The 226,643-nt window shown below is 59.3% G+C and carries 208 protein-coding genes, 1 tRNA gene, 2 rRNA genes, 4 pseudogenes and 1 riboswitch (2 of these 216 only partly in view); of the genes and pseudogenes, 82 read left to right on the top strand and 133 right to left on the bottom strand.

Annotation, left to right across the window (positions count from 1 at the left end):
- Together ACZ47E_RS16490 and ACZ47E_RS16485 are read right to left on the bottom strand one after the other, a co-directional pair.
- Positions 1 to 918, bottom strand: partial view of a Gfo/Idh/MocA family protein gene (locus ACZ47E_RS16490; protein WP_312939412.1) — the 5' portion only. It extends 99 nt beyond the left edge of the window; the window shows 918 of its 1,017 coding nt (coding positions 1-918); its start codon is at positions 916 to 918; its stop codon lies beyond the left edge, outside the window.
- Positions 911 to 1,963, bottom strand: a complete 1,053-nt coding sequence (locus ACZ47E_RS16485) for a Gfo/Idh/MocA family protein (RefSeq protein ID WP_034498323.1) — start codon at positions 1,961 to 1,963, stop codon at positions 911 to 913. Before ACZ47E_RS16485 ends, ACZ47E_RS16490 begins: the two co-directional genes overlap by 8 nt.
- Before the next feature lie 103 nt (positions 1,964 to 2,066).
- Here ACZ47E_RS16485 and ACZ47E_RS16480 point away from each other — a divergent pair, with 103 nt between their 5' ends.
- Both ACZ47E_RS16480 and ACZ47E_RS16475 read left to right on the top strand, forming a co-directional pair.
- Positions 2,067 to 2,780 carry a GntR family transcriptional regulator gene (locus ACZ47E_RS16480; RefSeq protein ID WP_464017049.1) on the top strand — a complete coding sequence of 238 codons (714 nt, stop codon included), beginning with the start codon at positions 2,067 to 2,069 and terminating at the stop codon, positions 2,778 to 2,780.
- A gap of 33 nt (positions 2,781 to 2,813) precedes the next feature.
- Positions 2,814 to 3,734 (top strand): SMP-30/gluconolactonase/LRE family protein, encoded by a 921-nt coding sequence (locus ACZ47E_RS16475; RefSeq protein WP_464017048.1) that lies wholly within the window; start codon positions 2,814 to 2,816, stop codon positions 3,732 to 3,734.
- A 24-nt stretch (positions 3,735 to 3,758) separates the two neighbouring features.
- On the opposite strand, the gene ACZ47E_RS16470 is transcribed toward ACZ47E_RS16475, so the two are convergent.
- From ACZ47E_RS16470 to ACZ47E_RS16440, 7 genes and pseudogenes are all read right to left on the bottom strand, one after another.
- Entirely contained in the window at positions 3,759 to 5,072 is a 1,314-nt protein-coding gene (locus ACZ47E_RS16470; protein WP_034498328.1) for an HlyD family type I secretion periplasmic adaptor subunit, read from the bottom strand.
- Entirely contained in the window at positions 5,059 to 6,906 is a 1,848-nt protein-coding gene (locus tag ACZ47E_RS16465) for a type I secretion system permease/ATPase (protein ID WP_464017047.1), read from the bottom strand. The genes ACZ47E_RS16470 and ACZ47E_RS16465 overlap by 14 nt, the downstream gene beginning before the upstream one ends.
- 14 nt (positions 6,907 to 6,920) lie before the next feature.
- Positions 6,921 to 7,127, bottom strand: a pseudogene (locus ACZ47E_RS16460) (hypothetical protein); the annotation flags it as partial.
- A gap of 80 nt (positions 7,128 to 7,207) precedes the next feature.
- Positions 7,208 to 7,960, bottom strand: a complete 753-nt coding sequence (locus tag ACZ47E_RS16455; protein WP_004438328.1) for an ABC transporter ATP-binding protein — start codon at positions 7,958 to 7,960, stop codon at positions 7,208 to 7,210.
- On the bottom strand, positions 7,954 to 9,021 hold the full coding sequence (locus ACZ47E_RS16450; RefSeq protein ID WP_034498339.1) for a FecCD family ABC transporter permease: 1,068 nt from the start codon (positions 9,019 to 9,021) through the stop codon (positions 7,954 to 7,956). The genes ACZ47E_RS16455 and ACZ47E_RS16450 overlap by 7 nt, the downstream gene beginning before the upstream one ends.
- Positions 9,018 to 10,157, bottom strand: coding sequence for an ABC transporter substrate-binding protein (locus tag ACZ47E_RS16445; protein ID WP_464017046.1), 1,140 nt, complete (start codon positions 10,155 to 10,157; stop codon positions 9,018 to 9,020). Before ACZ47E_RS16445 ends, ACZ47E_RS16450 begins: the two co-directional genes overlap by 4 nt.
- Before the next feature lie 98 nt (positions 10,158 to 10,255).
- A complete protein-coding gene (locus tag ACZ47E_RS16440; RefSeq protein ID WP_111813432.1) occupies positions 10,256 to 11,389 on the bottom strand; it encodes an ABC transporter substrate-binding protein in 1,134 nt (377 codons plus the stop codon).
- 113 nt (positions 11,390 to 11,502) lie between these two features.
- On the opposite strand from ACZ47E_RS16440, the gene ACZ47E_RS16435 reads away from it, so the two are divergent.
- Positions 11,503 to 12,327 carry a class I SAM-dependent methyltransferase gene (locus tag ACZ47E_RS16435; protein WP_112636674.1) on the top strand — a complete coding sequence of 275 codons (825 nt, stop codon included), beginning with the start codon at positions 11,503 to 11,505 and terminating at the stop codon, positions 12,325 to 12,327.
- A gap of 144 nt (positions 12,328 to 12,471) precedes the next feature.
- Here the strand turns inward: ACZ47E_RS16435 and ACZ47E_RS16430 are convergent, their stop codons facing one another.
- The 5 genes from ACZ47E_RS16430 to ACZ47E_RS16410 form a co-directional block, all read right to left on the bottom strand.
- Positions 12,472 to 12,924 (bottom strand): pseudoazurin, encoded by a 453-nt coding sequence (locus ACZ47E_RS16430; protein WP_280171049.1) that lies wholly within the window; start codon positions 12,922 to 12,924, stop codon positions 12,472 to 12,474.
- Positions 12,921 to 13,718, bottom strand: coding sequence for an ABC transporter ATP-binding protein (locus tag ACZ47E_RS16425; RefSeq protein ID WP_464017045.1), 798 nt, complete (start codon positions 13,716 to 13,718; stop codon positions 12,921 to 12,923). Before ACZ47E_RS16425 ends, ACZ47E_RS16430 begins: the two co-directional genes overlap by 4 nt.
- Positions 13,715 to 14,743 carry a FecCD family ABC transporter permease gene (locus tag ACZ47E_RS16420; RefSeq protein ID WP_037091029.1) on the bottom strand — a complete coding sequence of 343 codons (1,029 nt, stop codon included), beginning with the start codon at positions 14,741 to 14,743 and terminating at the stop codon, positions 13,715 to 13,717. The genes ACZ47E_RS16425 and ACZ47E_RS16420 overlap by 4 nt, the downstream gene beginning before the upstream one ends.
- Positions 14,740 to 15,771 carry an ABC transporter substrate-binding protein gene (locus ACZ47E_RS16415; protein WP_035208484.1) on the bottom strand — a complete coding sequence of 344 codons (1,032 nt, stop codon included), beginning with the start codon at positions 15,769 to 15,771 and terminating at the stop codon, positions 14,740 to 14,742. The genes ACZ47E_RS16420 and ACZ47E_RS16415 overlap by 4 nt, the downstream gene beginning before the upstream one ends.
- A 159-nt stretch (positions 15,772 to 15,930) precedes the next feature.
- Positions 15,931 to 16,164: riboswitch (cobalamin riboswitch) on the bottom strand.
- A gap of 125 nt (positions 16,165 to 16,289) precedes the next feature.
- A complete protein-coding gene (locus tag ACZ47E_RS16410) occupies positions 16,290 to 17,168 on the bottom strand; it encodes a GNAT family N-acetyltransferase (protein WP_035208482.1) in 879 nt (292 codons plus the stop codon).
- A gap of 224 nt (positions 17,169 to 17,392) precedes the next feature.
- Between ACZ47E_RS16410 and argE the strand changes: the two genes are divergently transcribed.
- The 6 genes from argE (at position 17,393) to ACZ47E_RS16380 (ending at position 24,035) form a co-directional block, all read left to right on the top strand.
- Positions 17,393 to 18,517: an acetylornithine deacetylase gene (argE, locus tag ACZ47E_RS16405; RefSeq protein WP_464017044.1), complete on the top strand. Its 1,125-nt coding sequence runs from the start codon at positions 17,393 to 17,395 to the stop codon at positions 18,515 to 18,517.
- Positions 18,518 to 18,538: 21 nt separating this feature from the next.
- Complete coding sequence (locus ACZ47E_RS16400) at positions 18,539 to 19,462, top strand: 2-hydroxyacid dehydrogenase (protein ID WP_142186414.1); 924 nt, start codon at positions 18,539 to 18,541, stop codon at positions 19,460 to 19,462.
- Between the two features lie 30 nt (positions 19,463 to 19,492).
- Positions 19,493 to 19,849, top strand: coding sequence for a cupin domain-containing protein (locus tag ACZ47E_RS16395; protein WP_004438300.1), 357 nt, complete (start codon positions 19,493 to 19,495; stop codon positions 19,847 to 19,849).
- Positions 19,850 to 20,041: 192 nt separating this feature from the next.
- Positions 20,042 to 21,505, top strand: a complete 1,464-nt coding sequence (locus ACZ47E_RS16390; protein ID WP_464017043.1) for an aldehyde dehydrogenase family protein — start codon at positions 20,042 to 20,044, stop codon at positions 21,503 to 21,505.
- A gap of 13 nt (positions 21,506 to 21,518) precedes the next feature.
- Positions 21,519 to 22,562 (top strand): tartrate dehydrogenase, encoded by a 1,044-nt coding sequence (locus ACZ47E_RS16385; RefSeq protein ID WP_464017042.1) that lies wholly within the window; start codon positions 21,519 to 21,521, stop codon positions 22,560 to 22,562.
- Between the two features lie 15 nt (positions 22,563 to 22,577).
- Positions 22,578 to 24,035, top strand: a complete 1,458-nt coding sequence (locus tag ACZ47E_RS16380) for an NAD-dependent succinate-semialdehyde dehydrogenase (RefSeq protein WP_464017041.1) — start codon at positions 22,578 to 22,580, stop codon at positions 24,033 to 24,035.
- Between the two features lie 115 nt (positions 24,036 to 24,150).
- Here the strand turns inward: ACZ47E_RS16380 and ACZ47E_RS16375 are convergent, their stop codons facing one another.
- The 7 genes from ACZ47E_RS16375 to ACZ47E_RS16345 form a co-directional block, all read right to left on the bottom strand.
- The gene (locus tag ACZ47E_RS16375) at positions 24,151 to 24,777 is read right to left on the bottom strand and encodes a dual specificity protein phosphatase family protein (protein WP_044459940.1); all 627 of its coding nucleotides are present in this window, start codon (positions 24,775 to 24,777) and stop codon (positions 24,151 to 24,153) included.
- A 47-nt stretch (positions 24,778 to 24,824) separates the two neighbouring features.
- The gene (locus ACZ47E_RS16370) at positions 24,825 to 25,739 is read right to left on the bottom strand and encodes an inositol monophosphatase family protein (protein WP_443340975.1); all 915 of its coding nucleotides are present in this window, start codon (positions 25,737 to 25,739) and stop codon (positions 24,825 to 24,827) included.
- Positions 25,740 to 25,800: 61 nt separating this feature from the next.
- Positions 25,801 to 26,889, bottom strand: coding sequence for an ABC transporter substrate-binding protein (locus tag ACZ47E_RS16365; RefSeq protein ID WP_464017040.1), 1,089 nt, complete (start codon positions 26,887 to 26,889; stop codon positions 25,801 to 25,803).
- A gap of 83 nt (positions 26,890 to 26,972) precedes the next feature.
- Entirely contained in the window at positions 26,973 to 28,112 is a 1,140-nt protein-coding gene (locus tag ACZ47E_RS16360) for an ABC transporter substrate-binding protein (protein WP_142186410.1), read from the bottom strand.
- Between the two features lie 23 nt (positions 28,113 to 28,135).
- Positions 28,136 to 29,260, bottom strand: coding sequence for an ABC transporter substrate-binding protein (locus ACZ47E_RS16355; protein ID WP_086132794.1), 1,125 nt, complete (start codon positions 29,258 to 29,260; stop codon positions 28,136 to 28,138).
- Between the two features lie 33 nt (positions 29,261 to 29,293).
- The gene (locus ACZ47E_RS16350; protein ID WP_464017039.1) at positions 29,294 to 30,427 is read right to left on the bottom strand and encodes an ABC transporter ATP-binding protein; all 1,134 of its coding nucleotides are present in this window, start codon (positions 30,425 to 30,427) and stop codon (positions 29,294 to 29,296) included.
- A complete protein-coding gene (locus ACZ47E_RS16345; RefSeq protein WP_464017038.1) occupies positions 30,427 to 32,280 on the bottom strand; it encodes an ABC transporter permease in 1,854 nt (617 codons plus the stop codon). Before ACZ47E_RS16345 ends, ACZ47E_RS16350 begins: the two co-directional genes overlap by 1 nt.
- 504 nt (positions 32,281 to 32,784) lie before the next feature.
- Here ACZ47E_RS16345 and ACZ47E_RS16340 point away from each other — a divergent pair.
- Positions 32,785 to 33,771, top strand: a complete 987-nt coding sequence (locus ACZ47E_RS16340; protein ID WP_044459769.1) for a LacI family DNA-binding transcriptional regulator — start codon at positions 32,785 to 32,787, stop codon at positions 33,769 to 33,771.
- Here ACZ47E_RS16340 and ACZ47E_RS16335 read toward each other — a convergent pair.
- The 4 genes from ACZ47E_RS16335 to ACZ47E_RS16320 form a co-directional block, all read right to left on the bottom strand.
- On the bottom strand, positions 33,768 to 35,411 hold the full coding sequence (locus ACZ47E_RS16335) for a Na/Pi cotransporter family protein (protein ID WP_077986436.1): 1,644 nt from the start codon (positions 35,409 to 35,411) through the stop codon (positions 33,768 to 33,770). The genes ACZ47E_RS16340 and ACZ47E_RS16335 overlap by 4 nt on opposite strands.
- A gap of 82 nt (positions 35,412 to 35,493) precedes the next feature.
- Entirely contained in the window at positions 35,494 to 37,179 is a 1,686-nt protein-coding gene (locus ACZ47E_RS16330; protein WP_464017037.1) for a metallophosphoesterase family protein, read from the bottom strand.
- Complete coding sequence (locus tag ACZ47E_RS16325) at positions 37,173 to 37,781, bottom strand: dual specificity protein phosphatase family protein (protein WP_006698666.1); 609 nt, start codon at positions 37,779 to 37,781, stop codon at positions 37,173 to 37,175. Before ACZ47E_RS16325 ends, ACZ47E_RS16330 begins: the two co-directional genes overlap by 7 nt.
- A 48-nt stretch (positions 37,782 to 37,829) precedes the next feature.
- Positions 37,830 to 38,669 (bottom strand): inositol monophosphatase family protein, encoded by an 840-nt coding sequence (locus ACZ47E_RS16320; RefSeq protein WP_035208568.1) that lies wholly within the window; start codon positions 38,667 to 38,669, stop codon positions 37,830 to 37,832.
- A 232-nt stretch (positions 38,670 to 38,901) separates the two neighbouring features.
- On the opposite strand from ACZ47E_RS16320, the gene ACZ47E_RS16315 reads away from it, so the two are divergent.
- Together ACZ47E_RS16315 and proP are read left to right on the top strand one after the other, a co-directional pair.
- Positions 38,902 to 39,198, top strand: a complete 297-nt coding sequence (locus ACZ47E_RS16315; protein ID WP_004438228.1) for a PRC-barrel domain-containing protein — start codon at positions 38,902 to 38,904, stop codon at positions 39,196 to 39,198.
- 165 nt (positions 39,199 to 39,363) lie between these two features.
- Positions 39,364 to 40,884, top strand: coding sequence for a glycine betaine/L-proline transporter ProP (proP, locus tag ACZ47E_RS16310; protein WP_428191173.1), 1,521 nt, complete (start codon positions 39,364 to 39,366; stop codon positions 40,882 to 40,884).
- Positions 40,885 to 40,988: 104 nt separating this feature from the next.
- Here proP and ACZ47E_RS16305 read toward each other — a convergent pair whose 3' ends face one another.
- The 12 genes from ACZ47E_RS16305 to ACZ47E_RS16250 form a co-directional block, all read right to left on the bottom strand.
- Positions 40,989 to 41,714 carry an SDR family oxidoreductase gene (locus tag ACZ47E_RS16305; protein WP_464017036.1) on the bottom strand — a complete coding sequence of 242 codons (726 nt, stop codon included), beginning with the start codon at positions 41,712 to 41,714 and terminating at the stop codon, positions 40,989 to 40,991.
- Between the two features lie 58 nt (positions 41,715 to 41,772).
- A complete protein-coding gene (locus ACZ47E_RS16300; protein ID WP_172873734.1) occupies positions 41,773 to 43,383 on the bottom strand; it encodes an FGGY-family carbohydrate kinase in 1,611 nt (536 codons plus the stop codon).
- 89 nt (positions 43,384 to 43,472) lie between these two features.
- The gene (locus ACZ47E_RS16295; RefSeq protein WP_464017035.1) at positions 43,473 to 44,204 is read right to left on the bottom strand and encodes an SDR family oxidoreductase; all 732 of its coding nucleotides are present in this window, start codon (positions 44,202 to 44,204) and stop codon (positions 43,473 to 43,475) included.
- A gap of 39 nt (positions 44,205 to 44,243) precedes the next feature.
- The gene (locus tag ACZ47E_RS16290; protein WP_004438211.1) at positions 44,244 to 45,221 is read right to left on the bottom strand and encodes an ABC transporter permease; all 978 of its coding nucleotides are present in this window, start codon (positions 45,219 to 45,221) and stop codon (positions 44,244 to 44,246) included.
- Positions 45,211 to 46,713, bottom strand: a complete 1,503-nt coding sequence (locus ACZ47E_RS16285; RefSeq protein ID WP_464017034.1) for a sugar ABC transporter ATP-binding protein — start codon at positions 46,711 to 46,713, stop codon at positions 45,211 to 45,213. The genes ACZ47E_RS16290 and ACZ47E_RS16285 overlap by 11 nt, the downstream gene beginning before the upstream one ends.
- Before the next feature lie 71 nt (positions 46,714 to 46,784).
- A complete protein-coding gene (locus ACZ47E_RS16280) occupies positions 46,785 to 47,696 on the bottom strand; it encodes an ABC transporter substrate-binding protein (RefSeq protein WP_464017033.1) in 912 nt (303 codons plus the stop codon).
- Positions 47,697 to 47,793: 97 nt separating this feature from the next.
- Entirely contained in the window at positions 47,794 to 48,678 is an 885-nt protein-coding gene (locus ACZ47E_RS16275; protein ID WP_004438205.1) for an AraC family transcriptional regulator, read from the bottom strand.
- Between the two features lie 374 nt (positions 48,679 to 49,052).
- Positions 49,053 to 50,090, bottom strand: a complete 1,038-nt coding sequence (locus ACZ47E_RS16270) for an NAD(P)-dependent alcohol dehydrogenase (RefSeq protein WP_004438202.1) — start codon at positions 50,088 to 50,090, stop codon at positions 49,053 to 49,055.
- 306 nt (positions 50,091 to 50,396) lie between these two features.
- Entirely contained in the window at positions 50,397 to 51,458 is a 1,062-nt protein-coding gene (locus ACZ47E_RS16265) for an ABC transporter ATP-binding protein (RefSeq protein WP_464017032.1), read from the bottom strand.
- Positions 51,455 to 53,686, bottom strand: coding sequence for an ABC transporter permease (locus ACZ47E_RS16260; RefSeq protein ID WP_464017031.1), 2,232 nt, complete (start codon positions 53,684 to 53,686; stop codon positions 51,455 to 51,457). Before ACZ47E_RS16260 ends, ACZ47E_RS16265 begins: the two co-directional genes overlap by 4 nt.
- An 85-nt stretch (positions 53,687 to 53,771) precedes the next feature.
- A complete protein-coding gene (locus ACZ47E_RS16255) occupies positions 53,772 to 54,797 on the bottom strand; it encodes an ABC transporter substrate-binding protein (RefSeq protein ID WP_003503939.1) in 1,026 nt (341 codons plus the stop codon).
- A gap of 114 nt (positions 54,798 to 54,911) precedes the next feature.
- Positions 54,912 to 55,910, bottom strand: a complete 999-nt coding sequence (locus tag ACZ47E_RS16250) for an ABC transporter substrate-binding protein (RefSeq protein WP_464017186.1) — start codon at positions 55,908 to 55,910, stop codon at positions 54,912 to 54,914.
- Positions 55,911 to 56,149: 239 nt separating this feature from the next.
- Here ACZ47E_RS16250 and ACZ47E_RS16245 point away from each other — a divergent pair, with 239 nt between their 5' ends.
- Both ACZ47E_RS16245 and ACZ47E_RS16240 read left to right on the top strand, forming a co-directional pair.
- Positions 56,150 to 56,890 (top strand): response regulator transcription factor, encoded by a 741-nt coding sequence (locus tag ACZ47E_RS16245; protein WP_464017030.1) that lies wholly within the window; start codon positions 56,150 to 56,152, stop codon positions 56,888 to 56,890.
- On the top strand, positions 56,887 to 58,995 hold the full coding sequence (locus ACZ47E_RS16240) for a sensor histidine kinase (protein WP_207590940.1): 2,109 nt from the start codon (positions 56,887 to 56,889) through the stop codon (positions 58,993 to 58,995). Before ACZ47E_RS16245 ends, ACZ47E_RS16240 begins: the two co-directional genes overlap by 4 nt.
- 39 nt (positions 58,996 to 59,034) lie before the next feature.
- Here ACZ47E_RS16240 and ACZ47E_RS16235 read toward each other — a convergent pair whose 3' ends face one another.
- Entirely contained in the window at positions 59,035 to 59,628 is a 594-nt protein-coding gene (locus ACZ47E_RS16235) for a TetR/AcrR family transcriptional regulator (RefSeq protein ID WP_464017029.1), read from the bottom strand.
- A 120-nt stretch (positions 59,629 to 59,748) separates the two neighbouring features.
- Between ACZ47E_RS16235 and ACZ47E_RS16230 the strand changes: the two genes are divergently transcribed.
- Positions 59,749 to 60,975: an MFS transporter gene (locus ACZ47E_RS16230; protein WP_464017028.1), complete on the top strand. Its 1,227-nt coding sequence runs from the start codon at positions 59,749 to 59,751 to the stop codon at positions 60,973 to 60,975.
- Positions 60,976 to 61,068: 93 nt separating this feature from the next.
- Here the strand turns inward: ACZ47E_RS16230 and ACZ47E_RS16225 are convergent, their stop codons facing one another.
- The 9 genes from ACZ47E_RS16225 to ACZ47E_RS16185 all read right to left on the bottom strand — a co-directional run bounded on the left by ACZ47E_RS16225 (position 61,069) and on the right by ACZ47E_RS16185 (position 70,776).
- The gene (locus ACZ47E_RS16225) at positions 61,069 to 61,830 is read right to left on the bottom strand and encodes an SDR family NAD(P)-dependent oxidoreductase (protein WP_464017027.1); all 762 of its coding nucleotides are present in this window, start codon (positions 61,828 to 61,830) and stop codon (positions 61,069 to 61,071) included.
- Between the two features lie 3 nt (positions 61,831 to 61,833).
- Positions 61,834 to 63,585 carry an SMP-30/gluconolactonase/LRE family protein gene (locus tag ACZ47E_RS16220; protein WP_172965675.1) on the bottom strand — a complete coding sequence of 584 codons (1,752 nt, stop codon included), beginning with the start codon at positions 63,583 to 63,585 and terminating at the stop codon, positions 61,834 to 61,836.
- The gene (locus ACZ47E_RS16215) at positions 63,513 to 64,493 is read right to left on the bottom strand and encodes an NAD-dependent epimerase/dehydratase family protein (RefSeq protein WP_464017026.1); all 981 of its coding nucleotides are present in this window, start codon (positions 64,491 to 64,493) and stop codon (positions 63,513 to 63,515) included. The genes ACZ47E_RS16220 and ACZ47E_RS16215 overlap by 73 nt, the downstream gene beginning before the upstream one ends.
- Positions 64,490 to 65,572 (bottom strand): ABC transporter ATP-binding protein, encoded by a 1,083-nt coding sequence (locus ACZ47E_RS16210; protein ID WP_464017025.1) that lies wholly within the window; start codon positions 65,570 to 65,572, stop codon positions 64,490 to 64,492. The genes ACZ47E_RS16215 and ACZ47E_RS16210 overlap by 4 nt, the downstream gene beginning before the upstream one ends.
- Before the next feature lie 2 nt (positions 65,573 to 65,574).
- Positions 65,575 to 66,405, bottom strand: coding sequence for a carbohydrate ABC transporter permease (locus tag ACZ47E_RS16205; RefSeq protein WP_004438176.1), 831 nt, complete (start codon positions 66,403 to 66,405; stop codon positions 65,575 to 65,577).
- Positions 66,406 to 66,415: 10 nt separating this feature from the next.
- On the bottom strand, positions 66,416 to 67,342 hold the full coding sequence (locus ACZ47E_RS16200) for a carbohydrate ABC transporter permease (protein WP_006698684.1): 927 nt from the start codon (positions 67,340 to 67,342) through the stop codon (positions 66,416 to 66,418).
- A gap of 66 nt (positions 67,343 to 67,408) precedes the next feature.
- Positions 67,409 to 68,680, bottom strand: a complete 1,272-nt coding sequence (locus ACZ47E_RS16195; RefSeq protein WP_004438170.1) for an ABC transporter substrate-binding protein — start codon at positions 68,678 to 68,680, stop codon at positions 67,409 to 67,411.
- Between the two features lie 24 nt (positions 68,681 to 68,704).
- Positions 68,705 to 69,871, bottom strand: coding sequence for a mandelate racemase/muconate lactonizing enzyme family protein (locus ACZ47E_RS16190; protein ID WP_004438168.1), 1,167 nt, complete (start codon positions 69,869 to 69,871; stop codon positions 68,705 to 68,707).
- Complete coding sequence (locus ACZ47E_RS16185; RefSeq protein WP_464017024.1) at positions 69,868 to 70,776, bottom strand: dihydrodipicolinate synthase family protein; 909 nt, start codon at positions 70,774 to 70,776, stop codon at positions 69,868 to 69,870. The genes ACZ47E_RS16190 and ACZ47E_RS16185 overlap by 4 nt, the downstream gene beginning before the upstream one ends.
- Before the next feature lie 116 nt (positions 70,777 to 70,892).
- Between ACZ47E_RS16185 and ACZ47E_RS16180 the strand changes: the two genes are divergently transcribed.
- Entirely contained in the window at positions 70,893 to 71,804 is a 912-nt protein-coding gene (locus ACZ47E_RS16180; RefSeq protein WP_464017023.1) for a 2-dehydro-3-deoxygalactonokinase, read from the top strand.
- 55 nt (positions 71,805 to 71,859) lie between these two features.
- Positions 71,860 to 72,486, top strand: coding sequence for a GDSL-type esterase/lipase family protein (locus ACZ47E_RS16175; protein ID WP_464017022.1), 627 nt, complete (start codon positions 71,860 to 71,862; stop codon positions 72,484 to 72,486).
- Positions 72,487 to 72,516: 30 nt separating this feature from the next.
- Here ACZ47E_RS16175 and ACZ47E_RS16170 read toward each other — a convergent pair whose 3' ends face one another.
- Positions 72,517 to 73,851, bottom strand: a complete 1,335-nt coding sequence (locus tag ACZ47E_RS16170; protein WP_006698689.1) for an aspartate aminotransferase family protein — start codon at positions 73,849 to 73,851, stop codon at positions 72,517 to 72,519.
- Positions 73,852 to 73,954: 103 nt separating this feature from the next.
- Here ACZ47E_RS16170 and ACZ47E_RS16165 point away from each other — a divergent pair, with 103 nt between their 5' ends.
- From ACZ47E_RS16165 to ACZ47E_RS16155, 3 genes are all read left to right on the top strand, one after another.
- Positions 73,955 to 74,803, top strand: a complete 849-nt coding sequence (locus ACZ47E_RS16165) for a LysR family transcriptional regulator (RefSeq protein WP_004438158.1) — start codon at positions 73,955 to 73,957, stop codon at positions 74,801 to 74,803.
- A 453-nt stretch (positions 74,804 to 75,256) separates the two neighbouring features.
- Complete coding sequence (locus ACZ47E_RS16160; RefSeq protein WP_464017021.1) at positions 75,257 to 76,852, top strand: EAL domain-containing protein; 1,596 nt, start codon at positions 75,257 to 75,259, stop codon at positions 76,850 to 76,852.
- Positions 76,853 to 77,201: 349 nt separating this feature from the next.
- A complete protein-coding gene (locus tag ACZ47E_RS16155) occupies positions 77,202 to 77,516 on the top strand; it encodes a hypothetical protein (RefSeq protein WP_006698691.1) in 315 nt (104 codons plus the stop codon).
- Between the two features lie 162 nt (positions 77,517 to 77,678).
- Here ACZ47E_RS16155 and ACZ47E_RS16150 read toward each other — a convergent pair whose 3' ends face one another.
- The 5 genes and pseudogenes from ACZ47E_RS16150 to ACZ47E_RS16130 all read right to left on the bottom strand — a co-directional run.
- The gene (locus ACZ47E_RS16150; protein ID WP_464017020.1) at positions 77,679 to 79,460 is read right to left on the bottom strand and encodes a thiamine pyrophosphate-binding protein; all 1,782 of its coding nucleotides are present in this window, start codon (positions 79,458 to 79,460) and stop codon (positions 77,679 to 77,681) included.
- Positions 79,461 to 79,640: 180 nt separating this feature from the next.
- Positions 79,641 to 80,498 carry an SDR family oxidoreductase gene (locus tag ACZ47E_RS16145; RefSeq protein WP_034498416.1) on the bottom strand — a complete coding sequence of 286 codons (858 nt, stop codon included), beginning with the start codon at positions 80,496 to 80,498 and terminating at the stop codon, positions 79,641 to 79,643.
- 78 nt (positions 80,499 to 80,576) lie between these two features.
- Complete coding sequence (locus ACZ47E_RS16140; protein ID WP_004438143.1) at positions 80,577 to 80,756, bottom strand: hypothetical protein; 180 nt, start codon at positions 80,754 to 80,756, stop codon at positions 80,577 to 80,579.
- A gap of 112 nt (positions 80,757 to 80,868) precedes the next feature.
- Positions 80,869 to 81,900: a GMC oxidoreductase gene (locus ACZ47E_RS16135; RefSeq protein ID WP_464017185.1), complete on the bottom strand. Its 1,032-nt coding sequence runs from the start codon at positions 81,898 to 81,900 to the stop codon at positions 80,869 to 80,871.
- A gap of 438 nt (positions 81,901 to 82,338) precedes the next feature.
- Positions 82,339 to 82,488 (bottom strand): annotated as a pseudogene (locus ACZ47E_RS16130) (FAD-dependent oxidoreductase); the annotation flags it as partial.
- A gap of 196 nt (positions 82,489 to 82,684) precedes the next feature.
- On the opposite strand from ACZ47E_RS16130, the gene ACZ47E_RS16125 reads away from it, so the two are divergent.
- The 7 genes from ACZ47E_RS16125 to ACZ47E_RS16095 all read left to right on the top strand — a co-directional run bounded on the left by ACZ47E_RS16125 (position 82,685) and on the right by ACZ47E_RS16095 (position 88,957).
- Positions 82,685 to 82,879: a hypothetical protein gene (locus ACZ47E_RS16125; RefSeq protein ID WP_464017019.1), complete on the top strand. Its 195-nt coding sequence runs from the start codon at positions 82,685 to 82,687 to the stop codon at positions 82,877 to 82,879.
- A gap of 257 nt (positions 82,880 to 83,136) precedes the next feature.
- Positions 83,137 to 84,249 (top strand): ABC transporter ATP-binding protein, encoded by a 1,113-nt coding sequence (locus ACZ47E_RS16120; protein ID WP_464017018.1) that lies wholly within the window; start codon positions 83,137 to 83,139, stop codon positions 84,247 to 84,249.
- Entirely contained in the window at positions 84,246 to 84,896 is a 651-nt protein-coding gene (locus ACZ47E_RS16115) for an ABC transporter permease (protein WP_006698697.1), read from the top strand. The genes ACZ47E_RS16120 and ACZ47E_RS16115 overlap by 4 nt, the downstream gene beginning before the upstream one ends.
- Positions 84,893 to 85,564, top strand: a complete 672-nt coding sequence (locus ACZ47E_RS16110; protein WP_004438136.1) for an ABC transporter permease — start codon at positions 84,893 to 84,895, stop codon at positions 85,562 to 85,564. Before ACZ47E_RS16115 ends, ACZ47E_RS16110 begins: the two co-directional genes overlap by 4 nt.
- A 61-nt stretch (positions 85,565 to 85,625) precedes the next feature.
- A complete protein-coding gene (locus ACZ47E_RS16105; protein WP_113344102.1) occupies positions 85,626 to 86,540 on the top strand; it encodes an ABC transporter substrate-binding protein in 915 nt (304 codons plus the stop codon).
- 100 nt (positions 86,541 to 86,640) lie between these two features.
- Positions 86,641 to 87,381 (top strand): histidine utilization repressor, encoded by a 741-nt coding sequence (hutC, locus tag ACZ47E_RS16100; protein WP_034498429.1) that lies wholly within the window; start codon positions 86,641 to 86,643, stop codon positions 87,379 to 87,381.
- Positions 87,382 to 87,469: 88 nt separating this feature from the next.
- Positions 87,470 to 88,957 (top strand): HAL/PAL/TAL family ammonia-lyase, encoded by a 1,488-nt coding sequence (locus ACZ47E_RS16095; protein ID WP_464017017.1) that lies wholly within the window; start codon positions 87,470 to 87,472, stop codon positions 88,955 to 88,957.
- A gap of 64 nt (positions 88,958 to 89,021) precedes the next feature.
- Here ACZ47E_RS16095 and ACZ47E_RS16090 read toward each other — a convergent pair whose 3' ends face one another.
- Both ACZ47E_RS16090 and ACZ47E_RS16085 read right to left on the bottom strand, forming a co-directional pair.
- Entirely contained in the window at positions 89,022 to 89,768 is a 747-nt protein-coding gene (locus tag ACZ47E_RS16090; RefSeq protein WP_464017184.1) for a phosphate/phosphite/phosphonate ABC transporter substrate-binding protein, read from the bottom strand.
- A gap of 20 nt (positions 89,769 to 89,788) precedes the next feature.
- Positions 89,789 to 90,823: a fatty acid desaturase gene (locus ACZ47E_RS16085; protein WP_022563528.1), complete on the bottom strand. Its 1,035-nt coding sequence runs from the start codon at positions 90,821 to 90,823 to the stop codon at positions 89,789 to 89,791.
- 134 nt (positions 90,824 to 90,957) lie between these two features.
- Here ACZ47E_RS16085 and ACZ47E_RS16080 point away from each other — a divergent pair, with 134 nt between their 5' ends.
- The 3 genes from ACZ47E_RS16080 to glgX all read left to right on the top strand — a co-directional run bounded on the left by ACZ47E_RS16080 (position 90,958) and on the right by glgX (position 94,660).
- Positions 90,958 to 91,794, top strand: coding sequence for a helix-turn-helix domain-containing protein (locus ACZ47E_RS16080; protein WP_464017016.1), 837 nt, complete (start codon positions 90,958 to 90,960; stop codon positions 91,792 to 91,794).
- A 319-nt stretch (positions 91,795 to 92,113) separates the two neighbouring features.
- Entirely contained in the window at positions 92,114 to 92,302 is a 189-nt protein-coding gene (locus tag ACZ47E_RS16075) for a DUF2934 domain-containing protein (protein WP_004438121.1), read from the top strand.
- Positions 92,303 to 92,584: 282 nt separating this feature from the next.
- A complete protein-coding gene (glgX, locus tag ACZ47E_RS16070; RefSeq protein WP_464017015.1) occupies positions 92,585 to 94,660 on the top strand; it encodes a glycogen debranching protein GlgX in 2,076 nt (691 codons plus the stop codon).
- Positions 94,661 to 94,769: 109 nt separating this feature from the next.
- Here the strand turns inward: glgX and ACZ47E_RS16065 are convergent, their stop codons facing one another.
- Entirely contained in the window at positions 94,770 to 96,008 is a 1,239-nt protein-coding gene (locus tag ACZ47E_RS16065; protein ID WP_022563526.1) for an amidohydrolase family protein, read from the bottom strand.
- Between the two features lie 81 nt (positions 96,009 to 96,089).
- Here ACZ47E_RS16065 and ACZ47E_RS16060 point away from each other — a divergent pair, with 81 nt between their 5' ends.
- Positions 96,090 to 96,488 carry a nuclear transport factor 2-like protein gene (locus ACZ47E_RS16060; RefSeq protein WP_022563525.1) on the top strand — a complete coding sequence of 133 codons (399 nt, stop codon included), beginning with the start codon at positions 96,090 to 96,092 and terminating at the stop codon, positions 96,486 to 96,488.
- A 23-nt stretch (positions 96,489 to 96,511) separates the two neighbouring features.
- Here ACZ47E_RS16060 and ACZ47E_RS16055 read toward each other — a convergent pair whose 3' ends face one another.
- On the bottom strand, positions 96,512 to 97,216 hold the full coding sequence (locus ACZ47E_RS16055; RefSeq protein WP_006698708.1) for a GntR family transcriptional regulator: 705 nt from the start codon (positions 97,214 to 97,216) through the stop codon (positions 96,512 to 96,514).
- A gap of 232 nt (positions 97,217 to 97,448) precedes the next feature.
- Between ACZ47E_RS16055 and ACZ47E_RS16050 the strand changes: the two genes are divergently transcribed.
- From ACZ47E_RS16050 to ACZ47E_RS16025, 6 genes are all read left to right on the top strand, one after another.
- Positions 97,449 to 98,288, top strand: a complete 840-nt coding sequence (locus tag ACZ47E_RS16050; RefSeq protein ID WP_464017014.1) for an ABC transporter ATP-binding protein — start codon at positions 97,449 to 97,451, stop codon at positions 98,286 to 98,288.
- A 3-nt stretch (positions 98,289 to 98,291) separates the two neighbouring features.
- Entirely contained in the window at positions 98,292 to 99,065 is a 774-nt protein-coding gene (locus ACZ47E_RS16045; protein ID WP_006698710.1) for an ABC transporter permease, read from the top strand.
- 29 nt (positions 99,066 to 99,094) lie between these two features.
- Positions 99,095 to 100,117 (top strand): ABC transporter substrate-binding protein, encoded by a 1,023-nt coding sequence (locus ACZ47E_RS16040; protein ID WP_022563523.1) that lies wholly within the window; start codon positions 99,095 to 99,097, stop codon positions 100,115 to 100,117.
- Between the two features lie 63 nt (positions 100,118 to 100,180).
- On the top strand, positions 100,181 to 101,776 hold the full coding sequence (locus tag ACZ47E_RS16035; protein ID WP_022563522.1) for a gamma-glutamyltransferase family protein: 1,596 nt from the start codon (positions 100,181 to 100,183) through the stop codon (positions 101,774 to 101,776).
- 466 nt (positions 101,777 to 102,242) lie between these two features.
- On the top strand, positions 102,243 to 103,367 hold the full coding sequence (locus tag ACZ47E_RS16030; protein ID WP_044459739.1) for a zinc-dependent alcohol dehydrogenase family protein: 1,125 nt from the start codon (positions 102,243 to 102,245) through the stop codon (positions 103,365 to 103,367).
- An 89-nt stretch (positions 103,368 to 103,456) separates the two neighbouring features.
- A complete protein-coding gene (locus tag ACZ47E_RS16025; RefSeq protein WP_044459738.1) occupies positions 103,457 to 103,951 on the top strand; it encodes a 2'-5' RNA ligase family protein in 495 nt (164 codons plus the stop codon).
- A gap of 50 nt (positions 103,952 to 104,001) precedes the next feature.
- Here the strand turns inward: ACZ47E_RS16025 and ACZ47E_RS16020 are convergent, their stop codons facing one another.
- A complete protein-coding gene (locus ACZ47E_RS16020; protein ID WP_034498443.1) occupies positions 104,002 to 104,796 on the bottom strand; it encodes an SDR family NAD(P)-dependent oxidoreductase in 795 nt (264 codons plus the stop codon).
- Positions 104,797 to 104,917: 121 nt separating this feature from the next.
- Between ACZ47E_RS16020 and ACZ47E_RS16015 the strand changes: the two genes are divergently transcribed.
- Positions 104,918 to 105,859: a GlxA family transcriptional regulator gene (locus ACZ47E_RS16015; RefSeq protein WP_197483830.1), complete on the top strand. Its 942-nt coding sequence runs from the start codon at positions 104,918 to 104,920 to the stop codon at positions 105,857 to 105,859.
- A 68-nt stretch (positions 105,860 to 105,927) separates the two neighbouring features.
- Here ACZ47E_RS16015 and ACZ47E_RS16010 read toward each other — a convergent pair whose 3' ends face one another.
- The 3 genes from ACZ47E_RS16010 to ACZ47E_RS16000 are packed head-to-tail and all read right to left on the bottom strand — an operon-like array spanning position 105,928 to position 110,049.
- Complete coding sequence (locus ACZ47E_RS16010) at positions 105,928 to 106,995, bottom strand: lipocalin-like domain-containing protein (RefSeq protein WP_278067763.1); 1,068 nt, start codon at positions 106,993 to 106,995, stop codon at positions 105,928 to 105,930.
- The gene (locus tag ACZ47E_RS16005) at positions 106,985 to 109,393 is read right to left on the bottom strand and encodes an ABC transporter permease (protein WP_278067762.1); all 2,409 of its coding nucleotides are present in this window, start codon (positions 109,391 to 109,393) and stop codon (positions 106,985 to 106,987) included. The genes ACZ47E_RS16010 and ACZ47E_RS16005 overlap by 11 nt, the downstream gene beginning before the upstream one ends.
- Positions 109,390 to 110,049 carry an ABC transporter ATP-binding protein gene (locus tag ACZ47E_RS16000; protein WP_278067761.1) on the bottom strand — a complete coding sequence of 220 codons (660 nt, stop codon included), beginning with the start codon at positions 110,047 to 110,049 and terminating at the stop codon, positions 109,390 to 109,392. Before ACZ47E_RS16000 ends, ACZ47E_RS16005 begins: the two co-directional genes overlap by 4 nt.
- Before the next feature lie 325 nt (positions 110,050 to 110,374).
- Here ACZ47E_RS16000 and ACZ47E_RS15995 point away from each other — a divergent pair, with 325 nt between their 5' ends.
- Positions 110,375 to 111,526 (top strand): glucoamylase family protein, encoded by a 1,152-nt coding sequence (locus ACZ47E_RS15995; protein ID WP_464017183.1) that lies wholly within the window; start codon positions 110,375 to 110,377, stop codon positions 111,524 to 111,526.
- A 104-nt stretch (positions 111,527 to 111,630) separates the two neighbouring features.
- Here ACZ47E_RS15995 and ACZ47E_RS15990 read toward each other — a convergent pair whose 3' ends face one another.
- From ACZ47E_RS15990 to ACZ47E_RS15980, 3 genes are all read right to left on the bottom strand, one after another.
- Complete coding sequence (locus ACZ47E_RS15990; protein WP_464017013.1) at positions 111,631 to 112,332, bottom strand: SDR family NAD(P)-dependent oxidoreductase; 702 nt, start codon at positions 112,330 to 112,332, stop codon at positions 111,631 to 111,633.
- Positions 112,333 to 112,344: 12 nt separating this feature from the next.
- Positions 112,345 to 112,875 carry a lipocalin family protein gene (locus ACZ47E_RS15985; RefSeq protein ID WP_072493660.1) on the bottom strand — a complete coding sequence of 177 codons (531 nt, stop codon included), beginning with the start codon at positions 112,873 to 112,875 and terminating at the stop codon, positions 112,345 to 112,347.
- A gap of 152 nt (positions 112,876 to 113,027) precedes the next feature.
- Positions 113,028 to 113,960: an AraC family transcriptional regulator gene (locus ACZ47E_RS15980; protein ID WP_278067759.1), complete on the bottom strand. Its 933-nt coding sequence runs from the start codon at positions 113,958 to 113,960 to the stop codon at positions 113,028 to 113,030.
- Positions 113,961 to 114,095: 135 nt separating this feature from the next.
- Between ACZ47E_RS15980 and ACZ47E_RS15975 the strand changes: the two genes are divergently transcribed.
- From ACZ47E_RS15975 to ACZ47E_RS15955, 5 genes are all read left to right on the top strand, one after another.
- Entirely contained in the window at positions 114,096 to 115,346 is a 1,251-nt protein-coding gene (locus ACZ47E_RS15975; RefSeq protein ID WP_004438056.1) for an ABC transporter substrate-binding protein, read from the top strand.
- A 66-nt stretch (positions 115,347 to 115,412) separates the two neighbouring features.
- On the top strand, positions 115,413 to 116,276 hold the full coding sequence (locus ACZ47E_RS15970; RefSeq protein WP_004438055.1) for a carbohydrate ABC transporter permease: 864 nt from the start codon (positions 115,413 to 115,415) through the stop codon (positions 116,274 to 116,276).
- Complete coding sequence (locus tag ACZ47E_RS15965) at positions 116,273 to 117,091, top strand: carbohydrate ABC transporter permease (RefSeq protein ID WP_278067758.1); 819 nt, start codon at positions 116,273 to 116,275, stop codon at positions 117,089 to 117,091. Before ACZ47E_RS15970 ends, ACZ47E_RS15965 begins: the two co-directional genes overlap by 4 nt.
- A gap of 7 nt (positions 117,092 to 117,098) precedes the next feature.
- A complete protein-coding gene (locus tag ACZ47E_RS15960) occupies positions 117,099 to 118,145 on the top strand; it encodes an NAD(P)-dependent alcohol dehydrogenase (RefSeq protein ID WP_112555449.1) in 1,047 nt (348 codons plus the stop codon).
- Positions 118,145 to 119,194: an ABC transporter ATP-binding protein gene (locus tag ACZ47E_RS15955; RefSeq protein ID WP_004438043.1), complete on the top strand. Its 1,050-nt coding sequence runs from the start codon at positions 118,145 to 118,147 to the stop codon at positions 119,192 to 119,194. The genes ACZ47E_RS15960 and ACZ47E_RS15955 overlap by 1 nt, the downstream gene beginning before the upstream one ends.
- 75 nt (positions 119,195 to 119,269) lie before the next feature.
- On the opposite strand, the gene ACZ47E_RS15950 is transcribed toward ACZ47E_RS15955, so the two are convergent.
- The 8 genes from ACZ47E_RS15950 to ACZ47E_RS15915 form a co-directional block, all read right to left on the bottom strand.
- Positions 119,270 to 120,448: a Wadjet anti-phage system protein JetD domain-containing protein gene (locus ACZ47E_RS15950; RefSeq protein ID WP_278067757.1), complete on the bottom strand. Its 1,179-nt coding sequence runs from the start codon at positions 120,446 to 120,448 to the stop codon at positions 119,270 to 119,272.
- Positions 120,449 to 120,452: 4 nt separating this feature from the next.
- Positions 120,453 to 123,911 (bottom strand): SbcC/MukB-like Walker B domain-containing protein, encoded by a 3,459-nt coding sequence (locus tag ACZ47E_RS15945; protein WP_464017012.1) that lies wholly within the window; start codon positions 123,909 to 123,911, stop codon positions 120,453 to 120,455.
- Positions 123,912 to 124,040: 129 nt separating this feature from the next.
- The gene (locus ACZ47E_RS15940) at positions 124,041 to 125,054 is read right to left on the bottom strand and encodes a DUF6551 family protein (RefSeq protein ID WP_278067755.1); all 1,014 of its coding nucleotides are present in this window, start codon (positions 125,052 to 125,054) and stop codon (positions 124,041 to 124,043) included.
- 934 nt (positions 125,055 to 125,988) lie between these two features.
- Entirely contained in the window at positions 125,989 to 129,246 is a 3,258-nt protein-coding gene (locus ACZ47E_RS15935) for an error-prone DNA polymerase (protein WP_060942179.1), read from the bottom strand.
- The gene (locus tag ACZ47E_RS15930) at positions 129,243 to 130,754 is read right to left on the bottom strand and encodes a Y-family DNA polymerase (protein WP_060942180.1); all 1,512 of its coding nucleotides are present in this window, start codon (positions 130,752 to 130,754) and stop codon (positions 129,243 to 129,245) included. The genes ACZ47E_RS15935 and ACZ47E_RS15930 overlap by 4 nt, the downstream gene beginning before the upstream one ends.
- A complete protein-coding gene (locus ACZ47E_RS15925; RefSeq protein WP_060942181.1) occupies positions 130,675 to 131,439 on the bottom strand; it encodes an ImuA family protein in 765 nt (254 codons plus the stop codon). The genes ACZ47E_RS15930 and ACZ47E_RS15925 overlap by 80 nt, the downstream gene beginning before the upstream one ends.
- A gap of 352 nt (positions 131,440 to 131,791) precedes the next feature.
- A complete protein-coding gene (locus tag ACZ47E_RS15920) occupies positions 131,792 to 131,989 on the bottom strand; it encodes a hypothetical protein (RefSeq protein WP_113344006.1) in 198 nt (65 codons plus the stop codon).
- A gap of 545 nt (positions 131,990 to 132,534) precedes the next feature.
- Entirely contained in the window at positions 132,535 to 132,849 is a 315-nt protein-coding gene (locus tag ACZ47E_RS15915; RefSeq protein WP_113344011.1) for a response regulator, read from the bottom strand.
- A gap of 284 nt (positions 132,850 to 133,133) precedes the next feature.
- Between ACZ47E_RS15915 and ACZ47E_RS15910 the strand changes: the two genes are divergently transcribed.
- Both ACZ47E_RS15910 and ligD (ACZ47E_RS15905) read left to right on the top strand, forming a co-directional pair.
- The gene (locus ACZ47E_RS15910) at positions 133,134 to 133,370 is read left to right on the top strand and encodes a DUF6894 family protein (RefSeq protein ID WP_035208414.1); all 237 of its coding nucleotides are present in this window, start codon (positions 133,134 to 133,136) and stop codon (positions 133,368 to 133,370) included.
- A gap of 280 nt (positions 133,371 to 133,650) precedes the next feature.
- Entirely contained in the window at positions 133,651 to 136,302 is a 2,652-nt protein-coding gene (gene ligD, locus ACZ47E_RS15905) for a DNA ligase D (protein ID WP_035208412.1), read from the top strand.
- Between the two features lie 12 nt (positions 136,303 to 136,314).
- Here ligD (ACZ47E_RS15905) and ACZ47E_RS15900 read toward each other — a convergent pair whose 3' ends face one another.
- From ACZ47E_RS15900 to ku (ACZ47E_RS15875), 6 genes are all read right to left on the bottom strand, one after another.
- Complete coding sequence (locus ACZ47E_RS15900) at positions 136,315 to 136,590, bottom strand: hypothetical protein (protein WP_035208411.1); 276 nt, start codon at positions 136,588 to 136,590, stop codon at positions 136,315 to 136,317.
- A 10-nt stretch (positions 136,591 to 136,600) separates the two neighbouring features.
- Complete coding sequence (locus ACZ47E_RS15895) at positions 136,601 to 136,900, bottom strand: DUF982 domain-containing protein (RefSeq protein WP_035208410.1); 300 nt, start codon at positions 136,898 to 136,900, stop codon at positions 136,601 to 136,603.
- Positions 136,901 to 136,968: 68 nt separating this feature from the next.
- Positions 136,969 to 137,445: an Hsp20 family protein gene (locus ACZ47E_RS15890; protein WP_003585428.1), complete on the bottom strand. Its 477-nt coding sequence runs from the start codon at positions 137,443 to 137,445 to the stop codon at positions 136,969 to 136,971.
- A 170-nt stretch (positions 137,446 to 137,615) separates the two neighbouring features.
- Complete coding sequence (gene ligD / locus ACZ47E_RS15885; protein WP_035208409.1) at positions 137,616 to 138,647, bottom strand: non-homologous end-joining DNA ligase; 1,032 nt, start codon at positions 138,645 to 138,647, stop codon at positions 137,616 to 137,618.
- Positions 138,644 to 139,456 (bottom strand): non-homologous end joining protein Ku, encoded by an 813-nt coding sequence (ku, locus tag ACZ47E_RS15880; RefSeq protein WP_035208408.1) that lies wholly within the window; start codon positions 139,454 to 139,456, stop codon positions 138,644 to 138,646. The genes ligD (ACZ47E_RS15885) and ku (ACZ47E_RS15880) overlap by 4 nt, the downstream gene beginning before the upstream one ends.
- An 11-nt stretch (positions 139,457 to 139,467) precedes the next feature.
- Positions 139,468 to 140,367 carry a non-homologous end joining protein Ku gene (gene ku, locus ACZ47E_RS15875; protein ID WP_035208562.1) on the bottom strand — a complete coding sequence of 300 codons (900 nt, stop codon included), beginning with the start codon at positions 140,365 to 140,367 and terminating at the stop codon, positions 139,468 to 139,470.
- Between the two features lie 200 nt (positions 140,368 to 140,567).
- Here ku (ACZ47E_RS15875) and ACZ47E_RS15870 point away from each other — a divergent pair, with 200 nt between their 5' ends.
- Both ACZ47E_RS15870 and xth read left to right on the top strand, forming a co-directional pair.
- Entirely contained in the window at positions 140,568 to 140,744 is a 177-nt protein-coding gene (locus ACZ47E_RS15870; protein WP_113344008.1) for a hypothetical protein, read from the top strand.
- Between the two features lie 9 nt (positions 140,745 to 140,753).
- A complete protein-coding gene (gene xth, locus ACZ47E_RS15865; protein ID WP_060942182.1) occupies positions 140,754 to 141,530 on the top strand; it encodes an exodeoxyribonuclease III in 777 nt (258 codons plus the stop codon).
- Positions 141,531 to 141,751: 221 nt separating this feature from the next.
- On the opposite strand, the gene ACZ47E_RS15860 is transcribed toward xth, so the two are convergent.
- From ACZ47E_RS15860 to ubiT, 14 genes are all read right to left on the bottom strand, one after another.
- On the bottom strand, positions 141,752 to 142,447 hold the full coding sequence (locus ACZ47E_RS15860) for a cytochrome c3 family protein (RefSeq protein WP_107327949.1): 696 nt from the start codon (positions 142,445 to 142,447) through the stop codon (positions 141,752 to 141,754).
- Positions 142,448 to 142,449: 2 nt separating this feature from the next.
- The gene (locus ACZ47E_RS15855) at positions 142,450 to 142,941 is read right to left on the bottom strand and encodes a nitrate reductase cytochrome c-type subunit (RefSeq protein ID WP_034499927.1); all 492 of its coding nucleotides are present in this window, start codon (positions 142,939 to 142,941) and stop codon (positions 142,450 to 142,452) included.
- Positions 142,911 to 145,415: a periplasmic nitrate reductase subunit alpha gene (gene napA / locus ACZ47E_RS15850; RefSeq protein ID WP_035208406.1), complete on the bottom strand. Its 2,505-nt coding sequence runs from the start codon at positions 145,413 to 145,415 to the stop codon at positions 142,911 to 142,913. Before napA ends, ACZ47E_RS15855 begins: the two co-directional genes overlap by 31 nt.
- Positions 145,390 to 145,677, bottom strand: coding sequence for a chaperone NapD (locus tag ACZ47E_RS15845; RefSeq protein WP_003520944.1), 288 nt, complete (start codon positions 145,675 to 145,677; stop codon positions 145,390 to 145,392). The genes napA and ACZ47E_RS15845 overlap by 26 nt, the downstream gene beginning before the upstream one ends.
- Entirely contained in the window at positions 145,670 to 146,170 is a 501-nt protein-coding gene (locus ACZ47E_RS15840) for a ferredoxin-type protein NapF (RefSeq protein WP_035208404.1), read from the bottom strand. The genes ACZ47E_RS15845 and ACZ47E_RS15840 overlap by 8 nt, the downstream gene beginning before the upstream one ends.
- Before the next feature lie 7 nt (positions 146,171 to 146,177).
- Complete coding sequence (napE, locus tag ACZ47E_RS15835; RefSeq protein ID WP_035208402.1) at positions 146,178 to 146,363, bottom strand: periplasmic nitrate reductase, NapE protein; 186 nt, start codon at positions 146,361 to 146,363, stop codon at positions 146,178 to 146,180.
- A 201-nt stretch (positions 146,364 to 146,564) separates the two neighbouring features.
- Positions 146,565 to 147,752, bottom strand: coding sequence for an NnrS family protein (locus ACZ47E_RS15830; protein WP_035208400.1), 1,188 nt, complete (start codon positions 147,750 to 147,752; stop codon positions 146,565 to 146,567).
- The gene (locus ACZ47E_RS15825) at positions 147,749 to 148,501 is read right to left on the bottom strand and encodes an ATP-binding cassette domain-containing protein (RefSeq protein ID WP_113344010.1); all 753 of its coding nucleotides are present in this window, start codon (positions 148,499 to 148,501) and stop codon (positions 147,749 to 147,751) included. Before ACZ47E_RS15825 ends, ACZ47E_RS15830 begins: the two co-directional genes overlap by 4 nt.
- The gene (locus ACZ47E_RS15820; protein ID WP_035208395.1) at positions 148,498 to 149,307 is read right to left on the bottom strand and encodes an ABC transporter permease; all 810 of its coding nucleotides are present in this window, start codon (positions 149,305 to 149,307) and stop codon (positions 148,498 to 148,500) included. The genes ACZ47E_RS15825 and ACZ47E_RS15820 overlap by 4 nt, the downstream gene beginning before the upstream one ends.
- Positions 149,308 to 149,312: 5 nt before the next feature.
- Positions 149,313 to 150,296 carry an ABC transporter substrate-binding protein gene (locus tag ACZ47E_RS15815; protein WP_060942184.1) on the bottom strand — a complete coding sequence of 328 codons (984 nt, stop codon included), beginning with the start codon at positions 150,294 to 150,296 and terminating at the stop codon, positions 149,313 to 149,315.
- 149 nt (positions 150,297 to 150,445) lie between these two features.
- A complete protein-coding gene (locus tag ACZ47E_RS15810) occupies positions 150,446 to 150,829 on the bottom strand; it encodes a hypothetical protein (RefSeq protein WP_035208393.1) in 384 nt (127 codons plus the stop codon).
- Positions 150,823 to 151,764: a ubiquinone anaerobic biosynthesis protein UbiV gene (gene ubiV / locus ACZ47E_RS15805; protein WP_113344348.1), complete on the bottom strand. Its 942-nt coding sequence runs from the start codon at positions 151,762 to 151,764 to the stop codon at positions 150,823 to 150,825. The genes ACZ47E_RS15810 and ubiV overlap by 7 nt, the downstream gene beginning before the upstream one ends.
- 5 nt (positions 151,765 to 151,769) lie before the next feature.
- Positions 151,770 to 152,747, bottom strand: coding sequence for a ubiquinone anaerobic biosynthesis protein UbiU (gene ubiU / locus ACZ47E_RS15800; protein WP_003585399.1), 978 nt, complete (start codon positions 152,745 to 152,747; stop codon positions 151,770 to 151,772).
- Positions 152,738 to 153,253, bottom strand: coding sequence for a ubiquinone anaerobic biosynthesis accessory factor UbiT (gene ubiT, locus ACZ47E_RS15795; protein WP_003585397.1), 516 nt, complete (start codon positions 153,251 to 153,253; stop codon positions 152,738 to 152,740). The genes ubiU and ubiT overlap by 10 nt, the downstream gene beginning before the upstream one ends.
- Before the next feature lie 149 nt (positions 153,254 to 153,402).
- On the opposite strand from ubiT, the gene ACZ47E_RS15790 reads away from it, so the two are divergent.
- Genes ACZ47E_RS15790 through ACZ47E_RS15780 form a run of 3 tightly spaced genes read left to right on the top strand, consistent with a single transcriptional unit; the run spans position 153,403 to position 155,911 of the window.
- Positions 153,403 to 153,753, top strand: coding sequence for a DUF488 domain-containing protein (locus tag ACZ47E_RS15790; protein ID WP_035208386.1), 351 nt, complete (start codon positions 153,403 to 153,405; stop codon positions 153,751 to 153,753).
- A 56-nt stretch (positions 153,754 to 153,809) separates the two neighbouring features.
- The gene (locus tag ACZ47E_RS15785) at positions 153,810 to 155,324 is read left to right on the top strand and encodes a UbiD family decarboxylase (protein WP_060942325.1); all 1,515 of its coding nucleotides are present in this window, start codon (positions 153,810 to 153,812) and stop codon (positions 155,322 to 155,324) included.
- On the top strand, positions 155,321 to 155,911 hold the full coding sequence (locus ACZ47E_RS15780) for a UbiX family flavin prenyltransferase (RefSeq protein ID WP_035208383.1): 591 nt from the start codon (positions 155,321 to 155,323) through the stop codon (positions 155,909 to 155,911). Before ACZ47E_RS15785 ends, ACZ47E_RS15780 begins: the two co-directional genes overlap by 4 nt.
- Positions 155,912 to 155,915: 4 nt before the next feature.
- On the opposite strand, the gene ACZ47E_RS15775 is transcribed toward ACZ47E_RS15780, so the two are convergent.
- Positions 155,916 to 156,593 carry an NnrU family protein gene (locus ACZ47E_RS15775; RefSeq protein WP_003585390.1) on the bottom strand — a complete coding sequence of 226 codons (678 nt, stop codon included), beginning with the start codon at positions 156,591 to 156,593 and terminating at the stop codon, positions 155,916 to 155,918.
- A gap of 12 nt (positions 156,594 to 156,605) precedes the next feature.
- Entirely contained in the window at positions 156,606 to 156,761 is a 156-nt protein-coding gene (locus ACZ47E_RS15770) for a hypothetical protein (protein WP_022557550.1), read from the bottom strand.
- 137 nt (positions 156,762 to 156,898) lie between these two features.
- Here ACZ47E_RS15770 and ACZ47E_RS15765 point away from each other — a divergent pair, with 137 nt between their 5' ends.
- The 8 genes from ACZ47E_RS15765 to ACZ47E_RS15730 all read left to right on the top strand — a co-directional run bounded on the left by ACZ47E_RS15765 (position 156,899) and on the right by ACZ47E_RS15730 (position 163,628).
- Positions 156,899 to 157,432 carry a cytochrome c oxidase subunit 3 gene (locus ACZ47E_RS15765; protein WP_035208381.1) on the top strand — a complete coding sequence of 178 codons (534 nt, stop codon included), beginning with the start codon at positions 156,899 to 156,901 and terminating at the stop codon, positions 157,430 to 157,432.
- 5 nt (positions 157,433 to 157,437) lie between these two features.
- Positions 157,438 to 157,728 carry a hypothetical protein gene (locus ACZ47E_RS15760; RefSeq protein ID WP_035208380.1) on the top strand — a complete coding sequence of 97 codons (291 nt, stop codon included), beginning with the start codon at positions 157,438 to 157,440 and terminating at the stop codon, positions 157,726 to 157,728.
- 165 nt (positions 157,729 to 157,893) lie between these two features.
- Positions 157,894 to 158,346, top strand: coding sequence for a c-type cytochrome (locus tag ACZ47E_RS15755; protein ID WP_003520968.1), 453 nt, complete (start codon positions 157,894 to 157,896; stop codon positions 158,344 to 158,346).
- A 24-nt stretch (positions 158,347 to 158,370) separates the two neighbouring features.
- Positions 158,371 to 159,717 (top strand): nitric-oxide reductase large subunit, encoded by a 1,347-nt coding sequence (locus ACZ47E_RS15750; RefSeq protein WP_003585385.1) that lies wholly within the window; start codon positions 158,371 to 158,373, stop codon positions 159,715 to 159,717.
- Between the two features lie 63 nt (positions 159,718 to 159,780).
- Positions 159,781 to 160,593, top strand: a complete 813-nt coding sequence (locus ACZ47E_RS15745; protein WP_003585384.1) for a CbbQ/NirQ/NorQ/GpvN family protein — start codon at positions 159,781 to 159,783, stop codon at positions 160,591 to 160,593.
- Between the two features lie 72 nt (positions 160,594 to 160,665).
- A complete protein-coding gene (locus ACZ47E_RS15740) occupies positions 160,666 to 162,564 on the top strand; it encodes a nitric oxide reductase activation protein NorD (protein WP_060942185.1) in 1,899 nt (632 codons plus the stop codon).
- A 146-nt stretch (positions 162,565 to 162,710) separates the two neighbouring features.
- Positions 162,711 to 163,016, top strand: a complete 306-nt coding sequence (locus tag ACZ47E_RS15735) for a DUF2249 domain-containing protein (protein ID WP_035208376.1) — start codon at positions 162,711 to 162,713, stop codon at positions 163,014 to 163,016.
- A 78-nt stretch (positions 163,017 to 163,094) separates the two neighbouring features.
- The gene (locus tag ACZ47E_RS15730) at positions 163,095 to 163,628 is read left to right on the top strand and encodes a DUF2249 domain-containing protein (protein ID WP_035208375.1); all 534 of its coding nucleotides are present in this window, start codon (positions 163,095 to 163,097) and stop codon (positions 163,626 to 163,628) included.
- Between the two features lie 85 nt (positions 163,629 to 163,713).
- On the opposite strand, the gene ACZ47E_RS15725 is transcribed toward ACZ47E_RS15730, so the two are convergent.
- Entirely contained in the window at positions 163,714 to 164,946 is a 1,233-nt protein-coding gene (locus ACZ47E_RS15725; protein WP_113344344.1) for an NnrS family protein, read from the bottom strand.
- 236 nt (positions 164,947 to 165,182) lie between these two features.
- Here ACZ47E_RS15725 and nirK point away from each other — a divergent pair, with 236 nt between their 5' ends.
- The 3 genes from nirK to ACZ47E_RS15710 all read left to right on the top strand — a co-directional run bounded on the left by nirK (position 165,183) and on the right by ACZ47E_RS15710 (position 168,200).
- Entirely contained in the window at positions 165,183 to 166,325 is a 1,143-nt protein-coding gene (gene nirK, locus ACZ47E_RS15720; protein ID WP_003585379.1) for a copper-containing nitrite reductase, read from the top strand.
- 108 nt (positions 166,326 to 166,433) lie between these two features.
- Positions 166,434 to 167,351, top strand: a complete 918-nt coding sequence (locus tag ACZ47E_RS15715) for an SUMF1/EgtB/PvdO family nonheme iron enzyme (protein WP_035208371.1) — start codon at positions 166,434 to 166,436, stop codon at positions 167,349 to 167,351.
- 147 nt (positions 167,352 to 167,498) lie between these two features.
- Positions 167,499 to 168,200, top strand: a complete 702-nt coding sequence (locus tag ACZ47E_RS15710; protein ID WP_003585377.1) for a Crp/Fnr family transcriptional regulator — start codon at positions 167,499 to 167,501, stop codon at positions 168,198 to 168,200.
- Positions 168,201 to 168,235: 35 nt separating this feature from the next.
- Here the strand turns inward: ACZ47E_RS15710 and ACZ47E_RS15705 are convergent, their stop codons facing one another.
- From ACZ47E_RS15705 to ACZ47E_RS15685, 5 genes are all read right to left on the bottom strand, one after another.
- The gene (locus ACZ47E_RS15705; RefSeq protein ID WP_035208369.1) at positions 168,236 to 168,985 is read right to left on the bottom strand and encodes a gamma-glutamylcyclotransferase; all 750 of its coding nucleotides are present in this window, start codon (positions 168,983 to 168,985) and stop codon (positions 168,236 to 168,238) included.
- Between the two features lie 74 nt (positions 168,986 to 169,059).
- Complete coding sequence (locus ACZ47E_RS15700) at positions 169,060 to 169,521, bottom strand: RidA family protein (RefSeq protein WP_035208367.1); 462 nt, start codon at positions 169,519 to 169,521, stop codon at positions 169,060 to 169,062.
- 98 nt (positions 169,522 to 169,619) lie between these two features.
- Positions 169,620 to 170,456, bottom strand: a complete 837-nt coding sequence (locus tag ACZ47E_RS15695) for an alpha/beta fold hydrolase (protein WP_113344349.1) — start codon at positions 170,454 to 170,456, stop codon at positions 169,620 to 169,622.
- A gap of 693 nt (positions 170,457 to 171,149) precedes the next feature.
- Positions 171,150 to 172,817, bottom strand: coding sequence for an FAD-dependent oxidoreductase (locus ACZ47E_RS15690; RefSeq protein ID WP_416172019.1), 1,668 nt, complete (start codon positions 172,815 to 172,817; stop codon positions 171,150 to 171,152).
- Between the two features lie 13 nt (positions 172,818 to 172,830).
- Positions 172,831 to 173,133: a UBP-type zinc finger domain-containing protein gene (locus ACZ47E_RS15685; RefSeq protein WP_035211012.1), complete on the bottom strand. Its 303-nt coding sequence runs from the start codon at positions 173,131 to 173,133 to the stop codon at positions 172,831 to 172,833.
- Between the two features lie 558 nt (positions 173,134 to 173,691).
- Here ACZ47E_RS15685 and ACZ47E_RS15680 point away from each other — a divergent pair.
- From ACZ47E_RS15680 to ACZ47E_RS15660, 5 genes and pseudogenes are all read left to right on the top strand, one after another.
- Positions 173,692 to 174,755 (top strand): annotated as a pseudogene (locus tag ACZ47E_RS15680) (nucleotidyltransferase family protein).
- A gap of 522 nt (positions 174,756 to 175,277) precedes the next feature.
- A complete protein-coding gene (locus ACZ47E_RS15675; protein WP_035211011.1) occupies positions 175,278 to 175,862 on the top strand; it encodes a glutathione S-transferase C-terminal domain-containing protein in 585 nt (194 codons plus the stop codon).
- Between the two features lie 648 nt (positions 175,863 to 176,510).
- On the top strand, positions 176,511 to 177,422 hold the full coding sequence (locus ACZ47E_RS15670; RefSeq protein WP_034499518.1) for an MBL fold metallo-hydrolase: 912 nt from the start codon (positions 176,511 to 176,513) through the stop codon (positions 177,420 to 177,422).
- Between the two features lie 758 nt (positions 177,423 to 178,180).
- Complete coding sequence (locus tag ACZ47E_RS15665) at positions 178,181 to 179,017, top strand: alpha/beta fold hydrolase (RefSeq protein WP_060942326.1); 837 nt, start codon at positions 178,181 to 178,183, stop codon at positions 179,015 to 179,017.
- Between the two features lie 368 nt (positions 179,018 to 179,385).
- Positions 179,386 to 180,234, top strand: coding sequence for a helix-turn-helix transcriptional regulator (locus ACZ47E_RS15660; RefSeq protein ID WP_051634479.1), 849 nt, complete (start codon positions 179,386 to 179,388; stop codon positions 180,232 to 180,234).
- Positions 180,235 to 180,245: 11 nt separating this feature from the next.
- On the opposite strand, the gene ACZ47E_RS15655 is transcribed toward ACZ47E_RS15660, so the two are convergent.
- From ACZ47E_RS15655 to ACZ47E_RS15600, 12 genes are all read right to left on the bottom strand, one after another.
- Positions 180,246 to 180,995 carry an SDR family NAD(P)-dependent oxidoreductase gene (locus ACZ47E_RS15655; protein ID WP_035211009.1) on the bottom strand — a complete coding sequence of 250 codons (750 nt, stop codon included), beginning with the start codon at positions 180,993 to 180,995 and terminating at the stop codon, positions 180,246 to 180,248.
- 210 nt (positions 180,996 to 181,205) lie between these two features.
- Positions 181,206 to 182,120 (bottom strand): MBL fold metallo-hydrolase, encoded by a 915-nt coding sequence (locus ACZ47E_RS15650; protein WP_035211008.1) that lies wholly within the window; start codon positions 182,118 to 182,120, stop codon positions 181,206 to 181,208.
- 226 nt (positions 182,121 to 182,346) lie between these two features.
- Positions 182,347 to 182,733 (bottom strand): response regulator, encoded by a 387-nt coding sequence (locus ACZ47E_RS15645; protein ID WP_035211007.1) that lies wholly within the window; start codon positions 182,731 to 182,733, stop codon positions 182,347 to 182,349.
- Between the two features lie 104 nt (positions 182,734 to 182,837).
- Positions 182,838 to 185,717, bottom strand: coding sequence for a PAS domain-containing protein (locus tag ACZ47E_RS15640; RefSeq protein WP_416172020.1), 2,880 nt, complete (start codon positions 185,715 to 185,717; stop codon positions 182,838 to 182,840).
- A gap of 125 nt (positions 185,718 to 185,842) precedes the next feature.
- A complete protein-coding gene (locus ACZ47E_RS15635; protein ID WP_035211006.1) occupies positions 185,843 to 187,333 on the bottom strand; it encodes a mechanosensitive ion channel family protein in 1,491 nt (496 codons plus the stop codon).
- A 63-nt stretch (positions 187,334 to 187,396) separates the two neighbouring features.
- On the bottom strand, positions 187,397 to 187,828 hold the full coding sequence (locus ACZ47E_RS15630; RefSeq protein WP_034499506.1) for a CBS domain-containing protein: 432 nt from the start codon (positions 187,826 to 187,828) through the stop codon (positions 187,397 to 187,399).
- A gap of 187 nt (positions 187,829 to 188,015) precedes the next feature.
- Entirely contained in the window at positions 188,016 to 188,426 is a 411-nt protein-coding gene (locus ACZ47E_RS15625; RefSeq protein ID WP_244405556.1) for a cupin domain-containing protein, read from the bottom strand.
- A 73-nt stretch (positions 188,427 to 188,499) separates the two neighbouring features.
- Positions 188,500 to 189,258, bottom strand: coding sequence for an SDR family oxidoreductase (locus ACZ47E_RS15620; RefSeq protein ID WP_035211005.1), 759 nt, complete (start codon positions 189,256 to 189,258; stop codon positions 188,500 to 188,502).
- A 36-nt stretch (positions 189,259 to 189,294) separates the two neighbouring features.
- Complete coding sequence (locus ACZ47E_RS15615) at positions 189,295 to 190,038, bottom strand: alpha/beta fold hydrolase (RefSeq protein ID WP_051634480.1); 744 nt, start codon at positions 190,036 to 190,038, stop codon at positions 189,295 to 189,297.
- A gap of 376 nt (positions 190,039 to 190,414) precedes the next feature.
- Complete coding sequence (locus tag ACZ47E_RS15610) at positions 190,415 to 191,077, bottom strand: response regulator transcription factor (RefSeq protein WP_035211003.1); 663 nt, start codon at positions 191,075 to 191,077, stop codon at positions 190,415 to 190,417.
- 152 nt (positions 191,078 to 191,229) lie between these two features.
- Positions 191,230 to 191,757 (bottom strand): RrF2 family transcriptional regulator, encoded by a 528-nt coding sequence (locus ACZ47E_RS15605; protein ID WP_060942188.1) that lies wholly within the window; start codon positions 191,755 to 191,757, stop codon positions 191,230 to 191,232.
- 65 nt (positions 191,758 to 191,822) lie between these two features.
- Positions 191,823 to 192,566, bottom strand: a complete 744-nt coding sequence (locus ACZ47E_RS15600; protein ID WP_035210999.1) for a sensor histidine kinase — start codon at positions 192,564 to 192,566, stop codon at positions 191,823 to 191,825.
- Positions 192,567 to 192,908: 342 nt separating this feature from the next.
- Between ACZ47E_RS15600 and ACZ47E_RS15595 the strand changes: the two genes are divergently transcribed.
- Positions 192,909 to 194,843, top strand: a complete 1,935-nt coding sequence (locus ACZ47E_RS15595) for a mechanosensitive ion channel family protein (RefSeq protein ID WP_035210998.1) — start codon at positions 192,909 to 192,911, stop codon at positions 194,841 to 194,843.
- Between the two features lie 267 nt (positions 194,844 to 195,110).
- On the opposite strand, the gene ACZ47E_RS15590 is transcribed toward ACZ47E_RS15595, so the two are convergent.
- Positions 195,111 to 195,305: a hypothetical protein gene (locus tag ACZ47E_RS15590; RefSeq protein WP_155682130.1), complete on the bottom strand. Its 195-nt coding sequence runs from the start codon at positions 195,303 to 195,305 to the stop codon at positions 195,111 to 195,113.
- Between the two features lie 410 nt (positions 195,306 to 195,715).
- A complete protein-coding gene (locus ACZ47E_RS15585) occupies positions 195,716 to 196,288 on the bottom strand; it encodes a TetR/AcrR family transcriptional regulator (RefSeq protein ID WP_035210994.1) in 573 nt (190 codons plus the stop codon).
- Between the two features lie 73 nt (positions 196,289 to 196,361).
- On the opposite strand from ACZ47E_RS15585, the gene ACZ47E_RS15580 reads away from it, so the two are divergent.
- Both ACZ47E_RS15580 and ACZ47E_RS15575 read left to right on the top strand, forming a co-directional pair.
- Positions 196,362 to 196,769 (top strand): hypothetical protein, encoded by a 408-nt coding sequence (locus ACZ47E_RS15580; protein ID WP_035210993.1) that lies wholly within the window; start codon positions 196,362 to 196,364, stop codon positions 196,767 to 196,769.
- A 369-nt stretch (positions 196,770 to 197,138) separates the two neighbouring features.
- Positions 197,139 to 197,552: a DUF1810 domain-containing protein gene (locus ACZ47E_RS15575; RefSeq protein WP_035210992.1), complete on the top strand. Its 414-nt coding sequence runs from the start codon at positions 197,139 to 197,141 to the stop codon at positions 197,550 to 197,552.
- A 747-nt stretch (positions 197,553 to 198,299) separates the two neighbouring features.
- Here the strand turns inward: ACZ47E_RS15575 and ACZ47E_RS15570 are convergent.
- A complete protein-coding gene (locus tag ACZ47E_RS15570; RefSeq protein WP_416172021.1) occupies positions 198,300 to 198,491 on the bottom strand; it encodes a CGNR zinc finger domain-containing protein in 192 nt (63 codons plus the stop codon).
- Positions 198,492 to 199,062: 571 nt separating this feature from the next.
- Between ACZ47E_RS15570 and ACZ47E_RS15565 the strand changes: the two genes are divergently transcribed.
- Positions 199,063 to 199,509, top strand: coding sequence for a LacI family DNA-binding transcriptional regulator (locus ACZ47E_RS15565; RefSeq protein WP_318252869.1), 447 nt, complete (start codon positions 199,063 to 199,065; stop codon positions 199,507 to 199,509).
- Positions 199,510 to 199,637: 128 nt separating this feature from the next.
- Here ACZ47E_RS15565 and ACZ47E_RS15560 read toward each other — a convergent pair whose 3' ends face one another.
- Positions 199,638 to 200,153, bottom strand: coding sequence for a DUF6428 family protein (locus ACZ47E_RS15560; protein ID WP_464017011.1), 516 nt, complete (start codon positions 200,151 to 200,153; stop codon positions 199,638 to 199,640).
- Positions 200,154 to 200,195: 42 nt separating this feature from the next.
- On the opposite strand from ACZ47E_RS15560, the gene ACZ47E_RS15555 reads away from it, so the two are divergent.
- Both ACZ47E_RS15555 and arsK read left to right on the top strand, forming a co-directional pair.
- Positions 200,196 to 200,555, top strand: a complete 360-nt coding sequence (locus ACZ47E_RS15555; RefSeq protein WP_035210990.1) for an ArsR/SmtB family transcription factor — start codon at positions 200,196 to 200,198, stop codon at positions 200,553 to 200,555.
- Positions 200,548 to 201,750: an arsenite efflux MFS transporter ArsK gene (arsK, locus tag ACZ47E_RS15550; protein WP_035210988.1), complete on the top strand. Its 1,203-nt coding sequence runs from the start codon at positions 200,548 to 200,550 to the stop codon at positions 201,748 to 201,750. Before ACZ47E_RS15555 ends, arsK begins: the two co-directional genes overlap by 8 nt.
- A 4-nt stretch (positions 201,751 to 201,754) precedes the next feature.
- Here the strand turns inward: arsK and arsH are convergent, their stop codons facing one another.
- Genes arsH through ACZ47E_RS15520 form a run of 6 tightly spaced genes read right to left on the bottom strand, consistent with a single transcriptional unit; the run spans position 201,755 to position 205,276 of the window.
- Positions 201,755 to 202,465, bottom strand: a complete 711-nt coding sequence (gene arsH, locus ACZ47E_RS15545; RefSeq protein WP_035210986.1) for an arsenical resistance protein ArsH — start codon at positions 202,463 to 202,465, stop codon at positions 201,755 to 201,757.
- On the bottom strand, positions 202,458 to 202,883 hold the full coding sequence (arsC, locus tag ACZ47E_RS15540) for an arsenate reductase (glutaredoxin) (protein WP_081093268.1): 426 nt from the start codon (positions 202,881 to 202,883) through the stop codon (positions 202,458 to 202,460). Before arsC ends, arsH begins: the two co-directional genes overlap by 8 nt.
- A 2-nt stretch (positions 202,884 to 202,885) precedes the next feature.
- The gene (gene arsB, locus ACZ47E_RS15535) at positions 202,886 to 203,944 is read right to left on the bottom strand and encodes an ACR3 family arsenite efflux transporter (RefSeq protein ID WP_035210984.1); all 1,059 of its coding nucleotides are present in this window, start codon (positions 203,942 to 203,944) and stop codon (positions 202,886 to 202,888) included.
- Entirely contained in the window at positions 203,944 to 204,471 is a 528-nt protein-coding gene (locus ACZ47E_RS15530) for an arsenate reductase ArsC (RefSeq protein WP_035210982.1), read from the bottom strand. Before ACZ47E_RS15530 ends, arsB begins: the two co-directional genes overlap by 1 nt.
- 14 nt (positions 204,472 to 204,485) lie before the next feature.
- Positions 204,486 to 204,953: an arsenic resistance N-acetyltransferase ArsN2 gene (gene arsN2 / locus ACZ47E_RS15525; RefSeq protein ID WP_244405550.1), complete on the bottom strand. Its 468-nt coding sequence runs from the start codon at positions 204,951 to 204,953 to the stop codon at positions 204,486 to 204,488.
- Entirely contained in the window at positions 204,923 to 205,276 is a 354-nt protein-coding gene (locus ACZ47E_RS15520; RefSeq protein ID WP_060942189.1) for an ArsR/SmtB family transcription factor, read from the bottom strand. Before ACZ47E_RS15520 ends, arsN2 begins: the two co-directional genes overlap by 31 nt.
- Positions 205,277 to 205,531: 255 nt before the next feature.
- On the opposite strand from ACZ47E_RS15520, the gene ACZ47E_RS15515 reads away from it, so the two are divergent.
- Positions 205,532 to 205,858, top strand: coding sequence for a hypothetical protein (locus ACZ47E_RS15515; protein ID WP_464017010.1), 327 nt, complete (start codon positions 205,532 to 205,534; stop codon positions 205,856 to 205,858).
- A gap of 27 nt (positions 205,859 to 205,885) precedes the next feature.
- A complete protein-coding gene (locus tag ACZ47E_RS15510) occupies positions 205,886 to 206,308 on the top strand; it encodes a hypothetical protein (protein WP_464017009.1) in 423 nt (140 codons plus the stop codon).
- Positions 206,309 to 206,425: 117 nt separating this feature from the next.
- On the opposite strand, the gene ACZ47E_RS15505 is transcribed toward ACZ47E_RS15510, so the two are convergent.
- Complete coding sequence (locus ACZ47E_RS15505) at positions 206,426 to 207,181, bottom strand: hypothetical protein (protein WP_060942190.1); 756 nt, start codon at positions 207,179 to 207,181, stop codon at positions 206,426 to 206,428.
- A 256-nt stretch (positions 207,182 to 207,437) separates the two neighbouring features.
- Here ACZ47E_RS15505 and ACZ47E_RS15500 point away from each other — a divergent pair, with 256 nt between their 5' ends.
- From ACZ47E_RS15500 to ACZ47E_RS15490, 3 genes are read left to right on the top strand one after another with little or no spacing between them, the layout of a single operon-like run.
- Positions 207,438 to 209,186, top strand: coding sequence for an SIR2 family NAD-dependent protein deacylase (locus ACZ47E_RS15500; protein ID WP_244405548.1), 1,749 nt, complete (start codon positions 207,438 to 207,440; stop codon positions 209,184 to 209,186).
- 11 nt (positions 209,187 to 209,197) lie between these two features.
- Positions 209,198 to 210,634 carry an argonaute/piwi family protein gene (locus tag ACZ47E_RS15495; protein ID WP_035210974.1) on the top strand — a complete coding sequence of 479 codons (1,437 nt, stop codon included), beginning with the start codon at positions 209,198 to 209,200 and terminating at the stop codon, positions 210,632 to 210,634.
- Positions 210,635 to 210,690: 56 nt separating this feature from the next.
- Positions 210,691 to 212,163, top strand: a complete 1,473-nt coding sequence (locus ACZ47E_RS15490) for a hypothetical protein (protein WP_464017008.1) — start codon at positions 210,691 to 210,693, stop codon at positions 212,161 to 212,163.
- Between the two features lie 93 nt (positions 212,164 to 212,256).
- Here the strand turns inward: ACZ47E_RS15490 and ACZ47E_RS15485 are convergent, their stop codons facing one another.
- The 6 genes from ACZ47E_RS15485 to ACZ47E_RS15460 form a co-directional block, all read right to left on the bottom strand.
- Positions 212,257 to 213,387, bottom strand: a complete 1,131-nt coding sequence (locus ACZ47E_RS15485) for an RHE_PE00001 family protein (RefSeq protein ID WP_269842922.1) — start codon at positions 213,385 to 213,387, stop codon at positions 212,257 to 212,259.
- Between the two features lie 143 nt (positions 213,388 to 213,530).
- Positions 213,531 to 214,289 (bottom strand): ATP-dependent metallopeptidase FtsH/Yme1/Tma family protein, encoded by a 759-nt coding sequence (locus ACZ47E_RS15480; RefSeq protein ID WP_035211015.1) that lies wholly within the window; start codon positions 214,287 to 214,289, stop codon positions 213,531 to 213,533.
- A complete protein-coding gene (locus ACZ47E_RS15475) occupies positions 214,286 to 216,265 on the bottom strand; it encodes an AAA family ATPase (RefSeq protein ID WP_113344000.1) in 1,980 nt (659 codons plus the stop codon). The genes ACZ47E_RS15480 and ACZ47E_RS15475 overlap by 4 nt, the downstream gene beginning before the upstream one ends.
- The gene (locus ACZ47E_RS15470; RefSeq protein WP_035210970.1) at positions 216,258 to 216,815 is read right to left on the bottom strand and encodes a hypothetical protein; all 558 of its coding nucleotides are present in this window, start codon (positions 216,813 to 216,815) and stop codon (positions 216,258 to 216,260) included. The genes ACZ47E_RS15475 and ACZ47E_RS15470 overlap by 8 nt, the downstream gene beginning before the upstream one ends.
- 117 nt (positions 216,816 to 216,932) lie before the next feature.
- A complete protein-coding gene (locus ACZ47E_RS15465; RefSeq protein ID WP_035210968.1) occupies positions 216,933 to 217,997 on the bottom strand; it encodes a hypothetical protein in 1,065 nt (354 codons plus the stop codon).
- Between the two features lie 328 nt (positions 217,998 to 218,325).
- The gene (locus ACZ47E_RS15460; protein ID WP_035210966.1) at positions 218,326 to 219,504 is read right to left on the bottom strand and encodes a hypothetical protein; all 1,179 of its coding nucleotides are present in this window, start codon (positions 219,502 to 219,504) and stop codon (positions 218,326 to 218,328) included.
- 850 nt (positions 219,505 to 220,354) lie between these two features.
- On the opposite strand from ACZ47E_RS15460, the gene ACZ47E_RS15455 reads away from it, so the two are divergent.
- The 4 genes and pseudogenes from ACZ47E_RS15455 to ACZ47E_RS15440 all read left to right on the top strand — a co-directional run.
- A complete protein-coding gene (locus ACZ47E_RS15455; protein WP_035210964.1) occupies positions 220,355 to 220,690 on the top strand; it encodes a hypothetical protein in 336 nt (111 codons plus the stop codon).
- Between the two features lie 642 nt (positions 220,691 to 221,332).
- A complete protein-coding gene (locus tag ACZ47E_RS15450; RefSeq protein ID WP_035210962.1) occupies positions 221,333 to 222,130 on the top strand; it encodes a hypothetical protein in 798 nt (265 codons plus the stop codon).
- Between the two features lie 118 nt (positions 222,131 to 222,248).
- Positions 222,249 to 223,151, top strand: coding sequence for a recombinase family protein (locus ACZ47E_RS15445; protein WP_345797611.1), 903 nt, complete (start codon positions 222,249 to 222,251; stop codon positions 223,149 to 223,151).
- A gap of 75 nt (positions 223,152 to 223,226) precedes the next feature.
- Positions 223,227 to 224,282, top strand: a pseudogene (locus tag ACZ47E_RS15440) (recombinase family protein); the annotation flags it as partial.
- A gap of 483 nt (positions 224,283 to 224,765) precedes the next feature.
- Here the strand turns inward: ACZ47E_RS15440 and ACZ47E_RS15435 are convergent.
- From ACZ47E_RS15435 to ACZ47E_RS15420, 4 genes are all read right to left on the bottom strand, one after another.
- Positions 224,766 to 224,960, bottom strand: a complete 195-nt coding sequence (locus ACZ47E_RS15435) for a hypothetical protein (protein WP_244405542.1) — start codon at positions 224,958 to 224,960, stop codon at positions 224,766 to 224,768.
- A gap of 73 nt (positions 224,961 to 225,033) precedes the next feature.
- Positions 225,034 to 225,110 (bottom strand) — tRNA-Met (locus tag ACZ47E_RS15430).
- Between the two features lie 220 nt (positions 225,111 to 225,330).
- A 5S ribosomal RNA gene (gene rrf / locus ACZ47E_RS15425) occupies positions 225,331 to 225,445 on the bottom strand.
- 264 nt (positions 225,446 to 225,709) lie between these two features.
- Positions 225,710 to 226,643 (bottom strand): 23S ribosomal RNA (locus ACZ47E_RS15420); it runs 1,865 nt beyond the window's last position.

Below are 226,643 nucleotides of genomic sequence, written 5' to 3'. Positions count from 1 at the left end.
GATATCGTCGCAGATGCGAGCGAAATAGGGCAGACCAGCGCCAGAGGCATCGATATATTCGCAACGGTCGCCATTCACGAGAACGAGGCGATCCGTGCCTTCGGTGTTGCCGACATCGACATATTTACGCAGCTCGATGTAACCTTCGGTACCAAGGATGGTCAGGCGGCCGTCACCCCAGGTCGGCAACGCATCCGGTGTGTACCAGTCGACGCGGATATAGCCGTGGCCCTTGTTGCCGCGCAGCACAACTTCGCCGAAATCCTGAAGACCCGGATCGTGCGGGTTGGCGTAATTGGCAACGGTGGCGGACACGATCTCAACCTCGGTCGAACCCGTGAAGAACATGAACTGGTCGATCTGGTGGCTGGCAATATCGGTGATGATACCACCGTAGGCTTCGCGCTCGAAGAACCACTTCGGGCGAATCTGGCGGTTCAGGCGGTGCGGGCCAAGGCCGACAGTCTGGATGACGCGGCCGATGGCGCCCTCGGCAACGAGTTCAGCTGCCTTTGTCACACTCGGCACTTCGAAGCGCTCGGAGAAATCCACGGTCCAGATGCGCTTGGTCTTTGCCACCGTCTGGCGCAGGCGGTCGAGCTGTTCGAATGTGGTGCAGCCGGGCTTGTCGGACATGACATCCTTGCCGGCTTCCATGGCGGCAATCGCGAGATCGGCGCGCTTGGAGGGAATATCGGCGATCACGACGAGATCGACGGTGCCGTCAGCCAGCAGCGCCTCTTTCGATGCTGCGCGCGGCACATCCGGGAAGCGCTTGACGAAGCCTTCCACGACATCGGGCTCGCCTTCTGTCCACCAGCCGGCAAATTCGGCGCCGGCATCCAGCAGGTTCTGGGCCATGCCGAAAATGTGCCGGTGCTCAATCCCGAGAGCGACGAACTTGATTGCTTTACTCATCCTGCAGTTCCACTTCCTTGCCGGTGTCGGCCGAGTTGATGATCGCGTCGATCAATCTGTGAGACAAAAGAGCCGCTTCGCCGGTGACAACAGGCGGGCGTCCTGAAGAGATGGCGTCTGCGAAATCATCGAAGACGCCCTGATGCCATTCATGCGTGAAAGCCATGGGGTCGGCGCCGCCGCCCGTGCCAGCGGCAGCGCCGCCAAAAGTCTCCTGCCGGCCATCGCGCCAGTCGAGATGCAACAGACCCGAAGCGAGCCGAAGGCTGGCATTGTCGAAGTGCAGCAGGATCGATTCCGCAGCGCCGGGGAAACTTGCGGTGCTTGCCACCAGCGAGCCAACGGCACCGTTCTTGAAGCGCAGCCCGGCAGAAACATAATCTTCGGTTTCCATGCGATGGAACCGCGTCGTCGCAGCCATGGCCTGAACACGGGCCACTGGCCCCGTCAGGCTCAATGCCAGATCGATCGTATGAATTGCCTGGGAGATCAGAACGCCGCCGCCATCGCGCGCCAGCGTGCCGCGACCCGGTTCGTCGTAATAGGATTGCGCCCGCCACCAGGGCACGGAGATTTCGCAGAGGCCCAGCGCGCCGAGCGTGCCGCCATCAACGAGTTCACGGGCTTTTTGCGATGCAGCCCGCATGCGGTGCTGGAAGATGATGCCGAGAGTAACACCTGCCTCGCGACAAAGGGCAACGAGACCGTCTGCTTCCTGCGTATTGCGAGCGACGGGCTTCTCCATCAGGATGTGCTTGCCGGCTTTCGCCAGTTTCCCGACGATATCAATACGGGCATTTGGCGGTGTTGCGATGATGGCGAAATCGACATCCGTATCGCGCGCCGCCTCCTCGACTGAGGAATAAACCGCAACTTCATATCCGGTGTGTTTCGAGGCTTCGGCGGCCAGCGCCTTGGCGCGGCCGGAGCCACCATCGACTATGCCTTTCAGGCGAATTTTTTCAGGGCTTGCCGCGCAGGCAAGCACATGCGTCTTCGCTACCATTCCGGCACCAACGATGACGCAGGTCTTGATATTTTGCATTTCGGGAGCCTCCTTCCCAATGCGCAATCATTTGCATACCGGTATGCCGGTTGTCAACAGACTTGTGTTCCGGTATACCGGTTATGAGAACGCTGGAGGGTATATGCCGAAAATTCCCGTGACAGGCGGCACCGTGCCGACAATGGAGCGACTGGACCTTAACCGTCCGGTCGTGGACCAGATTTATTCCGCGCTGAAATCCGCCATCCTTTCGCGGGAGCTTTTTCCCGGTCAGGCAGTGTCGGAAAACGAAATCGGACAGTCGTTCAATTCCAGCCGAACCCCGGTGCGGGAGGCGCTGAGCCGTCTGCGCGACGATGGTTTGATCGTGACGCTGCCAAGCCGCGGCACCTATGTTTCGAGATTATCGGAAAAGAACATCCGCAGCGCGCAATTCATCCGCGAGGCACTTGAGGTGGCGGCAGTCTGCAGGCTGTGCCAGATCGGCCTGACAGCGGAAGCGGAACAGGAGATCGAACACGCCCTGAACGGCCAGCGGGCAGCAATGCGCAATGGAGACAGAAAGGCTTTCCGCGTTCATGACGACCAATTCCACAGCGCGCTTGCCGCCGCGACTGGGCTTGAAAGACTGGAATCCCTGTTGATCCGCGAGAAGGCGGGACTGGATCGCCTGCGCGCACTCGCCATAAGCGACGAAGCGCACATGGCACGCCTGCTTTCCGAACATGAGGCGGTATATGACGCAATCAGGGCAGGAGACGAAGCCCGCGCGACCGATAATTTGCGCAAACATCTGAGACGTGTCCTCGGCATTCTTTCGCAAGTCTTCGAGAACCACCAGGACTATTTCGAGTAATTCTGCGGCATCTTTTTCAACGGTTCGAACATCATGAATACGGCAAATCCCCGACAAGCGCTTGCCATGTCGCAAACGAAACTTCTGTGCGACACGATGAGTACACTGGCGGAATCCCCTGTCTGGGACGAGCGGCGACAGGTGCTTTTCTGGTGCGATATTCTCGGAAAGACCGTGCGGTGCGCAGGTCTTGAGCCCGGCGTCTATCAAGAATGGCCGTTCCCCAGGACGGTTTCAAGTCTCGGCCTTTGCCAGAACGGCGAACTCATCGTCACTTGTGGCATGGACATCGTCATCCTCGATCCGGACAGCGGCAAAACGCGTCTCCTCCATTCCATTCCGGCACCCGAAGGCATCCCCTGCCGGCTGAATGACGGACGGATCGGCCCCGACCGCGCTTTCTGGGTGGGAACAATGCACAATGTGCCGCTTTCGGACATGGAGCCCCATGGCGAGCTTTGGCGGATCACCGAAAAAAGCGCCGAGCGCATGCAGACCGGGCTGACATGCCCGAACGGCCTCGCTTTTTCTTCCGACGGCTCGATTATGTGGCAAAGCGATTCCGTCCAGAAATGGATACGCCGGCGAAAATTCGACCGCCTGAACGGCACCTTCGATGAGGGCGTACAGGTGGCCCGGATGACCGAAGAAACAGGAAGACCCGATGGCGGCTGTCTCGATAGCAGCGGCAACTATTACAGCGCGGGCGTTTCCGCTGGCGTGTTGAACATTTTCTCGCCCGATGGCAAGCTGACGAACGTGATCGCGGCTCCTGTCCCTCACCCCACGATGCCCTGCTTCGGAGGGCCTGATTTCAGCATCCTTTTCCTGACATCACACCGCCACAACATGTCCGAAGACCGGCTTGAGAAAGCGCCATTTTCGGGCGGCGTCTGGGCTATCCCGACGCAAACGAGAGGGTTCGCCGGCTTCCGTTTTGGCGAAGGTGGATAACGCCCTCAGGTCGGGTTCGAATTCCTAGTCCTCCCGGAAGGCGCGGCTGATCTGGTCCGTCAGCGGTTTGGCGATGTAGGACAGCGCCGTTCTTTCGCTGGTCTGGATAAAGGCCTCGGCGGGCATGCCCGGCACCAGCGGCGCATTGTTCAGCTTCTTCCGCTCGGTGACCGGGACGGAAATCCGTGCCAGATAATAGGATAGCCCGGTGCGCTGATCTGTCGTGATATCCGCCGCAATGCGGCTGACATGGCCTTCCAGCTCAGGCGTGACACGCTGATTGAAGGCGGTCATGCGCAACATGGCCTTTTGCCCCACCTGAAGCTGGTCGATATCTTTCGGCAGGATCTGCACCTCGAGCGCAAGGTCATCTCCGTCAGGTACGATCAGCATGATCGGATCTGCCGGCGTTACGACGCCCCCCACCGTATGCACAGCCATTTCATGCACCGTGCCCGATTGCGGCGCGACGATATCAATGCGTTTCAATTGATCTTCGGCGGCAACCTTGCGCTCGACGAATTCGCCCATCTGGGCCTGTATTTCGCGCAGTTCCCTCCCGACCTCGGTCCGCAATTCCTGATCGATCTGAAGGATCTGCAGCTTGGTTTCGGTGATGCGCCCCGCAGTCTGTGCCTGATAGGCGATTTTTTCGCCGCGCTCCCCGCCGAATGTCGCGGCCTGAGTCTGCAGGCTGTTCAGCCGCTGCACGGAGACGACGCCCTGTTCGCGCAGCGATTTCTGCGAGGCAATTTCAGCCTGCAACACCGCAAGCCCGTTATCATAGGCCACTTCCTGCGCCTTCAGACCTTCGATCTCATGTTCGAACTGGGTGATGCGCTCGGATAGCTGCGCTTTCCTGCCCTCTCGATAGGACTTGCGGAATTCGAACAGCTTCGTTTCACTGCGCATGGCAGAAGCGACATTCGGGTCATCCATGCGCGCGATCAGAGTCCGCGGAAAGGCGAGTTCAGGCAAATCGTCCCGCTCGGCTTCCAGTCGGGCCATCCGTGCAGTCAGTTCGTCCAGGCGCTTGGTCACGATGGCGAGATTGGCACGGGTCTGCGTCGCATCGAGACGCATGACCACATCGCCGGCCTTCACCCTCTCGCCCTCATTCACAAGAATTTCACCGACGACACCGCCGCTCGGATGCTGGACCTTTTTCGTGTACGAATCCACAACCAGATGACCGGAGGCGACGACTGCACCGGCAAGACGGGTCGTCGCGGCCCAGCCCCCGACACCGGCCAGAAGCGCAATGCTTGCGGCGAGTCCCGCAAAGAGATGCTTGCGGATGGAGCGGGAAACGCTGCTGCGCTGGTCAATCTTTGACATCCGTCTCTCCCTGCCGGCTGTTCTCTTCACGGCCGTCTTCCAGCCCGGCGGGTCGGGCCTGGGTATTGGCCACGACGCGCAGCGGTGAGACCGTTTGCGCGGATGCGGTGAAACCTTTGCCGCCCTGCCCCTGCGGAACACGCAGCACCTTGGAAAGCACCTCGTCGCGCGGGCCAAAGGCCTTCATCCTTCCCTCTTCCATCATCAGGATGAAATCCACCGCACCGATGGCACTTGGCCGATGGGCGACGACAACGGCAATACCACCGCGCGCCTTGACGGAGGCAATCGACCGGACCACTGCCGCCTCGCCTTCCGCGTCAAGATTGGCGTTGGGTTCATCCAGCACCACGATAAAGGGATTGCCATAAAGAGCGCGGGCCAGACCGATGCGCTGGCGCTGCCCGGCCGAGAGAGCTGAACCCGCCTCGCCTATATCGCTGTCATACCCCTTTTCGAAACGCAGGATCAGCTCATGTGCGCCGGCAGCCCTAGCTGCAGCGATGATGGCTTCGGGATCTGGGTTGTCCGCGAAACGGGCGATATTCTCCCCGATGGTGCCTTCAAAAAGTTCCACGCCCTGCGGCAGATAACCGATGTGGCGGCCAAGCGCTTCCCGGTCCCACTGATCGAAGCTTGCGCCATCGAGCCGCACCTTGCCGGCGGCAGGCATCCACGCGCCGGTGAGAATGCGCGATAGCGTCGATTTGCCCGAACCTGACGGACCGATGATGCCGAGCGCGTTTCCCGCTGTCACGACGAAACCGAGCCCAGCAACGATGGGCTTTTTTCCGCCCGGCGGAACGATGGTGACATTCTCGACCCGTAATTCCTTCTCTGGCTTCGGCAGGGCCATGGCAGCGGCATCGGCCGGCATTTGCGAAAAAAGCTCTCTCAGCCGTGCCCAGCTCTGCCGGGCCGCCGCGAAGGACCTCCAGTTGGAAATGGCGAGATCGACAGGCGCCAGTGCCCGGCCCATCATGATCGAACTGGCGATCATCACGCCGCCGGAGGCTTCCTGCTCGATGACGAGCCAAGCGCCGACAGCAAGAATTGCCGATTGTAGAACGGCCCGAAGCGATTTTGCGATATTGCCGAGGCCGCCTGCCACATCGCCCGCCCTGCGATTGGCGGCGAGATAGGCCTCGTTAGAATTTTGCCAGCGTTTACCGAGCCGGCCACCAAGCCCCATGGCCTGCACCACCTCTGCGTTGCGGCGGGAGGCCTCCAGCTGCCGGTTGCGGACCATGTTTTCCACCATGGTGTCGCGGATTGGTTTTTGAGAAAAGATATTGGTGAAAATTGTGAGCGAGACCAGCAGCACAGCGCCGGCGAGCGCCGTTACACCGATCCAGAAATGGAACAGGAAACATATGCCGAGATAAAGCGGCATCCACGGCAGGTCGAAAAAGGCAGTCGGACCCGTGCCGGATAAAAAGCCGCGTACATTGTCGAGATCACGCAGCGGCTGAAGGCCGTCACCCGGCATGCGGTTGACGAGCGGCAGGCGCACCACGGCGTCATGCACTCTGCGGCAGTAGCGCAGGTCGAAGTCTTCGCCGATACGGATCAGGACACGGGCACGGATGATATCGAGCAGGCACTGGAAACCATAAAGCCCGAGAGCAAGAAGCGCGAGCCCGACCAGGGTCGGCAGACTGCCGCTTGCCAGTACCCGGTCATAGATCTGCAACATGAAAAGCGGCGACGTCAGCGCCAATATGTTGACGACACCGCTGACGAGCGTGAGGCCGAAAAACGTAGTCTTGAGGGGCGAAACGACCGCCGCAGTGAGGGACTGCGGCGGTGTCTGCTGCTGGTTTTGAAAGCCCACAGCCGGTTTTTCCTTTACGCGGCAAGCGCCGGTGCGCTGGCGAAAATGAAGTCCGATGCGTCGAGCACATTGGCATCGACGCCGTTCAGCGTGACGGAGACGGACGTGTCTGTGGCCAAGAGGATAACGGCATTTCCATTATCATCATACCACAACAAATCGTCCACCGATGTTGCGCCCCAGGCGGATACATCGAGCTTGTCCGTACCATCCTCATCACCGAGAATTAGTGCGCCGACGCGGGCCCATGGCCCGAGTTACCAGGGAACCCGGCAATTTTTGCAGCCGGGTTCTTCCATCGTCAGATTGCCCCGTCGACGATGACCATCGGCCTCCCCTGCGAGCAGGGTTCGATACGTGCATCAATGCGATAGATTTCGCGCAGCATGTCGGATGTTATCACCGCTTCCGTGCTGCCACTCACCACCATTTCGCCCTGTGCGATCACCATCGTCTTCTCGCAATAGCGCAGCGCGTGGTTGAGATCATGCAGAGCAATCAGAACGATCATGCCTGTCTTCTGCGCGAGTTCGGTGACGAAGCCCAGAACCTCGATCTGCCGGTGGAGATCGAGTGCGGAAGTCGGCTCATCCATCAGCAGCACCTCCGGCTTGCGGGCAAGCGCCTGTGCCAGCGAGACCAGCTGGCGCTGGCCGCCTGACAATTCGCCAAGCCCGCGGAAGGCAAGGTCATGGATTTTCAGCGCCTTGAGAATGGCGTCGATCTCGAACAGCTCATGATCCTGAACGCGCCAGCCGCCGCCCTGCTTGGCGGAAAGCAGAACGGATTCATAGACCGTCAGTACCGCGTTTGCGCCGGTGTCCTGCGGCATGTAGCAGATGGCGCGGTCTCCACGGGCGGTATCGGAAAGTTCCACCAGCCCGGGACCGGAGATCAGGCTAGCGATGCGCTTGAAAAGCGTCGACTTGCCGGCGGCATTCGGGCCGATCACCGCCGTCACGCTACCGCTTTCGAGCGTATCGATGCCCACCTTGGAGAGAACCGTGGTGCGCCCATAGGCGGCGCCAACATCCTTCAATGCGAGGGCTACCATGCGCGTCTCCTGTTACCGAAAATAAGCGCGAAAAAGAAAGGTACACCCACCAGCGCCGTGATGACGCCGATCGGCAGAACAGCGCCGGGAATGAGTATCTTGCTGATGACCGAGGTTGCAGACAACAGCAATGCTCCGCAGATCACCGAACCCGGCAGGAAGAAGCGCTGATCTTCACCCACCAGCATGCGGGCGATGTGCGGCCCCACCAGCCCGACAAAACCGATTGTGCCGACGAAAGAAACCGGAATGGCGGCCAGCAGGCTGACCGTCAGCATCGTCTGCAGCCGCAGACGGCGCACATTGATGCCCATGCTGGCCGCCTTGTCATCGCCAAGTCTGAGCGCCGTCAGCGCCCAGGCATTGCGCATGAACATCGGCACGGTAACGAGAAGAATGGCGGCGGTGACATAGACCTTGTCCCAGGTCGCCTTCGTCAGGCTGCCCATGGTCCAGAAGACGACGGCGGCAAGCGCCTGTTCGGAAGCGAGGTATTCGAGCAGCGACAGCGCCGCATTGAAGGTAAAGACCAGTGCGATGCCAAGAAGCACGATCGTTTCAACCGTCACACCGCGAAGGGTCGACGCGAAATGGATGAAAAGGGCCGCAACCATTGCCATGATGAAGGCATTGATCGGCACCATGTAGTGCACGGCGCCCGGAAAGATCGCCACCCCGCCGACGAGCGCCAGCGCCGCACCGAAGCTTGCGGCGGCCGAGATGCCGAGCGTGAACGGACTGGCGAGCGGGTTCGACAGGATGGTCTGCATCTGAGCGCCCGCCACCGAAAGCGACGCGCCGACGGTGACCGCCATCAGCGCGATCGGCATGCGGATGTCCCAGATGACCACACGCAGCTGGTTTCCCACTGCGGCCGGATCGGCGATGGTCGCAAGCACTTCGGAGAGGGTGTAGCGAGCCGGACCGAGCGCCATGTCTGCGGCCATGCTGAAACACAGGGCGATGAAAAGCCCGAAGAGGATGACGATCCTGCGCGCGGCAAGGGCGCGATATTGATCGCGCCCGCTGACGCCAACGGCGCTTTCATTCAGCGAACTCATTGGTTCAAACCTTTTTCGAGCGAGGCGAAATAGCCGGGCTTGTAGGTGACGGGAAGGAATTTCCGGTGAAACTCCTCGAAATTCTTTTCCGGATCGAGATCGGCGAAGAGGTCCGGGTGAAACCACTTCGCGAATTGCTGGATCGGGAAAAACTCGTAAGGCGCACCATAGAACTGGTGCCAGACGGCGTGCACGTTGCCTTGCTTGACGGCCGTCAGTTCCGGAAACGGCGTGCGCTTCATCAGGTTGGCCAGTCGCTCACGGGAAAGAGCCATATCCGCACCGCGTCCTACGGGAACGAACTGATTGATGTCGGATTCAGCCGCCCAGTTCGAACCTGTGACAATCACGTGCTCGGGATCGGCAACGACGAGTTGTTCGGGATTGAGGTCGCCAAAGGTCGTCTTGATGATGCCATCGGCAATATTGCGACCACCGGCGAGATCGACCATGGCACCGAAATTGGCCGGGCCAAAAGTGCGGCAGCAGTTGTTTTCACCAGAAATGCCGGGCGAACGCTCAATGAAGACGTTAGGGCGCTTCAAGTCCCTGACGCTGGCGAGCCGGTCGGTCACACGGGCGATTTCGGCACGGCGATAGGCGATGAAGTCCTTCGCGCGCTCTTCGGCACCGAAGAGCTTGCCGAGGATTTCGACCGAGGCTTCACTGTTCTTTTCGGGATCGATGCGAAAATCGAGATAGACGACCTTGATACCCGCAGCTTCGGCTTTTTCTTCGAAACCGCTTTCTTTGGCTGATTTCTCCGCTTCGAGATTGAGTGTGATGACATCAGGCGAAAGCGTGATGGCCGACTCGAGGCTGAAATCCCCCTGTGGCACGTAACCGAAGCGCGGCAGTTTCTCGATCTCGGGGAAACGCTCGACGTAGGCGGCGTAGCTGTCCGGGTCCTTCTTGAGCAGGTCGTCACGCCAGCCAACAATAGTATCGAAAGTCTGGTCGCCCTTCAGCGCCGCGATGACGTGAACCTGACGCGCCTCGCCAACGATGACACGCTTGGCCGGCAGGTCCAGCTCGATCTTGCGTCCGGTGACATCGATGATCTCCCCCGCATGAGCCGCGACGGCGAGAAGGGAGAAGGCCAGCATCGCAAGATGCCTGAGGGCGTTAAGCCGCATGAGAAGGTCCTCATCAAGTTCAAAACAAAACGATGAAGCCGCGTGGCTGCGGCTTCATCCATCGAGTGGACCGGCGCTCCTCCTTCACCGTCCCTGTCTTATTTCCCATCCTTCAGCGAAACGAAGTAGCCGGGCTTGTAGTCAAGCGGCAGGAAGCGGGCGTGAAGTTCCTTGAACGTGGCTTCGGGATCGAGATCCTTGAAGAGATCAGGGTGCAGCCACTTGGCGATTTCCTGAATGGCCACGAACTGATAGGGATTGTTATAGAACTGGTGCCAGATGGCGTGGACATTGCCGTCCTTCACGGCCTGGACGCCTGTGAAAGCCGGGCGTTTGGTCAGGTTTTCCAGCTTGCGACGGGCCTCCTTCACATCCGCGCCGTAACCGACGCCGACCCAGTTGCCGCCGGGGACATAACCGTTCCAGTTGCCGCCGGTGATGATGATCTGCTCCGGGTTGGAAGCGATGATCTGCTCAGGATTGACGGTGCCGAAGGTGCCCGGAATAATATCCTTGGCCATGTTGATGCCGCCCGCCAGCTCCACCATCTTGCCAAAATTCTCGTTGCCGAAAGACATGCAGCAATCGTCGGAGTAACCGCCGGCACGCTCCATGAACACAACAGGTTTCTTCGGATTTGCCTTTTCAAGCGTGTCCGTTACCTTCGCGATGGATTCCGCCCGGAACGTGATGAAGTCTTCCGCGATTTTTTCCTTGCCGATCAGCTTGCCCATCAGACGCATGCTCGGCTCGGTGTTTTCCATCGGCTTTTCGCGGAAGTCGACATAGACCAGCGGAATGCCGACCTTTGCGAGCTTTTCGATGTAACCTGCCTCTTCGGTCGCCGTCTTCGCGTCGATGTTCATCAGAATGACGTCGGGCTTCAGGGCAACGGCCTGCTCGACATCGAAGGTGCCATCCTTCATGCCGCCGAAAGTCGGCAGCTTGGCGATATCGGGGTATTTGGCGAGATAGGCGTCGTAGGTTTCCGGATCGGCCTTCGACAGATCGTCACGCCAGCCGACCACGTGCTGGAAAGGGTTTTCCTTGTCGAGCGCCGCCAGGAAGTAAATTTGCCGGCCTTCGCCGAGAATGACGTGCGAAACGGGAACGTTGACTTCGACATCCCGGCCGGTCACATCCTTGACGGTGACCTTTTCGGCCAATGCCGGCCATGCGGCAGATACGAGAAGGCCAAGGGCAAATGCCGCAGATTTGGCTGAGATGCGCATCGGATATTGCTCTCCAGTGTTAACTGGCGCGGCTGTATTATTTTCTGACTGTACTAGTCAACATTTATGTTTTAGAGCCATTCTTAACTGACCGGTACATGAGCTGAAGACCAATGATCGACACCATAGAATATGGCAAAAACGACAGCCTGAGAGACGAAATCAAAGCCTACTGGTCCGGCCGCGCCGCGACTTTCGACCTGTCCCCCGGCCATGAAATTTTCTCCGAAGAGGAGCGAGAGGCGTGGCACGCGCTGATCTTGAAACATCTTGGTCCGGGTGAGGGGCGCAGCGCGCTCGATCTTGCCAGCGGCACCGGCGTCATCTCTCACCTCATGGACGATCTGGGATTTCAGGTTACCGGCATGGACTGGTCCGAAACAATGCTGGCGCTTGCCCGTGAAAAAGCAAAAAGCCGTGGGCGTAGCATCCGTTTCTTCGTCGGCGATGCCGAAAACACGATGGAGCCGGATGAGAGCGCCGATGTCATCATCACCCGCCATCTGGTCTGGACGCTGGTCGATCCACGGGCAAGTTTCGCGGAGTGGTTCCGAGTGCTGAAACCGGGTGGACGCCTGCTGATCGTGGATGGCGATTTCGTCAATACTAGCTGGCGCGAAAAACTGGTAAAGAAACTTGCGGCAGGTCTCGAAGGCTTGGGATTGGTCAAACAGGATCAGCCGCACAAGCCAGCGGATCCGGAAAATACCTTCACCAGCATCCTGTCGCGTGTCTATTTTTCAAACGGTGCGAGAGCCGGCGAAGTTGCAGCGCTTCTGCGACAGACGGGTTTCGAACCTGTTGCAATCGATCAGGAACTCCAGGCCATTCACCGCGCCCAGGCGAAAAATTTCAGCCTGCTGAAAGGTATACTCCGGGGACTGCAGCATCGTTATGCAGTCTGCGCGGTGAAGCCGGGCATCACAGGCAAAACCTGAGGCTCCGTCTGTGTCCTCAGGCCAGATTGTGAGATCCAGAGCGTCAAGTCCCTGACCGTAGAAGACTGTCTTCTGATGACCAATGCGCAACGGTGACTGGGGGGCGGATCATTCCCTGCCCTGTTGCACGGACTGACCGGCACCTCATTTTTCCGCGCGCTCGAAAAGTTCCTCGAAGCGCGGTTTTGCCCGAGCTGGCATATCGACCGTCCGGTAGCTCTGCGGCAGGGTCGCATCGCCGACCTTGATCAGCATGACCATGCCCATGCCATAATGCGGTGAACATTTGATACCGTAGAAACCCGGCTTGTCGAAACCGGTCTCGAATTCATCATTGATCCGGCTTTTGAAACCTTCCACACCTTCAGGAACCATCCCCTCAACGGTCGCGGCATTGTGACTCTTGTGGGTCGGCACGAAGCGTACGCGATCACCGGCGGTGATCTCCAGAAAATCGGGCTCGAACACCATTGGGCCCTTCTCGCCCCTATTCAGCATTTTCACCTCGAAGGTTTCTGCCGAGGCATGTGCGGATAAACCCGACCCCATGAGGAGGGCAACGCCTGCAACTCTTGCAAGCCTCAGCAATTTCATCATGCCATGACCTTTCTTGCATGATCGGCCCGTCCGTGGGCCGGCAGAAAACGAATGTGCGAAAAGCCGCTTCCATCAACCGTCGCAACGCATTCCACTCCGAAGACGGACGCTATCGTTGCCGGCGTCAGGACTTCGCGCGGCGCGCCGATGGCGATCATCTCACCGCGATGCATAATGGCGACGCGGTCGCAAAACATGGCGGCGTGATTGAGATCATGAAGGGCCGCCACAACGGTCAATCCCTGCCGGCGCACCAGATCGAGCAAGCCGATCTGGTGGCCGATGTCGAGGTGATTGGTAGGCTCGTCCAGCAGCAGAATATTGGGCTCCTGCGCCAATGCGCGGGCGATATGCAGTCGCTGGCGCTCACCACCGGAAAGGTGGTGCCAGCTGCGCTCCGCCTTGTCGGCCATGTCGACATTATCGAGCGCGGCCTCGACGATCGCGTCGTCATGCGAAGACCACGCCGAAAGTGGACCGAGATAGGGCGTGCGCCCCAATTCCACCGCCTGTCGTGCCGTGATGCGCTCGGTGGTTTCGGCCTGCTGCTCCACAAAAGCCAGCCGGCGAGCGAGTTCACGCCGTCCGAGGGAGGCGAGCGGATCGCCGCCGAGCATGACGTGACCCTGGCGCGGCTTGCGGATGCCGGCCAGCATGGAGAGCAGCGTGCTTTTACCGGACCCATTCGGGCCGATTATGCCGAGAAACTCTCCGGAGCCGACATCGAGCGAGACACCGCGTACGATGTCGATATTGCCTGCGCGAAATTTCAGGTCATGAGCGGATAGCTTCACGAACGTCCCCTCTTCTGTCCGAGGATGAAGGCGAAGGCGGGCGCGCCGACGAGCGCGGTGATAACGCCGATGGGCAGCACCTGCCCGGGAATGACGATGCGGGAGAGAATATCGGCGATGATCATGAATACCGCACCGGTCAATGCTGTCACCGGCAGCAGCAGCCCATGGCGGACGCCGACGAAGATGCGTGCCGCGTGGGGAATGACGAGGCCGACAAAGCCGATGGACCCGACCAGCGAGACCATCACCGCCGTCATGATCGCCGAAACCGAGATCAGTACTGCATAGGTCCGCCGCACCGGAATGCCGAGCGAGGCGGCCGCCTGCCCGCCGAAGGCGAAAGCATCAAGCGCCCGGGCGTGCCAGAGGCAAACCGCAAGACCGGCAACACTGACCGGCAGGGCCAGCCACACATCCGGCCAGCGCACGCCCGAGAGGTTCCCCAGCAGCCAGAACATGATACCGCGCGCCTGTTCGGCATTGGCGGATTTGGTGACGATGAAGGACGTCATGGCATTGAACAGTTGCGAACCGGCCACCCCGGCCAGGATGATGGCACTGTTGCCGTGCCCTGCACGCACCGCCAGAAGACTGACAAGCGAGAATGCGACGAAGGCACCGATCAGTGCCCCCGCCGGCATTGTCAGAAAGCCCGCCCCAAAGCCGAGAAGGGCCACGCCCACCGCTCCGGTGGAGGCCCCCGCGGAAATACCGAGAATATAGGGGTCGGCAAGCGGGTTGCGCAGCAGCGATTGCAGAACCGCGCCGGCAAGCGCCAGCGAAGCCCCGCAGCAGGCGGCCACGACGGCGCGGCTGAGACGATAGCTCCACACAATTCCCTCATCCAGCGGCTCCAGCGGATAACCGGCGTCAAACACCCGGTTGGCGATGGTTTTCGCCACCACATCGAATGGAATGGCGGTTTCGCCGATGGCCGCCCCGGCCATCAGCGCGCCGAGCAGCAGGGCGAGCGCGGCAAAAACCAGCCCTCCTCTGCCGAGATGGATTGAAAACCCGCTCACTTGGCGAGACCGGCAGCCGAAATTGCCTCAGCCAGCGTTTCAATGCCTTCGATCGTCCGGATGGTCGGGTTCATCGCCTGGGCATCCATCTCGAAGACGTGACCTTCCTTGACAGCTGGCATGATGCTGGCCACGGGATCGGTGGCGAGGAATTTCTGCTTGACGGCGATGTCGTCAGCCGGGAAACGGCGGCGGTCCATCTTTCCGGCCACAATCACCGAAGGATTGGTCTTGGCGATGGTTTCCCAACCGACCGTTGGCCATTCTTCGTCGCTCTCGATCACATTCTTCAGGCCGAGCGCCGACATGATGTAGCCGGGCGCGCCATTGCGGCCCGCCACATAGGGATCGATATCCAGTTCCGCGCTGGAGAACCAGAACACGGCGGAAAGCTTGCCGTTTGCGGAAGCAATCTTCGCGCGGGCAGCCTCTTCCCTTTTCTTGAGATCATTGACCACTTCTTCGCCGCGATCCTGGACGTTGAAAATCTGCGCAAGGTCGCGGATTTCCTGATAGATCAAATCCATTGTGAAGCCGGTCTTGCGCACGCCGTCGCCGCCCCCGGAATTGTCCTTGCCCACGCAATCTGCCGGCGAGGTGTAAACAGGAATGCCGAGTTCGGCGAATTGCGCCGGCGTACCGACAACGCCCTCGGGGCCGATCTGCCACTGGAACTGTGTTGTGACGAGGTCCGGCCTCTTTCCGACGACGGCCTCGAAGCTTGGATCATTGTCGGCCAGACGCTCCACCCTGGAATTGGCCTGCTCATAGCCCGCAAGGACCGGGCCGATCCACAGGGCCGTGCCAACGACCTTGTCGGCCAGCCCGAGCAGATAAAGAACCTCAGTCGTGCTCTGGCCGACGGAGACGGCGCGGGCGGGCGGCTGCTTGAAAGTGATGTCGTGACCGCAGCTTTTGATTGTCAAGGGATATACCGTTTCCGCAGCATTGGCGGTGGCGGCGGGCAGAACTGCAAGCGTAGCAGCGAGAAAGCCGGCGCGGACCGGCAGGCGTCCAGAATGAAACATGTGTTCTCCAATCGAAATGAAATCGCTTGTTCCAGAGCAGCGGCGTCAGAGCGCGCAGCAACCACGGAACGTCTTGTACGGAGAACGGTAACAGGACGCAAACCAAATGTTATGAAATAACATTACAATCTCCTCTTCCGGGCTTCCCCGCCCGTAACGATGGTTTATATTTTGACGGCAGGTCTCCTGACTCACGGATTTGCGCCTTTCATCTGCCTTCCCGCATTCCGGAGAATGCAGTGGCATGACGCCATCTGCGTCACGAGGATGAGCGGCAATCCGCTTACAGTTGCGGGGGCAGCCACGGCATTGGGCGATAATCATCACCCGCACCGTGTTCCCTATTAATCCCTTCGCCTTTCGGCTGCAGGAACCGTCGCTTTCTCACATAAGGGTCAAGGGGCAGTGCGTCAATCATCAAAGCATGTTTCTAGCGCAGCGGAACGCATCGCGTCGGGCGACGCCCGAAACAGGACCACCACATAATCAGTCGAATTGAGGCGGTTCAAAACTGCGCTTCAGCACAGCGATGGACCCGCAAGGGCGAAAATCCTCGCCGGACCCGAACCCGCAGGCTGCGGCGCCTGTTTCGACATGGTGGTAAGAGTTTCGATCACGACCAGGCCGGATTGCGTCAGAAAATCGGTCAATACGCTCTGGTCTTGCACGGCATCCAGACGGACGAGCTGATCGTCCAGATCGGCAAAATGCCGACTCACCAGCGCGACCGCATCTTTCTCCTCAACTGCGACGACCGGACCGACGATGTGACCTCGCCCGGCCGCCCGCCGCAGCGCGAAAGCCACCAGACGATCGACCTCGAAAAGGCCATAGCCAGTATTGTCGCGCAGAAGACGTTGCAGCACGCCCCGCCTCGATACGCCCAAAGCCACCCGGTCAATCGTCACGACCGCCGACAAATGATCTTCCGAGAGGGGCTCGATCCGTTGCTTTCTGCCAAGCCCCGGTGTCTGCACGGGGGAGCGCGCCCTGCCCCTGAACAACTGCACCTTTTCCGCATCTCCGGAAAAGCCGAGCCCTGCAAAAAGACGACGTGACACGCCCGTGGCGTTCAGCCGCAAGACGGTTGCCGGGTATTTTGCCAGAAGCTGCCGCACCAGCCAGGGCGCCACGCCACGCCCCTGCAGACGTGGCGATACGATGACCATGCCGAGCGTCGCGAAACCCTGATCATAGGGAAAGAGCATCGCTGTCGCGACAACACGGTCGATCTCGTCCAGCGCAGCGAGACCGACACCGCATTGCCTCAGGAAACACCATTCATTGGCGTGATAGCGCCATCCGACCGCCATGGAGAGGGCGTGCAGACGATCTGCCTCCACATCGGCAATATCCACGGTCCGCAACTCGAAACTATCGACTTTGAGCAGCTCCATCGCAAACGGCTCTCACTCCCTCCAGCGCGGGGAACCAGCGTTCCCGGCGTCCAAGCCATGACGTCCGAGGATAACGAGCCATGCCAGCACGAATTTTCTGAAAGCACTGGAAGGACACAACAATCTACCGAAATACCTCGCTTTTCAGCAGATAAACGCCTTCGGCCGTTCTAAGCTTTTGCAATGAGCAATGCGGCCATCATAACGGGCCAATGGGGACGACCATGAACGCAATCGAAATCCTTGAGCGTCTCGTCGCCTTTCCGTCAGTGGTGGGAACGGCCAATGGCGACATTGCCGGATGGATTGCCGAATATTTGGAAAGCCATGGCGCAAGAGTATCCGTGATTCCGGGGCCGGAGGGAGACCGCGCCAATCTCTTCGCCACCTTCGGACCGGCCGATCGGGCCGGTTACATTCTGTCCGGCCACATGGATGTGGTACCCGCCGGAGAACCGGAATGGTCTTCCGATCCTTTCCGGCTGAGAACGGAAAACGACAGGCTTTACGGACGCGGGACGACCGACATGAAAGGTTTTCTGGCAACCGTCCTCGCCGCAGCCCCTGCCTATTCGCGCATGACGCTTCAGCGCCCCGTGCATATCGCCTTTTCCTACGACGAGGAGGCAGGTTGCCGCGGTGTTCCCCATCTCATCGCGCGCCTGCCGGAACTGTGCGCGCCACCGGCGGGCGCCATTATCGGCGAGCCCAGCAATTTGCGTTCCGTGCGTGCCCACAAGGGAAAAGCCGCGGCGCGGGTCAGCATCCGTGGCAGGTCAGGCCATTCTTCACGGCCCGATCAGGGAGTGAACGCCATTCATCTGATGGCAGGCATCATCGCGACGGCGGTGGAGGCGGCAGACGCGTTGACCCGGGGTCCTTTAGAGAAGACCTTCGAGCCGCCCTACTCTTCCCTGCAGATCGGTACCGTCAACGGCGGACAGGCGATCAATATCATTCCCGATCAATGCGCCATCGAACTGGAGGCAAGGGCTATTTCAGGTGTCTCGCCAATCGACCTGCTGGAGCCGGTACGACGTAGCGTGGAGGCGCTCACCGCGACAGGTGTCGATATCGAATGGCTGCCGATGAGCGCCTATCCGGCGCTGTCGCTTCTCGCCGAGGCCCCGCTTGCCTCGCTTTTGGAGGAACTGACCGGCACTCCCGGTCTCGCGGCCGTCAGCTATGGCACGGAGGCCGGGCTCTTTCAGGCTGCGGGCATCGACGCCATCATCTGCGGCCCCGGCGATATCGGCCGCGCCCATAAACCGGACGAATTCATAACAGCGGGCGAACTTTCCGCCTGCCAGTCGATGCTGGAAATGCTCGGCCGGCGCTGCACGGCATGAACCCTCGAGACCACGGATCAGATGACATTTCTCTTTAACTCCGACGCCAGACGCGGCGAAATCTTCCGGCAGGCCCTGGCTGACGAATTGCCGGATCTCCCCTTCGCAATGGATGCCTCCAAGGTCGATCCCGATGCAGTCCGTTACCTCATCACCTGGACGGTGCCGGAGGATATAGCGCGTTATCGTAACCTCGAAATCCTCTTTTCGATCGGGGCCGGTGTGGACCAGTTTCATATCGATACGGTCCCGCAGACGGTGAAAGTCGTACGCATGGTGGATGAGGGGATCATCCGCATGATGCAGGAATACATCTGCCTCGGCGTGCTCGCCCTTCACCGCAATCTCCCCGCCTATCTGAAACAGCAGCGGCAGCAGTTGTGGAAGGCGCTGCCGCAACGGCAGGCAGAAGACTGCCGGATTGGCGTTCTTGGCCTCGGCATGCTGGGCGTCGCAGCGCTGGAGCGGTTAAGAACTTTCGGCTTTCCGCTCGCCGGCTGGAGCCGGTCGCCGCGCGAGATCGATGGCGTCACCTGTCACCATGGCGATGACGGGCTGAAAGCCATACTCTCTACCAGCGACATCCTCATCTGCCTGCTGCCGCTGACGGACGAGACCACCGGACTTCTCAACGCCCAGCGCCTGAGCCTTTTACCCGATGGCGCGGGACTTGTTCACGCCGGACGTGGCAGACAGCTCGATCACGGCGCACTCCTCGATGCGCTTGATAAAGGCCGGCTCTCGGGTGCAGTGGTCGACGTTACGGACCCCGAACCGTTGCCCGAAGACCATCCTTTCTGGACCCACCCCAAAATTCTTCTGACGCCGCATATCGCCAGCGTCACTCAGCCCCATTCCGCGGCACGCACCGTTGTCGAAAACATCAAACGTCACGAGTCCGGTCTTCAACCGCTCGGCCTTGTCGACCGCCGCCGCGGATATTGATCATCACGCCTGTTTCAGAAAGGAAAATCCATGCCGCTTCTCAAGCCCATCGATACCAACCCCGATTTCGAGCCCAAGGCCTCCAAGGCGCTGCCAGAACGCCTCATTGCAGGCGACCCGTCGTTCAAGACCTGGGCGCTTGACGAAGCTCGCGACGGAACCGTGAAGACAGGCATTTGGGAAGCGACACCGGGGGAAAGCCGTTCCATCAAAGGTGAGACCTTCGAGTTCTGCCATATTCTGGCCGGCGTCATCGAAATCACCCCTGATGGCGGCGAACCGCAGCGTTATACGGCGGGCGACAGTTTCGTAATGAAACCCGGTTTCGTCGGCGTCTGGAAGACCATCGAGACGGTGCGCAAAATCTACGTCACAGTGAACGGATGAGGCGTATCTCGCCGGTTTTCCAGGTTGCCGGCGATGACGGGAACCGGCGAGAGGCCGCAGACAGCACGCACCAAAGATTGCGCTGTCTGGCAACGGTAAAACGGGATTTTCGTTCACTGCCACGGCTGCAGTCGGTCGATTTCGCTTGCCGACAGGAATTAGCTTTGAGGGCATATTCAAAGGGGATTTCACATGACGCTCAGCTTCGATCCAGACAGCCTGTCCCTGCCAATCGGCCACTTCATCGGCAACCGGCTCGTCACCGCTGAAAACGGTATCGACATGCACCGCCCATCGGATGGGGCCCCATATGCCGGGTGCCCGAAGGCGGATGCAGCCCTGGTGGATGAAGCGGTGCAAACGGCCAAGGCCGCACTGAAAAGCAGCAACTGGGGCGGGGTGCGCCCGCGCGAGCGCACCCGGGTCCTGCAACGCTGGGCTGACCTAATAGAGCAGGAAGCCGAGACGCTGGCAAAGATCGAGGCGCTGTCCTCGACCCGGCCGGTGGGCCAACTGATCGCCGGCGATATCGCCGTGACCGCCGAGCAAATCCGCTTCTTCGCCGAATTCGCCGACAAGGAAGGCGGCGATCTGGTGCCGACCGACGACACGAGCCTCGGCATGATCATGACGGAGCCCTATGGCGTGGTGGGTGCGATTACACCGTGGAATTTTCCGGTGTCCATGGCTGGCTGGAAGCTTGGCCCGGCGCTTGCGGCAGGCAATGCCGTGGTGCTGAAACCTTCGGAGATGACGCCCTTCTCCAGTATTTTCATGGCGCAGCTGGCGATCAAGGCCGGGTTACCGGCCGGCCTCATCAACATCGTGCTGGGCGACGGTCCCGTCACGGGCAACGCCATCACCGGCCATCCCGAGATTTCCAAGGTGAGCTTCACCGGCTCCACCGCCGCGGGAGCCGCCATCATGGCCAATATCGCCCGTACAGGGATCAAGCCCATGACGCTGGAACTTGGTGGCAAGAGCCCACAGATTGTCTTCGCCGATGCGGATATCGAAAAGGCGGCGACGGCCATCGCCGGCAATATTCTCTCCAATGCCGGGCAGGCCTGTGTGGCCGGCTCGCGCATCCTCGTGGAGGACAGTGCGGCAGATGCCCTCTCCGCCGCAATCATCGCCCGCATGAAGGCGGTGAAGCCCGGGCCCACCTGGGACGAGGCAACGCAATATTCGCCTATTATCTCCGAGGTGCAGCGCAAGCGCATCGACGGTATCGTGCAGGCGGCGGTCTCCCATGGCGGCCAATGCCTCACCGGCGGCGCGATCATGGACGGCCCCGGCTATTTCTACCAGCCGACACTGATCGCAAACGTCGACCAGACCTCCCCCGCCGTGACCGAGGAAATCTTCGGGCCGGTGCTGACGCTGCAGACCTTCCGCACGGAAGAAGAGGCTCTTTCGCTTTCCGATCATCCGACCTACGGTCTGGCGGCGGGTCTTTTCAGCCGTGACGTCTCACGCGTCATGCGCCTGTCCCGCGCCATCCAGGCGGGTACGATCTGGGTCAACCGTTACGGCCGCTCGCGCGACCACATTCTGCCTACCGGCGGCTACAAACGTTCCGGCATCGGCAAGGATCTCGGACGGGAAGCCTATCTCGCCAACCGCAAGAGCAAGAGCGTCCTGATTGGACTGTGACAGGGGAAATTTCTTGAAAACGCATCGCATCGCACTCATTCCCGGCGACGGCATCGGCAAGAGCGTCACTCATGCCGCATGGCAGGTACTCAACGCCGCCGCCAGAACCTCCGGTTTTGCGCTTGAAGGAACGGAGTTCCCCTGGTCCTGCGCGTTCTATCAGGAAACCGGCGCGATGATGCCCAAGGACGGTATTGAGACCCTGCGCGGTTTCGACGCCATACTCCTCGGGGCCGTAGGCTGGCCGGCCGAAGTTCCGGATTCGGTATCTCTGCACGGCCTGCTGCTGCCGATCCGCAAGGCCTTCGTGCAATATGCCAATATCCGACCGCACCGATTGCTTCCCGGTGTCGAAGGTCCGTTGAAGGCCGATGGATTCGATATCCTCTGCATTCGCGAAAATACCGAGGGCGAATATTCCGGCGCCGGTGGCCGGGTGCATCAGGGCACGGACGATGAGGTGGCCGTGGAAACCTCGATCTTCACGCGGACGGGCGTGGAGCGCATCCTGCGTTTCGGCTTCGAACAGGCGCAGAAACGTCGCGGCAAGCTGGCCTCGATCACCAAGTCGAATGCCCAGAAATATTCGATGGTGTTCTGGGATGAGGTAACGCACAGGCTCGCCGCCGAATATCCCGGTGTCGAGGTTTCCAGCTACCACATCGACGCCATGGCGGCGCGCATGGTGATGGCGCCGGAAAGCCTCGATGTCGTCGTCGCCTCCAATCTTTTCGGCGATATTCTGACCGACCTGGGCGCGGCCATTCAGGGCGGTCTCGGATTTGCCGCCTCCGCCAATATCAATCCCGACCGCAGCGCGCCCTCCATGTTCGAGCCGGTGCACGGTTCAGCGCCTGACATCGCCGATCTCGGCATCGCGAACCCAATCGCCGCCATCTGGTCGGGGGCGATGATGCTCGAGCATCTCGGGGAAAAGAATGCCGCGGCTCGGATTATGGCCGCACTGGAAACGACGACCGGCCGGGGTATCGGCACCGTGCCGGGCAGGGATGAGACGGACGCCATAACGGCTGCAGTTCTCGCAGCGCTCGACTGATTTCGGAGACAGATGATGCAAGGTTTGAAGGATAGGGATCTCTTTCGCCAGGCCGGCCTGATCGGCGGCGCATGGAAGGCAGCGGCATCGGGCAAGGCGGTCGACGTGATCGACCCGGCAACGCAGGCAGTCATTGGCAGCGTGCCGGATATGGGCGGAAGGGAAACCCGGGCCGCGGTGGAGGCCGCCGATGCGGCCTTCGGCCCCTGGAGAAAAAAGACCCATGCCGAGCGGGCGGCCCTTCTCGAAAAATGGTTCGCCCTGATGATCGAGCATATGGACGATCTTGCGCTGATCCTGACCACGGAACAGGGCAAGCCGCTTGAGGAGGCGAAGGGAGAAATCCGCTATGGCGCATCCTTCGTCAAATGGTTCGCGGAAGAAGCTCGCCGTATTGGCGGCAGCACCATCCCTTCACCGACACCGGACCGGCGCATTGTGGTGCTGAAAGAACCGGTCGGCGTCTGCGGCATCGTCACCCCATGGAACTTCCCGAACGCGATGATCACGCGCAAGGTGGCACCCGCGCTTGCCGCCGGCTGCACCGTCGTCATCAAGCCTTCCGAATTCACGCCCTATTCGGCACTGGCGCTCGGTGTTCTCGCCGAACGGGCCGGCATTCCCGCTGGCGTCATCAACATCGTGACGGGCATGCCGACCGATATCGGCAACGAAATCATGGCGAATGAGACGGTGCGGAAAATTTCCTTCACGGGCTCAACCCGCGTTGGCTCACTCCTGATGCGAGGCGCTGCCGACAGTGTAAAGCGGCTCTCGCTGGAACTGGGCGGCAACGCGCCCTTCATCGTTTTCGACGATGCCGATCTCGATCTGGCCGTGGAAGGCGCGCTCGTTTCGAAGTTCCGCAATGGTGGGCAGACCTGCGTCTGCGCCAACCGCATTCTCGTTCAGGCAGGCGTTTATGACGCCTTTGCAAAAAAACTGGCGGATCGCGTTGATGCCATGCGGGTCGGTCCCGGCACGGAGGCCGGTGTGGCCATCGGCCCGATGATCAATGAGCCGGCCATAGCGAAGATCCGCGCCCATGTGGAAGATGCCGTGGCCAAAGGTGCGAAGATCATCACCAGACCCCGCCCTCTACCGCAAGGTCCGCAATACACCGCCCCCATTGTGCTGACCGGCGCAACGACCGGCATGCGTCTGGCAAGCGAAGAGACCTTCGGCCCGGTCGCTCCCCTCTTCCGTTTTGAGACGGAAGAAGAGGCGATCGCCATCGCCAACGGCACCCCGTTTGGGCTTGCGGCCTATTTCTACACTGAAAGCCTCAGACGCGCCTGGCGCGTGGGTGAAGCGCTGGAATTCGGAATGGTGGGCCTCAACACCGGCGCGATTTCCACCGAGGTAGCGCCTTTTGGCGGGGTCAAGCAATCCGGCCTTGGCCGCGAAGGCGCGCAGGTCGGCATCGAAGAATATCTGGAAATAAAGACGTTCCATATCGGCGGACTTGCCTGATACTTCTTTCCCATCCCCGACTAAAGGGTCGCCCAGCGACCCTTCTTTTTTTGAAGATCGACAAGAAACGAGATGCCTGTGCGGAATGGAAGCGCGGCCCGAATGAGCGCCTTCTTCAGTGGGCCGCGTCGATCATCGCGATCCAGCCGGCGGCCCGGCGGGCGGCTTCGGCCAGGACGGGTTTCGGAGCCTTATACCACTCATTTTCCGGCAGTTCTCGTTTCAGACGAACGAAGCTTATCGCGTCGCCCAGGGTCGGAAACTCCGCTGGCAGTGTGAGATGGAGGAAGAGCGCGACGACGGCGACGGAGCGGGAACGACCGCCCCGGCAATTTATGAGCACATTGCCGCGCTCCCGGCGGGGGTAAGATGGTTTTTCCGGCAGAATCTGCTCCAGCGCCGCCCGCAGAATATAATGGGCTGCCACCATCTGGGTATCAGGATTTCCGGCCCCGTCGATCAGACCGATCTTGTAATATCGGATTTCGCCCGGCCCATAGACGCTGCCTTCATGATCTGAAACCACATCGGACTGTTCCACGAAATTGAAGTCCAGATTGACGGCGCAATTGACTACGGTGGTAATGCCGTTCTGACGCAGAAGATTGAGGTCGCTCGCACCCTCTTTGCCCGAAATGAAGAGATCGACACCATAAAGCGGATGCCGTTCATAGATGCGGCTGAGCTTCGGCAGTTCGCCGCTCTCCTGCTCTCGGGCTATGGTCTGTTGCGGTTGCGGCATGTCATGTCTCCCGGCACCGGTACGGCAGCCATCATATCTTTGCTTTTTCAGTTTTCTGCGGCGGTTGGCCCGTGTTGCACCGACGTCTTGGCGCTGCGGCTTGCGGATATGGCTCGTGCCACCCACTGCAATGTCGGATAGTTGGCCCCCTCACCCGTGGCTATATAACCCGGGCAAAGGAATTCGGCGGCGCCTTCCGCCACCTTTCCAAGAGTGAGAGGTTCATAGGTGCCGCCGGCATTTTTGAGAATGAGGATGGCGGCTGCCACATCCCAGGCGTTGACGCCGAAACCAGCGGCCGCATCCGTCCAGCCCGCCGCGACGTGAGCAATGCTGAGCGCAGCGCTGCCGGGCCGGCGCAATGTAGAAAAGGTCTCAGTAAGAGTACCGAAATTGGCCAGCGCCGCTTCCCGCCCATCCAGCCGGAAATCGCGCGAGACGGGATAGCCGGTGATGAGCGTCGCCCGTGTCTCGTCCGAGACGCTACGCGAACGCAGCCTTTCGCCGTTCACATAAGATGCCTGGACATCGGCCGAAAACATCTGCTCCGCGACAGGGTCATAAACCACGCCGGCAACAACCTTCCCGTCGATAACGGCGGCAATGGACACGCACCAGAAGGCAAGGCCGCGGGCGAAATTTGCCGTGCCGTCGATGGGGTCGACATACCATTGCACCTCACCGCTACCGATCTGGCCGCCCTCCTCACCCATGATGGCCGAGTTGGGTTCCCGTTCGAGAATGATGGTGCGAATGGCGGCCTCGGCGCGCTTGTCGTGAATAGTCACGATATCATGGAGATCGACCTTGTAGTCCACCGTCATATCCGATCGGAATGCCGCAAGCAGGGGATCGCGCACGGCACGCGCCGCTGTTTCGGCGATTTTCATCAACCGCACGGAGCGGGAAAAAGCGCCCTCATCTCCAGGATTTCGTTCGCTCAATGAGGTCTGCATCGGCATGTCCATTCCGTTCATTCGCAAAAAGGAGGAGGCGGCGCGGCCAGGACCGCGCCAGCCGGGATTACTTCGTGTAGTTGACGTGCCAGAAATCCTGCCACTCCTCGCGCCGATCGAAATCATCGAGACCCGTAGCAGAATTGTATCCCATCAGCCGGTCGGCAACCTTCATCAGCCCCGAAGGCTCATCATCCGGCATCTTGATGTCGGTATTGGTCGGCAGCTTACCGTCCTTCATCTGCGGGGCGATGCCCTCTTCCGTCAGGATATAGTGGATAAAGAGCTTGGCCGTGTTCGGGCTTTTGGTCTTGGAGGCCATCAGGCCGAGCTTGATATAGGTCCAGCCGACCCAGGGATCGAGGTCGGTGCAGAGGCCGAGCTTGTAGCCCTTGTCGGCATTGTCGCGAAATTTGGCTGAACTTAGCAGGCCGAAGAAGGGCTGGTTCTGGCCGGGCGCGCCGACCGCTTCCGCAACCGGGTCGTCGCCGTCGGTGGCGAGCGGGCCATTCGCAGCCAGCGCCTTTATCCACGCAGCTGCCGCACTCTTTTCCTCCGTCTCCCTGCCGAAATGAGCCTTATAGGCCGCCGCTATCTTTTCATTACCGTGGGCTTCAAGCTGGTTGAACCAGTCGGTATAGGTGCTCTTGCTGAGCGGATCGACCATGGCGACCTTGCCTTTCCATTTCGGCTCGGTCAGTTCCCAGATATTCGTCACCGGGCATTTGTCATAGGCTTCGGTATTATACGCCCAGACGTTGGCGTTGGTGGAAATGGCCAGTGGGTTTTGAAACTGCGCCGGAATTTTCGAGGTCATGTCGCCCGGCAGGTAATTTTCCACAAAACCCGCCGGCAGAAGCTGGGCAAGTGCGGAGGGCGCATCGGTAATCAACACCACATCCCCCTGCACATTGTTCGACTGGCTTTCGCGGATGATCATCTCCAGCTGGCTATTGGCGGAGACCTTTACGCCCGTCGCCTTCAGCCCGTATTTGGCGCTGAATTTATCCGCCATCTCAACGATCTTGCCGGTGCTGTCATAGATGTTGATCGGCTTCTCCTGCTTTGCCGCCGCAACGACGGCATCGAGATCGAATGGCTCTTCAGCCGCGGCGGCCAGAGCGGAAGCGCCTATAATCATTGCACCTGCGGCCATGGCCGAGGCAGTCCTTAATTTCATTTTTCGCATCGTTTCCCCTCCCAAGGAAAAGACAGGCGGGTTTGCACCCCGCCTTCCGTTTATTTTTTGTAGTTCACACGCCAGAAATCCTGCCAGCCTTCGCGCTTGTCGAGATCGTCGGCCGCCGTTGCTGCGTCGAAAGCCATCAGCTCATCGAGATGATCGGCGACCCTCGAAGGCTCATCCGCCGGCAGGGCGATTTTCATATTGCCGGAAAGCTTGCCGTCAGCGGTCTGAGGCGCGATGCCTTCTTCCGTCATCAGATAATGCAGGAAGAGTTTCGCGGCATTCGGGCTTTTCGTTTGCCCGGCAATCAGGCCGAAACCGGGATAGAGGAATCCGGAAAATGGCTTTACACCGCTGCAAAGACCGAGCTTCAGCCCCTTGGCTTCATTGTCACGATACTTCGCGACCGAGGTGATGACGAAGAAGGGATCGGTCTGTCCCGGAGCACCGGCAGCGTCCGCCACCGAACTGGAATCCGTCAAGAGCGGCGCATTTTCGGCAAAGGCTTTCACCCAGGCAGCCGTTGCGCTTTTTTCGCCCGTTTCCAGCTTCTTGCCGTAGAGGTCCTCGTAGGCTTTGGCGACATCGGCATCGTGGTGGGTTTCGATTTGGTTGAACCAGTCGGCATAAAGCGGTTTGTCGAATAGATCGAGCATGGCAAGCTTGCCCTTCCAACGCGGCTCCGTTAGCTGCCAGATGTTGGTGACCGGGCATGTGTCGTATTTCTCGGTATTGTAGGTCCAGACATGCGGGTCTGAGACGACCACGAGCGGATCCCGCAGCTTCTGCGGAATATCGCCTTCGATATCAGGCGGCGTCCAGCTGGTAGCGATACCTGCCGGCAGAAGCTCGCCCATGGCGGAGGCAACATCCGTGGCCACGCTCACATCGCCGACGACATTGCCAGCCCGATGTTCGCGGATCATCAACTCGACCTGCGTCGCCTCGTTCACCTTCTTGCCGCTGGCCTGCACGCCATACTTGGCCGTAAACGCCTGCGCGGTATCCACGATCTTACCGGTCACCGCATAAACCGTAATCGGCTTTTCCTTCTTCGCGGCAGCGATGAGCTCATCGAGATTGAAGGCTTCCTGCGCATGCGCGGCCCCGCCAAGTGCCAGCGAGACGCCGAGGCAAAGTGCGGAGGCGGTCCCCCGCCGCCTGCGCTCGTTGCCATTATTATTGCTAGCCATGATCGTCACGAGTTGACCCCCCATTATTTTTTGTAGTTCACACGCCAGAAGTCCTGCCAGGTTTCACGCGCATCCCAGTCTTCAAGACTGGTCGCCATGCTGTAGGGCAGGATGTTATCGAGGACGGCGCCAATACCCGATGGCTCGTCGGCGGGCAGACTTACCTCCCTGTTGGTCGACATCTTGCCGTCGATCGCCTGCGGCGCGATGCCTTCGGCAGTCATGATGTAGTGAATGAAAAGCTTCGCCGCATTCGGGCTGTTCGTGCCCTTGGTGATCAGCCCGACGCCCGGATAGAGCCAGCCGACCCAGGGTTTCAGCTCCTTGCAGAGGCCGAGTTTCGTGCCCTTCTCGGCATTGTCGCGGAACTTGGCCGAGCTGATGAGGCCCATGAAGGGTTCTTTCTGACCGGGAGCACCAACGGCTTCGGCAGCAGCCGCATCGGCGTCGGTCAGAAGCGGAGCATTGGCGGCAAGCGCCTTCACCCAGGCTGCCGTCGCGCTCTTTTCCCCGGTTTCGAGGTCCTTGCCGTAAAGCGCCTTATAGGCCGCTTTCACTTCACCGTCGCCGTGGCTGGCCATCTGGTTGAACCAGTCGACATAGGATGCCTTGCCGAGCGGATCCTGCATCGCCACCTTCCCCTTCCACTTCGGGTCGGTCAGTTCCCAGATATTGGAAACGGGGCATTTGTCGAAGAGTTCGCTATTATAAGCCCAGACATTGGCGCTGGTGACGACGGTCAGCGGGTCCTGATACTCCGGCGGAATATTGCCGGCCATATCCGGCGGCAGCCAGCTTTCGACAAAACCGAGCGGAATAAGCTGCGCCATCGCGGCCGGCGCATCGCTGATGATCGAGACGTCACCCTGAATATTGTTGGCGCGCGCCTCGCGGATGATCATCTCCAGCTGGGCGGAGGCCTTCACCTTCGCGCCCTCAGCGCCGACACCGTATTTCGCGGCGAAGTTCTTCGCCATTTCAACGATCTTTCCCGTGCTGTCATAGACGGTGATCGGTTTTTCCTTTTTCGCCGCCTCGATCAGGGCATTGAGGTCGAAAGGCTCTCCCGCTTTCGCCACGCCGCCAAGCGTTGCGGCAATCGCCGTTGCGCATAAGAGCCGGCTCAGGCCCGCTATTGTCCGCTTCATCCTGCTTCTCCTTCAGCCGTCTCGGCGGCGTTTTCAGTTGTAGGTGCTGTGGCGCAGAACGGCGTCCGCCTCGGTGATCCTCTGCCCCCTGGCATCGAAGGCGTGAAGGGCTTCGGGCGGCACGTGAAAGAACACGCGGTCGCCGCTGTCGATACGCGGCAGGGAGTGGGTGGTCAGGAACAGCGTGTGGTTCTCGCTTCTGAGTTCGAGAATCCAGCTGCCGCCTGTCGGCAGCACGCCGGTCACCGTCATCTCGCCGGCGAAGCTGCCTTGCGGCACATCCTCGGACTTCATCACATAACCCATGGCTTCCGGCCGCATGCCGATTGAGGCAATGCCGCGCAGTTGCGGATAACGGGTTGCGAAATAGGCTTCCGCCCTGCCCGCTATGTCCGACACCCCGGGCTGGCCGAAAGTCAGTATGTTGATCGGCGGGCTGCCGACGAATTCGGCGACGAAACGATTGGCCGGACGGTCGTAGATATCGTTCGGCGTGCCCATCTGCTGCAGCGAGCCTTCGTTCATGACGGCAATGGTGGTGGCAAGTGTCATGGCTTCCCACTGGTCATGCGTCACGAAGACGATGGTCGTCTTGAATTCCTTGTGCAGCCGCTTCAGCTCGGCGCGCATTTCAAGCCGCAGCCGGGCATCCAGATTGGAGAGCGGCTCATCGAGAAGCAGAACGCCCGGATTGACGGCGAGCATGCGGGCAAGCGCCACACGCTGCTGCTGACCACCGGAAAGCTGCGACGGATAGCGGTCGCGATATTTGGCGATGTCAAGCGCCTGCATGACGCGCTCGACACGGGCTTCACGCTCGGCCTTCGGCAGCTTGCGCAGGCGCAGGCCGAAATCGGTATTGCGCTCGATAGTCAGATGCGGCCATAGCGCGTAGCTCTGGAAAACGAGGCCCATTTCACGTTTTTCCGGCGGCACGAAAATGCCTTCGGTCACGGAATCGATCACCCGGTCGCCGACGCGGATCTCTCCGCCCGAGAGGTTTTCGAGGCCAGCTATCATGCGAAGCGTGGTGGTCTTGCCGCAGCCGGAAGGCCCGAGCAGGCACATGAACTCGCCGTCGCGGATTTCGAGATCGAGATCGGAAACCGCATTCGCGGAATTCACGCCGTAGTTTTTCTGCGCACCGCGCAGGTTGATGGTAGGCATCAGCTTCCAAGTCCTTCTGCAAGATTTGTACGGGTCAGCTTCTGGGCCAACAGCGTGCCGAAATAGGCAATGGCGGCGATGATCAGCACCACGGCGTTGGCAGCCTGCGTGTAGTGGTAGTCGACCAGCCGCAGCGAATAGGTGGTCAGAACATCCGTGCTCGGCACGGCGAGGATCACGAAGAGGCTGAGACCCTTGATGCCCGAAATGAAGGGCAGGAGAACCCCGGTCACCAGCGATCCTTTCTGGATCGGGATGACGATCGAGATCATGCGGCGGAACCAACCTGCACCGGCGATCTGGGCAGCCTCTTCCGGGTCCTTTCCAAGCTGCGTCATGGCGGAAATGCCGGCTCGCGAAGCGTAGGGCATCTGGTCAGCGATCAGCGCCAGGATGAGGATCGTCACCGTACCATAGAGCGCCGGCATCGGCCCACGCGGAACGGCAAAGAGCGACAGATAGGCGGCGGCAAAGGCAATGCCGGGCACGAGATAGGGCAGGAACGTCACCTGTCGCAGGTAGACGGACAGGGCACGCACCGGCGTGCGGATGACGACATAACCGACGAGCAGGCCAAGAATGCCCGATGTGAGCGAGGCAAACCCGACGATCATCATCGTGTTTTTTGCGGCAGCCCATAGGTCGGGGCTCAGGAGCACGCCGGTCTGCAAGGCGACGGTGTTGAGGTTGCTGCCAATCCAGTAATCGAGGGTGAAGTTGTCGAACGTGAAGCGGGCCGGCATTTTCATGACCGTCGAGAGCGCCAGGGTCAGAAGCGGCAGGCCGACACTGAGAACGAAGATGGCAGCCGCGAAGCCCGTCGCCGGAAGACGCATCTTGCCGAGACGGCTCTGCCTGTTCATCGAGCCTTTCGAACCAATGGTCACGAAACGGCGGGCTTCGCGAACGAGGCGGGCGTCGATCATGAGCGTGATGATGCCGATGAGCATGATCGAGGCCGCGACGACACCGGCAACACCCGTCTGGCGCGACGCAATGCTGCGGAACAGCGATGTGGAGAGAACCTCGAACTTCACGGGCAGCCCGAGAACATAGGGTACGCCGAACTCGCCAAGGCATTTCGCAAAGATCAGCACCATCGAGGACAATAGCGCCGGGCGCATCAGCGGCAGGATGACCTGCAGGGCGACCTGATAACGATGGGCACCGAGAATGCGGGCGGAATCTTCAAGCTGCGAGTCGAAGCGGCGAAGCGCCGAGCCGAACAGCAGGATGACGAAAGGCGTGTAATGCAGGGCAAGGATGATGGTGATCGGGAAACGCCCGTAAGCCACCCAGTCCGGCGGCGTGAGGCCTATCGCCTCGAACCAGCCGGGCTGGCCGCCGACGGTGCGATTTTTAAACAACGTCGTCCAGGCGAGCGCGAAGGTCCAGGCCGGCAGCATATAGGGCACGATCAAGGCCGTGGCGAACCAGCGGCGGCCGAACATGTCCGTTCTGCTGATAAGCCAGGCAAGAACGGTGCCGATGACGAGCGAAAGCGCAATCGCCCCGAATGCGACGGTCAACGTATTGAAGAGCGGACGCCAGAAAAGATCCGATGCGACGGGCGAAAAAAACGCCCTGTCGAGATAATAAAGCGTGAGATCGCCGACACCCTTGCCGAGGCGCCGTTCGTGGCCGAACTGGACGCGGACGGCATCGAGAATGATCGAAATGATCGGAACGACGATCAGATAGGTGAAAAGCAGAGCCGTCAGAACGCCGATCAGCGTCGTCGGCTCCCTGAGTGCGACCTTGAGACGATACCGCCAGGCCTGCCATGCCGAAGGCGCGGTCGTTGGGGGACTTCCCAGCGCCTCCGCCTTCGTCGATTCGCTTAAAAGAGCCATTCTCTCTCCCCATATGGCCACGCTTTGCCCTCACGCGCCGGCAAACACCTGCCTTCGCGCGACCCGTAGAACAGGCGGCGCGTGCGTAACCTTCAGCAATGCATCTATGCTTCAGAAGCGGGGTGTTTCACCCGCTCACAACGATGATCCCAGCTCCTCCCGAAAACATCGCCGGCAAAGCGATTATGGAATAAAAATTCCATATCTCACTCTACCTTGGAATGCATGATCCGTCTTAAAAGACGTTTTGTCAATGAAAAAATGCACACGTGATCATTAACTTATTTATTTGTTTTCAAACGTAATTTTGTCACAAAACTGTAATTTTTGAACGGCGCCGGGCAGGAAATGTTTTTCCTGTCCCGACGCCTGTGGAACGGATTGGATATTTCCTGAAACGCCAGAGAGCTTTTCTCAAGGGTGACGGGTGCTGGTGAAATTGGAATAGCCGACATCCCGTAGCCTGTGATATCAGGCATTGGATTTCGGAACCGGGGGAGTTGGATGGCAAGAGGGTTCGTGACGGCCGAAGAGGTGGCGAAAAAGGCCGGGGTTTCACGCTCCGCCGTCTCTCGTACCTTCACACCCGGCGGCAGCGTATCGAAGGCCGTCCGGCGCAAGGTGCTGAAAGCCGCACAGGAACTCGGCTACCGCGTCAACCGTCTGGCGCAGGGTCTCAACAACGACCGCTCCAATCTCATCGGGGTCGTCGGTGCCAATCTCAGCTCCCCATTTATTTCAAAACAGCTCGATCTCCTCAGCATCGGCCTCCTGCGCCGGGGCTTGCAATGCCTGTTGCTGAATGCGGCAGATGCCCGCAAGGACATTGCGCCGCTGATCGAGCTTCTCTTCGAATTCCGCGCGCAGGCCATCGTGGTCCTTTCCGGCGAACCGCCGGCTTCGATCGTCGATGAATGCATCGCCAATGGCGTGCGCCTCATTCTCATCAATCAGCGTCTTGATCGCACCGACACGAATATGGTGTTGAGCGACGATTCCCATGGCGCCGATCTTGCCGCCATGCGGCTTGTGGCGGCGAAATGCAGGAAAGTCGCGGTCGTTTCCAGCGGTAGCCAGACGCCGGCTCAGCTGCGCCGCGCCGGTGCCTTCACCCAGCGCATGACGGTTGAAGGTATCGAGGTCGTGCCTTGGTCGGGTGGTCCGACCAGCTATGACAGCGGCTATCAGGCCGGCTGCGAATTGCTGGCGGACAAGTCCATCGATGGCGCCTTCTGCGTGACCGATCTGCTCGCGCTCGGCTTCATGGACGCCGCGCGTCTTGAAATGGGCCGCCGGGTGCCGGAAGACATTTCGATCGTCGGCTTCGACGACATTCCGCAGGCGGGCTGGAAAAGCTACCAGCTGACGACCGTTGCCCAGTCCTTCGACGCGTTGACGGAGAAGGTCCTGACCGCTCTTGACAGCGACGAGCCGGAAACGCGGCTCCAGGTCGTGCCCGTTTCCATGGTGGAGCGCATTACCGCACGCTAACCCGCCTGCCGGATCCGGCTTTCGATCAGCAGCCCGCTCTCATCGAGGATCGGGTGGGCGACGGCTGCAAGATGGGCGTTGATGCGCTTGAGATCGCGCAACATGTCCAGATGCACCGAACTGGTCTGAATGCTGTCAACCCGGCCGTCGCGCAGGCGCTGGAGATGGCTTTCCGACGATTGTTTTTCCAGCCGCCGCACATCTTCCTTCACTTCCACCAGCCGACGGGCAAGATCGGCGTTGCGAGTGGCGAAAACGGACTGTGCCATGCGGATATTATCGAGCGTGACGGCAAAAAGACGCTCAAGTTCACTTTTCCCATCATCGGAAAAGCGGAGGCCGAGATCGATCTTCTTGGCGATCTCCGGACGGATGCCTTTTTCGATGATATCGCCGATATGTTCGAGATTGATGGCATATTCGACAATATCCATCGCACGGCGCTGGTCCTTGCGGGCCAGGCCATTCTGTCCGACCTTCGAGACATAAACCTTGATTTCATGCTGCAGGCGGTCGACCCGGCCCTCCAGGCTACTGATATCGTTGAGTTTTGCGGCATCGCTGTCCCGCATGGCCTCACTCGCCTGCCGCAGCATAAGCTCGATCAGGTCGCCGACCAGCAGCACCTCGCGGCTTGCGCCGGCAAGCGCCGCAACCGGTTGATCGAGATCGTGACTGTCGAGATAGCTGTGATTGTTTTCGGTGCTCTCTCTGTCTGGCAGCAGCATCGTCGTTACTCGCAGAAGCACTGGCGAGAGCGGCCACGCGAAGGCGGCAACAGCAAAATTGAAGGCGAGATGCGCATCCACAGCAAGATTCGCATGCGAAAAGGGTGACATGTCCAGCAGGGCCGCGGCATATCCGGCGAGCGGCAGCGCAGCGAGGCAGCCGATGGCCCTGACGACGAGATTTCCCACCGTCACCCGGCGTGCCGCGATCGGGGCTTTCAGCGTCGCCAGTACCGGCGGCACCGCGCCACCGAGATTGGCGCCGAGCACCAGAACGATCACGAGGCTCGTTTCCATGCCGCCGCTGGCGGCAAGTGACAGGATCAGAACGACGATGGCGAGACTGGAGGAGGCAAGAACAGCAAGGACGGCGGAGAAGATCAGCGCCACAGGCCAGGCATCACCGAGCATGCCGATAAAGAGACCCAGTGCTGGCGACTGCCTGATGGGATCAGTTGCAGCCGAGAGAAGATGAAGGGACAGCAGCATGAGACCGACACCTGCCACCGCCGCCCCGCCTCCCTGCCGCTGCACCGATTTGCCACGCGACAGGATGACACCGGCAAGGATGAGCAACGGTGACAGCCAGCCAAGCCCGAGAGCGACAATCCACGCCGTCATCGCAGTTCCGACATTGGCGCCGAGCAGGACGATCTGCGCCATGGCCGGCGCGATGAGGTCCTTCTCGACGAAAGAGGCGACCATCAGCGCGGTGGCAGTGGAACTCTGCAAGGCGATTGTCGCCACGAGACCAGCGAAGAAGGAGCGATACTGGCCGCGCGTGCCGGCGGCCAGACCGATGCGGAGCCTCGCACCAAAGGCGCGTGACATGCCATCCTTTATCTGCGCAAGCCCGAAAAGCAGCAAAGCCACGGCGCCGAACAGGTTGATGCCGACAACGACCGATTCCATTCAATCACCCCGCCTGCCGTCCCGGTGGTCGGACAGCAATCAACCCAGCCATGATAGACCGCCCCTTCCGCAAATCGTCGGATCAAACTGCAACGCGGTCACGCTGCGACCCGAGCCGAAGCGTAATGTCACGCGGGCTGCTTTCTGCACGCTCAAGAAACAGGCCGAGCGCTCCGAGGAAGATTTCGATAAAACTCCTGACGGACCGGTCGTGACGATCCGGCGCGCGGCCGAAACGCTGCGCCAATTTCCGATAGAGACAGAGCCGCTCATGCGGGATATGCGGCAGGGCTAGACCCGCCGCCTGTCGCAGGCAATACCAGTCGGCAATCAGCTCGAACATGGGCAATTCGAATGACAGCGCAAGTCCATCAGACAGTTCGTGGCCATCCTGCCCAAGCAGGAGGAGAACCTCCTGCACGGTTTTGTCGGAGATTGCCGCAACGATCTCTGCCGGCCATTCCTTGCTGAAATAGCGATGTCTGATCAGCGCCCGCTTGTGGCCAAGCAGGAACCCACCATAATCACCGGCTGCAAAAGACGGGTCGTCCTCTTCACCTGCCAGTACCGACTCCTGCGCGTAACCCTGGCAAATACGGTCATTGACCGGCAGAGCGGTCATTTCCACCGTTTCCACGCTGATGTCCTGCCGGGCTGGATGGATGACCTTGAATCCGGGAGGAAAGGCGACGAGCGAAGGGACGGCAATATTGGTGAGCGACCTATCACCCTTCCCACCCTGCGTCACGCCCTCGACATGCAGGTGCCCGCTGAAATGGACGGTTAACCCAGCCCGTACCAGCGCGTCTTCCACCGCTTTGCGTGGCGTACGGCGCACGACATTGGTTTCACCGAACAGGGCACCTTCGGCACGGCTTGCTCCGTCGAAGGGATCGAGCACCGGATAATGGGAAAAGCCCAGCAAGGTCTTGCCGAGCAGCTCCGCCCTGTGGCGCACGTGGGCAATCCAGTCAATGATGAAGGGCTTGCAACGCAGGAGCGCGTTCCAGCCACCCGAAGTGCTGTCGGTAAAGGCGGCTTCCTCACCTCGCTGAAAGACACCGTCGCGCGGCTCGAAAATATTCGCATCGATCATCAGGAGCCAGAGGCCCTCTTCCGGCTCGACAAGATAGGAGGCGTCCATCAAGCGATAGACATTCCGCCCATCGGGAGAGCGCACGTCGTAGAGCCGGTCTTCCGGCGCGTCGGACGCGCCGAAGGGCGTCTCCCAATGCAGATAATCCGGCTGGCGGAAATAACCGAAAGCCCCCATCGGATCGAGGCCGGCGGGATAACCTTCGCAGTACATGCGGTCGGTTATGACGACCCCTTCCCCGGTGCGGCGCGCATCGCTGGAAACCAGGACGCCTTTGCCGTTCTCCGTCAGGAATTCCTTGGTGTGATTTCGGCCGCAAGGACCGAAAATGTCATGGTTCCCGGGCAGCGCATAAAAAGCGGTGCCATGGGTATCGCGATGGCGTTCCAGAATGCCCTTCAGCGTTTCAGTCGTCACCCGCTGCCCGTCATCGGTATAATCGCCGAGCAGCACCACATGGCGAATGCCACGCTGGCGCACCTCTTCCAGCGCCGCATGCAATGCATCCGCGCTCTCGTTGAAAACCCGGGTGGATTCACGCGTTTCCGACCAGCTACGCATGGTGATGCGCTCGCCTTCGATTTCGATGCCGGGAAACCCGAAATCCGCTGAAGTATCATGAAAATGCGCATCGGCAATGACGGCAACGGAAGGCAGCATATGTGTCAGCATGATTGCGCGATCTTTCTGCCCTCAACCAAGTCGATCCATTCGGAAGCGCGGCGGGCGGCGGCATAAAGCATCGGTTTCGGCGTCTCGAACCATTCGTCAGGCCGCAATTCCCGTTTCGTGCGGATCACGGCCAGCGCATCGTCGAGGGTCGGATAGAGGTCGGGCTGCTGCTTGTGCAGGAAAAGCGCCACCAGCGAGACGGAACGGCTGCGGCCGCTGCGGCAGTTGACAAGCACATTGCCGCCATCGACAAAGGGATAAGTCTCCCGCTTCGGCATGGTCTGGCGAAGTGCGCCATCGAGTATGTAATAAGCGCCCAGCATCATGGTGTCAGGGCTGCCATCGCCGTCGATCAGGCCAAGCTTGTAATAGCGGATGTCACCATAACCCACAGCCCGCCGGTCGCCTTCTTCGGCCATCGTCTGCACGAGATTGATATCAAGATTGACGGCGCAATTAACGACGGTCGTAATGCCGTGCCGGCGCAGAAGCTCCCGGTCGCCAGCACCATCGCTGCCGCCGATGTAAAGGGCGGCATTATGCGGACCGAGCCCTTCCGCAATCAGGCTGATTGCCGGGCGGGCATAAACGGGTCCATCCATTTCATTCCTCCACATGCGCGAACACCCCGAAGAGGTGTTCGCCTGAAATCAGGCCGAGGCGGCGCGCTGCCGGTCCGACGGCGTCCTTTCGGCAAGGGGTATATTCGCTGCCTGGCTGACGCCTCTGGCAACACCGCGGGCCGCAGCCAGAACAGGCCCGCCGTCCCTAAGACTGCCAATCTCCAGAAATGGGCAGACATCGCCGCCAGCTTCGCTGACGAGTAGCAAGCCTGCAAGACAATCCCATGAATTCATATGCAATTCGAGATAGGCGTCGGAACGACCGTCGGCCACATAGGCAAGCGCCAGCGCTCCAGAGCCTGCACGACGAACATTGCTGCCCATATCGAGCAGGTTCCTGACGATATCGAGATATGTGGAATTCGCGACCCGGGTCGACCAGCCCATCTCGATCGATGACGCATCAAAGCGCGTCGTTTCCGCGGTTTGAATCGGCTGCCCGTTGCGCGTTGCTCCTTCACCGCGACGCGCGAAATAAAGCTCGTCAAGCGCAGGATTATAGATCGCGCCGATTTCCGTTCGCCCCTTCTCGACATAAGCAATGGAGATGCAGAAATGCGGGATGCCACGCGCGAAATTCGCGGTGCCGTCAACGGGATCGACGACCCACACCCGATCGCCGATCTCACCGCCGCCTTCTTCACCAAAGAAACTATCGTCTGGGAAACAAGCCGAGATCGCCCCGCGAATATGCGCCTCGGAAGCCGCATCGGTCACAGTCAGAAAATCCTGCGGCCCCTTCATGGAGAAGCTTCGTGTCGCCTCACCCTGAAAACCTTTGAGCACCAGTTCGCCGGCGGATAAAATAACGCTGCGGCACAGTTCAGCGCGAGCTGCCAATGTATCCGGATAGGGCATCGAGTCCATGCGCAAAACCATTTCTTTCGAGTGAACGCGTGTTCATATTGCACACGCGTTCATTAATTTCAAGAGGGTTTTCTCGGTCAAACATGATTATCGAATGACAAAGTATCGGCATATTCATTCCGGAAGCTTGCAGGTCTGTTCGCAAGGCAGCGCAATGACTGCGACCAACAGCCAATGGAACGGTTTTGCAACGCGGGAGTTTCGTTCCTGTAAACCACGACAGGAGGAAAAAATGGATCATAGCAATCACGTACGTCTGGTTGAAACCGAACTGACGCCGTCGGTTCTAGAAGGCGCGACCGTCTATGGCGCCGATGACCACAAGGTTGGGAAGGTTGACCACGTACACGGCGTCGGCGCCGGCAGCACGGCGATCATCGATGTCGGCGGCTTTCTCGGCATCGGCGCAAAGCCCGTCGCAGTTCCGCTCAGCGACCTTGACTTCATGCGCGATGAGGACGGCGATGTCCACGCAGTGACCTCATGGACTAAGGATCAGTTGAAGGACATGCCCGAGCATCGTCACTGAATAAATCCCACCAGATCTCAGAAGCGCCCGGCCATTGCCGGGCGTTCGTTTATTGGGGCACACCCCGCCCCCGCACCGCTTCCGCCTGCAAATGGAACACATGCGCATGTCACGCATTTTCACGTCGCGCAATAAATGGTTGCAAGGCATTCAAGGGGACAACAATTGAACAGTCAGATTCAGGCCAGCCCGCTGAGCATTGACGACGTGACCGTCATCGATGACGAGAAGGTCAAAAAAGCCGTGACGGCAGCCGCCCTCGGAAATGCCATGGAGTGGTTCGATTTCGGTGTTTACGGCTTTGTCGCTTACGCCGTTGGCAAGGTCTTCTTTCCGGACGCTGCCCCCGCCGTTCAGACAGTGGCGGCACTTGCGACATTTTCGGTGCCGTTTCTCATTCGTCCGCTAGGTGGCGTTTTCTTCGGGGCGATGGGCGACAGGTTCGGGCGGCAGAAGGTCCTCTCTCTCACCATTATCATCATGGCCGCCAGCACCTTCTGCATTGGCCTCATTCCGGGTTATGCGACCATCGGCATCTGGGCCCCTATCCTTTTGCTGCTCTGCAAGCTCGTTCAGGGCTTTTCCGTGGGCGGAGAATATACCGGTGCGGCCATCTTCGTGGCGGAATATGCGCCCGACCGAAAACGCGGTTATCTCGGCAGCTGGCTCGATTTCGGCTCGATTGCCGGTTTTGTGCTTGGCGCGGGGCTGGTGGTGCTGCTCAGCACCGCCATGGGCGAGGCGAAATTTCTTGACTGGGGCTGGCGCATTCCGTTCTTCCTTGCCGCTCCGCTCGGACTGATCGGCCTTTATCTTCGCCACGCCGCGGAGGAGACGCCGGCTTTCACCGAACGCCTTCACCGCGCTGAAGAGGAGGACCGTCAGTCGCTGAAGGAACGGCCCATGGTCCCCATCGCGGAGATCACCAGCAAACATCTCCGTTCGCTGGCAATCTGCATCGGCATGGTTCTCGTCACCAATGTCACCTACTACATGCTGCTGACTTACATGCCCACATATCTGTCAAAGACGCTGAATTACAGCGAGGATCACGGCGTCCTCATCATCATCGCCGTCATGGTGGGTATGCTGTTCGTCCAGCCGGCCATCGGGCTTTTGAGCGACCGGATAGGCCGCAAACCTTTCCTCGCTGTCGGCAGCACGGCGATCTTTTTTCTCTCGCTACCGGCTTTCCATCTCATCGCCAGCGGGCAGGTGGTCCAGATTTTCTTCGGCTTGCTTATTCTTGCCGTCGCGCTGAACTGCCTGATCGGAATCATGGCCTCGACCTTGCCCGCTCTGTTCCCGGCGCGCATACGCTATAGCGCCCTGGCGATCGCGTTCAACATCTCGATCATCGTCGCCGGCCTGACTCCAACGGCCACGGCCTGGCTGGTGGAAGCGACCGACAACATCTATATGCCGGCCTATTACCTCATGGTCGCCGCTGTCTTCGGCATTGTCACCACTTTCTTCCTGAAAGAGACGGCGAACCGGCCTCTCTATGGCGATACGCCCAACGCCTCCAGCCGCAAGGAGGCAAAATCGCTTCTCGCCGCGCAATATCTGCACATCGAAAAAAGCGTTGAAGAGATTGACGAGGAGCTTCTCAAACTGGAACAGCAGAAAGAAATTCTGCAGGCGAAACGCAGTCAGCTCGTCGGCCGGCACCCGGACCTGAACTAACTCCATCCGCCATAGATGAAATGCGCGGGCAATGCGTATCGCACCCCGCGCATCGATTTTTTCAGGTTTCAATCGGCCTGCGCCGAGAGCAGCTGTTGTTTCGCTCAAACGGCGAGGAAGCCACCGTCCACTGGCAATATGGCGCCGGAAATCATCTTGCTGTCATCGGAAAGCAGCAGCGCGATGCTCTGCGCCACCTCTTCCGCTTCTGCGAAGCGGTTGAGAGGATGACGCACCATCATAGGCTGGCTTTTGACCGGATCGTTCCACGCTTCCGCAGCCAGTTCAGTGAGTGTGATGGTGGGCGCGACGGCATTGACGCGAATACCATGCGGGCCAAGTTCCTTGGCGAGCACGCGGGTTGCGCCCTCAAGCCCGGCCTTGGACGCCGCATAACACAGGTGATCCTGAAAGCCGCGATGCCCTGCAATCGAGGTGATGTTGACGATGGCGCCGCCGCCCCCCCTTGCAACACGGGCGCGGGCAAATTCCTGGCAGGTGACGATGGCTGCGCGCAGATTGATGCCCAGCACGGCCTCGTAGCCTGCATCGCTCATGTCAAGCACACTTTCCAGCACATTGATGCCGGCGCTGTTGATCAGGAAATCGCAGGTGCCGGCTTCGGCCATGGCGGCGCGGGTGGCGGCGACGTCGGCAAGATCGGCACGGATCGAGCGGCCGCCGATTTCGCTTCTGAGGCTGTCGAGATCGGACTGCGTGCGGCTGATCGCCACGACCTCCGCACCACGTGCGGCCATCAGCTGCGCGCAGGCGCGGCCGATGCCTTTGCCTGCGCCGGTGATGATGACGGATTTTCCGGAAAACTGCATGGAATCCTCGTTATTTGCGGCCAATGCGGCCGGATGATCTAAGTTATTTTGACGGCGCTCAGGAATGGCTAGCGGAACGAATGGCGCGGGCCGCATTCTGCAGCGTCAGAAACGCGTCGTAACGCGCTTGGTGAACCCTCTGGAAACCAGGATCGGGCGTTGCACTGCTGCCAATACGCGACATCGCCGGCATCGCCGCCATCAGGTCCGGATAAGTCCCTGCGGCGACGGCGCCCAACATGGCGGAACCAAGAAGCACCGGCTCCTCGCATTCGGTTAATTCGACGGGAAGCCCGGTCGCATCGGCCAGCAACTGCCGTGCAAGCGGGTGGGCACCCGCACCGCCGCTGACACTGATGGTTTCCACCGGCGCGCCGTTGCGGGCCTGCGTTTCGATGATCTGACGAAGCCCGTAACCAAGGCCGAGAAGCCCGGCCACATAAAGCGCGACAAGGGAATCCACGCCGGTTTCCATGCCATACCCGGCAACCACCGCGCGGGCATGGGGATCGGCGAAGGGTGCACGGTTGCCGAGAAATTCCGGCACCACATGAAAATCCTCTGCAAGCTTTGCTGCGGCGGAAGCGGATTCGGCGAGGCCGAGGGCGCGGTCGGCAAGCCAGACCGGTAAGGCTTTGCCATCCTTCTCGGCAAGCACCTTCGCTTCGGGGGCTGCCGGATGTAGCTGAACCAGATAATCGATGGCCGCACCGGCAGCAGACTGGCCGCCTTCATTCAGCCACGCACCGGGAACCATGGCCGAGTAATAAGGCCCCCAGACGCCAGGCACGAAAGCGGGTTCGGCTGTCGTCGTCATGGTACAGGACGAGGTCCCGAAAACATAACCAAGGCATTTCGAAGCATCGCCTCCCGCAGCAACCGTACCGACGCCGCCGGCGTGGGCATCAATCAGGCCCGCAGCAACGGCGGTGCCTGCGACCAGCCCCATCGCCTTTGCGGCGTCTTCCGTCAGACCGGAGCCGAGCGCCGTGCCCGGATGGACGACACTTTCACCGATGCGGCGGAAGCCCTGTTCCGCCAGATCGCCAAGGCCAATATTGTTGAAATATTCCGAATCCCAGCGGTTTTCATGGGCGAGATAGGTCCATTTGCAGGTGACCGTGCAGGCGGATCGATCAAGTGCACCGGAGGCTTTCCAAGTGAGAAAATCCGTCAGGTCAAAGAAGTGTTCGGCACGGGCATAGACATCCGGTCGATTTTCCCGAAGCCACAAAAGCTTCGGCGTCTGCATTTCGGGAGAGATGCGGCCACCGACATATTTGAGAACCGCATGTTCTCCGGCATTGATGCGCTCTGCCTGTTCAACGGCACGGTGATCCATCCAGACGATGATATCGCGTTCGGGATGATCGGCAGCGCCAACCGGCAGGGTCTCATCGTCCGGCCCGCGAACGACGAGTGAGCAGGTGGCATCGAAACCGATGCCGGCAACTTCGACAGGATCGATACCAGCGCGTGAGACGCTCTCCCGGACGCTGTCGCAAACCGCCTGCCACACTTCCGCGCTCGATTGCTCGGCAATGCCGCCATCTTCGCGATGCATGCTGATCGGACGCTTGGCGGTGGCGAGAAGCTTGCCCGAGACGTCGAAGACACCGGCCCGCGCCGAGCCGGTCCCGACATCGACACCAACGAGATAGGAAGCCATTTGTGATACTCCTCGGAGCGGATGATCCGGTACTTGAACAGATTTGAGCGGCGGAACCGTTTCCGGTTTTCCCGCCGCTCCAGACGTTTTTAAACGCGGTCGAAGTTGGTCGGCAAGACCAGCATGTCGCGGATGGTAACGGTGCGCTTGCGTGTCAGCATGTAGACAACGGCATCGGCCACTTCGCTCGCATCGATGAGGCTGCCCGATTCCTTGGCCTTTCGGAGGTTTTCCTCCGGCCAATCGGCCAGCAGTGCGGAAACGACCGGGCCGGGGGAGACCTGCGCAACGCGCACGCCGTGCGGGATCATCTGGCGGCGCATGCCCTGCACGAAGCTGGTGATCGCCCATTTCGAGCCGGAATAGACCGGCTCCCAATAGGTCGGGAAGTGACCGGCGATAGAGCAGGTGACAATGATATCGCCGGTCTTGCGCTCCGACATGTGCGGTACGACGGCATGAACATTCTTCATGACGGCGTTGACGTTGAGATTGAGCATCTTGTCGATGGCTTCCGGCGTCGTCTCGGTGAGATCGCCGCCGATATAGGTGCCGGCATTGCAATAGAGAATGTCGATATGATCGACCTTCTTGAGGATCTCAGGGATCATTGCGTTGCAGCTGTCGGCATCGAGCAGATTGCTGACCTGCGGGATGGCGCGGTCGCCAAGCTTGGCAACCAGATCATTGAGAGCCTTCTCGTTCCAGTCCACCATGACCACGGTCGCGCCCTGTTCCAACAGCGCTTCTGTGGTGGCAAGCCCGATGCCGGATGCGGCGCCGGTGATGACCGCAATCTTGCCTTGCAGCGATTCAGACATTTAATTCTCCTGCGTTTATGAAGATATTTCCGGGCCGGCTCAGCGCCATTCCCGTCCGATATAGATGGCCAGCAGGATGATGCCGCCCTTGATGACATCCTGCAGATAGGGGTTGATGCCCATCAGGTTGAGGCCGTTATTGAGAATGCCGAGCAGCACCGCGCCGATGAGCGTGCCGAGAATGAGGCCCCTGCCGCCGGCAATCGCCGTGCCTCCAAGAACAACGGCCGCGATGGCATCGAGTTCGAAGCCGACACCGGCATTGGGCTGACCGCTCATCAGGCGGCCGGTGAGGATCAGTGCCGCAAATGCTGCCGTGACGCCGGAGATGCCATAGACGGCAAGCTTGACGCGCTGTGTCTTCACGCCCGAAAGACGGGCTGCCAGTTCGTTTCCACCGAGCGCATAGACGTGGCGGCCGAAAGCGGTGCGCTGCAACAGCACCCAGGCGATGGCGTAGATCACCACCATGATGACGACTGGGACGGGAACCACACCGATACGGCCGACACCGAACCAGGAAATCCAGCTCGGAATACCGCTGACGGGGTAGCCGCCGGAATAGATAAGGCCAAGGCCACGGGCCATGCCCATGGTGGCGAGTGTGACGATGATGGCGGGCATCTTGCCCCAGGCGACAAGCGCTCCGTTGAAGATACCGATGCCGAGACCGATGAACAGGCCGGCCGGCAGGGCTATTGCAGGCGAGAGGCCGGTGTTCACCATCAGGCCAGCGGAAAGCGTTCCGATAAGCGCCATGACAGCGCCGACCGACAGGTCGATACCGCCGGTCAGAATGACGAAAGTCATGCCGACGGCCAGAATGCCAACGACGGAAACCTGCCGCAACACGTTCATGATGTTGTTGAGGCTGAAGAAATTGTCGCTCGCAAGCCCCATCAGGATGGATACGACAATCAGACCCGCCAGCGGCAGGGCGAGCGGCGAGCGCAGCATGGCACTGAGACTGAAACCGCCCGTTTTCGCGGCAACGCCGGTGTTTGCATCAAGCGACATGTTCAACTCTCCCGGTGGTGGCGTTTGTCATTATTGTTTCTGAATTGATGTCGTCTCCCTCGACCGTGGCAACGATGCCGCCGGACCGGAAGACGCAGACCCTGTCGGACATGCCGATGACTTCCGGCAGTTCCGAGGAGATCATGATGATCGAATGGCCCCTGGCAGCAAATTCGCGCATCATCGAATAGATTTCTGCCTTCGCTCCGACATCGATGCCACGTGTCGGCTCATCGAAGATCAGCACGCGCATGTCGTGGTTCAGCCAGCGCGCGATAACGATCTTCTGCTGGTTGCCGCCGGACAGCGTGTCGACGCGGGCGTAAGGCCCTTGTGCCTTCACCTGCACCTGCGCCATGGCCTTTGTCGTGTACTCCAGTTCCTTCTTGAGATCGAGGAACCAGTGCGCCTTGCGGTATTTGCCGTAATTGTTGAGCGAGATGTTCTGCAGGATGGAGAAGCTGGTGATCAGTCCTTCCTCCTTGCGGCTTTCCGGCAGCAGGCCGATGCCTCGCATCAGCGCATCATCGGGGCCGGACAAACGCGTATCGACGCCATCGAGCTTGATCTTGCGGCGCGGCGCGGAATGCGCGCCGAGCATGGCGAGAACTGTTTCCGTGCGGCCTGAGCCAACGAGCCCGGCAAAACCAAGAATTTCGCCCTTGCGCAGCGCGAAACGCGAGACCGGGCCGCCCTTCTTCAGTTGCAGCTCCTCGACTTCGATCACCTTCGCGGCGGAAGGATCGAGTTGCGGCTTGGGCGGGAAGCTGGCCTCGATGCGCCGGCCGACCATCATCTCCACCAGGCGATCGTTATCGACTTCGGAGGTCAGGCAGGAGCCGATCAGTTCTCCATCGCGCAGGACGGTGATGCGGTCGCAGATCTCGAATATTTCCTCGAGGTGGTGCGAAATGAAGATGATCGCGACACCCTGACGTCGCAGTTCGCGCATGACCTTGAACAGATGTTCGGTCTCGGAAGGCGTCAACGTGGCGGTCGGCTCGTCGAGCACGAGAATGCGGGCATCCAGTGACAAGGCCTTGGCGATTTCGACAAATTGCTGCTGGGCGACGGAAAGGCGGTGCACCGGGACGTCAAGCGGAACATCCACGGCGAGCCGGCCCATGATTTCGGCTGCGCGCTTGCGCATCGCGCCCTTGTTCAGAAGGCGCAGCGGCCCGCGTATTTCGCGGGCAAGGAACATGTTTTCAACGGCGTTGAGATAAGGGATCAGGCTGAATTCCTGAAACACGATGCCGACACCGGCGGCAATCGCCTCATCGTAATTGGCGAAGCGGCGATCCTTGCCGTCAATGCGGATCGTTCCTTCCGAGGGCTGCAGGATGCCGCTCAGGATCTTCATCAGAGTCGACTTGCCGGCGCCGTTTTCGCCCAGAAGCGCATGCACCTCGCCGGCGCGCGCCTCAAGGTCGACGCCACGCAGGACTTCGATCTTGCCAAAGCTTTTTCTTATTCCATTCAGTTCCAGCATTTCACCCTCCTCAATGGTCGGGATTTAACCCCGCCCCCGCATAAAGCGGGGACGGGGCCTGGGAGGAGTTCTTACCAGCTGAACTCGCCGGCGTTCTTGCTGTCGACGACCATAACGTCGATCGGGACTTCCTTCGGCACGACGCGAGCGCCCCACTTCTGGGCGAGCGCCATGGCAAGGCCGACACGCACCTGGTCACGCGGGAACTGCGCGGTGGTTTCGATGAAAGGACCACCCTCGGCAATCGCCTTCACAGCTTCCGGAGCACCGTCGACCGAGGTCAGCTTGATGTCCTTGCCGGAACCCTGAATAGCAGCCAGAGCGCCCATCGCACCGCCATCATTCACCGAAAAGATGCCGGCGAGGTTCGGACGCGACTGGATCATGTTTTCAACGACGCCCAGAGCGACGGAGCGGTCCTGACGGCCGTTCTGTGTATCGACCAGCTTGATCTCGGGGAATTCGGCGAGTGCGGCCTTGCAACCTTCGACGCGCTGAAGGATCGGCACGACCGGGATACCGTCGAGGATCGCGACTTCACCCTTGCCGCCGAGCGCGTCACCGAGATGCTTGCACGACTTGTAGCCCGCGTCACGGTTCTTCGAGCCGACGAAGGTATCGACCGGGCCATTGGCGTTGGCGTCAACCGCAACGACGATTGCGCCGGCAGCCTTGGCAGCGTGCACGGCGGCTTCGATGCCGGCGCTGTCGGTTGGGTTGAGAAGCAGAATGTCGATCTTCTGCTGAAGCATATCTTCAACGTCGGAAATCTGCTTTGCCACATCGTGGCCGGCATCGGTCACGACAACGTCAGCGCCGATGCTTGCCGCAGCTTCCTTCAGCGCTTCCTGCATCGACACGAAATAGGGGTTGTTCAGCTCCTGGAAGGTCATGCCGATCTTCAGCTTTTCCTGCGCCAGCGCCGGAGCGGCCATCATTGCAATTACGGCTGTCGCCATCAGAAACTTGGATTTCATTTTCATCTCACTCTTCCTCCCATTAGGAAAGTTGGGGCAACAAGTGCCCGTTTCCGGACAGACCTCTGCCCGAATTGGTAAAAATCGGCGATGTGTCGCTGGTTTACTCCGCCATAACAGCTGCCTTCTGGGCCGCAAAAATGGTTCGGAACCTCGACGGTGACATTCCCTTGAGTTTCAGGAAATGCCGGTTGAAATTGGAAAGATTGGAAAAGCCAACATCGTAGCAGACCTCGGCCACCTTCACATCCTGATCCGCCAGCAACATCTGGCAGGCAAGATCGATCCTTAACTGATTGCGATAGCGCACCAGCGTCGTGCCGGTATGACGCTTGAAGGCCCGGGAGAAGGCGCTCGGGCTCTGGCCCACCATGTCGGCGAGATCGATTTCCTCCACCTGTTCGGTCAGATGCTCGCGCAGATGAGAGAGGGCGCGATTGATGCCGCTGTCGCCAATCCCGGTCAGATCCAGTTCGTAGCTGAGGCTCGCCAGCACCTCGGATGTCGGCGCATTGACCAAGAGATCGAGAATTTCCCAGAAAAGTGCCAGACGCGTCAGGCCCTGCGCCTCGATAAGCCGAAGGATCAGCGGGCGGACCCGATCGCTCGTCTCGTCGTCAAAGAGAATACCGCGACGGCTGCGGTCCAGCAGGCCGCGCACCACTTCCATCTCGGACATGGAGGCGCAGGCATCCTCGATAAAGCTCTCCGGAAACTGGATCACGAGGGAACGGGTCGGCACGATTTCGTCCGGCTCGATCTCGCTGATCCAGTTCTGGGGGAGATTGGGGCCGGTCATGATGAGCTGACCGGGGCCGAAACGGCCGACGAAATCACCTATATAGAAGGTGCCTGACGTCGCGACGACCAGATGAATTTCATATTCGGGATGATAATGCCAGCGCACGGTACGGAACGGATAGCCATGCCGCCAGGCAGCGAAAGATTCGCCCTTGCGGATGTGCACCAGTTCCAGATCGGGCTGCATCATGGTTCCTCCCATCAGTCACGTCCGCCGCATTTGCGAAGCGAAGCCATTCCTCTTTATGGCTCGTCCCAGGCGTTGATGAGGAGCATAGGGCGGGCCGCGGCTAAACATCCACATCACGCCGGAGAAATTACCGATACTTTTTTGACTGTTTTTTGCCAGAAATTGAATAGTGCCTCAACGTGATTGACAGTCAACGTTGCGGAGAGCCTGTTTTTTTTGCTCAATTTGCCGTGATGCGCCCAAACAATTCTCATCAGGAGGCGATCTGTGATGAATTTTTGGAGTAGGGCCTGCCTGCCACAGGCAGGCCCTACTTATACTTTTCCGCGCACCTTTCGCCGCTTATGCATCAGCGAGCGAATGTCTGGCACTTATTGCGGCATCACTATCTGCAGTTTGACGTCCGTTTCCCGCGCTTCCACCGCACGGTCGAAACCGGCAATACTGTCTTCGAAGGGAATGGTCGCAGAAATCAGCGGCTTCAGATCGACCTTGCCGGATGCGATGAGCGCTACGGCGCGATCATAGACATTGGCGTAGCGGAAAACCGTTTCGACCCGAAGTTCCTTGGCCTGAAGGCCGACAATATCGACCGGAACCGGATCGACCGGCATACCGACGAGCACGATTGCGCCGCCCGGTCGTGCGAGGGCGGCAACGCCAAGAATGGCGGGGGCAGCGCCCGAGCATTCAAAGACGATATCGCAGCCCCAGCCGTCAGTCGCCTCAGCGATCGCTTCAGCGAGGTTGCGCTCGCGGATATTGACGGTCTCGATGCCATCGTAAGAGGCGATGATATCGAGCTTGGGCTGGGCAAGATCGGCGACGATGACCTTCGCGCAGCCGCCCGCGAGCGCGGCAAGCGCCACCATCATGCCGATCGGACCGGCGCCTGTTACCACGGCGACATCGCCCGGCTGGATGCGGGCACGCAGCGCCGCCTGCATGCCGATGGCAAAGGGCTCCACCATGGCGCCTTCCGCAAAGGACACATTGTCCGGCAGCTTGTACGTGAAAGCAGCGGGATGAATGACTTCCGGCGTCAGGCAACCATGCACAGGGGGCGTCGCCCAGAAACGGACGGCCGGATCCACATTGTAGATGCCGAGCTTCGACGCGCGCGATGTTGCGTCGGGAATACCCGGCTCCATGCAAACACGGTCGCCAGCCTTGAGATGCGTTACCTCGGCGCCGGTTTCGATCACCGTTCCAGAGGCTTCGTGCCCGAGCACCATCGGGGCGTTGACGACGAAATGTCCGATTTTGCCATGTGTATAATAATGGACGTCGGAGCCGCAAATCCCGACCGTGTGGGTGCGGATACGCACATCCTTCGGTCCGAGTTTACCGGGAATGTCAAAGTCCCTGAGCGCGAGCTTCCCTTTTTCTTCCAGCACCAGTGCCTTCATCTCATCCTCCGTGGTTTACGATACGCCTGGCAGCGAATTCAGTCAGCGTGATGGCGCGCAACCTCGGCAAAAGTAAACAGAAATCCGCCGGAATAACCGGTTTTTCTTCACACAGGAAAAACTGTATCGAGGAGCCTGCAATTTCTCATCACTGGCGTGACGTCGTGTCCTTTCCCGAGCCGGACATGAGGACTGATTCGTCTGCCGGAGCTATTCGCCCGGCACGGCGGCGATCCGGAATGCGGCGTGCTGACAGCGCGTCGACAGCCAGAAGCAGGCCGGAACCGCATCTGGCTTGCCTGGGGATCAGGCCTGGATCAAAGCGATACCGCGGCTCCTGAAGCCGAGTGTGACGTCGCTTGCCGGCGGCAGGCCGGTTTCCGCCATATGATCGATGATGAAAAGCGTGCCGATCTCGGTTTCCACCTCGTATTCCACGTGGCCGCCCAGATAGGCGCTGTGCAGCACCCGCCCGGCAACCCCCTGCCCGCCGGGCTGACCGATTGAAATCGAGCCCGGGCGAACCGCAAGCTTCGCCGGCCCCAGCCTGGCGTTGCCTGCGGAAAGCCGATAATCGATGCCCCCAACGCGGACCATTGCGTCCGGTCCATCCAGCCTTACCACTTCGCAGCCCACGACATTCGCCTCACCCATGAAATCGGCAATGAAGGCGGAGGCTGGAGCCTCATAGAGCTCGCGCGGGGCGCCAGACTGGGCGATCTCTCCATCCTTCATCACGATGATGCGGTCGGAGACGGCGAGCGCCTCATCCTGATCATGCGTCACGTAAACCGCAGTGAAACCAAGTCTTTGCTGCAACTCACGGATTTCGGTACGGACCCGGCGGCGAAGGCGGGCATCAAGGTTCGAAAGAGGTTCGTCCAGCAGCAGCACCTGCGGCTCCAGCACGAGGGCACGGGCAACCGCGACACGCTGCTGCTGCCCACCGGAAAGTTCGGCAGGCAGGCGATGCCCCATGCCGGCAAGGCCGACAAGCTTCAGCCCCTCTTCCGCCTTTTCCCGCGCTTCCGCCTTGCGTAGCCCGGAGGATTGCAGGCCATAAGCAACATTGTCGAGCGCCGTCATGTGCGGGAACAGCGCATACGACTGGAAGACCATCGAGACATCGCGCTCGTTGGCTGGCAGCATCGTGACATCCTGATCGCCGATGAGAATGCGGCCGGACGTCGGGTGTTCGAGGCCCGCCAGCATGCGCAACGTCGTCGTCTTGCCGCAGCCGGATGGGCCGAGCAGAGTTACCAGCGTGCCTGGTTCGATGGTGAGCGACAGGTCCGGTATGGCGGTGAAAGCACCAAAGGTCTTGCGGACATTATTGAAGGTAACGGAGCCGGGCTTAACGGAAATCATGCGGTTTTCTCCTGGGCAAGAGGAACGGGGGAAGCGGATGGTAGGCCAGCGACGCGGTTTTCGCGCCGCAGCCGACGCTCGCCAACGAGGAACTGGAAGCCGGCAATGACGGTGATCATCACCACGATCAGCATGGAGGAATAGGCAATCGCAATCCCATATTCGCCGTTTTCTACGAGGCCGACGATGTAGGACGTCGCCATGTTGTATTCGGCGCTGACGAGGAAGATGACGGCGCTGATGGAGGTGATGGCGCGCACGAAGGAATAGACCAGAGCGGCCGTGATCGCGGGCCTCAGGAGCGGCAGGATGACCTTGCGGATAGTGCGGAAACTGTTGGCCCGCAGCGTCAGCGAGGCCTCGTCGAGGCTCTTGTCCAGCTGGCTCATCGCCGCAATGCCGCCGCGCACACCGACCGGCATGTTACGGAACACAAAGCAGGCGATCAGGATCAGCGCCGAGCCGGTCATTTCCACCGGAGGCAGGTTGAAGGCCATGATGTAGCTGACGCCTATGACCGTGCCGGGAATGGCAAAGCTCATCATCAGCGCAAATTCAAACAGGTTCCGCCCGGCAAATTTCTGCCGCACGATGATATAGGCCGTCAGGAGACCGACTGCGGCGGTGAGCGGAGCGGAAATCAGCGCGATCTTCATGGTCGTCCAGAACGAGTTCCAAGCAACGCCGGTCCACGCGATGGAGCCGTTGGAGAAACTCACGGAAAATGCGCGGAGGTAATGGTCGAAGGTGAGGGAATTGTCGAGACCCCAGGTCTTCACGAAACCGCCCACAAGGATCATGCCATAAACGACGATTGTGAAGGCCATCCACGGCACGACAACGGCATGAACGCCGATGGACAGGCCACGCGGAAGCGCGATATGCGCGCCGCTGTCGCCCTTTCCCGTCACCGTGGCGAAATTCTTGCCTGCCAGCCAGAAGCGTTGGGCAAGGAACGCCGAAAGCGTGAAACACAGCAGGATGATCGCCAGAACCGCGGCGCGCGACGGATCGTTCTGCGAACCAACGACAGCAAAGAAGATTTCCGTCGACAGGACGCCGTGTGTGCCGCCAAGCACCAGCGGGTTGCCGAAATCCGCCATGCTTTCGATGAAGCCGATGAGAAAGGCATTGGCGAGACCGGGCTTCATCAGCGGCAGGGAAACCCGCCAGAAAGTGCGCCAGCGGTCGGCGCGCAGCGTCTGGGAGGCTTCTTCCATGGAGGGGCTCACCCCTTCGACTACACCGATCAGCACCAGAAACGAGATGGGCGTGAACGAAAGAACCTGCGCGATCCAGATGCCGGTCATGCCATAAAGCCAGCGACCCGGCTCAATGCCGAAGAGATAGGAAAGCCATTCGGTGACGACGCCGGCGCGGCCGAAGAGCAGCGTCAGGGCCAGACCGATAACGAAAGGCGGCGTTATGATTGGCAGCACCGTCAGGAGCCGCAGTCCCTTCTTGAAGGGAAAGCGCGTACGGGTGGCGATCAGGGCAAAGCCAAGGCCGAGCACGGTCGAACCGAAGGCGGTCATCAGCGCGAGGAAGAGCGTGCGCCAGGCAACACCGCAGCGCTCCTCACCCACGACGCAGCCAAGGCTCCATATGCCGGGATCCTTGATATTGCGAATGAATCCATCGGCATTAAAGGAGCCGTCGAAATCCTGAACGGACGCAACCAGCATACTCCCGATCGGATAGAAGACAAAAACCGTAACGAGGAAAACCAGAACGGAAATGGCGCCGACGACAAAGGCATCGCCCTTCATGACACCACGTTCGGCAAGCCCGAAGGCAAAAAGAAGCACGAAGACGAACGACATGACGACGGCCCCCGCCCCCATGGACGGCTGGCCATCGGCGAGCATGCCGAAGAGATTTTCGCTGATTGTCCAGGTCCAGCCGGTAAAGCCGATGGCCAGCCCTTGCAAGGCGAGGAAGACGAGACCAGCAGCGCCAATGAATGCAAGCAAACCGCCCCGGCGCATCGGATCACGGATCGGCCGGACAAGGCATGCGGCAAGGAAGAAAATGACAATGCCGACCAGCCATGGTTTTCCATAAGACAGTATCTGCAACACACCTGGCGCATTGCTGGCGGAGGAGAAAAACCCGGACAGCCAGCGGAAGCTGTAAAAGCCGCCTTCGATGCGATACCAGGGAAGAAGAATGAGGGCGAAAGCCCCGAACGCCAGGACGATGTCCAGCCTGCGATTGCCACGTGTCATGGCCGACCTCGCTTGTTTCATGCCGATGAAAGAGTGGCGGACACCCCGGCTTCAAAAGCCGGGATGCCGATCGCCGGAGTTCAGATCAGTTGGCGACCGCACCAACTTCGCGATCCCAGCGTTCCAGCAGCGCCTTGCGCTTGGCAGGATCGCCATAGGTCTTGAAGTCGTAGTCGATGAGCTTGATGTCCTCGAACTTCGGTGCCTCTTTCGGCACTTCCGCCGTTTTGTTGGACGGCAGCTGGAAGGACTTGGCGTCCTTCATGCGCGACTGGACCTCCGGCTTCAGCGCCCAGTCGTACCAGGTCTTTGCATTGTCGAGGTTGCGGGCGCCCTTGATGATCGACATGGAGCCGATCTCGTAGCCCGTGCCCTCGCACGGAGCGATTGACTTGACCGGGAAACCTTCCGCAGTCTGGGCCACCGCATCATGCATGAAGACGATGCCGAGCGCCGTCTCGCCGCGCGCGGCCGCCTTGACCGGTGCCGAGCCGGACTTGGTATATTGCGAGATATTGGCGTTGAGCTTCTTCAGGTAATCGATGGCCTGATCCTCGCCCATGATCTGCACAAGTGAGGCAAGCGCGGTATAGGCGGTACCCGAAGAATTCGGATTGGCGATCTGGATTTCGCCCTTGAGTTCCGGCGCCAGAAGGTCGGCCCAGCACTTTGGCTCCTTGTAACCCTTGGACTTGAATATCTCGGTGTTGTAACCCCAGCCCAGCGCACCGGCATAAACGCCGACAGTCCGGTAACCCGTGCTCTCCGCCTGCTTGACCGCCCAGTCCTGCAACTGATCCAGCATCGGCGACTTGTATTCGAGCGTCAGGTTTTCCGAGGCTGCCTGCATGTGCGGATCGCCCGTGCCGGCCCACCAGATATCTGTTTTCGGGTTGCGGGCTTCCGCGCGCACCTTGGCATAGGTCTCGCCCGAAGACAGGCGCACCATATTGACCTTGATGTCATGAGACTTTTCAAAATCGCCCTTCATCTGTTCGCAGATGACGACATCGGCCGAGCAGATCAGGTTCAGTTCGCCGGCCGCCTGCGCGGAAACGGCGCTCAGTGCCGTACCGGCAAAAAGCAGAGTGGAAAGTATCGTCAGTCGCATGGTTATCCTCCTGTAGCTTGCGTCTGAATTTCGGGTCACGCGCAGACATGGCCCTGCCGATCGCGGCGCCTTGTGGCGCGCGTGCTGTCTTTTCGGGATTTTTGGTATTTGACCCTACTGGGTCTGGCTCGGGTGAATCTCGCTGTCGAAGCGGCTCAATAATCGACTTCGCTCTTCCGGCTGGCCGAAGGTGGCAAAGTCGTAATCCACCATCTTGATCATCGATATATCAGGTGCTGTCAGCGGCAATGTCGCCCAAGCGTTGGACGGCACCTGGTTCTGGCCGGCTATGGCGCCGGTTTCCTGTCCTTCAGGGCTCAGCGCAAATTCCACGAAGGTCTGCGCAAGCGCCGTATTGTGGTTGCCCTTGACAATGCTGACCGCCCCGATCTCGTAGCCGGTGCCCTCGCAGGGCGCGACGATGACCAGCGGGAAACCCTCGATCTTCTGGGTCACGGCATCATGCATGAAGGAAATCCCGATAAGAACCTCACCCCGCGCCGCCGCCTTGACGGGTGCCGAACCGACCTTGGTATAACCCACGACATTGAGGTTCAGCTTCGTCATGAAACCAAAGGCTTCTTCCTCGCCGAACAGCTGCACAAGCGTGGCGAGCATGGTGAAGGCCGTGCCGGAATAGTTCGGATTGCCGGTCAGGATATGGCCGCGATAGACGTCCTTGGCCAAATCCTTCCAGCAGGTGGGAGCGGGTAAGCTGTTTTTGGCAAGCAGTTCCGAATTATAGGCAAAACCAAGCGCGCCAGCATAAATTCCAGCCGATTTCGACCCGGACATCGCATTGAAGTTCTGCGCCCAGGGCAACAGATCCTGTTGATTGGCGGGCCGATATTCGTCCAGCAGGTCTTCGGAACCTGCCTGCAAATGTGTATCGCCGGTGCCGCCCCACCATACGTCGACTGTCGGATGGGATCGCTCGGCGCGAATCTGGTCGAGAATTTCGCCGGTGCTTTTGCGAACCATCGAAATTTCAAGTCCGGTCTTGGCTTCGAATGCCCGCTGCATGGTCACGCACCAGGCCTCATCGACGCCGCACAGGACGTTCAACTTCGGTTCGGCCATGCCATGCCCTGCGCCGCACAGCCAAAGGACCATGCTCGCCGCAAGTGCGGTCAATGCTTTCAATTAAGCCTCCCTGCCTGGAACCTCCCCGTTCCAGTCTCCATCAACAGCATGTCACATCCTGTCAGCACCGCAATCGAAGAATGGTTACCAATCTTTCACCGCACTGCCGAACAAGATTACAGATATTACAATTATGACAGGAGAGATAACCAGCGAGCCTTTGAAGATAGCCGCCACCATGCCTATGATGGTGGCGGGAGGAAGTTGCAGTGCTTAATCAGAAGGTTCGCATTCTGATCGTCGAGGACGATCCGGATATGGCCGAGCTTATCTCGGATCTCGTCGAGGCCGAGGGCTGGCTGCCCACCTGTGCGCGCTCCGCAGAGGAGGCCGCCGAGATACTGGCAAAGGACAGGATGCAGCTCGTCCTCGTCGATCACAATCTGCCTGGCACGTCCGGGCGCACCTTCGCCCAGCGGCTGCGCAGCCAGATCGACATCGGCATCGTCATGGTCACCGCCGCCGGCAGTGCCGCCGACCGGGTGCTCGGCCTGGAAACCGCCGCCGACGACTACGTGGTCAAACCCTTCGAACCAATCGAGCTCACGGCGCGGATCAAGGCCGTCCTGCGCCGGACAATTCCCTCGCTAAAACAGGAGAAGGACAGCGAGCGTGACCACGGGCGCGCGGCGCTGCGGCTTGGCGACTGGGCGATCGATCTTGATGCACGCCGCGCTGTCTGCCTCGCGGACCGCAGCCGGACACTGACGAGCGCCGAATTCGCGCTTCTGGAAGTTCTTGCCGAGACGCCCAACCAGCCCGTCAGCCGTTCCCAGATTCTCGACAGGCTGGGTTCGGAGAGCGACCGTTATATCGACAGAAACGTCGACGTGCTGGTGCTGCGGCTGAGGCGCAAGATCGAGATAAACCCCGATCTGCCGCGCCATATCAAGACCCGGCGCGGTAAGGGTTACGTGCTCCACACCGATGAGGGCGAGCCCTACCCGTGATCAGCCGCTCCTTCCTTTCCTCCATCGCCTTTCGCCTGCCCTTTGCGATCGTCTTTACCTGCGTCCTCGTCTTCAGCCTGTCCGCCATCGCGATTTACGGATTGCAGCGCGCCCGCGATGAAATGGCGGCCTATGGATTGCAGGCCTTCTCCAGTCTCGCCAAGGCCTCGCTGGTCTCGCGGCAGGTCTCCGATCTCGTCTCCAGTGCACCTTTCCTGATGAATGCCGCCTCGCCCTATCGCGTTTCCAGCGAAAGCCGCTCCGTTGTCCAGCAGGTCGATCTGCTTCTGCAGATGACAGAGCCGGGCAGCGGCGAGCGGGCAGCACGCGGCTTTGCGAGTGAGCGTATCGTTGAACTGCTGCAGCGTATCCGAGCGCAGACACTCGATCTCGCTAAGGATGCCGATGCCGCGCAGGGCCACAAGGCGGAGGCGGCAGCCGCGCTCGGCGAAATCGCCACCGGTCAGGGTATCCTCGATCCGGAGCTGCGCCGGCGGATGAATGGCATCGTACAGGCCGCGTCCGCGTCCGACAGTCTTTTTCAACTTGGCGAACTGCGCCGCCGCTATGTGGCGGAAACAACGGCGCGTCAGCAGGGTTATCCGGGCGAGCGCCTGCCCATTGCCGAGCTTCAGCCCTATGAGCGGGTTTTCGAGGCCCAGAGCCGTTACCTTCTGGAGATGTTTGCGATCCGCGCCTCGGTCTCGCGCCTTCACACCGTGTCGCGCGATCTTTCGCATGTGACCGAAACGCAGGGCGACGCGGTCGCGCGCAGTCTGAACGAAGACCTTATCTCCACCTCCGATGCTCTCAACCGGCTGCTGATCATTGTCGCCGTTGCCTCGCTGTTGGTTCTCATCGTGGCGATCTTTTCGATCCGGTCGGTGATGCGTGTCTCGCGCGGCATCGTGACGCTCTCCAACGGCATGAATGCCCTCGCCAAGGGGGAAACTGATGTCGGGCCGCCCTCCTATACGGGTCCCGAGACGGAGCTCATCCGCCTGCTCGACGCGTTTCGCGCCTTCCACGACAGCGTCGACCGTGTCTCTCGCCTCAGGCGTACGGCCGAAGCCGCAGCCCGCACCATCCGCTCCACATTCCGCAACATGAATGAGGGAATAGCGCTGTTCGATCCGGCCGGGCGGCCTATCACCATGAACCGCCGCATCATCGAACTTGTCGGGCGCTCCGGCTCATCCCGAAAGCTGCCGATCCGCCGGTTCGTCGAGCCCATTCCCGAAATCGATTCGACGCTGCTGCCCTTCGATGGTGGGCATGGGAACCTGCTGGAGCGCGCCGTGGTGCGGCATCGAACCGCCGACCAGCGGGTTATAGAAATATCGATGTCGCGCCAGCCGGATGGCGGCATCGTGCTGCTTGCCCGCGATGTGACCGCGCTAGACCGGCAGGAGGCGGAAGCAGTCAAGGCCCAGCGGCTGGACGGCATCATGCGCATGACCCACCAGGTCAGCCACGAGGTGGGTAACATGATCGGCATCATCACCGGCAGCCTCGGCCTTCTGGAGCGAGAGGCCGGTTTCAATGACCGCCAGAACCGGCATATTGCCCGCATTCGCAAGGCAGCTGATCGCGGCCGCTCCCTGGCCAGCAGCATGCTGACCATCGGCAGCCAGCAGCCCATCCATCCAAGCTGCATTAACGTGGCCAATCTCCTGCGCGGCATGGCCGATATTCTCGAGATCGCGGTTGGCCCCAAATGCCGTATTGCACTCGATCTCGATGATGATCTTCCCGCCATCCCGCTCGACCCCGCCCTCTTCGAGCAATCCATCCTCAATCTCTGCCTCAACGCCGCGGCCGCCATGCCGGACGGCGGCCTGATTTCAATCGAGGCGGCCTGCGAGAAGGATACTCTGGCGATAACCGTCTCGGACGAGGGCATCGGCATGACGCCGGAGGCCGTGGACAAGGCCTTCGAACCCTATTTCACCACCCGGGGGGACCATGGAGGCGCAGGCCTGGGACTTGCCATGGTCTATGGTTTCGTGCGCCAGAGCGGTGGCGAAGCCCACATCCATTCAAAGCCCGGTGAGGGCGCAAGGGTACAGCTGCTTTTCCCGATTCATGCCGGGCAGGCGAGATAACATTGCAGGATCGGGTGTCGGGGCGCTGCCGCCCGGGGATCAGCCCTTGCTGATGCGCAATCCATCCAGAAAGGTCCGGAAACTCCTTACGGCCCGTTCCGACGTTGTTTCCGGATCGTCAGAATTGGCAATCCACTGGGCTGCGCTGCTGCTTGCCGCATTGATGAAACGGGCACACGCCTCGGAATCGATATCGGCGATCGTTCCCTCCTGCTTGAGCGCATCGAGACTGCGCGAAACAGCGGAGATACAGCCATTGGCATTCGGCCAGCGGGATGGATCGCCAAGGACGGCCGGTCCATCGCGAAACATGATCCTCTGGATTTCCGGTTCAAGCGCCATACGGACATAGCCGACATTCTCCTCGACAAACCCTTCCCAACGCGTCGAGGCTCTCGAAGAAATCTCGCAAAGCCTTTTTGTCATCTCCGCGTCGATCTCGGCCACCACCGCCAGCAACAAACCCTTTTTGTCACCGAAATGATGATAGAGCGCACCACGGGTCAGCCCTGCCTCGGCGGTAAAATCATCCATGGAGGCCTCAGCATAACCGATACTGCCAAACGCCCTGCGTCCGGCAGCCAGCAGCTTTGCCCGCGTTTCAACAATCATTTCACTGCGAGGTTTGCGCATTTTTGCTCCAGCATCTACATACGTCGCGTATATTAGTTGACATACGCCGCGTATGCAATTATTTCATTTACATACGCCACGTATGTGTGTGGTGGATACTCCCTAAACAAGGTGCATCCGATGTCTAATCCATACAGAGAAATTTTCCGGGTTCCAGGCGCCAAAGGCTTTTCAGCTGCAGGTTTCTTTGCCCGCCTCCCCATCGCCATGGCGCCGATCGGCATCGTGGCCATGTTGTCGCAAACGCATGGCGAATATTGGCTGGCAGGCGCCGTATCGGCAACCTTCGCGCTGACCAATGCCGCCGTCTCGCCGCAAATCTCGCGGCTGGTGGACCGCCGGGGCCAAAGCAGCGTTCTCATCCCCGCGACCATTCTATCCGTCCTCGCCTTTGCGGCGTTGATCATCGCCACCAATCAGCGATGGCCGGCGTGGACGCTGTTTCTTTCCGCTTTCCTCGCCGCCGCCATGCCAAGCATCCCCGCCATGATGCGGGCCCGCTGGACGGAACTCTTTCGGGACCGGCCGGAACTGAATACGGCCTTTGCCTTCGAATCCGCGGCTGACGAACTTGTCTACATTGCGGGTGCATCGCTTTCCGTCGGGCTTGCGGTTTCGCTTTTTCCAGAAGCGGGCATGATGATCAGCACGGCATTTCTGGCGGTCGGAACATTTGCCTTTCTTCTGCAGCGATCCACAGAACCCAAAGTGCGTCCGGTCGAGGGCGGCCGTCGGCAGCGTTCTGCAATATGGCTGCGTCCGGTACAGATCATCACGGTCGCGCTGATCTTCGTCGGCTCGACTTTCGCCACCGCCGAGGTGAGCGCCGTCGCCATCACCAAGGAACTCGGCCAGCCGGAAGCAGCCAGCCTCGTCATCGGCGTCTATGCCATTGGCTCCTTCGTCGTCGGCCTGCTTCTTGGTGCGCTCAACCCGAAAACGCCGCTGCACCGGCAATTGCTGATCGCTGTCAGCGTTCTTGCCCTGACGGCGCTGCCGCTCCTCGTCGCGGGATCCAGTGTCGCCCTGCTTGCCTTTGCCGTGTTCCTCAGCGGTGTGGCAATCTCTCCCATTTTCATCACCGCTTTCGGCCTGATTGAACGCCGGGTGCCGGAATCGATGCTGACGGAAGGCGTGACCTGGGTCATGACCGGTATCGGTATCGGCATGGCACTGGGCGCTTTCGTCTCGGGATGGGTGATCGACAATTTCGGCCCGGGCAATGGCTTCTGGGTGTCGGTCGCCGCAAGCCTTTCAACGGTGACGATCATTGGGCTTGGTCAGCGCAGCCTCTCGGCGGAGCAAAGGTATCCGGGTGGGTCTCCGGCAGCGCAGCCCGCCGAATGATCCGGGCTGGCAGACACTGAAACGGACGGACCGCACCGCTTCTCATGAGTAGACGCTTCAAAAACGCTTCTCCGCGCAGGATATGCGGAGAAGTCAGTAACCGCCCGTCATGAAAATACTCTCGCCGGTCATAAAGCTGCAGGCCTGCGAAGACAGGAAGATGGCGGCGCCCACCATTTCCTCCGGCTGACCGGCTCGTCCCATCCAGTTCAGGGTCCGGACATATTCAGCCCAGCCTTCGGGGTCTTCGTCCCGGCGATGGGCATTGCGATCCGTATCGACCAGACCGGGCGCTAGAGTGTTGAGGAGAACATTGTCCTTCGCATAGTCGCGCGCCTGACTCTGGATCAGATTATGCTGCGCAGCCTTGGTGGCGGCATAGGCGGTGACGATGCCCTTCGGCCGCAACTGGTTGACCGAGCCGATGGAAACCACCCTTCCCCATTTTCGCGACGCCATGCGCGGCAGGATCGTCTGCAGCATGTCCACTGTCGACCCGAGATTGACGGCCAGCTGAAACGCCAGATCATCGGGGTTCAGCTCCGACAGTACCCCATTGATCTGGGCGCTCGCATTGATGACGAGAATATCAACCGGTGCGACCGTCTCGGCGCGCTCGACAAGATCGCGCCCGGCGCCGGGTTCGGAGAGATCACCCGCCAGCTCTTGGGCCAAGCCACCGCCGTCCGCGATACGTTGCCGCACGGCGGTTGTCGCACCCGGCTTCACGCCATGCAGGATGACATGCGCGCCGGCCCCCGCCAGCCCTTCCGCTATGGCTGCCCCTATGCCGCGGCTGGAACCGGTGACGAGCGCCGTGCGGCCTTTCAAACCAAAGACGCTTTCAAGACGCATAATTTATCCTTCGAACAGTGAAATGCGCGCGCCGGCAATTCCGGGGCGGCAGGAGAACAGGCCACCAGACAGCGGGGCGTCGGCGAGCGTGGATGCCGGCAGGCGCGTGCGGGCACTGGTGATGAAGAGCGTCGACAGGTCCGGCCCGCCGAAGGCCACACTCGACGGGCGCGGCACCGGCATCTCGATCACCTGATCCAGCTTGCCGTTCGGAAGATAGCGGCGCACGCACCAGCCGTCCCAGATCGCACACCACACCCCGCCTTCCGCATCCACGGCGAGGCCGTCCGGACGGCCGTCGGCCACGGGAATACGGGCAAATTCACGGCGCTGCGACAGGGCGCCCGTCGTCGGATCACAATCATAGGCATGGATAAGGCCGGGCACCGTATCGACGAAATAGAAGGTCCTGCCATCGGGGCTCCAGCCGAGACCGTTGGAGACGACGATGCCGCCTTCCTTGCGTTCGAATGCCCCATCGGCATTGATCCGATAAAGCGCGCCGGTGGGCTTGGAGGCATCGATGCGCATCGACCCGACCCAGATGGCACCGTCCGGCCCGCATTTGGCATCGTTCAAGCGGTTATCGCCAATGCCAGCCTCCGGGCTGACGAAGGGTGTCAGCCGGCCCGAAGTGAAGTCCAGCCATTCGACGCCATCCTGCGACGCCACCAGCAATCGCCCTCCGGAGACTGGAATGACGGCACTGACCAGCTTACCTGTCTCGCAGGTTTCGTTACGGCCGGTGGCGGGATCGAAACGATGGACGGCGGGGTGCAGAATATCCACCCAGTAGAGCGCGTTTTCGCCTTCATGCCAGACCGGGCTTTCCCCAAGCTGCGCCCCCCAGGGAAGAATGCAGCTGAGTTCGGCGCTGGGGCGTCCTGTTGCCGAACGCGGTCGTGGCCGCGAGCTGATGGCGACAGCCCCGGCGGCGCCGGTAATCCGGCGTGCAGCGGCAATCAGTTCACGCCCGGCAGGATGAATGTTGGACGCATCGAGCCGCGACGACGGCCCGAGCGCGACAAGCACACCCATCGGCGTATTGTCACGGCCCATGACGGGTGCGGCAACGGAATTCACCCCTGGCAGGTGCTCCTCATAGGAGATCGAGTAACCCCTCGCCCGCGTCAGCGTCAGATCGGCCTGAAGTGCATCGAGCGTGGTAATCGTCCGCGGCGTCTGCGCATCGAGCGTCAGCCGATCGAGCAGGGAACGGCCGACAGCAGGGTCCTGAAAGGCAAGCAGCGCCTTGCCCGGCGCGGTACAATGCAAAGGAACCCGGCGTCCCACTTCTACCCGCACGGAGAGACCGTTTGGGGAACGTTCCGCGAGATATTGCGTCATGATACCGTCCAGCCGGCAGAGCGCTACGGTCTCGCCCAGTTCGGCAGCCAACCTCTCGAGTTCGGGTGTCGCGGCCGATACCAGATCGAAGCTCTCCCAGACTTTGTGGGACATTTCGAGAAAGCGCTGGCCCAGAACATAGGTTCCACGCGCCTCATCCTGACGGACGAGCCCATAGGCTATGAGGGTGCGCAGGATGCGGGCGAAAGTCGGCTTGGGCAGGCCGGATGCGCGCAACAGTTCTGCAAAACGCGGCGGCTCCGGCGCATCGGCCACCATGTCGAGAAGGGTCAACCCCTTCGCCAGCGCAGCGGTGCCGCCCGGTGTCTCGGGTTTCATCGCGTCTCCTTCGCGAGACGCTGCCGCCTTGCGGCGGCCGCCTCTTCCAGCATCCGGTCCATCGTCCATTGTGCCTCAAACCCCAGGGTGTTTTTGATCCGCGCGTTGGACGTATGGTAATAAACGCCGTCGCCGGGAAAATCGACAGTCACGATGGGGAGGCCGGTCACCGCGGCCATTTTCGGCAGAAGCTCGGCGAAATCGGACGGCTCATCCGCGCCGAGATTGAAGATGCAGCCCGCCGCATCAGGGTGATCGAGGGCGAGCAGGATCCCCGCCACCATATCGCGTGTATCGGTTATGTGCATGCGGTATGGCCGGCCGTTTTCATTGCGCGCCAATATATGCGACGCTTCGCCGATATCCCGGGACTGTAGCAGTTCGGCAATCGAAACGTTCCCGAAATTCTGCTGCTGTTGAATGCGCGGCCGCAGGAAAAAACGCGGGCCGGAGAAGAAGCTGTCTTCATCCAGCAGCTCAGCCGCATCCTGCGTATGAGAAAAGCGCAGGATCACGGTTTCCATGCTGCCAGTCCGCTGGTGAAAGCGAACCAGTTCCTCGCCCAGAAGCTTGGTCAGGCCATAGGGCGAATTGGGGCGAAGTGGATGATCCTCGGTGACCGGCAGGAATTCGGGGCGGTTTTCCGGATAGACTTCTCCTGACGAGGCGAAGACGAACCGCTGCACGCCTGCGGCTGCGGCCGCATCCAGAAGACGGCGCGTGCCTTCGACATTGACCGCAAACATGCGGTCCCGGTCCTCCGGCGCCCACGACATAAAGGCCCCGAGATGCAGAACGGCGCTCACACCTTCCATGGCTTTGGACAGCGCCTGCCCGTCCTCCAGCGATCCGACGACCTCCTCACCGCCCGTACCCGACGGACGAAGGTCAAAGCCGCGGACCGCCCGAGCGTCCATGCGCAAGGCAGCGGCGACAGCACGACCAACACGGCCTGCCGATCCGGTGACGAGGATCATAGCCGTGCTCCGGTCTTTGCGTCGAAGAGATAAAGCTGTGCCGGATCGAAGCCGAGCTGAAGCGCTTCGTCAGCCCGAAGGTTGCCGCTATGCGAGACGCGGGCGATCAGCCCCTTGGACCTGCCCTCCTCGCCATCTGCGACCCTTGCGCCTTCCGCATCGAAATAGACGTATTTTTCCGATCCCAGACTTTCCACCAGCGTCGGGCGAACGCTGAAGGTCACCGGCCCATCGCCCAGAACGAGATGCTCTGGCCGCAAGCCCACGATCACGCTACCCTGCCTGGCAGATGCCGCCGGCAGGTTTACCTTCTGGCCGAAAACAGTCATTGCGCCGTCACGCAGTTCCGCGTTGAGGAAATTCATGCCGGGCGATCCGATGAAACCGGCGACAAAGAGGTTGGCCGGATTGTTGAAAAGCTCATCGGGCGCCGCGATCTGCTGGATGATGCCGCCCTGCATGATAACCACCCGGTCCGCCATGGTCATGGCTTCCACCTGGTCATGCGTCACATAAACGGTGGTGACACCGATACGCTTGTGCAGGGCGCCGATTTCGGCACGCATGTGGACGCGCAGCTTGGCATCGAGGTTGGACAGCGGTTCGTCCATCAGAAAGGCCTGCGGCTGACGCACGATGGCGCGGCCGAGCGCCACGCGCTGCCGCTGTCCGCCCGAAAGATCCTTCGGCTTGCGATCGAGATAGGGCGTTACCTCGAGAATGCGCGCCGCGTCATCCACCCGGCGATCAATCTCCGTCTTGTCCGTGCCGCGCATCTTCAGGCCGAAGCCGATGTTCTGCCGGACCGTCAGGTGCGGATAAAGCGCGTAATTCTGAAACACCATGGCGATGTCGCGGTCACCCGGCGCCAGATCCGTGACTTCGTTTTCGCCGATGAAGATCTGCCCTTCGCTTGCCGGTTCAAGGCCCGCAAGGATTTTCAGCATCGTCGACTTGCCGCAGCCGGAAGGCCCGACCAGCACCACGAACTCGCCGTTTTCGATCTCGAGCGAAAAGGGCCTGAGCACGTTGAGGGCGCCATAGGACTTGCTGACATTGCGAATGGAAATATTGGCCATGCTTACTTCTCCGCGCCAGCGGTGAGTCCGCCGACCAAATAACGTTCCAGAAACAGATAGATTGCGATGATCGGCAACGCGATGAACACGGATGCAGCGGAAATGTCGTTCCAGTAGGTGACGTATTCGCCCTGCATCGTGGTGATGCCGAGATTGGCCGTCCAGTTGTCCGGCGAGTTGACGAGGAAGGTGCGGGCATAGGCGTAATCCGCCCAGCTGAGCACGAAGGCATAAAGTGCCGTGGCAGCAAGACCGGGTGTGGCGATCGGAAGTACGACCCGGACCATTGCACCGATCGGCGAGCAACCGTCGACCATCGCGGCCTGCTCCAGTTCCTTCGGAATGGTGTCGAAATAGCCTTTCAGCATCCATGTGGCGAAAGGAATGATCATGGTCGAATGCGCCAGCACCAGTGTCCAGAGGCTACCGATCAGACCGAAGCTGGAAAAGATCGAAAACAGCGGAATGACGAGCAGCGTTGCAGGAAGCATCTTCGCCGTCAGGACGAAGAGACCCATGGTCGCGCCGCCCCGCATGGAATAACGCGACAGAGCATAACCGGCGCTGACGGAGACGAGCATCGACAGCGCCACCGAGCCGACGGCCGCAAGCATCGAGTTCCACAGCCATAGCAGGATCGGCTTCGCCGCCCAGACCCTCGCGAAAATGTCCCATTGCGCATCATCCGGCCAGAAGGTCGGCGGCAGGCGGTACAGTTCATCGGTGGTGGAGAGCGCCGTGACCAGAAGCCAGTAGACGGGGAACAGGATCATCACCAGCGTGAAGATGACAGTCGCGTAAAGGGCAAGGCTCTGTAAAAATGTCCGTTTCATCAAAGCCTCCTCAATAGATCGATTTCGAACGCCGGCCGAGCATCAGAAGGCTCGCGACGATACAGATCACCAGTGTCAGCACGCCCACGGCGGCGGCGCGGCCGAAATTGTGATACTGGAAGGCCTGGTCATAGGTCATGATCGACAGGGTCTGGGTCGACCTCAGCGGTCCGCCACCGGTCAGAACCTTGATAATGGAAAAGTCGCGGAACACCCACAGAAGCGTCAGCACCAGCGTCACGCCCAGCACCGGCATCAAAAGCGGCATGGTGATCCAGCGGAAACGCTGCCAGACGCTCGCGCCATCCACCTTGGCGGCCGCGTAATAATCGGCGGGAATGGATTGCAGACCAGCGAGGCACATGATCGACACGAAAGGAAAACCCTTCCAGACCATGGTGATAGCGACAGCCCAGAAGGCGGCTGTCGAACTGCTCACCCACGGGATCATCTGGTCGGTGAAACCGAGCTTTATCGCCAGCCAGCCGAACAGGCCGAAGGAGGTGTCGAACATCCATGCGAAGATGACGACCGCGATGATTTCCGGCACCGCCCAGGGCAGCGCCATTCCCAGCCGCGCAACGGTTCGGCCCTTGAAGCGGTTATTGGCCAGAAGCGCCGTGCTGAGGCCAACGGCTACGCTGCCCGCGGTGACGACGACAACCAGCTTCAGCGTCACCCAGCAGGCGAGCCAGAATTCCGGCGATGAGAAAAGCCAGGTGTAATTGCTCAGTGAAAACGGCCGGCTTGCGCCACCGAGCCGCGGTATCTTGACCTGCTGGAAAGACAGGTCGATGGCCAGCACAAGCGGCCAGACGATGATGGCGGCAACCATCAGGACCGCGGGCGCGATCAGAATATAGCCGAGGAGATGTTGCCGGCTGGGACGCGCAAGATCAAAGAACTTGCGGCGCCCGGCCCGAGCGGGTGCGGTCATGGATGGTCCTCCTGCCGGATGCGGATGGTAACCACGGCCCGCCAGGCGGGCCATGGCAAAACGGGATCAGCCCTTGATGGCCTCGGCCTTGGCCTGCATGGTTTTTGCCACCTCCGCGGGATCGAGGTCCTGAATGATCATCCGCTGGCTTTCTTCCATCACCATCTTGCTGAATTCATTGTAGAAGAGCTCAAGTCCGGTCGGAATACGGTCGATACCCGCCTCGGATGCGGCCTTCATCGTCTCGATCAGTACCGGAAAATGCGGGATGGTCTTTTCGACACCCGAGACGTCGGCCTTGGGGCTTGGCGGGGTGTTGCCGCCAAGGGTGGCATAGCTGCGCTGGAACTCCGGCGACATCGTCAGCTTGATGAAATCCCAGACGAGCGCCTTCTGGTCGTCGGGAATATCGGCCGGCATGGCGAGCACGTTGGACGATCCTCCCAGCGGCGGATGAAGCGGGGGGGCCGCGTAAACGATGTCAGCCTTGGCTGAACCCTTCTCGGTGGTGCCGTAAAGCCAAGGCCCGTCGAGCCGCATCGCCATCTTGCCATCGGCAAAGAGCTTGCGCACGTCGCTGGCGCTCATGTCGACCGGGCTGATACCGCTCTTCATCACGGTTTTCCACCGGCTCAACCCCTCCACCATCTGTGGCGTGTCGATGGTTATGTTGCCATCCTTGTCGGTCCAGTATGCGCCGGCATCGAGGACATAGTTCAGCATCTCCGTCAGATACTGCCCTGGACCGCCCTTGGTCTCGTGACCGGTCCCGAACTGGTCGATGATACCGTCACCGTTCAGATCCTTGGTGGTGGCTTTTGCGGCCGCCAGAAACTCGTCATAGGTCTTCGGAACCGCGACGCCCGCCTCATCCAGGATCTTCTTGTTATAAGCCATGACGAAGCCGAAGTAGTTCGTCATGATGCATACGGTCTCACCGTTCCATTCGCATTTCTGCTGACCGGCCCAGCCGGTCATGTCGATGCCGTCCTTCTTAAGCCACGGGTCGAGCGGCTCCAGCCAGCCGCTGTCGGCGAACATCTGGAACTCGAAGGATGCGAGATGCACGATCTGCGGCGGCTGGTTGGCAGCGAAAAGCGTGGTCATCGTATCCGCGTAGGAGCTGCGTTCCGCCTTGGTGAACTCGATCTTCACGCCGGGATGCTGCTTCTCGAAGGCGGCGATTGCCGAACGCCACCATTCACCCGTTCCCGCGTCATCCGTTTGCCAGGAAATGAATTTTAGGACGGTATCGGCCATGGCAGGGGCAACGGCGCTCATCGTCATCAAAACGGCGGTCGCCGTACCCAGCGCCAGCTTCTTCATTCTTTTGGTCATGGTTTCCTCCTCCAAAGAACCAAATCAGATACGTTCAATAAGGGCGAGCGCCGCCTCCGACGGTCTTACGCCCAGTCCCGGACCCGACGGCAGGTGATACCTGCCTTCGCGGCAATCCATATCGCCCTCCAGCAGGCGGCGGTTCGGCTCGAAAATCGAATGCTGGAATTCGTGCCCCTTCAGCGTCGGCAACGTCGACGATGCCTGCAGGCTGGCGGCAAGGAATATGCCGGCGCCAATGGTAGCGTGCGGTATGACGTCGATGCCGTGTTCGGCTGCGAGAGCGCCGATACGGATGAAATTGGTGATACCCTTATGGCCCATTTCCGGCTGCACGATCGCAATACGGCAGCGTTCGATGCGGGCGCGCATATCCCAATGGGTGCGCCATTCCTCGCCCACCGCGATCGGCACGTCGGTATTCTTCGAAACCTTTTCCAGCCCGGCAATGTCCTCCGTCCAGACGGGCGCCTCGGCGAACCATGGATCGAATGGCTGCATTTCTGCGATGAGCTCCAGCGCTCGCTCCGGTGTCTGGTTCCAGTGCATATCGGCGGCGATCTTCGCCTGCGGGCCGAGCACCTGCCGGAGATTGGCAAGTTCCGCCGCCGGCCCATCATCTGCAACGGGCGTGGCGAATTTAAAGGCGTCGAAGCCACGATCCTGCCAGTATTTCGCCAGTTCTCCACGCGCCTTCAGCGTCTTCTCCGGCAGGCCGGAAACATAGGCCGAAAAATTGTCCACGCCGCCACCCAGCAGGTCTCGAATGGATTTTCCGGCTTCCTGTCCGGCAATATCCCAGAGGGCGATATCGATTGCAGCAAGCGCATCCACGTAAAAGCCACCGGTATAACCGCGCACGCGCATCATATCGTAAAGATCGTCGTAGATCGCCGATGGATCGGATGCATCGCGGCCGATCACGAAACCGGCCAGCAGGTCGTTGATGAGAGCCGCCACCGCACCGGGCGCAACGATGCCATAGGTCTCACCCCAGCCGACGGTGCCGGCTTCCGTCGTCATTCGCAGAAGCACGCTGCGGTCGAAGGTTGGATAGACCGTGCGGTTGCCCTTTCTGACGATGTATCCATTGGGATTGACCACTTCACCTTCCCGCAGCGCCCCGAGATAGGGAACCTTGCGTGGCTGGGTCAGCGTGAAGACTTCGATTGTTGCAACTGGGCTGTTCATGCGGCCTCCGGGGCGACAAGGCCGAGCTCGACGAGGTTGGCGTCGATATCGGCAATCGCCGCCTTGTCGAGTTCCGGGGTGGGCGCGCGGACACCGAGACCCTCGATCACCCCACGGCGGGCCAGCACGTACTTGGTCAGCCGCATGCGATAAACCGCCTGCAGAACCAGAAGCGGAAGAGTGCGGACATAGATTTTCCGGGCCTCATCCTGACGGCCTGCGCGGAGAGCGCGATCTATTGCCACGTGTTCCTCGACGATCTCCAGCGCCGGCATGGCAGCGGTCGCGCCACGCGCATATTCATCCAGAATGTAACGGGCGCCGCCGCCGCCGATGATACCCTTCAATGTTGAGGGCGTATGGGCGATGATATGGCTGATGGCGGGACCGGCCGGCAGCGTTTCTTCCTTGACGTAGGTGACCTGCGGCAGAGACCGGACGATCTCGACAATCGCTTCCGGCGACAGATCAGACCCGCGCGGCGCAGGCGCGTTCTGCAGGATGATTTCAACCCCGGGCAGCGCCTCGACAACCTTACCCAGAAACTCGATCAGCGCCGGCGCATCCGTCCCGACCGATTTTGGCGGCTGAACCATCAGGTGGCGAATACCGAGATCAGATGCGGCGCGGCCATGTTCAACCACGTCTCTCCAGTCTGCCGCGCTCGCGCCCGCCACGACCGGCACCCGGCCGGCAACAGCATCAACAACGATCTTCAGCAGCGACGCACGCTCTGCAGCATCCAAAGTCTCAACCTCACTGGCAAAACCCGGAAACACCACACCATCCACGCCTTTTTCGAGCGCGAAGGTCACCAGTCGCTCCATACCCGCTTCGTCAATACCGCCATCCGCCAGAAAAGGCGTTGGCAAAACGGGCAAAATTCCCTTCAGGCCAGCCACCATCTTACTCCTCCCAATTAAGTATCATATATTGATACCTTGAATTCACTAATTGACACTACATAGACTTGAGCCCTATGACAAGCCCCCAGATGAAATGAACGAGGAGGTTCAGGGAAATGGCAGCACGGGCGACATCGATCATCGTCGATTGGGGAACGACATCATTGCGAGCGGCGCTTGTCGGTAGCGACGGGGCGGAACTTGAACATCTGGAAACCGCCGACGGCATTTCGAGCCTTGCCGAAGGGCAACATGAGCCTGCCCTCATGAGCGCACTCGCCCCCTGGTTTTCAAAACACGGCGCTCTGCCCGTGGCCGCGCTCGGCATGATCACCAGCCGCAACGGCTGGGTCGAGGTGGCCTATGTGCCCTGCCCGGCGGGACCGGCGGAACTTGCCGCCGGCACGGTGCGCAGGACGTTGCCCAATGAGTCCGACCTTGTATTCCTGCCCGGCCTGAATGACCCCGGCCGCCAGCCGTTTCCGGATGTCATGCGCGGCGAGGAAACCCAGATCGTCGGCCACGGCCTTACGGAAGACGCCACCCTCATCATCCCCGGAACACACAGCAAATGGGCACGGGTGAAGGCAGGGCGGATCGATGGTTTCCAGACATTCGTGACCGGTGAAATCTTCAACCTACTCATCAATCACTCCTTCATCGCGCGCGGTTCCGCACAGCCGCCGGTCGACGATCCGGAGGCATACCTGTGGGGTTTGAAAGAGGCCAAAAAATCCGCAGCCATGCTGTCGCTGCTGTTTTCCGCACGCACCGGCGGGCTCGCCGGCAAACTGTCGGCACAGCAGCTGCGGTCTTATGTCCGTGGGCTGGTCATCGGACAGGAATTTCGGCAGGCCCGCGATGCGGGATGGTACGCACAGGGAGACGATGCGGCGATTGTGGGCAATGATGGGCTCAACGATCTCTATCTGATTGCCGCTGGCGTATTTGGCCTCAGAATATCAATGGGCGATGACGACGCGTTGACGAAGGGAGCCCTGGCGGTTCTGCAGAAGACGCTTTCCTGAATGGAAACGCCGGCTGGACACCTGGTGTCCGGCCTTCACAATACCAGGGACCAACATGTACGATTACCCGGCCAGCATCGGCACCAGCCGCCACGAAAACGATATCCTCACCATCCTGACGCGCCTTCAGCGACTCGGGCTGCCGGTGGACCCGATTGCCTTTTATGGCTCCTCATCTTTCCGGATATGGAACTCCATCGCCGAGGATCTGGGCACGCTCGACATCGTCAATCTCGGCTTTGGCGGCGGCACCTGCCTCTCGGCCGTTCACTACATGGAAAAACTCCTGCTGCCGCTGAGACCCCGGAGAGTGGCGCTCTATTTCGGCGAGAACGACATAGCCAGCGATGGCTTAAAGGCGGCCACGGCGCTGCAACATCTGCAGGCGCTCAGACAGCGCATCCTGCAGGCGCTGCCGCAGACGCAGGTTTTTGTTCTGGCCATCAAGCACAGCCCCGCGCGCTGGATTTATCGTGGCGAATTCGACCTTTTCAACCGCATGGCGCAGGACTGGTGCGAAAACTCCAACGACGCCGTCTGGCTGGACCCGAATGCCGGCCTTATGGGGGAAAACGGCCTGCCGATGTTCCGCTATTATCTTCCCGATCTGGTTCACCTTAACACCGCAGGTTACGCGGTCTGGGCGGAAGCACTTCGGAAGACGCCGGCGCTTCTCGCCTGATTTTCAGGAAAGAAGCCCGGCATCGACATGCTACCGCATCGCCTGGGCGGATTCGATTGAGTCCGCCAGTATTTCCAGCCCGAGGTCGATCTCGGCATCGGATACGGTGAGCGCCGGCGCAATGCGGAAAACACCGCCCATGCCGGGCAGTTTGACGATGTTCATGCTGAGCCCTCGCAGCATCGCCTCCTGCATGATGCGGGCGCCGAGCTCGAAACCGGGCGCTTTCGTATGCCTGTCGGCCACGACCTCAAGCCCCAGCAGAAGCCCGCGGCCGCGCACGTCGCCGACACATTCGAACCGCTGTTGAAGTGAAAGAAGGCCTTCCTTCAGGCGGTTGCCACGGGCGATTGCCTGCTCGACAAGGCCATCGCGGGCCACCACGTCGAGAACCGTAACGCCGACAGCCGCAGGCAACGGATCCGACACGTGGGTCGTATAGAAGAGAAAACCTCTCTCAAAGGCTTTCTGCTCCACCTCCTCGCTGGTCATTACCGCGGCGAGCGGGAGGCCGGCCCCCAGCGTTTTTGACAGCGTCATGATGTCGGGTGTAACGCCATCCCGCTGAAAGGCGAACATGTGCCCGGTCCTTCCGACCCCGGTCTGGGCTTCATCGAGGATGAGCAGCATGCCGCGCTCGACACACTTCTTCTTGAGCGCAGCAAGATAGCCGACGGGCAATTCGAGGATGCCACCGCTCGACAGAATTGGTTCGGCAATGAAGGCGGCAAGGTTGCCGGTGGACTGGCGGTCTATCAGTTCGAAGGCGTCATCAAGCTCCGCCTTCCAGTCATTCGATCCATCAGAATTCGTGAATCGCGGACGATAGGCGTTCGGTGCGGGGATGACGAGCGAGCCAGCCGTTGCAGGGCCATAGCCCCTGCGGCCGGCGCTATAGGTCGCGGAAGCCGCTGCGCCGGTCATTCCGTGCCAGCTCTGGGCGAAAGCGACGATCTCGTGACCACCGGTGACGAGCTTCGCCATACGGATGGCCGCCTCGTTGGATTCGGCGCCCGTAGTCAGCAATTGTACCCGGTCGAGACCCGGCGCGAGAGCTGCCAGCCTCGCCGCGAGCTCGACCACGGGACGGGACAACATCCCGGAAAACAGATGCGCAACCGACGCCATCTGCCGGTTGACGGTGGCGACGATGTCGGGATGGGTGTGCCCGAGCAGGGCGCTCATCTGGCCGGAGGTGAAATCGAGGATGGCACGGTCATCCGCATCATAAACGAAACTCCCCTCGGCCCGCTCAACAATGATCTCCTCGAAGGCAGGCCCATAACGGGTGAGATGTCTGTTGGCCGCCGCCCAGAAGGCCGGCTCCTCATTCAACGATGTGAAGTTCTTCGAAAGATCGTCCATGCCGCGGTTCCCTGTGTTTGATTTTGCCGGACGATAACAGGCTCTTGCAGCGGCAGTCCAATTGATAGTATTTCAAGCGGATATAGATAATTTTGATATCGCCATGCTTGATCTCACACTTCTGAAGAACTTTGTCACCGTTGCCCGCGCAGGCTCCATCAGCACCGCAGCGACGCAGGTGGGGCGCACGCAATCGGCGCTCAGCACACAGATGCAGCGGCTGGAAGAACAGGTGGGGCAACCGTTGCTGCAACGAACCGGTGCGGGCGTACGGGTGACGGCGGCGGGCGAAAAACTGCTGGCCCATGCCAGTACCCTGCTGGCCCGTCATGACGAAATCCTCGCCGACATGAACGGCGCCACGGTCCAGGGCACGGTTAGCCTCGGATGTCCCGAAGATTACTCCATCGCCTTTCTTCCCGAATTGCTCAGGGGCTTCTGCGCCACCTATCCGGAAGTCGATTTGCGTATGGTCTGCGCGCCGACGATAGAGTTGCGCCCTCTCCTTCAGCGCCGTCAGATCGACATGGCGCTGGTTTCGCGCTCGGAACCGGATCACTCCGAGGTTCTTCGAAGGGAAAGCTTCGTCTGGGTGGCCGACAGGCCGGACACGGAACTTCTTGCCAAGGATGTGCTGCCGCTCGCTCTTTCGGCGCCAGCGACGCTGGATCATCGCGCGGCGTGCAACGCCATGGAAACAGCCAATCGCCGCTACAGGATCGCCTTTGCCAGCAACAGCCTTGCGGGTCTCATCGCAATTGCGCGATCCGGCCATGCCATCAGCGTGCTCACGAGAACCGCTGTTCCACCGGATCTGCATGTCGTTAAAAGCTGGCTGCCTCCGCTGCCGACAATCGGCATAGCAATCGAATGCTCCGGCCCGCAGAGCTCCCCGGCGGCCAGGGCTTTGGGTGATCACATCCGTGCCGTTCTTCCAGGGTTGACCCCTTGAAACATTCCACCCAAGGCCACCGCATTCGCGCGGCTTTTGGATGAACGCAATACAGTTTTGCCCCAGAACCAAAAGAGGCCCGTTGTTCTTTTCAAACAACGAGCCTCTATCGTGCCGCTTGGCGGAGCGACCGGAGACAAATTCGCCTCCTGCACATGAACCTCAGGTGAACGGCCACCTTTAACAAAGCCCGAGAAACCACCCGTAAGAATCCGGCGTAACGGCAGGCCGGATCGTTGAGATAATTCCGACAGAGCTTGGAATTGCGTCGAGGGATCACTTCGGATCAAGACCCGCTCAACGAAAACGTGTATCCAGCGATCAGGGCAGCCATTTGGTCAAACCTTCGGACGCCCCTTCCGGGTGCACATGGGCAGGCGACCATCTGCGGCAGAAATATCTCATGGGGTTGATGGCTATGGGGCCAGCATTGGACATGCCGAGGGACCGGTGATGGAAACAAGACGAAACCGCGTCATCACGACTGGAATAATTCTGGGGCTTCTCGGCGCGATGATACCGATCGCCACCATGGCCTACGCGTCATGGATCATCGCGGTCAGGAAGGACCAGAACATTTTGAAGACGCTTGCCGATCAGGCTATTCAACGGGCGTCGGACACGTTCCGGGACGCAGAGAATGCGCTCGATGAGGTGGAAGCTGCCCGCTTGCCTTCCTGTTCCAACGACCACATAGAACTGATGCGCAGACTGACGATAAATGCACCCTCAGTGGAAGAAATCGGATATTTCGAAAACGGCGTCCTGAAATGCACCTCCTGGGGAGCCACCCAGGAAACGATACGCCAATCGCCGATCGATTTTACGACCGGTCAGGGATTAGAGGTGGCTATTCGCGTGGAGCCAAGCGCCAGCCGCGGCACACGGATGATCGCCCTTCACCACGGCGCGCACGGCGCACTTGTCAAACCCTCGCGTTTTGTCGACATCCTCATGGACGACAGCATGTCCCTCGCTCTTACGAACGACCGGGGCATTTTGATAAATGAACTGAATGCACCTGACCGCGCCCTGGTGCCGGCACCGCTCGGCAAGCCCGAAAAGGGCATGACGGAAGACACCATCTATGCTGTCAGCCGCCATGACGATCTGGTGGCGATTGCGATGGAGCCACGTTCCAACGTCGCAGAGCAGGTGCGGCGTGAACGGATCTTGTTTCTTCCCGCCGGGGCAATTGTCGCGGCCTTTGTGGTCGGCATCGTGGCATGGTTGTCGAAGAGGCGCCTGTCGCCACTCGCGGAGCTCGAGATAGCCGTTCGCAAACGGGAATTCATCGTTCATTACCAGCCGATCGTGGAATTGAAGACGGGCATCTGCGTGGGGGCGGAAGCGCTGGTGCGATGGAGGCGGCCGGACGGTACGCTTGTCCGCCCCGACCTGTTTATCCCCCTGGCGGAAGAAAGCGGCCTGATCATGCCGATCACCGATCAGGTCATCGACGCCGTCATTGCCGATCTTCGCAAGGTGCTTGTCGAGGACCGGACCCTACACATCGCCATTAATCTCTGCGCCGACGATATCAAGTCTGGGCGTGTTCTCGCGGTCATCGCCAGCAAGCTTCAGCATACGGACATCCGGCCCGAGCAGATCTGGCTTGAGGCCACCGAGCGCGGCTTCATCGACATCAACGCGGCAAAGGTCACCCTTGCCGAGGCGCGCCAGCGCGGCCATTCGGTGGCGATCGACGATTTCGGAACCGGCTACTCCAGCCTTCAATATTTGCAGGGCCTTCCCCTGGACGCGTTGAAGATAGACAAATCCTTTGTCGACACGGTGGGCAAAGATACCGCAACGAGTTCGGTCACATCACACATCATCGGCATGGCGAAAGCGCTTGGCCTGTTCACCGTGGCAGAAGGTATCGAGGCGGAAGACCAGCGGGACTATCTGGAAGGTCAGGGTGTGGATTTCGGTCAAGGATGGCTGTTTGCGAAAGCGCTTTCCGCCAGCGAATTCCTTGCCTACCATCGTCACACGAAGCAGAAACACGGCGCCTCTCCCGAAATCATCAAGGCGGCGGGCAAATAGGACATGGTCGTGTGCGAGGTCGAAACCCGGGCTGGCAGGCAACACAGGTTGAAACTGCAATATCTCAAAAAGAGACCTCCCCAAAAGCATCTTGGAGGAGGCCAGTTGGGGAGGTCGTCCACGGTGACCAAGCCAAGGGCAGTTTCGGAGCGCTTGGCCACACAGCCCATCGGACGGGCCGCTCTCGAACCGGGCACTGCGGCAATTGTTCCCTGACAGGCGTTTTTTGACTTCATGCGCATCCCATGGGCAGCAATTGATACCCCTGAGAGAAAAGCGCGAACCTCAGCCGGCGGGAACATCATCTGGCGAGGCGAGTTAGGGGCGGTTCAACAACAGGAGAAACGCGATGCCCCGCGGCGACAAATCGTCCTACACGGACAAGCAGAAGCGCAAGGCCGAACATATCGAAGAAGGATATGAGGATCGTGGCGTACCCGAAAAAGAGGCCGAACGCAGGGCCTGGGCTACTGTGAACAAGGAGAGCGGCGGTGGCAAGAAATCCGGCGCCGGCCGCGGACATGCGGAAAACCACGCGCCATCGAAAAAGGGTGGCCGCAAGGGCGGCGAGGCCGCGGCTGCGAGACCCAAGGCCGAACGGTCCGCCTCCGCCAAGAAGGCTGCGGCCACCCGCAAGCGCAATGAACAGCATGCACAGCATTGAACCGTAAACCGATCGTGTGTTCGCCAACCAGAGGCCCTGATGACGTCCAGGACGTCATGACATCCGATGCGTGCAACATGAATGCCGGGGAAACCGTTCAGGAGGCGTGCGTGGCTGAGCAATCAGCCAAGGGCGGTCACCTGCCTTACCAACCGGCACCGTTCAGTCTCCGTCGGTTTCAGCGTTCTCTCCGCCCCGCATCATCGTCAGCAGCGGTTCGCGCGCGATGTTTTCTTCGATCCGCAGATGGCCAGAGGTTTGCGGTAGAGCCTTCTTGAAGTTTGCTGCGTAATCCTTCGGCATTTTCGGTGGCATCATCGGTTCGTATCTATCGACATTGGCTTGGATAATGACCGGTCCCTCCACTGCGAATGCCTCGTCAAGAAGCCGCTCGATCTCATCAAATGTGGAGATCGTGAAACCTCTTCCCCCCATCGCATCTGCCGCCGCGGCAAAGTTGATCGGCGCGAGTTCGCAGGCGAATTGCGGGTGGCCGAGGAACATCATCTGCTCCCAGGCGATCTGGTTCAACATTCCATTGCATATGACCAGGATCCTGAGCGGCAGGCGATGCCGCACGGCGGTGGAAAATTCGCCCAGTTGCATTGCAAGGCCGCCATCGCCCACAACCGCATGCACATGCCGGCCGGGACACGCCAGTCCTGCGGCAATGGCATAGGGCAAACCGGAGGCCATCGAGGCGAGTGCACCCGAAACGGAAAAGGCGTTTGTGGTCCTAAGATCGATGTGGCGCGCCGCCAACTCGGTATTCTGGCCTGAGTCGGTCACGAGCATTGCGTCCGAACGCATGCGTCGCCCGAAGGCGTGAGCCACCGCCTGTGGCTTCAATGGGTGCGAGCGGTCCGAGGTCAGAAGCGCCATCTGCTCACGCCACCCGCGCATCTGGTCCTGTGCGGCTTCAAGAAAAGACCGGTCGCCCTTTTTGTCCAGCATGGCGTTCAGGCGGCGCAATATGTCGCCCGCATCGCCCACAAGGCCACACTGCACCGGATGACGAAGCCCAATGCGTTGCGGGTCGAGATCGATCTGGACTGCCTTGACTGCCCGGGGATCAGGGTAAAATTCGATATAGGGAAAAGTCGATCCGACAATCAGCAACGTGTCGCAGTTTTTCATGATTTCCTGGGATGGTGCAGTGCCCAGGATACCGATACCGCCGGTGGTGTATGGGTCGTCATCATCCAAGGCCGCCTTGCCGAGAAGCGCCTTCGCCACCGGTGCGCCCAGCAGTTCCGCGCTTTGCTTCAGCTGGTCGCGCGCTTCGACAGCACCGCGCCCGGCCAGGATAGCCACCCTTTTTCCGCCGTTGAGCAAGCCGGCGGCCTCTCGGACAAGAGAGTCAGCGGGTTCGTGGCGGTAAGAGAACCATTCATTCGGAACGTGCCTCGGCAGGTTTCGCCGGGATCGGCCTTCCTCTTCTGCCGGCTTCTCCTGCGTGTCGTTGGCGACCGAAAGATGCGCTACACCGCGGCGGGCGAGAGCGGTCCGGCAGGCAAGGCTGGCGACATTTTCCATATGTGCCGCGTCGCTGACAACAGTATTGTAGACGCTGACATCTTCAAAGACCCGTGTCAGGTCAACATCCTGCTGCGTAAAGGTTTCGACTAGGTCATGATATTGCATCCCGGTGATCGCAAGGACAGGAACCTGATCGAGTTTGGCATCATAGAGGCCTGTCAGCAGATTGGTGCCGCCGGGTCCCGAGGTAGCGAGACAGACCCCCAGCTTTCCCGTCCATTTGGCGTAGGCCGTCGCCATGAAGGCCGCAGACTGCTCATGCCGGGTCTGGATAAACCTTACGGCGTCCTGACGCTTGCGCAGCGCTTCCATCACGCCATTGATACCATCGCCCGGAAGACCGAAGACGGTATCGACGTTCCATTCGATCAATGTCTCCACCAGAATATCGGCTGCTGTGGTCATTGTCCGTTCCTCGCTCCTGTCGCACCCCGCCGATTGCCGTCGGGATGCTCATTTTCCAAGAGAGTCGTATTCGGCTCCACGATACGACGCTGTCGGGGCCATCGCCGCGGCCGAAGCGAGCCCCAAGGCAGCAAACCCGTCACCCAGGCACGCGCCCCTCCACACGGCTTGCCACCGGGTTCAGATGATCGGCTTGCCGCCGGTCACGGCTATGGTTGCGCCGGACACATAGCTCGAAAGAGGATCAGCCAGCATGACATAGGTTGTCGCCAATTCGGCTGGCTGTCCTGGGCGCTTCATCGGCACCTGCTTGCCAAACTCGGCTACTTTTTCCGCGGGCATGGTGGAGGGTATGAGGGGTGTCCAGATCGGACCGGGCGCGACCGCATTCGCCCGGATGCCTTTTTCCGCCAGCAGCTGCGCCAGGCCAGCCGTAAAATTCTGGATCGCGCCCTTCGTGGTCGCATAAGCAAGGAGAGTCGGATTGGGACTGTCGGAATTGACGGAGGCGGTGTTGATGATTGCCGCTCCGGCCTTCATATGTGGAACGGCTGCCTTCGTCAGATAGAACATTGCGTGGATATTGACGGCAAAAGTCATCTCCCACTCGTCGTCACTGATGTCTTCTATTTCGGTGAAGGTGTTCTGATGGGCCGCGTTGTTGACGAGGATGTCGATGCCGCCCAGTTCCGTACGGGCCTTTTCGACAATCTGGCGGCAATGGGAGGATGACTGGATGTCGCCCGCCACCAGAACCGCCCTGCGTCCGGCTTCCTCTACCAGACGCCTCGTTTCTTCAGCGTCATCGTGTTCGTCGAGATACGCTATCAATATATCGGCGCCCTCGCGCGCATAAGCGATGGCGACTGCCCGCCCGATACCGCTATCGCCACCGGTAATGATCGCCTTTTTTCCCTCCAGTCGGCCAGACCCTACATAGGTCTTTTCACCGTGATCAGGAACAGGTGACATCTCATTGGTACGGCCTGGGATTTTCTGTTGCTGTTCTGGAAAAGGGGGCTGCGGGTAACCGGTCATGGAGCTTTCCTGTCTTTCACAAAATAAACAAAGAAATCCCCGCGGCGCGCGCGGGGATCTTTCGGCTATCGGTAGTCACTAGGAGTTTTTATGGCTCTGCTGGCCGGCCTTTACATGCTGCTCATGCGTGCCGCCGCGGGTTTTGCCGTTGTCACCGCCGCCGGAGGCCGATGCAGACTGCGAACGCTTATCGCTGCCTTTATGGCTCTGCTGGCCTGCTTTCACGTGCTGTTCGTGCGTACCACCCTGATTTGCCATGGTATGTCTCCTCATGTTGGTGATTTATCACTCGCGCGCCTCATGGCCCGCACCAGTCGAACTGCGCGGCCCGAAAGGAGTTCCGAGATTTAACATTTCGTGAGGACGTATTTCACGGACCGGCGTGGAACGCTGGCTCGTGGCCCTTGAGCTTTTGGCCCAGATGGTCGGCAAGCCGCATGGCAAGCGCTACGGCCGACAAGGTGGGATTGGCGTGCCCGCCCGTTGGGAACACGCAGCTCCCGGCGACATAGAGATTGGCGATACCGTGGACCTTGCAGTCACTATCGACCACGCCCGCATCGGCTGTTGCAGCCATCCGGGTCAAGCCGATCTGATGGAACCCGTCATAGGCCTGAACATGAAGAGCCTGCCTCCGCTCTGAAGAGGGGTGTAGAAAGTCGAGCTTCCCTACCCCATTTTCCCGCAGCCACTGATCCAGAAAAGCATGGGATTTTTCGATCGACTCCAGATCTTCCTCGCTGACCCGGTAGTCTATCGCAACAGCGGCGGGCCGATCCTCCACGCCGGCGGGAGCCGGCAGAACCGTGCTGGCGTGATCAGGTATCTGCTCTGCGTGATAACGCAGGAGATAGCGCCGTGCCGGATTCACGAGCGGTTTATTGCGATCGCGGCGGCGGAGGAGCTGGCCGACTGTGGCCTGCAGATCGCGAAAAGCCGTCAATGTAGGGACCAGATTCCGGAAATGCTCGCGATAACGAACGCCTGTGCTCAGGCGGGACCCTGCGGCCTTGCCCTTGGCCAGCAGACCATAAAGTCCGGTTAATTGCAGGGCGAGAAAGAGGGCGGAAAGACCGGCAGAATGGTGAATCGCGTTCGATATGGAGATGGTATCGAGCCAGAAGACAGAATTGAGCAGACCCAGACGCTGCTGGACATCGCCTGAAAGCTGGAACCTTCGACGGAAAATTCCACCGGAAGGCGCTCTTTGAAAAGACAGCTGTTCCACCGTGGCGTCATTCTCAAGCTCGATCACGGCAATATAACCGGTAAGATGGCCTTGATAATAATGCCCGAGCGTCGGAGAAATACGCTCGGGCTGTTTCTTGCGTAGTTCGTGAAGCAAGCGGACATTGCCCACGCCGCCGCAGGCCAGCACAAGCGTCGTTACCGGAACGCGCATGTCGCCATGCCCGTTGCTGAGCCGGACATCCGTAACCGCCCCCGTGGCGTCGACATCGATTGTCGTTGCGGATGTATCCGAAAGAAAATGTATCAAACGGGATTTTTCAATTCGCTCCCGGCATGTCACGCCAAGGTCCGGCTGGCTGCTCCACCACTCGATAGAGTCAAGATGGACATCTCCCGCCGGTGAAGCACCGACGCCCGGCGACAGAGCCGAAGCCCTGACATTCAGAAAGTGCAGGGCATCGGCATAATAGCGGCTTATACTCTCATGACCGATCGGCCACCCGGAATTGGGAACATGCACACGCTCGAGAAAGTCAATGTCATCGAACGGCACGCAACGCCCGCCCCACAGTGACGTGGTCCCGCCAAGCCCTCCTGCCGTTGAAGAAGCCAGAGGCGCATGGTGGTGGTTTGTAATGCTGGCAAGCCGTCCATCATGGCCATTTCGGCCCGCCTCCATCAGCAGAACACTTACGCCCTGCCTTTCGAGGGCAAAGGCAAGCGCGAGCCCGACCGGCCCCGCCCCAATAACGCAAACCTGAAACGATATCGAAGACGCGCCCGGATTGTATTCGACCATCACCCCTCGCTTCCACGGATCATTTTCACACTAACGGATGGTGGGGGGTGCCTTGCAATGCCAAGTTTTCACCGTTCACTTCGCGCCACTCGCCCCCCCGGGCGGGAGCGCCGTACAGGCTAGCCAGAGAGCTCGCCGGACGCAGACCCGAGTGCAAGAGAAGAGCTTATGCGGCAGCGGCTTCGGAACCATGCAGATGAAGAGCAATTTCAAAGCCTCGCCGTTCCAGCCAACGGGCCACGACCCGGGCGCGAGCTTCCAGCAGCTTATCTACGGCAACGGTGCGAGCGGCATCATTCACCGGCAACACACATGTCTGCCGCTGAGTTTCCGAAACGAAGCCAGCGTTAACCGTCGCCCCGCGCTCAGCCCGCGCAGAAGTTTTTCTTGACATCGTGATTGCTAACTGGGGCAGCCCCCCCTTTCCACCGACTTGGGCGAAAGACAGTGCGGGGCGATTTCTCTTTCAATTTCAAACGGTCACGTTCCTCACACCCCACGTAAATCGCCCAAAGAATTATCAAAATCGCGACACGCGAAATCTTTAGGCACACCCGCTTGCGAAATCGAAAACTTCGTGATTGTATAGACAACTTGAGGGCAGCAATAGAGGGTGGTCAAAAACCCCGGCTACAGAGGATTGTGTGCGTGATAACGTTCGATCAGGTCAGCAAGCATTATCGTGGCGCGACAACGGCTGTAGACAGGTTGTCGCTCACCGCGCCGACAGGAAAATTGACCATTTTCGTTGGCCCCTCAGGCTGCGGCAAGACCACATCGCTGCGCATGATCAACCAGCTGATCACGCCTTCGTCCGGGTCGATCCTTCTTGACGGCGAACCCACGGAAAAGATGGACGTAGCGCTGCTGCGGCGTCGGATAGGGTACGTCATCCAGAACGCTGGTCTCTTTCCCCATCGAACGGTGGTGCAGAATATCGCGACGACAGCGCGCCTGAACGGCACCCCCAAGCAGCAGGCGCTTCGCACCGCGCACGATCTGCTGGAGCGCGTAGGACTGTCGGCTGCCTTTGCCGATCGGTATCCGTGGCAGCTATCCGGTGGACAGCAACAGCGTGTTGGCGTTGCCCGGGCTTTGGCGTCGGATCCGAAATTCATGTTGATGGACGAGCCCTTCAGTGCGGTCGATCCGGTCGTTCGCGCGCAGTTACAGGATGAATTCCTGCGTCTTCAGCGCGAAATCGGCAAAACCATCATCATGGTGACACATGATATCGACGAGGCACTGAAGCTTGGGGACCAGGTGGCGGTGCTGCGCACCGGCGGTACGCTGGCGCAAATTGCCACGCCACAGGAGTTGCTTGCGCGGCCGGCGGATGAATTCGTCGCAGACTTCATCGGCCGCGATCGCGGCTACCGGATCCTCGGTTTCGCCGAGTTCAAGGAAGGCATTTCTCTTGGCAAGGAGCCGACGGCGCCCCTCGGCACCAGTCCCGAGTCACTCCGTCAGATTGCCACAGACCGTTGGGTCCTGATAACCGACGCCGCAAATCGTCCGCTCGGCTGGGTGGACGTTGAAAGCACCGGAAATACCGTGCGCGAAGGCGACCTTAATCTCAGCGGGACCCTCGCTGTCAAGGGGAGCAGCCTGCGCCACGTCCTCGACGCGGCGCTCAGTTCACCTTCAGGCCGGGGCGTTATTGTGAGGCCGTCCGGCGAACTCGTTGGCACTGTGACCTTGCCTGATGTTGTGGCCGCGATTGAGGCCGCGCGCAACGGCCGTCAGGGGACGAGGTCATGAGGTTCGACTGGTTATACCGCGAATCCGGCCGCATCGCCGAACTGTTCGCCTGGCACGTATGGCTTTCCGTCATCCCCGTTGTGATCGGACTCATCCTGGCGCTGCCCCTCGGATGGCTCGCGCAGCGGGCAGGTCTTTTTCGCTCCGCAATGCTCGGCGCAGCCGGGCTGCTTTACACCATTCCTTCGCTGGCGCTGTTCGTCCTTCTGCCGCTCGTGTTGGGTACACGCATCCTCGATCCTCTGAACGTCGTCGTCGCACTGACGATCTATGCGCTGGCTCTTCTGGTGCGAACCGTCAGCGACGGACTGGAGTCGGTGTCGCCGGATGTTGTCCAGGCCGCAAATGCCATGGGGTATCGCCCCATGCACCGTCTGCTCTTCGTCGAACTTCCCCTCGCCGTTCCCGTGATTGCAGCGGGCCTGCGCGTAGCCGTGGTTTCGAATGTCAGCATCGTCTCGGTCGCGGCGCTCGTGGGGACACCCCAGCTCGGCCTGCTTTTCACACAGGGACTGCAACTGCGCTTTCTGACACCGATCATTGCAGGCATTATCCTGTGTATTGTTCTGGCGGTCCTTCTGGATGGCATTGTGCTTTTCATCGCGCGTCGTCTCACACCGTGGCAGGCTGGAGGTGCTGAAAGATGATCGACTGGTTTTCAAACCCGGCACACTGGACCGGCAATGACGGTGTCTTCGCGCTTATTGTGCAGCACCTGGTGTATAGTTCCATCGCCCTCTTTTTTGCGTGCCTGATCGGCCTGCCGGTCGGCCTCTATGTCGGACACACCGGCCGTGGCGTTTTCCTGATCGCCGGTCTCGCCAATGCCTTACGTGCACTTCCGAGCCTTGGCCTGATCGTTCTGCTGGTAATCCTGTTCGGACCCGTCTTTTCGTCAGACATGGCCTTTATTCTCCCCAGCATCGTCGTTCTGGTGCTTCTGGCGGTGCCGCCCATCATGAATGGCACATATGCCGGCGTTGCGGCGGTTGATCCGGCCGCGGTCGATGCGGCGCGCGGCATGGGCAAACGCCCGCTCGACATTCTCTTCGACGTGGAACTGCCATGCGCACTGCCGCTGATCTTTTCCGGTCTGCGCAGCGCGACATTGCAAATCATTTCAACCGCAACGATCGCCGCTTACGTGTCACTCGGCGGACTGGGCCGCTTGATCATCGATGGGCGGGCGCAAAACGACTATTATCAGATGGCAGCGGGCGCCGTGCTTGTTGGCGCTCTGGCGCTGGCCGTCGACCTGACGATAGGCATCATCTCGAAGCTGACGATCTCACCCGGACTGACGCGCCGCCATTAGGCGCGACATGCCCGAAAGACCGACGCATTTTCACCCAGTAAAAAACAAGAGGAGCAGCTGCATGGCATTCAGGATTTTAAAAGTCGCTGGCGCATTGGCCTTCATGGCGCTTTCGGCGACCACATCGTTTGGCCAGACCGACCCGCTGGGCGCGGCCCCGGCGGCGCGGACGGACACCTCGACCATCATCGTCGGCTCTGCCGACTTCCCCGAAAGCCAGCTTCTGGCGACCATCTACGCCAAGGCGCTTGCTGCAAAGGGCATCAAGGTGGAGACGAAACTCAGCATCGGCAGCCGTGAGGTCTACATCCCCGCCCTGCTCGACGGCTCGATCGATCTCCTGCCCGAATATGCGGGTGCGACGCTGAGCTATCTCGACAAAAACGCCACGGCGCACGCACCGGCGGACGTGGCGGCTGCGCTCAAGGCCGCTCTGCCAAAGGGCGTGTCGATGCTGACGCCATCTGAAGCACAGGACTCGGACGGCGTCGCCGTGACACGCGCAACCGCCGAGAAATACAAGCTGAAGACAATTGCCGATCTGGCACCGGTCGCCTCAGAATTGGTGCTCGGCGGTCCGCCGGAATGGAAAACCCGTAAAGAAGGCATCATCGGCCTCAAGGACATTTACGGCCTGGAGTTCAAGTCCTTCAAGTCGCTCGATGTCGGCGGTCCCTTGACGCTGTCTGCGCTGGTGAACGATCAGGTGCAGGCGGCAAACCTTTTCTCGACGGATCCCGCCATTGCCGCCAATGATCTCATCATTCTTGAAGATGTGAAGAACCTCTTCCCGGCACAGAACATCGTCCCGGTTATCGCGACACCAAAGGTCAGCGATGTCGTGACAACGACGCTCAACGCCGTATCCGCAGCCTTGACCACCAAGGATCTCATCGTCATGAACGGTCGACTGGCCAATCATGACAGCTTCGACGTCGTCGCCGAAGAGTGGCTCACGGCTCACAAGTTGAACTGATCATCATTTGCGGGTATGGCACACCCATACCCGCATACATGCATTTCCCTATGTCAGACGCCGAGATTTCGGGCTGTGACGACCAAGCGACTTGGAACCCATGCACACGGTAAAGAAACAGGTCGAAAATCGGCAGGATGAAGCGGCAATTTCCCCGCCGCTTTACGTCAAACTCAAGGACTACGTTCGCAGCCGCGTCGAAACGGGCGAATGGTCGATCGGCCAGCGTGTACCATCGGAGAATGAACTGGTGGACATGCTCGGTGTCAGCCGCATGACCGCCAACCGGGCGCTGCGCGAACTCGCGGACGAAGGATTTCTGGTTCGTGTCCGAGGCAAAGGCTCGTTCGTTGCAAGTAAAAAGCGAACGTCCCAATTCCAAAGTGTTCCCAATATTGCCGACGAGATCAACCAGAATGGCGGCATTCATACGGCAAAGATCGTTCTGCTTCGCATGGAGACATGCGATGCCGAACTCGCCGAAGCGCTCTCTGTCGATGTGGGCGCGACGGTTGCTCATTCGATTATCGTCCACGCGGAAGATTCCGTCCCGATGCAGATCGAAGATCGTTTCGTAAACCACGGGATCGTCCCGGATTACGTCAATCAGGACTTCAGCACCAGAACGCCGAACGGCTATCTCACCGCCGTGGCACCGATCATCAGGGCTGAACAACATATCGAGGCCGTTACGGCGCAGCCGTGGGAATGCAAGCTTTTGGCGATCTCCAAAGCAGAGCCCTGCCTTCTGGTGCGACGCCGGACATGGTCTGACGTTGGCGTCATCTCGTCGGTGCGCCTGCTCTATCCCGGAAGCCGCTACCGCCTGTACAGCACCTGATACACAGGCAGGCGTACAAGCCGGATCAGTCAATGGCAACACAATGTCGTCGTCTTCCGTCTAGACGGCGTTCCCCGAGGAGAACCTCATGACGGTCATGCTGGACAAGGCCCTGAGCTGGCACGATGTCGCCCTTGTGAGCCAAGGCGATCATCTCGTCCTTTCGGACGAAGCCTACCGGCGGATCGAAAGGGCAAGCCGAATTGTCGACGGCATCGTTGAAAACGGTATCCGTGCCTATGGCGTCAACACCGGTGTTGGCGCTCTGGCTGACACGGTGGTCGATCGCGCTGCCCAGGGAAAGCTTTCCCGCAGTATCGTTCTCAGTCACGCCTGCGGCGTCGGCCCATTGCTTGGCCGTCACGAGGTACGCGCAATCATTGCCTCACAAATAGCCAATTTCGCCCATGGTTACTCCGGTGTCCGCAGGAAGATCGTTGCCCATCTGACGAGGTTCCTGGAATGCGACTGTATCCCTGATGTGCCCTCAAAAGGGTCAGCCGGATATTTGATACATAATGCCCATATTGCGCTCGTGTTGATTGGCGAAGGCAGGGCAAAGCTCGGTGGCAAATCATTCAGCGGTCGGGACGCTTTGGCGGAAATGGGCCTTCAACCGCTAGTTCTTGGCGCCAAGGAAGGTTTGAGCCTCGTCAATGGCACGTCATGTGCGACGGGCCTCTCCAGTGTCGCTCTGGCACGCGCAGCACGGCTGCTTGATTGGGCGGATGCCATTGCCGCGCTGACGCTGGAAGCGGTCGGTTGCCAGATGTCGGCCTTCGGAGAAGCCGTGCTCTCGCTACGCTCCTCACTGGGCATGGCAACGGTGGGAAAAGCCCTCAGGACGCGTCTTGAAGGCAGCGGTCTCATCGAAGCGTCGTTTGGCAAGCGTACACAGGATGCCCTCAGCCTGCGCGCCATTCCCCACGCGCATGGCGCGGCACGCGATGTGTTCGATAGCTGCGCGACCATCATCGACCGAGAACTGGCCTCCGTGACAGACAATCCGGCGCTCGCCGGGTCACCGGAAGAGCCCATCGTATGGTCGCAGGCTCACGCGGTGGCCCCGGCCCTTGGACAGGCAGCCGATAGTCTTGCCATCGCACTCTCCCAGATCGCGGCGATGAGCGAACGGCGGATTGACAGGCTCGTCAACCCTCTGGTGAGCGGGCTTCCTCCATTTCTCGCTTCCGATCCCGGCAGCCATTCCGGTTTCATGATCGCGCAATATACCGCAGCTGCGCTGTCCAACGAAAACCGGCGCCTTGCGGCGCCCGCTTCCACCGATGGCGGGCTGACCTCCGCTCTGCAGGAAGACTTCCTGGCCCATCCAACCGCCGCCGCCAACAAGCTCCTCGCAATTATCGAAAATGCCGAATATATCCTGTCGATAGAATGGATGGCGGCGACACAGGCGCATGATTTCATTCAATCCGTTGCGGCAAGGGCGCCCGGTACCGACGCGCTCTACGGCCTGCTCCGCACCCATGTCGCCCCTTACTCGGATGACCGGCCGCCCTCGGCGGACATCGAGGCTATCCGATCCCTTATGTCGCAAAACACGCCGCCAAACTGATATCAGGCGGCGCTACAGGCACATGCAAAACCGATTGACGGCTACACTGTTTCCAGCTTCTCCGTCACATGGCGAGTTTAATATCCATACCCTTAGCGCGGATGAAGGGCAGGCCTCTGCGCCGCGCGGTCCAGCCGACAACGTGAAGGCCTGCTGCTGCCGGCTCATATCGTTGGGCAATCATCCAGGATTTGCAATCAATCGCGGCAATATCGGCATCACCGTGGGCAACGGCAATCACCGAAGCGCGGTGCGAGCCAGTCTCAACCAGTTCCCGGAACATATCGAGGCCTTGACCGGCCGCCTGTAAATCGCGTTTGAGGCTGAGATAACCGGACAGGGACCGGTGCTCATTAAACGCCAGCCTTTTCTGACTGAAAAATCCGAGCGGCAGAATTGCCTCGCCTTCCTCGGACGGGGCGACGTCGTCGCCGCCTTCACCAATGCGGGCGATGAGGGCACTTGAGTAAAATGCACCCGCGCCGCCTGTGATCCCGTCATAATTGCCCCGACCGATGACCTCGACGTGATCTTCGAGGCCAAGCTCCATAGGACCCCAGCATGTCTGGGAAACGAGAAGGTTTGGATGGCGCCACAAGACTGCGAGATCGAGGGAGAAAGGATCAAGCGTGGCAGGATCCGGAGCGATGACGGATCCTGCCTCATCACGAATGCCACCGGGAACGGGCGGCATATCTGCGTTGCGCCGGACAAGGCGCTCGGGAGCATCGATGCCTTGCGCAAGAAATCTTACGCGCATTCCCGCCCACACGGCATCGGTCTCAGCACGCAATTCCGGCCAGTCATACATCGGCAGCGCCGCTATCAAGGTCACGTCGAGGCGTCCGATCTCAAGGAATTATCGGGCATCACGTAGGCTACGAAATCAGTTGGCACATAGGCGACGGCCGTTGTTGCGGGAACCAATTCGGGCCGTCCCAATACGGGATGCACCACCGGCTCTTTCGCACGGAAGGCAAAAGCGCGGAAAACCTCGAAGTAATTGGCAAAAACATAGCCCTCGTTCATCGTCTGCCATTCGGCGCGTCTGGCCTTATAAAGCGATGGCAGCTTATACCACGCTGCAGTCGGCAGCTTGTGATGCACGAAATGCAGGTTGTTGTAGAGAAACAGGGGGGCCAGAACGGAGTTCTCGACGATGATCGTCCGCCCGTCCGGCCGCTCGGCCCACTGGTGCTCACAATAGGAGCGGATGGCGATGATGGAAATGCCGAGATAGGCAGCGACACCGATATATTGCCAGAGCGGAATACCGAACAGCAGGGATATGACCAGCAACGTGGGAATGAGACCAGCCATATGCAGAACCCAGGCATAGATGACCCGCCGGTCACCTTTGGCGATCTTTCGCCACTCCGATATCGTGAATCCGACGACCATCAGCGGCGGACCGATCAGAAGGCGTCCAATCAGCGTGTTGTTCCATCCGAGCAATGTCTTTAAAAATCCAGGCAAAGTCTCCCAGTCGCCCATGGCGCGGTAATAGCTTTCCGGGTCATCGAACGGGTCCGTCAGCCGCTCATCCGCATGGTGCTGCAGATGTGTCCGCTTGTAGCTGCGGTAGGGATAGAAAATCCCGAGCGGGGCAAACACCAGCGCTTCATTGAGCCTTGCGTTGCGGGTCGGATGCCCATGCAGCACCTCGTGCTGAAGTGATGAATGCAACGCGACAGCGATGCCCATCAAGACAAGCGCTGCAAACGGATAAAGCGGATAGAGGGCGTAACCAGCGCCGGCCCAGAGACCATAACAGACGATCAGCAATCCTATCGTCGGCCACTCGATCCTGAGTGACTTCGGGCGAGGCCGGCTTACTGCGTTGGATTCACTGGCAATGTCACTCATAATATCCCTCGATTAGAATGTAATGAGAGATTTTCACCCCAGGGCGCGGTACACAACGGGATTATGGTTACCAACCGTTGATTTTGATCACAAAAAGTAGAATATGGTGATAATTGTAAACAACGAGGTGAAAAGTGGACAAGCGCGCGCTTTCCAACTTGTTTCGCATCAGGCTGACGGAGCTGGTTTCCCGCTCTGGATTAAGTCATTCGGCCTTTGCAGCCGAGATCGGGATCGACCGGTCGGCTCTGTCGCAGCTTCTATCAACCGATTCGGCGCGGCTGCCGCGCGTTGAAACGCTTCTGAATATTGCCGAACGTCATTCCGTTTCACTGGACTGGCTGCTTGGCATTTCGCACGATCCGGGGCTGATGGGCGAACTGCGCCCGAGCTTCGAGATAGAGGAAGGTGGCGAAGACTACACCGACACCCTCCTGATGAAGTGGCATGCAGAGGCCGCGGGCTCCAAGATACGCTACGTGCCGGCCCGTATTCCCGACCTGCTCCGCACGCCACAGATCATCGCATTCGAGGCGAGATCCGCGCATCAAAGCGTCAAGGCGCAAGCAAGCGAAACGGCATTCAGGCTCGATTACAATCGTCAACCCGGCACGGACATGGAAGTGTGTATGCCACGCGAGACACTTGAGGCCTTTGCCCAGGGGAGCGGCATGTGGCGGGGACTGAAAAGGGAGATACGTGCCGAGCAGCTTCAGTACATGTCAAACCTGATCAATGAACTCTATCCGTCGTTCAGATTGTTCCTGTTTAATGAGAAAGAACGGTTTTCCGTGCCCTATACGATTTTCGGATCGCAACGCGCCGCGATTTTCGTCGGCGGCATGTATCTCGTGCTGAACAATGCTGAATCCATCCGAAAGATGCAGCGGCACTTCGATGAGTTGATCCGCTTCACGCGTGTTCACGCGCACCAGACTGCCGACTTCGTCAGAACGCTCGAAGTTTCGTGAAGCGAGCCCTCGGCATCCGCCGTCCGGAAATCATCCGACACAAGGCCTGCAACGCCATCTAAATCCGGACTGAGCCGCCGCGTCGTTCACGCTATGCCCGCCGTTGGGGTCATCCTCACACACTCCGGCTGCTTCCGCCGTTCCGGGGCTCTTCCTGTTCCCACAATACCGGGCGCGCCGTCCGCCTCAGTGAGATCGCCATGTTCGCGGAGAACAATGATTACGGTGCCTGACGCCCACGCGGCGCAACCGGAACTTTCGTTGGTGGCGAAGGTTGGGGCAGGACAATATTGCTTCACACCTCAAAGGGAGAATGGAAATGGGCACCGATCGCGAGGAATGGATTTCGAAGCGCGCTTACGAACTGTGGGAGCAGGCCGGTCGTCCGGAAGGTCAGGACGAAGAGCAGTGGCATGCCGCAAGTGCCGAGTGGGAAAGTGAATTCGGTCCGGTCGACGCCCCGGTCCCGGACGGCGCAGCGGAGGAAAACCTGTCACCGCAAACGTAACAGAAGCTCGATTTTACCACAAAACTGCCAGACTGTTCAGGAGCGGCGCAACGTCCTGAACAGTCGCTCATCGCCGGGGCGATAATATCAGCGCCCGTCGGTCTTTGTCTGTTCCGGCCGACATCGGAGAACTCACTCGCGAAACCGAATGGCCCATGCCTCTGGCTGCAAGATTGTCGCCATACGGGAGGGAACGTTCCTGACGCATCCGTGTTTCTCATGCGACGAAAACACCGCGTCTCCACTCACCCGCAAGATCCCACCCGTTTTCCAGAGGCATCCATGATCAGCAGAAACTCCCGTATTCTCGCCGGTGACCACCGTCAACTCGGCGCGACTGTGGACCGAGATGGCGTGAATTTCGCGCTGTTCAGCGCCCATGCGGAGCGGGTGGAACTCTGCCTGTTTTCAAGCGATGGGACCGCGGAGATCGAACGACTCGAGCTTCCGGAATACACCAACGAGGTCTGGCACGGCTATGTACCGGGCCTGAAAGAAGGCGCACTTTACGGTTACCGCGTTTACGGGCCGTTCGAACCCGAAAGCGGGCACCGGTTCAACCCTAACAAGCTTCTGCTCGATCCCTATGCGCGCGAAGTCGTGGGCGACATAGAGTGGGGGCAGCCGCAATTTGCTTACGTGACAGACAGTCCGGACAAGGACTTGTCCTTCGACGACACTGACAGCGCGCCGTTTGTGCCAAAGGCTCGCGTGGTCGCCAGGTCCGACGCGCCAAGGGGTCAACAGCGCCCCGACGTTCCCTGGTCGAAGACAATATTTTATGAGACCCACGTCAAGGGTTTCACGCAGCTTCACCCCGCTGTTCCGGAAGCTCTCCGAGGCACATTTGAGGGCCTTGGGGAGAAAGAGATCGTCGACTACGTCAAAAGTCTGGGGGTTACCTCCATTGAGCTGCTCCCGGTACATTGGTTTCCGGACGACGCCCATTTGCTGGAAAAAGGTCTGAAAAACTATTGGGGATATAATACGCTTGCCTTCTTCGCTCCGGCGAACCGCTACATGGGTCCGCGGGGCATCCAGGGCTTTCGGGACATGGTTCGCGCTTTCCATGGCGCCGGGATCGAGGTCATCCTGGACGTCGTCTACAATCACACCGCCGAAGGCAATGAGATGGGGCCAACCCTCTCTTTCAGAGGCATCGACAACTTCTCCTATTACCGCACAATGCCGGACGAACCGCGCTACTACATCAACGACACCGGCACCGGAAACACGGTAAACACTTCCCACCCGCGCGTTTTGCAGATGGTTACGGACTCGTTGCGCTACTGGGCGCAGGAGATGGAGATCGACGGGTTCCGATTTGATCTCGGCACGATCCTGGGACGCGAGCCGGAAGGGTTCGACCAGCGCGGCGGGTTCTTCGATGCCGTCGGGCAGGATCCCGTGCTGTCACGCCTGAAGCTTGTTGGAGAACCATGGGACATTGGGCCAGGCGGCTATCAAGTCGGTGGGTTTCCGCCAGGCTGGGCCGAGTGGAACGACAAGTACCGCGATACCGTGCGGGATTACTGGAGAAACAGGGATGGCACGACCCGGGATTTCGCCGCCCGTATCCTCGGCTCCGGCGATGTTTATGACTTGCGCGGTCGTCGTCCCTGGTCCGGCGTAAATTTCCTGACAGCGCATGACGGCTTCACGCTCAACGATCTCGTTTCATACAACGACAAGCACAATGAGGCGAACGGGGAGGATAACAAGGACGGTCATGGCGACAACCGAAGCTTTAATTTTGGCGTGGAAGGGCCATCCGATGACGAGGGAGTGATTACTCTCCGCGACCGTCAGAAGCGAAATTTTCTTGCGACGCTGTTTCTTTCTCATGGAACACCGATGCTTCTGGCTGGCGACGAGTTTGGCCGCAGCCAGATGGGCAACAACAATGCCTACTGCCAGGATAACGAACTGAGCTGGGTGCATTGGGAGGACCTGCCCGCAAGCGCCGCACAACTGCGCGATTTCGCCCGCAGATTGATTTCGCTGCGTCACGAACATTCGATTTTGAGGCGCGACGACTGGCGCGACGGAATGGTCATAACGTGGTACAACCCGGCGGCCAGCGAGCAGACCCGGGAGCAATGGGATGATCCCGGCGCCACCACCATCGGGCTGCGTGTTGGCCGCGATCACGATGAGGAAGAAGGTTGGGATGATATCCTCATCCTGTTCAATCCCCATGACGGGTCCGTTCCATTCGCTCTTCCGGAGGTGAGCGGAGGATGGGTGGAAGTCCTCACGACAGTCGATCCCGAAACGACTGACCGAAAAATCGAAGCCGCCGAATATGTCCTGATCGACCGTAGCCTCGTGCTATTGCGTGCGGGAAAACAACCTTAAAGCGGAATAAGAGCGCTTCGCAGGATAGTATCCTGTTCGGGGCCGCGCCGGCCCACCGGGACCGCAGGTCGGAGGAGAACCAGAACGACGCAGCGGTGCTCCAAAAATGTCAAGGCCGGAGCACCGTAGCGGCTGGCCTGACAAAACTCTTGCGCCCCCGCTTGAAACCCATGACGGGCTCGCCCAACCCGCCGAAGACCTCGGTCTCGTCTTCGCCTTCCATTACGAGGATGTCGGCCATCGCGCCGACAACCAGCCCGTAACCGTCGATCCGCATCAGCCGGGCTGCATCCTCCGAGACGAGATCCAGGCAGGCCGCGAAATCCTCCGGCCCGAGATGCATCACATTGGCGTAGAGATTGGCCATGCGCAGAAGTGAACAGTCGCCAAAGGGCGTGAACGGGTTGAGTATGTTGTTGCTGGCGATCGATGCCGTGACGCCCCGATCCTTGAGGATATGCACGGGTGCTATGCCTCGCACGGCGCGAAAACCGGCTTCCCGACCGTTCAGATAGAGATCGGTCGAAGGCAGCGCCGTTACCGCGACGCCCGCTTGGAACAACCGCGCGACCCGACGTTCAAATATTGCTTCGTTCATGGTTGCAAGCTTGGTCACGTGGCCGACAGCCACCCGCCCGCCCCAACCGGCTTTTTCCGTCCGGTCGCAAATCTCCTCAAGATGCCCCCAGCTTGGATCGAGGTCAAAGTCCAGATGGAAATCCAGGTCCACGTCATGTCGCGCGGCCAAGGCGAAAAGCCGTTCCATCTGGCCGGACGGATCGCTGTCGGTATAGGGGCAGCCGCCGAGAAGGTCCGCACCTTCGACAAGCGCCTGTTCGAGCAATTCCTCCGTGCCCGGATCATTGGTCAGCCCTTCCTGCGGAAACACGCAGATGGAAAGATCGAGTGCAAAAGCATAATCCTGTCTCAACCGCTTCATCGCCTCGAAACTGCGCAAGCCCACCCGCGGATCAACCTCCACATGGGTGCGCATGTGCATCGTACCCTTGCCAATTGCCATCTCTATCGTCCGGGCTCCGCGGGCATAGACGTCCTCGACCGTATAGTCCCGCTTCAGACGGGCAACCGCGGCAATCGCGCCCTTCAGCCCGCCTCCTGCATCGCTGCAACGGCACAAAAGGCACGACTTGTCGAGATGAACATGGGTATCGACGAAACCCGGCAGCACCAGCCTCCCACCGACTGCCTCATCCTTCCGGCCTGCTCCCGTCGCGATCTGACCAATAGCGGCAATGCGGCCATTGGTGACGCCTATATCCTGCAGCGCGGCGCATCCGTTCACGCGTGCGTCGCGCAGCACAAGATCGAAGGATTCTTGAAATGACATATTGCAACTCGATGGGTAGTTTGCGTAACAATAAATGTATGCACTTTTGACGAAACATTCGCAACAGATTTGGAGATTCCCATGAACGAGGCAACAGAACGCGATCTGCAATCGGTGAAGGACTATCTCGATGCCTCAATGGCGCGCGATCCTGCTCGCGCCGCGACCTATGTCGCCCCGGGCTTCATCTGCCGCTTTACCGGCAATCGGCTTTTTGACACACCGAGCGGCCCAACCGACTTCAACGCGGCTCGCTATAAATGGGTGAAGAAGCGTATCGAGCGTTACGACGTCGTGCCTGGCGAAACGGAAACCATCATCTATAGCCTCGGCTATCTCTACGGCGAATGGCCGGACGGCACCCCTTTCGACAACAACCGATATATCGACCGATTCACCGTGCGTGACGGCCTGATCCTGGATACAGACGTCTGGAACGACAGCGCCGAATGGATACTCGACCCATCCGCCGCCCGCTAAACGTCAGAGGAGCCCGGCTCCTTTCAGTCTGCATAAGGCGCCAGGATATCCATCAGGTCGCGTGGCTTGGCGCCTGAGCTTTGCAACAGCGCCCGCGAGGCAACCGCCTCGAGATGCTCGACCATCATCGCCTCAGCCTTCTCCGCCGGCCCGGTGCGGATCACCTCGATCAGGTCAAGATGCTCGCTGACCGCGCAGTCGGAAGAGTGTGGCCGCCCGAAGGCAGCAAGCGACAGGCCTGCGCGATAACAGATTTCCGTGACATATCGGATCAGGATAGGCTTGCCGGTCATCTCTGCCAGAAGCACGTGGAAGTCTGTGGCGAGGCGGATCGAAGCGCCTTCAGGCCCGTGCCGGGCCTCATGCTCGGCCTCGACGATTGCCTTCAGCTGCTTGGCCTGCGCGTCCGTCAACTTGCCCGCGAGACGTCTCACCACCTGCTTTTCCAGATCAAGGCGGATGTCAAAAATATCCCGGGCATCCTCGAAGGATGGCGTAGCGACCACGGCGATACGGTTTCGCCGAAGGTCGACGAGACCTTCGGCCGCAAGCTGGCCGAGCGCGTGACGGGCAATAGTGCGACTGACACCGAATCGCTCACCGAGCGCATCCTCCGGCAGCCGGTCACCCGGCTGCAGCGCCCGCTCGATGATGGCACGGCGCAGAGCCGTACAAATCGCTGCGACGCGATCCCCTTCACCTCTTACCGAACGTTTACTGCCGGTCATTGCCAACCCTCTTCTACGGCCAATCGATAAGCGAGGCGACGGGGAAAATCAACTCGGCGCGCTGCCGCATTTAAATGCAAGGCAAATCAAAAATGCCCAAAACACATGCATACAATTAGTGCATTCATTTTACACGTCGGAGATATCGCATGCAGAACACGACAATTGAACATGCATGTATGTTGGCACGTGGATTGCATACAGTTATCGAAACGCTTTTCACGGTGACCTAATGCTGACTGTGCCTCAACTGACGACATCCGCCACTCCCGCCGTGGAGCTCTCGCAAGCCGCGGTTTCCTTCGGCCGCAAGGAACAGGCAGTCGTTGCGCTGCAAGAGACGAATCTGCGCATTGCCGACGGGGAATTTGTGGCACTCGTCGGCCCCTCCGGCTGCGGCAAGTCAACGATCATGCGGCTTACCGCCGGCCTGCTGCAGCCGACCAGGGGCGCGGTCATCGTTGGCGGGCGAGAAGTTGGCGCCAAGGCGCTGCGCATCGGCATGGCCTTCCAGAACCCGACCATGCTTCCCTGGCTGACGATAGAGCGCAACGTGATGTTGCCACTCAAGATCGTGAAGCCGTTCCGTGCCGAATACCGAGCGAAGAAAAACAGTGAATTCCGCGACCGGGTCCGCGCCTTGCTTGCAGATGTCGGCCTGGACAAGTTCGCCAGCCATTACCCATGGCAGCTCTCCGGTGGAATGCTCCAGCGCGCCAATCTCTGCCGAGCGCTCGTTCACGAACCCAGCCTGCTTCTGCTCGACGAACCCTTTGGCGCGCTCGATCAATTTACCCGCGAAGAACTATGGGGCACGATGCAGTCGCTCTGGATGAAGCGCAAGCCGACCGTCCTGCTCATCACCCATGACCTGAAGGAAGCAGGTTTCCTGGCATCCCGCATCTGCGTCATGAGTGCGCGGCCCGGTCGCATTATCGATGATAGCCCCGTCGATTTCCGGCGCCCCCGCACAATCGAAATGACCTTCGAGCACGATTTCGTCGCGCTCAACCAGCGCCTGCGCGAACTCATCATCGATGCCCGGTCTGACACCGCTATCCAGGGAGCCTGACCCATGACCTACGAATTGCGCCGCCGCTTCTGGGCCGCCGCTCTCATCCTCGCGTTCTTCGTCCTTTGGGAAATCCTCTGTATCGCCTTGCAGGTGTCCGATCTCGTCGTGCCTCGTCCAAGCCAGGTCTTCCAGACGCTTGTCGAGCGCTTTCCGATCCTCGTGCCACATATAATCCAGACACTCTGGACGACGATGGTTGGCTTTGTCCTCGGAGTGGCGGTCGGCGTTGCCATCGGGGCTGCAATCGGCGTGTCGCGCGTGGCTTACGATACGGCTTACCCTTTGTTGATCGGTTTTTCGTCGATCCCCAAGGTAGCGGTCGTTCCGATCTTCGTTCTGTGGTTCGGCTCCGGCTCCGTGCCGGCAATTCTCACTGCGCTCGCCATGTGCTTCTTCCCGATCGTCGTCAACATCGCTACCGGCCTTGCAACGACCGAGCCGGAGCTGGAGGACGTGCTTAAATCGCTGGGCGCAAGCAAGCTCGACATCCTCTGGAATGTCGGACTGCCGCGCACGATGCCCTTCTTTTTCGCCTCGCTGAAGATCGCCGTCACCTTCGCCTTCGTCGGTTCTGTCCTGTCGGAAACCGTGGCCTCCAACCGCGGGATCGGCAATGTCATGATGTCGGCCTCGTCCAATTTTGATGTGCCGCTGGTCTTTGCCGGCCTTTTCATCCTCGCCCTTCTGGGTGTGCTTCTCTACGTCGCCTTCTCCCTTATCGAGGCACGCGTCACGGGCTGGGCCGCCCGCGGCCAGGATTTCACTGCCGCCTGAACATCTACTCAAAACAAATGGAGCCAGACATGCTGAAGAAACTGATCTCGACTCTTGCACTTAGCCTTTGCCTCGGCGGTGTCGCCCGGGCTGACACGGATATCAAGTTCACCCTCGGCTGGAAGACGCAAGGCTCGGACGCCCCCTTCCTGCTCGCCTTGCAGAAGGGCTACTTCAAGGACGAGGGCCTCAATGTCACCATCGATCAGGGCGAGGGTTCGGCGGCAACGGTCACGCGTATCATGTCGGGCGTCTACGACGCCGGCTTCGGCGATATCAATGCCATCATCCAGAATGCCGCCACACGGCCGAACGACGTGCCCGTCATGGTCTACCAGCTTTGGAGCAAGCCGCCCTTCGCCATCGTCAGCAAGAAGGAAACCAACATCACCAAGCCGGCCGATCTGGAAGGCAAGAAGCTGGGCGGTGCGCAGGGCACACCTACAACCCGCCTCGTCAACGTGCTGGGTACGATCAACAAGGTTGACATGACCAAGGTCGCGATCGAGAACATGGGTCCCAACCTGCAGGAGCCGATGCTCATCAAGGGCGATATCGACGGCGCCCTCGTGTTCAACATCACCAGCTGGTTCAACCTCATCAATAATCGCCAGGACCCGGCAAAGGACTATAACTGGCTGTCCTTCGGCGATTATGGCCTTGATCTCTACGCCAACGGCATGATGGTGTCGCAGAAACTCGCCAAGGAAAACCCGAAAGCGGTGGAAGGACTGGTACGCGCGGTGAACAAGGCCACCAGGGAAATCGCCGAAAATTCCAGGGCAGGCATAGAGGCCGTGTTGGCCTACGACAATCTTGCCAAGGAAGAACTCGAACTTGCGCGCATGAAATTCTCCTACGAGAACCTGATCATCTCGCCGGAAGTCGAAAGGCTCGGCCTCGGCGACGTTGATGACGCTCGTCTTGCGCGTTCGATCGATATCGTCGCCGAAGGCTATCAGCTGCCTTCCAAGCCAAAGCCCGACCAGGTATTCACCCGCCAGTTCCTGCCGTCCTTGGACGACCGCAAGCTCGCCTACAAGATCGACTGAGCGAGCCACGATGTGCATCCCTGGCCGGAAGTTTCCGGCCAGTCCGTCAAGAGAGGAAATATCATGTCGCTACCTGTGCCGGAAGCTGCCCTGCCGGGAATGGTCACAAGTCCACATCCCCTGGCAAGCGAAGCCGGCGCAGCGGTACTAAGACGTGGCGGCAATGCTATCGAGGCGGCCGTTGCGATCGCTGCGGCACTTGCGGTGGTGATGCCGCATTTTTGCGGTCTGGGCGGCGATGCCGTATGGCTGGTCGCCGACAAGCAGGGCCTCTGCCGGTCCTTTCTGGGAATAGGCCAGGCCGCGGCGGTCCTTCCCGAGTATCAGACGGCAATCCCGGTCCGCGGGCCCTCTTCCATGATCACGACCGCCTGCGCCGTAGATAGCTGGGGTCATGCCCTGGCGTTTGGACAGCAGCATTGGCAAGGGCGCGAGCAGCTTTCCGATCTTCTGATGCCCGCAATAGCTTTTGCGGAAAACGGATACCAGCCGGGCAGCACACAAGATTTCTGGCTTGAATTCAGACGCCCCGAAATAGCCCAATGGCCGGGTTTCGCAGCCGCGTTTGATCATCCAGCAAGCATGGGCATTTTCACGCAACGTCCGCTTGCTCGAACCCTTCGGCACATCGCCGAGCATGGCTATCGGTCGTTTTATGAGGGAGAGTTGGCGCGCCGCCTTGGAGAGGCGATGGCTTCGCTGGGCTCGCCGATCACTGCTGTCGACTTGCAGCTCACCCGCACCCGCGATGCGGAACCCGTGTCGCAGGACTATCGCGGCGTAACGCTTTTCGCCCCGCCCCCGCCGACGCAGGGGGTTTCCACACTTGCAATCCTTGGCATTCTGTCCCGCCTGGATTTGGCGTCACTACCGCCATCAAGCGCAGCGCGTTACCATCTTTTGGTTGAAGCCGTGAAACAGGCGTTCCTCGATCGCGAGCATATCGCCGACCCGGATTTCGCCGACGGCAACTCTCCCGGCTTTCTTGACCCAACCCGGCTTGAGAAGAAAGCTCAGGCCATCGACCACGAGCGGGCGCTCGAATGGCCTCATGCTTACCAGCATGGTGACACGGTCTTCTTCGCGGCAACCGACGAGCAGGGGCGCTGTGCAAGCGTGCTTCAGAGCACATATTTCGACTGGGGCAGCGGCGTGGTCGTTGGCGACACCGGCGTCATCTGGCAGAACCGCGGCGCGGCGTTTTCGGTTGCAAGCGGCCATCCGAACGCCATAAAGCCTGGAAAGCGGCCCTTCTATACCCTCAACCCGGGCATCGCGTTCAGGGATGGATCCCCCTATTTGCTTTACGGAACGCAAGGGGCAGATGGCCAGCCGCAGACATTGTCGCTGGTGCTCACAGGCCTGCTCGACTACGGCATGACGCCCGAACAGGCTTTGGCGCAACCTCGCTTTCTGCTTGGCAAGACCTTTTCCGACGTGCATCACAGCCTGAAAGTCGAGCAGTCGCCTGGCGCGAACATTATCGGGGGACTGACTGCGCTTGGGCATGACGTCTTGCCACTGCCGGCACTGTCGCCGATTTTCGGACAGGCGGGCGTCATCTGCATCCAGGATCAAGAAACGATTCTTGGATCCCACGATCCACGTGGTGAAGGCGTTGCCATGTATGTTTCCAGCAATCGAAAATCAGCAACGTAGTTTCCGTGATCAAGCAGCAGCTCTCATGGCGTCCTCCCTGGTCTCAAAGAGTATCGAATGGTTTTCCTGCCATCGGCGCGGTTTTCGTGAAGAGTAAATCCTGATCTTGCCACTGTCCTTCGAAACTCGTGATTGAGCGGGCGCTCATTTCGGGATCGAGCTCACCCAGTTCTACCGCCGTATTCATCGATATCGAGCGGAGTGTTCACAGCGTTGCTCCAAGGCAGGTCTGTAGCATCTGGCCATTGCCGTCGCTTCCACGCGCAAAGATCGCTCGAAGCGCGTATAGCCTTCGACACCATCGCATTCAGATCGCGCTGGCTATAGGGGACAGACGACGCTCCTCGCCGGTTTTTGCACGCCGGACGGGTTGGTCAATCCAATTCAAAACAGTTTATGCCACTCCTTGCATTACTGGTGGACGGATATCGTGTATTTCTGGGGAAAGTCGGTGAAGGAGGGAATAATGCGGGTCAAAGCAGCTGTGTTGCAGAGGATGAATGTGTCTCCTCCTTACCGCGAAAGCAGGCCTCTTGCGATTGAGGAAATCGAACTTTCGCAGCCCGGCCTCGGCGAAGTCCTCGTTCGCATCCGCGCCGCCGGCCTTTGTCACTCCGATCTTTCCGTCATCAACGGTGACAGGCCCCGGCCAATGCCGATGGCGCTGGGGCACGAGGCAGCCGGCGTTGTCGAGGCCCTTGGGGATGGGGTCCGGGACCTCGAACCGGGTGATCACGTCGTAATGGTCTTCATGCCGAGCTGCGGGCATTGTCTGCCTTGTGCGGAAGGTCGGCCAGCGCTTTGCGAACCGGGTGCTGCGGCCAACGCAGCAGGAACACTTGTCGGCGGCGCGATGAGGCTGAATTATCGCGGTCAAGCCGTCCATCATCATCTCGGGGTATCCGCTTTTGCCGAATATGCCGTCGTTTCGCGCAATTCACTTATCAAGATCGACCGCGACCTGCCATTTGTGGAAGCCGCGCTTTTCGGCTGCGCGGTTCTGACGGGCGTGGGCGCAGTCGTGAATACGGCCGAGATAAAGGCCGGCTCAACTGCCGTCGTCATCGGGCTGGGTGGCGTCGGTCTTGCCGCAGTGCTGGGAGCCCGGGCGGCTGGCGCCAGCAAGATCGTCGCCGTCGATCTCTCAGAGGAAAAGCTGGCGCTTGCCGGTGAACTTGGCGCGACAGCAGTGGTGAACGGCCGCGATGAAGATGCCGTCGAACAGGTTCGACAGCTTACCTCCGGTGGCGCTGACTACGCATTCGAGATGGCCGGTTCCATTCGCGCTCTCGAAAATGCCTTCAGGATGACCAAACGCGGCGGCACGACCGTGACCGCAGGCCTGCCGCCGCCGTCCGCGACCCTGCCGGTGAACATCGTGCAACTGGTTGCCGAGGAGAGGACACTCAAAGGCAGCTATATCGGCACCTGTGTGCCCGTCCGCGATATTCCGCGTTTCATCGCGCTTTACCGTGATGGGCGGCTGCCGGTGAACCGTTTGCTCAGTGCAAGGCTCAAGCTCGAGGATATCAACGAAGGTTTCGACCGCCTGCATGACGGAAGCGCTGTACGCCAGGTCATCGAGTTCTAGGAGCTGCGACGGGATGCCACTGCCACCGAGATCGCTTCGGAAACCCGGGCGACAAGCCCGGATCCGCTAATTTGAAGACACGCCATCCGATGATCCTGACAGCCCGCATCGCAGAGCACGATCTCATGCCCTTCGATCTGCTTCGTCAGCAATATTTCCCGCAGGACCGGAATTTCCTGCGGGCGCATCTGACGATGTTTTACCGCCTGCCGGGCGAATATGTGGACGTAATTGGCGAGAGCCTACGATCCATTGCGAAAGGTACCAGCGTGATTTCGGCCCAAGTCAGCGGTGTCCGTCATCTCGGTGCTGGCGTCGCGTTCACGATTGAAAGCGCGACGCTGAACTCGGTTCGTGGTGCCCTGCGGAGCGATTTCGTCCAATGGCTTGGCTCCCAAGACATGCAGGCGTGGCGACCGCACATCACGGTTCAAAACAAGGCTTCGCGAGCGAAGGCAAACGAGCTTTATCGCACGCTTACAGATGGCTTCTCGCCCCACGACATCACGATTGTAGGGCTTGACCTGTGGAGATATCTCGGTGGCCCCTGGGAAAGGGAGGCCACCGTGCCGTTCACCGATTGACACGCTGCGACGAAGATTCCGAATGTCTCAAACCATAAAGGGCGGACGTTTCAGGCTGCCGCGATCAGACGCGTTGCCGGCCGGGTGGCGGAAAGCTGAGGGCCGAGCGCGAGACGTGCCGCCTCATAGGCGTGCCATAGCTCGACATCCCTGAGCGCGGGAATGGTGCTGGTTTCCCCCTGATCGAGCCCGGCCAACGCGGCATCGACCATATCCTCGGCCTGCATGACGATCTCGTCGGGAAGATGTTCGACCGGCAGGCCTCCGATTGCCCAGAAGTCGGTCCGGGTGGCACCGGGCAGGACGGCCTGCGCCCGGATGCCACGGTCTGCGAGTTCGTGATTGAGCGATGTGGTAAACGCCTGCACAAAAGCCTTGGTACCACCGTAAACGCCGTTGAGCAGTTCTGGCGCAACCGCAACGATCGAAGCGATATTGATCACCGTGCCGCCGCCGCGCGCCACCAGGCCTGGCACTGCCGCGTATGTCAGGCGCATCAAAGCGGTCACGTTGAGCCGGATCATGGCTTCCATGCGATCGACATCGCTTTCCAGCAGCGTCGTGTGGGTGCCGATACCGGCGTTGTTGACCAGCGCCGTGATGCCGGCGTCTTCACGCAGCACTTTTTCAACGCGGGCAAGATCGGCCGTATCGCCCAGATCGGCGGCAAGCACTTCAACCACACGATCCGTCTTGTTCGATATCTCAGAGGCGAGCGACTGCAGCTTGTCCCCGTTTCGGGCTACAAGGATCAGGTCATAACCGCGCGCGGCTAGACGGTCAGCGTAGATCGCGCCGATGCCGGTTGAGGCGCCGGTGATGAGTGCAGTTCCCTTTGTGGTCATTGGTCTGTTCCTTGTTCGGGGGAAAGCGCCATCGCTTTCGACACGGACGTTATGGACCAGATGACATTTGTCCGATATGACGTATAAACTACGTTTTTAAGACACAGGATAGGAGGAACGGGTGCCTCATATTTCCATGGTGCTGACGCCGGGTTTCCAGTTTCTCGCGCTGGGCGTCCAGGCTGCTTTCGAGTTGGCCAATGTGTTGAGGGATGAAGCCTATTATACGCTCTCGATCACCTCGGTCGAAGGTGGCCCTGTCATGTCGTCCAGCGGTTTTTCCGTGCCGACCACAAAACTCGATGAGGTGGGACAGGTGGATACACTGCTTCTTCTGGCAGGCCTCCTTCCGCCTCCGCAGCAGGATGAAGCAACGCTTGCCACCTTGCGCGCAATGGCCAGGGCATCGCGGCGGGTCGCAGGGCTCTGCACCGGATCGTTTCTGCTTGGGCAAATGGGATTTCTCGACGGACGGCGCGCAACCACCCACTGGTCCTATGCGCAGGAGATGCGCAGGTCCTTCCCAAAGGTGCGCGTTGAAGACGATCGCATCTTCATCAACGAGGGACCGGTCTGGACATCGGCCGGCCTGACCGCCGGCCTGGATCTCGCAGTGGCACTGATCGAAAAAGATCTGGGACGCGATGTGGCAGGCGCGATAGCCCGAAGACTTGTAATGCATCATCGCCGGGCCGGTGGTCAGTCGCAACATTCTGAATTGCTCCAACTTGCACCCAGCAGTGACCGCATCCAGAAGACGCTGATCCATGCGAAGACACATCTTGCCAACCCTTTGACCGTCGAGGAACTGGCTGAGGTCGCGGCACTCTCGCCCCGTCAGTTCAGCCGTGCGTTTCATGCCGAAACCGGCCAGACACCCGCCAAGGCCGTGGAGCAAATCCGCCTGGAGGCAGCTCGCCTGATGATCGAGGAGACCCGGCACCCGATGGATCAGATCGCGCGCGAAAGTGGTTTCGTCGATCTTAGGCGCATGCGCGATGCCTTCATGCGGCAGTATGGACAACCGCCGCAAACCATCAGGCGGCTTGCAAGGACCGCCTGATTAATAGTCCGAAGAGAGATAAGTGCACTTTCCCCCCGGGTGAGACCCCCGACGCTTAAGAGCCGAGTTCAATAACCGGTCATTTCCAGATAGCCTCGTCCCGAGGCCGTTCCCGTAAACTCGACTGGTCCCTCCCAGTAAGGGGTCGAGGTCGCCATCCATGCCTGCTCGTTCAGCGCCGTCGTTTTGATGTCGAGACCCCGGCTTGGAATCTTCAGGTTCCATTCCACCGGAACCGCCTTGCCGTTCACCGTTGCGGTCCGCAAGGGCGAAATCTGTATCTCCCGGGGATCGACCGGCGAGGTCGTGCCATCGGCCGAAATCCAGTTGGCAGACGTATAACCTCCCTCGTCATCTCTCAGCCGGAACGCCATCATCTTTTCGCCGGATGCGAGGTGGAGGGAAAACCAGTCCCATCCCGTCTGATTGGAAGCGAGGGGCTGGGATGACCACTCACGATCGAGCCAGGCTTTGCCTGTCACCTGCAGGACCCGGCCCTCAAGAACGACGTTGCCGCTGACCTCGTAGAAGGGCTGGGAATAATAATAGCTGGCCTGCCCGGCGGCTGATTTGACCGAAAAGCCCCTGTCCCCCTGAAGAACCAACGGGCCGTTTGCCTGAAGTTTGAGCTGATAATGGAAACCTTTGCCGTTGGCGTTCAAGTCAATTTTATCGAGAGGGTCGGCATGTCCGGTCACTGCCGTCTTCATCTCCCAATTATCTATCCATGCCTTAAAAGGAGCGACCACGACACCCGCCTGTCCAATGCCGCCGCGCGCCAGTCTTTCGGCAACATAATGGCGGCTGGCGGTTGTCACGGCGGCGTGGCCCAGCCAGATCTGCGGATCCGCCCATCCTGCCCGCTCGCCGGGCTGGAGCGCCGAACGAAAAAGTGTCCATTGAGCCCCTAGCTGCTCGCCATCGGCGGTCTGGAGATTTGCGGTGACGTACCACCATTCGATCCTGAAGTCCGGATGCGGCCCATGCTCCCGTGGAAAAACCAGCGGCACCCCTCGTCGTGGAACGCTGAAGCCTTCCGCATTCGACCCCAGTCCGGCGAAACCCTGCGCTACCGATGCCGCCGGCGCGAGAAGACAACAGACGAAAAAAAGACGAATGATGGGCCTAGCGTTCATTGGCAAATATCCTGAGAAGGTCCGTGGGTGTCGTTTTCGCCAATCGCCGGACCGGGATCAAAACCGACATGATGGCGGCCACGAGGGCGACAAGGCCCAGTTTCAGCCATTCCATCGGGAAGAGGACCATCGGCAGCCGCCATCCGAACGCTTCCACATTGATGATCACGAGGAGAACCCAGGCCAAAGCAAGCCCGACGGGAATGGCGGCCACGAAAGTTATGAACCACAAAGCGAGTGTGCGGATAAACTCCAGCCACGCCAGATCACGACGGCGAAGTCCGAGCGCCCAGACCGGGGCCAGTTGCGGCAACCGGAGTGAGGCGAGCGTCAAGAGGCTTGAAAACATCGCAAAACCGGCAACGCCGAGCGTCAGGACGTTCAGGGCGCCCGTCACCGCAAAGGTCTGCTCGAAAATGGCTGCGGATTGCCGCTTAAGAGATGCCTGGTCAACGATATTGGCTTCCGGCAGGCCGAACTCGTCCATCAGGCTGCGTCGAAAATCCGCCACCTCCTCCGGCGCAAGGCGAAGGCCATATCGCAGTTTTTCGACATCCGGATAGTGCTCAACAAGAGCATCAATGCCGATAATCACCTGTCCGGACGGATTGCCGTAATCCGAAAATACGCCGACGACGGTAGCGCTCCAGCCACCTGGCAATTGGATTTTCTGGCCAGGTGAAGCCTTGCCGGTCCGCCACAACTGCTCATTGACGATTGCGCCCCGGCCGCTCGCGATTTCATCCCAGGTCGTGGGCGAGCGAAGGATCAACGGCCAATGATCCCTGTAGGTAGGATCATCGGCGACACCAAAAATCTGGACCTGTTCGCCTGAGACGTCACCACGGCTGCTCCAGATGGGCAGAACCGCACGTGTATGTTGAGGAAACCACTGGCGTAGCTTCTCGGCTTCCGTCTCGTCTCGCGCTGTCACGTAAACCTCTGCTGCAAGTCGCTGATCGAGCCAACCCAGAAATGTCTCTCGAAAGCTCGAGACCATCGTGCCGACGCCGATATTGGCCGATAGCGCAAGCAGCAATGCCATCAAAGCAAGGGAGAGCCCGGGCAATTGCTGACGCGTATCTGCAAAGAACCATCGCACCAGTATGTGTCGGGAAACGTGTTCGCCTGTCTTCATGGCAAAGGAGAGAAATGGAGGAAGAATGAACGCCGCGCCGAGCAGGAGCGCGGCCAGAACCGCAAATCCGGATAGGAGCCCACTGCCAGTCCAGACAAGCAGGCCGGACAGCACGATCAGAAATGTGCCTATTGTTGCCTGTAGCACCAGCCCCCTGACCGATGCCATTGTCCATGCCCGGCTATGCGCTGCGGACAATATCGGCATCCGCCAGACACGCCATAGATGTTGCAGCGAGGAAAGCCACGTCCCGATCAGCGCCATGCCTAGACCAGCCAGCCACCATTCAGGCCTGATGGAAAGTGAGCCTGAAACGCTCGCCCCGTAAAGCCCACTGAGCGTCGCGGCAACCCCTGGCAGAAGTGCAGAAGCGATGACATAGCCGAGAACGACCCCAAAGGCGCCGGACAAGAAGGCAAAAAGCGTAATTTCAAAAACGAGCATCACCGTGAGTGAGCTGAGCGAGATGCCGAGCGATCTCAAGGTTCTGAAGGTGCCTCGCCTCTGCTCGAATGACAGACCGGTTGCGGAATAGGCGATAAACAGACCAACGACAAAAGCAAGGAAGCCGAATGCCGTGAGGTTGAGATGAAAACTGTCGGTGAGCCGCGCAACGTCCGATCGCCCGCCCGCTTCTCTTATTGTCAGGTCCGGTGCTGCAACCGCGATTGCCTGACGATCCACTGCTTGTGAGGGTGAAATGACGATCCGGCTGAGATCTCCTTTGCGTTCGAGGATGCGGGCGGCAGTGGAAATGTCGACAAAGGCCGCCCCGTCGGGAATATTGGCCGTCGGTCTGACGGCAAGACCCGCCGTATCCTTTAAGGCGCTGGCCGTCGCCGGTGAGACGATCATAACGCCGGGCGTGGTCATGAAGTCTATAAGGCCGGATCGGTCCGAAGGGGGAAGTACCGATCCATCCGAGGGCATCGTCAACGGGTCAATGCCGATCAGCCTGATACGCGTCGTCCCGAACCGGTGTTGACCTTCGATGACCGGAGAGACATCCAAGCCGGCCCGGCGAAGTCTGGCGTAGGTTTCCAAGGCTATCATGCCGCCGTCTTTGGCGACCAGCTGATCCAGCTGGTTTTGAGACAATAGCGAGGCCGCCCTGTCATAGCTGGCACGCGCTTCGGAATTGATGGCCTGTACGGCAGACCATAGCGCTGTCGCGAGCGCCACGCCCATGACGAGCATCAAGAATTGCAGTGGTCTGTAGCGCCAGTGCGAGAGCAGCGCACTGAAGGCGGTCGCGTTCATTGCGACACCTTTCCGCCGCTGAGGGCAATGCGCCGATCGAGTTTTGCGGAGAGCCGGCTGGAATGGGTGACGAGCAGAAGCGCGATTTTCGCTGACGTCGTCAGTCGCAGCATGATGTCGATAACGATATCTGCGGTGTTCTCGTCGAGATTGCCGGTCGGTTCGTCGGCAAGGATCAGCGGCGGCCGGGCCGCAAGCGTCCTTGCGATCGCAACCCGCTGCTGTTGCCCTCCCGAGAGCTGCTCGGGATAACGGTCGAGGAGCGCCGCAATTCCCAGGGCTTCGACCAGTGTCTTTTCCCACGTCCGATCAAAACGGCCCGCGAGCTTTGCGTGGAAAGAGACATTGGAGCCGACATCGAGGCTCGGAATCAGATTGAACTGCTGAAAAATCAAACCGACGTCATGCCGGCGAAATATTGCGCGGTCTCTGTCGTTAAGATCGGTGATCGTACGGCCGTTCACCATGATGGTGCCGCTGTCGGGCAGATCAAGGCCGCCAACAAGATGCAGGAGCGTGCTTTTGCCGCTGCCGGATTCTCCCGTCAATGCAAGGCTCTCTCCCGCGTCAACGCTCAGATCAACGCCATTGAGAACCGGTATCGTCCCTTCGGCGGTCTGATAGGTCTTTCTGAGGCCGGAAATTGATAGGATCATGGGAGCTTTGGTCTCTAACTAATCTTATATGATCGGATGTGGTCACAGATTTCAACCGAGCTGACCCGACGATGTTCCCTTGGCGCGAGACAGAAGCCGGCCCCGATTTTGTCTACCAATACGATGTCCACCACTTCCACGGGTATTTGGAATCAATGACCAAGTCGGATAAGCCTGTTTGCGGATGTGGTTGCGATTTGCTGCGGATCATTCGGTGTTTGAGGTGACGGACGAATTTTCTGCTGAACTTGATGACTTGCATCGCACTACCTTCGACTACTTCTGGTCCGGCAGCCATCCCGAGAGCGGACTTCCGAGGGACCGCATGGGATCAGATGGTCAGCCGATCCACGAAATCACATCCATATCGGGGGTGGGGTTCGGATTTCTTGCGCTCATTGTCGGCGTTCACCGGTCCTGGATTACGCGGCAGGAGGCGATCGATCGGGCGAACCTTATGCTGCGATCTCTCGGCGCGGTGAAGCGATTTCACGGCGCTTTTCCGCATTTTGTCCACACCTCCGTCGGGAAGACAATTCCATTTGCGAAGTTCGATGACGGCGGCGATCTCGTTGAGACTGCACTTCTGGTTCAGGCGCTGATCTGCGCCCGCGAGTTCTTTGACGAGCCGACCTCAACGGAAATGGATCTGCGCCGGTCGGTTACCCACATCGTGGAGGCAGTGGAGTGGAACTGGTTTACACAGGGAAAGCCCGGTCCTCTCTACTGGCATTGGAGCCCCCGCTTCGGCTGGGCGAAGAACCTGCCGATTGCGGGATGGAACGAGGCTCTGGTCACTTACGTTCTTGCGGCAGGATCGGCCGCGCATGCAATAAACCCGGTCTCCTACCACTCCGGCTGGGCGCGCGATGGCGAGATCAGAAACGGCGCGAGATATCTTGGCGTCAGGCTGCCGCTCGGCGAGCCGTATGGAGGTCCGCTCTTCCTGTCGCAATATTCATTCTGCACTCTCGATCCGCGCGGTTTGGGTGATGCCTATTGCAGTGATTATCTCGAGCAGGTCCATGCCCATAGCCTCATCAACTATCGGTATTGCAGCACCCGTTATGCGCCGGAAGACGGATGGGGTCTATCGGCCTGCGACGGGCCGAAGGGGTATGCCGTCAATTCTCCAACCGATGATCATGGCATCATTGCCACGACGGCTGCGCTCTCCAGCATGCCGTTCCTGCCGGTTCGATCGATACGGGCGGCTGTGCGCTTTCTGCAATGGCGTGGCGGCGCACTAAGGGGTCGTTTCGGCCTGATGGATTCCTTCCAGCCGTCCACCGGCTGGGTTTCAAAAACCCATCTCGCCATCGATCAGGGGCCTGTGGTTGCTATGATGGAAAACCATCGCAGCGGCCTGATCTGGGATTTATTCATGAATGCGGCGGAGGTCAGCCGTGGCTTGATCAAGCTGGGCTTTCACACGGACAGGTACCGGGAAACAGATGATCTCCTGGCGTCGCGGTAACGGAGACCTGCCAGTTCCTATGATCGGCTGCAGCGGACCCCGGACGGTAGAGTTTAATCACTTGACGGAGGTGTTTTGCGCCTCCCTTCGCCGCTGTCACGGCCCTACCACTCTATCCTGCGGCCGTCATAGGCGAAGAACTGCCCTGTCTGGGCGGGCGTAAGTCCATCTATCGTTGCCAGGAGACTTGCTGCGGCGTGTTTCGGTGAAAAGCGCTCCCGGCCCTTTGAAAAGGCCTGCGAGAGATCAGTATCCACCGTGCCCGGATGGAGCGCCACCACGATGGACTGAGGATGGGTACGCGCGATTTCGATCGCCGCGGTTCGGATTATCTGGTTCTGGGCGGCCTTCGATGCCCTGTAGGAAATCCAGCCGCCCAGTCTGTTGTCTCCTATCGATCCGACGCGTGCGGACAGCGAGGCAAAAACGCACCGTTCCTCCCGTTTCAGAAGCGGCGCAAAATGCTTCAGCAGCAGGGCTGGTCCGATCGAATTGACAGCGAACTGTTTGGTCATTTGGGAAGGATCAATCGCCTTGATCGTCTTTTCCGGTCCGACGCCATCGATCGTCAGCGCACCCGTTGCATTAAAGACCAGATCGAACGAGCCGCGCTGATCTGACAGACGGCTGACAGCCCCGGCGACACTCGCCTCGTCGGTGATATCAAGATCACCTCCGCTGCGCGAGAGTGGCAGGGCGAGCGCGCAGCGAGGATCTGTCTGAAGGAGAGACAGCAAAGCCCCTCCTATGCCGCCGGATGCCCCTATCACGATCGCCCTGTAACCATTTGCGAGGGAATGCAGCATCGTCAGGGTCCTTTAGCGCTGAGCTGGAAACTCAAGCTTGTTGACGTCGTAACCCAGCTTGCGCGTTTCTGCGATCATTCTTTGAAGTTTGCTTTTGGAGGGAACGCTTCTGGCGTAGATCCACACGTCATCCGTGGAGGGATTGGCGCTGATGAACCACGATTTGTCCGGGGATTTATACAGGACCCAATAGTTGAAAGTGATGAGGAGAGGATAGCGAACCCGCATCTTTGCATTCGCAGAACCGAAGTCCTCTATCTTGCCGACGCCCCTGATGGTTTTCAGCCGGCCCTGCGGAGTGTCGACCCGGCAGCCGTCTTCCACCAGAACCTCGTTTGCAGCCCTGCCCTGCCGGTATGTCGAATAGCCGGCGACGCAGCCGTCCGTGAGCAGCATCGGCATACGGCCAATCTCAAGCCACTTGCCGCGGTAATGATCGCTCCCAACCGGCACCGGCTTTGGGCTGGCGGCGGAAGCGGATTGCGCCGATAGCGCAACCGCAAGCGTTAGCGCTCCGATCAGCTGCTTGACGCCTGTGTGCATGAACTCCTCCTCTTGATGGCGCCCATAGGTCCAGGTATCCGCCCGCCTTTGCGGCATACCCCACAGCGATGAACGACGAACGCTGGCGGCATAGAACGCATCCGCGTCAGAAAGCGTTGCACACGCAGGCCCGTTCAGGCCATCGGCAAACCCTATTTCGCTGATGGTCCTGCGATAACGGATTTCGCCCTGATGCGAGCGGCCTTTCTGTAGGCTCGAGGTGTAAGCCCCATCTCCATCCGAAAGTAGCGATTGAAGTTCGACAGGTTGTTGAAGCCCGCCTCGAAACAGACATCCGTAATCGATGTCTCGGTCTCCGCAAGCAGGGTTCTCGCGCGCCACACACGCACCGAACGGCTATAGTCGGAGAAGTTCATGCCGGTCAGGCGCCGGAAGGCACGCGAAAATGCGGAGGGCTCGAAGCCGACCAGTTCTGCCACTTCCCGCATTTGCGCGGCAGGATTCGATTGCAGTATCTGGATCGCCTGATCGATCCTGCGATGTCTGCGGTCAGACACCTGATTATAAACGGATATGAAGTGTTCGCTGGCGAGCAGCCGCTTCTCGGCGGCTGTTTCGATATCCTCGAGGATTTCCAGAAAAAGGCCCAGTCCGCCGCGGTGTCCTGCCGAATGCAGCCTGAGGATCTTCGCCCCGATAGTGAACGCGTCTTCCCCCAGAACCTCGATCCCGCGTTGCGCCAGGGGTTTCAGTCGGTAGAGCACGTCAAACTCCGGACAGACCGAGCGGACGCCAATCAAGGCATCCGCGTCGAACTGCAGGACCATGTCACGGCCGGGCAAGGCCGGCGCGCCCGGTGTAATCCAGTTATGGGGAAGGTTTGTCCCCGTGAGCACCAGATGCCCCGGACGGAACGAACCGATGTAGTCTCCCACATAAGCGAAGCCGGTAGCATCAGGTATGAAGTGAATTTCCCATTCGGGATGATAGTTCCAGATGCAGATCGGGTTGGGATAGTCGTCCCGGCGGATCAGATAGGAAGCGCCTCGGGGCAAGACGATCTGCTCGCGCGTAGCGGTGAAGGTCTCAGATGCTGATTGAGGAAAGTCTGATGCAATACGCATTCATCTGCTCATGTTATGGCGTACAAATGTCAAGATAATACCAGTTCTGTGACTGACGCCAACTAGTTTGCGCCCGTCGCTTGCGCAAATCTGGACGCGTCGATGGCACGGGAGTTGCCACCAAGGGAGGACATCATGACACTCAATGCTCTCCGCGCAGGCTGCGCGGTTGTTGCCCTATTTGCCGCGTCCAGCGCGTTTGCCGCCGCACAATGCACGAGCGACGTGCGTGTTCTGGCACAGCCGCGCGACGGACTGACCCTTCTCGAAAAATATGTCGATGAGTTCGAAGAACTATCTGGCGCAGGCTTCGAGATCAGCTATCTCAACGAGAATGATCGCCGCGCAAAGTCGCAGGCCGACGCCTCGACAGTCGGTAGCTTCAACGTCTATTACGTTGACGAAGCCAATCTGGCGCTTTTTGCCTCGTCAAAGTGGATCGTTCCGCTCGAAGGCTTTTACCCGGCAGAATACGACTACAAGGACTTCGACGCCGGCATGCGCGCCGCTGCGACCTACGACGGCAAGGAGTGGTTTGCACCGGTACAGGGCGGCGGCGACCTGATGGTCTATCGCACCGACCTTCTGGAAAAGGCGGGCATTGCCCCGCCAAAGACATGGGACGAATATTTTGCCGCCGTGAAGAAGCTGCATGACCCGGCCAATGGCGTCTACGGCACTGCGCTGCGCGGTCAGCGCGGTTCAGGCGCCAATGTCTGGCGCTGGATGCCCTTCTTCAAGGCAAATGGCGGCGAGTGGTTCAAGGATGGCAAGCCTGCCTTCAATTCCGATGCGGCCGTAAAGGCGACCGAGACCTATCTCGAGCTCTTCAAATATTCCGCACCGGGCACGCAGACCGGCTCCTGGGACGAGTCCACCGGCGCTTTCCGCTCCGGCAAGGTGGCGATCATCATCGAATCCGCACCTCTTGGCGGCATGTCCGTCGATAAGGCCCAGAGCCAGGTTGCGGACAAGGTGGCATTCTCGGTTCCGCCGTCGCCGCTGCCCGGCGCCGGTTACGCCCATGGTTTTGCGATTGCTTCCAAGGCCAACAAGACTGACGAGGAGAAGGCCTGCGCCGGTCTCTTCGTTGCCTGGGCGACATCCAAGGAACAGGAAGCACGCCGCCTCGCCGCCGGCCAGCCGGGCGAACTGACGCGCACCAGCACCTACCAGAGCCCGGAATATGCCAAGACCTTCGGCCAGAACCTTGCCGACGCCATGGCTGCGACCGGTGAAAAGACCACCGTGACCTTCTGGCAGGATGCGCGCTGGCAGGAACTGGGCAACCAGTGGGGCATCATGCTCGAAGAGCTGATCACCGGCAGCCGCACCGATATCAAGGCGACGCTCAACGAACTCGAAGCTTTCGCCGCCAAACTCTGACGCCTCCCAAGCCGTCTGAAGGGCGCGTCCAGTGACGCGCCCCCTTTCCCCACCCGAGGATCTGCCATGCGCCGCGGCCGCTCGCTGCCTTACGTCTTTCTTGGACCCACTCTCAGCATCCTGATCGTTCTGGCGCTCGTGCCGACGGTCTACGCCATCAACATCTCCCTGCAAAACCGCACGCTGTCTGCGCCCGACGCGGACTACGTCTGGTTTGCCAATTATGCCGCGCTGTTTTCAGATGCACGTTTTCTGAACGCGCTTTGGGTGTCCTTCAAGTGGGAGGTCATCAGCGTCTCAATGACCATGGTGACCGGGCTTGCTCTCGGGATTGCGATGTTCGAGGCCGCAAGCCCTCGCGTACGAAACGTTCTCTGCGTGCTTTTCATCATTCCCGTTCTTTTGCCACGGGTTTGCGCCGCTTTCGTCTGGAAATTCGCCTTTCATCCGCTCTACGGCGCCTTGACCTGGCCGGTCAGGGAACTCACCGGCATTACGCCCGATATTCTGTCGACACCCCTCGGCGCCCTTCTTGCCGTTGCCTTCGTTGATGTCTGGCAGTGGGGTTTGTTCTTTGCAGTCATCATCCTGAAGCTTCTGGAATCCCTGCCGCCGCAGCCGCTGGAAGCCGCACGTATCGATCGCGCGAGCCGCTTCGAAATCCATCGTTTTGTAACGCTTCCGATGCTGAAAGCGCCCTTGATCAGCCTGCTCCTCGTCAAGGCTATCGAGAGCCTGCGTTCCTTCGATCTCGTTTACGTCATGACGCGCGGTGGTCCCGGCATCTCTACCGAGACGCTGGACATGTACGCCTATTCGCAGGGCTTCATCGAAGCCGGCAAGATTTCGTACGCCTCCTCCATGGCTGTCATCATGATGGTCCTGACCATTGTCACCTTTACCTTTACGTGGAAGAGGCTGAACCGATGAAAGTCTCCACTTTCTTCCTCAGGGTGTTGCTGGTTCTGGCCGCCGCACTTGTCGTGCTGCCGCTGCTTTGGACCCTGCTCAACGCTTTCAAGACCAATGCCGACCTGCTGGTATCGACGCCTAAACTCGTCTTCCAGCCTGTCCTCGACAATATGAGCTATGTGCTCAATCGCCGTTCGGTCGCGCGCGCGCTCACCAACTCGTTGATCATCTGCTCGAGTGCGGTCGTCCTCGGCGCAGTACTCGGTGTGCCCGCCGCCTATGTGATTGCCCGATTCAAGAACAGGATCACGGCGGAAGCGCAGTTTTTTGTCCTGTCGCTCCGTTTCCTGCCGCCCGTCGCAATCGCCATTCCCATGCTGGTCATCTGGCTTGGTCTTGATCTCTACGACACGAGACTGTCGCTGATCGTGACCTATCTCATCGTCACTGCTTCAATAACCATATGGCTTTCCGTGCCGGCTTTTGAGCGCGTCAGCCTACACGTTGAAGAGGCTGCCCGGGTGGATGGACTTGGTCCCTATGCGACGTTCTTCCGCATCGCCCTGCCAATTGCCCGTTTCCAGGTCTTTGGCGCGGTCGCCTTCTCATTCGTTCTTGTATGGAACGAGTTCCTGCTTGCCATGATGCTCACGACCTCGAAGGCGAAAACCCTGCCGATCATCGCGTCCGAAATGTCGCAGCTCGGCATGAACGTGCCGTGGGGCATCCTCAACGCCGCCGTCGTCCTCTTGTCGCTGCCGCCACTGATCCTGCTCGGCGTGCTTGCAGGTGGCCTCAATGCCGCATTTTCCAAGATAACTGATCAAGGTTGACTGACCCATGAAAGCACTTGTCCTCGAACGTGTCGGCGAACTTTCCCTGCGCGACATCGAAATTTCTCAGCAATTGGGGCCGGATGACGTTCGCATTCGTCTGCATACCGTCGGTGTCTGCGGCAGCGACGTGCATTATTATACGCACGGGCGCATCGGTGACTTCGTCGTCAATGAGCCAATGGTGCTCGGCCACGAGGCCGCGGGGACTGTCATCGAGACCGGAGCGAACGTAACGCATTTGAAGCCCGGCGACCGCGTCTGCATGGAGCCCGGCATTCCCGATCCGAAATCTCGCGCGTCGCGGCTCGGCCTCTACAATGTTGATCCCGCTGTCACCTTCTGGGCGACGCCACCGGTGCACGGTGTGCTTTGCCCCGAAACGGTTCATCCGGCGAGTTTCACCTACAAGCTGCCGGACAATGTCTCCTTTGCCGAAGGGGCGATGGTCGAACCATTTGCCGTGGGCATGCAGGCGGCCGCCCGGGCCAACATCACGCCTGGCGATACCGCGGTCGTTACCGGCTGCGGGACGATCGGCATCATGGTGGCGCTCGCCGCTCTGGCCGGTGGCTGCTCTCGGGTGTTCATTTCGGACATTTCCGCGACCAAGCTCAAACTTGCCGAAAGCTATGGTGGCATAACCGGTGTCAACCTGAAGGAGGTTGATCTCGTTCAGACGGTCAATGAGGAAACCGAAGGTTGGGGAGCGGACATAGTCTTCGAATGCTCGGGCGCGCCGGCTGCGGTCCGGGATCTCTTCAAGGTCGTCCGCCCAGGCGGAACGGTTGTTATCGTCGGCCTGCCGCCGGAACCCGTCGCCGTGGACCTTGCAGCAGCCTGCTTCCGCGAATGCCGTATCGAGACGGTTTTCCGCTACGCCAACGTATTCGATCGCGCTTTGGCGCTGATTGCCGCCGGCAAGGTTGACCTGAAACCATTGGTCTCCGGCACCTATGCCTTCGATCAATCGATTGCCGCTTTCGAGAGGGCGGCCGAAGGCCGGCCGGAAGATGTGAAGCTGCAGATCGTGATGAATGGGGAGACGCATTGATGGCCACCGTCGAATGCCGGGGAATCCGGAAAGTCTATGGTTCGCTGGAGGTCATGCGGGATTTTGACCTCAAGATCGATAACCACGAATTCGTCGTCTTTCTCGGACCGTCAGGCTGCGGGAAATCCACCATGCTGCGAATGATTGCCGGGCTTGAGGAAATTTCCGGCGGAGATCTTCTCATCGGCGGCGAGCGGATGAACGACCGCGACCCCGGCGACCGGGGCATCGCCATGGTGTTTCAGAATTATGCGCTGTACCCTCATATGAGCGTACGGGACAACATCACCTTCGGGCTCGAGAGGGCCGGTATTGGAAAGTCTGCAATCGATCAGCGTCTTGCACCCGTGGTCGATGCGCTGGGACTTGGCGTCTACCTTGCGCGCAAGCCCACGGAACTGTCGGGCGGACAGCAACAGCGTGTGGCGATTGCCCGCGCCATGATCAAGACGCCGGAAGTTTTTCTCTTCGACGAGCCGCTTTCGAACCTCGACGCCAAGCTCCGGGGCAGTCTGCGTGTTGAGATCGCACGGCTCCACAGGGACCTGAAAACGACGAGCATCTACGTCACTCATGACCAGCTCGAAGCCATGACGCTTGCCGATCGTATCGTCCTCATGAAAGACGGACGGATCGAGCAGATGGGCACGCCTGAAGAGATTTACCAGACACCCCGAACCATCTTTGCCGCAGGCTTCATCGGCACTCCGAACATGAATTTCCTGCAATTGCAGATGACGCCGGAGGGCGTCGGCGACGATCTCGTGAAGTTTGCAGCCCCTGCTGGTCTACGCTCCGGTGAGGTCACCGTCGGGATCAGGCCGGGATCATTCCGCTTGAACCACGATGCCAAGGCGTTTCGTGGAACCGTTGAGCGCAATGAGTTCCACGGCGAGACACGCCTTATCTGCCTCAAGAATGATCGCCACGAGATCAACATTTCCGTGCCCGCCGAGATACGACCAGCAATTGGCGAAATAATCGGAGTCGAAGTCGCCTCTTCTGATATTCACGTCTTTGATCCCGGATCGGGCCTGAGACTGAATTAACCGTGGTGAGACTGGCCCAGGATGGCGGCGTGCCGCGCAATGGACCGCCTGTGTAAAATATTGATCACTGAAAAATCAATCGGCTTCGCCCCACCTTGGGATTTGCGGGTCGATCTGCTCCTGTTCCATGACTTTTGAACCCGGTTCCGAGAAATAGCTCACAAGATCGGATATCAATGAAGTAGATGTTTCACTCGGCCGTAACCTGGAAACCCCGCAGGCGACGTCTCCGAACTCTTCCGCGAGTTCACGCGACATAAGGTGTGGATGCAAACGGCGGCCCAGCGCCCGCTCAATTGTTCGGAAAATCCAGGTACCGTCCGGATCTATGTCCGACCAATGAAAAAACGGAACACTCTCCGGCAGAGCGGATGCCAGTTCGGCAAGCGCCTTTTGTGTCGCGAGCGACGGGTATCCGCCCACGTAGAGCACCAATCCTGACCTATCTGGATCTGCCTCCAGAACATGCCTGTTAAAGCTCGCAAAATTCTCGATCGTAAGAACGTAGGCCGGTGATTTATCGAAACTTATTCGCATCATCGCGGTTGGTGGGATGCCAAGATAGGGAAGAGACGGCTGAACGGGATGCAGATCTAACAAAAACTCGCCAGACAGGAGCAGTGGCGGGCCAAAACGTTCGAGACCAAGAGCCGCAAAGGCGGCACGCGCGCCACTTGAGAGCGGCACATCGACAACCTCCGCGATCAAGCGCAGGACGGCCGCCTCAAGCTTCTCAAGTGCTTTGCTGTTTGCCACAGTTCGCCGCGAAAACGTACGGTAATCCAGCCCGTGATGAGATCCGTCCACGATGGCCTGTGCCAGGATTATGGCTGTCCGCATGGAAGCAGCATCGTCGATACCGAGATGAGCCCATGTCCGGTTTCTCGACCATGCCTCGATGGCAGATAGCGCCGTGTCACGGAGCTTCGGATGAATATCCAGATCCTTGAGCATGGTCTCGCCCACACCAACCGCGGCCTGACGCGCTGGCGTCCGGCCAAGATATTTATACAACAGCCCTGCGTCGACTAGCCTGACATGCCTCAACTCTGCATGTCTTCGCCCTTTGCCGTAGACGATCTCAACGCTACCGATGCGCTTAGCCTCGGCGATCGACTTCACGAAAGCATCGTTTGCCGTGACATCGGCAAATCCATTATAGTCAGGGTAACCAATCGGATGAGCCGTACCGGTTTCAAAACGATCGAGCAAATCATGGAGCAGGTTTTCCGCATTGTGGAATTTGCGAGCCATTGATCTATTCCGCCGCCATTCGCCGAGCGGCCTCCTCGTCGCTCCACGTCTCTGGATTCATGGCGAGAAGTTCGTCACGGGCAAGTTGCCCAATGTAGACGACATCCGCTGACGATTGGTCGTCGATCCGGTCGATTTCAACCAAAGTGTGCATATAACCGCTGATGGCGACCTTTTTCTCCAAAGGAGCGGCAATCGCCACTTGCAAGCCGAGTTCGTCATAAAACGACATCATGGCGCGCTGGTTCTTGCCATCCATTTTCGAGAACGCCTCATCGAACAAAGCCGGAGACATGCCTTTTACACCGACATGAGATTTAGAGCTTCCGTATATAGAGGCCAACGAAGCGCCGATGGCGACATACAGAGGGACTTGTTGCTCGGCGCCCGAACCCGTGTTGCGCCGGGTCTCCCAGCGGGTTTTGGCTTTGGTCCGAATATCCTCCATGTGGATTTCGAACGTATAAAAATTCCTGTAATCTTCAAAGGCCGACACGTCCTTGTCCGGGTCCTCCAGCAATTGCTGAACCGCATTGATGGTGTCCTTGTAGGGAAAGTCGTCGGGGACATTGGGCTTGAACAGGGCATCGAGGGCGTCGTCAGACATCCTGCTGATCTCAATGATTTTCAGGATTGGTTGAAATTCGGCCTCCGCCGACCGATGAAAAGAATAGGTTTCATGATGAAACGGATGCCCTTTTAGGCTACGATTGAGGGATTCGATATCTCGCTCCATCTTCGAGACCCGGGTATTGAGCGCGTTGACAAACTCCCCGCGAAACAGGATGGAGGCACGTTCCGATGCTTCGCGAGCCTTGTCTTCATAGCGCCGCAACTCATTGCTTTCGATATCTTCGATCAGAACATCCATCCAGGGTTTGATATCGGTTAATAACGGACTCTCCGGGCCGACTTTCGAACTCACGCCAAATTTAGGGTTGTTGAAATAGACGTGCAGCGCGCTGCGGGTTTGGAGTTCGGCGACACGATTGCGCTCCGCCGCCCGTTTGGTCGCGTCTTCAGCCTGCTGACCCAATTTACGATGTGCCGCTGCCTCGTCGCGCTCCATTTGACCGACGCGGAAAGAACCTTCAGATCGAGATTTTCTCAGCGGCGCCAATTTTTCCCGATAGGCAGTACGACCTTCCAAATAGCTGTATAGCTTGCGTTGCGCACGATATTGGGATCGTGCGACTTTCAGGCTCGTATTAGATCCTTCTGTTCCAGTCGCACTTGTCAACGCACGCTCACTGCTCTGTGCATCAACGAGATATTTGCTGATGCGCGCATCAATAGCCCTTAGTTCAGCCTCCTTGCGTTCCAGAAACCCTTTCTGTGCGAGAAGCCGGTTCTGCAACCCGTCGTCGCCTGCAGCGTCAATGGCATCGATACGCATTTGTGCGTCTTTGGTCCTTGCCAAGTAGTCGTCGCACCTGTCCAGCATATCCGCCAGCCAGTCAGTCTCGTGACGCGAGAAGGGTTCAAGCGCGGCAAGCGCACGGGCTATAAGCCTGTCTTCTTGCTGTAATGCCGAGAGGCTTTCGCCCTTCTGTATAAAATCATCCTGCAAATTACGCAGATGATCCGCCTGTGCCGCTTTCCCAATTTTATGGTCGCGAACATTGATAGATCTATGGCTGCGGACAAGCCCATCGTCATAAAGGCCATCCTGCATCAATGCCCGACCGGGCTGGTTGAATTCACCCAGTGTGAGGGCAAGGCGGACATTGCCATATCGACGCTGAAGAAACGCACGAGCGTCGGCATCATCCGTCCTGAACAGGGCCGCAAACGTTCCCGCTTGCGGACTATCGCGAAACTCTGCAAGCTTGTTCAGGCTGACCAGAGATGCACCTCGGAATTCTCGCCGCCCCTCACGAAACAGCGCGGTGGCATCCTGAATCCTGTCGCGCTCCACGAAGACAGCCTCGCGGTCGCGACCTAGCAACGCTTCAGCGGCTGCGATCCAGCTGGGGTCCTTGACTTCGAGCAGATCGCACAGAGGGCGGGCATCCATGCCACGGCTTTCGAGCCGGCGTATAAGCAACTTCGTTTCCGCAGAGAGATACGTAGCAGACCCTGGCTGACCCGACTGCTCCAGCGCCTTCCGAAGATCGGTTATATCCTTCTCCAACTGGACAATTTGCGCAGCAAGGTCACGACGGCGTTTCTCGACCTTCGCAACGACGCTGGAGGCGTTTGCCCTCAGCGCCTGCTCGACATGTCGCAAATCGCTCCGATCTGCCTCGCGCCGCGCGACCGATGTCCAATAGGCGCCGATGATGCCCCCATCATCAAACTCGGGCATCAGCTCCGCAAGATCACCGGCGGACTTACGTCGTCTCTCAACGTCTTTTACCAGCCGGTCGCTCTCAGCTGCGCTGGTCTTCAGCGCTTCCTGCCAATAATCGCGTCCCGATTTGGCCGCGTAGGCAGCAATTGATTTAATCAACCGCTCGATTTCGCTCTTTGCTTCAGCAATTCCCTCAAGGGCAATACTCCGATCCTCTTGTTCCGCTTCGATAAAGCGCTTGGCTTCGGCAATTTGCACCTTGATTGCCCGATTTTCAGCACGGGATGCGAGCCAGCGCCCCCGGCGATCGAGCCATTCCGCCAACGCCTTTTGATGCAGACTTTCTTCGAAAGCGGCAATCTGAACCCTGATCTCCTTGAGAGCTTCCAGCTTCTCGCGCAGGGTGACAATGGTCGCGCTGACACCGCGATAGGTTTCAATGGAACTACGCAACTCGCCGATCTTGATCGGATTGTCTTCGAGAATGAAACGACGGACGAATTCCGTCGCGGAATATCCCTGATTGAGCGTCATCGCATTGACGATTGCCTTCAGCAACGCAGAAGCGTTTTGCTCAGCATGGGGAAGACTGGGAACAAGCCGCCGCATGTATTCACGAACGAAGTCGATGGCCCTATCGCGATGATTGATGAAATTATCCGCCCCAACAGACGCAATTATCCGCGTTTTGACGTCGTCCCATTGAGCTTCATAGATACCATCGGCCCGAGCTTCTGTGAAATCCGCGGTCGTCATCAACTTACCCGTGCAGACAAACCGTCCGAGTATCGTCTCCGATGTGTCCGTTCTGCGTGCTTCAATCGCCAGACCGATGGTCACTGGGGGTCGCTTATTCTCCGTGTCCTCGAAACCGAGCGCAATATAGGTTAAGCTTTCCGCGCGTTGGACATCTCCATCGCCCAAAGTTCCAAGGCAATAGCTAAGGACAGAGCGTTTCGACGACGAGCGCCCCTTCCCGCTATCCCCTGCCACGGCATTCAATCGGAGATACTGTCGACTTGCACCCGACATTACGACCTGCACCATATCGAGGATCGTGGATTTTCCCGATCGGTTTTCGCCGAGAATACCGAAATTCCCACGAACTTCGATGTCCTCCACCGCAAACAGATGCCAGTTGACCAATGTCAGCCGCCGCAATTCCATCATGTCGCACTGTCCTCAATAGGGGAACCATTCATGTCGCTTCGAGGATGGCTTCTGACAATGCGACCGCACGAGCATTACCTCCCTTTTGATCCCGGACCATCTCGCCTAGTTCCACCATGGGAAACCGCTTTAGTGTTGGTACGAGTTCGTCGGGATCAAAACCCTCGGGGGATTGGCGTAGATGCGCACGAGCGCCCCGAAGACCGAAGCACCATATGTAAGTGGTTCCCCGTTATATGCTTCAGCCATGCAGGTCAGAGCAGCCGAAACAACTGCGTCACCATGTCTGCGAAGCGCGGTGGCAATCGATGACGTAAAAGTGACATCTCCCGGCTTCCATGCAGTTGACGAAGTGCTTCGGGCGATAGCCAATCCTGTCTCAGACACTAGACGTCGAATATCCAGAGCATCCTCATCGCCGGCAGCAAGGGCCGCGTGGAAGTCATCCATACGGTTCATCGCCTTACGCGCCCTGTTCGCAACAATGAACATGCGCGCCTCATCTTCTGGACTGCCGTAGGTGAAAAGGCAGCAAGGCAACTGTAGTAAATCGCCCCGGCGCACGGCTGCAGCCCAACGATGCTGTCCGTCGATGATTACCCTTGAACCGTCAGGCCGCCGCGATACGACCAGAGGTGCACAAAGCCGCCAATCGAAGTTTGCGGCGATACTAGCGATAAGACGGCGCGATCCGTCGTTGTCGATAGATCGCTGATAAGAGCTGTCAACCGTCAGTTCCGCAACATGCACCCACTCAATACTTGGCATGGTGCCACGCGGCACGCCAAAGGCTATCTTCCGTTCGCTTCCGCGCTTTTCCCCGGAACGGGTTTTACTTTTCGTGCCAAACTGGGCAGATTTCCCTGGGCCGATCGCCGTGATTTCCGGAGCGATTTTGGCAGTGAAGCCGGCCAGAAGTTCAGGAACTTCCTCCGGTTCGCGGCACCACAACTTGCCACCATGTTCGATGACAACATGGCCAGCGTGGACGCGGGTTGTGCCGAGAGGTGTCGGGATCAGGAACGATCCGTTGGGTGACTTGTCTTGCGTTACTCGATCGCAAACCCAGGGCGGCATCGCGGAACCATCGTTAAGCCATGTACGAATGCTCTCCGCCAGCGGTATTGATTGCTGTTGCGTCATGATCGTTCTCCTGAAATGTCGCGGCCCTATGCGCACGACGCCGCAGGTTATGGGCGGTATGTTTCACTAACGAGAACGAACGAGCAGTTGGGAAAATTGAAATAGATGCCGGAACAATTGAGTTGCGCGGCAAAGGTTGGCGAGCAGCTATTATAATTTCATGGTTTTATTCAATGGCTGCCGCACTGGCGGGAAGCCGAAAGTGCTGCGAGCCGTTCCGGGAATGACGTTGATCGTTCCGACTATTCCCTCGAACTGCAGGTCATCAACTGGTTCGCCAGAATGCCACGCCGTTGGGCAACGATACTGGCCGTGACGTCAGACTCATAGATCTCCTGCACTATCGCGAGCTCCTCCGCTATCGACCGGCGACTGCAGCGTTCCGAGCCGGAAAGCACTTCTATCTTCGATATGTGACTGGTTATAATGGGCACATTACTCCTAACACTTAACAAGTGGGAGATCGTGTCCGGGGATTTGGGGGCTGCTACAGGCATGACGAGCGCGACAAGCTGCGGGAGCTTTTAGGACGTCCGCCGCCCTTCCGCTTTCGCTATGCCATGGCGCGGGCCTATGCCCCTCGATCATGCTCCGCCAACCCATCTCAGCGGTTCCCCGGCAAACCATGGGCGGTAGCGAGAAGCCTGATTTCCCGATCACGACACCGGCGGCGATCGACGGAATGGCTATCAGGCCAATATCCGTCATAGGGCGCGCAGCCCACCGTTTTGCACCTGTTGATTTGGATTTAGTGTTTTATGCCGAGGATTAGCCTGTTTGATCGTAGCTGTTTAGCGCGCTGGCTCGTAGCTTTGGGCTATTCTGGGACACTGTATCGTAATTTTGGTTGCGGGGGCCTGAATGCATGGAGACTTGTAAATTTACCAGCCTTGAATCGGCACGAACCTTCGACAACCCATATACGAACAACAACTTACTGAAAATTCCGGCTCTTCACTTTCAGCGTATCGATATGAAGGTCCGGTGTGAACATGTCGCGCGGGACAACGGGCTTCGGCCGATCGCGTGAATCCGGCCCGCCGCCCCCGTGGGCAAATTCGTCGCCTCTCCCCGTCGGCAGCCTGAACTCCGTGTCCCGATCAGCTAGCCCAACGAGATCGCCTGATAGGTCAAAGAGTTGCTGCGCGACGAGATGGACGACCTCCCCTTCCCGCTGAATGCGCCCATTGATCGCCATCATCGAGGATCCCAGCACGATGCGTCGGCGCTTCTCGAACAGGGTTGGCCAGACGACGACGTTGGCAGGACCCGTCTCGTCCTCGATGGTGATGAACATGACACCTTTGGCGGATCCCGGCTTCTGCCGCACCAACACGAGTCCAGCGGTGTAAACCCATCGGCCATCCCGGGCATTCATCGCCCCGGCACAGGTGATGATATTGCGCGCCGACAGGTCCTTGCGCAGAAAGGCGACCGGATGCTGGCGCAAAGTCAGCCCGATGTGGCTGTAGTCCTCGATGACGTTGTGGCCGTCCGTCATTTGCCGAAGCGCCACCTCTGGCTCCTGCTGCTCCGCAATTGCCGTCGCCTCGCGTTCGGCTGCGGCTGCGAACAACGGTAAGGGCTCGTCGCGCAGCGCCTTGATTGCCCAAAGCGCATCGCGTCGTTCGAGTTTCAGCGATGGCAGAAAGGCGTCGGCCTCTGCCAGTTGAACAAGCGCTTCGGTCGGCACGCTGGACCGGCGCCACATGTCATCGACTGAAGCGAACGGGTTGTTCATGCGCGCTGCAACGATCCGGGCGGCGTCCGCGACAGTCAGCCCTTTCACCTGCCGAAACCCGAGGCGCACAGCATGACGATCGCTGCCTCCAATCCTTTCCAGCGTGCAGTCCCATCGCGAGCGGTTGACGCAAACCGGCCTCACCTCGACGTCATGCTTGATCGCGTCACCTACAATCTGGGCCGGAGCATAAAATCCCATAGGCTGGCTGTTGAGAAGGGCTGCACAAAACACGTCGGGGTAATGGCACTTGATGTAGTTCGAAGCGTAGGCAATCAGCGCAAAAGAGGCCGCATGGCTTTCCGGAAAGCCGTATGAGCCAAAGCCTTCCAACTGCGAAAAGGTCTTTTCGGCAAACTCTGGCGAATAACCATTTTTCACCATCCCCGAAACCAGCTTGTCCTTGAAGCGCGAGACGCCGCCGGTGAACTTGAAGGTCGCCATGGATTTGCGCAGCTGGTCGGCCTCACCACCGGTAAAGCCGGCACAGACCATGGCGACGCGCATCGCTGACTCTTGAAACAGCGGCACGCCCAGCGTCTTGCCGAGCACCGCCTCCAACTCGGGTGTCGGATACTCGACGGGCTCCTTGCCTTCGCGACGACGGAGATAGGGATGCACCATGTCACCCTGGATTGGGCCGGGGCGCACGATCGCAACCTGCACGACGAGATCGTAGAAGGTGCGCGGTTTTAACCGCGGCAGCATCGCCATCTGCGCGCGGCTTTCGATCTGGAAAGTGCCGAGCGTGTCTGCCTTGCGGATCATCGCATAGGTGGCAGCATCCTCCTGCTCGATCTTCGACAGATCGAGATCCTCACCCTTGTGTTCGCGGATCAGATCGAAGGCCTTGGCCATGCAGGTCAACATGCCGAGTGCCAGCACATCAACCTTCATGAATTTCAGTGCCTCGACGTCGTCCTTGTCCCATTCGATGATCTGCCGGTCTTTCATCGTCGCCGGCTCGATCGGCACGAGATCGTCCAGCCGGTCATGGGTGAGAACGAAGCCACCCGGATGCTGACCGAGATGACGCGGGGCGCCCATCAGCTGCTGCGCGAGTTTCAGGGTGAGCGCTAAGCGCCGGTCGTCCGGGTTGAGATTGAGCTCCCTGATGTTTCTGTCGGGTACTTCTTCCGACCAGGACCACATGCCTGACGACAGCGCCTTGATGACATCTTCAGGCAGGCCAAGCGCCTTGCCGACATCGCGGATTGCGCCCTTGGCCCGGTACCTTGCGACCGTTGCGCAGAGTGCCGCCTTGTCCTTGGTATAGGTCTTGTAGATCCACTGGATGACCTCCTCGCGCCGTTCGTGCTCGAAGTCGACATCGATATCCGGCGGCTCGTCACGTTCCTGACTGACGAAGCGCTCAAAGAGGAGGTCATTGGTGGAGGGGTCGATCGAGGTGATGCCGAGAATATAGCAGACGGCGCTATTGGCCGCCGATCCCCGGCCTTGACAGAGAATGCCCTGGCTCCTGGCAAAGCGCACAATCGAAAACACCGTCAGGAAGTACGGCGCGTATTTCATGGCGCGGATGAGATCGAGCTCATGCCGAACGGTCTTTAAAACATCCGGCGGCAGGCCTTCCGGATACCGGTCGGGCGCACATTCCCAGACATAATGCTCGAGCGAGGCCTGGGCATCCTTGCCTGGCACGATCGCCTCCTCCGGATACTGGTATGTGAGCTCTTCGAGCGAGAACTTGCAGCGACGAACGATCTCCATCGTTCGCGCCAGGGCTTGCTGGTAGCGCGGAAACAGGCGTTCCATTTCCTCCGGTGGCTTGAGGTAGCGGTCCGCGTGTCGCTCACGCTCGAACCCGACATCGTCGATCGTGGTGTTGTGCCTGATACAGGTGACGATGTCCTGCAATTGCCGACGGCCCGGCTCATGAAACAGCACATCATTGGTGACGACGGTTCTGACCTTGAACCGCGCCGCCATGTTGGAAATCTCATGCAGGCGCAACTGGTCGTTCGGTCGCCGACGCAGACAGAGAGAGACGTAAGCGCGATCACCAAACAGCTCAGCCATTTTTCGAAGCTGGATCGCGCAAAGATCATCCGGCAGATCCGGCACCAGAACGCCGATCATGCCCTCGGAGTAAGCGACGATATCGTCCCAGTGCAGGATGCAGTTGTTCTTGCCGCCACGCGATTTGCCCAACGTGATGAGGCGCGTCAAACGTGAATAGGCGGATCGGTCCATCGGATAGACCAGCACAGACATGCCATCCGCGAGATCGAGCCGACAGCCGACGACCAGGCGCAGACCCGTGGCGCGGGATGCTTCCAGCGCGCGGACGATCCCTGCCAGCGAATTGCGGTCGACGACGCCGAGTGCTTCGATGCCGAGCTGTTTCGCCGTCTCGAACAATTCCTGTGCAGAGGAGGCGCCGCGCAGGAAGGAAAAGTGGGTCGTGACCTGAAGCTCGGCGTAGCTCATGCGAAGATCCCGTGGCAGAACCAGCGATGGGAACCGGTTTCGGGGTCGACGCCGTCGCCGGAGCGGAATACCCACAGGCGCTCGCCTGCCTCGTCCTCGATGACAAAGTAGTCGCGCACCGCCTCCATCTCGGCGTCGCGCTGCCACCACTCCCCGAAGATGCGTTCCGGGCCATCGGCGCGTTTGACCTTACGGCGCTTGCCGCGCCACACGATCGAGACGGGCGGCCGGTCAGGCATCAGAGCGATTGCCTCGATCAGTTCGGGGCATGATAAAAGCCGGACCGGACGGCGCCAGTGGCTCACCCAGCCAATTGCAATCGGTTCAGCAACCGGACTGATCCGCTGGACGGAGCGTTCCGGCACATCGGATGCAACCGGCGCGACGCGATAGACCCTCTGTCCACGGTTTCCATAAATGTCGATCAGAGGCGTCACATCGGTGATGTCATCCTCGACCAGAGCAGAGACTTTCTGCGCCTCTTCCAATGGCTCGGCCAGAACGGCAACAAGGATGAGCTTCTCGATCCCGAAACCCGGCTCGATCTTTTCGGTCCGGTCCCTGAACAGTTTCGTCAGCCAAGCGATGTCCCGGGCAGGCTTGGCGGTGCCTGCGCGAATGGCCTGCCTGGTACCGTCGACCTTCTCGACGATCAGGTCGGCACGGCGCACCCCAAGGCCGCGCTTGTGAAGCTCATCGACCAGCTGGACGACGAGGCGGCCGACATATTTGTTGATCGTTTCGGCAGCGCCAATCGGTTCAGCCAAGGCTTTCGAAACCTCGACCAGCTCAGGCGTGCGGATCGGCTCGATCGGCTCGGCGACACGACAGAGCATCTGATCGAGGCGGCGGCCGACCTCCGGTCCGAAGCGGAGCGTCAGCGGCGCTCGCGGGGTGTTGGCAAGCTCACCGATCGTCTGGAAACCAAGGATGCGGAGATCGCTGACAATCTTTGCCGGCAGGCGCAGGAGCGATATCGACAGTTTTTCCACCGCGCGGACTGTCTCGCCTGACGGAATGACAATCTTCTCGCGGTTGATGGCGCGGGCACAGGCATGGGCCGCACCCCAGCTGTCGGCGACCGCCACGCGGGCAGTCAGCTTCCTGCCCAGAAACTGGTTGGCGATCTTTGTCACCATTGGCAGCTCGCCGCCCTGCAGGTGGTCGGCGCCTTCGGTATCCATGACAATCCCATCGCTCCCGTCGACGGCAACGATTGGTGAATAGATTGTCAGTGCCCAGAGCGTGATGCGTTCGAGGGCTACCCGATCGGCTTCGATATCCGCGTCGACCATCATCAGACCGCGAAACAGCGACTGCGCCTTCGCCGCCGGCATGCCGACATGCACGCCTGCCGCTCTGGCAGCCGGGTCGGCAGCCGAAACCCATCGCTTCGAACCGCTTCTTGCAATCACGGCGATCGGCTGTTCAGGCGGAATGGAGGGATCTGCGCGCCGTATTCGATCCGTCGGCAGATCCGGAAGATAAATGGATACGACCCTTGTCATCACACGCTCTCACGAGAAACTCAGCACACTCACCCGCTTTCACGCGCATCAATTCCAGAAACCACTGAGGCCTGCCCACCCCCGGGACCGGCAGTGCCTCGGACGGCATGACGCTGACGCGCCATCTCGTCGTTGACGCCGTCGGCTGGCCAAAATCATTCGCCTCCGTCTGCCGCCGCCATCGCCGAACGCCGAGCGCCATGGTCCCGGTTCGCTCGGCGGCCAGCTGCAATCGGCGGGAACTCACCATCGGCAGGCGGACAAGTTCGCCAACAACGGCGCCGAGACCGCCGAAGGATAGGCCCTCCTCCATGTTGGCCAGCACATCCTCTTCCCTGTCGGACTCGACGAAGATGACGCGGTCGGGATGGAGACCGACCTGGGCAAGCGCCGGAAAGAACAGGTCGGGTCGCGTCAGACACCAGATGATGGGGCCTTTGGTTCGCGCGGCAATGCCGGCCACAAAAAGCGCGGCAGCCGCTCCGTCGACTGTACCGGATCCTCCGCCCGCAAACTCATGCAGGGCTCCATAAGCAAGACCCCCGCCAGGCAAGGCCGCATCGATCTCGGGCACACCGAAAGCGAGCGTTCCGGCCCGCTTCGCCGCGCCGCCCTCCATCGAGGCGATGCGGTCACGCAAGTCACAGATCACATCGGACAACCCCTTTGGGCGCGCAGCGGTCATCGTTCACGGCTCCCTTCAAGGTCGTGTTCAAAGGATCGACATCATGTCGTACAGGCTATTTGTTCATTGTTTGTTCCGACGCTACAAAAGAGTCAAGCACCAGAAAGTTGAGGAATATTATCCCAATATTAGCAAACCTGAAGATTCTAAGAAGATTCAACGACGTAGGAAGCAAAGATTTTTTTAAGAAAGTAGCCGGTGGAGTTCTTGTTTTGTGGCCGCCGACAAGGATAGCCACGAGCTACCTTGGATATCTAAACTGACCGAGCAATCTCTTTCGCAGACATGCAAGGAGCTACTCCCCCAAACACGCTCTAGCAGCGACAGCCTGGTCAGCCATTTCTCCCCGCTCCTACTTCTGCCCATCAGGAACAATCAGCCAAAACAACTGCACCAGGTCATCCCACAAGCGGCCCAGATCCTCGATCATTGCGGTGATTTCGATGTAAGCGAACACACCGGCAGTGACCACTGCGGCCAGCGCGCCAAAAAGCAGCCACAGCCAGATACCGCGTTTTCGCGGTGAACTAGACTTGCTTTCCTCAGCCACCGCTGTCCCCTGCCCCGGCTTTCCCCAATCTTCGTATCCTGCCAATTTTACAGCTTGAACGAGAACATCTTGCCTCGATCAGAATGCTCCACATTCGCGATCAAAAAAGTGCATGGCACAGCGGGTAAATACAACTCTGTCCAGCGAAAATTAACCGTAGATCTCCAGTCTGATATGGATTATGCTCTCCTTATTGCCACCAACCGAATTCATAGGCGGTGGCACCTCAGGGTTACTACGTGCTCCCGCCTATATCGTATGGAGGACGGCTACGTGCCCAAACCATCAAATTTCCCCGACTGTCCGCTTCGACGCCTCCTTTTCCGCTGGGCCGCGCGCTTTACCGCTGACGAGCGAGTGCAGAGCCGGCTTGTTGAAAAAACGATTGGCGAGATCATCCGGGATTTTCCAGCCGCCGATCACGACTCCAGGATCGATGTAGAGCTTCTCGCGACTTTGCGAGGCGTCGCTTTACAAGAATTCAGTGCTCGTCCTCGCCCACGCGTTGAGCGTCGTTCCGAGAACGACCAACTGTCGAGCGACGGTCAGTGAAGAGTGGTTGACGTTCCGGGTGGACCGAAAAGTGCATCGGCTATATCCCGAAGCTCCGCGCTATCGCCGCTCACAGAGTAACCGCGGTCGTTCGATTTGGCCCGGTTCGCGAAAACGAATGGCACATTGGCGTTCTCCAGTGCAATCGAAACATTCAGCAACGTCTGATCGTCGATCTCCACGTCGACGATTGCGGCGTCAACATCCCACTCGAGTAACGCATCGAGCAGGCATCGTGTCGATCGAACCGATCCCAGGACGGTGGCCCCTGCTGCCTGCAGCCGCTGACGGCACGCAAATGTCAGCATAAGGCGTTGTTCTACGATGATCAGCTTTTTCCCACGAAACGCTCGCAACATAGAGATATCCTCTGTTTGCGCAATGAACCGCCTGCGAGCGGAAGACGCGGTCGGTTCTCGTGTTATCCATGGCTTGCAGCTTGGCAATTAGCGACTGCTGTCATGGCATTCATGCCAAACCGCGCATAGCGATGAGGGTTCCCGCTGAGACGATACCTTTTCAGAGGGTCCGATGGAACCATGTTCTTTGAAGGCGGTTGAAAAATCTGCGAGACAAAACAGGTAGCTAAGACATGCAGCGGTATTACTTCCACGTTCGGGACGCTGACGGCCTCTCCGAAGACACTGAGGGAACCATGCTGGCAAGTGACGAGCGCGCGTACATCGAGGCCGCGCAGGCTGCAAGAGAAATGCTGGCGGAAAAAATCCTCAAGGATGAAATCGTGGATGGTGCAGAGTTTGAGGTTGTCAGAGGCGACGGCGTGCTCGTCGCAAAAATCCCCCTGAAATCTGTCGTCCGGTTTGAATGAACCTTCCTGCCTGGCGATGACGAGACAACGCCCACCTCGACCTGGTCGTCCGCTTGAACTGCCATCCGGCCTTGGTGGCCTCCTGCATGGAACCAAACCATAATCCGTTGCCTTTTCACCGTTGAGTTCGCGGGCTGTGTGCACCGGACGTAACAGGGTGACGAAGACGAACCCGTTTCTCATCCCGCACGACCAAAAGACGATTGCGCGTCCACATGTCCGGCCCGTGCCTCATCCCGTATTCCTTCGAAGCGGGAGGTGGATTTTACCGGGGATACCCATGGCCAACGACAAGCTTTCGACCTACAGGCAGAAACGCGATTTTCAGAAGACGCAGGAGCCAAGCGGAAAAACGAAGCTGAAAGCTTCAAACCGCAGGCGCTTTGTCATCCAGAAACATGACGCCACGCGGCTCCATTATGACCTGCGCCTCGAACTCGACGGCGTCTTCAAGTCCTGGGCTGTGACCAAGGGACCGTCTCTCTATCCCCAGGACAAGCGCCTGGCCGTGGAGGTGGAAGACCACCCGCTGGACTATGGTGACTTCGAAGGCACGATTCCCAAAGGCCAGTATGGCGGCGGCACGGTCATGCTCTGGGACCGCGGCTACTGGGAGCCGGAAGGCAACAGGACGCCCGAGCAGGCTCTCGCCAAGGGCGACTTCAAGTTTACCCTTGAAGGAGAGCGGCTGCATGGCAGCTTCGTGCTGGTGCGGATGCGCAACGACCGTGAGGGTGGCAAGCGGACGAACTGGCTGCTGATCAAGCATCGCGACGACTTCTCGGTCGAAGAAAACGGCGACGCCATCCTTGACGAAAAAAACACGTCGGTTGCCTCGGGCAGAACCATGGCCGCCATCGCCGCAGGTAAAGGAAAGAAACCAAAACCGTTCATGGTGCAGAGCGGCGATGTGCAGGCCGACGCTGTCTGGGACAGCAATCACGGACTGGCGGCAGACAAACGTGCGGCGGATACGAAGAAAAGGCGCCCGGCAGCGCGGACAGCAGCGAAGTCCGCGATGCCCGATTTCATACCTCCGCAGCTTTGCGAAACGCTCGACCGCCCACCCTCGGCCGATGGCTGGATCCACGAGATCAAATTCGACGGATACCGTATTCAGGCGCGCATTGAAAATGGCGAAGTCACGCTGAAGACGCGCAAGGGGCTGGACTGGACGGCCAAGTATCCGGCGATTGCGACATCGGCCGCAAGCTTGCCTGATGCCATCATCGACGGTGAGATCTGTGCACTCGATGAAAACGGTGCCCCAGACTTCGCCGCACTTCAGGCGGCGCTGTCAGAAGGTAAAACGGATGCGCTCGTCTATTTTGCTTTTGACCTGCTGTGCGAGGGGAGTGAGGATCTAAGGCAACTGCCGCTTACGGAACGCAAGAAAAGGCTCGAAGCGCTTCTGAGCGAGGCGGGGGAAGATCCGCGCCTGCGGTTCGTCGAACACTTTGAGACCGGCGGCGATGCAGTATTGAAATCGGCCTGCAAGCTCTCGCTGGAGGGCATTGTCTCGAAGCAGGCGGATGCCCCCTATCAGTCGGGGCGCACCGATACCTGGGCGAAATCCAAATGCCGCGCCGGACATGAGGTTGTCATTGGCGCTTACGCGAAAACCAACGGCAAGTTTCGTTCACTTCTTGTCGGCGTCTTCAGGGACGATCACTTCGTCTATGTCGGGCGGGTCGGGACCGGCTATGGTGCCAAAACGGTGGATACAATCCTGCCGAAGCTCCGGGAACTGGAAACCTCAAAGTCGCCCTTTACCGGAATAGGCGCTCCGAAAAAGGAACCCAACATCGTCTGGGTCAAGCCCGAACTGGTGGCCGAGATCCAGTTCGCCGGCTGGACCGCGGACGGACTTGTCCGTCAGGCAGCCTTCAAGGGTTTGCGCCAAGACAAGCCGGCGAAGGAGGTCGAGGCCGAAAAGCCGGCATCGCCGGGAAAGACCGATACTCCGACGCCGGCCGCGACAAAGCCATCGAGTCCCGCGCGCGGCAAGAACGCCAAGGCCGAGGTGATGGGCGTGATGATCTCCAGCCCTGACAAGCCGCTCTGGCCCGATGCAAATGACGGTGAGCCGGTCACCAAGGAGGATCTCGCGCACTTTCATGAGGCCGTTGGTCTATGGCTGATCGACCATATCAAGGGACGGCCATGCTCCATCATCCGGACGCCTGACGGCATCGGTGGTGAGCAGTTCTTCCAGAGACACGCGATGCCGGGAACGTCGAACCTGCTCGAGCTGGTCAAGGTGTTCGGCGACAAGAAACCCTATCTGCAGATTGATCGCGTTGAGGGCCTTGCCGCCATCGCCCAGATCGGCGGCGTCGAACTGCATCCCTGGAATTGCGAGCCCAACGAACCGGAGGTGCCCGGTCGTCTTGTCTTCGACCTTGATCCGGGTCCGGACGTACCCTTCTCCACCGTGGTCGAAGCCGCCCGGGAAATGCGCGACCGGCTGGAGGAACTTGGCCTCGTCAGCTTCTGCAAGACCACCGGCGGCAAGGGCCTTCACGTCGTCACCCCGCTTGCGGTACCGAAGGGAAAGAAGCTGAGCTGGCCGGAGGCGAAAGGCTTCGCACACGATGTCTGCCTGCAGATGGCACGTGACAACCCTGACCTTTACCTGATCAAGATGTCGAAGAACCAGCGCAACGGCCGGATCTTCCTCGACTACCTGCGCAATGACCGAATGGCGACTGCTGTTGCGCCGCTGTCACCGCGCGCCCGGCCAGGCGCGCCAGTATCGATGCCACTGACCTGGAAGCAGGTAAAAGCGGATCTCGATCCGAAACGCTTCACCATTCGCACCGTACCGGCGCTTTTGTCGAAGACAACCGCCTGGGAGGATTACTGCGACGGGCAGCGTTCGCTGGAGCAGGCCATCAAGCGGCTGACGAAGTCAATGAAACAGGCCGCCTGAGAGCGGCCTGGATCAAGACCCGTAGCGCCGGTCAAGGTCGCTCAGCGCAGCCTGAACCTCATCGATTGAGACAGGCTCCGGCGTTCCAGGCATATGGCGGTACGCCGGCCTTGAGTCGATCGTGTAGAGGTCCGAAGCCCAGGCGGCCAATATGGTCCGTTTTTCGTCGACCTTAAGCGTGGTTGCGTCCACCACATCGATCGGCCGCGCAATTTCCATACCCTTAAGCAGGATTGTCGTGCCCATCAGGGCGATATCGCTCGCGGCAAGCTGCGGATTCTCATGCATGTCGGCTTCCTCAGCGAACGTGCGGATCCTTGTCGTGCGATTGACGGGACGCGGAGATGACATCAACGTCCGGGGCCAGCAAATCGTGTTTGGCGGCAAAGGCTGCAAACAGGCCCCTGGCGGTGTCCGCTTCGATCTCACCGCGCAATGCCGCGCTGCAGGCCTTCAGCGCCATTGAATGCGCCGTATCGCGCATCGATGCCGGCCATTCCGCCAGATGCCGGTAAGCGTCGATGACGCTGCGAACCTCGGTCGGGAATCCAAGGCCGATAAGGATGGTTACGGGCTCTTTGAACATATCGGGTTTCATCGCGCTCTCCTTCCTACCCCCGATGTTAACGGGCGCCGCTGCAACGGCGCCCGTTTTTTAAAAATCGATCAGGCCGCCTTTTGCGCTTCGATCTGCGCCGGGGCAACCTTATGCTGAAGGGCCGGGCTGGTCTGGATATCGATCTTGCGCGGTTTCAAGGCCTCAGGAATCTCACGAACGAGATTGATCGACAGAAGACCGTTGCGGAGATCGGCGCCATTCACCCTGACATGGTCGGCAAGTTCGAAACGGTGTTCGAAGGGCCGGCCGGCTATACCGCGATGAAGGTATTCATCGGCGGAAGCGTCCTGCTTCTTGCCGGTAACGGTGAGAAGGTTGGACTGAAAGGTGATGTCGAGCTCGTCCTCGGCAAACCCTGCGACCGCGACCGAAATCCGGTAGCTGTCATCGCCGGTCTTGACGATGTCATAGGGCGGCCAGTCGCTGATCGAGCGGGCGCGCTGGGCATTTTCAAGAAGATTGAAGATCCGGTCGAAGCCGACGGTCGAGCGGAAAAGGGGTGCGTAGTCATAAGATGTTGCCATAGCCATATCCTCCTTGAAGCAACATGGGTACAGAAGCGCCGAAACGCGGCGCTTCCAGCAAGTCCAGCCCTGTCTCAGCAGCTGGCGGCAATCGATTTGGTTTTCGGGAATTTACGATTCAAGGGCGCCGTCAGAAAAAAATTGACGTCTAGGCGCCCGCCAGGACCAACTCAGTCGAGTTCATGGACCGCGGCATTGTCCTGTACCTCGCGCAGTCCTTTATAGGACGCATGACGCAGGTTGCCATCGTCGGTCCAGCCACGGAACTCGATTTCGGCGATGAGCGTCGGCTGCGCGAAGACGTAATTCCTGCCCTTGAGCGGAACGACCGGTGTCTTCGTCTTCAGCCTATCCAGGGTCTTCTTCAGATACGCCGCATCTTTCTCCTTGAACCCGGTTCCAACGGCGCCAACATAGACCCAGTCATGTCCACGTCTCGCCGCCAGCAGCAAACTGCCAATCCCGCCGCGCGCCACCGCCGACTGCTCGTAGCCGACAATCATGAAGCTCTCGCTTTGAACACACTTGATCTTCAGCCAGTCTCCGGTCCGGCCCGAGCGATAAGTGCTGTCACGATGTTTTGCGATGATGCCTTCCATGCCGAGGGAGCACGCGCTCGCCAATAATTCAGCGCCGTCCGCTTCCATTTCTTCGGACAGCTGGATTGCGCCGGTCGCGTCGTCCAGCAGGTCCCCCAGCAAGTGCCGGCGGACCGACAGCTCGGTACGCGTGAGATCGTGACCATCGAAATACATAAGGTCGAAGGCGAAGAGCACGGCTTCTGTCGACGCCCGTTTGCCGCCTCGCCCACCGAGCGAGCGTTGCAAAGCGCCGAAATCGGAGCGACCCTCGCCGTTCAGCACCACCGCTTCGCCATCAAGGATGGCTGTTGCAACTCCAAGGTCCCTGGCCGCTGCGGCGATAGCGGGAAACCGGTGCGTCCAGTCGTGGCCGCCCCGGGTAATGATCCGCACACCCTTCGGCTCGATATGGACCGCGAGCCGATAGCCGTCCCACTTCATTTCATAGACCCACTCGGGGCCGGGCGGCGGGGCCGTCTTCAGGAGCGCCAGACATGGCTCGACGCGATCTGGCATCGGGTCGAACGGCAGATTGGGCTGAGCCGGATCGCGCCTGCGGCGCGGCTGCGATTTTGCCGTCAAGCTGTCGTTCTGCAGGAGCGGCTTGGCGGGACGTTTCATTTGCCCGCCCGGTTCTCGGCCGCAACCGACTTCTTCAGCGCGTCCATGATATTGATGACATTGCTGGGTGCCGACTTCGCCGGTGTGGATGTCCTGGGTTTTGCAGACTTCTTCAACGCTTTCTTCTTGGCGGCAATGATGTCAAGTAACCGATCCTGAACCGGATCGATGACCATCTTGGGGTCCCAGTGCTGCGTTTGCTTTTTGATCAGTTGCTGCACGAGACGCATCATCTCGCTATCGGCCGTTTCATCTTCTTTGATCCCGCCAAAGTAAGTATCCTCGTCACGGACTTCATCCCCATAGCGTAGCGTCCAAAGAACGATACCTTTGCCGCGTGGCTCAAGCATGACGGCGCGCTCGCGGCGGGTAATCACCAGACGTGAAATCCCCACCATGTTCTGCGCTTCCATCGCATCCCTGATGACCGAGAATGCTTCCTGGCCGACGGCATCGTTGGGTGAAAGATAATAGGGCGTGTCGAGCCATATCCACTCGATGCTGTCACGGGGCGTAAACGTCGAGATGTCGATGGTCTTCGTGCTGTCGAGCGCAACGTTTTCCAGTTCTTCGTCTTCGAGGATGATGTATTCATTCTCGCCACGCTCATAGCCCTTGACCTCATCCTCCTCCCTCACCTCTTTTCCGGTAACACTATCGACGTAGTGACTGACGACCCGGTTTTCGGTATCGCGGTTGAGGGTGTGGAAGCGGACCTTCTCACTTTCGGACGTTGCCGGCATCATCTGCACGGGACAGGTGACGAGCGAAAGTTTCAGATAACCTTTCCAATAGGGACGGACAGCCATGATTTCCTCCGTCAGCCAGCGCGGCGGGTCTGTGACGAGACCGCATTTGATTTGGCAGCAGCACCCGGTTTTGAAGCCTTTTGACGGCCAGCACTCTTGTTGGCGTTAGAAGCGGCGCGTTTCTGCCTGGATTTGGTGCCCATGCCAGCACTCTCACGCAGCGCCTGCAAAAGGTCGTTTTGCCTGGGGACCGCTGCGGCCTTCTTCTTCGGCAGGGCCCTGCCCTCGATCTTGGCCTTCACCAGCTCGGCAACGGCGGCTTCATAACGGTCATCGAACGTGCTGGCATCGAAGGTCCCCTTCTTTGTGCCGATAATGTGCTCGGCAAGCTCAAGCATCTCGCCTTCGATCTTAAGGTCCGGCAACTCCTCGAAGGCCTCCGCCGACGAGCGGACTTCATAGTCAAAGTTGAGCGTCGTGGCGATCAGGCCCTTCCCGTGTGGCCTGATCAGCACCGTACGCAGGCGTCGGAAGAGCACGGTGCGGGCGATCGCAGCAACTTTGGCTCTTTTCATGCCATCGCGCAAAAGAACGAAAGCGTCCGTCCCCATCCTGTCGGGCGCCAGATAATACGGCTTGTCGAAATAGACGCTGTCGATCTCGCTGCAGGGGATGAAGGCGTCGATCTTCAGCGTCTTGTCGCTGTGGGGCACGGCGGCAGCCACCTCATCCGGCTCGAGAACGATATACTGGCCGTTCTCGATCTCATAGCCCTTGACCTGGGCGTCCCGTTCCACCCGATCGCCGGTCGCGCTGTCGATGAATTCGCGTTTCACCCGGTTGCCGGTTCGGCGATTGAGGGTGTTGAAAGCGATCCGCTCCGATGATGATGCCGCAGTGTAGAGAGCCACAGGACACGCGACCTCTCCGAATTTGATAAAGCCCTTCCAGTTCGCTCGCGGGGCAACCATGACGCAAAACTCCTGCCACAACCAATGCGATTCAAGCGAATCAGCATGCATTTGTTCCGAGTCAAAACGAATCATTTTTCAAGGGCTTAGGACCTCGATAACAACTGGCGTTGCGAGTTTGCGCTAGACGCTTGATTCCGGCGCATCTTTTTGCGGCGACGAACGTTTCCTCCTCACGAAACGCTAAGAGGAGGCCTATCATGACCAAGCGTGAACTGATCGATACCGGAACCGACAAGCGTTATGTGCGCCGCGACAAGGACGGCAAGTTCAAGGAAAGTGTCGACGTCTCGCGATCGCTCTCTGCCGACGCGCGCCACGATGCGAAGCATGACGCGCAACCGGGCCAGGGTGACCGGGGTGATCGCAAACCCTGACGAACCCCGGTGAAGCTCGCCACGTATAACGTCAACGGTATCAACGGCCGGCTCGAAGTACTGATCCGCTGGCTCGATCAGGCAAAACCCGATGTCGTCTGCCTGCAGGAGTTGAAGGCGCCGGACGAGAAGTTTCCGCGCCGCCAAATCGAGCGCGCAGGCTACGGCGCCATCTGGCATGGGCAGAAATCATGGAATGGCGTTGCAATCCTTGCCCGGGGTGACCAACCTCTCGAGACGCGCCGGGGGCTTCCCGGAGACCCTGACGACAGCCACAGCCGGTATATCGAGGCTGCCATCGATGGCATGATCATCGGCTGCCTTTACCTGCCGAACGGCAACCCGGCACCCGGCCCGAAATTTGACTACAAGCTGCGCTGGTTTGAGCGGCTGCGTTCCTACGCAGGTCAACTGCTTGAGCTGGACGTGCCATGCGCCCTTGTTGGAGACTTCAACGTCATGCCGACCGACCTTGATGTCTATAAGCCTGAGCGCTGGCGAGACGACGCCCTGTTTCGCCCGGAGGTTCGCGCAGCCTATGCCGACCTAATTTCAATGGGCTGGACGGATGCCATTAGACTGCTGCATCCGGATGAGCGGATCTATACGTTCTGGAAGTATTTTCGGAACGCGTTTGCGCGGGATGCGGGTCTGCGCATTGATCATTTCCTGCTGACCCCATCCATGCAGGAACGATTGCAGGCGTGCGGGGTCGACAAGTTTGCGCGTGCGTGGGAGCACACCAGTGATCACGCCCCCGCCTGGATTGTACTGGACGACCGATAGAGACCCATAGAGCGGATAAGGATGCTTCGCGCGCCTCCCTGCTGGCGGCGAAGGGCGGACCGAGGCTTTCGCATGAGCGCTGTTATGGCGGACGGGCTGGAAAGGTCTTTGTCCATGATCGAGCATATGTCGACGCCTTTGGACCGAACGGACCCATAGGCTTCGACGCCCGCACAGACGCCGCGGCGATCGAAGGCTCGTCTTTGGAACTAGGGGGGTTCCTAGAAAACGTTCCGGTGCACATCACTCATCGCCCGTCGCAAATCATCGATCGCAGATGCCGTCTGTCCTGGGTGACCGTCGAGGGCCGGCGGCATTTTCCAACCTGGATCGATGCCTTCCATGTTCGGCAGTTCATGAGCAATGCCTTTATGGCAATCGATGCAGGTGGCCTTGCCCGTCAGCAGATATTTGGAATGGATATCGGCGGCGCGCTGTGTCTGTTTGGTAAAGTCCATGGCGACGGAGGAGTGGCAGTTGCGGCATTCCAGACTGTCATTGGCCTTGAGGCGCGACCATTCGTGCTGGGCAAGTTCCAGCCGCTTGTCTAGAAACTTCTTGCGGGTGTCGATTGTACCAAAAATCTTGCCCCAGACTTCCTTGGAGGCCTGCATTTTGCGGGCGATCTTGTCGGTCCATTCATGCGGCACATGGCAATCGGGACAGGAGGCGCGCACGCCGGAACGGTTGGAGAAATGCACCGTTCGAGTCAGTTCCTCATAAACATTGGCACGCATCTCGTGGCAGGAAATGCAGAAGGCTTCCTTGTTGGTCATCTCGAGCGCGGTGTTAAAGGCGCCCCAGAACATCACGCCACCGACGAAGCCGCCTAGCGTCAGGAAGGCGAGGCTGAGCGTGCCGGCCGGCGTCGTCAGAACCGCCCATAACCAGGTCAGAAGTTTTTTCACACGGGCGATCATCATTCACTACCCGCCGGTTTGACGCCCATCGTGCTCATGTCCTCAAACGTGCTGGGCACAAGCGGTCGGGTATCAGCCTGCGGGACATGGCAGGCGGTGCAGAAATAACGGCGCGGCGAAACGTCCGCCAGCATCTGGCCTTCGCGCGTCATATAGTGGGTTACGCTGATCATCGGCGCGCCGGAATCCTGCGTGAACTCGCGTTTGTGACAGGAAAGACAGCGGTTGGCATTGACCGAAAGCTGGTAACCGTCGATCGAATGCGGGATGACCGGCGGCTGCTCCGGGTAAGCGCGCATGCGTCTAAAATCGTCGACCACCCATTTCGGCAGGGGTTTGGCGGGTTCGGTCTGCATGGCATCACCGCGTGGGCCGGACAATTCCGGCACCATCTGCGCAACGGCCCCCGTCGCCAACGCCACGACCAGAAGCGTGGCGGCGATCCATCCATGTTTCCTGATCATGCGACTGGCTCTATCTTGACTGCGCATTTCTTGAAATCCGTCTGCTTGGAGATGGGATCGGTTGCGTCGAGCGTGACCTTGTTGATGAGCTGGCTAGCATCGAACCACGGAACGAAGATGACGCCTGGCGGCATGCGGTTACGGCCGCGCGTTTCCACCCGGGAACGTATTTCGCCACGGCGCGAAACGATGCGGATTTCCGCGCCCTGATTGAGCCCGCGCTTGCGCGCATCGTCGGCATTCATGAAACAGCGGGCGCCCGGGAAAGCCTTGTAGAGTTCCGGCACGCGCATGGTCATGGAGCCGGAATGCCAGTGCTCCAGCACGCGGCCCGTCACCAGCCAGGTATCGAATTCCGCATCCGGGGATTCCGCCGGCGGTTCGTAGGGCACGGCGATGATGACCGCCTTGCCGTCCTTGTTGCCGTAGAACTTCACGCCCTCGCCCGGTTTGACATAGGGGTCGTAACCTTCGCGGTAACGCCACAACGTTTCCTTGCCATCCACCACCGGCCAGCGCATGCCGCGCACCTCGTGATAGGCATCGTAAGGCGCCAGATCGTGGCCGTGGCCGCGCCCGAAGGCGGCATATTCCTCGAAGAGACCCTTTTGCAGATAGAAGCCGAAGTGTTTTGCTTCCTGGTTTTCGTATTCAGCGTTGATCTCGCTCAGCGGGAACTTGCCGACATCACTGTCCTTGAAGAGCACCTCGTACAGCGTCTTGCCGCGATAGGCGGGATTGGCGTCCAGTATCTCCGCCGGCCACACCTCATCCGTGGTGAAGCGCTTGGAGAATTCCACCAGCTGCCAGAGATCGGAACGTGCCTCGCCCGAGGCCTCGACAAGCTGGTGCCAGACATGGGTGCGCCGCTCGGCATTGCCATAGGCCCCCTCCTTTTCCACCCACATGGCGGCGGGCAGGATGAGGTCGGCGCTCATGGCCGTGATGGTCGGATAGGCATCGGAAACAACGATGAAGTTTTCCGGGTTGCGATATCCCTTATAGGTCTCGTTCTTGGTGTTGGGTCCGGCTTGGACGTTGTTGTTGACCTGCACCCAGTAGAAATTCAGCTTGCCGTCATGCAGCATGCGGTCCTGCTGCACGGCGTGGTAACCCGGCTTTTCCGGGATGATGCCGTGCGGGATGCGCCAGATTTCCTCAGCATGTTTGCGGTGTTCCGGGTTGGTCACCGTCATGTCGGCCGGCAGGCGATGGGCGAAGGTGCCCACCTCGCGCGCCGTACCGCAGGCCGAGGGCTGGCCGGTGAGCGAGAACGGGCTGTTGCCCGGCTCCGAAATCTTGCCGGTCAAAAGATGGATGTTGTAGATCATCTGGTTGGCCCAGACGCCGCGCACATGCTGGTTGAAACCCATGGTCCACAGCGACATGACCTTGCGGTTCGGGTCCGCATAAAGCTCGGCCAACTCCTCCAGGAAACCGGCTTCCACCCCCGTCATGGCTGCGGTCTTTTCCAGCGTGTATTCGGAGACGAATTCCTTGAAGGTCTCGAAATCGATCGCTTCGGTCTTGGTCGGATCGGCGGAATTGGCGGCATTCACCTCAACCGGATTGTCGGGCCGGAGGCCATAACCGATATCGGTGACACCGCGTACGAATTTCGTGTGGTTCCTCACGAAGTCTTCGTCGACGCGCCCGGTCTTGATGATGTGGTTGGCGATGTAATTGAGGATGACGAGATCCGTGCCCGGCTTGAAGACCATTGGGATATCGGCAAGGTCCATGCTGCGATGGGTGAAGGTCGAAAGCACCGCCACCTTCACGTGGTCAAATCCCAGACGCCGGTCGGCAATGCGGGTCCACAGAATGGGATGCATCTCCGCCATGTTCGAGCCCCAGAGCACGAAGGCATCGGCATGTTCGAAATCATCGTAACAGCCCATCGGCTCGTCCATGCCGAAGGTGCGCATGAAGGCATAGGCAGCAGACGCCATGCAGTGACGGGCATTAGGATCGAGATTGTTGGAGCGGAAGCCGGCACGCATCAGCTTGGTTGCGGCGTAACCTTCGAAGATCGTCCATTGGCCGGAGCCGAACATGCCGACGGCCGTCGGTCCCTTCTCCTTCAACACCCGCTTGCACTGCGTGGCCATGACGTCGAAGGCCTCGTCCCAGCTCACAGGCTCGAACTCGCCATCCTTGGCGTAGACGCCGTTTCTCTTGCGCAGAAGCGGGGTCTGCAGGCGGTCCTTGCCATACATGATCTTGGACAGGAAATAGCCCTTGATGCAGTTGAGACCGCGATTGACCTCCGCCTGCATGTCGCCATGGGTGGCGACGACCTTGCCTTCCTTGACGCCGACCATGACGCCGCAGCCCGTGCCGCAGAAACGACAGGGCGCCTTGGACCACTTGATCTGCAATGCGGAAACACCGCCCGGCACCGGCTGGGCCGCGGCCGGCAGCGCAATGCCCGCCGTTGCCGCCGCAATACCGGCGGCATGCGCCTTCAATAGATCACGCCGCGTCAGTTCGCTGCTCATCGCCGCTTGTCTCCTCTGTATCGACGTGTTCGAAAACCATGTTGGCGGCAATCACACCGTCGAGTGTCGAAATGTAAGTGAGCGTATCGCCCAGCATGCCTGTGCTCGTGCCATCGATGACGATGACGATCTTGCCGTTGCCCTCGCCATGAACCTCGACATTGTCGAGCGTCGAAAGCGTTGCCAGCACGGCGTCCCGCATCTGCGGCATCACCGCCACCACGGCGCTTGAAACATGATACCGGCCTGTATTTTCAGGCATATTGCATCTCCGTGGCTCTATCTTTGATCTCGATCACACTGGCGGGACAGACGGACACGCAGGCCCCGCAACCGGTGCAGGCATCTTCCAGCAGTTCCGGAACGAAGGGGCCGCCACGGCGTGGCCGAAACCGGATGGCCTCGGTCGGGCAGGCATCGCGGCAGGCCTGGCAATCGATATTGCCGAAGGCGAGACACCCCTCACCGATCGCCATGACGTGACCGAAGCGCTGTGCCGTGGGGGCAGCAAAGACCGGCTCGGGACAGGCCTCAGCACATTTGCCGCAAAAGGTGCATTCCCCGGCGGAGAAATCCACGCAAGGCAAACCGTCCGCCATGGCGATGATGCCGGTAGGACAGGCCTCGACGCATTTTGCGCAACCGCTGCACGCGGCGAGGTCGCTCAACGCGACCCCGGGGGGACAGATGCGTGGTCTATTTTTTTGCCCGCCGCGCAGGAAATCGCGCCGGCTGAGAGAGACTTCCATCATCATCTCGCCCTCAATGGCCGGCCGGCCCCGGCGGGCCGTAAATGATCTGGAACATCCAGACGATAAAGCCATAGGCTCCGACAAATCCGACCGCCAGAATGGGCCAGATTCCGAATGCCAGAACGGCGAAGGTGACAAGTTCCCTCGTCCGACCTGGCTTTTCATCTGCGTGTTGAGGCGCGACTATTTTAGGCATATTCGCGTTTCCCTATTCGGTTGGAGTTATAATCGACCAAAAAGAAGATATGTTCAACTACTTGATTTTATTGATTATTTATCAAAACTAACATTCATCAATATCCCTCCCCTAAGTCACTGATTTCACTTTGTGCTTTTGCCAAAAAAATAAACAAACCGGTCGGGACAGTGATGTCGCCGCCGCGGGGCAAGGTGTCTCTCATCCGCATGCCCCCGCCTCATCGATGCCAGGCGCGCGCATGAAAGGCAGAAAGCCCTGCAACCAGACCCCGAAGCTCGCCGCCCACAAAACGGCGCTGAGGCCATGGTGATAGGGTGACAATGTTGCGGCAAAATCGAATTCCGGCAGGAGGCGGACCAGCCCGGCCATCACCATCAGAAGGGCGGCCACATGCGCCTGCCACGGCAGATGCGTCAGGTTGCGGCCCGTATGCCGCAGCCCGGCAATGATGAAGACGGCCATTATGGCGCATCCCAGCGCCCCGATCGACAGCAGATGCAGCCCTGCGGCGGGCGTGACGGAAAAACCGAGCCTTGTTGCGCCGAGCGCCAGAAAACCCGAGCCCGCAAAGGCGTTGCCAAGACCGAGCAACAGCACCTCGGTCTTGAAGACGGCACGCCCGATGAACCATTCGGCCAGCCGGTCGAAAAAGGCGGCCCCGGCCGCAAGCGAAAGCCAGGCGCAGACATCGCTTTGCGGAAAGAAAAGCTTCGCCGCCATGTAAAGCGTCACCATGGCGCCCGCCATATGCTGGCGGCCGGGATGCGGCCGGTAAGGCGTGGTCTCGCCGCCCGGATCGAGCGCCAGATTGATGACGACCACATTAATACGCGCGGCGGAGAGTGAAAACAGCACGGTGAAGATGCACAGCGCCGCTTCCACAAAGCGGGATGCAAGTTCGGGATCGCCGCTCCACCAGGCATAACGCACACCCGCTTCAGCCACCGCAAACAGAAGAAGCCAGACGAGGAATGCCAGGTGTTTCATCGTGCGCCGCGCCAGCATCGCCCTGCCGATGAGAACAGAGAGCGCGAGCAGAAAGGCGAGATCGAAAAAACCCGCAAACAGGCTCCATGCCTCCATCCCGAGAAAGCCGATAAGGCGGCCCGGCAGCCAGAGACCGGCGAGATGAAGCAGCGTTCGTCCCTGCGCCGGTTTCGTATCCGTCCATTCCGGCACCGCCGAGCCGAGGAAACCGGCAAGCGCCATGCCATAGGTGCCGAAGATCATTTCATGGGCGTGCCATTGCGATGCAGGCACCGCATCGGCAAAAGGCAGGGCATAACCACCGATGACGACCCACAGGAAGGGCCAGCCCGCGCCATGCAGGGCGGCCAGAGGGAAAAACAGCCGCAGGGCTTCCGAAAGGATGGGGGGCTGCCTCATCGCACCCGCTCCTTTGCTGAAAACAGTTCGGCGAAGGCCGGGCTCTCGGACAGGCGTTCCGCTTCGTCGAAAACCGCCCGCGCCATGCGCCGGCCCGGCGAACCCGCGGGCTTATGCGCGGCAATGACGCGGCCATCGACGCCGGAGAGCACGATCAGCCGGTCGGCAACCAGCAACGCCTCATGAAGATCATGGGTGACGAGAAGGGTGGAAAAACCGCGCCGGGAGGCGGCGCCCACCAGAAGCTCCTGCAAATGACGGCGCAGGCCGACATCGACGGCGCTGAAGGGCTCGTCCAGAAACAGCATGTCCGGCTCCACGGCGAGCGCCCGCGCAACGCCGGCGCGCTGGCGCATGCCGCCGGAGAGTTCCACCGGATATTTGCCGAAATCCGCCGCCTCCAAACCGACTTCCAGCGCGAAAAGGCCCGCCCTTTCGCGCCGCTCCCGTTTCGGCATGCCGGCCGCCGCAAGGCCGTAGGCGATATTGTCGATAAGCGTCATCCACGGCAAAAGCCTTGGCTCCTGAAACACCAGCCCCTGCCGGCGATAATGGCGGTACACGCGGCCACGAACGGGATCGATGATACCAGCCGCGATCTGCAAAATCGTCGTCTTGCCGCTGCCGGAGGGGCCAAGCAGCGCCACGGTTTCCCCGGGCGCTATGCCGAGATTGAAATTCTCGAACAGGCTGCGGCCGAGAAAGGCGTGGCCGACATGTTCGAAATGCAGGATGGAACGGTCGCTCATCGTTTGACACCCCATGGCAGCCCGGCGGCGCGCCAGCGTTCCAGCGCCTCGCGCAGCAGATGCAGCAGGCCGTAATCGGTCAGCAGCGCCAGCGCGACGGTGATGGCGAGCCAGGCGCTGACCTGTGCGATGTCGAACAGCGCGCGTGCGGTGGCCAGTTCGCCGCCAATGCCGCCGGAATTCGAAAGGAGCTCGGCCATGACGGTTACTTTCCACGCGCTTCCGGCCGTCGTCGTCCAGGCCGGGAAGAGGTAGGAGAGCACATGCGGCATGGTGACGGTGCGCAGCCGGTAAAACCACGGAGCGCCGAAGGCCTGCGCCATCACCTCCAACTGACGGTCCCGCTTGGCGACACCTTCCAGCGCACCGGCAAAGGACACGGGCGCCGAGGCGATGATGACGGTCATGACAGCCGTGCCCCCCGACGAGCCGAACCAGATGAGCGCCAGCACGATCCAGCCGATGGGCGGCACGCCGAGCAGAACGGTGACGACAGGCTTCATCAGCCGCATGGCCGCGAAGGAATAACCCGCCAGCACGCCCGCCACCGTGCCGATGCCGGCGGCGATGGCAAAGCCGGTCAGGGCCCTGACTGCGCTCTGCGACAGGATGGCGAGGAAATCCGGCCGCGCCGCCAGAAGCCCCATTGCCGCGAAGGTCTCCCCCGGCGAAGGCAGGATGAAGGAGCCATAAATCTCATGCCCGGCCTGCCAGGCGGCGAGAAAATAGAAAATACCTGAAAGCCCGGCCCAGCCCGCCCAGAGATAGCGGCCCATCCAGCCAAGACTTTCGAGAATGCGGTTCATGCCTGCTACACCAGATAAAACCCGTCATCCGGCCGCCGGCCGCCGATGATTGCCGGGTCGGCCCTGGCAAGCTCATCGTAGAACGCCTCGAGATCGGCGCGCGCAGCGCTTGCCTTCAGGGCGCACAGATGACTTGTCGGGAAGGAGGCGGCGATGATTTCCGGCGGGAAACCCAAGGCATCGGCGGCCGCAGCGGCCGCCGTCTTCGGATCGGCCGCGGCGCTGGCGAGCGCCGTCTCCATGGCGCCCTGCAAAGCCTCGATGCCGGCCCTGCCGAGTTTTTGCTGGACCGGCGATGTCAAGGCGAGGCCAGCCTGCGGAATTTCAGCCTTGCCGGCCACCTTCGCCCATTCCCGCTGAATATCGATGGTGCGATGGACGGTCATGAAAAAAGACTTCGCCTTGATGAGCACGGCGGTCGCGGCCGGCTCGCTCAGCAGGGCGGCATCCACCCGTCCCGTCAGCAGCAATTGCACGGCTTCCGGCGGCGAGGCGGCATATTCCAGCTTGATGTAGCCGGGCTTCAGGCCGTTTTCAGCAACAAGGCGGCGCAGCACGAAATCGGGCATGTCGTTCTTGAACGGCAAAGCGAGGGTCTTGCCGGAAAGGCTTTGCAGGGAGTTCAGCGTCCCCTCTTTCGAAACGATATGGAGCAGGCCCGTGGTCAGCACGTTCAACAGCCCGAGGCCGAGACCGCGATTGTGGAGATTGGCGACGCCGTAGCTCGGCATCACCACCGCTCCCATGGAACCGGAGGCGACGGCGGCACGCATTTCATCCGGGGTTTTCCAGGCTTTGAAGACCGCTCCGGGGGCGACATCCTTCAGGAACCCGCCCTTTACCGCATGGGCCAGCACGGCCGACGGCGCGGCCGGAGGGCCATAAAAGGTGAGCGGCGCTTCCGCCTTCGCAACATGCGGTACGGCAAGTGTCGCGACCGCGAGCCCGGAAAAGGCTGAAAGAGCCTGACGACGGGTGAGATGGGCCATGGTCCTGATCCTTTCGCGCCGGAAGCGCCATGATGCGCGTGACGCCCGCTCAGACCTGTCTTCCGGTCCCGGCGCGTCACCAACCCGGAAATGACATTTTGCAAGCACCCGCTCTTTGCGCAGGATCAAACAGGGCCGAAAACAGGGATTTATTCACCCTTCTTGAGTGAGAGCGCGTCCCGCAGGATTCGTGAACCCTCCTGGGCGGCGGCAGCGATATCGAGAAACATCAGGCTTGCGGTTTCGACCACACCTTCATCCACCGTGTCGTCTTCGGCGAAGTCGCAGAGCATCTCGGTCAGGAGCGCTATCTTGCGCCGCTCCTCGCGGGCGGCGGCCAGAAGCTTGACGATATTGCGCTGGCGCTCGAAATCCTCGAGTTCGCGCAGCGCCTCGTGCACCCTGTCGCGGCAACCGCAATCAAGCGCGCTCTGCAAGACAATGTCGCGCACCAGATGGATTGCCGCCGCGATATCCGCTCCGCCCGGTGCTGATGCGGACAGCGTTTGCTCACTTTGCCCGTTCGTCACCATGCATTCACCCCATGCGCCGTGTTGCGGGCGCGGGCGATCCAGGCCGCCCCTTCCTGCCCGTGGTGAAAACCATTGGAAAAGGGCACGTCCGGATAGATTTGCCCGAGATGGGCAAGACCGTCCTCCGCCTCCCGCCTGCCGGCCAGAACATCGTCATGGATTTGCGCCACCGCAACCATGTCGCAGTCCTGCGGCGACAGCCGGAAGCGGGAAATGCCGGCGGCGGCCAGATCCTGCAATTCGCCAAGCAGCGACTGGCAGGTGTGCGACACCGTCTGCACGCCGTTCAGCGCCAGAAACGACTGCCGGTCAAGCGTGCGCACCGGCAATCCGTCAGGGTCGTCACCGCAGACGAACTGGCAATTATCCTTGATATTGCCCTTGGCGCGGGCATGGGCGCAGCGCGCCGAAATGGCGAGCGGCAGGCGGCCGAAGGCAAGGATTTCGAAGTCCACATCAGGCGTCTCCACCACGATGCGCTCCACCGAAGTCGTCGGCAGTTCCGGCGGCAGGCAGATGGCGCTTGCCCCACGCGAGGCGAGCAACCGCGCGGTGGCGGCATTATAGACATTCACCATCGGCCCAACGACATGCGGCGTGCCATGCAACATGCCGAGCGCGGAAAGATCGTTCGCCTCGACCGGATAGGGGCTATCGGCGATCAGGCCGCGCAGATGGCGGCTTTCCCGCTCCAGCGTCACCAGCGAAAGCGTCGAGAGGATCACTTGTTTTCTCGCATTCTTCAGCCGCTCGATCACGTCGGCCAGATGCGGCTCGGTGAAATGAAACCGTTTGGAACAGACGGTTTCGCCAAGATAGACATGGCTGACGGGCGCTTCATCGGCGATGCGAAAGTAAAAATCGCGCCATTTCTCGCCCTGCCAGAGATAGAGGACCGGGCCAAGCGCCAATGTGGCCTTTGCAGTATGTGCCATCGCCATCATCTCCAGCGTTTCTCATAAGCGCCAACGGTGGTGCGCTGGCCTTCGCTTAAAAGCCGCAGGCGCGAGAGCAGCCGTCCCCGTTCTTCGGCACTGGCGGCCAGCGCCCGGTGCAGGGTGGAAACCACTTCCGCCACATAGGCCTTGCCGCGCTGGCGGCCTTCGATCTTCAGCGCGCTGACGCCCGCCTCGCGCAAGGCATCGATCTGGTCCATCACGTCAAGCGACACCGGATCTTCGAAGGCATAGGACCTGTCATCGGCGATCTCGAAACGGCCCTTGCACAGCGTCGGGTAACCCGCCGCCTCCCCGGCGGGAAAACGGTTGATGGTGTAATCGCCGAGTTCCGACACCAGTTCCTGCCCGTCCTGCCGGTAGCGGACATGGCTTGCTGGTGAGCAGACGCCGTTCATGTTGGGTGACTTGCCTGTGGCGTAGGAGGATAGCGAGCAGCGCCCCTCCGCCATGACGCAAAGACCGCCGAACACGAAGATTTCGATCTCGCAGCGGATTTGCCGCGCCAGCCGGGCGATGTCGGGAATCGTCAGGGTGCGCGGCAGCACCACACGTTTCGCGCCGAAGGCATCGACGAGGAAATTCACCGCGTCCGCATTGGAGGCGGAGGCCTGCACGGAAACGTGGATGCGCTGCTGCGGATGATGTTCCGCCACATGCGCCATCAGACCGAAATCGGCAAGGATAAGCGCGTCCGCTCCCGCCTTCACGGCATCGGCCGCACCGCGATACCAGATATCCTCACTACCGGCGCGCATGAAGGTGTTGAGCGCCACAAAGGTCTGGACACCGCGCTTTTTCGCGTAAACGATGGCCTCGGCGAGTTCCTCGCGGGAAAAATTAAGGCCAGGAAAATTGCGGGCATTGGTTTCATCGCGAAACCCGCAATAGACGGCATCCGCGCCGGCATCTACGGCCTCGCGGAAGGCGGCGGGTGTTCCCGCAGGACAGATCAGCTCCATGCCGCACCTCCACGCGTTTCGGATAGAACATGGCCGCGCAGGCGGTTCGCAAGCCCCGTTACCACCGGCGCGAAAGGCCCGGCAAAGGCACCGAGATCGCGCGGCAGATCAATGCCGCTGTCATCAAGCGCATTGCGCAGTGCCAGCATCGCCTCCATGTCGCCGGTGACGCTGAGATCACGCGAAAAGAACAGCGCATCGGCATCCTGCCGCCCCTCCATCAGCGCCAGCAGCATGAAAAGCGGCCCTTCCACCGCCGCATCCACCTTCGGCAAGCGGCCCTTTCGGCTGACGGTGATGGCCGGACGCGCCGGCTCGACCATGAAGGCGAAGGGTAGATCGACGGGCAGGAAGGCATAGCGCTTGCCGCTATGCTCACCGAGCCGGCCGAACAGATCAGGGTGCCGTTTCATGATCTGCGCCAGCATCGTCGCCGTCGCTCGCTGCACCACGGCAAGGAGCAGAAAATTCATGGGGGTAGCGATGGCGGCGGGAAACGGTCTCATAAATGGTCCTGTCAGGTCAGTTGCGGGCAGGAACCTAACCGCAGCACGCCGGCACCGGTTTGAGCGAACGCAAAGACAGAGAGATTTTCGGGTGCGGCTTCACAAAAGCCGCTATAAATCATTCACTTGCGAAGCGAAGGAGGCCGCCCATGTCCGATATAAGGATCAAACGGATTTACGATGCCGCCAGCGATGATGACGGCACGCGCATTCTGGTGGACCGGCTGTGGCCGCGCGGCATGCGCAAGGAAACCGCACAGCTTTCGCTGTGGATGAAGGAAATCGCGCCCAGCAACGAATTGCGCAAGAATTTCTCGCATATGCCGTCGCGTTTTGCGGAATTCACCCGGCACTATCACGAGGAGCTGGCCGCCAATCCCGATGCCGTGGCGCGCATGAAGGAGCTAATAGCAAAGGGCCGCGTCACGCTGCTTTATGCCGCCCATGATACCGAACACAACCACGCCCTCGTTCTCGCCGACTATCTTCGTTCGCACTGAAGCCGCATTTGCGGCAGCGCAAGGACATGCCGCACCGCCACCGGCAAACAGGCGGCATGAGAGACGAGAAAACAGAAACTAAACCCGCCCACGCAGCCGATCTGCACGGTTTCGTCCGGTTGCTGGAAGAACGCGGGCAGCTGCGGCGAATCCGCCAGCCGGCCTCGCTGGTGCACGAAATCACCGAAATCCACCGCCGCGTGCTCGCCGATGGCGGGCCGGCGCTGCTGTTCGAGCAACCCGTCGACCATGAGGGCAAGGTGCGGGACATGCCGCTGCTTGCCAATCTCTTCGGCACGCGGCAACGCATCGAATGGGGTCTGGGGCTGGAAACGGGCGGCCTGCCGGCGCTTGGACAAAAGCTTGCCGAATTGCGCGAACCACGGCCGCCGAAATCCATGGCCGAGGCATGGGGTAAGCTGCCTTTGCTGAAGGCCGCACTGTCCATGCGGCCACGCAACGTCGCGCGCGCGCCGGTACAGGAAAAGGTACTGACGGGTGATGCAGTTGATCTTGCCCGCCTGCCGGTGCAGTGGTGCTGGCCGGGCGAGCCGGCCCCGCTCATCACCTGGCCGCTGGTCATCACCCGTTCGCCTGATGATCCCGACGATATCAATGTTGGCATCTATCGCATGCAGGTGCTGGGGCCGGACAGGGTGATCATGCGCTGGCTGGCGCATCGCGGCGGCGCGCAGCACCACCGGCTGTGGCAGGCACGCGGGCTGGATATGCCCGTAACCGTCGCTATAGGCACTGATCCCCCCACCATTCTTTCCGCCGTCATGCCGCTTCCCGAACATATCAGCGAGCTTGGTTTTTCCGGCCTGCTGCGCGGCTCGAAAAGCCGCATCGCAAAGGCATTGACGGTGCCGATGCCGGTGCCCGCCAATGCCGAGATCGTGCTGGAAGGCACCGTCTCAGCTACAGAAACGGCACTCGAAGGCCCCTATGGCGACCACACCGGCTATTATAATTCGGTCGAAGCCTTTCCGGTCATGACGCTGTCGGCCATCACCATGCGCCGCGACCCGATCTATCTTTCCACCTATACCGGCCGGCCGCCGGATGAACCCTCGGCTCTCGGCGAAGCCATGATCGAGATTTTCCTGCCGCTCGTCAAAAGGCAGTTTGCGGAAATCGTCGATCTGTGGATGCCGCCGGAGGCCTGTTCCTACCGCGTCATGGTCGCCTCCATCGACAAGCGTTATCCGGGCCAGGCAAAGCGGGTGATGATGGGCCTGTGGTCGATGCTGCCGCAGTTCAGCTATGTGAAGCTCATCGTTCTGGTCGATCCCGACATCAATGTGCGCAGCTGGGCGGATGTGATCTGGGCGCTTTCCACCCGTTTCGACGCTTCGCGCGATACAACGATCATCGACGATACGCCGATCGATTATCTCGACTTCGCCTCGCCGAAAACCGGCCTCGGCGGCAAGATGGGGCTGGACGCCACCCGCAAGCTTTCGCCGGAGACGGAGCGCCAATGGGGCCGCGTGCTGTCCATGACGCCAGACGTCATCGCAAAGGTGGATCTGATGTGGCGTGATCTCGGACTTGGAGAACGGCCATGATCCCGTGCCGCGTCGTGGTCGGCGTCACCGGCGCCTCGGGTGCCGGCATCGCCCTGCGCATCGTCGAGCGCCTCGCCGCGATGAAAAGCGTCGAAATCCATCTCGTCCTGTCGCAATCCGCCAGACGCACCGTGCTACATGAGGAAGGTGCGCAAGCCATGGGGCGGATGTTGTCGCTCACCAGCGTCAATCATGCCGTCGATGATATTGGTGCGGCGATTGCCAGCGGCTCCTTCCCAACGGCCGGCATGATCGTCGCACCGTGCTCCATGCGTACACTTGCCGCCATAGCAACCGGACTTTCAGACAATCTCATCACCCGCGCCGCCGATGTGCAACTGAAGGAGCGGCGGAAACTGGTTTTGATGACCCGCGAGACGCCGCTGCATCTCATCCATCTGCGCAATATGTGCACTGTCACGGAGGCCGGTGCGATCGTCATGCCGCCGGTGCCGGCCTTCTACAACAGGCCGCAAAGCGTCTTCGATATTGTCGATCAGCTCGCCGCCCGCGCTATCGATCAGCTCGGTATCGCGCCCGCGCCGCAGGCGCCGATATGGCAGCCGCATGTGGTGAAGACATCGTGAGCGATCAGAAATAGGCCATGGGGTCTGCGCCAAAGAGCGCGGCATGGCCGCCGGCCAGCAGCCACCAGACCGTCAACCCTGTCAGTACCGCGGCTAGCAGCATCGGCCCGTCCACGGCGAGGCGCGTCTTGCCGGAAAGGATTGCTGCGAAAGGGATCGTTGCGTTTTTAGCAGCCGCCGCGCTCCACGCATTACCCAGTCTTTTCCGCGCGCGTTTTTCAGTCATCGCCATTCCGCCAAGCGAAAACAGCGCAAAACCGCCGAACAGGATGACGGAACGCAGGTCGCCATTCGGCACGACATGGCCGAGCGACCAAAACAGGAAACCGACAAGCACCGGATGCCGCGTGATGCGCACGATTGCCCCCGGTTTATCTCCCTGCCACACGGAAATGGAGAGCGGATTGACGCTGAAAAGGCCGGCCAGCACGAAAAACAGGCCAATCGGCGCTGCCAGAAAGGTGACATGCGCCTGCCAGGGCGCGACATCCCAGAGCGGAATATAATCCACCGACAGCGCGGCATAAAACACCCAGCCCAGCGCCAGAAGCGAGACGACGGAATAAGCCCCGAAATAGGCGGGCCGGCCAATGGCCGCAATCAACCGGCCACGCACGGCGGGCACGGCGGGAATGGAATGCAGCGCCACAAAAAGCGAAAGAGCGGCGACAAGTTCAAGCATCCGACTGCCTTCTCACTGGTTCAGGAACAGCACCGAAGCAATGGCCACGGAGGCAAGTACGGCGGAAACCGCGCCCATGCGCTGCAACACACCCATACGGTACAACAGCACCGCAAAGCCAACGATAATAGGGGTTGCGACAATCAGCCCGACCTGCGCGTCGTTCATGGGAAGCTCCATTTTCCAGAGTTGCGCTTTGTCATGACAATAGGACTTTGCACGCTCCCTTCTTTGACCGACCGCAAAGAAGCGGGGTTTGAGGACGCCTAAGCGTGGCTTGCTGTTTTACAATTACGGACAAGACCATGGCGATCAATACGGAAGAGGAAAGCGGAAGCCTGCTTTTGTGGATTCTGGTCTGGAGCGAACTTGCCGCTTTCGGCGCGCTGACCGGTGCCTTCATCATTGCCTTCGCCCTCAAGCCCGAGGCCTTCGCCGCCGCGCGCCAGCATCTGCAGCCACAACTTGCCGGCCTCAACACCCTGATTTTGCTGGCAAGCGGCTGGCAGGCGGCCGTCGCGGCCAGCCGCCACACCGCGCTGCCGGGCAAAAGGCGAGCGCTTGTCCTTGCCGGCCTGCTGGGTTTCGCTTTCGTCGGTGTGAAGCTCCATGAATATTCCACCGAAATCGCTTTCGCGTCCGACCCCGCCTACGGCGCTTTCTTCGAGCTTTATTTCCTGCTCACCGGCTTCCATCTGCTGCATGTCGTCTTCGTGGCCGTGCTGCTGTTTCTCGTCGCAGTCTTCCCGAAAAACGAGAACGTCACGCTGGTGACGACGCTGTGGCATGTCATCGATCTGGTCTGGATCGTCATTTTTCCCATCGTCTATCTGGTTTGACAGTCATGATCCACCGCACCTCCCGCCAGCTTGCAAGAAGTTTTGCAGCACTCGCCGTTCTCGTTCTCGCCGGTACGGCCGCCGTCACCTCGTGGAAGGCGGCGCTTCTGCCGCCGGTTGCCGTCGCCTGCCTGATGCTGCTTTTCGCGCTCCTGAAATCCAGACGCGTCATCGACGACTTTCTCGGCTTTCGCGAAGAGCGTGGCCTGCTGCGCACAGCACTTCTGGCATGGCCGGCCATCTTTGCCGCCGCAGCCCTGCTGCGGGCGCTCCTGCAGGGCATTTTGTCGCTCTGAAAAGGCGCACCACACCACCTCCCCACTTGTTTGCCAAATGGCAAAGAACGCCGGCGGCCAGCGGCTAGAAAGGGGCGAGACCCGAAGCTGCCGGCAAATTCCGGCAAGAGGGTTCGATCAAGCCAGTCCGCATAAGCGGTCTTCCGGATGGAAAGGACCATTGGCATGGCAGAACGCCTGACCAAAACAGGAGCGCGAAACGTCTTTTACGGCGGCTCCATCTTCTTCTTCGCCATATTCGTCGGGCTGACCGCCCATAGCCATTATTACATGCGCACCACCTCGACGGATGAAAGCACGCTGACCGAAAGCGTCGCGCGCGGCAAACATGTGTGGGAGAAAAACTCCTGCATCAACTGTCACACGCTGCTCGGCGAAGGCGCCTATTTCGCGCCCGAACTCGGCAATGTCTGGAAGCGCTATGGCGGCGTGGAAGACAAGGAAGCGGCGCGCGATTCCATCAAGGCGTGGATGGCCGCCCAGCCCACCGGCATCGAAGGCCGCCGCCAGATGCCACAGTTCAATCTCACCGAACAGGAACTCGATGATCTCGTCGACTTCCTCGAATGGACGAGCCGGATCAAGACGCAGAACTGGCCGCCGAACGATGCGGGTTGAGGCTGACGGCAAGGAGATGACGAGATGAAATACCAGACGCAAAAAGTCGCCATGCTGTATTTTTACGGCGCAATCGGGTTGTTCGTGGCGCAGATCCTGTTCGGCGTCGTCGCCGCCACGATCTACGTGCTTCCCAATACGCTTTCAGAGCTTCTGCCCTTCAACATCGTGCGCATGATCCACACCAATGCGCTGGTCGTGTGGCTGTTGATGGGCTTCATGGGGTCGACCTTCTACCTGCTGCCGGAAGAGACGGAAACCGAGCTTTACAGCCCCAAACTCGCCATCGCGCAGTTCTGGATCTTCCTGGTGGCCGCAGCCGTTGCCGTGGTCGGATATATGTTCCGTATCCATGAAGGCCGCGAGTTCCTCGAACAGCCCTTCGCCATCAAGGTCGGCATAGTGCTTGTCGTTTTGATGTTCCTGTTCAACATCACCATGACAGCGCTGAAGGGCCGCAAAACCACCGTCATCAACATCCTGCTCTTCGGACTCTGGGGGCTGGCGATCTTCTTCCTCTTCGCCTTCTACAACCCCATGAACCTGGCGCTCGACAAGATGTACTGGTGGTACGTCATCCATCTGTGGGTGGAAGGCGTGTGGGAACTGATCATGGCGTCAATCCTCGCCTTCCTTATGATCAAGCTCAACGGCATCGACCGCGAAGTGGTGGAAAAATGGCTCTATGTCATCGTCGGCCTTGCCCTCTTTTCGGGCATTCTCGGCACCGGCCACCATTATTACTGGATCGGCGCGCCCGGTTATTGGCAATGGATCGGTTCGCTGTTCTCGACGCTGGAAGTGGCCCCCTTCTTCACCATGGTCATCTTCACCTTCGTCATGACCTGGAAGGCCGGCCGCAAGCATGAGAACCGCGCAGCGCTTCTGTGGTCGATCGGCTGCTCGGTCATGGCCTTCTTCGGCGCCGGCGTCTGGGGTTTCCTGCACACGTTGTCTTCGGTGAACTATTACAGCCACGGCACGCAGCTTACCGCCGCCCACGGCCACCTCGCCTTCTTCGGCGCCTATGTGATGCTGAACCTTGCGATGATGGCCTACGCCATCCCCGAAATGAAGAAACGCGCGCCCTACAATCAGTGGCTTTCGATGACGAGCTTCTGGGTGATGTGCACGGCCATGTCGGTCATGACCTTCGCGCTGACCTTTGCCGGCGTGGTGCAGATCCAGCTTCAGCGCGTCATGGGCGAAAGCTTCATGGATGTGCAGGACCAGCTGGCGATCTTCTACTGGATCCGTCTCGGCTCCGGTTTCGCAGTTCTCATTTCGGCGGTCATGTTCATCTGGGCAGTCCTGGTGCCGGGCAAGCAGAAACAGGGCGACGTCGCCCGCCTCGTGCAGCCCGCCGAATGAGAAACGGACCGGCTCTCCTTTTCCCCCGAGAGCCGGTCCTTACCACCAACCATGGAGATGACCATGAATACGATTTTCCGCCCCCCGCCGCAGCCTTTGCCGGACACGCCGTTCTATACCGCGCTTGGCAATGAATGCACGCTGTTCGAAAGCGCCTGGGTGCGGCAATTGCCGCTGCTGCTGAAAGGCCCGACAGGTTGCGGCAAGACCCGTTTCGTCAGCCATATGGCGGCAAAACTCGGCCTGCCGCTTTCGACCGTTTCATGTCACGACGATCTTGCCGCCGCCGATCTGACCGGTCGTTACCTGCTGAAAGGCGGTGAAACCGTGTGGATGGACGGCCCGCTGACACGATCCGTGCGTCAGGGCGGCATATGTTACCTCGACGAGATTGTGGAAGCGCGCAAGGATGTGGCCGTTGTGCTGCATCCGCTCACCGACGACCGTCGTATCCTGCCGCTGGAGCGCACCGGCGAGGTGCTGGAAGCGCCCTCGGGTTTCATGCTCGTCGTATCCTACAATCCCGGCTACCAGAACCTGCTGAAAAGCCTGAAACCCAGCACCCGCCAGCGCTTCGTCGCCATTGAATTCGATTTTCTGCCCAAAGAGCAGGAGATTGCCGTCGTGTCGCATGAAAGCGGGCTCGATGCGCGCGATGTCGAGCCGCTCGTCGATCTCGCCCACCGGCTGCGCGGCCTGAAAGGCCACGATCTGGAAGAAGGCGTCTCCACCCGCCTGCTCGTTTATTGCGCCAGCCTCATCGATACCGGCCTTCCCGCCCGTCAGGCCGTGCGCGCGGCGATGATCGAACCGCTGTCCGACGAGCCGGATGTGAAGGCCGCGCTGCATGAAGTCGCGGATGCGGTCATACGATAAGGCACATTTATATCAATATCTGAATGCGCGGTATTACCCGCGCATTCCGGCTCGATGCCATGAGGATAAACCATGCTGGACTTTCTGGAACTGGAAGAAACCGTCGGCCGCGCCTGGCACAGGCTGATCGGCGAAACCGGCACATGGCTGCGCTTTCCCGATCACGCCGTCAGGCTGGAAGACATGCAGGCCGTGCTGGCCATATGTTTCCGCGGTTTTGGCGGTGAACACGCGGTGCAGATCGCCCCGGCGCGCGCCCGCACCTCCACACACCGGCTGAGGCTTCGCCAGCGCATGGGCCTTGGCGAAGAAAAGCTTGCCCAGCCCGGACGCGATCATGCCACGCTGATGCTGCCGCCAGTGCTCGATCTATTTCCCGACCGCCACCTCAATCGCGATCTTTATTTCTGGCTCGCCGCCGCCATGGCGATGATGCCGCTTGAACCAGTCATGGCCGCCGACCCGTTGCGCAACGATCTTGCCCGGCTCGACCGCGCCACGGAACTGGCAGAGACCGTAACCCATGCTTTTCCCGGCATGAAGACCCGTTATCGCCGGCTTTGCGCCGCCATGCTCGCGGTGCGGCAGAAGCGGCCGCTGCCGCAGGCGGAACAGCAGGTGGAACAGCGGGTGCTTTCCATGCTGGCCGATGCGGCAGGGATCGAAGGCTATCCGCCGCCCGTCGGTCTTCTAGCCAAAGCGCCGCCGCGTTATCTGCCGATGCTGCCTGTTCCGCTGTGGCCGGACACGCTGCTGCGCGAAACATCCGAGGCCAGGCAAAGCGAAGACCAGCCGGCGGCGAGCGCAGCACCACAGGGGGCGGAAGCGGCCCGTCATATCGCCGTGCGTGAAAAGGCGGAGAACCGGCAGACGGAACGCAGCCCCTTCATCCTCAACCGTTTCGAAAAAATCCTCGCCATGGCGGAGATGGTCAATGTCGATCGTCCCGGTGACGATAGCGACGATGCCGACGACAGTGCGGCCGACGAGCTCGACGACATGACGCTGGGAGAAAGAAAAGGGCGGCCTTCCGCCCGCTTCCGCTTCGATCTGGACCTGCCGCCCGAAGCACTGAACCATACCGCGCTGACGGCGGAACTGACCTATCCCGAATGGGATTATCGCAGCGGCACCTATCTCGCCGATCATTGCCGGGTCATCGCCGGTCCGGCGAAAGACGCGGAGACGGCACCGGAACCCGACCCGGACACCAAAAGCCTCATCCGCCGGGTCAGGAGGCAATTCGAGGTGCTGAGACCGCGCCACGAGATGCTGCGCGCCCAGCTTGACGGCAACGATCTCGATCTTGACGCCGTGGTGCGCGCCAGAAGTGATATCGCCTCCGGAGGACAGGGCAGCGACCGCATTCATATGGCCAGTCGCCCGCAGGCGCATGATCTCGCCGTAACGATCCTCGTCGATGTGTCCTTGTCCACCGATGCCTGGTTCGACAATCGCCGGGTGCTCGATGTGGAGAAGGAAGCCCTGCTGGTGCTTGCGCACGGGCTTTCCGCCTGTGGTGACAGTCACTCCATCCTGACCTTCACCTCCCGCCGCCGTTCCTGGGTGCGGGTGGAAACGGTGAAGGATTTCGAGGAGCCAATGGGCCACGCTGTCGAGCGTCGTATTGCGGCGCTAAAACCCGGTTTCTATACCCGCATCGGCCCCGCCATCCGCCACGCCAGCGCCAAGCTGCATGAGAGGCCGGAGCGGCGCAAGCTGCTTCTGTTGCTGACGGACGGGAAACCGAACGATGTCGACCATTATGAAGGCCGCTTCGCCATCGAGGACAGCCGCCGTGCGGTTTCCGAGGCGCGGCGCTCGGGCGTCAGCGTCTTCGGCGTGACCGTCGACAGCAAGGCGCAATCCTATATTCCGGCCATGTTCGGCCAGAACGGTTATGCCATCGTCAACAGGATCGCCAAGCTGCCATCTGCGCTGCCGGCAATCTATCGCAGCCTTGCCGGCTGACGCATGTCACGCAGACGGACCTGACGAATCTCAGGTTTATTTGCGCGGCGACAATGTCTCCCGACCGCCGGGCGGATAGGTTTTTCCAGTCCGCCGGCCGGCCGCACCGCCGGGCATCATTCCATACGCGGCCGTGGAGCCAGCCTATGTCCGAAGCCCAAACCGCAACCAATATCGATGTGCGCATCATTCCGCATGGCGAACGTCATCCGCGCATTTTCGGTGCGCTCGGCGCGTTGACCGAGGGTCAATCGCTGCAGATCACCAGCGATCACGATCCCCGTCCGCTGCTTTACCAGCTTGCCACAAATTTCCCCGGCCAGTTCGGCTGGGAATATCTCGAACAGGGCCCGGACGTCTGGCGCCTCGATATCGGCCGCCTGGAAGAACAGGCCGAAGGTTCCGAGGACGATATGTCCGGCTGCGAATGCTGCTGCGGATCCGAACATTGACCCCTGCCCTGGCGATGTGGTGAAAAGACCTCTGGCGGACGGCCCTTGCCGCCGCCAGCCGACCGATGAGGTGATGCAATGACGGAAATGATCAGCGAACTCGATGTCCGGCCGCTTTTGCTCAGCGGCGGCGAGCCTTTTCCGGCCATCATGGAAGCCGTGGCAGGGCTTGCGCCCGGTGAGGCGCTGCGATTATACGCCACCTTCCGGCCCAGTCCACTGTTCAAGGTGATGGCCGAACGCGGTTTCAACCATCAGGTCCGGGAAATCGGTGGCGGCGACTGGGAGGTGCTGTTCACGCCGCGATCCAGTGAAGCCGAGCAGATTTCCGTGTCGCCCGCGCTTGCGGGGAACGCGGAGGAGCCGCAGATATGGCCCGACCCGGTCGTCTATCTCGATCTGAGCGATGAGGCGACCGAGGGTCAAACGACCCGTACGCTTGCCACACTTGACCGTCTTCCCCTAGGTTCCGTGATCTTCTTGCTGATGCCGCAGGAACCGACCTTCCTCTACCCGGAGCTACTGGCCCGGGGTCATCAATGGGCCGGAAATTTCGACGAGGCGCGCACGGCGTTTCGCATCTTCATCCGCGCCGGTGCCGGCGCGCATTAAACCAGAAGTCAAACTCCCGGAAAACAAAACGCCCCTGAAATTGCTTCCGGGGCGTTTTGTTTTGGCGGTATGGCAAGCAGGCCTTCTAGGCTTTGAGCGGTTTGCGCTCGTGCATCAGGATCGGCCCGTACTCGAAGCAGAACAGACCGAAACCCACGATCCAGAGAAGCGCCGAGCAGGCGTAGAGACGCATCATCGCGCCGGGGAAGAACTCGGCTGCCGGCCTCAGCAGTGCGCAGGCGATCAGCGCCACATAAGCGGCAATAGTAACTTTGCTAGCCGCGAGCTTTCGTCCGGTATGGCCGAGACTCGCTCTGGTCATCACCGCAAGCATCATGCAGCCGATGACGCCGACGGTGAAGACATGCAGGACCGAGCGTGTATCCATGACATCGAGAGCCGCCAGCGCGATGGCGATGAAACCGGCGGGGATGAAGGCATAGGCCGCATGCAGCACCACCAGCACCTGGTCCGGCCATGTCGTCCAGCCGCGCCAGCGGATGAGCCGCATCGCATGCATGAAAGCCGCCAGAAGCGCCGTTGTCACGGCCACGATGCTCTCGGGCTCTATTGTCCAGACGGCCAGCGCCGCAATGCCGGTGAGGATGGCGGCGGTGTCGAAGCCGTTATAGGGCACAGGAAAATCCGTGCGGCCGAAACGGTTCAGCCAGTTGCGAGTGAAACTCGGCACGATCCGGCCGCCGACGATAATGACGAGCACGGTGTAGGCTGAGACGGCAAGACGGGTCGCCATCTGGCTCAGGTCGCCTTCAATCGCCGCCAAATGGAAAACGATATTGGCGACGGAAAGCGCCAATAGCCCACCCAGCACTTTGAGGTCCTTCCACTTGCGCCCTGCAATGACCTCGCGCGCGCAGATCGTGAGAAGTGCCGGCAGGAAAAGTCCGTCAACGGTTGCGGCGGTGACCACACCCACCGTGTCTGGCACGAGCAGGAAGATCCGGCCCGCGCACCAGAGCGCAAACAGCCAGACCAGCGGTTTGCCCGATACGGGCAGCCGCCCCGTCCAGTTGGGCACAGCCGTCAAAAGAAAGCCGGCCAGCACCGCTGAAGCGAAACCGAACAGCATCTCATGGGCATGCCAGTTCGGCGCGCCGTAATCTCCGCCAAGGTCAATGAAGCCGGAAAGTGCTGCTATCCACAACACCATCGCCACAATGGCCCAAAGGGCGCCACCGAGAAAAAACGGCCGGAAGCCGTAGGAGAAGATAACCGGGCCGCTGCGTGCCAGCCCCCTTGGAATGCCGCCTTTTGGCCGGCTGCGCCCCTGGGTGGGAACGGTTTGGCTGCCACTCATTGTAATGCTCCTCATTTGGTCTTGACATATGTCTAGACGCAATCCCGTCTCGCTTCTTTGCGAACAGGCAAAGAGGAGGTGCTACCCGTCCGCATGAAGCCGTAACCGCCTGCCAAAATGTCGCAGGTGGCCCGACGTGCAGTTTGCTCCATCTCAAATTGTATTTCCGTACCTCCAATACAAATGCTGTGACAGAGCAAAGCATGCTCTGCCCCAAGAGGGACAGGAGAAATATGATGACGGAAACCTTCCACATCACACGGCGTAACATTCTCGCAGGCGCGGCATTTGCAGGGGCTTTGGCTCCCGTCATCATGCCATCGACAGCGAGCGCGGCAGAGGAAAAAAAGGCTGCGGCCAAGCCATTGACGAAGGCGGAGATTGGAGTACTACCTCGCGTAAAAGTTGATCTCGTCAAGCCGCCCTTCGTGCATGCTCACACGCAGAAAGCCGAAGGCGGGCCGAAGATCGTCGAGTTCACGCTCACGATCAAAGAGCAGAAGATGATCCTCGACGACAAGGGCACCGAGGTCCACGCCATGACCTTCAACGGTTCGGTTCCGGGGCCTCTGATGGTGGTGCACCAGGACGACTATGTCGAACTGACCCTCATCAACCCCGATACCAATGAGCTACAGCACAATATCGATTTCCACTCGGCCACCGGCGCGCTCGGCGGCGGCGGGCTCACCATCGTCAACCCCGGTGAAAAGGCGATCCTGCGCTTCAAGGCCACCAAGGCCGGCGTCTTCGTCTATCACTGCGCACCTCCCGGCATGGTGCCGTGGCACGTCACCTCGGGCATGAATGGCGCGATCATGGTACTGCCGCGTGAGGGCCTGACGGATGGCCACGGCAAGGAGCTTGTTTATGACAAGATCTATTATGTCGGCGAGCAGGACTTCTACATCCCGCGCGACGAGAACGGCAATTTCAAAAAATATGAAAGCGCCGGCGACGCCATGGCCGACACGCTGGAGGTGATGCGCAAGCTGACACCGAGTCACATCGTCTTCAACGGTGCAGTCGGCGCGCTAACGGGAGAACACGCCCTTCAGGCCGCCGTGGGTGAAAAGGTGCTGATCGTGCATTCGCAGGCGAACCGTGATACCCGCCCGCACCTTATCGGCGGCCATGGCGATTATGTCTGGGCAACGGGTAAATTCCGCAACCCGCCGGATCTCGACCAGGAAACATGGTTCATCCCCGGCGGCACGGCGGGCGCGGCCTTCTATACCTTCGAGCAGCCCGGCATCTACGCCTATGTCAATCACAACCTTATCGAAGCCTTCGAATTGGGCGCGGCCGCCCATTTCAAGGTGACGGGCGAGTGGAATAACAGCCTGATGCAGGCGGTGCTCGCCCCGTCGAGCATCTGACACAAGCGGAAGCGCGCCGCCGCCAGCGGTCGCGGCGCGCTCCCCTTCTGCTATACGGCCTGAAAGCAGGCCCGAACTTTGGCGTCTTCTCGACGCAGGCAGGTTCCCATGGGCATTCCCGGCAACAGCCACTTCCCAAACGCCGTCTCGCTTCTTCTCCCGCTCTCGATTGCAACGCTGCTGGCAACGGCCATCGGTTTCCAGTCCGGGATCATCCGCAGCGGCATTGATGACCGTGCGGCCATGATGGCTCCACAGGTCGTTACAGTGCCCGCAGGACATTTCACCTACCGGGCGGAGGGCGAATATTTCCGCAATGGTTATGCCGTCGATGGCCCGATGGTCGACGTGGCGATGCGGCAAAGTCTCACGATCATGAAATATCAGGTATCGAGCGCCGATTATGCGCGCTGCGTGGCGGAAGGCGGCTGTCAGCAGCCGGAACCCGGTTTTGCCGCTCCGGTCGGCGGCGAGATACCGGCAACCGGTATCAGCCAGGATGACGCCCGCGCCTATGCGACGTGGCTGAGCGAGCGGACAGGCGAGGTCTGGCGCCTGCCGAGCGACGCTGAACTGGCTTTCGCCGCCGGGTCGCATTTCCCGGATGAGACGCTGGGTGTCGGCGCGGACAGCGAAAACCCGGCCTTGCGTTGGCTGGCCGATTACGAGCGGCAGACCAGCCGCAAAGCCTCGGGCAACCCCGTTCCGCAATCCTATGGGAGTTTTGGCGAAAACGAATATGGCTTTGCCGATTTCGGAGGCAATGTGTGGGAATGGACATCGAGCTGCAGCCACCGTGTGACGCTCGGCAAGGATGGTGAGACAATCGATAGCGTCGCCTCCTGCGGTATCCCGGTCGCGTCGGGAAAACACCGGGCGGCCATGAGCGCCTTCGTCAAAAACCCGAAGAGCGGAGGCTGCGCTGTCGGCGTGCCGCCTGACAATCTCGGCTTCCGGCTGGTGAAGGATACGCGCTGGTATGCTCCGCTTGTCGAAAAGCTTCGGGCAGCCGGTCTGGCTACGTGATAGTCGTCACTTAGAACATCCAGTTGATTTATATCATTTGTTCTTCTTCGCCCGATGGGTAGAGTTGTATCGTAAGAATACAGAAGGCTCGCACCATGTTTCTCCGGGCGGGGAGCGCGCGGTGCCAGATAACCGGAGAGGGTGCAAGTGAAGATTGACCGAAGCGTCATCCGGTCGCTGGCCTTGTTCGCCAGGATGGCCGACGATGAGCTGGACGGATTGCTGACCCACGCCACATCTCGGCTGGTGCCGCCGGGCGAAGCCATCTTCGAGCAGGGCCAACCGGCCAAGCATTTCTTCCTGCTTATTCACGGCCGGCTGAAGGTGACGCAGGTCACGCACGATGGCCAGCAGATCATCGTGCGTGTGGTGCATCCCGGTGATCTCTTCGGTTTCGCCCGGGCGCTGCAACGGTCGGATTATCCCGGTACCGCAACCACGGCCGCCGAAAGCGTGATCCTTTCCTGGCAGACGGACCTCTGGCCGCACTTCGTCGAACAGAATCCGCACCTTGCCGTCTCCGCCATGCAGACGATTGGCCAACGTCTCGAGGAAGCCCATACGCGCATCCGCGAAATGTCGACGCAAGAGGTAGAGCGTCGGGTGGCGCACGCCGTACTGCGCCTTTCGCAGCAGGCAGGGCGCAAGGAGGTGGACGGTATTCGAATCGACTTCCCGATCTCGCGTCAGGATATAGCGGAAATGACCGGCACCACGCTCCACACCGTTTCCCGCATCCTGTCCAGCTGGGAGAGCAAGGGCCTGGTACAGGGCGGCCGGCAGAAACTTCTCGTATGCGATCTGCCGGGCCTTGCCCAACTGGCGGACGGCGATACCAGTCAAGTCTAGGGCGGAGCCGTGGCCCCGCTCATTGCCTCGACATCTCAGGCTTTGTCCGGGCCTGCCGGGCCATGAGCATGTCGCGGAAGAGCTTGAAGCCTTTCCGCGACAAGTTTTTGTAACTGCCAGAGGTTTCGGTCGAAAATGTTGCGCTCCGTCAGATCAAGAACCGTGCGATGCAGATATTCCGCGCAGGACCCTGCCGGTCCGCACGCTTGGGCAATCAGCGCGGCGGCCTCATTGAGAGGCACCTTGTCTGTCAGCGGCGACTGCTTCGGGCTAGCCCAGAACGTCAGCGCGCGACGGGCGCCCGCCGGCGTCTTGACCGTGACCCAACGTACCATGTCAGACACCTCAGCATACCGGATTTCGCGCGCCAGAAGGTTCCGGAGATCTCGTTTCTTTGTAGCGCATGGAAGCTTGAGAACCACGCCGGAACAGCTTCCCCCTGGCTGAAGGGCGAGCATCAGTCCCGGCGCGTCCGAGGTGGCGCGAAGTCGTTCGATCCTCAGCGAGAACGCACGATGCCATCCGAATGCGACGGCGTTTTCCATGCCCGCCACTTCAAATCCCGGGTTCCACATCAGTGAGCCGTAGGCAAATATCCAGATCTCCTCTTCGCCAGCTTGCTTCTCTACCCGCCGGACAAGTTCGTCGAGTTGTTCGGGGGAGATTGGCGTCCAGTCTGGCTCCGGGCCTTGCTCTTCGACAACCCTGAGCGTCCTGGCAACGAGTTCCGAGGTCAGATGCAGGGTCGTTGCCGATCGTGTTTTGACGGAAGATGTTCTCGGCATTCGGAAAACCTGTTCTAATATGTTCGCCGCCGAAGCATTTTCTCACCGGCGGTGTTTCAGAGCGGCTACTGTCTTTATGAGGCGGCCGGAACGTCAACGACTGCGCGGAACGTGATCTCCACGATCTGTTCAGGGAAGGCCAGCGCGCCCACTCCAATCAGGTTGCTTGCTACCGGCGGCGTGTCTTTCCCGTACATCTCCTTGCGAACTTTGGCTCCAGCTGCGAATGCGCTCGGGATGTCGAGAACAAAAAGTGTCTCTTCCACAACGTCATCGAGAGAGGCGCCGAATTCTGCGAGCAGTTTCGTGGCATTGATGTAAGTCTGACGGATCTGGTCTTCCATCTGCGTGAAGTCGACGGGCCGGCCTCCGGCGTCAAGGGTGGCGGGCGCCACGAGCTTGCCACCGCCATCGTGGCTGAGCTGTCCCGAGATATAGATCGTGTCCTTGATCTGGACAGCCTGCGCATATCCGAACGCCTGCTCCCAGGCAACGCCGTGGTTTACGATTTTCCTGACAGAGTTGGTCGTCGACATGATTAGTTTCCAATCGTGAAATAGCGCTTTCCGCGCAGGTGGATATATGGATTTGGGAGATGGGGGTATGCGGGAACGGCAACTTCCCGCGATATCGATCAGGACCGGATGAAGGTCAGGAGATCGGCGTTCAGCACATCGGCATTGACGGTGAGCATGCCATGCGAGAAACCGGGATAGGTCTTCAGTGTGCCGTTTTTCAGCAGCTTCACCGATTTCAGGGCGGAGTCGGCGATCGGAACGATCTGGTCGTCTTCACCGTGCAGAACAAGCGTCGGAACGCTGATATTCTTCAGGTCCTCGGTCTGGTCGGTTTCCGAGAAGGCCTTGATGCCATCGTAATGGGCCTTTGCACCACCCATCATGCCCTGACGCCACCAGTTCTGGATCACGCCTTCATGCACGGTCGCACCATCGCGGTTGAAACCGTAGAACGGGCCTGCCGGCACGTCGCGGAAGAACTGCGCACGGTTTGCGGCAAGCGCTGAGCGGAAGCCGTCAAAAACCTCCATCGCCACGCCTTCCGGATTGGCTTCGGTCTTGACCATGATCGGCGGTACGGCGGAAACGAGAACCGCCTTGGCGACACGGCCGGCGGGTTCGCCATGCTTGGCGACATAACGGGCAACTTCGCCGCCGCCGGTGGAATGGCCGATATGCACGGCATTCTTCAGATCGAGCGCTTCGACGACCGCAAAGGCGTCGGCGGCGTAGTGGTCCATGTCGTGACCATCGGCAACCTGGGCGGAACGGCCGTGACCACGGCGGTCATGGGCGACAACACGAAAACCCTTGGAGACGAAGAACCGCATCTGCGCATCCCAGTCATCGGACGACAGCGGCCAGCCATGGTGGAAAACGATCGGCTGGGCATCCTTCGGGCCCCAGTCCTTGTAGAAGATTTCGGTTCCGTCTCTGGTTGTTACAGTACTCATGGACTTGGTTCCTTCGGTGGCGGTAGTGGCGGAATCACTATTGGCTGCGAAGCCGAAAACGGGAGACATCGCTGTAACGGCAACGGCCGTACCTGCGGTCAGCAACATGTTCCGGCGTGTGAAAGATGTGAAATACGTGGTCATCTCGCGTCCTGCGATTTCGTTGTGAAAACTTCAGGCGACGCTGTGTTCGTCTGACAGCAGCGATATTGCCGTCAGAGCCGCCCATCAACAATTGATTGAATAGTGTCGAGTTTATTTCACAATTTGCAACAATGCTCGCAAACCTGAATGCGCAGTCTCATTCGCATTGAGGAATATGATATCGGGGCTGCGGAATTTGGGTAATGCGCTTACCTCTGCCGATGGCCCCGGGAACAGGCAGATGCGAAGTCTCTTCGTCGCCGTTTTACGGGAGCACGAATGCTTGGAGGCTCAATAAAAAATGGCCGGTTGCACCACCGCGATCAGAAAATGACTGGAGTTTGCCTGGGTCCACGGACGACAGTGCGAAGCGAAAGACAGATTTTGTCCGCGCACAGAATTGAGAACTCTTGATCATAGCCGGAGAGGACACCGCGCGATGCAAGCGTGTTGTCACGGCGGCCGACGGATCAACGACAAGGGAGGAAACGAAGCAACTGCCTGCCGTCATCAGTCTTCAGTGTGCCGGACGGATTGATCCGGGTTAATTCAACCGGGCTGCCGCCCAAGGCACTCATGAATCTGAGAGACTACAGCGGCACCTTCGCCCACGGCGGCGGCGACACGCTTGGTGGACCCTGCCCTGACGTCACCAATCGCAAACACGTTTTGAAGACTCGTCTCGAGCGGAAGAACGGATGTGCGCACAGAAGAAGCTCTCCCCGTCAGAATGAATCCTTTGTCGTCGACGTCCACACCGGAGCGTAACCATGACGTTTTCGGATCAGCGCCAATGAACAGGAAAAGATGCCGGACCCTGAAGGTTCGCTCACCACCGGATTGACGGTGACGCATCACGGCCCCGCTCAGACCAGTCGAGCGGTCTCCCTCAAGGCCAACAATCTCGCTGTCGACATGGATTTCGACATTGGACAGCGCCCCGATACGGTCAATAAGATAGCTGGACATCGTATCTTTGAGGGGTCTTCGGACAACAACATGGAGCTGCCGGACCTTGGGAGCAAGGAAGACAATCGCCTGCCCCGCCGAGTTCCCCCCTCCGACGAGTACGACCTCTTCACCTTCGCATAGTTTTGCCTCGATAGGAGACGCCCAATAGGAGACACCGGACCCTTCGAATTCGGCGAGATTTGCCAACTGCGGGCGGCGATAACGCGCCCCGCACGCGATCACCACGGTTCGCGCATCGACGCTCCGTTCGCCATCGAGACCCAGCCGCAATATCGAACCGGTTCCCCATGATGATTGAACAACCCGCAGGTCAATAACGGGGATGGGCAAAGCAACCTCGACCCCGAATTTTATCGCCTGGTTGAAGGCACGCGCCGCAAGATCTTGACCGGAAATCCCCGCAGGGAAGCCAAGGTAGTTTTCGATCCGTGCGGACGCTCCCGCCTGGCCGCCTGCGGATCGTTCGTCAATCGCCAGGACACTCAAACCTTCGGGGGCCGCGTAGACGGCGGCCGCCAGGCCGGCCGGGCCGGCGCCGATGATCGCAACGTCATAGACGGCACCGGAAACAATCTCCTGTGCGACGCCCAGACAAACTGCGGCCTCGTTGTCTGTCGGATTCTTCAGAATGGCTCCGCCAGGGCACACCATCAGTGGCAGTTCTTCTCTCAAGATACCCAGTCGATGGACAAGATCGCGGCCTTGTCCGTCGGCGTCAGCGTCAAGCGCGACATACGGATATCCGCTTCGCGCCAGAAAGCCTTGAAGGCGGATAAGGTCGGCACTGCCCGGTTGACCTATCAGTACAGAACCGGCACCGCCCTGATCTATCAGGGCGACGCGCCGAAGTATAAAGGCCCGCATCACGATCTCTCCGATGTCGGCCGTGCCGATGATCAGAGCTCTAAGATGCGGGGCGTCGAATGAAACGGCCATGCACCCTTCCGTACCGGCACGCCCACTCGCCAGGGATGGCCTGCCCGACAGCTGGCTGACCTCTCCGGAAAATTGACCCGTCGTATGTCGGGTCACGGGAACGCTGGATGACAGGCCGTCCTGCCGCAAAACCTCAATCGATCCTTCGAGCACCAGCCAGGCGGGTGCGTGCCTCTCGCCGACATTGAAAATCACCTCGCCGGGCAGAAAGTATCTCGGTTCGTCATCAGCGAAACGTCTTGCAGTCGCGATCTGTTGAGGATCGAGTGCCGGAAACATCTGGTGTTCACGTGAGCCTGCGACGGTCAAACCTGTTCCAATCTCAGTAGTAGCGGGGAATCGGGCCGCGTTGGGGCGTCTGGTCCGGCAGATCCACGAATATCTCGTCGATATAGCACCAGCCCCAGCCTTCAGGAGGATCGTAACCTTCTATGATGGGATGGCCGGTCTCATGAAAGTGCAAGGTCGCATGCTTGCCGACCGATTGATCACAGCAGCCGACGTGGCCGCATTGACGGCAGATCCGCAAGTGGAACCACTCCATGTTCTCCTTGAGGCACTCCTCGCAACCGAGCGTCCTCGGAGTGACGGACCGGACTGTGACATTGTGGTTGCATCCGCTCATGCTCGCTCTCCATCAACATACCAATGAGAGTATCCCAGTTGTTGAGAACGCTTTTCTCGTCCTTCAACGCGCTGCGACGGGGATCCGGGTTCAATGCAAAGCTGCGCGATGCAATCGATCGCTCATTGGGCCAGCCGTTGCTCATCGATGAAGAGGTTATGCCCCGCTGAGCGGGAGTGCGATACCAGACTATGGTGTAGGTGGCTGATGGTCTGATCAGCGTACCGGAGCGAAAGGCTGGCTCCATCGGCGTCCACGGAGCCACTCCCGTTGTCGCCATCTTTCCTCATCGACAGCCGATGTTCGCGACTTTGCAAATACGACCGCGCCAAAGCCGCACTCCGGCGGCAAGTAGTTCGCGCTTCTAAGCCGGACTGGCATTGTCTCCTCTCTGATCAAACCGCGCAATGTTGCTGGAGAAGTGTACGACTGTTCGCCTTGAGGGTAGCGCCGGCGTTATAAGTTTCTGGCAAACACTTATAACCTTAACACGCGTCCGTGTCGTTATAAGTTTTTGGCAAATCCTTATAACTGCATTTCCGGGCACGAGAGGAAATAATGCTGAGAGAGATTGATATCAGCTACCGCACAATGTTTGCGGAGTTGACCCAACGAACGCTCGACGCCCAATTTGTGGCGGACTTTCCCTTAGAGGGATGGTTCGTGGCTGTAACCGTCAAAGATCGCGACTACTGGTATTTCGATCTCCCGACTCCTGAAGGCAAGGACGAAGATATGTCGGCCCGCACTCCGACGAGGCGATTACAGCACGGGTGAAGGCCCACAAGGAGATCAAGGACAACATTCGGGAGCGCAGACGCATGGTCAGCACTCTGCGTCGTTCCGGCCTGCCCGGACCAGACCCGTTTGCGGGCGCTGTCACGCGGGCCTTGGCCGATGCTGGATTGTTCCGGTTGCGCGCTGTTCTTATCGGGTCGGTGGCATTCAGCACCTATGCCGGGATGCTCGGCGTTCGCCTGCCATCGGCGGTTATGCAGACAGGCGACGCTGATTTCGCGCAGGACTTCGCCATTTCGGCCGAGGTAAAAGACAGCCTGCCGCCAATCCTGGAGGTTCTTCAGTCAGTCGATCCCGATTTTCGAGCAGTGCCGCACCAGGCGGACCGGGCCAAAATCGTAGCCTTCCAGAATGCCAGGGGCTACCGCGTTGAGTTCCTGACTGGAAATCGGAGATCGGAGGAATACACAGGCAAGCCGTCGCCTATGCCTGCACTCGGTGGCGCTTCGGCGGAAAACCTGCGATTCCTTGATTACCTGATCTACGAGCCCGTCCGCACGGTGCTTCTCTTCCGCGAAGGCGTGAACGTACTTGTCCCAGCCCCGGAGAGGTACGCTGTCCCTAAGCTGATCATATCGTCTCGAAGGCGATCGGACGCTCTTGGACGCCTAAAGGCAGACAAAGACCTCTCACAGGCCGCCTTGCTCTTCCAAGCCTTGGTGGAGACGCGCCATAATGACGAACTGGCCGATGCATGGGAGGAAGCGTGGGATCGGGGAGATGCCTGGAAAGAGGGCATGGTCAACGGCCTTCTGAGGTTACCCAAGAAAGCCCTCGAAAATGCCCTCGGACCCGAGACGTTAGAAATTGCGCTGCAAAGGTAGTGTATCGACAAACCGGGAGATGGTCGTGTCGATATTTTTCTATGACGGGCCGAACCGCCCGGTTGGAGTTGACTTTCGGGGTGTCGTGACTGAAGCACCGCATGATCGCTTCGGGAGCCATTGGTTTTCGTCGTCGCCGCAGCAATATTCCCTGCAGTGCCGTTCTGATCTTCCCTGTGCGCGTGTCAGCGGCATCATTCATCGCGAAACAACAAGCCTTCCTTATCGTCCGAGGAAAAGGTTCACGTCAGAATGCCGGCGCGATCGGCGGGATAAAGCGAGTCCCTTTAAGCGTCTTGCCCCACCGGGACCTAGCCCACTTGGTTTGCGGTAGACGATCGCGGGAAGCACGCACTGCGCAGCGTAACCATCTCCCTGCCCTGTCGTACATACATCACGACTACATCACTCTAACCTTCGGGCTAATTACCAGACCGTGGCGGGCACAATAATCTCCGAGGTCCAGGAGCGGCCAAACCAGTTTGAGAGTCGATCCTTTTAACATCGAAGAGGAGTGTTCGCTTGAAACTATACTACTATCCCGGGGCATGCAGCCTTTCAGACCATATAGCTCTCCGAGAAGCGGGTGCCGATTTCCAGATCGAGCGCGTTGATCTTCAAACCAAAATGACGTCGTCTGGTGAAAACTTCAGGCAGATCAACGCGAAAGGGTACGTACCAGCGCTGGTCTTGGACAGCGGAGACGTTATCAGCGAGAATGTCGCAATTCTCGACTGGGTCGCCGCAATGTATCCAAGCGTGGGCGTTGGCGGACCGCTTGGAAGAACAAGGCTGCTCGAGACCCTCGCGTTCATCTCGTCGGAGTTGCATCAGGGCTTTGAATCCCTCTGGTCTCATCGAGGTGCCGAGGAGGTTGCGCGTGCCGAGGCATCGTTGCGACCGAAGTTCCGTTTCCTGTCGCGGAACTTCAAAGGCGAGTTTCTTTTTGGAGACAATCCCACTGTCGCGGACTTCTATCTGTTTGTGATGCTGTTGTGGGCAGAACGTTATTCGCTCAATGTGGAGACGCATCTCGTCGAGTACCGGGACATGCTAAAGAGGCGTCCCAACGTTGGTGCAGCTATGGCTGCAGAGGGCCTCATCTGACAAAACTGCTGGCGCGAGAACCATCAGCGACAGTTAGTGCCAGGGACGATCTTCAGTGCCACCGCACCAGCGACGTTTCTGCCGGACCGCAACCGGCGTTCTTTCGCCTTCAGACCCGATGGTAGCGGTCTGATGTCGACCTGTGGTTCAGCGGCAGGAACGGGCAGACGCGCACAGAGTGCCGCGGTATACGCGGTTTTCAATGTCCTCAATAGCTGTCGGTGGCGGCCCGACATGTCTCTGGCGGGGAAGCCCGTGACAAACCAGACCATCCGCCGCGAGAGGTTGTGTTACGGCGGGTTGGCGGACGAAAGCCTTAAGTGCGCGAACGCCATAACTCCCGACGCAGGTTGACGGGCCGGGCATCGCATTCTACTGAACTGCAATTTGCGTAGACACCAAAGGCCGATCCCCTCCCGCCGGCTGTCTAACAGGGGACGTCAGAAGCACACAGTAAGCACGGTTTTTCTCCTTGAAAAATGCCGGACAGCATCGCCAAGCTTGAAACCGAGTAGCGCTTTGGTGGTAGGCAACGATACCCATGTCGAGCTCACACGTTCCTTTGGGGAAGACTAAAATGACGGCGGCTTGCAGAGTCCAGAACGCGACGCAAGCCTTCCATTTACCTTCCCGTTACCGGAGCAAAGAATGAATTCCAAACTCAACAAGAACCTTAGGACCGCGCGAGACGAGATAGTCCCGTCCAGGTATGTTGTTAACGTTGGCGACATCGAGGTGATCATCATAAGCGACGGCATTCTGACGCCGCCTGCAGAGTCCATGGCCACGAACGCGGACCCAAAAACCCGTAATGCCTGGCTTGATGAGCGGTTTCTCGATCACGACGCTTTCGACTGGGCCTTGAACGCCGTTGTCGTCCGTAGCGGCGATCAGACAATACTCATCGATAGCGGTTTAGGCGAAGAGTACCCCAGCTTTCCTCGGGCAGGCCAGTTTGTCGCGCGACTTGAAGCGGCGGGCGTCGATCTGGCATCGGTGACCGATGTGGTGCTGACGCACATGCACTTCGACCACGTTGGCGGCCTTCTCGTACAAGGTGTGAGGGATCGCCTTGCACGAGACGTTCGCGTTCATCTGTCCGCGGCGGAAGCCGCGTTTTGGACGAACCCTGACTTTTCGCGCACTGCGATGCCGCCGGATCTTGCGGAGCTTGCGCGCAGTGCCTCAAGAGAATTTCTTTCGGTCTACGCAGATAACCTGATGACCTTCGAACACGAGACAATGATCGCGCCTGGTGTCGTGGCCACGAAAACCGGCGGCCACACTCCGGGCCACAGCGTGGTGCGTATCTCTTCGAATGGCGAAAAACTAATGTTTGGAGGAGACGCATTGTTCCCTGTCTCCTTTGACCATCCTGAATGGCATAATGGATTTGAGCATGACCCCGAGGAGGCTACAAATGTCCGCCTTCGGCTTATGGCGGAACTGGCCGGAACGGGTTCCTGGCTTGTGTCGACACACTTGCCATTTCCATCCCTGGGACGGGTCGCACCTTCTGAAAAGCTGTATCGTTGGGTGCCGGCACCCTGGGACTACTGATCAACAGCTGTCATAACGATTCCCTGCCGTCCTGCCGCATCGCAGGGCGGCGTTTTTTTGAATGCACGGCCGACCGTTTGTGAGCGCGCGCCTGCTTTCACACCCCGCGGGATATCTACAAGAAGCAAGTTAAGAGCCATCGGCCCGCTAAGGCGTCGCCGGTGAGTTCTGATTCCAGCTCTTGCTGTAGTGCACATGCGAGCGACCCGTATGAATGCCTATACGCGTTTAGCCGAACGTCAGGCTGGAAACCTGCCCTGTTCCTTTGCCTAAAGATTGTCATTCATACCGCGCCACGCGGCATCCCGCCTTGACTGATGATGAAGGTCCACCAATTCGTCAAAAGCCGAGTCGTCAACCGGTCCCTACCCGAATCTTGGGCAATTTTGCCAAGTTCCCTTACAGCCGTGGAACGAAACCTGGGCAGCGAGGGCCGTAGGCGATCGGATGCTGGAGTGTTTTCGCCGCAAATTCCGCAATCAAGCAACACACACAGCAATCCGGCAAGGTCGCGTCCTTCTTATTTCGCCTAAAAACGTCTCCGTAAACAGCCTCACAAAATGGAGATGGCCATGCATGACACCCTTCGCACCACTCGAACACCCTGCCACGACGCTCTTGTTGCGCCTCCGGTACCTTTTCGTCGTAACTTGCTGCTGCTGGGCCTGTCCGCGCCGCTGGTTGCAACCGCGCCGGCCCGGGCAATTGCAAAGACAGTTGACGTGGCAGCCGCCGCAATCGAAGGCAGAAATCGTCAAATGAATTATGTGACCACAGCCGATGGCGTCGAGATTTTTTATAAGGACTGGGGTCCCAGGGACGGTCAGCCGCTGGTCTTCCACCACGGGTGGCCGCTTTCCGCTGACGATTGGGATGCGCAGATGCTGTTCTTCCTCGGCAAGGGATATCGTGTGATTGCACATGACCGGCGTGGCCACGGACGATCGAGCCAAACCGGCGCCGGCCACGACATGGACCATTACGCTGCGGACGTCGCCGCGCTCGCAATGCATCTCGATCTTCGCAACGCGATCCACATCGGTCACTCCACAGGCGGCGGCGAAGCCGCCCATTACGTCGCCAGACATGGACAGCCTCAGGGTCGGGTGGCGAAGTTGGCTCTCATCGGTGCTGTACCGCCGATAATGGTCAAGACGAGCAACAACCCCGGAGGCCTTCCGATAGAGGCTTTCGACGACCTTCGTGCCCAGCTTGCCGCCAATCGGTCCCAGTTCTACTTTAATCTGTCGAGTGGCCCGTTTTATGGATTCAACAGAGACGGCGTTAAACCCGTTGATGCTATCATCCAAAACTGGTGGCGGCAGGGGATGATGGGCGCCGCGAATGCGCACTACCTCGGCATCAAGGCATTTTCGGAAACCGACTTCACGCAGGATCTGAAAACAATCACTGTCCCGACAATTGTTATGCATGGAGGCGACGACCAGATCGTTCCTCTCGCCAACTCCGCTCCGCTGTCCGCGAAATTGCTGAAGCGCTCTACCCTGAGGGTTTACGAAGGTCTCCCCCACGGCATGTGCACAACGCACTCGCAACTGATTAACACGGACCTCCTCGCTTTTGTCAAAAGCTGAACTGTCGGGAGGCGGTGCGCGATCTGACACCGCCTCCCCGCGCCAGACAGTCATCTCACAGGGATATCGCTGTTCATATAGCAAACGCCAATTCTGACACCATTGGACATGGGACACCTCGTGCAATGGGGGAAGCTCTCTTCGTATCCGGATAGCCTCGCTCCACGATCGCCGAGATGAACCTAGGCTGTTGGATGATACCTCATCGGCGCGCTGTCCCGTATCGTTCTTTCTCGTTCTCGACATGGAGCCGATAGAAGGACGCGCACGTGGTTCGCCTAAGGACAAATTTCCGTCAATCAGAGACTGGTGAGGCGACGAGCAGTTTCGCCGGCCAATCTGTGTCGGGAGTTCCAGCGGACAAGGAAATGGAGCGAGTGCTGCGAACCCCGCCGATTGAATCCCTTAATATTCATGACCCTTTCGAGACCCGTTTAGCCCGCTGGAAACATCAACCGTTTCACGATGTCGTAAAGCCGATGTCCGACCATGTCGTAATGACCTATCTCGGCGCGATGCAACGCCTCGAACGCGTCTCCGGGAGAGACCACCGCTCCGCCATGGGGCGTAGAGGAACCATCACCGTCATACCCGCTGGCTCCAGTTCCCGTTGGGACATCCATGGTCCGATGGATATCGTCCAGCTCTATATGGCACCCCAACTGCTCGATCATATCGCGCAGGAGTGTCCGGGATCTACTCGCTCGCTGATCGAGATCACGGCCCGGCCCGACGCGTTCCTGGCGGCGCTCCTGGAAAAATCGCTGGGATCGCCGGACAATCCCTCCTTCCTGGAGGCGCTTTATCGCCAGCAGATCACGTCACTGATCGCGGTTCATCTTCTAAAGGGTCCCGATCATGCGGCCGAAGATCCGGGGAGAGCCTCGGGCGGCCTTGCTCCGCACGTGTTACGAACAGTCCTGGAACGGCTGGCGTCGGACGACGAACTCGACTTCTCACTCGGGGCGCTCGCCGCCGAAGCGAACCTGTCGCGGTTCCATTTTTGCCGGGCATTCAAGAAAAGTACGGGGGTGAGCCCGCATGAGTGGCTGCGGGAGAGGCGGCTGGAGCAAGCGATGGGAATGCTTCGGGACCCGCGCGTGCTGATAACAGACGTTGCGGGACAACTGGGCTATGCGACGCTGACCGCATTCAGCGTCGCATTTAAACGTCACACGGGACTAACGCCGAGCGAATGGCGAAATGCAATTCTTTGAGTCAGTCCGCCTCATACGAGCGTCATGCCTCCGTCAACGTGAAGTTCGATGCCGTTGACGAAGCTTCCCGCGTCCGACGCAAGAAAAAGAGCCGCACGCGCTAGTTCTTCCGGTCGCCCCATGCGACCGGCAGGAATAAGAGACGCCATCTGCTCCTCGAAAGCCGGGAGCAGGGTTTCGGGAACGCCCAACTTCTCCAGGATTGCTGTCTCCACGGGCCCCGGGCTCAGGATATTGACCCGGATCCTCCTCGGTTTCAGCTCGATTGCCCAGTTCCGCGCAAATGCTGCGACAGCCGCCTTGGAGCCGGCATAGACCGTGTGATCGGGCAGCACCTTGGTCGCGGCAAGGGAGCTGGTCACGATGATGCTTCCACCATCCCGTATTAACGGCGACATGGCCTGTACTCCGAAAAACACCCCTCGCGTGTTGATGGCAAAATGCCGATCATAGTCCTCCGGCGTGACGTCAACTGACGTCGTCAGATTGATGATACCGGCGTTGGCCATGTAGACATCCAACCGGCCAAATTTTCCGGCGACGAAGTCGGCAAGTCTCCTGTGATGGTCGAGATCAGCACTGTCAGCGACGAAGCCCACCGCACCGTGGCCGATTTCATCAACGGCCTGTTCTAACACGTCCGCTCGCCGTCCCGTGATAATCACCTCGGCGCCTTCCTCCGCGAAGAGTTGAGCGGTCGCCCTGCCGATCCCGCTATTACCGCCGGTTATTACAACGACTTTGCCACTCAGATGCTGCATGTCTCTGTTTCCCATTAAAATAGAAGTGAGTTCACCGGCGGCGAAAGGCACGCGCCGGATGGCGGCCGCGGAAGCAACTTCCCGCTCCCGCGGCCCGTCGGTCGGTCAGTGACACCGCTCGGTGGCTGAGCGACTGGCTGAACAGCAAAAGGCCGCACGCGACGGCGCCCAGGTCGATCGCATGCGGCCCTCTCATTCCGGTTTATTTGTTCAGTAATCCCAGAACACCGGGACCCAGCGGAACGCGTCGCCGTCTGTCGCCACTCGTCCGACCGAAGGAAATGGAAGATGCGTGGCGACCAGCTGCTCGCCACTGTCGGCTAACTCCCTCAGGAGTTTGAGCCGAACGCGCGCAGCCTCCTCCGGATCGTGCTCGAAACCGTTGTACCAGTTGGGATGATCAAAGCCGACGGCGAAAATCGCGTCACCCGCAAAGGTCAACCGGTCACCTCCCGACGAAACACGCACCACACTGTGTCCCGGCGTGTGCCCGCCCGTGCGGTGAATTACGACACCTGGCGCGACCTCATATTCGTCGACGAAAGTCTGGATGAATCCCCGATACTCCGAGGCGAACTTCTTCGCTGTCGCACGGAGTGCGTCAGGGAAACCCTGGGGCATGTTCACGTGCGTGAAATCGGGATTTTCCCAGAAGCTGAGTTCAGCAGCAGCGAGATGGATGCGCAGGTCCGGCCGGAGCCGTTCTTTAACACCTTCGACGAGAAGGCCGCCGACATGATCCATATGCATATGCGTGATAACGACGTCGGTGACGGATCGAAGGTCCACTCCCGCCGCTTCGAGCCGTCTGATCACCTGTCCTGCTCTTGGCAGGTTAAGATCGGGGTCGAGCCCAAGACCTGCATCGATCAGTATTGTTTGCTCACCGTGACGAACAAGGACGACGTTCAGCGACCAGTCGAAAGCGTCTGGTGGCAGAAACATCTCGTCCAGCCAGGCGGCGCGCTCGGAAGCGTCGGCGTTGTGACCGAGCATCTTCGTCGGAAGCGGAAGAACGCCATCGCTGATGACCAGGACTTCAATTTCACCGATTTGAACGGCATAGCGCGACGGAACCAGTTCTTCTGTCCCAACTTTCGCGCGTAAAGCGGTACTTGCGTTCATGCTTGTCTCCTGTTTGGTTGGAATAAGCGGAATTTTGCGGCAGTCAGCTGTTGTGGCCGGAACCCCTGTTTCGGAACAGGAAACGTATGGACACGAGACTGCGCGCCCAGTTTATGAGGCTGTCAGGGGGCGGTCGACTGGACGGTCTATGAGGTCAGCCTAGCCTTTTGCGTATTGCACCGCGCGATCCGCGTAGGACACCGCACATAATTGCAGGCCATGCCATCTATGAACGGATCGAACTGCGGTCCCGTTTCGCAAGAGCTTGCCGGATTGCCTCCAGCAACGCATTTCCGTCGAACGGCTTTCGCAGAACAGGCCTCTCAGGCCCGAATGATTTCCGATAGAGTTTCTCGTGTCGCCCGCTGATCAGGAATACCGGAATATGAGGGTAGTTGCCCTCCACACAGGCCTGCAACTCAAAACCGTCCATATCTTGCAGCCCGATGTCGGTTATCAGGACGTCTATGTCTGCCATTCCTTCGGCCAAAAGCGCTGCGCCCGACGAAAAGGTTCTTGGGATGAACTCAGCGGATTCGAGCAGTTCCTGAAGGGATTCCAGGACCTGGGGATCATCGTCGACGACTGCAATCACTGCCGCGCCTAGGTTCATTCTCTCCTCCATAGACCGCGGCACTCCCGAATTCGCTATCTTTCGATCTTTCAGCCAACGTCCCTCGCCCGGGTAACGTTCGCTTGCACGCCTCACCGCCACGACTAACCGAGGTCGATCTGTGCAGCAGGCAAGCTGAAAATGAAGTTCGCCCCGTGCGGTTCATTTCTTTCAGCCCATAGCTGGCCGCCATGCGCTTCCACAATCGAGCGGGAGATTGAAAGGCCCATACCCATTCCCTGATCTTTTGTTGTGAAAAAGGGTTCGAAGATTTTGGCCGGAAACTGAACGCCCCGGCCCCGATCGATGACGGAAACCCGCACCTCGTCACCCGTTCCGTAGACCTTGACCGTCACAGTTTTCCTCGTCGAGACGGGCGCCATTGCGTCCATCGCGTTGCGGACGAGGTTCATGACGACCTGCTGTATCTGGACGCGGTCGAAGGGCTTGAGCATCAAACCGATCTCGAGATCAAGCTCGATGCGAATACCCCGTCGTGCGGCTTCGAACGAAACAAGATCGCGCATCTCGAACACAATTTCGTCGAGAGAAGTGCAGTCGCGCGTGTTTCTGTCCTGCTTAAACAGGGCACGAATACGGCTGACGACATCGGCGGCCGCGTTAGCGCTGTGAATAATGCGATCAACCGCTTTTTTTGCCCTGTCGATGTTCGGAGGGTTCATCGTCATCCAGCGCTGGCACGCATTTGAGTAATTCATTACGGCCGCAAGTGGCTGGTTAACCTCATGTGCTATCGATGCAGAGAGTTCAGCGAGACTGGCCGCCTGGCTGGCGCGTGCCAGACTGTCCTGCGCCATGCGAAGGTTTTCCTGGGCGCGAACCTCTCCGTCGATATCGAGACAGATGACATTCCACTGAACAATTTCTCCCGTCTCGGTCCTCATCGGAGCGGCGCGGGTTTCTACCCAGCGATACTCACCATCGTGGCGGCGCAACCGATGCCGACGGGCATAGGGCTCGCCTGTCAACAGGCAATGGTGGTATTGCTCTTTAACCCCTGCCACATCGTCGGGATGGACACCTGCGTCAAGCGTACCGTCCAGACGGGATTTTCCGCTGCCATCCAGCGCATCCAGATTATATCCCAGGAACTCCCTGAGTTGCTGGCTGCGGTAGAGCGGCTCTCCGTTCGGCGCCGCGCAGTCAATCATCGCCGGTAACGTTTCCACCAGTTGCCACAAGAAGCGTTCACGCTCGCGCAGCGCCTCCTGGGCCTTCATCTCCTCTTCAATGTCGATCGACGCTATATACCATTGAAGGACAGTCCCCTCTTTGTCCTTCAACGGCTGTGCGCGAGCCTCGATCCAGCGGTAGGATCCATCCCTGAGAATCCGGCGAAATCGATTTGTGAAGGGCTCGCCCGTTGCAAACCCATGCTTGGCCCTGTCAAACATCACGAGGAAGTCCTCGGGATGGACGACCTCCAGAGCAAGGGCGTCAAAGTCCTTAACGTGAGAAGATGGCGTCCCCGCCTGGTTCAGGTATCTCTGACTGGCGTAGGTCATCTGTCCGGTCGGGGAGAAGCTCAATACGTTGAATGGCACCGCTTCGAGCATTTGCTCCAGCTGCTGTTTGCTTTGATGGAGAGCCGCCTCCGACCGGACCTGATCTTCGATATCCTGCGAAAGCCCATACCACTGGATAATCTCGCCGTCGTCGTCGCGCAGGGGTTCGGCTCGCCCCAGGACCCAACGGTAATTGCCGTCGGCCCCGCGCAGACGGTACTTAAGTGAGAACGGCTCGCCCGTTTCAATCGAGTGTTGCAACGCACCCGCAAACGAGTCCTTGTCGTCTTGATGAACCAGAGCGTCGATAAAGGCCGCCAGGCCCTTTTTCTCTGCGGTGTCGTAATCACCAACCTGCACGCCAAGGAAATCGACAACTCTTTTGCTGAAAAATACGGGGTCACCTCGCGCACTGAGCCGCCACAGGTAACTCGGCACCAGATCAACCAGCTGTGAAAAATCCCGCTCCCTGCTCCTTAGTGCATTAAGACTTTCCTCGAGTGTACGCGAAGCGCGTTTTTGCTGCATTGAAACGACTGCAACCACGACGGTCGAAAAAGAAGAAACTGCCAGAAACAGCTGCAAGACTAACTGTCGATGCTCTTCTGCAAAATGACTGGCAGAGGCCGGACCGGCTGCCGGCGCCGCAGACAGGGCAGCGAGCGCAACAAGTACAGCAACGGCCATCGCCGCACCTTGCAACGCAAATCGCAACGCTGCCCAGAGTAACAACGGCACTATGATGAAGGCGAATGGCAGATAACCCTTCACGAGAAATGCTGTCAGGCCGAACAGGACCAGTCCAAGCGCGCCCGCCTCACAAAAACGTCGGGTCGAGATGACGCCGTCCCCCTGCCAGCTCTGGAATACCGCTATCACGAGCGGCGCGGCCGTAAGCACGCCTGTCGCATTGCCGAGCCACCGGAACGCCCACGCGGTAGCGAAGGATTGCGGCGGGATGCCAAGCCGGGCAAGGGCGAAACTCCCGACCGTTGCACTGATAACCGGCGCCAATCCCCCGCCGAGGAAGAGCAGGGCCAGGACGCCTTTCAACGTATCAAACCGGGGGGCAGGTCCGAGAACGCGCTTGACAACTAGTGCTCCGGCCACCGCCGTCAGCGCATTGCCGAAATATATCAGCAGGGCTGCGGAGGACGGGCTGCGAAACCAAAGAATGTTCGCTGTCATTTCAGCGCCCAATCCGGTTGCGATCCACCATAACCAGGTGAACTTGCGCGTGAAGAGAAGGGTTACAATAAAAAGGCCTCCCGGCGGCCAGACTGAAATTCCCGTGCCCTGTACGGTTGCAAGCAGGTGGGCTAAGCCACAACCAGCGAGATAGGAAAGAAAGAAAAATCCAAGATAACGCGCGTCGGGCGGTCGAACCGGAACAGACTGCAACCGGTCGCTCAGCCCGCGAAGGCCCGCTGCATCAAATAAGTGCCTACCGATATTCAAGACCAACGCTCCGTTTCGCCCGAACATCTCCGTCCGAACCCAGGACCGGACGTGCGTTCAACACCTGACGCCCGATAATAACTGGAAAAATCAGGCGGCGAACCTCGTCTGAAGGCTAGGTTTTATCAGTTAGTGAAGATTGTCCGGATCGACCTTAAAAGTGCGTGCGAGGTATGGTCGTTTCTAACACTGGGATTAATAGCATGACGGGCGTTCTCTTCATGCAGCGACAGCTTTATCGAAAGCTCCCTGGCAAGTTCGGGCTGGTTTCTGAGCAGGTTTGAGAGAGGTTCGTGGCCGATCTCCCAGATTTTCACGGCGGACACCGCCTTCAGGGAGCTGTTCTTCCAAAATTGAGACGAAAAATCCGACCCGCCATAGAGATCGCCGGGCGAGAGGCGCCTTTGCTCCAATCCATCCTGCATCACTGCGACAACGCCGGAGTCGATGACGATGACAGACGAGACTTGAGAGTCATCTGGTGCAATTGTGGCGCCCTCCGGGTAGGCCCGCAATGTGGCTGCATCGGCAAATCGCTCCTTCGCAGCCTCATCCAGGTTTCCAAAAATGCTGTTCTGGCGCAGGATTTCGACCAGCCTTCTTTCGCGATAATGCGAGGAATCCGGCGTCGTGGACTGCTCCGCAAGAAGAAGTGACGATGCCGACGGAGCAAGTTCCAGGTTGGCGGCTTTGCAGTGGCGGTGAAGCAAGTCAATAATTTCGTTTCTCGCTCCTATCATATGCATGGGGTCCTTCACCCGTGCATAAAGATCGGCATCGATCGCATTGGCATCGATCCCTTTGAGAGCAACCACGGGGCCGGGATTCCTGATGATCAGGTTGCAGCCTTCAAGGGCGGTCGTGATAACCTCTTCAATTGCAGACGGTGTCCTCGTTGGCTTCAATCTAATGGTCAGCTGCAGCAAGTGCGTTTCTTCCGGCCGGCTGACATTGGTGAGCCCCAACTTGGCCAATGCACTGTTGGGTAGGACTACGACGTTGTTGGCTATCGTCAGTATCTGCGTCGAGCGCCACGTGCTGGCGACCACACGCCCCTCCACGCCATCATTGAGGCGTATCCAGTCTCCAAGCGTGAAGGTCCGGCCAAGCGTCAGGGCGATACCGGAGAAGACATCACCCAGCGTGTTTTGGAGGGCGAGGCCCAGCGCTATTGCAATCACGCCCGAGGTCGCAATCAAAGTCCCGACCGGCAGCCGGAAAACGAATGCAAGAGCCGAGAGCGCGACGCACAAGTACACGCCACCGACCACAATGTCTTGAAGGAGGCGCGCTTCTCGCGGTCTGCCTTCGAGGACAAGATAAATACGTACAAAGCCGATCACAGCCCAGGCGAGATGCAACCACCATAACATCTGCCCAAGGATCACGACGAGCGTTCGGTCGTCATCTGTAGGCGCGCCGCTTGACTGGCCGAGCGGCACTTGCCCAAAGACGATGACGGCGGTCATGGCGAGGAAGAAAGCAATCTGGACGACAAGCCGGAGATTGGATCTTACCGGACCGATGAGCTTCCAAACGATCATTCCCGTTATTCCGAGAAAGACCAGCCAGGCAATTGGATCGGTCGCCAAATCGGCAGAGAAATCTTGCATCATGTAGATGTCCTCAGACAGGAACTGACTGGTGCTTTGACTGCTTGTATGCACATTGTGAGGCTGTCAGTAGCCAAACCCGGCGATGTAGTTCTCCATCATGTGTTCCTGCAGTTGCTCCTGTTCGTAGAGCACCTTCAGGGCATCCCGTATATCGAGAACGCCGAGCGGTTTTGCCTGGTCTCCAAGAACCGGCATGTTCTGGAGGCGGTTATCGACCATCACCTGCCACGCTGTTTGCAAATCATCCGTCGGGCGACAACCAACGATCTTCGGGCTCATCAACCCCTCAATCGAACCCGGTCCGGAGCGATGGGCGATATGTCGAATAAGATCGGACTTGCTGAGGACGCCTCTTGCCACGCCGTCATCAGAGCAGACGACCGCGAGCCCAACGCCAGGTTTTGAGAGTGTCGCCGCCGCGCGCGCCACCGTATCCGTCAGATTGACAATCATCAAACGAGCGGAGACCATGGGGTAAAGCTTTTCGATGCGCATCGCGTTCTCCTGCATCAAGGGTCAATTGTCGGACCTGCCCTTTATTGCGACATACAAACCGGAGTGGCGTTGCGGCGGCGCCACTCCGGTATACTGGCCGTGACCTGATGGATCATGGCCAATGGTGAGCCTCTACAACTGGCCAGGCAGGCCCCGCCGAACAGCCGTTGACGAAATGCCAGCGGCCTTATTTCTCGTAATTTGTGAGATTGGTTTCTGACGTGTCGACCACGAACACGGCAAGCAGACGCGCGCGCTCGGTTTTACTTGCGTTTTCGCTCACCGCGTGATGATCCCCGGGGTATTCGGAAAAGTTTTCGCCAGCACGGTAGACAGTGACTGGACCGCCGTTGACCTGGCTGGTGATGGCGCCTTCCAGGACGGTCGCGTAAATAAATGCCGAGGCCGGATGCGTGTGCGCAGGAGAGTGGCCGCCCGGTGCATATTCGACGAGCACGCCCCGCATGCTTTTTCCAGGAACGTTCGGAAGTGGTTGATCGTACACGATCTTCACGTTCTCGCCTTCGGCCTCATGTGCCGCGACGGATGTGACGAGCGACATGGCGCAGGCGGCGCCGCAAAAGAGTAATTTCATCATCATAATTCTCCTTGTCGAAGAGGCCTGCCTGGCCAATTCGACGCCAGACAGCACCGTGTTGAGTGAGAGCCGCTTATTTCTGCTGCGCCGAATAGGCCTTCAGCCATTCGTCAAAGCCGATAGCGCCCAGATGTGCGCCTGCGTCAGGAACCAGCGTCCGGTCATTGATGCTGACTTCGAAGTAGCGTGCTTTCGGATCGGGCATGACGGTGCGCGGATCGTTGGTTGCCTTCAGGAACCGACCGATGAACTCGTTCATGGGAGCTCGGTCCGGACCGGCGATTTCGATCGTTCCATTCAAAGGCTCGCCGACCGCAACTTTCGCCACGGCGTCGGCAACATTATCGGCCGCGATGGGCTGGAATGCTCCCGTCGGCGAGCGGACGATCGAGCCTTTAGTTGCCGATTGCGCGATCGCACCGACAAACTCGAAGAACTGGGTGGCATGGACAATCGTGTAAGGGATGCCGGACTTGCGGATGTGTTCTTCCTGGGTCAACTTTGCGCGAAAGTAGCCCATGGCCTGCATCCTGTCCGTGCCAACGACCGACAGCGCAACATGATGGCGCACTCCGGCGTTCTTTTCGGCCGCGAAGAGATTGCGCCCTGCCGCTTCGAAAAAGTCCATGGCCGCCTTTTCCTCGAATGAAGGAGAGTTCGCCAGATCGATGACAACCTCTGCCCCCGCGAGAGCATCATCCACCCCCTCGCCTGTAACGGTGTTCACACCGGAATTTGGCGAGGCAGCAAGAACGTCGTGCCCCTGCATTTTCAGCCTCGCGACCGTTTTTGAGCCGATCAACCCGGTACCCCCGATGACGACGATTTTCATGTCAGTTCTCCTTGTTTCAGTTGATTGATGCGGTGTTCATTTGGCGGCACGGGCGGCCAGGTCAGCTGCGCTCTCGCGCGCAGCTTCCTCGATGATCGTGGCGACCTCTTTCGGCCTAGAGACGATTAGGGCGTGGGATGCTCCTTTGAGGATGACCGTTTTGCGCGCCTGAGCGCGTTTCGCCATGAAACTCATGACTGCCGGTGGAATGCAGAGATCGCGCGAACCGAAAATTGAGTAGGAAGGCACCACCTTCCAGGATGGTCTTTTCGTCAGTTCTGCAAAAGCGGCTTTCGAAATGGGCCGCTGCGTGAACGCCATCTGACTGGCGGTTTTTTCCGGAACGTCCGCCGCGAATTGCTCGCGGAACATATCTGGCTGAATATAGAGGTCCTGACCTCCGTCCTGCAGCTCCACCGTGTTCAGCGTTTTCGATAGCGTACTGCCGGGGAATTTCGAAGACAGGCTGGTGCTCGACTCGCCAGTATCTGGTGCGAAAGCCGCAACATAAACGAGAGCCTTGACGTTGGGACTATCATTTGCAGCCTCGGTGATCACCGGACCTCCATAGGAGTGGCCGACAAGCACTACCGGTCCCGGCACCGAGTGGAGATAACTGGCGACTGCCGCACCGTCATTGGCCACGCCGCGCAGGGGATTGGCAACGGCGACAGCCTTGTATCCGTCTCTTCTCAGCTTGTCGATTACCCGGTTCCAGCTCGCCGATTCTGCAAAGGCGCCGTGGACGAGGACGATCGTCGGCTTGGGGGAAGGTGACATAGCGAAGCCGGCAGCGTCAGGTAAGACGCCGACCGCGGCCGCAATAACCAGAATTTTGAGTGCGCCTCGCACAAGTGTTCTCCGTCAGGCGTTTCCGTTGACATGAGATTGCGCGATTGCCGCCCTCGGGAATATCGAGCCTAGGACGAGGTCACATAGACCAAAGGCGAGGTTTAGTCCGCGGAAAGACTGGAGGTGTAGCAACCGAACAAGGCAACCACCCGCCTATCATGCAGGCGTGTCCGCTTGGCAGGAAATGTTCACGGGTATTGGCTGTGTCGATCGCCGACCTCGAAGCAGGAGGGGCGAACCGCATGATTGGATTGAATCTGTCGTCTGCCGAGCCCTTCAATCGGCAACGGCCTGCAAACCCCAATCAAGACGATAGCGACACCGGTGTGGCATCTCGCAGCGACGCTGGTAACGCATCCCAGACGCGGATCAGTTCCCCGACGGAGATCGTCTGCATCTTCCGCATGACGTTGCTGCGGTGCAGCTTGACCGTCGCCTCGCTGATACCAAGGTCGAAGGCAATTTGCTTGTTGAGGCGACCAAGTGCGACTTCGTGGAGAATCTGCCTCTCGCGTGGCGTTAGCGTTGCGAAACGGGACGCATGTTCATGGGTATACTCGGCACGCTTCCGCTGCTCGACGTCCCGCTTTATTCCTTCAATGACGGCGTCAAGGAGGGTCTGATCCCGCACAGGTTTAGTGAGGAAGTCGACTGCCCCCGCTTTCATCGCCTGCACCGACATCGGAATGTCACCGTATCCGGTGAGAAAGACAATCGGTTTGGTTCGTCGTTGCTCGCAAAGCTGGTGCTGGAGATCAAGACCGCTGGACCCCGGCATGCGTACATCCAGGACAAGGCAGCCTGGCCTGTCGGGAAGCCTTGCCTCCAGGAGATCGCGCGGTGATGCGAAGCATACCACGTCGAGGCCGACAGATTCGATAAGCTCCTGCAGCGAGTGCCGAACATCGGCATCGTCGTCAACAACAATCACGAGCGGACTGTCGGCAATGAGAGCAGCCGCCTTCATCGCCTTAGCCTCCTGCAAGCGACCAGGGCTGTGTTATTTTTATCAGGAACTGAAAAAGTGCTCATGACCCTTCTCCACAAACTTAATCCGAAACCCCTGTCGTAGATGTGGTGCGCCATATGCAATGGCCCCTGCCTCGATCAGGTACCAGGCTATTCATCCGCAGAACGTCCACGAGATTTGGAGTTGGTTCTGGTTTCGATCCATTTTTCGACATCTCCGTAGAATTCCGCAGGGGCCTTGCGGCCAAATTCCCCGGCTATATCAGCCAGTGACTGGCTCGCCAGAGATTCCCGCATTGCCTTCTCGGCATGCAACATCACCGCGTGGACCGCACAGACGCCTTTTGTTGCCCAACGCGGGGGCTTTCCGTCAAAAGCTGCGCAGCGACCACGAATTTCCTGGCAGTCGAAGAGAGGTTTCCTACCCTCGATGGCGTCCACCACTTCGAGTACGCTGATATTTTCCGGCTGCTTGGCCAGGCGATATCCGCCTTTCGCTCCTTCCCATGCGACGACCAGGCCAGCCCGCTCAAGTTTCGGAAATATCTTCGCCAGAAAACTTGGAGAAATGCCCTGCAGATCGGCAAGATCCCGGCTGCTGAGAGGCTTGTCCGGAGACCCCATCAACCACAACAGACAATGCAATCCGTATTCCACGCCGACCGTTATATGTGCCATAACGCCGACTATAATTGTCCGCGTTATCTTTGGCAAGCGCCAGTTATGGTTGGAGTGGTCTCGGTTCAGGAGATGCCGTAGGCCGGGAGGACGATGGTCACCCGCGTGCCGACGGTGGGCTCACTTTCCACCTTTATGTGGCCGCCGGCCGCCTGAACGAAGTTTTTTGCGGCGGAAAGTCCGTAGCCGCCAACGCCTGACGATCTTGTCGTGAACAAGGGTATGAACGCGTTTTCGAGAGTTTCGCGCGTCATGCCGTGACCGTCATCGGCGACCACGATTTCAACAGCCGGTGCGCCGTCAGGTACCAGTACCCGCGCAGCCAGCAAAATCGTACCACCGTCCGGCATCGCTTCGCGGGCGTTGACCATCAGATTCAGAAGGACTGCTTTGAATCCGACGGCGTTACAAACCAGGCGAGGCAAGTTCGGCTCTGCCTGAACTTCGACGTGTGTTTCCGGCTCCCATATGGCCAGAGAGTCTTTCACATCGAGGAGACAAGATTCAACATTGACGGTTTCAACGGGCGTATAGCCATTACTCTTGGCCCGGAGGGATTGACGAACGAGTCCGCCAGCACAGTCCAGCGACATTCGGGCGCTGCGAATGACATCTAAAGCCCGGACGTCGGCAGAGACCAAGGGATTGCGTGACAGGACATTTATGGCAGACGTCGCAACCTGGATAAGATTACCGAGGTCGTGAACGACTATTGCCAAGGGTTCTTGAATAGGGGGCATGTCGGGCTTTAAACTGGCGCAAAACGGTGCATGCGACTTTCCAGACAGACTGTGTTCAGCATGTAGCATATTATCCTCCAGATCAGCTGATGTGGCGCAGTTCATAGGAAGCAATTGCGAACCTAGAGAAGTGCACGCTTAAGATCGACCTCACACTGGACCCAAATAACCTATCCGGAAGTTGAGACCTGCTATCGCTTTGGTGGCTGTGGGGCGCAAAAAACTAGCGCTCGCCCCGGGGGAATGAAACTAGCCCTACCGGCTGCAAAGGCTAGCGCGTTGGTGAGGTCGCCTCAATTTTTCGGTAACAGATATCAACGCTCGTCCAGGTGTGCGCTGACGTGAAAGGCACGCATCATTTCCCAACCGAACAATTGGCGCCTGTAACCTTTGCAGGTGCATGGGTTTGTTATGAGATGGCTGTCATTATTCCTCTGTGTGCTTGCCTCGATCGTCGCGGTGTTGGCCGTTTTGGGGGTCAGCAACAGCGGCGACGAGTCGCGAAATCCGCAGCAGCGACTGCCGATATTGGAGAAAGTGCCGGCAACTATTGGGCGCGCGTCCGATCCGGCAACTGACGGGACGACAGCAGCCGGGGTCCTGGATTGGGAGCAACACACGCGCGCCAGAATTCATGAGGTTCTATCCGCCGCTGCGCGGATTCCGGATGAGACACAACGGGCAATGCAGGCGCTTTTGGATGACCTGAACGCCAATGGTTATCTGCCGGTTTCTTCCGCTTTCGTCCTTATGGTTGTCGCCGGCACCACTGCGGAGCGATTTATCCGGCGAAATCGCCTGCATCACTGGGACGGCCCGGAACAATATCTTCCATCGCTGGTCTTTGCGGCGGTCGTCGCACCACTTTATTTCCTCGTCGATTTGCCACTGTCGGTACGCCTTTTTGCAGGCTGCTACTTGCTCTTGTTTGTGGCCTGGCGATTTGTCTCGGCTTTGGCGGAGAAGATCGCACCTTTATCTTTTCGCCGAAATTTAAGGTTGGTGATGGGTCTGTCGCTGTTTACCGCCAGCGTGACGATGTTGGGCGATGTTCTCGATTTCGATCCCGACACCGCTCTGGCAATCGAGGTCCTGGCGTCCTGCATGATATTGACGGTCATCATCGGTACGACATGGGTTTCGGTCGGTCGAGATGCCAGGATGAAGACGGCGATATCGCTCTATGCTGCCTTCGTCTGGATTCTCTGGTGCCTGAATGCCCGGGCGCTGTTCTGGTTGGGCATCTATCCTGCCATCCTGCCGCCGGTTCTTCGCGCAGTTTCTCAAATCGTCCGGGAGCTTGCTTTCAAAACGCTTCAAATACCTCAAACTAGTAATCGAACCATCCTTTTGGTGCGCGGTGCGAGGGCGTCGGTATTTTTATTGGCTCTCGCTTGGATAGCATTTGTCTGGGAAACTGACGTCACCTTCCCCGGTCGCGGGATCCCGTTGGTCCGGGACGCTCTCGCTGGCGTCTTACGGAGCGCACTTGTCCTTCTGGTCGCGGACATCATCTGGCATCTCTCGAGAGCCGCCATAGAGCGACTGCTTACCCGCCAAAACCCTTCGTCGGCTGCGCTCGAGACTGATTGGGAAGGAGAGCATTTCACGCGGCTGCAGACGTTGCTTCCGATCCTCCGTAATCTGCTTGCGGTCACCATTCTTGTTGTTGCAAGCCTGACAATCCTTGGTCAGATCGGGGTTGACATAGGTCCGCTCATAACAGGAGCGGGCATCGTTGGAGTGGCGATCGGCTTTGGCTCACAAGCGTTGGTGCGGGATATCATAAGCGGCTTTTTCTACCTGTTTGACGATGCTTTCCGCGTCGGAGAGTATATTCAGGCAAAGGACTACCGTGGAACCGTCGAAGGTTTCAGCCTTCGCTCGGTAAAGCTGAGACATCACAGGGGTCCAATTTTCACTGTCCCTTTCGGCGAACTGGGTGCAGTGGAAAACATGAGCCGTGACTGGTCCAAAACAAAGATACTCGTGACTGTCCCGTATGACACGGATCTCGAGAAAGTTCGCAAGATTGGCAAGGCGATAGGCCAGACTTTGCTTACGGACCCTGAACTGGGTCGCTTCTTCATTGAGCCGCTAAAGCTGAAGGGTGTCGAAGATTTTGCAGAGTACGGAATTGTGGTCAGTTTCGCGATGATCACCGTGCCCACCAGCCAGCAGAGCTTTATTCGACGTACCGCATACGCATCTCTTCGAAAATCATTTCAGGAGAACGGCGTCACCTTCGCTCAGCCAACCGTCAACATTGCCGGTAAAGACCCAGCTGATCTGGCCGCCGCGAACTTGCAGCGCCAGCGATCGGCCCCAAACCGGGTCAATAAGTGACGGCATCTCAAGCGATTGCCACTGAAGGGATTTGATCTTTCGGCGCCGGATCCCATCAAGAGAGCCCTGAAGCCTTTCGACTTGCTACTACCGATCACTCACCGTTCAAACGGCATCTCCGGCAAAAAGAAACAGTCGCCCTTGAGATATTCGACAGCGCGTCCCAGTTGCCGGGTTCCGTCACTCTCCGCGGGAAAGGGTATCTGGAGACGCCATTCCATATAAATGGGTCGAAATGAGCGCCCGCTTCAGCCGGCCTGGCGCAACCTACTGTCCATCCATCGGGCCGTCGCTGTCGCCGCCTTGCTCACGGTCGCCAGGCTGACCGATCGGCACGGGGGGCGCACCTTCGTCATTGTTGGTGATGATATCCTCATCCTTGGCTCTCGGCCGCCATGTTGAGCCGCGTGTGGCTTTCGGGTCGTCCGGCGCGCCTATCGTATTCGGGTTCAGGTCCCTCATGATGGTCTCCTTTCCCAAGGCGAACCATCGGGGCGCGCGGATGTTCCGATCCTGGGAACTCGAATCGAGGCGGTTGCATTTGAGCATCAGAAGGAGGGCGCTATGCCAGACTACGAACTAAAGCCGTACACCGTCGAGGAACTTCAACAGGAATACCCGGTCAACCTGCCTCAGGCAGTGGAGGTGCTGGATCGTTTCGGGGGAGACCGACGGACGATCAAAAAGCTTATGAAGCGGTGTCCGGTTCGCGGTGATGAGCACTAGCAATATTTGATACAAATATCCCCAAGAAGAGTTGCTCCTACCCGGCACACGCCCGTAATCTCTTGCTCGTGCGGTCCTCGGAGGCGCTCGTGGCACAGACATCTCTCAATGAATCCCAGGCTTCTGCTGGATAGGGAAAGTGTCTGTCAGCCGTTGGCGCTGTCGTTCCGTTTAAGTGACGTTCCGTAGATAGTAACATGAACGTCAACGAGACGTTTCATGTGATCGATGTCCGTCGCCGCATAGCGAAGGCCACGAAGGCCATAGGTGAGCGTCGCCGCAAACTCAGCCCGTGAAACGGGGAGCGTCCAGTTCGGGACGTGCTCTTCCAAAATCCGAACCAGAAAATGTTGAAACCGCTCGTAGACCTCCCGAACCGCCGGAAACCGGAAATCAAAAAGGTCTGCGGCGTCAGGATGGGCTGAAGCCAGCTCCACCCCGTGGAGGCCCCAAACGGTACAGGCATGCAACAATTTCCCATCAACAGACTCAATCCGGTCTACCGCCTGCTGGATCTTTGCGAGGGATCTCGCGTCCATCATCTCAATGACGCGGCTGAAAATCGCTTCTTTGTCCGGGAACAGGAGATAAAGGGCGGGGCGGGAGATACCTGCGGCTCTTGCTATGTCGCCCATCGTTGTGCGCGCGAAGCCGTAGCGCACAAAAACATCCTCGGCCGCGACAGCAACCTTCTCTTCCCGGTCTGAAAATCTTTCCATTTCCGATTCTTGACATAATAACAAAAACTGTCAATGTTTGACATATGAACGAATTTTGTCAGAAAGTCAGACCATGAAACTTTATACCCTCTCGCCCGAAATCCTGTCAGACGCGGCTGAACGCCTCGGCGGCAACCCCGTCGTGATGATAAATCTTCTCCGCTTCCGCGAAAGTCCTCACTATCCGGGCGGGTTCGTGGATATGAAAGAGACGTCACGGGCAGCATATTACGAAGGCTATGCTGGCGTTTTCCAGGAGATCGCATCAAAGCTCGGGATTATTTTCGAACGTCTTTACGTCGGATCGAGGACCATAACGTTAGTCTCGACCGAGGACGAACAGTGGGACGACATCGTGATGATACGCTACGACAGCTTTTCGGACCTGCTTTCAATTATCAGGCATCCGGACTACCTTTTGCGCGCCGAGCCCCACCGCCAGGCCGCAATCGCGAACTGGCGGTTCATTGCAAGCCAATGAACACCGCGAATCGGTGGCCGCGAGCATTCTGCCGACGTTCCCGTGGCCAATTTGCTATGATCGGCCAGTGAAGCTCCAGGCCTGATTGTTGTAATGCACCGCGATGGTCGCTCAGAGCGGGCGCCCGTCGAGCGCATCGTCATTCCAGTGACGTCCTGGATCAAGTTTTGCTCAGCAAACAAAAGCGCACGGACTACTTTGCTGGCATGCCGGGTTCAACGTGGACGCGAACGCAAGCTGCGACATGATTTCTAAAGGGATTTCGGGATCGGCAGCCAAGCGCCGACGTTGTCAGGATCGACCAGCGAGATCGCGCTGTGGAGCGCTTAAGGCCGGTTTTGCTGGACCTTGCATCGGAGAAAGCTGACGATGAAATTCAATCTCGAGCGCTTTGTGACGGCGCAGCAAAACATTTACGAGGTGGTCCTCAGCGAATTGCGGGCGGGGCTGAAGCGCTCACACTGGATGTGGTTTATCTTTCCGCAACTGCATGGCCTTGGTCGTTCGGAAACTGCGCGCTTTTACGCGATCTCGGGTCGTGCGGAAGCGGAGGCGTATTTGACGCATCCTATGCTTGGACCACGCCTGGTCGAGTGTACGACCGCCATGCTGCAGCACACCGATTTGAGCGCGCGTGACATTCTCGGGTCCCCGGATGATCTCAAATTTCGATCCAGCATGACGTTGTTTGGAGCTGTTGCTGAACGGGATTTACCTTTCCAAGCCGCACTGGACATGTTTTACGCAGGAGACCGTGATCAGAGCACGCTTTGGCTGCTGTAGAAGAAATAACGCTCGCCGACGCTGCCGGCATATTGGATGTAGCACGAGCCGGCGAAGGTCGTCATGACCAGTCGGACAGACTTTGACAGCCGTTTAGGTTCGTTGTTTCGGGCCCGTGCTACCGATGTCCGATCGCTTATTCCACGTTGGGCATGCAGTCACGCGCATTCGGCAGCTGGCTCCCCTTGTGGCATCGTTCGAGAATGCGTTTGGCTTTATAAAGAGCAAACGGTGCCGGTAGCGCACTCGTTCTTTGCGCATCGATCATCTTCTCTAGCTGCAGGATAGCCCGCTCCAACGGGTTAGCTGTAGTTCGTATGGGTCGCGGGAAATATCGAGCATGACCCGAGTTGATTGACATCATGTCACCTCATCGGTTGTTGTTATGGCCGGATACATTATGACAAAGACGACATATGCGCGGCGTGGAATTCGACAATACGCCTTGTGGTAAATGAAAGTTTGCAGTCGTTCCGATTTGAAGCTCTGTCTGATTTCGCTGTCAATTCCCGAGGGTAAATGCCGCAGAAGAGATGGAGGGGCACTTGTTCTCCGCTCGGCAGGAAATGGCCGTGATGGTTTTCTCAGACCTCAGGAATGAGTTCAGCCACATGCTCCATCCACTTCGACGTCCGCCTGCGGCGCCCAGTCAATGCGGTATCCCGACACCTAAGCGATCATTGGTTTTCATCCCGCTTTGATCACGGGCCCGGAATCCCGCTGCTGCTCTTTCCCGCCGTTTTTGAGTCAGCGCCGGGCTCTGTGGGCGATCTTTTTGGCGCGATTGCCGCAGCTGCCCATGTCGCACCAGCGCCTTGAAGCGTTCTTTGTCCGGTCGATAAACAGCCAGTGACAATCGTCGGGTGGGCATTGCTTCAGCCGGGAGATTTCGTCGCCCCGAAGCAGGTCGAGCGCGGACCACGCGATGGTGCCGGACACGCGATAGATGCCCTCAAGATGCCATGTGTACGGCGTTCCGGAAAGCGAAGCCTGGCGCATAGCCAGCGCAGCAACGTCGCGTATGACGTCCAGATCCAGCCGAGACGGATCGAGATCGTTAGCTATCGCCGATCCCGCGGCAAGGCTACCAGCGCCCGAAGCCCGCCGACGAGCAACGCGAAATCACTCTGATCTTTCACGATCAGGTCGATAGCGTGAGCTACGAGTTGCGGACGATGCTGCAGGACGGCATGCAGAAGGAGGCGCATCGACTAGGTCAAGCTGTACGGTTGCAGTGGACTCATGACGCCGGCAGGGTCGAGGCGATGGTGAAAGATAGCGCAGGTATCATTCTTGTTGGGCCGCACGAACAAAAGACGCTGGACATTGTCAAAGCGTCGGGCTTGCCTTCGGTTCGACTGGGGTGGATGCTTCCACTTGAACAGGCCGATCATGTCGGCGGCACGGACCACGAAGCAGGGATAGCGGTCGGCGATTATTTGTTTGGACTCGGGCATCGCGACATCGCTTTCGTGCAGGGACAGGAAGGCTATCGCGGTCGTATGGAGCGATATCACGGTCTGCGCGAAAGTTTAGACATGCCGATGCGCGACTGCATGTCCTGCGCTTTGACGAAGATGGAGGCTTTATCCCTGCACTGCAAACTCTTCAAACTGCCGGAATTGCACCAACAGCCCTGTTCTGCGCTCACGATGGGTTGGCGCTCACCGCTGTTTCCGAACTTTTAGCACGTGGCTACCGCATACCAGACGACATGTCCGTTGTCGGATTTGGTGATTTTTCCGCTGCGACCCAAATATCTCCTCCACTGACGACCATCAGGGTACAAGGCGGGGAGATGGGCGCTAAAGCGATGCGGCTATTGTTGGAACGCATTGAAACAAGAGGGCAGCCGGTCGTCGCAAAACGCATTCTTATCGCCTCGACCTTTATCGAGCGACGCTCATCGGGGCCTGCCCCTAGACATTCGAAATGGTTGACTCCCTTCGAGCGATGAAAACAACCCGCTCTTGAGCGGGATCGAACCGTCGACCCATTATTCTAACGAGTAAAATCCGATAAAACTCAGCAGCTTAATCCGCTGCGGATCGACTAGAAGCTCACGTTATCACTCAACGAGCATAGTTACGAGCAGCACCTTGATTCTTTGGCTGTCGGCACGCAGCAGGATGATTTGGCCTGCTCCTCCGCCAGCCACCGATCTCTCAGCTTGCAGCTCGCCGGCCGAGCGGAAAGCGACACTTCGAAGGTGCCGGCGACGAGCCGCGGCGCTGCCGCGCAGTAGAGGGCCATCGGCCGCTCTCCGTCACTGACCTCGAACGTGAGTTTCGCCGTTGGCTCAAGCTGCACATGGTCGGAGACTTTGCGGATGATCGCCGCGAGCTTGCCGGCCGGCATGTGTGTGCGGCCATCCTCGTCGATATCCCAGAGCTGCACGAAGATCTCTGCCCAGGCTTCCGGGTTGGCTCCGCAGTCGAGCGCCGAAAACATCCCGGCCTTGACCTCGGTAACGTGATAGCCAGACCGGACGGGACTGCCATCATAACTGAACACCAGCGGGGCATCCGGCGCCACCGCAAGCACATCGAGGAGATGGCCGAGACTGATGTCGGTCGAAACTGACTTGTCGATCGCGTTCATGTCGGTTATCCCTCTATCCAATAGTTCAAGGATTATTGAAATATGGATGAACGTCAAGCCCTTTCATCGTTCGCGGCGCTCTCTCAGGAGACGCGCCTTGCCATCGTCCGCGCGCTGGTTGTGGCAGGGCCAGAGGGACTGGCTGCGGGCGTGATCGCCGAGCGCATGGGCGTCTCCGCCACGAACGTGTCCTTTCACCTGAAGGAGCTGGAGCGGTCGGGATTGATCTCCCAGCGAAGAGAATCCCGCTCGATCATCTACAGCGCCAGCTATGACGCGCTTGCCGATCTCGTCAGATTCTTGATGGAGGATTGCTGCGCCGGTCATCCGGCAATCAGGGAGAACGTCGAGCGTGCCGACGACTGCTGTATCACGGCCGACAAGGGTGGCTTCGTTGCGTAGTTCGAAAATCCCGGCTGGGCTCGTCTCGGCTCTCGGCCTAACGCAGATCATCGGCTACGGAACGCTCTATTACAGCTTCAGCATCCTTGCGCCCGGCATGGCGGCGGATCTCGGCTTGTCGCTGGCCGAAGTGTTCGGGGTGTTCTCCGTATCCCTTTTTATCGGTGGCCTGTCGGCCACCTATATCGGCAAGCAGATGGACCGGATCGGCGCCGCGACGGTCATGACCGTCGGCTCGGCCCTCGCAGCGCTCACGCTTGCGCTCTGCGCTTGGTCACCCTCGGTCGCGATCTTCGCCACCGCCATCATCCTGCTCGAGGTGTCGTCCGGCATGGTTCAGTATCAGGCGGCATTCGCAGCGCTGGTCGAGAGCGACCCTCGCACAGCCTCTCGCAGCATCACCTATCTGACACTGATCGGCGGCTTTGCCTCGACGATCTTCTGGCCGATCTCGGCTACGCTCACCGGCTATCTGTCCTGGCGGGAAATCTATCTCGTCTTTGCGGCGCTTAACCTGTTCCTCTGCATGCCGCTGCACTTCTGGATCCGAAGCCTCGGAAAGAAGGCAGGCGAAGCATCCATCCGGCCGCGCGAGACGGTCATCGGCGCGATCCCGACGCACGCCCGGCGCCGCGCGATGGTGATCGTCTCCTTTGCCTTCGCGCTCCTTGGCTTCACGCTCGCCGCCATCCTTGCCCATATGGTGCCGATGCTGGGCTCGATCGGGCTGGGCGCTGCGGCCGTTGTGATCGGCTCGCTGTTCGGCCCGGCGCAGGTTCTGAGCCGTCTGATCAATATGGTTTTTGGGAAGAACCTGTCGCCGCCTGGGCTTGCGGTCCTCTCGGCGGTGCTCATCGTCTTCGGCGTCCTGATCCTTCTGATGACGGGCAACTGGCTTCCGGGTGCGGTCGCCTTCGCTATCTGCCTGGGGCTCGGTTCCGGCATCAACAGCATCGCACAGGGAAGCCTGCCCCTCTACCTGTTCGGATCGGACGGATATGGTGCGATCACCGGCAAGATGGCGGCCGCCCGTCTGGCGGTTGGCGCCGGGGCGCCCTTCGTGTTCGCGGCGGCCATGGAGAATATCGGGCTGAGCTTCGCCCTCGTCGCAAACGCTTGTCTCGGCGCGGTCAGCATCGCGGCATTCGTCGCGGTGGCCGCCTCCTGCCGGCAGCCTGCCACCGCAACGGCCTGATCCGTCAGATCGACTTCAGCGAGACCCGTTTCTCCAGCTCGGCCGCCTCCTCCTTCCGCTCGCTATATCGGTCGGTGAGGTAGGAAGATGCATCGCGGGTCATGATGGTGAACTTCACCAGTTCCTCGCAGACATCGACGACGCGGTCATAGTAGGAAGACGGCTTCATCCGGCCATCGGTGTCGAATTCCTGAAACGCCTTCGCGACGCTGCTCTGGTTGGGGATGGTGATCATCCTCATCCAGCGGCCGAGAATGCGCAACTGGTTCACAGCGTTGAAGGACTGACTACCGCCGGAGACTTCCATCACCGCCAGCGTCTTGCCCTGGGTGGGGCGGACGGAGCCGAGCGACAGCGGGATCCAGTCGATCTGAGCCTTCATGATTCCTGTCATCGCGCCGTGGCGCTCCGGGCTGATCCAGACCTGGCCTTCCGACCATTGCGTGAGGTCGCGCAGTTCCTGAACCTTGGGATGGCTGACGGGTGCCTCGTCCGGGAGCGGCAATCCGGCCGGATCGAATATCCGCACCTCGCATCCGAGGCGCTCGAGCAGCCGACGGACTTCGAAGGCAAGCAGACGGCTATACGACACTTCCCGGAGCGATCCATAGAGGATCAGGATCCGTGGCTTGTGGGTGGAGAACGCCGGGCGAAGGGATTCTGGCGCAATCGGCTGAAGATGGCCGTCATGCAATGCGGGGAAGGTCTCAGACAATGCGCTTTCCTTCCTGGTCGAGGACCTGTTCGCCGTCTTCCTTGGTGAACGGTCCTTTGAAGGCGTCTGCCGGCAGAATGTCGAGCACGACCTCCGAGGGGCGGGCAAGTCTGGTGCCAAGCGGGGTGACTACAAACGGTCGGTTGATCAGGATCGGAGTCGCGAGCATTGCATCCAGCAACTGGTCATCGGTCAGATCAGGGTTGTCGAGGCCGAGTTCCGCATAGGGTGTGCCCTTCTCGCGGATCGCTTCGCGGACCGTCAGATCGGCATCTGCGATCATCTTCGAGAGCTGCGCACGCGATGGCGGGTTCTGCAGGTATTCGATGACGGTGGGCTCGATCCCCGCGGCGCGGATCAGCGCCAGCGTATTGCGAGACGTGCCGCAGGCGGGATTGTGATAGATGATGGCGTCCATGGTCAGGGCCTTTCGGTGATTGTGTTGCGGGAAACGGCGGGCGATGCCTCGTACCAACGCTTCGACCGGTTTACGATCCAGACCACCGAGAGCATCACTGGCACCTCGATCAGGACACCGACGACGGTGGCGAGTGCCGCGCCCGACTGAAACCCGAACAGGCTAATGGCGGCGGCAACGGCAAGCTCGAAGAAGTTGCTGGCGCCGATGAGGGCGGACGGTCCCGCTACGCAATGGCGCTCTCCCGCCATTCGGTTCAGGAGGTACGCGAGACCGGAGTTGAAGTAGACCTGGATCAGGATCGGGACCGCGAGCAGAGCGATGATGGTCGGCTGCGCGATGATCTGCTCGCCCTGGAATGCAAACAGGAGAACGAGCGTGGCAAGCAGCGCGACCAGCGACAACGGCTGGAGCTTGGCAAGGAGGCTATCGAGGGCCCGAGTGGTCCCGTCGGCGGTCAGCCGGCTCCGGAGAACCTGCGCGATGATAACGGGCACGACAATGTAGAGAGCGACGGACAGGGCAAGCGTCGCCCATGGCACCGTAATCGCGGAAAGACCAAGCAACAAACCAACGATCGGAGCGAATGCGACGACCATGATCGCGTCGTTTAAAGCCACTTGCGAGAGCGTGAACAGCGGCTCGCCCCGTGTCAGGTTCGACCAGACGAAGACCATGGCCGTGCAAGGTGCCGCGGCAAGGATGATCAGGCCTGCAATATAGGAGTCGATCTGATCCGCGGGCAGATATGGCCGGAAGAGCCAGCCGACAAACAGCCATCCCAGCACTGCCATGGAGAACGGTTTGATCGCCCAGTTGATGATCAGGGTGACGCCGATCCCACGCCAGTAGGAGCCGACCTTCGCCAGTGAGCGGAAATCGATCTTCAGCAGCATCGGGATGATCATCAGCCAGATCAGGATCGCCACGGGGATGTTGACCTTGGCGATCTCGGCGCCGCCGATGACCTGGAAGACACCGGGCATCAGGTGGCCGAGGGCAACGCCGAGGGCTATACAGACAAAGACCCAGATGGTCAGGTATCGTTCGAAGGTCGACATCAGGCGGACTTTCCTTGCAGTGACGTCGAACCCTCCATCGCCCCGATCTGGCGGAGCTTGGTCTCCAGCGCCAGCCGATCGATGGACGCCAGCGGCAGGTTCACAAATGCCCGTATCCGGTTCTTGAGGAAGCGGGCCGCCTGCGCGAAGGCGCGCCGCTTGTCTATATCGAGGCCGGAAACCGCGGCCGGATCCTCGACGCCCCAGTGGGCGGTCATCGGATGGCCGATCCAGACGGGACAGGCCTCGCCGGCGGCGCTGTCGCAGACCGTGAAGATGAAATCCATCTCCGGCGCTCCGGGTGCGGCGAACACGTCCCAGCTCTTCGAGGAGAAACCGGTCGATTGATAGCCCAGCGTCTCCAATTCCTTCAGGGCATAAGGGTTGACCTCGCCCTTCGGCTGGCTGCCGGCGGAAAAGGCTTTGAACAGGCCGCCGCCCTCCTTGTTGAGGATGGATTCGGCGAGAATAGAGCGCGCGGAATTGCCCGTGCAGAGGAACAGCACGTTGTAGGTCTTGTCAGTCATGGTCGTGGTCCGTGTTAGGCCGGAGGCCTGTTGAGCTTCATGATGGTCGCCGACGAGGGGCAGATGGAAGAAAGCTGGCGGGTTGAGAGAACGGCCACCGGCACTTTGGTCCGCGGCACCTCTGAAAACCCTATGCTCGAAAAGAACGATTTGGCGCTCGTTGTCGCCAGAAAGATATCGCCGCCAATGCCAACGTTCCGCAGGGTCGCCTCGACAATCGCTTGTCCCAGGCCATGACCCCGATACGTCGGAAGCACGACAACAGATCGCAGCAGGTAGTCGCCGTCACAGCGTTCGAGGCCGGAATATCCGATCGTTTGGCCGTCGCCTGAGACTGCTTCGAAGAAGGCGCGTCCATCGTCTTCGATGTCATCGGTCCGAAGATCCGCGGCACGAAGCGCCGCACAGAAATGGGTGTCGCTACCAGCCACTTCGTGCAATGCGATCGCGCTCAACATGGTTTCGCCCCCGGCGCGCAGCATGGCGTCAGTTCTGCGATCAGGGGAGCGCAAAGCTCCGTCGAACCGCCGCAGCAGTCCTTCAGCAGGAATAGTGTCAGGTCGCGCAGGCCGTCGAGGTCGGCCCGATAGATGATCGATCGGCTCTGGCGTTCGCTCTTGACCAATCCGGCTCGGGACAGCGTCGCGAGGTGCGCCGACATCGTGTTCTGCGGGACATCGAGCAGCCGGGCGAGTTCGCCAGCCGGAATGCCATCCGGCTCGTGCCGCATCAAGAGCCGAAACGTCTCGAGGCGGGTGTTTTGTGCCAAGGCCGCGAGGGCCGTTATCGCGCTGTTACTTTCCATATATCCAGATTAATGGATATGTTAGATTTGTCAATGCTTCAACTTTTGGCCGTTATTCGCCTCGATGGGATTTGAACCCATCACCCCCGCCCTCCGTCTTCTAAACTATTGACGCCATGAACTTTTTATCTAATCGACTTTCGACCTGTCATCCTGCGGGCGGGTAGCCATCGTCTGGTAGATGGAATAATAAATCTTGGTGAATTCGGACCGGTACCTGTCTCACACGATGGCCGCGCGCAGGAGGGATGTGTAGTGCTTTTCAAGGCAGATCAGGGCTTGCGGCATTACGTCGAACTTGGCCAAGCGAACATCCGTGCAGAGATTGCGCAGCCTTCTCCGCTTGTTGCTGGCGTCGAAAAACTCTCAGACTTTCTGCAGAGGGATTTATTGGCCGGAGACCAGAATGTCACCCCGACCGCCGCATTTCTCTTGATGCACAGTTACATGCTGTACGAATGCAGCATCTCGGTAGCCCTGACAGGCCATGCTTCAGCAATATTTCCACTTCTGCGGACAGCGCTCGAAGCCGCATGCTATGGCCACATGATGAAATCAGATCCCGATATTGAGAGGGTTTGACTTAATCGGCACGATAACGAAGCCGCGATGAAAGCGGCACGCAGATTATTCACATCAGCGGTGAAGGATGTTGCCATATCTATCGGAAAAGCAGAAGGCGAACCCTCAAAAGCTGACTTGATCCAGAAGGCCTACCAGGGCGCGATCGATTGGGGCGCACATCCAAACCCCAAGTCGGTCTACCGTCATGTCGAGGATCCCAAGGACATGGGTAACCACATCCAGGTCGAGCTAATCGGCCTCCATGGAAGAGGCACACTCGAGTACGAGCGGTCCATGCTTGCCTGCCTAGATTTTGGAATAATACTCGGCATCGTGATAGCGCATTCGCTGAGCTATGTACCCGTTGAGACCATACAGAAACTTCAGGCGCTTAACGATATGAAAGAAGCGCTTTTGGAAAGTGAATTTCCAGAAACATATGCAGCGATGGGGTCGTTGAGGCCGTGAACGCGCCTATTCGTATGCCCTACCCACCTCAGACTGCAGCAGCCGATCTTGTTCAGCCTCGAGCACGGCTCGCTCGACTTTCTTCTCCCTCATATCGAGCGCATAAAGCGGCATCTGTCATCGTGCATACAAAATCTGGATGTGGTCGTCAGTTGCCAATTCGGAAGGCAAGTTTGCATCGATCAGCGTCCGCAGGGTCGCTTCGATCAGGCGATCACTTTCGTGGCAGGTGGTTTCATCGTGGAAATCTACGTCGCTCCACACCTGTGAGATGATGTGGAGCCCTTCTTTACTGAAAGCGCCGATGGTGCTGAGCGCCTCCGCCACCAATAACGCGTCCGGCGTGCGCTCATAGAAACTTTTGTATCCGCTCGGCGCAACCCACTGGAGAGTGCCGTCGTCGAGAGCTTCGATGTCCGCATAAAGGCGCGATTCTCGTTGATAGATGAGGCTATTTGGCGCAATAAACTCACCCATTTCTCCTTCAAGATAGTATGCGACACGGCGCTGATCGATAATCCCACGGAGCTCTTTCAGATTGATAGGGCGCCATCCACATGCTTCTGCATAAAGAAGCCGCGCCAAATGATCATAGAACCAGCCCATCATGGCACCTATCCGTCCACCCACGAGTTTTCTCGGGCATCGCATGATATCTATCAGGATAAGGATTTTGGCAGCCTCTTCCTCCGCGAGCCCCTTAAGTACGTTTGCTTCACGCGTCATCTCGGAAACCGTCTGCGATGCTGCGTAAAGGCTGCGAGAGCTTTCCAGCAAAATCGGTAATCCGGCAGCGATGAACCCTAAACGCTCCTCGTAAGACAGGTTGGCTAGTCTCCGCACCTGGCGCAGGCCAATATCAATCTTCGCCATTGCAAAGTCTCCCGGGCTTAAAAGCTGACAGTAATAGTGGATTACCAGAGGAACCCGTCTTTGCCGATATCAACTCAAGCCATGAATAGAATATAAATGAACATGAATCGCGTGAACGAGGAGCACCGATATTTCAACCGTTCCAGTAATGTCAGCAGCAGAATTCTCGACGGCGTTTGCGTTGAGACCAAATCTCATAGCATGGTTTTTGGGCGCTGGAGCATCAGCTGCCTCTGGCATTCCTACTGGCTATGCCATGATCCGTGATTTTAAGGCCCAGATCTTCTGTCGTGAGAACAAGCTCTCTAAGCGAGAAATTGATGCCGCTGATCAGGTATGGATTGAGCGTATTGACGAGTTTTTCCGGCGCACGGCGATCCTACCACCTGACGGCGACCCCACTGAGTATGCTGCCGCATTTGAAGCGGTGTATCCACAACCTCGACACCGCAGGCAGTATATCGATGACGCAATCTCGAAAGGGACACCTTGTTTCGGGCATAAAGTGCTGGGAAGCCTCATCGCTGCCGGCAAAACCGACTGCATATTTACCACCAACTTCGATCCGTTGATCGAGGAAGCAGCGCAATCTGCCAACGCACTCCTTTCAGCAACAGAGCAACATCGCCTTACGGTCGCGGGAATCGACTCCGGCGAGAGAGCGATGAGGAGCTTAAATGAGGCCGATTGGCCAATGGTTGCCAAACTGCACGGAGACTATCAAGAGACAACTATCAAGAATACCGGCACAGAGCTCGAAAAACAGGACGAGCGCATGCGACATGTGCTGGTTGAGGCGGGCAAGCGCTTCGGGATGCTGTTCGTGGGATATAGCGGGCGCGACGCGTCAATAATGGAGGCGTTGACGTCGGTTCTCGCCGAAAAATCGCCATTTCCTAACGGGCTCTACTGGGTCACCTCGTCTGCTTCGCGGCTGCTTCCTGCTGTCGCAAAATTTTTATCCGACGCAAAGGCAAAGGGCGTGGATGTGGCCATCGTGGAATGCGCGACATTCGACGAACTCACGGCTGATATAATGAAGTGTGTCGATCTTCCAACGGCATTGACTGCTCACGTGTTGCAGGGGCGAGCAAATTCCCGGCTCATTCCCGTTAATCTGCCGACCGTGGAAGCACGTAAGTTTCCGGTGCTGAGATATTCGGCCCTTTTAGTTGAGCAGCTACCGACACACGCACGACGAATAACCCTCAAGCAAGCGACTACATCTCCGGCAGTCCGAGATCTTCTCAGAGCGAGCAAGTGCAGAGCCGTCATCGCAGCGAACGGCCGTGAGATCGCTGCTTTCGGGAATGATCATGAGATCGTCGCAGCCCTCGCCCCGCTTGGCGCGCAGGTCGCCGGGACAATCAAGCTTGATCCTGGTATCGATAGCTGGGCGCTGGGTTTGATCTATGACGCGCTGGTCCGAGCCCTCTCAAGGCGCAAGCCACTACTACCTCGTTTGAAGCGCTCCGGTCATTCTCTGACCGTCACGTCGCCTCAACCAGGCGAAGATGAAGGTCGCACTCGACGGAGAACCGACGATCTTCGTCAACTCCGTGAGGCTTATGGCGGCGCGCTTACCGGCAAAGTACCGGACCTCGGTTTTCTCTTCCAAGAGGGTGTGTTTCTGAAGCTGGAACAAGTCGAAGGGCGCTGGTGGTGTGCCTTCGACCCCTATACATTTATCGATATCCCCAAAACCGAGCCAGCTGCGGGCGTAAACCAAGCCGACGCGATAGGTGAGACCGACTTGGTTCTCGAACGACGAGGCGGCGATCCAGCAGGTGATTGGCGCAGAGAGCGGTGGGCCAGAAAATATAACATGCAGTGGGCCGGGATCGTGAACGCTTGGGCACAATTGCTCACGCGGGCCCCAGATGGTGAGGCAAAGACCTTCAATCTGGAAGCCAATGCTGGTGTCGATGCTGTGTTCCGGATTTCTCCTGTCACCGCGTGGAGCCGGCCAAGCCATCACCACCGCTACTTTGACCGGAAGAAGTGAGGAGATCGCCAATGGATTCCAAGCTTCCTCCGTTCTCCCTTCTCGATGAGCCGCTGCTGTCTTTTTCTCCATCGGACAGTAAGCAAGTCGATGTCCATCCATTGAGGGGATTGCTGAATTTCGGACCGTACTCAAAAGGTTCCTTTGGCGGCTATGTATCGTCACTGAGGGTCGCAACGGTCGGCCCAGCGAGTACATTTCGTCGACGGGGAGAGTTGATGGCATCCCTGCAAGGATCGCATCAGCCAAGCGATCGCCTCGAGTATGTGCCGCCTTACCCCGGCTTTGAATCTTTGTTTGGCATCGCGTTGCAGTCCGCACCAGCCGAAGCTCACGTGAAATGGCCGGACGCTATTCGCGATCTTCCCGGCGAAGGGAATGATCAGGTTCGCCTATTCTTAGCGATGGACGCAGCGTTGCGACGTCTTGACACGATGCGAAATGAGTTTGACGTCGTTCTTTTCCATTTTCCAGATAGCTGGGACGCGACTACGAGAACCAAGTTTTTCGATGCTCACGACACACTCAAGGCATTGGGCGCGAAATATAATATACCAACGCAGGTGCTCAATGACCGTGTCTTTGCGTTTTCACACCCTGCGTCGCGATCCTGGCGGCTGGCGATAGCGCTTTATGTTAAGGCAGCGGGCACACCTTGGAAGCTTGCGCCCCTGAAAGGTGTACCTGAGGACACGGCTTACATCGGCCTCGCCTACGCCTTACGGGGCGACCAGCGGGATGCGCACTATGTGACGTGCTGTTCCCAGGTGTTTGATATGGATGGCGGAGGAATGCAGTTCGTTGCCTTCGAGGCCAAGGATCCTATCGCCGATGTCGCAGAAGCGCGTCGAAATCCATTTCTCAGTCGAGATGATATGCGCGCGGTTCTTGCTCGCAGCCTCGAGCTCTATCAAGGAAGAAATGGAGGAACACTGCCGAAGCGGCTTGTCATTCATAAGACCACAGCATTCAAACCGGATGAGATCGAGGGTGCGTTTGATGCACTTGCCGGGGTGCAAGAAATCGAGTGCATTGAAGTTAGCCCAGCTTCCGGTTGGCGTGGGGTATGGCTGGTACCGAGCGGACAGCCGAAGCCGCCGACCAAGCCTGCGGGCTACCCTGTTCCGAGAGGCACCGTTGTCGTCCGGTCCGGGACCTCGGCGCTTGTTTGGGTCGCGGGCAATGCTCCCGAAGTGTCTAATAAGGGCGACTATTATCAGGGAAAGAAGAGCATTCCAAAGCCGTTGCAGCTGATCAGGCACGCAGGCAGTGGACCGTTGGAGCTATCGGCTCACGAGGCCTTGGCTCTCACCAAGATGGATTGGAACAATGATGCTCTCTACGATCCTGTGCCTGTTAGCATCCGATACTCGCAACGCTTAGCCAAGACGATCGCGAACGTCCCAGATTTGCCCAGAAACGTCTATCCATATCGGCTCTTCATGTGACTCCTCAGCGAAAGAAAAATGGATCCGCAGGCATGGAGGGATATAAGGAAACTGGCATGGACGAGTTCGATATTTTTCCAATCTCAATTACCCGATTCAACGCGTTAGGCGGCTACGCCCGGCAGCCGATGACCCTACTATACCTCGACGAAATGGGACATTTCGAAATCGAAGGTGGCGCGGTCATCGGTATTCTGGGCAAAGATATCACAGATGGCGACTATGGCGGAGTCGTGATGGCTCGTGATCGGAACCTTCGCTTCCGCGGAACGACAGTCACACATTTCGATGTAAGTTTGGAAAAGGCAAAAGAAAAGCTGTTTTCGGCAATGCGCGAGGCAGCACTAGCCTCGTCCGAGGAACATTATCAGGGTGACGAAAAGGGAAATCCCGTTGACTTTTTCACTCATGTCCACCCGCCCTCACAACTAAACCCATCCTTCGTCCAACTCACGACCAGTGAGGGGTACTCACCTGCTCGCTCGATTATAGAGCCAATGATGCGCTGGCACGAGGACGCCGACGGCAATTTTATTGAACAATTCCAAACGACTGGATTCGATCAGCGTATCTGGGAATTGTATCTATTTGCTATGCTTATCGAAGCCGGATACTTGCTTGACCGCGACCATAATGTTCCTGATTTTTGCTGTTCCGGATTGCTCGGCGAACTTTTCGTAGAGGCCGTAACTGTGGGGCCAACCAAAAACAATGGGAAAATCGAACCTCCTCCTTCAATCGACACGCAGGAGGAACTGCAGGCATACCTGCATGAATATATGCCGATAAAGTTCGGCAGCCCTCTCTATTCAAAATTAAACAAAGAATACTGGAAGCATTCACACGTTGCGGGCAAACCCTTGGTCCTTGCCGTAGCTGACTTCTCATCACCGATGTCGATGGTCCATTCCCAGCCCGCACTTGAAAGGTACCTTTGGGGCTTCGAACATAAGGCTGAGTTCGATGCGAATGGGAATCTGACCATAATTGCGACGCGCGTCGAAACGCATCAATGGGGTGAGAAGAAACCCATCCCGTCTGGATTCTTCCGCCAACCGGGCTCTGAGCACATAAGTGCTGTGATCAGCAGCAACGCGGGCACGATTGCCAAATTCAATCGAATGGGAGTTCTAACTAAATTCGGTTCGGATCGAGTGCTGCTGGTCCGTGAGGGACGGATGGTTGATCACGACCCTAACGCAGCATTAGCGAAATTTTTTCGTGTTCTTGTCAACTCTGCCGGCTATGAGGAAAGCTGGATAGAAGGGCTAAACGTTTACCACAATCCTAACGCAGCAACTCCCATAGCAATGGAACTATTGCCTGGGGCCGCCCATCATTTCTGCGACGAGAACGGGCAAGTTACGAGTCATACGCCGGAGTTCCATCCGATGTCATCGATTACCAAACATCAATTCCCAGTCGACGTTCCTGCGATACTGGCAGAAGTCGGAAACAAGACCCACATGGTCTGGAGAATTAAGCCTGAAAAACTAGAGAGCCGCAAACGAGATATGTCCGCTACGTGAAGGCACTTTTGGGATTTGACCCGTAGCGCAACGCTTATCACGACGCCTCCCGGCGGAAACGAAGTGAAATAGCAATTTTGCAGGGATGCTCATTCAAATCACCCCCCACGTCCGAAACCTCCCCCTGCCCGTCATCTCCCTGAGGCCGAGATCCAAAACGATCCGCCGCGCCGCCTGCGGCGTCACCTCGAGCGTCTTCGCGACCATGCCGGCCGACAACAGCGGTTTCGCTATCACCAGCTCAATCAGCTCCGGCAGCTTTGAAGAGGTCCGCCTCCCCTCCAGTTTCCGGTCCATCATCGTCTTTGCCAATGTCAGCCGATCATGTTCCTTCATGCCGATCTCGACGGCCGCCAAAATGCCGTGAGCGATGGCGAGCAGCCGGGTCTCTCGATCGCGGCTTCGGCGCCGATCAACGGGAATGGTTTTGAGGCCGAGATTGATCGCTGCGAGATGTGCCCCCGTGGTGATGCCGGCCTGCCGCAGGATCGACGCCGCAAACAGCCGGCCAAGCCAGGGCGCGTGCTGCAGCACCGCCAACTCGTTCCAGGCATCGAGGGCAATGATCGCCTGCAGCACCGCCGGAAAGTTTTCGGCCTGACGCAACACGCCACGCCATTCATCAAGCCGGGCATCCTCGTCCCAGTCGAGATCATAGACCAGCGGATCGGCCGGAGCCCGGCCGGGCTTTTTGACTCGTTCGATCGCAGCGTCAGAGCGCGCGAGCAGCGCATCGATAGCAGCATAATCGACGCCGGGGAGATCTTGGGCGTCGTCGGTGTCATCCCCCTCCCCTTCCGCGTCGATCGCGATCGCCGGCCGAATAACTCCGGTCGTCGTAGCCTCGTCCGCGCCGCCCGCCCCGATCTCCGAGGTTTTCCGCAGCGAGCGGATGCCGTCGGCAGAGAACGCCCAATCCGGGGATTGGCCGGCGATGCGCCGACGGGTTCGAAGCACGTCGCCGGCGATTGTCAGCTCATGCGTTGGTGTGCGAATATCCCGCGTGGCGTCATGGAGCACGAGGTCTTCGACATGGACGAGTTCGCCGTCGATCCACAGCGAAGCGCAGGCATCGGTGAACTGGGATCGTTCGATCCAGCCCGCGCCAACCGGTGAACGGGCGATCCGCTCGTCCAAACGCGCGAGCGCGATACCGGCGTCGAAAGCAGGCCGCATCAGAGCTGTGATACTGATTTTCGCTAGATCGTAAGCCATTGAAATCATGGTAAATGATTTTCGAAAGGAACTCTATGTAAATATTAAAGTTCGCCACAGGGTATGATTGTCGGTTGGGTTTTAAACCATCGATAAGTACCTCTTATCAATAATTAAATTGATTATATTTTCAGGTTGCATTTCCGGATATACTAAAAAATATCTCTCACGGCTCTCCCATCCAACGCCCGTTCCTCAAACAGAGCTTTCGCCAAGTCATTCAGCTTGCTACGGTGCTTACCGATGATCGCACCCGCCCTCTCAACCGCCTTCTCAAGCCGCACATGAATGCGCGCTGCCAACTCCGGATTAGCATCCAGAACCGTGGTTGGATCTTTGTCATTGCGGTAGAGAAGCGGATGGACGGCACCAAAACCAAGCGATCTTTCAATGGCAAGCGCAAGGATGGTTGCTCGGGCAAGATCGCTATCATCGGCCCCGGCAGAGCCCGCGGAGACGTTGCCGATAACGATTTGCTCGGCGGCGCGCCCCGCCATCATCATGGCCAGGATTTTTTCCCGGTAGCTGAGGGTGTCGCTTCCTGATGCGGAGAAGCCAAGCTCGCTGTAGCCGCCGCCATTGGCCGTGTCGATGTTGATACCGTGGATGGACCCCAGCTTCAGAACATGATGGACGAGTGCGTGACCTGCCTCATGAACAGCAAAGCGCCAGCGGAGATCTTGCGGCAGTTGCGGTCTGTCTCTAAGGATGGCTGCCTCAAGGTCCTCGTAACGGATTGCGCGCTTGTCGCGGCGCGCCTTCAATCGCGCCTCCCGGACGATGCGTTCGATATCAGCACCCGTCAGCCCCATCGCCCGCGTGGCGAGACGCCGCAGAATAGCATAAGCAGAATTGGCGTGTTGCGCGGCTGCCGACCATTCCGACGCGTTGCTGTTCTGTGGATCAGTCATCGGCTGGCTCCCTTCCATTCACTTTCTGCGTCTTCCTCCAGATAGTCGGCAACGATCCTCTTCAGCGAGAATCCGTCCTCGGCTCCCGACCGACTTTCTGGTACTGGCTCCGGGATCAGCGACATCGCATCGTCACCGAGATGATGGGCCAGGATCTCCGCCAGCGTCGGCACATCTGGCTTCGTGATTTCGATATGTGTCTCCAACCGTCCGGAGCGCTTGATGGCCTCGTCGATATGATCGGGCCGGTTTGTGGCGCCAACGACGATCAGCCCCTCGTTTTTGATCGCGCCATCGAGCAATTCGAGCGCCTTGTTGACGACGGTATTCCAATAGTCGGCATATTCCCGCTCCGCCGGCTGCCTTTTGCCGATACCATCGATCTCGTCGATGAACAGGATCGCCGGTGCCATGGCCCGCGCCTCGAAAAACGTCTTGCTCATCCTGTCGATCACGTCGTTGAGGTGACCGCCCTGCAGCCAGGTCGATACTGATGTAACGACCAGCGGGATTTGCAGGCTGTTGCACAGCGCCCGGGCAAAGGTGGTCTTGCCGGTTCCGGGCGGGCCGGACAGTAGCAGCTTGGTGCTCATCTCCGACCAAGCCAGAATGCTGGCGCGGTAATCATCCAGATCTGCCTTGAGATCGAGAGCCCAGTCTTTCGCTCGGCCGTATCCAGAGAGCGTTTCGACGGTCATTGGCGGCTTGTGGCCGATCTCGCCCTCCGTCGGCATTGGCTCCGGCCGGATCACTTCGGCGCCCGACGGCTTGTCCTTCTTCCAGCGGCCGTTGCTATCAGTGTCGGTCGATTTCGGCTTTTCGTGCGAGCCATGGGGTTTCTCGGTGGATGTGCTCGACGATGCCGATCCGGATGCCTTGTCGTCGCTTCCGTCACCACCGTCCTCCTCTTCCTCGAAGTCACTGCGATTGCGCTCAATGAGCGTGGCAAGGACATGCAGCACGTCTCTGATATGCCGCCCAGGACGAAACGCAAGGACCAGATCCTCCAGCGACAGCCAGCGCGCATCGGCATCCGACGGCAGGCCCAGCGTCTCGATTGCCTCGTCAGGGTAAAGCACGTCGACCAGATCGGCGACGAACCTGCGATCGAGCTTTCCCGTTTCCAGCGACAGGTCGGCGGAGATCTGTAGCAGCGAGGGAATGTCCGATCGCTTTTCCGCGATGGCAAGGACGGCCAAGTCGCGCGACAGTGCGCTGAGCATCCGCCGGCGCAGGGCATTGCCTGTGACACGATGCACGCCGGCACCCGAGAAGGTCATCAGGCGCCTGCGTGCCTCACCTTCGAGGACATCGAAGTGATCGTCGTTGAACATGTGGTCCGCATCAACGATCGCAAACGGGCCGCCCGCCACCAGCCGGGATTTCTCAAGGAGCCGCAGCACTTGCCCCTCGAAGCCCGCGAGTGGCGCATGGAGGGTAACGACCGGTGTCACACGGGTCAGCGTATAAACGATCTCCCGAAGCGACCGTCCGCTCCTTTGCACCGCGCGCGCCAGAACCAGGGTTGCAACGATGTGACTGACCAGTGGCATCGCCGTTGCCCGATCCACAAGACCGACGGCGTAAGCTCGCCGATCGACTCCGTTACCCAGCACCGCGTCTTGCGCGATTGTGCCGCGGCGCGCCTGAGGGAGGGCCACGAGTTGCGAGGCGAACGGCGGATGAACGATCCCGGCGGTCACGACACTATCGCCAGCAGAGCCGGCCGTCGGATTGCCGGTCTCCTTCGGTGCGACAAGCCAGTCACCAAAATTCCGCCGGAACCAGGTATCGTCACGGATCGGATCGCCGGTCAGTCGTGTCGTGTCGAAAGCCGGACTGTAGCGGCAGGTGAGATGACCATCGACATCGACGATCTTGCTTTCCAGCAGACCGTTGCGCAGGGCGATCCGGCGCGCCTCGCGGCGCGCAAGGTGCCGAAGACGGCGAACAAGCAGTCGGGCGAGCTTATCCATCAGTCCGGCCTCCCGTCTGCGCGGCAATAATTGCCGTGTAGGCGTCCTGCACCGGATCCCGCGGACACGTTCGACCACGCCGCCGCCCGTCAGTGACACCGGGCTGCGAGACCCGCGTCAACACACGCTCGCGCGGCGAACGACGTGGCGGCAGAGGGTCGCTCGGAGGAGTGACCGAAGCCAAACCAGTCGCAGCAGACAGGCTCAGGTGTTCGTTCCCGAACGGAACGAGGTCTCGATTGCGGTTGCGCAGCCAGTCGAGCAGCAGGCGGCATGCCGCATTGCCGCTGTCGGCAGTCGCGCGCAGCCGCAACATCAGAGGCTCCGGCACAACGCCGCCCAGAAGAGGACCTTGCCGAACGAAGGCGAGCGCCAACCCGATCAGTACGGCGGGATCATCGCGATCGCTCGAACCATGGCGAAGGTCGGCGGATTGGATATGAGAGAGATTTGCAGACTTGCTCCGAAGGCAAGGCGACGCGACGGTATCGGTTGTGACCGCTTCGCAACGGAAGCCGGCCACAGACGGGCTGTGGGTATCGGTGGACATGACTGTCTCCTCGCCGGAGCGCATCGGCATCCGGCGTTGGTGGAATGGAAAGGACGGGAGAAGCCGGCCACGCGCTTCAGGCGCGGCCGCGATCAGGGTCGTTAGGCTAGCGGCTCGTCAGTGCCGGCGCGGACGGCGGGCGAAGCCGACCCGGATACGGGCGGGTTCCGGATGGTCGTCCTGATCGTCGAAGCAGCCGAGATCGCAATGGCCATCATCCTCGTCCGGCGCGGCCATCGCCTGCTCTTCCTCGAAAGTGCGGGCCGGACCGTTCAGAGCGATCAGCCGGTTTGCGATAATGGCAGCGGCGGGCGCCGTATCCGGTTTGGCCATTGCCACCACATCCAGTGCCTTGCGGGCTTCCGCCTCAAGAAGCTGCTGCACGCGGCGGCCGAAGCGCAGACGCAGTTCTGCCATGCAGGCCGCAACTCCGTCGATCTCGAGCAGATCGTCGATCTCCGACAGAGCCCAGATGCCGGTGGCATGATCGCTCGGGCGGCTGGCGCCATCGACGATGGCAACCTCGACCGTATCGATCATGAGCCGCTTGTGGTTCTTGTAGAGCCAGTCCGGCAAAACCATCGCCGAGGTCATCATCTTCATCTTCAGCTCTTCGAGACGGCTGGTGTCGCCGTAAGAGGCGAGCGAGCGTTTGAGGTCGAGGATGTAGGCCAGGTGCTTTGTCCGGTTCACCACGATCAGGTCGGGCGTGTAGCTGCCTTTGGCCGGCGCCTCGCAGTCGAGCTTCACGCCGTCAAGGGACGACCAGTCGTTTCCGGCGACGGCTTCGAGCGCCGCCTTGACCAACGGCAGTTTCAGCGACTGGGTCAGCACGGTGATGTTTGGATTGGCTTTCGCCAGATGCTCGACCGCCTGCTCAAGCAGCTTGCCTTCGCGGAACGACACGGCGCGCACGAGCGAGGCGATGTGAACGTAGTGGCCGAGGATTTCGTCCTCGACCGGTTCGCCCTCGGCGATGGCCGCGATGGCGCGATCGATCAGCAGATCGAGATCAGCCTCGACTTCGGCGAAGCGAACGATGTGGGGATGGCGGCGCAACGCGGCCGGTTCGCTGATGCTGTAGGCACCAGTACCGAATGAGCGATGGGAGAACATCGATGCCGCGGCGACAGTCGAACGAAGAACTTCCCCGGCAGGGGTAGAGAGAGTATGCGTGGTCATAGCCCGATTCCTTTTTCGAGAAGGCTGAGGGTCAGGCCCTTGGTAGCGTTGGCGCGCTGCCTTGGGCCGTTTTGTGTCCGGTCTTCCGAACGACCCCAACCTGGCAGGACCGGGAGCCGGGCTCAAGGACCCGGAACAACAAAAAAGAACAAAGCCGGTACATAGTTAACGGTGGGCTCACGAAGTCCGGACCGACGAACGCGCCCAGTGATCGCAACGGTCGACCTCAGCGTTTCGCTCGTCATCATCAGGCAAAAGGAAAAGGGCCGACATGCGGCCCCTTCCGAGTTTGGCGGGCCGGTCGCCCGGCCCTCGTGCAACTTGCATCTTACCCCGTGACGGCTGGCGCGAGTTCAACATCGGCGACGCTGTCATCGGCAAGCGCCGGCACCTTGGCAAACTGCTTGCGGTTTCGCGGCGCCTCACGGCTGACCGTCATGAAGCCGCCGGACGCCTCCTCCAGCGCCGCGCCAAACCGGTCGATCACCTCATCCGGGACATCGGCATCATCAGAGACCTCGTCCGACATAACCGGCTCGGCATCGTGACGATCGCCGACGGTGTCCGCCTCTGCCGGAACCGCCGGTTCGGAAGCCGGAGCAGTTGGCGCCGCGAGCGGCCATTCCGGCTTCCGCTCCTTTGACACCGCCCAGCCGAGCACCGGAAGCACATGCAGCGCAAGCCAGTCACGCATGTCTTTCGACTTCGGCCAGCCATCGACACCACCCAATGTATAGAGCGTATCGTTGACCTCAGACCAGCCGGTCTTCTTCGGGAACTTGGTCGGCCGGGTGTTGCGGCCATAATCGAGCTCCGGCTCGAGGAACAAGGCCAGGCTTTCAAGCTCCTGACGCGCGACGCGGGCGATATCCTGGATTTCCTTCGCCAACGCCTCCTTGATCACGCGGCTTCTGCTGAGCGCAGCCTCGACCGCCTTGCAGATCGTCACGACGTGCTCGATGAACGCCTTCACTCCATCGCGGATCTTGGCCGCAATCAACACTTTCAGTCCAGCCACACCGCCGACCCAGAACTGATCGTCCTTCTCGGCCTTATCACCGTCCTCCTCGCCACCGGCGATAATGGTCTTGACGTCGGCAACCTGAAGGCGCCCGTTCTCCTCGGCAAAGGCAATGGCCGCTTTGACCTGATCGTCGGTTGCCGAACTCAGATGGAACAACACCGTCGCGCCGACCGACAGATCGACCAGTTCATCACGAACATGGCCGAGGTTGCGGAACACCGCCATATAGTTGCGACCGCTGCGCGCGGAGAGGCCGCAGCGCATCTTTACCCACTTGTCGAACCGGCCGTCGGCCAGCAGGTCGGCAGCCCGGCTCAGGTGGTCGCCGAGCTCGAAAGTCTGCTCGGTGGTGCGGCGCCCCAGGTCGAAGATATGGGCCGCGCTGCTTTCGAGCAGATCGCGCGTTGTGTGCCCGATCCCCTCTTCTTCATAGTTATAGGAGAGGGCGGCGGTCGCAGTGGGCTTGGTATTTCTGGTGCGCATGGAAGTCTCCGTGTGACGCGTTTACAATGTATCCGACGAACAACGCATCGGATGACTATATGATCGCGCCAATACGGCTTTAATGCAAATTCAAGTAAAATATATTTATAGTATATCTTCGATCGCAATCTTTATTTCTCCGCGGTTATCATCGATAATATTTAAATATAAACGACAAATTAATCAATTTATATCGATATATGCGATAATTATAAAATTTTTTCACTTCGTGATCGATCGGTATTATTTCACCACAAAATCCAGAATCCGAAGCCGGATAGCCGAGCTCCCACATTCAAGGCCTTCACGAAGTAGTTTTTCCGTCACGGGAACACGCGACGAAGTAAACACGCAGCCAACGTCTCGCCGCCTGAGAGCGATGCTCGATTTCCACCCGAAGATGACACATTCCGCGCGAACGGCTGGGACATATGACATGCGACTTCGCGGATGAACCGAACGGGAAGATTTCGGTTCGCCGCCTCATGCTTCAGAATGGAGATGGGTCTGCAGGCGCAAGCGCGACAGGAAGTCCTCGGCGATTTCCGTCAGCTTGCCCACAGGTCATTTCAACGTGTCCGCACGTCGAGACAAATTGCGCTCATTTGATTCAAGGTCCGATATTTTTGATTCCAAACGCTGGTCATTTGATTCACGACCGCCGTTTGTCCTTTGCCAGCTTATCTCGACCTGTCTCAACGTGCCCGCAATTGATCTCAAATTGCGCTCATGTGATTCAGAACCCCAAAAAAACGATTCATAAACCGGGATTTCCGATTCCATGCAAACGGCGTTGCCGCATTGACAACGGTCTGGCATCGATAGCCGGAGACCTGACGGGGAAGAGTGCATGCCAGCAAAGTCCGAGGAGATCCGCAACAGCAAACAGCGCGAGCGACAGCGGAAGCTGCGTGATGCTGATCGAAAGGCCAAGCGCCCCGGACGAGACGATGTGGCCCGCACGGCGCTGTTCATGACGATCTCCGCCATGGCCGCCGAGGGAGCGACGGAAACGCTGGGAAAGTTTAAAAAACGGGTGGTCAGGATGCTGGTCAAGCAGGGCTTCGACGAGCATGAATCCCACACCGTCTTCGATGGGCTGGTTGAGAAGTACCGGGATGGCGACTGGCCCTTCCGCCGCAAGCCCCATCTGCTCTATCCTGGCGGTGCCGACGAGGGCGCCTGAGCGGTTTCGTCTACCTGCCTACGGTCCCGGGTCTGCTCACCTTGCGCTGCCACTGGAACACCTAACGGCGTTTGCAATCTCTACGACATCTCCCCCCATTACTCGGTTAAACGCCGTTTATCCTGAATCGGATTTCCAGAGTGCTGGGGGGGGGGGCCGATCATCTAAGATCAACTCATCAGCATCCATCCGATTCGCTAAAATGCTATCGATCTGATTAAGCCCTGGTCAGCCAGGTTTTCAAATAATTCTAAATCCTGCAAGGTCACTGCATTGATTTCGCAAGGGATATGGATAATGTCGCCGACGGCTGAGGTGAACGCCTCGGCCGGAATGCGCACCAGCGGAAGCCCTTGCATGGCGGAAACTGGTTTTCTGATTGGCTTTTTGCTAACCGGGACAATCTTGCAAGGGAGGACTCCCGGCGCGCTCGTGACACCGATGATCGAGTGACGTACCGATTTTTACAGAGGCTCTGGCCGGTGCGGACCGTCCTGCAGAGCATTGCCCAGCCTGGGTCACCTTATCCGTGTGGTGGCTTTCAGGCACAAAGAGATGGGATCGAGGGCGAACGGACGCCTGAGGGATCCAGAGTGGTGAGCGCATTCCTTCAACTCCACCCTGGATACGAAGGATCCGAACGTGCCCAACATCATCGACCTCCCGTCCGCACTCGGTGCGATCAAGACCCACCATCTCCACGACGTCGACAACGACACCAAATCCCGGCTGTATTCCGGCACAGTAGCCATGGCCTCCATCACGGACGCATCGATGTCCCGCGTCCGGGATGCCGTGCGGCTCGTCCGTCATGGCGCAGGCTGGGTAGACCGCCCCCGCCCTCCCGCGATCACAACGACAAGTGACGACGAGATCGAGAGCACCTTGCGACTGCTCGGCTATGCGGGAGAATGGCACGACTTCCAACGTCGTCCGACCCTTGCTGCGTACCTCAAAGCCCGCACGGGAATTCAGCAATGCCATCCCTGCATCGTTTTTCTGGGGAGCCACCGTGTCGCGATCAGTGGTGAGCTGTTTTGCGACGTGACCAATAACGGCCTGATGGTCGATATCGACCGAGCACCCTGGCGGCGCAAGCAGGTGCACCGTGTGTTCGTCCTCACCCACCGTATCCCCGCGACGCATATCCCGTCGAAGACCCCGTCCCGCGTCCAGCCGGCGCACCTGACGGCCGAACAGAAGCAGCGGATCAAGGAATTGGATCGCTTGTTTCGCGAAGCCGTCAAGGCGGAGACCGGCGCAACGCGGATCAAGGTGACCTCCACCGAAGTCTTCATTATCCGCCCCGCCGATACCGGCTGGACCTGGTGCGGCGCGCGCGATGGCGTCGCCGACAGCTTGCTCAAGCTTCAGCAGCATGGCTGGATTCGCGGGAACACCGATGAGGCCACGGCCTATCGCGCCATGATGGGTTACTGACCAGCGCTCAGGAGCGGCTCCTTATTGCGGCAATTATTGCCGCCAACACCTGCCAACCGCCAGACCATGATGATCTGGCATCGCTGCGGGGCTCTCAACTCCCCCGCCGCCGGTTACCATGTCCCCCGACTTCGCCCATTCGAACGGAGATCACTCCATGACCAAGAACGTCCTGTTCTATGCACGCCATTCCGCCGGCGACCACGTCCATGCCTGCCTCGAAACGCAGCTCTACTATGGGCACCGCTTCATCAAGGAGAATGGCTGGACCTTCGCAAAGTCCTATACTGACGAGGATATCGGCGAAGTCGTCTTCATGGCGCAGCCCGGCGTGCGCAAGCTTTTCGCCCATATCGAGCGCGAGACGGTCGATATCGTCCTCTGCCATACACTGGACCGGTTGTGCTCGCGATTTGATATCGCCAGCCGGCTGTTGAGCGAACTCGCTCGCAAGGGAATCGAACTCTGGGTCGCCGATCCTGGCGAGCGGATCACCGCCCGGAACCTGTCCGATCACTATATCGATGACCGCAGCAAGATGTTTGCCATCGGCAGCCACGTTGCCCAAGTGCCCGACGACCTGCGCGAGGAGAAACACTTCGCGCCCCTTCCATTTGGCTACCGCTATTCCGGCGCCTGCAATGCGGACGGCCAGCGCATCTTCGGTTTCAAGATCGTCGATCCGGTCGCCGCCGACGTCATCAGGCGTATTTTCGGTATGTATGCCGAGGGGATGGCACCGACAAAGATCGCTGCTCTTCTTAATGTGGAAGGCGTGGCCGGTCCCCGTGGCAGTTTCTGGCGCGACGCTGCGATCCGCGGCAACCGCGCTCGCGGAACCGGCATCCTCAACAACCTGGCTTACGTCGGCGCGTGTAAACAGGCGGGCGACGACGACTACCATTACGTATCGGCACTGCGCATCGTCAGCGATGAACTCTGGGACCGCGTGAAGGATCGCCAGGATGGCGCAGCCGAGCGTGCTGCAGGATTGGCAGGGCGCCGCAAGCAGCAGAGTTGAGCACCTAGTAAACGAACTGGCCGGCGGATGCCGGCCGGTGTTCATGAAGAGATTAATGGATATGGAATTCCGTAAATGACCAAGAATGTCCTGTTTTATGCCCGCTACTCCACCGACCGCCAGCACGAGGTATCGATCGAAACGCAGATCGAACTCGGCAAATCCTTTGTCGCACGACAGGGCTGGAAGCTGGTCGAGGTCTATTCCGATGCCGCCATCAGCGGCACCAGCTACCAGCTCCGCCCCGGCATCCAAAGCCTCATCGCGCATGTAAAGCGCCAACCCGTCGACGTCGTTCTCTGTGTCACCGTCGACCGCCTGTCGCGCGACATCGAGCACAGCGCCAAAATCCTCAAGGAGCTTCGCTACCGCGACGTAGAACTGTGGACCGTCCATGCCGGAACTCCGGTCAATGACCTGGAGATGGCGCTCCGTGCCGCCCTCAGTCATGAACTGGTCGAGCAAATTCGCTACCGCACTCGCGAGGGCATGAAGACTGCCGTTCAGAAAGGCAAGGCATCGACCTGCCTCGCATACGGCTACATGCTCTCCCAGCAGCGTGATGCCAACGGTGATCGCATCAAGGGTTTGCGCGAGATCGATCCTGCAAAGGCCGAGGTGGTGCGCCGCATCTTCACGCTTTATGCCGACGGCATGTCGCCTCGCGACATCGCCCAGCTTTTGAACAACGAAGGCGTCCCGGGCTCGCGCGGCCGTAAGTGGCGCGATACCGCCATCCGCGGCCACGTCAGCCGTGGCACTGGCATCCTCAACAACGAGAGTTACATCGGCCGCATGGTCTGGAACAAGCGTAACTACCGCAAGAACCCGGAAACCGAACGCCGTACTGCGCGCGCAAACGACGCGAGCGAATGGGTGCTGGCTGATGTGCCCGAGATGCGCATCGTCAGCGACAAACTGTGGCAGCGGGTAAAGGAACGCCAGAAAGAAGTCGGCGAGCTTTTTGATTTTGGGCAGAGCAACCGGCTGAATGCAACGCACCGCCCGGGATACCTGCTCAGTCACCTGCTCGAATGCGCGGAATGTGGCGGCCCCTACGCCATCAGCAGCAAGGACCGCTATAGCTGCACCAACCGCAAGAAGCGCCTGCCGATCGACGAGCTCGGCGGAACTTGCTGCAGCAACAGCAAGACCATTACCCGCCAGGAGCTGGAGAGCCGCGTTCTCGATTGCCTGCCGGCCGCATTTTTCTCTCTGGGGATGTTCGACACCATGTCCGCAAAGGTGATCGAACAGGAGACATCCAGGCTTCGCCGCCCGAAAGCCGAGCGCGAGCAGATGATGCGCGAGCTGAACGAGTTGGAGCGCAAGCAGAAGAGCATCATCCAGCAGATCTCCGACCGCGCCATGCAAGCCCGCCCTCCTCTCGCTGCGCTCGACGATACGCTCGATCAGATCGAGCTCCAGCGTGTCGCCCTGGCAAGCGAGATCGACGCCTTCACCACATCCGAGCCAGACATGCGGGCGAAGATCGAAGAATTGAAGCAGCGTCACAATCCCGCCCAGACGGAACTGCGTATGCGTCATTTCTTCCTGCAGGCGCGCCGCGGCAAAAACGACGATGCCAAGCGTCAGGTGATGCCGATCGTGCGCTCATTGGTGCAGAAGGTCGTGATCGGCAAGACACCCGGACATCAGCCGGCAACCCTCGAAGTCCACGGCCTGATCTCCTCCATCCTCGCGCAGATGGACGTTCTCGATCTGATGGAGCGCCGCTTCGTCGCCGAAGTGCATGCGGATTTCATCGAGAAGCTGGAAGCCGGGGAGATTGCAACGAAGGAGAAACAAAAAAAGCTCCTCGACTCGTATGAGGAGGAGCTTCGTCGCAAATACCCCGAGTGGGCGAATTTGCAAGTCTCAGTGGTTGCGGGGGCAGGATTTGAACCTGCGGCCTTCAGGTTATGAGCCTGACGAGCTACCGGGCTGCTCCACCCCGCGTCCAGCGCATTCGGCAAGGCCGAATGTCGCGGTTACGTCGTTGCTTTAGCGACGACGGATCTTTTCCGGAGTAAATTGCGGAGCAATTTATCTCCTGTAAGGGACGCACTTGGCGTTTTCCTTAAGTTTTGTCTTAAACTGCAAAAGGCCGCTTTTGGCGGCCCTTTTTTGTCGGCTGGGCCGAGGGATGTGATGAGAAGATTTTTGATGCGTTTTGCAGACCTGGCAGCGACCTACTCTCCCGCGTCTTGAGACGAAGTACCATTGGCGCTGGGGCGTTTCACGGCCGTGTTCGGAATGGGAACGGGTGCAGCCGCCCCGCGATAACCACCAGGTCGGCAAAACGCAACATTGTTCATGTTTTCACATGAACGTTGTTTTCGAGAAGCTGGAGAGCTCAAGGCTCTATTTAATTTACACGTCGTTTCTGTGACTTATCCGTATGTTGCCTTGCTCGAGGTCGAGCGTGGCGCCCATACAGGACGCTAGTCCGTCGCCAATCGTTTGGCGCGCCGTCTGCAGCGTAGTGGCCGAAGGCCACGTCAGCGTGAAGACAGAACAGATCATCAAGCTTCGCTTGATGAGCATGAACAATGGGAACGAAGAAGTCGATCGAGCTATTAGTAACGGTAAGCTTCACACATTGCTGTGCTTCCACACCCGTCCTATCAACGTGGTCGTCTTCCACGGCTCTGATAGGGAACACTCGTTTTCAGGTTGGTTTCCCGCTTAGATGCCTTCAGCGGTTATCCATTCCGTATATAGCTACTCTGCTATGCCCTTGGCAGGACAACAGATCCACCAGAGATACGTCCATCCCGGTCCTCTCGTACTAGGGACAGATCCTGTCAATATTCCTACACCCACGGCAGATAGGGACCGAACTGTCTCACGACGTTCTGAACCCAACTCACGTACCGCTTTAAATGGCGAACAGCCATACCCTTGGGACCTGCTCCAGCCCCAGGATGCGATGAGTCGACATCGAGGTGCCAAACAACCCCGTCGATATGGACTCTTGGGGGTCATCAGCCTGTTATCCCCGGCGTACCTTTTATCCGTTGAGCGATGGCCCTTCCACACGGGACCACCGGATCACTATGACCGACTTTCGTCTCTGCTCGACTTGTCAGTCTCGCAGTCAGGCTAGCTTATGCCATTGCACTCGACGACCGATTTCCGACCGGTCTGAGCTAACCATCGCGCGCCTCCGTTACTCTTTCGGAGGCGACCGCCCCAGTCAAACTACCCACCATACACTGTCCCGGATCCGGATAACGGACCGCGGTTAGACATCCACGAAGATAAGGGTGGTATTTCAAGGATGGCTCCACAGAAACTGGCGTCCCTGCTTCAAAGCCTACCACCTATCCTACACATGCCTTGGCGAATGCCAGTGTAAAGCTATAGTAAAGGTGCACGGGGTCTTTCCGTCTGACCGCAGGAACCCCGCATCTTCACGGGGAATTCAATTTCACTGAGTCTATGTTGGAGACAGCGGGGAAGTCGTTACGCCATTCGTGCAGGTCGGAA

This window comes from Agrobacterium sp. 5Ca39, assembly GCF_055382365.1.
This window is presented reverse-complemented; position numbering and strand designations above follow the sequence as displayed.

What these genes read in the sequence shown, in the direction of transcription:
- ACZ47E_RS16485 (WP_034498323.1), bottom strand. Translation starts at nt 1,963, where the DNA reads ATGCAAAATATCAAGACCTGCGTCATCGTTGGTGCCGGAATGGTAGCG.
- ACZ47E_RS16480 (WP_464017049.1), top strand. Translation starts at nt 2,067, where the DNA reads ATGCCGAAAATTCCCGTGACAGGCGGCACCGTGCCGACAATGGAGCGA.
- ACZ47E_RS16475 (WP_464017048.1), top strand. Translation starts at nt 2,814, where the DNA reads ATGAATACGGCAAATCCCCGACAAGCGCTTGCCATGTCGCAAACGAAA.
- ACZ47E_RS16470 (WP_034498328.1), bottom strand. Translation starts at nt 5,072, where the DNA reads ATGTCAAAGATTGACCAGCGCAGCAGCGTTTCCCGCTCCATCCGCAAG.
- ACZ47E_RS16455 (WP_004438328.1), bottom strand. Translation starts at nt 7,960, where the DNA reads ATGGTAGCCCTCGCATTGAAGGATGTTGGCGCCGCCTATGGGCGCACC.
- ACZ47E_RS16450 (WP_034498339.1), bottom strand. Translation starts at nt 9,021, where the DNA reads ATGAGTTCGCTGAATGAAAGCGCCGTTGGCGTCAGCGGGCGCGATCAA.
- ACZ47E_RS16445 (WP_464017046.1), bottom strand. Translation starts at nt 10,157, where the DNA reads ATGCGGCTTAACGCCCTCAGGCATCTTGCGATGCTGGCCTTCTCCCTT.
- ACZ47E_RS16440 (WP_111813432.1), bottom strand. Translation starts at nt 11,389, where the DNA reads ATGCGCATCTCAGCCAAATCTGCGGCATTTGCCCTTGGCCTTCTCGTA.
- ACZ47E_RS16435 (WP_112636674.1), top strand. Translation starts at nt 11,503, where the DNA reads ATGATCGACACCATAGAATATGGCAAAAACGACAGCCTGAGAGACGAA.
- ACZ47E_RS16430 (WP_280171049.1), bottom strand. Translation starts at nt 12,924, where the DNA reads ATGATGAAATTGCTGAGGCTTGCAAGAGTTGCAGGCGTTGCCCTCCTC.
- ACZ47E_RS16415 (WP_035208484.1), bottom strand. Translation starts at nt 15,771, where the DNA reads ATGTTTCATTCTGGACGCCTGCCGGTCCGCGCCGGCTTTCTCGCTGCT.
- ACZ47E_RS16410 (WP_035208482.1), bottom strand. Translation starts at nt 17,168, where the DNA reads ATGGAGCTGCTCAAAGTCGATAGTTTCGAGTTGCGGACCGTGGATATT.
- argE (WP_464017044.1), top strand. Translation starts at nt 17,393, where the DNA reads ATGAACGCAATCGAAATCCTTGAGCGTCTCGTCGCCTTTCCGTCAGTG.
- ACZ47E_RS16400 (WP_142186414.1), top strand. Translation starts at nt 18,539, where the DNA reads ATGACATTTCTCTTTAACTCCGACGCCAGACGCGGCGAAATCTTCCGG.
- ACZ47E_RS16395 (WP_004438300.1), top strand. Translation starts at nt 19,493, where the DNA reads ATGCCGCTTCTCAAGCCCATCGATACCAACCCCGATTTCGAGCCCAAG.
- ACZ47E_RS16390 (WP_464017043.1), top strand. Translation starts at nt 20,042, where the DNA reads ATGACGCTCAGCTTCGATCCAGACAGCCTGTCCCTGCCAATCGGCCAC.
- ACZ47E_RS16380 (WP_464017041.1), top strand. Translation starts at nt 22,578, where the DNA reads ATGCAAGGTTTGAAGGATAGGGATCTCTTTCGCCAGGCCGGCCTGATC.
- ACZ47E_RS16375 (WP_044459940.1), bottom strand. Translation starts at nt 24,777, where the DNA reads ATGCCGCAACCGCAACAGACCATAGCCCGAGAGCAGGAGAGCGGCGAA.
- ACZ47E_RS16370 (WP_443340975.1), bottom strand. Translation starts at nt 25,739, where the DNA reads ATGCCGATGCAGACCTCATTGAGCGAACGAAATCCTGGAGATGAGGGC.
- ACZ47E_RS16365 (WP_464017040.1), bottom strand. Translation starts at nt 26,889, where the DNA reads ATGGCCGCAGGTGCAATGATTATAGGCGCTTCCGCTCTGGCCGCCGCG.
- ACZ47E_RS16360 (WP_142186410.1), bottom strand. Translation starts at nt 28,112, where the DNA reads ATGGCTAGCAATAATAATGGCAACGAGCGCAGGCGGCGGGGGACCGCC.
- ACZ47E_RS16355 (WP_086132794.1), bottom strand. Translation starts at nt 29,260, where the DNA reads ATGAAGCGGACAATAGCGGGCCTGAGCCGGCTCTTATGCGCAACGGCG.
- ACZ47E_RS16350 (WP_464017039.1), bottom strand. Translation starts at nt 30,427, where the DNA reads ATGCCTACCATCAACCTGCGCGGTGCGCAGAAAAACTACGGCGTGAAT.
- ACZ47E_RS16345 (WP_464017038.1), bottom strand. Translation starts at nt 32,280, where the DNA reads ATGGCTCTTTTAAGCGAATCGACGAAGGCGGAGGCGCTGGGAAGTCCC.
- ACZ47E_RS16340 (WP_044459769.1), top strand. Translation starts at nt 32,785, where the DNA reads ATGGCAAGAGGGTTCGTGACGGCCGAAGAGGTGGCGAAAAAGGCCGGG.
- ACZ47E_RS16335 (WP_077986436.1), bottom strand. Translation starts at nt 35,411, where the DNA reads ATGGAATCGGTCGTTGTCGGCATCAACCTGTTCGGCGCCGTGGCTTTG.
- ACZ47E_RS16330 (WP_464017037.1), bottom strand. Translation starts at nt 37,179, where the DNA reads ATGCTGACACATATGCTGCCTTCCGTTGCCGTCATTGCCGATGCGCAT.
- ACZ47E_RS16325 (WP_006698666.1), bottom strand. Translation starts at nt 37,781, where the DNA reads ATGGATGGACCCGTTTATGCCCGCCCGGCAATCAGCCTGATTGCGGAA.
- ACZ47E_RS16320 (WP_035208568.1), bottom strand. Translation starts at nt 38,669, where the DNA reads ATGGACTCGATGCCCTATCCGGATACATTGGCAGCTCGCGCTGAACTG.
- ACZ47E_RS16315 (WP_004438228.1), top strand. Translation starts at nt 38,902, where the DNA reads ATGGATCATAGCAATCACGTACGTCTGGTTGAAACCGAACTGACGCCG.
- ACZ47E_RS16305 (WP_464017036.1), bottom strand. Translation starts at nt 41,714, where the DNA reads ATGCAGTTTTCCGGAAAATCCGTCATCATCACCGGCGCAGGCAAAGGC.
- ACZ47E_RS16300 (WP_172873734.1), bottom strand. Translation starts at nt 43,383, where the DNA reads ATGGCTTCCTATCTCGTTGGTGTCGATGTCGGGACCGGCTCGGCGCGG.
- ACZ47E_RS16295 (WP_464017035.1), bottom strand. Translation starts at nt 44,204, where the DNA reads ATGTCTGAATCGCTGCAAGGCAAGATTGCGGTCATCACCGGCGCCGCA.
- ACZ47E_RS16290 (WP_004438211.1), bottom strand. Translation starts at nt 45,221, where the DNA reads ATGTCGCTTGATGCAAACACCGGCGTTGCCGCGAAAACGGGCGGTTTC.
- ACZ47E_RS16285 (WP_464017034.1), bottom strand. Translation starts at nt 46,713, where the DNA reads ATGCTGGAACTGAATGGAATAAGAAAAAGCTTTGGCAAGATCGAAGTC.
- ACZ47E_RS16280 (WP_464017033.1), bottom strand. Translation starts at nt 47,696, where the DNA reads ATGAAAATGAAATCCAAGTTTCTGATGGCGACAGCCGTAATTGCAATG.
- ACZ47E_RS16275 (WP_004438205.1), bottom strand. Translation starts at nt 48,678, where the DNA reads ATGCAGCCCGATCTGGAACTGGTGCACATCCGCAAGGGCGAATCTTTC.
- ACZ47E_RS16270 (WP_004438202.1), bottom strand. Translation starts at nt 50,090, where the DNA reads ATGAAGGCACTGGTGCTGGAAGAAAAAGGGAAGCTCGCGCTCAGGGAC.
- ACZ47E_RS16265 (WP_464017032.1), bottom strand. Translation starts at nt 51,458, where the DNA reads ATGATTTCCGTTAAGCCCGGCTCCGTTACCTTCAATAATGTCCGCAAG.
- ACZ47E_RS16260 (WP_464017031.1), bottom strand. Translation starts at nt 53,686, where the DNA reads ATGACACGTGGCAATCGCAGGCTGGACATCGTCCTGGCGTTCGGGGCT.
- ACZ47E_RS16255 (WP_003503939.1), bottom strand. Translation starts at nt 54,797, where the DNA reads ATGCGACTGACGATACTTTCCACTCTGCTTTTTGCCGGTACGGCACTG.
- ACZ47E_RS16250 (WP_464017186.1), bottom strand. Translation starts at nt 55,910, where the DNA reads ATGGTCCTTTGGCTGTGCGGCGCAGGGCATGGCATGGCCGAACCGAAG.
- ACZ47E_RS16235 (WP_464017029.1), bottom strand. Translation starts at nt 59,628, where the DNA reads ATGCGCAAACCTCGCAGTGAAATGATTGTTGAAACGCGGGCAAAGCTG.
- ACZ47E_RS16230 (WP_464017028.1), top strand. Translation starts at nt 59,749, where the DNA reads ATGTCTAATCCATACAGAGAAATTTTCCGGGTTCCAGGCGCCAAAGGC.
- ACZ47E_RS16225 (WP_464017027.1), bottom strand. Translation starts at nt 61,830, where the DNA reads ATGCGTCTTGAAAGCGTCTTTGGTTTGAAAGGCCGCACGGCGCTCGTC.
- ACZ47E_RS16220 (WP_172965675.1), bottom strand. Translation starts at nt 63,585, where the DNA reads ATGGACGATGGACCGGATGCTGGAAGAGGCGGCCGCCGCAAGGCGGCA.
- ACZ47E_RS16215 (WP_464017026.1), bottom strand. Translation starts at nt 64,493, where the DNA reads ATGATCCTCGTCACCGGATCGGCAGGCCGTGTTGGTCGTGCTGTCGCC.
- ACZ47E_RS16210 (WP_464017025.1), bottom strand. Translation starts at nt 65,572, where the DNA reads ATGGCCAATATTTCCATTCGCAATGTCAGCAAGTCCTATGGCGCCCTC.
- ACZ47E_RS16205 (WP_004438176.1), bottom strand. Translation starts at nt 66,405, where the DNA reads ATGAAACGGACATTTTTACAGAGCCTTGCCCTTTACGCGACTGTCATC.
- ACZ47E_RS16200 (WP_006698684.1), bottom strand. Translation starts at nt 67,342, where the DNA reads ATGACCGCACCCGCTCGGGCCGGGCGCCGCAAGTTCTTTGATCTTGCG.
- ACZ47E_RS16195 (WP_004438170.1), bottom strand. Translation starts at nt 68,680, where the DNA reads ATGACCAAAAGAATGAAGAAGCTGGCGCTGGGTACGGCGACCGCCGTT.
- ACZ47E_RS16190 (WP_004438168.1), bottom strand. Translation starts at nt 69,871, where the DNA reads ATGAACAGCCCAGTTGCAACAATCGAAGTCTTCACGCTGACCCAGCCA.
- ACZ47E_RS16185 (WP_464017024.1), bottom strand. Translation starts at nt 70,776, where the DNA reads ATGGTGGCTGGCCTGAAGGGAATTTTGCCCGTTTTGCCAACGCCTTTT.
- ACZ47E_RS16180 (WP_464017023.1), top strand. Translation starts at nt 70,893, where the DNA reads ATGGCAGCACGGGCGACATCGATCATCGTCGATTGGGGAACGACATCA.
- ACZ47E_RS16175 (WP_464017022.1), top strand. Translation starts at nt 71,860, where the DNA reads ATGTACGATTACCCGGCCAGCATCGGCACCAGCCGCCACGAAAACGAT.
- ACZ47E_RS16170 (WP_006698689.1), bottom strand. Translation starts at nt 73,851, where the DNA reads ATGGACGATCTTTCGAAGAACTTCACATCGTTGAATGAGGAGCCGGCC.
- ACZ47E_RS16165 (WP_004438158.1), top strand. Translation starts at nt 73,955, where the DNA reads ATGCTTGATCTCACACTTCTGAAGAACTTTGTCACCGTTGCCCGCGCA.
- ACZ47E_RS16160 (WP_464017021.1), top strand. Translation starts at nt 75,257, where the DNA reads ATGGAAACAAGACGAAACCGCGTCATCACGACTGGAATAATTCTGGGG.
- ACZ47E_RS16155 (WP_006698691.1), top strand. Translation starts at nt 77,202, where the DNA reads ATGCCCCGCGGCGACAAATCGTCCTACACGGACAAGCAGAAGCGCAAG.
- ACZ47E_RS16150 (WP_464017020.1), bottom strand. Translation starts at nt 79,460, where the DNA reads ATGACCACAGCAGCCGATATTCTGGTGGAGACATTGATCGAATGGAAC.
- ACZ47E_RS16145 (WP_034498416.1), bottom strand. Translation starts at nt 80,498, where the DNA reads ATGACCGGTTACCCGCAGCCCCCTTTTCCAGAACAGCAACAGAAAATC.
- ACZ47E_RS16140 (WP_004438143.1), bottom strand. Translation starts at nt 80,756, where the DNA reads ATGGCAAATCAGGGTGGTACGCACGAACAGCACGTGAAAGCAGGCCAG.
- ACZ47E_RS16135 (WP_464017185.1), bottom strand. Translation starts at nt 81,900, where the DNA reads ATGCGCGTTCCGGTAACGACGCTTGTGCTGGCCTGCGGCGGCGTGGGC.
- ACZ47E_RS16125 (WP_464017019.1), top strand. Translation starts at nt 82,685, where the DNA reads ATGAAGAGCAATTTCAAAGCCTCGCCGTTCCAGCCAACGGGCCACGAC.
- ACZ47E_RS16115 (WP_006698697.1), top strand. Translation starts at nt 84,246, where the DNA reads ATGAGGTTCGACTGGTTATACCGCGAATCCGGCCGCATCGCCGAACTG.
- ACZ47E_RS16110 (WP_004438136.1), top strand. Translation starts at nt 84,893, where the DNA reads ATGATCGACTGGTTTTCAAACCCGGCACACTGGACCGGCAATGACGGT.
- ACZ47E_RS16105 (WP_113344102.1), top strand. Translation starts at nt 85,626, where the DNA reads ATGGCATTCAGGATTTTAAAAGTCGCTGGCGCATTGGCCTTCATGGCG.
- hutC (WP_034498429.1), top strand. Translation starts at nt 86,641, where the DNA reads ATGCACACGGTAAAGAAACAGGTCGAAAATCGGCAGGATGAAGCGGCA.
- ACZ47E_RS16095 (WP_464017017.1), top strand. Translation starts at nt 87,470, where the DNA reads ATGACGGTCATGCTGGACAAGGCCCTGAGCTGGCACGATGTCGCCCTT.
- ACZ47E_RS16090 (WP_464017184.1), bottom strand. Translation starts at nt 89,768, where the DNA reads ATGTATGACTGGCCGGAATTGCGTGCTGAGACCGATGCCGTGTGGGCG.
- ACZ47E_RS16085 (WP_022563528.1), bottom strand. Translation starts at nt 90,823, where the DNA reads ATGAGTGACATTGCCAGTGAATCCAACGCAGTAAGCCGGCCTCGCCCG.
- ACZ47E_RS16075 (WP_004438121.1), top strand. Translation starts at nt 92,114, where the DNA reads ATGGGCACCGATCGCGAGGAATGGATTTCGAAGCGCGCTTACGAACTG.
- glgX (WP_464017015.1), top strand. Translation starts at nt 92,585, where the DNA reads ATGATCAGCAGAAACTCCCGTATTCTCGCCGGTGACCACCGTCAACTC.
- ACZ47E_RS16065 (WP_022563526.1), bottom strand. Translation starts at nt 96,008, where the DNA reads ATGTCATTTCAAGAATCCTTCGATCTTGTGCTGCGCGACGCACGCGTG.
- ACZ47E_RS16060 (WP_022563525.1), top strand. Translation starts at nt 96,090, where the DNA reads ATGAACGAGGCAACAGAACGCGATCTGCAATCGGTGAAGGACTATCTC.
- ACZ47E_RS16055 (WP_006698708.1), bottom strand. Translation starts at nt 97,216, where the DNA reads ATGACCGGCAGTAAACGTTCGGTAAGAGGTGAAGGGGATCGCGTCGCA.
- ACZ47E_RS16050 (WP_464017014.1), top strand. Translation starts at nt 97,449, where the DNA reads ATGCTGACTGTGCCTCAACTGACGACATCCGCCACTCCCGCCGTGGAG.
- ACZ47E_RS16045 (WP_006698710.1), top strand. Translation starts at nt 98,292, where the DNA reads ATGACCTACGAATTGCGCCGCCGCTTCTGGGCCGCCGCTCTCATCCTC.
- ACZ47E_RS16040 (WP_022563523.1), top strand. Translation starts at nt 99,095, where the DNA reads ATGCTGAAGAAACTGATCTCGACTCTTGCACTTAGCCTTTGCCTCGGC.
- ACZ47E_RS16035 (WP_022563522.1), top strand. Translation starts at nt 100,181, where the DNA reads ATGTCGCTACCTGTGCCGGAAGCTGCCCTGCCGGGAATGGTCACAAGT.
- ACZ47E_RS16030 (WP_044459739.1), top strand. Translation starts at nt 102,243, where the DNA reads ATGCGGGTCAAAGCAGCTGTGTTGCAGAGGATGAATGTGTCTCCTCCT.
- ACZ47E_RS16025 (WP_044459738.1), top strand. Translation starts at nt 103,457, where the DNA reads ATGATCCTGACAGCCCGCATCGCAGAGCACGATCTCATGCCCTTCGAT.
- ACZ47E_RS16020 (WP_034498443.1), bottom strand. Translation starts at nt 104,796, where the DNA reads ATGACCACAAAGGGAACTGCACTCATCACCGGCGCCTCAACCGGCATC.
- ACZ47E_RS16010 (WP_278067763.1), bottom strand. Translation starts at nt 106,995, where the DNA reads ATGAACGCTAGGCCCATCATTCGTCTTTTTTTCGTCTGTTGTCTTCTC.
- ACZ47E_RS16005 (WP_278067762.1), bottom strand. Translation starts at nt 109,393, where the DNA reads ATGAACGCGACCGCCTTCAGTGCGCTGCTCTCGCACTGGCGCTACAGA.
- ACZ47E_RS16000 (WP_278067761.1), bottom strand. Translation starts at nt 110,049, where the DNA reads ATGATCCTATCAATTTCCGGCCTCAGAAAGACCTATCAGACCGCCGAA.
- ACZ47E_RS15995 (WP_464017183.1), top strand. Translation starts at nt 110,375, where the DNA reads ATGGGATCAGATGGTCAGCCGATCCACGAAATCACATCCATATCGGGG.
- ACZ47E_RS15990 (WP_464017013.1), bottom strand. Translation starts at nt 112,332, where the DNA reads ATGCTGCATTCCCTCGCAAATGGTTACAGGGCGATCGTGATAGGGGCA.
- ACZ47E_RS15985 (WP_072493660.1), bottom strand. Translation starts at nt 112,875, where the DNA reads ATGCACACAGGCGTCAAGCAGCTGATCGGAGCGCTAACGCTTGCGGTT.
- ACZ47E_RS15980 (WP_278067759.1), bottom strand. Translation starts at nt 113,960, where the DNA reads ATGCGTATTGCATCAGACTTTCCTCAATCAGCATCTGAGACCTTCACC.
- ACZ47E_RS15975 (WP_004438056.1), top strand. Translation starts at nt 114,096, where the DNA reads ATGACACTCAATGCTCTCCGCGCAGGCTGCGCGGTTGTTGCCCTATTT.
- ACZ47E_RS15970 (WP_004438055.1), top strand. Translation starts at nt 115,413, where the DNA reads ATGCGCCGCGGCCGCTCGCTGCCTTACGTCTTTCTTGGACCCACTCTC.
- ACZ47E_RS15965 (WP_278067758.1), top strand. Translation starts at nt 116,273, where the DNA reads ATGAAAGTCTCCACTTTCTTCCTCAGGGTGTTGCTGGTTCTGGCCGCC.
- ACZ47E_RS15960 (WP_112555449.1), top strand. Translation starts at nt 117,099, where the DNA reads ATGAAAGCACTTGTCCTCGAACGTGTCGGCGAACTTTCCCTGCGCGAC.
- ACZ47E_RS15955 (WP_004438043.1), top strand. Translation starts at nt 118,145, where the DNA reads ATGGCCACCGTCGAATGCCGGGGAATCCGGAAAGTCTATGGTTCGCTG.
- ACZ47E_RS15950 (WP_278067757.1), bottom strand. Translation starts at nt 120,448, where the DNA reads ATGGCTCGCAAATTCCACAATGCGGAAAACCTGCTCCATGATTTGCTC.
- ACZ47E_RS15945 (WP_464017012.1), bottom strand. Translation starts at nt 123,911, where the DNA reads ATGATGGAATTGCGGCGGCTGACATTGGTCAACTGGCATCTGTTTGCG.
- ACZ47E_RS15940 (WP_278067755.1), bottom strand. Translation starts at nt 125,054, where the DNA reads ATGACGCAACAGCAATCAATACCGCTGGCGGAGAGCATTCGTACATGG.
- ACZ47E_RS15935 (WP_060942179.1), bottom strand. Translation starts at nt 129,246, where the DNA reads ATGAGCTACGCCGAGCTTCAGGTCACGACCCACTTTTCCTTCCTGCGC.
- ACZ47E_RS15930 (WP_060942180.1), bottom strand. Translation starts at nt 130,754, where the DNA reads ATGACAAGGGTCGTATCCATTTATCTTCCGGATCTGCCGACGGATCGA.
- ACZ47E_RS15925 (WP_060942181.1), bottom strand. Translation starts at nt 131,439, where the DNA reads ATGACCGCTGCGCGCCCAAAGGGGTTGTCCGATGTGATCTGTGACTTG.
- ACZ47E_RS15915 (WP_113344011.1), bottom strand. Translation starts at nt 132,849, where the DNA reads ATGCTGACATTTGCGTGCCGTCAGCGGCTGCAGGCAGCAGGGGCCACC.
- ACZ47E_RS15910 (WP_035208414.1), top strand. Translation starts at nt 133,134, where the DNA reads ATGCAGCGGTATTACTTCCACGTTCGGGACGCTGACGGCCTCTCCGAA.
- ligD (WP_035208412.1), top strand. Translation starts at nt 133,651, where the DNA reads ATGGCCAACGACAAGCTTTCGACCTACAGGCAGAAACGCGATTTTCAG.
- ACZ47E_RS15900 (WP_035208411.1), bottom strand. Translation starts at nt 136,590, where the DNA reads ATGCATGAGAATCCGCAGCTTGCCGCGAGCGATATCGCCCTGATGGGC.
- ACZ47E_RS15895 (WP_035208410.1), bottom strand. Translation starts at nt 136,900, where the DNA reads ATGAAACCCGATATGTTCAAAGAGCCCGTAACCATCCTTATCGGCCTT.
- ACZ47E_RS15890 (WP_003585428.1), bottom strand. Translation starts at nt 137,445, where the DNA reads ATGGCAACATCTTATGACTACGCACCCCTTTTCCGCTCGACCGTCGGC.
- ligD (WP_035208409.1), bottom strand. Translation starts at nt 138,647, where the DNA reads ATGAAACGTCCCGCCAAGCCGCTCCTGCAGAACGACAGCTTGACGGCA.
- ku (WP_035208408.1), bottom strand. Translation starts at nt 139,456, where the DNA reads ATGGCTGTCCGTCCCTATTGGAAAGGTTATCTGAAACTTTCGCTCGTC.
- ku (WP_035208562.1), bottom strand. Translation starts at nt 140,367, where the DNA reads ATGGTTGCCCCGCGAGCGAACTGGAAGGGCTTTATCAAATTCGGAGAG.
- ACZ47E_RS15870 (WP_113344008.1), top strand. Translation starts at nt 140,568, where the DNA reads ATGACCAAGCGTGAACTGATCGATACCGGAACCGACAAGCGTTATGTG.
- ACZ47E_RS15855 (WP_034499927.1), bottom strand. Translation starts at nt 142,941, where the DNA reads ATGCGCAGTCAAGATAGAGCCAGTCGCATGATCAGGAAACATGGATGG.
- napA (WP_035208406.1), bottom strand. Translation starts at nt 145,415, where the DNA reads ATGAGCAGCGAACTGACGCGGCGTGATCTATTGAAGGCGCATGCCGCC.
- ACZ47E_RS15845 (WP_003520944.1), bottom strand. Translation starts at nt 145,677, where the DNA reads ATGCCTGAAAATACAGGCCGGTATCATGTTTCAAGCGCCGTGGTGGCG.
- ACZ47E_RS15840 (WP_035208404.1), bottom strand. Translation starts at nt 146,170, where the DNA reads ATGATGATGGAAGTCTCTCTCAGCCGGCGCGATTTCCTGCGCGGCGGG.
- napE (WP_035208402.1), bottom strand. Translation starts at nt 146,363, where the DNA reads ATGCCTAAAATAGTCGCGCCTCAACACGCAGATGAAAAGCCAGGTCGG.
- ACZ47E_RS15830 (WP_035208400.1), bottom strand. Translation starts at nt 147,752, where the DNA reads ATGAGGCAGCCCCCCATCCTTTCGGAAGCCCTGCGGCTGTTTTTCCCT.
- ACZ47E_RS15825 (WP_113344010.1), bottom strand. Translation starts at nt 148,501, where the DNA reads ATGAGCGACCGTTCCATCCTGCATTTCGAACATGTCGGCCACGCCTTT.
- ACZ47E_RS15820 (WP_035208395.1), bottom strand. Translation starts at nt 149,307, where the DNA reads ATGAACCGCATTCTCGAAAGTCTTGGCTGGATGGGCCGCTATCTCTGG.
- ACZ47E_RS15815 (WP_060942184.1), bottom strand. Translation starts at nt 150,296, where the DNA reads ATGGCCCATCTCACCCGTCGTCAGGCTCTTTCAGCCTTTTCCGGGCTC.
- ACZ47E_RS15810 (WP_035208393.1), bottom strand. Translation starts at nt 150,829, where the DNA reads ATGGTGACGAACGGGCAAAGTGAGCAAACGCTGTCCGCATCAGCACCG.
- ubiV (WP_113344348.1), bottom strand. Translation starts at nt 151,764, where the DNA reads ATGGCACATACTGCAAAGGCCACATTGGCGCTTGGCCCGGTCCTCTAT.
- ubiU (WP_003585399.1), bottom strand. Translation starts at nt 152,747, where the DNA reads ATGGAGCTGATCTGTCCTGCGGGAACACCCGCCGCCTTCCGCGAGGCC.
- ubiT (WP_003585397.1), bottom strand. Translation starts at nt 153,253, where the DNA reads ATGAGACCGTTTCCCGCCGCCATCGCTACCCCCATGAATTTTCTGCTC.
- ACZ47E_RS15790 (WP_035208386.1), top strand. Translation starts at nt 153,403, where the DNA reads ATGTCCGATATAAGGATCAAACGGATTTACGATGCCGCCAGCGATGAT.
- ACZ47E_RS15785 (WP_060942325.1), top strand. Translation starts at nt 153,810, where the DNA reads ATGAGAGACGAGAAAACAGAAACTAAACCCGCCCACGCAGCCGATCTG.
- ACZ47E_RS15780 (WP_035208383.1), top strand. Translation starts at nt 155,321, where the DNA reads ATGATCCCGTGCCGCGTCGTGGTCGGCGTCACCGGCGCCTCGGGTGCC.
- ACZ47E_RS15775 (WP_003585390.1), bottom strand. Translation starts at nt 156,593, where the DNA reads ATGCTTGAACTTGTCGCCGCTCTTTCGCTTTTTGTGGCGCTGCATTCC.
- ACZ47E_RS15770 (WP_022557550.1), bottom strand. Translation starts at nt 156,761, where the DNA reads ATGAACGACGCGCAGGTCGGGCTGATTGTCGCAACCCCTATTATCGTT.
- ACZ47E_RS15765 (WP_035208381.1), top strand. Translation starts at nt 156,899, where the DNA reads ATGGCGATCAATACGGAAGAGGAAAGCGGAAGCCTGCTTTTGTGGATT.
- ACZ47E_RS15760 (WP_035208380.1), top strand. Translation starts at nt 157,438, where the DNA reads ATGATCCACCGCACCTCCCGCCAGCTTGCAAGAAGTTTTGCAGCACTC.
- ACZ47E_RS15755 (WP_003520968.1), top strand. Translation starts at nt 157,894, where the DNA reads ATGGCAGAACGCCTGACCAAAACAGGAGCGCGAAACGTCTTTTACGGC.
- ACZ47E_RS15750 (WP_003585385.1), top strand. Translation starts at nt 158,371, where the DNA reads ATGAAATACCAGACGCAAAAAGTCGCCATGCTGTATTTTTACGGCGCA.
- ACZ47E_RS15745 (WP_003585384.1), top strand. Translation starts at nt 159,781, where the DNA reads ATGAATACGATTTTCCGCCCCCCGCCGCAGCCTTTGCCGGACACGCCG.
- ACZ47E_RS15740 (WP_060942185.1), top strand. Translation starts at nt 160,666, where the DNA reads ATGCTGGACTTTCTGGAACTGGAAGAAACCGTCGGCCGCGCCTGGCAC.
- ACZ47E_RS15735 (WP_035208376.1), top strand. Translation starts at nt 162,711, where the DNA reads ATGTCCGAAGCCCAAACCGCAACCAATATCGATGTGCGCATCATTCCG.
- ACZ47E_RS15730 (WP_035208375.1), top strand. Translation starts at nt 163,095, where the DNA reads ATGACGGAAATGATCAGCGAACTCGATGTCCGGCCGCTTTTGCTCAGC.
- ACZ47E_RS15725 (WP_113344344.1), bottom strand. Translation starts at nt 164,946, where the DNA reads ATGAGTGGCAGCCAAACCGTTCCCACCCAGGGGCGCAGCCGGCCAAAA.
- nirK (WP_003585379.1), top strand. Translation starts at nt 165,183, where the DNA reads ATGACGGAAACCTTCCACATCACACGGCGTAACATTCTCGCAGGCGCG.
- ACZ47E_RS15715 (WP_035208371.1), top strand. Translation starts at nt 166,434, where the DNA reads ATGGGCATTCCCGGCAACAGCCACTTCCCAAACGCCGTCTCGCTTCTT.
- ACZ47E_RS15705 (WP_035208369.1), bottom strand. Translation starts at nt 168,985, where the DNA reads ATGCCGAGAACATCTTCCGTCAAAACACGATCGGCAACGACCCTGCAT.
- ACZ47E_RS15700 (WP_035208367.1), bottom strand. Translation starts at nt 169,521, where the DNA reads ATGTCGACGACCAACTCTGTCAGGAAAATCGTAAACCACGGCGTTGCC.
- ACZ47E_RS15695 (WP_113344349.1), bottom strand. Translation starts at nt 170,456, where the DNA reads ATGAGTACTGTAACAACCAGAGACGGAACCGAAATCTTCTACAAGGAC.
- ACZ47E_RS15685 (WP_035211012.1), bottom strand. Translation starts at nt 173,133, where the DNA reads ATGAGCGGATGCAACCACAATGTCACAGTCCGGTCCGTCACTCCGAGG.
- ACZ47E_RS15670 (WP_034499518.1), top strand. Translation starts at nt 176,511, where the DNA reads ATGAATTCCAAACTCAACAAGAACCTTAGGACCGCGCGAGACGAGATA.
- ACZ47E_RS15665 (WP_060942326.1), top strand. Translation starts at nt 178,181, where the DNA reads ATGAATTATGTGACCACAGCCGATGGCGTCGAGATTTTTTATAAGGAC.
- ACZ47E_RS15660 (WP_051634479.1), top strand. Translation starts at nt 179,386, where the DNA reads ATGGAGCGAGTGCTGCGAACCCCGCCGATTGAATCCCTTAATATTCAT.
- ACZ47E_RS15655 (WP_035211009.1), bottom strand. Translation starts at nt 180,995, where the DNA reads ATGCAGCATCTGAGTGGCAAAGTCGTTGTAATAACCGGCGGTAATAGC.
- ACZ47E_RS15650 (WP_035211008.1), bottom strand. Translation starts at nt 182,120, where the DNA reads ATGAACGCAAGTACCGCTTTACGCGCGAAAGTTGGGACAGAAGAACTG.
- ACZ47E_RS15645 (WP_035211007.1), bottom strand. Translation starts at nt 182,733, where the DNA reads ATGAACCTAGGCGCGGCAGTGATTGCAGTCGTCGACGATGATCCCCAG.
- ACZ47E_RS15635 (WP_035211006.1), bottom strand. Translation starts at nt 187,333, where the DNA reads ATGATGCAAGATTTCTCTGCCGATTTGGCGACCGATCCAATTGCCTGG.
- ACZ47E_RS15630 (WP_034499506.1), bottom strand. Translation starts at nt 187,828, where the DNA reads ATGCGCATCGAAAAGCTTTACCCCATGGTCTCCGCTCGTTTGATGATT.
- ACZ47E_RS15625 (WP_244405556.1), bottom strand. Translation starts at nt 188,426, where the DNA reads ATGATGAAATTACTCTTTTGCGGCGCCGCCTGCGCCATGTCGCTCGTC.
- ACZ47E_RS15620 (WP_035211005.1), bottom strand. Translation starts at nt 189,258, where the DNA reads ATGAAAATCGTCGTCATCGGGGGTACCGGGTTGATCGGCTCAAAAACG.
- ACZ47E_RS15615 (WP_051634480.1), bottom strand. Translation starts at nt 190,038, where the DNA reads ATGTCACCTTCCCCCAAGCCGACGATCGTCCTCGTCCACGGCGCCTTT.
- ACZ47E_RS15610 (WP_035211003.1), bottom strand. Translation starts at nt 191,077, where the DNA reads ATGAAGGCGGCTGCTCTCATTGCCGACAGTCCGCTCGTGATTGTTGTT.
- ACZ47E_RS15605 (WP_060942188.1), bottom strand. Translation starts at nt 191,757, where the DNA reads ATGGCACATATAACGGTCGGCGTGGAATACGGATTGCATTGTCTGTTG.
- ACZ47E_RS15600 (WP_035210999.1), bottom strand. Translation starts at nt 192,566, where the DNA reads ATGCTACATGCTGAACACAGTCTGTCTGGAAAGTCGCATGCACCGTTT.
- ACZ47E_RS15595 (WP_035210998.1), top strand. Translation starts at nt 192,909, where the DNA reads ATGAGATGGCTGTCATTATTCCTCTGTGTGCTTGCCTCGATCGTCGCG.
- ACZ47E_RS15590 (WP_155682130.1), bottom strand. Translation starts at nt 195,305, where the DNA reads ATGAGGGACCTGAACCCGAATACGATAGGCGCGCCGGACGACCCGAAA.
- ACZ47E_RS15585 (WP_035210994.1), bottom strand. Translation starts at nt 196,288, where the DNA reads ATGGAAAGATTTTCAGACCGGGAAGAGAAGGTTGCTGTCGCGGCCGAG.
- ACZ47E_RS15580 (WP_035210993.1), top strand. Translation starts at nt 196,362, where the DNA reads ATGAAACTTTATACCCTCTCGCCCGAAATCCTGTCAGACGCGGCTGAA.
- ACZ47E_RS15575 (WP_035210992.1), top strand. Translation starts at nt 197,139, where the DNA reads ATGAAATTCAATCTCGAGCGCTTTGTGACGGCGCAGCAAAACATTTAC.
- ACZ47E_RS15560 (WP_464017011.1), bottom strand. Translation starts at nt 200,153, where the DNA reads ATGAACGCGATCGACAAGTCAGTTTCGACCGACATCAGTCTCGGCCAT.
- ACZ47E_RS15555 (WP_035210990.1), top strand. Translation starts at nt 200,196, where the DNA reads ATGGATGAACGTCAAGCCCTTTCATCGTTCGCGGCGCTCTCTCAGGAG.
- arsC (WP_081093268.1), bottom strand. Translation starts at nt 202,883, where the DNA reads ATGGACGCCATCATCTATCACAATCCCGCCTGCGGCACGTCTCGCAAT.
- arsB (WP_035210984.1), bottom strand. Translation starts at nt 203,944, where the DNA reads ATGTCGACCTTCGAACGATACCTGACCATCTGGGTCTTTGTCTGTATA.
- ACZ47E_RS15530 (WP_035210982.1), bottom strand. Translation starts at nt 204,471, where the DNA reads ATGACTGACAAGACCTACAACGTGCTGTTCCTCTGCACGGGCAATTCC.
- arsN2 (WP_244405550.1), bottom strand. Translation starts at nt 204,953, where the DNA reads ATGCTGCGCGCCGGGGGCGAAACCATGTTGAGCGCGATCGCATTGCAC.
- ACZ47E_RS15520 (WP_060942189.1), bottom strand. Translation starts at nt 205,276, where the DNA reads ATGGAAAGTAACAGCGCGATAACGGCCCTCGCGGCCTTGGCACAAAAC.
- ACZ47E_RS15510 (WP_464017009.1), top strand. Translation starts at nt 205,886, where the DNA reads ATGAAAGCGGCACGCAGATTATTCACATCAGCGGTGAAGGATGTTGCC.
- ACZ47E_RS15505 (WP_060942190.1), bottom strand. Translation starts at nt 207,181, where the DNA reads ATGGCGAAGATTGATATTGGCCTGCGCCAGGTGCGGAGACTAGCCAAC.
- ACZ47E_RS15500 (WP_244405548.1), top strand. Translation starts at nt 207,438, where the DNA reads ATGATCCGTGATTTTAAGGCCCAGATCTTCTGTCGTGAGAACAAGCTC.
- ACZ47E_RS15495 (WP_035210974.1), top strand. Translation starts at nt 209,198, where the DNA reads ATGGATTCCAAGCTTCCTCCGTTCTCCCTTCTCGATGAGCCGCTGCTG.
- ACZ47E_RS15490 (WP_464017008.1), top strand. Translation starts at nt 210,691, where the DNA reads ATGGACGAGTTCGATATTTTTCCAATCTCAATTACCCGATTCAACGCG.
- ACZ47E_RS15485 (WP_269842922.1), bottom strand. Translation starts at nt 213,387, where the DNA reads ATGATTTCAATGGCTTACGATCTAGCGAAAATCAGTATCACAGCTCTG.
- ACZ47E_RS15480 (WP_035211015.1), bottom strand. Translation starts at nt 214,289, where the DNA reads ATGACTGATCCACAGAACAGCAACGCGTCGGAATGGTCGGCAGCCGCG.
- ACZ47E_RS15475 (WP_113344000.1), bottom strand. Translation starts at nt 216,265, where the DNA reads ATGGATAAGCTCGCCCGACTGCTTGTTCGCCGTCTTCGGCACCTTGCG.
- ACZ47E_RS15470 (WP_035210970.1), bottom strand. Translation starts at nt 216,815, where the DNA reads ATGTCCACCGATACCCACAGCCCGTCTGTGGCCGGCTTCCGTTGCGAA.
- ACZ47E_RS15465 (WP_035210968.1), bottom strand. Translation starts at nt 217,997, where the DNA reads ATGACCACGCATACTCTCTCTACCCCTGCCGGGGAAGTTCTTCGTTCG.
- ACZ47E_RS15460 (WP_035210966.1), bottom strand. Translation starts at nt 219,504, where the DNA reads ATGCGCACCAGAAATACCAAGCCCACTGCGACCGCCGCCCTCTCCTAT.
- ACZ47E_RS15455 (WP_035210964.1), top strand. Translation starts at nt 220,355, where the DNA reads ATGCCAGCAAAGTCCGAGGAGATCCGCAACAGCAAACAGCGCGAGCGA.
- ACZ47E_RS15445 (WP_345797611.1), top strand. Translation starts at nt 222,249, where the DNA reads ATGTCCCCCGACTTCGCCCATTCGAACGGAGATCACTCCATGACCAAG.